This is a genomic window from Litoreibacter sp. (assembly GCF_039974535.1).
GTDB lineage: Bacteria > Pseudomonadota > Alphaproteobacteria > Rhodobacterales > Rhodobacteraceae > Litoreibacter.
On the sequence record NZ_JBDWIU010000007.1, the window covers coordinates 56,911 to 284,411 of the forward strand.

222 protein-coding genes, 1 tRNA gene and 1 pseudogene (2 of these 224 only partly in view) are annotated in these 227,501 nt (G+C 57.0%); 122 read left to right on the top strand and 102 right to left on the bottom strand.

Features of this window, described 5'->3' with window-relative positions:
- The 9 genes from ABJN86_RS04440 to ABJN86_RS04480 all read left to right on the top strand — a co-directional run.
- Positions 1-112: the final stretch of a MerR family DNA-binding transcriptional regulator gene (locus ABJN86_RS04440; protein ID WP_348364820.1), read on the top strand. The gene continues 290 nt to the left of window position 1, outside the view; only the last 112 of its 402 coding nucleotides appear in the window; the start codon falls outside the window, past its left edge; its stop codon occupies positions 110-112.
- Between the two features lie 31 nt (positions 113-143).
- Positions 144-1,922 (top strand): acyl-CoA dehydrogenase C-terminal domain-containing protein, encoded by a 1,779-nt coding sequence (locus ABJN86_RS04445; RefSeq protein WP_348364822.1) that lies wholly within the window; start codon positions 144-146, stop codon positions 1,920-1,922.
- A 48-nt stretch (positions 1,923-1,970) separates the two neighbouring features.
- Positions 1,971-2,183, top strand: coding sequence for a hypothetical protein (locus tag ABJN86_RS04450; protein ID WP_348364823.1), 213 nt, complete (start codon positions 1,971-1,973; stop codon positions 2,181-2,183).
- Positions 2,180-2,806 carry a glutathione S-transferase family protein gene (locus tag ABJN86_RS04455; RefSeq protein ID WP_348364824.1) on the top strand — a complete coding sequence of 209 codons (627 nt, stop codon included), beginning with the start codon at positions 2,180-2,182 and terminating at the stop codon, positions 2,804-2,806. Before ABJN86_RS04450 ends, ABJN86_RS04455 begins: the two co-directional genes overlap by 4 nt.
- A gap of 73 nt (positions 2,807-2,879) precedes the next feature.
- The gene (gene yidD / locus ABJN86_RS04460) at positions 2,880-3,347 is read left to right on the top strand and encodes a membrane protein insertion efficiency factor YidD (protein WP_348364826.1); all 468 of its coding nucleotides are present in this window, start codon (positions 2,880-2,882) and stop codon (positions 3,345-3,347) included.
- Positions 3,348-3,564: 217 nt separating this feature from the next.
- On the top strand, positions 3,565-4,776 hold the full coding sequence (locus tag ABJN86_RS04465; RefSeq protein WP_348364828.1) for an acetyl-CoA C-acetyltransferase: 1,212 nt from the start codon (positions 3,565-3,567) through the stop codon (positions 4,774-4,776).
- Positions 4,777-4,784: 8 nt separating this feature from the next.
- Positions 4,785-5,201, top strand: a complete 417-nt coding sequence (locus ABJN86_RS04470) for a hypothetical protein (RefSeq protein ID WP_348364829.1) — start codon at positions 4,785-4,787, stop codon at positions 5,199-5,201.
- A 65-nt stretch (positions 5,202-5,266) separates the two neighbouring features.
- Positions 5,267-7,462 carry a 3-hydroxyacyl-CoA dehydrogenase NAD-binding domain-containing protein gene (locus ABJN86_RS04475; protein ID WP_348364831.1) on the top strand — a complete coding sequence of 732 codons (2,196 nt, stop codon included), beginning with the start codon at positions 5,267-5,269 and terminating at the stop codon, positions 7,460-7,462.
- A gap of 140 nt (positions 7,463-7,602) precedes the next feature.
- Positions 7,603-8,076, top strand: coding sequence for a tRNA (cytidine(34)-2'-O)-methyltransferase (locus ABJN86_RS04480; protein ID WP_348364832.1), 474 nt, complete (start codon positions 7,603-7,605; stop codon positions 8,074-8,076).
- A 57-nt stretch (positions 8,077-8,133) separates the two neighbouring features.
- On the opposite strand, the gene ABJN86_RS04485 is transcribed toward ABJN86_RS04480, so the two are convergent.
- The 3 genes from ABJN86_RS04485 to ABJN86_RS04495 all read right to left on the bottom strand — a co-directional run bounded on the left by ABJN86_RS04485 (position 8,134) and on the right by ABJN86_RS04495 (position 9,627).
- On the bottom strand, positions 8,134-8,748 hold the full coding sequence (locus tag ABJN86_RS04485) for a Hint domain-containing protein (protein ID WP_348364834.1): 615 nt from the start codon (positions 8,746-8,748) through the stop codon (positions 8,134-8,136).
- Between the two features lie 112 nt (positions 8,749-8,860).
- Positions 8,861-9,505: a sulfotransferase family 2 domain-containing protein gene (locus ABJN86_RS04490; RefSeq protein WP_348364836.1), complete on the bottom strand. Its 645-nt coding sequence runs from the start codon at positions 9,503-9,505 to the stop codon at positions 8,861-8,863.
- The gene (locus ABJN86_RS04495; RefSeq protein ID WP_348364839.1) at positions 9,502-9,627 is read right to left on the bottom strand and encodes a hypothetical protein; all 126 of its coding nucleotides are present in this window, start codon (positions 9,625-9,627) and stop codon (positions 9,502-9,504) included. The genes ABJN86_RS04490 and ABJN86_RS04495 overlap by 4 nt, the downstream gene beginning before the upstream one ends.
- A 95-nt stretch (positions 9,628-9,722) precedes the next feature.
- On the opposite strand from ABJN86_RS04495, the gene ABJN86_RS04500 reads away from it, so the two are divergent.
- Both ABJN86_RS04500 and ABJN86_RS04505 read left to right on the top strand, forming a co-directional pair.
- Positions 9,723-11,348 (top strand): AMP-binding protein, encoded by a 1,626-nt coding sequence (locus ABJN86_RS04500; RefSeq protein ID WP_348364841.1) that lies wholly within the window; start codon positions 9,723-9,725, stop codon positions 11,346-11,348.
- A 120-nt stretch (positions 11,349-11,468) separates the two neighbouring features.
- Positions 11,469-12,485, top strand: coding sequence for a hypothetical protein (locus ABJN86_RS04505; protein WP_348364843.1), 1,017 nt, complete (start codon positions 11,469-11,471; stop codon positions 12,483-12,485).
- Between the two features lie 8 nt (positions 12,486-12,493).
- Here ABJN86_RS04505 and ABJN86_RS04510 read toward each other — a convergent pair whose 3' ends face one another.
- The 12 genes from ABJN86_RS04510 to ABJN86_RS04565 form a co-directional block, all read right to left on the bottom strand.
- A complete protein-coding gene (locus tag ABJN86_RS04510) occupies positions 12,494-13,489 on the bottom strand; it encodes a hypothetical protein (protein ID WP_348377739.1) in 996 nt (331 codons plus the stop codon).
- 83 nt (positions 13,490-13,572) lie between these two features.
- Positions 13,573-14,211, bottom strand: a complete 639-nt coding sequence (gene upp, locus ABJN86_RS04515) for a uracil phosphoribosyltransferase (protein WP_348364849.1) — start codon at positions 14,209-14,211, stop codon at positions 13,573-13,575.
- A complete protein-coding gene (locus tag ABJN86_RS04520; RefSeq protein WP_348364851.1) occupies positions 14,211-15,182 on the bottom strand; it encodes an adenosine deaminase in 972 nt (323 codons plus the stop codon). The genes upp and ABJN86_RS04520 overlap by 1 nt, the downstream gene beginning before the upstream one ends.
- Positions 15,179-16,318, bottom strand: coding sequence for a phosphopentomutase (locus ABJN86_RS04525; protein WP_348364853.1), 1,140 nt, complete (start codon positions 16,316-16,318; stop codon positions 15,179-15,181). Before ABJN86_RS04525 ends, ABJN86_RS04520 begins: the two co-directional genes overlap by 4 nt.
- Complete coding sequence (locus ABJN86_RS04530; protein WP_348364856.1) at positions 16,315-17,628, bottom strand: thymidine phosphorylase; 1,314 nt, start codon at positions 17,626-17,628, stop codon at positions 16,315-16,317. The genes ABJN86_RS04525 and ABJN86_RS04530 overlap by 4 nt, the downstream gene beginning before the upstream one ends.
- A 3-nt stretch (positions 17,629-17,631) precedes the next feature.
- A complete protein-coding gene (locus ABJN86_RS04535) occupies positions 17,632-18,021 on the bottom strand; it encodes a cytidine deaminase (protein ID WP_348364858.1) in 390 nt (129 codons plus the stop codon).
- A 107-nt stretch (positions 18,022-18,128) separates the two neighbouring features.
- A complete protein-coding gene (locus tag ABJN86_RS04540) occupies positions 18,129-18,836 on the bottom strand; it encodes a hypothetical protein (RefSeq protein ID WP_348364861.1) in 708 nt (235 codons plus the stop codon).
- 110 nt (positions 18,837-18,946) lie between these two features.
- Entirely contained in the window at positions 18,947-20,842 is a 1,896-nt protein-coding gene (gene prpE, locus ABJN86_RS04545) for a propionate-CoA ligase PrpE (protein WP_348364863.1), read from the bottom strand.
- 144 nt (positions 20,843-20,986) lie between these two features.
- Complete coding sequence (locus tag ABJN86_RS04550; RefSeq protein WP_348364866.1) at positions 20,987-22,249, bottom strand: sodium:proton antiporter; 1,263 nt, start codon at positions 22,247-22,249, stop codon at positions 20,987-20,989.
- 126 nt (positions 22,250-22,375) lie between these two features.
- Complete coding sequence (locus ABJN86_RS04555) at positions 22,376-23,791, bottom strand: protein adenylyltransferase SelO (protein ID WP_348364869.1); 1,416 nt, start codon at positions 23,789-23,791, stop codon at positions 22,376-22,378.
- Complete coding sequence (locus ABJN86_RS04560; protein ID WP_348364871.1) at positions 23,788-24,732, bottom strand: nucleoside hydrolase; 945 nt, start codon at positions 24,730-24,732, stop codon at positions 23,788-23,790. Before ABJN86_RS04560 ends, ABJN86_RS04555 begins: the two co-directional genes overlap by 4 nt.
- The gene (locus ABJN86_RS04565; RefSeq protein WP_348364874.1) at positions 24,729-26,036 is read right to left on the bottom strand and encodes an HlyC/CorC family transporter; all 1,308 of its coding nucleotides are present in this window, start codon (positions 26,034-26,036) and stop codon (positions 24,729-24,731) included. The genes ABJN86_RS04560 and ABJN86_RS04565 overlap by 4 nt, the downstream gene beginning before the upstream one ends.
- 79 nt (positions 26,037-26,115) lie before the next feature.
- Between ABJN86_RS04565 and ABJN86_RS04570 the strand changes: the two genes are divergently transcribed.
- Positions 26,116-26,919, top strand: coding sequence for a metallophosphoesterase (locus ABJN86_RS04570; RefSeq protein ID WP_348364877.1), 804 nt, complete (start codon positions 26,116-26,118; stop codon positions 26,917-26,919).
- Position 26,920: 1 nt separating this feature from the next.
- Here ABJN86_RS04570 and ABJN86_RS04575 read toward each other — a convergent pair whose 3' ends face one another.
- Entirely contained in the window at positions 26,921-27,841 is a 921-nt protein-coding gene (locus ABJN86_RS04575; protein ID WP_348365480.1) for a site-specific tyrosine recombinase XerD, read from the bottom strand.
- A gap of 14 nt (positions 27,842-27,855) precedes the next feature.
- On the bottom strand, positions 27,856-29,433 hold the full coding sequence (locus ABJN86_RS04580; RefSeq protein ID WP_348364880.1) for a hypothetical protein: 1,578 nt from the start codon (positions 29,431-29,433) through the stop codon (positions 27,856-27,858).
- Positions 29,434-29,682: 249 nt separating this feature from the next.
- Here ABJN86_RS04580 and ABJN86_RS04585 point away from each other — a divergent pair, with 249 nt between their 5' ends.
- On the top strand, positions 29,683-30,240 hold the full coding sequence (locus tag ABJN86_RS04585) for a shikimate kinase (RefSeq protein WP_348364883.1): 558 nt from the start codon (positions 29,683-29,685) through the stop codon (positions 30,238-30,240).
- Positions 30,237-31,355 carry a 3-dehydroquinate synthase gene (gene aroB, locus ABJN86_RS04590; protein ID WP_348364886.1) on the top strand — a complete coding sequence of 373 codons (1,119 nt, stop codon included), beginning with the start codon at positions 30,237-30,239 and terminating at the stop codon, positions 31,353-31,355. The genes ABJN86_RS04585 and aroB overlap by 4 nt, the downstream gene beginning before the upstream one ends.
- On the opposite strand, the gene ABJN86_RS04595 is transcribed toward aroB, so the two are convergent.
- Positions 31,344-31,958 carry a lytic transglycosylase domain-containing protein gene (locus tag ABJN86_RS04595; RefSeq protein ID WP_348364888.1) on the bottom strand — a complete coding sequence of 205 codons (615 nt, stop codon included), beginning with the start codon at positions 31,956-31,958 and terminating at the stop codon, positions 31,344-31,346. The two genes, aroB and ABJN86_RS04595, sit on opposite strands and share 12 nt — an antisense overlap.
- Positions 31,959-32,129: 171 nt before the next feature.
- Between ABJN86_RS04595 and ssb the strand changes: the two genes are divergently transcribed.
- The gene (gene ssb, locus ABJN86_RS04600; RefSeq protein ID WP_348364891.1) at positions 32,130-32,657 is read left to right on the top strand and encodes a single-stranded DNA-binding protein; all 528 of its coding nucleotides are present in this window, start codon (positions 32,130-32,132) and stop codon (positions 32,655-32,657) included.
- A gap of 50 nt (positions 32,658-32,707) precedes the next feature.
- Here the strand turns inward: ssb and ABJN86_RS04605 are convergent, their stop codons facing one another.
- Positions 32,708-32,971 carry a hypothetical protein gene (locus ABJN86_RS04605; protein WP_348364893.1) on the bottom strand — a complete coding sequence of 88 codons (264 nt, stop codon included), beginning with the start codon at positions 32,969-32,971 and terminating at the stop codon, positions 32,708-32,710.
- Between the two features lie 5 nt (positions 32,972-32,976).
- Positions 32,977-34,305 carry a DEAD/DEAH box helicase gene (locus ABJN86_RS04610; RefSeq protein ID WP_348364895.1) on the bottom strand — a complete coding sequence of 443 codons (1,329 nt, stop codon included), beginning with the start codon at positions 34,303-34,305 and terminating at the stop codon, positions 32,977-32,979.
- Between the two features lie 296 nt (positions 34,306-34,601).
- On the opposite strand from ABJN86_RS04610, the gene ABJN86_RS04615 reads away from it, so the two are divergent.
- From ABJN86_RS04615 to eno, 3 genes are all read left to right on the top strand, one after another.
- Positions 34,602-35,009 carry a Fur family transcriptional regulator gene (locus ABJN86_RS04615; protein ID WP_348364898.1) on the top strand — a complete coding sequence of 136 codons (408 nt, stop codon included), beginning with the start codon at positions 34,602-34,604 and terminating at the stop codon, positions 35,007-35,009.
- On the top strand, positions 35,006-36,553 hold the full coding sequence (locus ABJN86_RS04620) for a sulfotransferase (protein WP_348364900.1): 1,548 nt from the start codon (positions 35,006-35,008) through the stop codon (positions 36,551-36,553). Before ABJN86_RS04615 ends, ABJN86_RS04620 begins: the two co-directional genes overlap by 4 nt.
- Positions 36,554-36,655: 102 nt before the next feature.
- Positions 36,656-37,933, top strand: a complete 1,278-nt coding sequence (gene eno / locus ABJN86_RS04625; RefSeq protein ID WP_348364903.1) for a phosphopyruvate hydratase — start codon at positions 36,656-36,658, stop codon at positions 37,931-37,933.
- 75 nt (positions 37,934-38,008) lie between these two features.
- On the opposite strand, the gene ABJN86_RS04630 is transcribed toward eno, so the two are convergent.
- Complete coding sequence (locus ABJN86_RS04630; protein WP_348364905.1) at positions 38,009-39,121, bottom strand: anhydro-N-acetylmuramic acid kinase; 1,113 nt, start codon at positions 39,119-39,121, stop codon at positions 38,009-38,011.
- A 67-nt stretch (positions 39,122-39,188) separates the two neighbouring features.
- Here ABJN86_RS04630 and tyrS point away from each other — a divergent pair, with 67 nt between their 5' ends.
- Positions 39,189-40,439: a tyrosine--tRNA ligase gene (gene tyrS, locus ABJN86_RS04635; RefSeq protein ID WP_348364908.1), complete on the top strand. Its 1,251-nt coding sequence runs from the start codon at positions 39,189-39,191 to the stop codon at positions 40,437-40,439.
- Between the two features lie 73 nt (positions 40,440-40,512).
- Here tyrS and ABJN86_RS04640 read toward each other — a convergent pair whose 3' ends face one another.
- Positions 40,513-42,807 carry an NADP-dependent malic enzyme gene (locus ABJN86_RS04640; RefSeq protein WP_348364911.1) on the bottom strand — a complete coding sequence of 765 codons (2,295 nt, stop codon included), beginning with the start codon at positions 42,805-42,807 and terminating at the stop codon, positions 40,513-40,515.
- Between the two features lie 135 nt (positions 42,808-42,942).
- Between ABJN86_RS04640 and ABJN86_RS04645 the strand changes: the two genes are divergently transcribed.
- On the top strand, positions 42,943-44,019 hold the full coding sequence (locus ABJN86_RS04645) for a cupin domain-containing protein (RefSeq protein WP_348364913.1): 1,077 nt from the start codon (positions 42,943-42,945) through the stop codon (positions 44,017-44,019).
- Here the strand turns inward: ABJN86_RS04645 and ABJN86_RS04650 are convergent.
- Entirely contained in the window at positions 44,016-44,783 is a 768-nt protein-coding gene (locus ABJN86_RS04650; RefSeq protein WP_348364916.1) for an NAD kinase, read from the bottom strand. The genes ABJN86_RS04645 and ABJN86_RS04650 overlap by 4 nt on opposite strands.
- A gap of 184 nt (positions 44,784-44,967) precedes the next feature.
- Between ABJN86_RS04650 and glyA the strand changes: the two genes are divergently transcribed.
- Complete coding sequence (gene glyA, locus ABJN86_RS04655; RefSeq protein ID WP_348364919.1) at positions 44,968-46,263, top strand: serine hydroxymethyltransferase; 1,296 nt, start codon at positions 44,968-44,970, stop codon at positions 46,261-46,263.
- 49 nt (positions 46,264-46,312) lie between these two features.
- Here glyA and ABJN86_RS04660 read toward each other — a convergent pair whose 3' ends face one another.
- Together ABJN86_RS04660 and ABJN86_RS04665 are read right to left on the bottom strand one after the other, a co-directional pair.
- Positions 46,313-47,215 (bottom strand): exonuclease domain-containing protein, encoded by a 903-nt coding sequence (locus tag ABJN86_RS04660; protein WP_348364921.1) that lies wholly within the window; start codon positions 47,213-47,215, stop codon positions 46,313-46,315.
- A gap of 6 nt (positions 47,216-47,221) precedes the next feature.
- Positions 47,222-47,860, bottom strand: a complete 639-nt coding sequence (locus ABJN86_RS04665; RefSeq protein ID WP_348364924.1) for a TetR/AcrR family transcriptional regulator — start codon at positions 47,858-47,860, stop codon at positions 47,222-47,224.
- A 107-nt stretch (positions 47,861-47,967) separates the two neighbouring features.
- Between ABJN86_RS04665 and ABJN86_RS04670 the strand changes: the two genes are divergently transcribed.
- The 5 genes from ABJN86_RS04670 (at position 47,968) to ABJN86_RS04690 (ending at position 52,602) form a co-directional block, all read left to right on the top strand.
- Positions 47,968-48,267, top strand: a complete 300-nt coding sequence (locus ABJN86_RS04670; RefSeq protein WP_348364927.1) for a hypothetical protein — start codon at positions 47,968-47,970, stop codon at positions 48,265-48,267.
- Between the two features lie 72 nt (positions 48,268-48,339).
- Positions 48,340-49,623: a homoserine dehydrogenase gene (locus tag ABJN86_RS04675; RefSeq protein WP_348364930.1), complete on the top strand. Its 1,284-nt coding sequence runs from the start codon at positions 48,340-48,342 to the stop codon at positions 49,621-49,623.
- Between the two features lie 80 nt (positions 49,624-49,703).
- Positions 49,704-50,672 carry a class II fructose-bisphosphatase gene (gene glpX / locus ABJN86_RS04680; RefSeq protein ID WP_348364932.1) on the top strand — a complete coding sequence of 323 codons (969 nt, stop codon included), beginning with the start codon at positions 49,704-49,706 and terminating at the stop codon, positions 50,670-50,672.
- Positions 50,672-52,426, top strand: a complete 1,755-nt coding sequence (gene recJ, locus ABJN86_RS04685; RefSeq protein ID WP_348364935.1) for a single-stranded-DNA-specific exonuclease RecJ — start codon at positions 50,672-50,674, stop codon at positions 52,424-52,426. Before glpX ends, recJ begins: the two co-directional genes overlap by 1 nt.
- 101 nt (positions 52,427-52,527) lie before the next feature.
- A tRNA-Glu gene (locus ABJN86_RS04690) sits at positions 52,528-52,602 on the top strand.
- A 43-nt stretch (positions 52,603-52,645) separates the two neighbouring features.
- Here the strand turns inward: ABJN86_RS04690 and ABJN86_RS04695 are convergent.
- From ABJN86_RS04695 to ABJN86_RS04715, 5 genes are all read right to left on the bottom strand, one after another.
- A complete protein-coding gene (locus tag ABJN86_RS04695) occupies positions 52,646-53,758 on the bottom strand; it encodes a diguanylate cyclase (RefSeq protein ID WP_348364937.1) in 1,113 nt (370 codons plus the stop codon).
- Positions 53,755-54,357, bottom strand: a complete 603-nt coding sequence (locus ABJN86_RS04700; protein WP_348364940.1) for a heme NO-binding domain-containing protein — start codon at positions 54,355-54,357, stop codon at positions 53,755-53,757. Before ABJN86_RS04700 ends, ABJN86_RS04695 begins: the two co-directional genes overlap by 4 nt.
- Positions 54,358-54,459: 102 nt before the next feature.
- Positions 54,460-54,627 (bottom strand): hypothetical protein, encoded by a 168-nt coding sequence (locus tag ABJN86_RS04705; protein WP_348364942.1) that lies wholly within the window; start codon positions 54,625-54,627, stop codon positions 54,460-54,462.
- 47 nt (positions 54,628-54,674) lie between these two features.
- Entirely contained in the window at positions 54,675-56,231 is a 1,557-nt protein-coding gene (locus tag ABJN86_RS04710; RefSeq protein ID WP_348365482.1) for a trimethylamine methyltransferase family protein, read from the bottom strand.
- A gap of 94 nt (positions 56,232-56,325) precedes the next feature.
- Positions 56,326-57,030: an HAD family hydrolase gene (locus tag ABJN86_RS04715; protein ID WP_348364945.1), complete on the bottom strand. Its 705-nt coding sequence runs from the start codon at positions 57,028-57,030 to the stop codon at positions 56,326-56,328.
- Between the two features lie 112 nt (positions 57,031-57,142).
- On the opposite strand from ABJN86_RS04715, the gene ABJN86_RS04720 reads away from it, so the two are divergent.
- Positions 57,143-60,325: a reductive dehalogenase gene (locus tag ABJN86_RS04720; protein ID WP_348364948.1), complete on the top strand. Its 3,183-nt coding sequence runs from the start codon at positions 57,143-57,145 to the stop codon at positions 60,323-60,325.
- A gap of 18 nt (positions 60,326-60,343) precedes the next feature.
- On the opposite strand, the gene ABJN86_RS04725 is transcribed toward ABJN86_RS04720, so the two are convergent.
- Genes ABJN86_RS04725 through ABJN86_RS04735 form a run of 3 tightly spaced genes read right to left on the bottom strand, consistent with a single transcriptional unit; the run spans position 60,344 to position 62,360 of the window.
- Positions 60,344-61,132, bottom strand: a complete 789-nt coding sequence (locus ABJN86_RS04725; RefSeq protein ID WP_348364951.1) for a metal ABC transporter permease — start codon at positions 61,130-61,132, stop codon at positions 60,344-60,346.
- Positions 61,132-61,884, bottom strand: a complete 753-nt coding sequence (locus tag ABJN86_RS04730) for a metal ABC transporter ATP-binding protein (protein WP_348364954.1) — start codon at positions 61,882-61,884, stop codon at positions 61,132-61,134. Before ABJN86_RS04730 ends, ABJN86_RS04725 begins: the two co-directional genes overlap by 1 nt.
- The gene (locus ABJN86_RS04735; protein ID WP_348364956.1) at positions 61,881-62,360 is read right to left on the bottom strand and encodes a Fur family transcriptional regulator; all 480 of its coding nucleotides are present in this window, start codon (positions 62,358-62,360) and stop codon (positions 61,881-61,883) included. Before ABJN86_RS04735 ends, ABJN86_RS04730 begins: the two co-directional genes overlap by 4 nt.
- Positions 62,361-62,444: 84 nt before the next feature.
- On the opposite strand from ABJN86_RS04735, the gene ABJN86_RS04740 reads away from it, so the two are divergent.
- Positions 62,445-63,518 carry a zinc ABC transporter substrate-binding protein gene (locus ABJN86_RS04740; protein ID WP_348364959.1) on the top strand — a complete coding sequence of 358 codons (1,074 nt, stop codon included), beginning with the start codon at positions 62,445-62,447 and terminating at the stop codon, positions 63,516-63,518.
- A 119-nt stretch (positions 63,519-63,637) separates the two neighbouring features.
- Positions 63,638-64,474, top strand: coding sequence for a 3-keto-5-aminohexanoate cleavage protein (locus ABJN86_RS04745; RefSeq protein ID WP_348364962.1), 837 nt, complete (start codon positions 63,638-63,640; stop codon positions 64,472-64,474).
- A 252-nt stretch (positions 64,475-64,726) separates the two neighbouring features.
- On the opposite strand, the gene ABJN86_RS04750 is transcribed toward ABJN86_RS04745, so the two are convergent.
- The gene (locus tag ABJN86_RS04750) at positions 64,727-67,000 is read right to left on the bottom strand and encodes an adenosylcobalamin-dependent ribonucleoside-diphosphate reductase (RefSeq protein ID WP_348364965.1); all 2,274 of its coding nucleotides are present in this window, start codon (positions 66,998-67,000) and stop codon (positions 64,727-64,729) included.
- A 93-nt stretch (positions 67,001-67,093) separates the two neighbouring features.
- On the opposite strand from ABJN86_RS04750, the gene ABJN86_RS04755 reads away from it, so the two are divergent.
- Positions 67,094-67,522 carry a DUF1489 domain-containing protein gene (locus ABJN86_RS04755; RefSeq protein WP_348364967.1) on the top strand — a complete coding sequence of 143 codons (429 nt, stop codon included), beginning with the start codon at positions 67,094-67,096 and terminating at the stop codon, positions 67,520-67,522.
- Here the strand turns inward: ABJN86_RS04755 and hisG are convergent.
- From hisG to hisS, 3 genes are read right to left on the bottom strand one after another with little or no spacing between them, the layout of a single operon-like run.
- Positions 67,499-68,197, bottom strand: a complete 699-nt coding sequence (gene hisG, locus ABJN86_RS04760) for an ATP phosphoribosyltransferase (protein ID WP_348364970.1) — start codon at positions 68,195-68,197, stop codon at positions 67,499-67,501. The two genes, ABJN86_RS04755 and hisG, sit on opposite strands and share 24 nt — an antisense overlap.
- Entirely contained in the window at positions 68,194-69,225 is a 1,032-nt protein-coding gene (locus ABJN86_RS04765) for an ATP phosphoribosyltransferase regulatory subunit (RefSeq protein ID WP_348364972.1), read from the bottom strand. The genes hisG and ABJN86_RS04765 overlap by 4 nt, the downstream gene beginning before the upstream one ends.
- 3 nt (positions 69,226-69,228) lie before the next feature.
- Entirely contained in the window at positions 69,229-70,716 is a 1,488-nt protein-coding gene (gene hisS, locus ABJN86_RS04770; protein ID WP_348364974.1) for a histidine--tRNA ligase, read from the bottom strand.
- A 102-nt stretch (positions 70,717-70,818) separates the two neighbouring features.
- Between hisS and ABJN86_RS04775 the strand changes: the two genes are divergently transcribed.
- A complete protein-coding gene (locus tag ABJN86_RS04775) occupies positions 70,819-71,022 on the top strand; it encodes a SlyX family protein (protein WP_348364977.1) in 204 nt (67 codons plus the stop codon).
- 4 nt (positions 71,023-71,026) lie between these two features.
- On the opposite strand, the gene dnaE is transcribed toward ABJN86_RS04775, so the two are convergent.
- On the bottom strand, positions 71,027-74,524 hold the full coding sequence (dnaE, locus tag ABJN86_RS04780; protein ID WP_348364980.1) for a DNA polymerase III subunit alpha: 3,498 nt from the start codon (positions 74,522-74,524) through the stop codon (positions 71,027-71,029).
- 91 nt (positions 74,525-74,615) lie between these two features.
- On the opposite strand from dnaE, the gene ABJN86_RS04785 reads away from it, so the two are divergent.
- The 9 genes from ABJN86_RS04785 (at position 74,616) to ABJN86_RS04825 (ending at position 85,660) form a co-directional block, all read left to right on the top strand.
- Positions 74,616-74,918 (top strand): metalloregulator ArsR/SmtB family transcription factor, encoded by a 303-nt coding sequence (locus tag ABJN86_RS04785; RefSeq protein WP_348364983.1) that lies wholly within the window; start codon positions 74,616-74,618, stop codon positions 74,916-74,918.
- 126 nt (positions 74,919-75,044) lie between these two features.
- Positions 75,045-76,400, top strand: coding sequence for a xanthine dehydrogenase small subunit (locus tag ABJN86_RS04790; protein ID WP_348364985.1), 1,356 nt, complete (start codon positions 75,045-75,047; stop codon positions 76,398-76,400).
- Entirely contained in the window at positions 76,397-78,664 is a 2,268-nt protein-coding gene (xdhB, locus tag ABJN86_RS04795; protein WP_348364987.1) for a xanthine dehydrogenase molybdopterin binding subunit, read from the top strand. The genes ABJN86_RS04790 and xdhB overlap by 4 nt, the downstream gene beginning before the upstream one ends.
- Positions 78,661-79,587 carry a xanthine dehydrogenase accessory protein XdhC gene (gene xdhC / locus ABJN86_RS04800; protein WP_348364990.1) on the top strand — a complete coding sequence of 309 codons (927 nt, stop codon included), beginning with the start codon at positions 78,661-78,663 and terminating at the stop codon, positions 79,585-79,587. The genes xdhB and xdhC overlap by 4 nt, the downstream gene beginning before the upstream one ends.
- The gene (locus ABJN86_RS04805; protein ID WP_348364992.1) at positions 79,584-81,131 is read left to right on the top strand and encodes an ABC transporter ATP-binding protein; all 1,548 of its coding nucleotides are present in this window, start codon (positions 79,584-79,586) and stop codon (positions 81,129-81,131) included. The genes xdhC and ABJN86_RS04805 overlap by 4 nt, the downstream gene beginning before the upstream one ends.
- A complete protein-coding gene (locus tag ABJN86_RS04810) occupies positions 81,128-82,213 on the top strand; it encodes an ABC transporter permease (RefSeq protein ID WP_348364995.1) in 1,086 nt (361 codons plus the stop codon). The genes ABJN86_RS04805 and ABJN86_RS04810 overlap by 4 nt, the downstream gene beginning before the upstream one ends.
- Entirely contained in the window at positions 82,214-83,158 is a 945-nt protein-coding gene (locus tag ABJN86_RS04815; RefSeq protein ID WP_348364998.1) for an ABC transporter permease, read from the top strand.
- Between the two features lie 38 nt (positions 83,159-83,196).
- Complete coding sequence (locus tag ABJN86_RS04820) at positions 83,197-84,270, top strand: BMP family ABC transporter substrate-binding protein (protein ID WP_348365000.1); 1,074 nt, start codon at positions 83,197-83,199, stop codon at positions 84,268-84,270.
- Between the two features lie 367 nt (positions 84,271-84,637).
- The gene (locus ABJN86_RS04825; RefSeq protein ID WP_348365002.1) at positions 84,638-85,660 is read left to right on the top strand and encodes a hypothetical protein; all 1,023 of its coding nucleotides are present in this window, start codon (positions 84,638-84,640) and stop codon (positions 85,658-85,660) included.
- 85 nt (positions 85,661-85,745) lie between these two features.
- Here ABJN86_RS04825 and ABJN86_RS04830 read toward each other — a convergent pair whose 3' ends face one another.
- A complete protein-coding gene (locus tag ABJN86_RS04830; protein WP_348365004.1) occupies positions 85,746-86,369 on the bottom strand; it encodes a methyltransferase domain-containing protein in 624 nt (207 codons plus the stop codon).
- 320 nt (positions 86,370-86,689) lie between these two features.
- Here ABJN86_RS04830 and ABJN86_RS04835 point away from each other — a divergent pair, with 320 nt between their 5' ends.
- Positions 86,690-87,625 (top strand): aldo/keto reductase, encoded by a 936-nt coding sequence (locus ABJN86_RS04835; protein WP_348365007.1) that lies wholly within the window; start codon positions 86,690-86,692, stop codon positions 87,623-87,625.
- Entirely contained in the window at positions 87,622-88,695 is a 1,074-nt protein-coding gene (locus tag ABJN86_RS04840; RefSeq protein WP_348365010.1) for an FAD-dependent oxidoreductase, read from the top strand. The genes ABJN86_RS04835 and ABJN86_RS04840 overlap by 4 nt, the downstream gene beginning before the upstream one ends.
- On the opposite strand, the gene ABJN86_RS04845 is transcribed toward ABJN86_RS04840, so the two are convergent.
- Complete coding sequence (locus ABJN86_RS04845) at positions 88,692-91,178, bottom strand: FAD-dependent oxidoreductase (RefSeq protein ID WP_348365012.1); 2,487 nt, start codon at positions 91,176-91,178, stop codon at positions 88,692-88,694. The genes ABJN86_RS04840 and ABJN86_RS04845 overlap by 4 nt on opposite strands.
- Before the next feature lie 174 nt (positions 91,179-91,352).
- Here ABJN86_RS04845 and ABJN86_RS04850 point away from each other — a divergent pair, with 174 nt between their 5' ends.
- Together ABJN86_RS04850 and ABJN86_RS04855 are read left to right on the top strand one after the other, a co-directional pair.
- Entirely contained in the window at positions 91,353-92,144 is a 792-nt protein-coding gene (locus ABJN86_RS04850; protein WP_348365015.1) for a lytic murein transglycosylase, read from the top strand.
- Between the two features lie 176 nt (positions 92,145-92,320).
- Positions 92,321-92,917 carry a GNAT family protein gene (locus tag ABJN86_RS04855; RefSeq protein ID WP_348365017.1) on the top strand — a complete coding sequence of 199 codons (597 nt, stop codon included), beginning with the start codon at positions 92,321-92,323 and terminating at the stop codon, positions 92,915-92,917.
- A 53-nt stretch (positions 92,918-92,970) separates the two neighbouring features.
- On the opposite strand, the gene ABJN86_RS04860 is transcribed toward ABJN86_RS04855, so the two are convergent.
- Positions 92,971-93,957, bottom strand: a complete 987-nt coding sequence (locus ABJN86_RS04860) for a D-glycerate dehydrogenase (protein ID WP_348365020.1) — start codon at positions 93,955-93,957, stop codon at positions 92,971-92,973.
- A 116-nt stretch (positions 93,958-94,073) separates the two neighbouring features.
- Between ABJN86_RS04860 and ABJN86_RS04865 the strand changes: the two genes are divergently transcribed.
- Both ABJN86_RS04865 and ABJN86_RS04870 read left to right on the top strand, forming a co-directional pair.
- Positions 94,074-94,574, top strand: coding sequence for an SH3 domain-containing protein (locus ABJN86_RS04865; protein ID WP_348365023.1), 501 nt, complete (start codon positions 94,074-94,076; stop codon positions 94,572-94,574).
- A 415-nt stretch (positions 94,575-94,989) separates the two neighbouring features.
- Positions 94,990-95,340 carry a hypothetical protein gene (locus ABJN86_RS04870; RefSeq protein WP_348365025.1) on the top strand — a complete coding sequence of 117 codons (351 nt, stop codon included), beginning with the start codon at positions 94,990-94,992 and terminating at the stop codon, positions 95,338-95,340.
- 8 nt (positions 95,341-95,348) lie between these two features.
- Here ABJN86_RS04870 and ABJN86_RS04875 read toward each other — a convergent pair whose 3' ends face one another.
- The 5 genes from ABJN86_RS04875 to ABJN86_RS04895 form a co-directional block, all read right to left on the bottom strand.
- Positions 95,349-96,176: an inositol monophosphatase family protein gene (locus tag ABJN86_RS04875; RefSeq protein WP_348365028.1), complete on the bottom strand. Its 828-nt coding sequence runs from the start codon at positions 96,174-96,176 to the stop codon at positions 95,349-95,351.
- Complete coding sequence (locus ABJN86_RS04880) at positions 96,173-98,200, bottom strand: M3 family metallopeptidase (RefSeq protein ID WP_348365031.1); 2,028 nt, start codon at positions 98,198-98,200, stop codon at positions 96,173-96,175. Before ABJN86_RS04880 ends, ABJN86_RS04875 begins: the two co-directional genes overlap by 4 nt.
- A gap of 50 nt (positions 98,201-98,250) precedes the next feature.
- Positions 98,251-99,048, bottom strand: coding sequence for an amino acid ABC transporter permease (locus tag ABJN86_RS04885; RefSeq protein WP_348365034.1), 798 nt, complete (start codon positions 99,046-99,048; stop codon positions 98,251-98,253).
- 7 nt (positions 99,049-99,055) lie between these two features.
- Entirely contained in the window at positions 99,056-99,844 is a 789-nt protein-coding gene (locus tag ABJN86_RS04890; protein WP_348365037.1) for a transporter substrate-binding domain-containing protein, read from the bottom strand.
- 96 nt (positions 99,845-99,940) lie between these two features.
- Complete coding sequence (locus ABJN86_RS04895) at positions 99,941-100,186, bottom strand: accessory factor UbiK family protein (RefSeq protein ID WP_348365040.1); 246 nt, start codon at positions 100,184-100,186, stop codon at positions 99,941-99,943.
- A gap of 48 nt (positions 100,187-100,234) precedes the next feature.
- On the opposite strand from ABJN86_RS04895, the gene lgt reads away from it, so the two are divergent.
- From lgt to ABJN86_RS04915, 4 genes are all read left to right on the top strand, one after another.
- Positions 100,235-101,167, top strand: a complete 933-nt coding sequence (lgt, locus tag ABJN86_RS04900) for a prolipoprotein diacylglyceryl transferase (RefSeq protein WP_348365043.1) — start codon at positions 100,235-100,237, stop codon at positions 101,165-101,167.
- The gene (locus ABJN86_RS04905) at positions 101,164-102,225 is read left to right on the top strand and encodes an SAM-dependent methyltransferase (protein WP_348365046.1); all 1,062 of its coding nucleotides are present in this window, start codon (positions 101,164-101,166) and stop codon (positions 102,223-102,225) included. Before lgt ends, ABJN86_RS04905 begins: the two co-directional genes overlap by 4 nt.
- Entirely contained in the window at positions 102,222-102,974 is a 753-nt protein-coding gene (gene pgeF, locus ABJN86_RS04910; protein ID WP_348365049.1) for a peptidoglycan editing factor PgeF, read from the top strand. The genes ABJN86_RS04905 and pgeF overlap by 4 nt, the downstream gene beginning before the upstream one ends.
- 325 nt (positions 102,975-103,299) lie before the next feature.
- On the top strand, positions 103,300-103,482 hold the full coding sequence (locus tag ABJN86_RS04915; protein ID WP_348365051.1) for a hypothetical protein: 183 nt from the start codon (positions 103,300-103,302) through the stop codon (positions 103,480-103,482).
- A 58-nt stretch (positions 103,483-103,540) separates the two neighbouring features.
- On the opposite strand, the gene ABJN86_RS04920 is transcribed toward ABJN86_RS04915, so the two are convergent.
- A complete protein-coding gene (locus ABJN86_RS04920) occupies positions 103,541-105,217 on the bottom strand; it encodes a sulfotransferase (protein ID WP_348365054.1) in 1,677 nt (558 codons plus the stop codon).
- A 294-nt stretch (positions 105,218-105,511) separates the two neighbouring features.
- Between ABJN86_RS04920 and ABJN86_RS04925 the strand changes: the two genes are divergently transcribed.
- A complete protein-coding gene (locus ABJN86_RS04925) occupies positions 105,512-106,300 on the top strand; it encodes a Hint domain-containing protein (protein ID WP_348365056.1) in 789 nt (262 codons plus the stop codon).
- Here the strand turns inward: ABJN86_RS04925 and ABJN86_RS04930 are convergent.
- Positions 106,297-106,797, bottom strand: a complete 501-nt coding sequence (locus ABJN86_RS04930; protein ID WP_348365058.1) for an Lrp/AsnC family transcriptional regulator — start codon at positions 106,795-106,797, stop codon at positions 106,297-106,299. The two genes, ABJN86_RS04925 and ABJN86_RS04930, sit on opposite strands and share 4 nt — an antisense overlap.
- A gap of 171 nt (positions 106,798-106,968) precedes the next feature.
- Between ABJN86_RS04930 and trxB the strand changes: the two genes are divergently transcribed.
- From trxB to ABJN86_RS04950, 4 genes are all read left to right on the top strand, one after another.
- A complete protein-coding gene (trxB, locus tag ABJN86_RS04935; RefSeq protein WP_348365060.1) occupies positions 106,969-107,910 on the top strand; it encodes a thioredoxin-disulfide reductase in 942 nt (313 codons plus the stop codon).
- On the top strand, positions 107,910-109,040 hold the full coding sequence (locus tag ABJN86_RS04940; protein WP_348365063.1) for a glycosyltransferase family 10: 1,131 nt from the start codon (positions 107,910-107,912) through the stop codon (positions 109,038-109,040). Before trxB ends, ABJN86_RS04940 begins: the two co-directional genes overlap by 1 nt.
- Before the next feature lie 128 nt (positions 109,041-109,168).
- On the top strand, positions 109,169-111,241 hold the full coding sequence (locus tag ABJN86_RS04945; protein ID WP_348365065.1) for a bifunctional sulfate adenylyltransferase/adenylylsulfate kinase: 2,073 nt from the start codon (positions 109,169-109,171) through the stop codon (positions 111,239-111,241).
- A gap of 110 nt (positions 111,242-111,351) precedes the next feature.
- Positions 111,352-111,900: a pyridoxamine 5'-phosphate oxidase family protein gene (locus ABJN86_RS04950; RefSeq protein ID WP_348365067.1), complete on the top strand. Its 549-nt coding sequence runs from the start codon at positions 111,352-111,354 to the stop codon at positions 111,898-111,900.
- Here ABJN86_RS04950 and ABJN86_RS04955 read toward each other — a convergent pair.
- The 3 genes from ABJN86_RS04955 to ABJN86_RS04965 are packed head-to-tail and all read right to left on the bottom strand — an operon-like array spanning position 111,897 to position 113,415.
- A complete protein-coding gene (locus ABJN86_RS04955) occupies positions 111,897-112,772 on the bottom strand; it encodes a PhzF family phenazine biosynthesis protein (RefSeq protein WP_348365069.1) in 876 nt (291 codons plus the stop codon). The two genes, ABJN86_RS04950 and ABJN86_RS04955, sit on opposite strands and share 4 nt — an antisense overlap.
- Positions 112,769-112,999, bottom strand: coding sequence for a DUF1150 family protein (locus ABJN86_RS04960; RefSeq protein WP_348365071.1), 231 nt, complete (start codon positions 112,997-112,999; stop codon positions 112,769-112,771). The genes ABJN86_RS04955 and ABJN86_RS04960 overlap by 4 nt, the downstream gene beginning before the upstream one ends.
- A 5-nt stretch (positions 113,000-113,004) precedes the next feature.
- Positions 113,005-113,415: an Hsp20 family protein gene (locus ABJN86_RS04965; protein ID WP_348365073.1), complete on the bottom strand. Its 411-nt coding sequence runs from the start codon at positions 113,413-113,415 to the stop codon at positions 113,005-113,007.
- Positions 113,416-113,605: 190 nt separating this feature from the next.
- Here ABJN86_RS04965 and ABJN86_RS04970 point away from each other — a divergent pair, with 190 nt between their 5' ends.
- The 3 genes from ABJN86_RS04970 to ABJN86_RS04980 are packed head-to-tail and all read left to right on the top strand — an operon-like array spanning position 113,606 to position 115,424.
- Positions 113,606-113,806, top strand: coding sequence for a DUF465 domain-containing protein (locus tag ABJN86_RS04970; protein ID WP_348365484.1), 201 nt, complete (start codon positions 113,606-113,608; stop codon positions 113,804-113,806).
- 57 nt (positions 113,807-113,863) lie between these two features.
- A complete protein-coding gene (gene purE, locus ABJN86_RS04975; protein ID WP_348365075.1) occupies positions 113,864-114,358 on the top strand; it encodes a 5-(carboxyamino)imidazole ribonucleotide mutase in 495 nt (164 codons plus the stop codon).
- Positions 114,351-115,424, top strand: a complete 1,074-nt coding sequence (locus ABJN86_RS04980) for a 5-(carboxyamino)imidazole ribonucleotide synthase (protein WP_348365077.1) — start codon at positions 114,351-114,353, stop codon at positions 115,422-115,424. Before purE ends, ABJN86_RS04980 begins: the two co-directional genes overlap by 8 nt.
- On the opposite strand, the gene ABJN86_RS04985 is transcribed toward ABJN86_RS04980, so the two are convergent.
- The gene (locus tag ABJN86_RS04985) at positions 115,425-116,240 is read right to left on the bottom strand and encodes an alpha/beta fold hydrolase (RefSeq protein ID WP_348365079.1); all 816 of its coding nucleotides are present in this window, start codon (positions 116,238-116,240) and stop codon (positions 115,425-115,427) included.
- Positions 116,241-116,448: 208 nt separating this feature from the next.
- Here ABJN86_RS04985 and topA point away from each other — a divergent pair, with 208 nt between their 5' ends.
- The 4 genes and pseudogenes from topA to ABJN86_RS05005 all read left to right on the top strand — a co-directional run bounded on the left by topA (position 116,449) and on the right by ABJN86_RS05005 (position 121,804).
- On the top strand, positions 116,449-119,067 hold the full coding sequence (gene topA, locus ABJN86_RS04990; protein ID WP_348365082.1) for a type I DNA topoisomerase: 2,619 nt from the start codon (positions 116,449-116,451) through the stop codon (positions 119,065-119,067).
- Positions 119,068-119,258: 191 nt separating this feature from the next.
- Positions 119,259-120,461 (top strand): annotated as a pseudogene (locus ABJN86_RS04995) (glycerophosphodiester phosphodiesterase family protein).
- Positions 120,462-120,533: 72 nt separating this feature from the next.
- Positions 120,534-121,112, top strand: a complete 579-nt coding sequence (locus ABJN86_RS05000) for a nitroreductase (RefSeq protein WP_348365085.1) — start codon at positions 120,534-120,536, stop codon at positions 121,110-121,112.
- The gene (locus ABJN86_RS05005; RefSeq protein ID WP_348365087.1) at positions 121,109-121,804 is read left to right on the top strand and encodes an EI24 domain-containing protein; all 696 of its coding nucleotides are present in this window, start codon (positions 121,109-121,111) and stop codon (positions 121,802-121,804) included. The genes ABJN86_RS05000 and ABJN86_RS05005 overlap by 4 nt, the downstream gene beginning before the upstream one ends.
- On the opposite strand, the gene ABJN86_RS05010 is transcribed toward ABJN86_RS05005, so the two are convergent.
- Positions 121,801-122,076 carry a DUF1467 family protein gene (locus tag ABJN86_RS05010; protein WP_348365089.1) on the bottom strand — a complete coding sequence of 92 codons (276 nt, stop codon included), beginning with the start codon at positions 122,074-122,076 and terminating at the stop codon, positions 121,801-121,803. The two genes, ABJN86_RS05005 and ABJN86_RS05010, sit on opposite strands and share 4 nt — an antisense overlap.
- Complete coding sequence (gene mce, locus ABJN86_RS05015) at positions 122,076-122,480, bottom strand: methylmalonyl-CoA epimerase (protein ID WP_348365092.1); 405 nt, start codon at positions 122,478-122,480, stop codon at positions 122,076-122,078. The genes ABJN86_RS05010 and mce overlap by 1 nt, the downstream gene beginning before the upstream one ends.
- A 169-nt stretch (positions 122,481-122,649) precedes the next feature.
- On the opposite strand from mce, the gene ABJN86_RS05020 reads away from it, so the two are divergent.
- The gene (locus ABJN86_RS05020; protein ID WP_348365095.1) at positions 122,650-123,372 is read left to right on the top strand and encodes a response regulator; all 723 of its coding nucleotides are present in this window, start codon (positions 122,650-122,652) and stop codon (positions 123,370-123,372) included.
- Here the strand turns inward: ABJN86_RS05020 and ABJN86_RS05025 are convergent.
- The gene (locus ABJN86_RS05025; RefSeq protein WP_348365098.1) at positions 123,369-124,082 is read right to left on the bottom strand and encodes a GNAT family protein; all 714 of its coding nucleotides are present in this window, start codon (positions 124,080-124,082) and stop codon (positions 123,369-123,371) included. The two genes, ABJN86_RS05020 and ABJN86_RS05025, sit on opposite strands and share 4 nt — an antisense overlap.
- A gap of 212 nt (positions 124,083-124,294) precedes the next feature.
- Here ABJN86_RS05025 and ABJN86_RS05030 point away from each other — a divergent pair, with 212 nt between their 5' ends.
- Entirely contained in the window at positions 124,295-124,483 is a 189-nt protein-coding gene (locus ABJN86_RS05030) for a hypothetical protein (protein ID WP_348365101.1), read from the top strand.
- A 7-nt stretch (positions 124,484-124,490) separates the two neighbouring features.
- Here the strand turns inward: ABJN86_RS05030 and ABJN86_RS05035 are convergent, their stop codons facing one another.
- The 3 genes from ABJN86_RS05035 to aspS form a co-directional block, all read right to left on the bottom strand.
- Positions 124,491-125,720, bottom strand: coding sequence for a DUF1501 domain-containing protein (locus ABJN86_RS05035; RefSeq protein ID WP_348365104.1), 1,230 nt, complete (start codon positions 125,718-125,720; stop codon positions 124,491-124,493).
- A 2-nt stretch (positions 125,721-125,722) separates the two neighbouring features.
- Complete coding sequence (locus tag ABJN86_RS05040) at positions 125,723-127,099, bottom strand: DUF1800 domain-containing protein (protein WP_348365107.1); 1,377 nt, start codon at positions 127,097-127,099, stop codon at positions 125,723-125,725.
- Positions 127,100-127,202: 103 nt separating this feature from the next.
- Entirely contained in the window at positions 127,203-128,978 is a 1,776-nt protein-coding gene (gene aspS / locus ABJN86_RS05045; protein ID WP_348365109.1) for an aspartate--tRNA ligase, read from the bottom strand.
- A gap of 203 nt (positions 128,979-129,181) precedes the next feature.
- On the opposite strand from aspS, the gene ABJN86_RS05050 reads away from it, so the two are divergent.
- The 5 genes from ABJN86_RS05050 to ABJN86_RS05070 all read left to right on the top strand — a co-directional run bounded on the left by ABJN86_RS05050 (position 129,182) and on the right by ABJN86_RS05070 (position 137,144).
- On the top strand, positions 129,182-130,435 hold the full coding sequence (locus ABJN86_RS05050) for a cyclopropane-fatty-acyl-phospholipid synthase family protein (protein ID WP_348365112.1): 1,254 nt from the start codon (positions 129,182-129,184) through the stop codon (positions 130,433-130,435).
- Between the two features lie 124 nt (positions 130,436-130,559).
- Positions 130,560-131,780: a glycosyltransferase family 87 protein gene (locus tag ABJN86_RS05055; RefSeq protein WP_348365115.1), complete on the top strand. Its 1,221-nt coding sequence runs from the start codon at positions 130,560-130,562 to the stop codon at positions 131,778-131,780.
- A 138-nt stretch (positions 131,781-131,918) separates the two neighbouring features.
- Positions 131,919-135,230: a carbamoyl-phosphate synthase large subunit gene (gene carB / locus ABJN86_RS05060; RefSeq protein ID WP_348365117.1), complete on the top strand. Its 3,312-nt coding sequence runs from the start codon at positions 131,919-131,921 to the stop codon at positions 135,228-135,230.
- 2 nt (positions 135,231-135,232) lie between these two features.
- The gene (locus ABJN86_RS05065; protein WP_348365120.1) at positions 135,233-136,093 is read left to right on the top strand and encodes a hypothetical protein; all 861 of its coding nucleotides are present in this window, start codon (positions 135,233-135,235) and stop codon (positions 136,091-136,093) included.
- A 49-nt stretch (positions 136,094-136,142) separates the two neighbouring features.
- Positions 136,143-137,144: a DNA cytosine methyltransferase gene (locus ABJN86_RS05070; protein WP_348365122.1), complete on the top strand. Its 1,002-nt coding sequence runs from the start codon at positions 136,143-136,145 to the stop codon at positions 137,142-137,144.
- Positions 137,145-137,294: 150 nt separating this feature from the next.
- Here the strand turns inward: ABJN86_RS05070 and ABJN86_RS05075 are convergent, their stop codons facing one another.
- Positions 137,295-137,750, bottom strand: coding sequence for a hypothetical protein (locus ABJN86_RS05075; RefSeq protein ID WP_348365125.1), 456 nt, complete (start codon positions 137,748-137,750; stop codon positions 137,295-137,297).
- A gap of 265 nt (positions 137,751-138,015) precedes the next feature.
- Between ABJN86_RS05075 and ABJN86_RS05080 the strand changes: the two genes are divergently transcribed.
- Together ABJN86_RS05080 and ABJN86_RS05085 are read left to right on the top strand one after the other, a co-directional pair.
- Entirely contained in the window at positions 138,016-138,600 is a 585-nt protein-coding gene (locus tag ABJN86_RS05080; RefSeq protein WP_348365127.1) for a thymidine kinase, read from the top strand.
- Positions 138,597-138,953 carry a hypothetical protein gene (locus ABJN86_RS05085; RefSeq protein ID WP_348365130.1) on the top strand — a complete coding sequence of 119 codons (357 nt, stop codon included), beginning with the start codon at positions 138,597-138,599 and terminating at the stop codon, positions 138,951-138,953. The genes ABJN86_RS05080 and ABJN86_RS05085 overlap by 4 nt, the downstream gene beginning before the upstream one ends.
- Before the next feature lie 12 nt (positions 138,954-138,965).
- Here the strand turns inward: ABJN86_RS05085 and ABJN86_RS05090 are convergent, their stop codons facing one another.
- The 8 genes from ABJN86_RS05090 to ABJN86_RS05125 form a co-directional block, all read right to left on the bottom strand.
- Positions 138,966-139,910, bottom strand: a complete 945-nt coding sequence (locus tag ABJN86_RS05090) for a D-glycerate dehydrogenase (RefSeq protein ID WP_348365132.1) — start codon at positions 139,908-139,910, stop codon at positions 138,966-138,968.
- Complete coding sequence (locus ABJN86_RS05095; RefSeq protein WP_348365134.1) at positions 139,910-140,248, bottom strand: tRNA-binding protein; 339 nt, start codon at positions 140,246-140,248, stop codon at positions 139,910-139,912. The genes ABJN86_RS05090 and ABJN86_RS05095 overlap by 1 nt, the downstream gene beginning before the upstream one ends.
- Positions 140,245-141,060, bottom strand: a complete 816-nt coding sequence (gene proC / locus ABJN86_RS05100) for a pyrroline-5-carboxylate reductase (protein ID WP_348365137.1) — start codon at positions 141,058-141,060, stop codon at positions 140,245-140,247. The genes ABJN86_RS05095 and proC overlap by 4 nt, the downstream gene beginning before the upstream one ends.
- 29 nt (positions 141,061-141,089) lie before the next feature.
- Positions 141,090-141,593, bottom strand: a complete 504-nt coding sequence (locus ABJN86_RS05105; RefSeq protein ID WP_348365139.1) for a YbjN domain-containing protein — start codon at positions 141,591-141,593, stop codon at positions 141,090-141,092.
- A 181-nt stretch (positions 141,594-141,774) separates the two neighbouring features.
- Complete coding sequence (moeB, locus tag ABJN86_RS05110; RefSeq protein ID WP_348365141.1) at positions 141,775-142,815, bottom strand: molybdopterin-synthase adenylyltransferase MoeB; 1,041 nt, start codon at positions 142,813-142,815, stop codon at positions 141,775-141,777.
- 1 nt (position 142,816) lies between these two features.
- Positions 142,817-143,284 (bottom strand): dUTP diphosphatase, encoded by a 468-nt coding sequence (dut, locus tag ABJN86_RS05115; protein WP_348365144.1) that lies wholly within the window; start codon positions 143,282-143,284, stop codon positions 142,817-142,819.
- Entirely contained in the window at positions 143,281-144,477 is a 1,197-nt protein-coding gene (coaBC, locus tag ABJN86_RS05120; RefSeq protein WP_348365147.1) for a bifunctional phosphopantothenoylcysteine decarboxylase/phosphopantothenate--cysteine ligase CoaBC, read from the bottom strand. The genes dut and coaBC overlap by 4 nt, the downstream gene beginning before the upstream one ends.
- Before the next feature lie 55 nt (positions 144,478-144,532).
- Positions 144,533-145,348 (bottom strand): ChaN family lipoprotein, encoded by an 816-nt coding sequence (locus ABJN86_RS05125; protein ID WP_348365150.1) that lies wholly within the window; start codon positions 145,346-145,348, stop codon positions 144,533-144,535.
- 192 nt (positions 145,349-145,540) lie between these two features.
- On the opposite strand from ABJN86_RS05125, the gene cobU reads away from it, so the two are divergent.
- From cobU to ABJN86_RS05145, 4 genes are all read left to right on the top strand, one after another.
- Positions 145,541-146,083 carry a bifunctional adenosylcobinamide kinase/adenosylcobinamide-phosphate guanylyltransferase gene (gene cobU / locus ABJN86_RS05130; protein WP_348365152.1) on the top strand — a complete coding sequence of 181 codons (543 nt, stop codon included), beginning with the start codon at positions 145,541-145,543 and terminating at the stop codon, positions 146,081-146,083.
- Entirely contained in the window at positions 146,080-146,661 is a 582-nt protein-coding gene (locus tag ABJN86_RS05135) for a histidine phosphatase family protein (RefSeq protein WP_348365155.1), read from the top strand. The genes cobU and ABJN86_RS05135 overlap by 4 nt, the downstream gene beginning before the upstream one ends.
- 60 nt (positions 146,662-146,721) lie before the next feature.
- Positions 146,722-147,402, top strand: a complete 681-nt coding sequence (locus ABJN86_RS05140; RefSeq protein ID WP_348365158.1) for a glutathione S-transferase — start codon at positions 146,722-146,724, stop codon at positions 147,400-147,402.
- A gap of 63 nt (positions 147,403-147,465) precedes the next feature.
- Entirely contained in the window at positions 147,466-148,968 is a 1,503-nt protein-coding gene (locus ABJN86_RS05145; RefSeq protein ID WP_348365160.1) for a YifB family Mg chelatase-like AAA ATPase, read from the top strand.
- Here the strand turns inward: ABJN86_RS05145 and gshB are convergent, their stop codons facing one another.
- The 3 genes from gshB to rsmI form a co-directional block, all read right to left on the bottom strand.
- Positions 148,969-149,910, bottom strand: a complete 942-nt coding sequence (gene gshB, locus ABJN86_RS05150) for a glutathione synthase (protein WP_348365486.1) — start codon at positions 149,908-149,910, stop codon at positions 148,969-148,971.
- 117 nt (positions 149,911-150,027) lie between these two features.
- Positions 150,028-150,393 carry a YraN family protein gene (locus tag ABJN86_RS05155; protein WP_348365163.1) on the bottom strand — a complete coding sequence of 122 codons (366 nt, stop codon included), beginning with the start codon at positions 150,391-150,393 and terminating at the stop codon, positions 150,028-150,030.
- 1 nt (position 150,394) lies between these two features.
- Positions 150,395-151,261 (bottom strand): 16S rRNA (cytidine(1402)-2'-O)-methyltransferase, encoded by an 867-nt coding sequence (gene rsmI, locus ABJN86_RS05160; RefSeq protein ID WP_348365165.1) that lies wholly within the window; start codon positions 151,259-151,261, stop codon positions 150,395-150,397.
- Positions 151,262-151,373: 112 nt separating this feature from the next.
- On the opposite strand from rsmI, the gene ABJN86_RS05165 reads away from it, so the two are divergent.
- Genes ABJN86_RS05165 through murJ form a run of 3 tightly spaced genes read left to right on the top strand, consistent with a single transcriptional unit; the run spans position 151,374 to position 156,887 of the window.
- On the top strand, positions 151,374-152,546 hold the full coding sequence (locus tag ABJN86_RS05165) for a penicillin-binding protein activator (RefSeq protein WP_348365168.1): 1,173 nt from the start codon (positions 151,374-151,376) through the stop codon (positions 152,544-152,546).
- 16 nt (positions 152,547-152,562) lie between these two features.
- On the top strand, positions 152,563-155,325 hold the full coding sequence (locus ABJN86_RS05170) for a [protein-PII] uridylyltransferase (RefSeq protein ID WP_348365487.1): 2,763 nt from the start codon (positions 152,563-152,565) through the stop codon (positions 155,323-155,325).
- Positions 155,322-156,887, top strand: a complete 1,566-nt coding sequence (gene murJ, locus ABJN86_RS05175; protein ID WP_348365171.1) for a murein biosynthesis integral membrane protein MurJ — start codon at positions 155,322-155,324, stop codon at positions 156,885-156,887. The genes ABJN86_RS05170 and murJ overlap by 4 nt, the downstream gene beginning before the upstream one ends.
- Here murJ and ABJN86_RS05180 read toward each other — a convergent pair.
- Entirely contained in the window at positions 156,884-157,573 is a 690-nt protein-coding gene (locus tag ABJN86_RS05180; protein WP_348365173.1) for a rhomboid family intramembrane serine protease, read from the bottom strand. The genes murJ and ABJN86_RS05180 overlap by 4 nt on opposite strands.
- Before the next feature lie 78 nt (positions 157,574-157,651).
- On the opposite strand from ABJN86_RS05180, the gene trpS reads away from it, so the two are divergent.
- The 14 genes from trpS to ABJN86_RS05250 all read left to right on the top strand — a co-directional run bounded on the left by trpS (position 157,652) and on the right by ABJN86_RS05250 (position 170,912).
- A complete protein-coding gene (gene trpS / locus ABJN86_RS05185; RefSeq protein WP_348365176.1) occupies positions 157,652-158,671 on the top strand; it encodes a tryptophan--tRNA ligase in 1,020 nt (339 codons plus the stop codon).
- 330 nt (positions 158,672-159,001) lie between these two features.
- Positions 159,002-160,537, top strand: a complete 1,536-nt coding sequence (locus ABJN86_RS05190; RefSeq protein ID WP_348365178.1) for an alkaline phosphatase D family protein — start codon at positions 159,002-159,004, stop codon at positions 160,535-160,537.
- A gap of 312 nt (positions 160,538-160,849) precedes the next feature.
- Complete coding sequence (locus ABJN86_RS05195) at positions 160,850-161,710, top strand: branched-chain amino acid aminotransferase (protein ID WP_348365181.1); 861 nt, start codon at positions 160,850-160,852, stop codon at positions 161,708-161,710.
- A gap of 87 nt (positions 161,711-161,797) precedes the next feature.
- Positions 161,798-162,253, top strand: coding sequence for a universal stress protein (locus tag ABJN86_RS05200; protein ID WP_348365183.1), 456 nt, complete (start codon positions 161,798-161,800; stop codon positions 162,251-162,253).
- Positions 162,254-162,345: 92 nt separating this feature from the next.
- Entirely contained in the window at positions 162,346-162,909 is a 564-nt protein-coding gene (locus ABJN86_RS05205) for a NifU family protein (RefSeq protein ID WP_348365186.1), read from the top strand.
- Between the two features lie 10 nt (positions 162,910-162,919).
- Positions 162,920-163,582 (top strand): tRNA (adenosine(37)-N6)-threonylcarbamoyltransferase complex dimerization subunit type 1 TsaB, encoded by a 663-nt coding sequence (tsaB, locus tag ABJN86_RS05210; RefSeq protein WP_348365189.1) that lies wholly within the window; start codon positions 162,920-162,922, stop codon positions 163,580-163,582.
- Positions 163,579-163,992: a GNAT family N-acetyltransferase gene (locus ABJN86_RS05215; protein ID WP_348365191.1), complete on the top strand. Its 414-nt coding sequence runs from the start codon at positions 163,579-163,581 to the stop codon at positions 163,990-163,992. The genes tsaB and ABJN86_RS05215 overlap by 4 nt, the downstream gene beginning before the upstream one ends.
- A 179-nt stretch (positions 163,993-164,171) precedes the next feature.
- Positions 164,172-165,167, top strand: a complete 996-nt coding sequence (locus ABJN86_RS05220; RefSeq protein ID WP_348365194.1) for a BMP family ABC transporter substrate-binding protein — start codon at positions 164,172-164,174, stop codon at positions 165,165-165,167.
- Between the two features lie 14 nt (positions 165,168-165,181).
- Positions 165,182-165,535, top strand: coding sequence for a nuclear transport factor 2 family protein (locus ABJN86_RS05225; protein ID WP_348365197.1), 354 nt, complete (start codon positions 165,182-165,184; stop codon positions 165,533-165,535).
- Positions 165,532-167,064: an ABC transporter ATP-binding protein gene (locus ABJN86_RS05230; RefSeq protein ID WP_348365200.1), complete on the top strand. Its 1,533-nt coding sequence runs from the start codon at positions 165,532-165,534 to the stop codon at positions 167,062-167,064. Before ABJN86_RS05225 ends, ABJN86_RS05230 begins: the two co-directional genes overlap by 4 nt.
- Before the next feature lies 1 nt (position 167,065).
- Positions 167,066-168,160, top strand: coding sequence for an ABC transporter permease (locus ABJN86_RS05235; RefSeq protein WP_348365203.1), 1,095 nt, complete (start codon positions 167,066-167,068; stop codon positions 168,158-168,160).
- Between the two features lie 3 nt (positions 168,161-168,163).
- Complete coding sequence (locus ABJN86_RS05240; protein ID WP_348365205.1) at positions 168,164-169,129, top strand: ABC transporter permease; 966 nt, start codon at positions 168,164-168,166, stop codon at positions 169,127-169,129.
- Positions 169,130-169,242: 113 nt separating this feature from the next.
- Positions 169,243-170,160, top strand: a complete 918-nt coding sequence (locus ABJN86_RS05245; RefSeq protein WP_348365208.1) for a sulfite exporter TauE/SafE family protein — start codon at positions 169,243-169,245, stop codon at positions 170,158-170,160.
- Positions 170,157-170,912, top strand: coding sequence for a TIGR02186 family protein (locus tag ABJN86_RS05250; RefSeq protein ID WP_348365211.1), 756 nt, complete (start codon positions 170,157-170,159; stop codon positions 170,910-170,912). The genes ABJN86_RS05245 and ABJN86_RS05250 overlap by 4 nt, the downstream gene beginning before the upstream one ends.
- 6 nt (positions 170,913-170,918) lie before the next feature.
- On the opposite strand, the gene ABJN86_RS05255 is transcribed toward ABJN86_RS05250, so the two are convergent.
- The 6 genes from ABJN86_RS05255 to ABJN86_RS05280 form a co-directional block, all read right to left on the bottom strand.
- A complete protein-coding gene (locus ABJN86_RS05255) occupies positions 170,919-172,457 on the bottom strand; it encodes an AAA family ATPase (RefSeq protein ID WP_348365214.1) in 1,539 nt (512 codons plus the stop codon).
- Positions 172,458-172,499: 42 nt separating this feature from the next.
- A complete protein-coding gene (locus tag ABJN86_RS05260) occupies positions 172,500-173,132 on the bottom strand; it encodes an acyl-homoserine-lactone synthase (RefSeq protein ID WP_348365216.1) in 633 nt (210 codons plus the stop codon).
- A gap of 95 nt (positions 173,133-173,227) precedes the next feature.
- The gene (locus tag ABJN86_RS05265) at positions 173,228-173,920 is read right to left on the bottom strand and encodes a LuxR family transcriptional regulator (RefSeq protein WP_348365219.1); all 693 of its coding nucleotides are present in this window, start codon (positions 173,918-173,920) and stop codon (positions 173,228-173,230) included.
- Positions 173,886-174,098 (bottom strand): hypothetical protein, encoded by a 213-nt coding sequence (locus tag ABJN86_RS05270; RefSeq protein WP_348365221.1) that lies wholly within the window; start codon positions 174,096-174,098, stop codon positions 173,886-173,888. The genes ABJN86_RS05265 and ABJN86_RS05270 overlap by 35 nt, the downstream gene beginning before the upstream one ends.
- A gap of 211 nt (positions 174,099-174,309) precedes the next feature.
- Entirely contained in the window at positions 174,310-175,602 is a 1,293-nt protein-coding gene (gene ccrA / locus ABJN86_RS05275) for a crotonyl-CoA carboxylase/reductase (RefSeq protein WP_348365224.1), read from the bottom strand.
- 107 nt (positions 175,603-175,709) lie between these two features.
- A complete protein-coding gene (locus tag ABJN86_RS05280; RefSeq protein ID WP_348365227.1) occupies positions 175,710-177,182 on the bottom strand; it encodes a 1-acyl-sn-glycerol-3-phosphate acyltransferase in 1,473 nt (490 codons plus the stop codon).
- A gap of 63 nt (positions 177,183-177,245) precedes the next feature.
- Between ABJN86_RS05280 and ABJN86_RS05285 the strand changes: the two genes are divergently transcribed.
- From ABJN86_RS05285 to ABJN86_RS05305, 5 genes are all read left to right on the top strand, one after another.
- On the top strand, positions 177,246-179,225 hold the full coding sequence (locus ABJN86_RS05285) for a protein meaA (RefSeq protein WP_348365231.1): 1,980 nt from the start codon (positions 177,246-177,248) through the stop codon (positions 179,223-179,225).
- Between the two features lie 77 nt (positions 179,226-179,302).
- Positions 179,303-180,349 carry a fatty acid desaturase gene (locus ABJN86_RS05290; protein WP_348365234.1) on the top strand — a complete coding sequence of 349 codons (1,047 nt, stop codon included), beginning with the start codon at positions 179,303-179,305 and terminating at the stop codon, positions 180,347-180,349.
- 45 nt (positions 180,350-180,394) lie between these two features.
- The gene (gene deoD / locus ABJN86_RS05295; protein WP_348365237.1) at positions 180,395-181,099 is read left to right on the top strand and encodes a purine-nucleoside phosphorylase; all 705 of its coding nucleotides are present in this window, start codon (positions 180,395-180,397) and stop codon (positions 181,097-181,099) included.
- Positions 181,096-182,082, top strand: coding sequence for an aldo/keto reductase (locus ABJN86_RS05300; protein WP_348365240.1), 987 nt, complete (start codon positions 181,096-181,098; stop codon positions 182,080-182,082). Before deoD ends, ABJN86_RS05300 begins: the two co-directional genes overlap by 4 nt.
- A gap of 60 nt (positions 182,083-182,142) precedes the next feature.
- Positions 182,143-183,222 (top strand): acyltransferase family protein, encoded by a 1,080-nt coding sequence (locus ABJN86_RS05305; RefSeq protein ID WP_348365243.1) that lies wholly within the window; start codon positions 182,143-182,145, stop codon positions 183,220-183,222.
- Here the strand turns inward: ABJN86_RS05305 and ABJN86_RS05310 are convergent.
- From ABJN86_RS05310 to ABJN86_RS05380, 15 genes are all read right to left on the bottom strand, one after another.
- Positions 183,219-183,998 carry a succinate dehydrogenase iron-sulfur subunit gene (locus tag ABJN86_RS05310; protein ID WP_348365246.1) on the bottom strand — a complete coding sequence of 260 codons (780 nt, stop codon included), beginning with the start codon at positions 183,996-183,998 and terminating at the stop codon, positions 183,219-183,221. The two genes, ABJN86_RS05305 and ABJN86_RS05310, sit on opposite strands and share 4 nt — an antisense overlap.
- A 1-nt stretch (position 183,999) precedes the next feature.
- Positions 184,000-184,425, bottom strand: coding sequence for a hypothetical protein (locus ABJN86_RS05315; RefSeq protein WP_348365248.1), 426 nt, complete (start codon positions 184,423-184,425; stop codon positions 184,000-184,002).
- Positions 184,426-184,437: 12 nt separating this feature from the next.
- Positions 184,438-184,761: a succinate dehydrogenase gene (locus tag ABJN86_RS05320; RefSeq protein ID WP_348365251.1), complete on the bottom strand. Its 324-nt coding sequence runs from the start codon at positions 184,759-184,761 to the stop codon at positions 184,438-184,440.
- Positions 184,758-185,486 carry an FkbM family methyltransferase gene (locus tag ABJN86_RS05325; RefSeq protein WP_348365253.1) on the bottom strand — a complete coding sequence of 243 codons (729 nt, stop codon included), beginning with the start codon at positions 185,484-185,486 and terminating at the stop codon, positions 184,758-184,760. The genes ABJN86_RS05320 and ABJN86_RS05325 overlap by 4 nt, the downstream gene beginning before the upstream one ends.
- Positions 185,456-185,752 carry a hypothetical protein gene (locus ABJN86_RS05330; protein ID WP_348365256.1) on the bottom strand — a complete coding sequence of 99 codons (297 nt, stop codon included), beginning with the start codon at positions 185,750-185,752 and terminating at the stop codon, positions 185,456-185,458. The genes ABJN86_RS05325 and ABJN86_RS05330 overlap by 31 nt, the downstream gene beginning before the upstream one ends.
- On the bottom strand, positions 185,749-186,042 hold the full coding sequence (locus ABJN86_RS05335) for a hypothetical protein (protein WP_348365259.1): 294 nt from the start codon (positions 186,040-186,042) through the stop codon (positions 185,749-185,751). The genes ABJN86_RS05330 and ABJN86_RS05335 overlap by 4 nt, the downstream gene beginning before the upstream one ends.
- On the bottom strand, positions 186,042-187,847 hold the full coding sequence (gene sdhA / locus ABJN86_RS05340; protein WP_348365261.1) for a succinate dehydrogenase flavoprotein subunit: 1,806 nt from the start codon (positions 187,845-187,847) through the stop codon (positions 186,042-186,044). Before sdhA ends, ABJN86_RS05335 begins: the two co-directional genes overlap by 1 nt.
- An 18-nt stretch (positions 187,848-187,865) precedes the next feature.
- Complete coding sequence (gene sdhD, locus ABJN86_RS05345) at positions 187,866-188,237, bottom strand: succinate dehydrogenase, hydrophobic membrane anchor protein (RefSeq protein WP_348365264.1); 372 nt, start codon at positions 188,235-188,237, stop codon at positions 187,866-187,868.
- A 9-nt stretch (positions 188,238-188,246) separates the two neighbouring features.
- Positions 188,247-188,630 (bottom strand): succinate dehydrogenase, cytochrome b556 subunit, encoded by a 384-nt coding sequence (sdhC, locus tag ABJN86_RS05350; RefSeq protein WP_348365267.1) that lies wholly within the window; start codon positions 188,628-188,630, stop codon positions 188,247-188,249.
- Positions 188,631-188,845: 215 nt separating this feature from the next.
- Positions 188,846-189,508, bottom strand: a complete 663-nt coding sequence (locus ABJN86_RS05355; RefSeq protein WP_348365269.1) for a DUF1194 domain-containing protein — start codon at positions 189,506-189,508, stop codon at positions 188,846-188,848.
- Positions 189,509-189,520: 12 nt separating this feature from the next.
- On the bottom strand, positions 189,521-190,618 hold the full coding sequence (locus ABJN86_RS05360; protein WP_348365272.1) for a M48 family metalloprotease: 1,098 nt from the start codon (positions 190,616-190,618) through the stop codon (positions 189,521-189,523).
- A 52-nt stretch (positions 190,619-190,670) separates the two neighbouring features.
- Positions 190,671-191,702, bottom strand: coding sequence for a MaoC family dehydratase (locus tag ABJN86_RS05365; RefSeq protein ID WP_348365275.1), 1,032 nt, complete (start codon positions 191,700-191,702; stop codon positions 190,671-190,673).
- Positions 191,702-191,905 (bottom strand): DUF1737 domain-containing protein, encoded by a 204-nt coding sequence (locus ABJN86_RS05370; protein WP_348365277.1) that lies wholly within the window; start codon positions 191,903-191,905, stop codon positions 191,702-191,704. Before ABJN86_RS05370 ends, ABJN86_RS05365 begins: the two co-directional genes overlap by 1 nt.
- Complete coding sequence (locus tag ABJN86_RS05375) at positions 191,905-192,477, bottom strand: NnrU family protein (protein WP_348365280.1); 573 nt, start codon at positions 192,475-192,477, stop codon at positions 191,905-191,907. The genes ABJN86_RS05370 and ABJN86_RS05375 overlap by 1 nt, the downstream gene beginning before the upstream one ends.
- Positions 192,474-193,325 carry a CoA ester lyase gene (locus tag ABJN86_RS05380; protein ID WP_348365283.1) on the bottom strand — a complete coding sequence of 284 codons (852 nt, stop codon included), beginning with the start codon at positions 193,323-193,325 and terminating at the stop codon, positions 192,474-192,476. The genes ABJN86_RS05375 and ABJN86_RS05380 overlap by 4 nt, the downstream gene beginning before the upstream one ends.
- 307 nt (positions 193,326-193,632) lie before the next feature.
- Between ABJN86_RS05380 and ABJN86_RS05385 the strand changes: the two genes are divergently transcribed.
- The gene (locus ABJN86_RS05385; RefSeq protein ID WP_348365286.1) at positions 193,633-193,953 is read left to right on the top strand and encodes a hypothetical protein; all 321 of its coding nucleotides are present in this window, start codon (positions 193,633-193,635) and stop codon (positions 193,951-193,953) included.
- Here the strand turns inward: ABJN86_RS05385 and ABJN86_RS05390 are convergent.
- The gene (locus ABJN86_RS05390) at positions 193,950-194,702 is read right to left on the bottom strand and encodes a sulfite exporter TauE/SafE family protein (protein WP_348365289.1); all 753 of its coding nucleotides are present in this window, start codon (positions 194,700-194,702) and stop codon (positions 193,950-193,952) included. The genes ABJN86_RS05385 and ABJN86_RS05390 overlap by 4 nt on opposite strands.
- Before the next feature lie 165 nt (positions 194,703-194,867).
- On the opposite strand from ABJN86_RS05390, the gene mdh reads away from it, so the two are divergent.
- Positions 194,868-195,830 carry a malate dehydrogenase gene (gene mdh / locus ABJN86_RS05395; RefSeq protein WP_348365292.1) on the top strand — a complete coding sequence of 321 codons (963 nt, stop codon included), beginning with the start codon at positions 194,868-194,870 and terminating at the stop codon, positions 195,828-195,830.
- 160 nt (positions 195,831-195,990) lie between these two features.
- Here the strand turns inward: mdh and ABJN86_RS05400 are convergent, their stop codons facing one another.
- Positions 195,991-196,350: a 1-deoxy-D-xylulose-5-phosphate synthase gene (locus ABJN86_RS05400; RefSeq protein WP_348365295.1), complete on the bottom strand. Its 360-nt coding sequence runs from the start codon at positions 196,348-196,350 to the stop codon at positions 195,991-195,993.
- 84 nt (positions 196,351-196,434) lie between these two features.
- Positions 196,435-197,436, bottom strand: coding sequence for a glycosyltransferase family 2 protein (locus ABJN86_RS05405; protein WP_348365297.1), 1,002 nt, complete (start codon positions 197,434-197,436; stop codon positions 196,435-196,437).
- Positions 197,437-197,693: 257 nt separating this feature from the next.
- Between ABJN86_RS05405 and sucC the strand changes: the two genes are divergently transcribed.
- The 11 genes from sucC (at position 197,694) to lpdA (ending at position 208,786) form a co-directional block, all read left to right on the top strand.
- Positions 197,694-198,887, top strand: a complete 1,194-nt coding sequence (gene sucC, locus ABJN86_RS05410; protein ID WP_348365299.1) for an ADP-forming succinate--CoA ligase subunit beta — start codon at positions 197,694-197,696, stop codon at positions 198,885-198,887.
- A gap of 4 nt (positions 198,888-198,891) precedes the next feature.
- The gene (gene sucD, locus ABJN86_RS05415; protein WP_348365300.1) at positions 198,892-199,776 is read left to right on the top strand and encodes a succinate--CoA ligase subunit alpha; all 885 of its coding nucleotides are present in this window, start codon (positions 198,892-198,894) and stop codon (positions 199,774-199,776) included.
- Positions 199,773-200,567 carry a hypothetical protein gene (locus ABJN86_RS05420; RefSeq protein WP_348365302.1) on the top strand — a complete coding sequence of 265 codons (795 nt, stop codon included), beginning with the start codon at positions 199,773-199,775 and terminating at the stop codon, positions 200,565-200,567. The genes sucD and ABJN86_RS05420 overlap by 4 nt, the downstream gene beginning before the upstream one ends.
- Complete coding sequence (locus ABJN86_RS05425; RefSeq protein WP_348365303.1) at positions 200,564-201,220, top strand: hypothetical protein; 657 nt, start codon at positions 200,564-200,566, stop codon at positions 201,218-201,220. Before ABJN86_RS05420 ends, ABJN86_RS05425 begins: the two co-directional genes overlap by 4 nt.
- On the top strand, positions 201,220-201,732 hold the full coding sequence (locus tag ABJN86_RS05430) for a DUF805 domain-containing protein (RefSeq protein WP_348365305.1): 513 nt from the start codon (positions 201,220-201,222) through the stop codon (positions 201,730-201,732). The genes ABJN86_RS05425 and ABJN86_RS05430 overlap by 1 nt, the downstream gene beginning before the upstream one ends.
- Entirely contained in the window at positions 201,729-204,683 is a 2,955-nt protein-coding gene (locus ABJN86_RS05435) for a 2-oxoglutarate dehydrogenase E1 component (RefSeq protein WP_348365307.1), read from the top strand. Before ABJN86_RS05430 ends, ABJN86_RS05435 begins: the two co-directional genes overlap by 4 nt.
- A gap of 1 nt (position 204,684) precedes the next feature.
- Positions 204,685-206,187, top strand: coding sequence for a 2-oxoglutarate dehydrogenase complex dihydrolipoyllysine-residue succinyltransferase (gene odhB / locus ABJN86_RS05440; RefSeq protein WP_348365310.1), 1,503 nt, complete (start codon positions 204,685-204,687; stop codon positions 206,185-206,187).
- Positions 206,188-206,194: 7 nt separating this feature from the next.
- Positions 206,195-206,605 carry a hypothetical protein gene (locus ABJN86_RS05445; protein WP_348365311.1) on the top strand — a complete coding sequence of 137 codons (411 nt, stop codon included), beginning with the start codon at positions 206,195-206,197 and terminating at the stop codon, positions 206,603-206,605.
- A gap of 79 nt (positions 206,606-206,684) precedes the next feature.
- Entirely contained in the window at positions 206,685-206,927 is a 243-nt protein-coding gene (locus tag ABJN86_RS05450; protein ID WP_348365314.1) for a hypothetical protein, read from the top strand.
- A complete protein-coding gene (locus ABJN86_RS05455) occupies positions 206,924-207,313 on the top strand; it encodes an MAPEG family protein (protein WP_348365316.1) in 390 nt (129 codons plus the stop codon). The genes ABJN86_RS05450 and ABJN86_RS05455 overlap by 4 nt, the downstream gene beginning before the upstream one ends.
- A gap of 84 nt (positions 207,314-207,397) precedes the next feature.
- A complete protein-coding gene (lpdA, locus tag ABJN86_RS05460; RefSeq protein WP_348365318.1) occupies positions 207,398-208,786 on the top strand; it encodes a dihydrolipoyl dehydrogenase in 1,389 nt (462 codons plus the stop codon).
- 97 nt (positions 208,787-208,883) lie between these two features.
- On the opposite strand, the gene ABJN86_RS05465 is transcribed toward lpdA, so the two are convergent.
- From ABJN86_RS05465 to ABJN86_RS05490, 6 genes are read right to left on the bottom strand one after another with little or no spacing between them, the layout of a single operon-like run.
- Complete coding sequence (locus tag ABJN86_RS05465; protein ID WP_348365320.1) at positions 208,884-209,534, bottom strand: GntR family transcriptional regulator; 651 nt, start codon at positions 209,532-209,534, stop codon at positions 208,884-208,886.
- A gap of 40 nt (positions 209,535-209,574) precedes the next feature.
- Positions 209,575-209,874, bottom strand: coding sequence for a DUF4387 family protein (locus ABJN86_RS05470; protein ID WP_348365323.1), 300 nt, complete (start codon positions 209,872-209,874; stop codon positions 209,575-209,577).
- A complete protein-coding gene (locus ABJN86_RS05475; RefSeq protein WP_348365325.1) occupies positions 209,871-211,220 on the bottom strand; it encodes an acyclic terpene utilization AtuA family protein in 1,350 nt (449 codons plus the stop codon). Before ABJN86_RS05475 ends, ABJN86_RS05470 begins: the two co-directional genes overlap by 4 nt.
- The gene (locus tag ABJN86_RS05480) at positions 211,220-212,725 is read right to left on the bottom strand and encodes a tripartite tricarboxylate transporter permease (RefSeq protein WP_348365327.1); all 1,506 of its coding nucleotides are present in this window, start codon (positions 212,723-212,725) and stop codon (positions 211,220-211,222) included. Before ABJN86_RS05480 ends, ABJN86_RS05475 begins: the two co-directional genes overlap by 1 nt.
- Before the next feature lie 3 nt (positions 212,726-212,728).
- Positions 212,729-213,217 (bottom strand): tripartite tricarboxylate transporter TctB family protein, encoded by a 489-nt coding sequence (locus ABJN86_RS05485; protein WP_348365329.1) that lies wholly within the window; start codon positions 213,215-213,217, stop codon positions 212,729-212,731.
- Entirely contained in the window at positions 213,217-214,185 is a 969-nt protein-coding gene (locus ABJN86_RS05490; RefSeq protein WP_348365331.1) for a tripartite tricarboxylate transporter substrate-binding protein, read from the bottom strand. Before ABJN86_RS05490 ends, ABJN86_RS05485 begins: the two co-directional genes overlap by 1 nt.
- 104 nt (positions 214,186-214,289) lie before the next feature.
- On the opposite strand from ABJN86_RS05490, the gene ABJN86_RS05495 reads away from it, so the two are divergent.
- From ABJN86_RS05495 to ABJN86_RS05550, 12 genes are all read left to right on the top strand, one after another.
- Positions 214,290-214,955: a response regulator transcription factor gene (locus ABJN86_RS05495; protein WP_348365333.1), complete on the top strand. Its 666-nt coding sequence runs from the start codon at positions 214,290-214,292 to the stop codon at positions 214,953-214,955.
- Positions 214,952-216,325: a sensor histidine kinase N-terminal domain-containing protein gene (locus ABJN86_RS05500; RefSeq protein WP_348365334.1), complete on the top strand. Its 1,374-nt coding sequence runs from the start codon at positions 214,952-214,954 to the stop codon at positions 216,323-216,325. The genes ABJN86_RS05495 and ABJN86_RS05500 overlap by 4 nt, the downstream gene beginning before the upstream one ends.
- Positions 216,295-217,341 carry an ABC transporter substrate-binding protein gene (locus ABJN86_RS05505; RefSeq protein ID WP_348365336.1) on the top strand — a complete coding sequence of 349 codons (1,047 nt, stop codon included), beginning with the start codon at positions 216,295-216,297 and terminating at the stop codon, positions 217,339-217,341. Before ABJN86_RS05500 ends, ABJN86_RS05505 begins: the two co-directional genes overlap by 31 nt.
- Positions 217,342-217,548: 207 nt before the next feature.
- On the top strand, positions 217,549-219,285 hold the full coding sequence (locus ABJN86_RS05510; RefSeq protein ID WP_348365338.1) for an ABC transporter substrate-binding protein: 1,737 nt from the start codon (positions 217,549-217,551) through the stop codon (positions 219,283-219,285).
- A gap of 103 nt (positions 219,286-219,388) precedes the next feature.
- The gene (locus tag ABJN86_RS05515) at positions 219,389-220,462 is read left to right on the top strand and encodes an ABC transporter ATP-binding protein (protein WP_348365339.1); all 1,074 of its coding nucleotides are present in this window, start codon (positions 219,389-219,391) and stop codon (positions 220,460-220,462) included.
- Positions 220,462-221,538, top strand: a complete 1,077-nt coding sequence (locus ABJN86_RS05520; RefSeq protein WP_348365341.1) for an ABC transporter ATP-binding protein — start codon at positions 220,462-220,464, stop codon at positions 221,536-221,538. The genes ABJN86_RS05515 and ABJN86_RS05520 overlap by 1 nt, the downstream gene beginning before the upstream one ends.
- A complete protein-coding gene (locus tag ABJN86_RS05525) occupies positions 221,535-222,398 on the top strand; it encodes a sugar ABC transporter permease (protein WP_348365343.1) in 864 nt (287 codons plus the stop codon). The genes ABJN86_RS05520 and ABJN86_RS05525 overlap by 4 nt, the downstream gene beginning before the upstream one ends.
- Positions 222,395-223,192 (top strand): carbohydrate ABC transporter permease, encoded by a 798-nt coding sequence (locus ABJN86_RS05530; protein ID WP_348365345.1) that lies wholly within the window; start codon positions 222,395-222,397, stop codon positions 223,190-223,192. Before ABJN86_RS05525 ends, ABJN86_RS05530 begins: the two co-directional genes overlap by 4 nt.
- 1 nt (position 223,193) lies before the next feature.
- On the top strand, positions 223,194-223,472 hold the full coding sequence (locus ABJN86_RS05535; RefSeq protein ID WP_348365346.1) for a DUF2160 domain-containing protein: 279 nt from the start codon (positions 223,194-223,196) through the stop codon (positions 223,470-223,472).
- An 83-nt stretch (positions 223,473-223,555) separates the two neighbouring features.
- Positions 223,556-223,951, top strand: coding sequence for a BlaI/MecI/CopY family transcriptional regulator (locus ABJN86_RS05540; RefSeq protein ID WP_348365348.1), 396 nt, complete (start codon positions 223,556-223,558; stop codon positions 223,949-223,951).
- Positions 223,941-225,065, top strand: a complete 1,125-nt coding sequence (locus ABJN86_RS05545; RefSeq protein WP_348365349.1) for a M56 family metallopeptidase — start codon at positions 223,941-223,943, stop codon at positions 225,063-225,065. Before ABJN86_RS05540 ends, ABJN86_RS05545 begins: the two co-directional genes overlap by 11 nt.
- 97 nt (positions 225,066-225,162) lie before the next feature.
- A complete protein-coding gene (locus ABJN86_RS05550) occupies positions 225,163-226,485 on the top strand; it encodes a cytochrome c peroxidase (protein WP_348365351.1) in 1,323 nt (440 codons plus the stop codon).
- Here the strand turns inward: ABJN86_RS05550 and ABJN86_RS05555 are convergent.
- Positions 226,482-227,501 carry the 3' portion of a CRTAC1 family protein gene (locus ABJN86_RS05555; protein WP_348365489.1) on the bottom strand. The gene runs 396 nt beyond the window's last position, so the window shows 1,020 of its 1,416 coding nt (coding positions 397-1,416); its start codon lies off the right edge, out of view — the gene reads right to left on this strand; its stop codon occupies positions 226,482-226,484. The genes ABJN86_RS05550 and ABJN86_RS05555 overlap by 4 nt on opposite strands.

The window sequence follows — 227,501 nt, forward strand, 5'->3', positions numbered from 1 at the left end:
GATCAAGCAACGCGACGAGTTGAACGAAGCCATTGAAGACCTAACCGCCCAACTCGCTTGGGGCGAAAAGATGATCGCCTCACAAAGCCTTCCAAAGGCGGCCAACACCTAGCCCAACACTGAGATTTAACGGAGAGTTCCACATGCCTAGCTACACCGCGCCAGTTAAAGACATGCAATTTGTCCTGCACGACGTTCTAAAAGTGACCGAACAATCCGTTCCCGGTTACGACGAGCTGGAGGCAGACTTCACCTCAGCCATCTTAGAGGAGGCGGGCAAGATTTCCTCCGAAGTGCTGCAACCGTTGAACGTTGTAGGCGACACCGAAGGCTGCGTTCTGGAGAACGGCGTCGTGCGCACGCCAACAGGTTTCAAAGCAGCTTTTGACCAGATGAAAGAAGGCGGTTGGACCGCATTGGATTGCGACCCTGAATACGGCGGCCAAGGCATGCCATACCTTCTGGGTGTTGCTGTGGGTGAGCAATTCACTGCCGCCAACATGGCGTTCAACATGTACCAAGGGCTGACACACGGAGCCTACTCCGCCATCCACGCTCATGGTACGGACGAGCAAAAGGCAACCTACCTGCCAAACATGGTGTCTTGCGACTGGACCGGCACCATGAACCTAACAGAGCCGCATTGCGGCACCGATCTGGGCCTCATGCGCACCAAAGCCGCTCCGCAGGGTGACGGCAGCTACAAAATCACCGGCCAAAAGATATTCATCTCGGCGGGCGAGCACGACATGTCCGACAATATCATCCATCTGGTGTTGGCTAAGATCGAAGGCGGCCCTGAAGGCATCAAAGGCGTGTCCCTGTTCATCGTGCCGAAATTCATGGTCAATGAAGACGGCTCCCTTGGGGCGCGCAATGGCGCGACCGTAGGCTCCATCGAAGAAAAGATGGGCATCCACGGCAACTCTACTTGCGTGATGAACTACGACGATGCCACGGGCTACCTGCTTGGAACCGAGCACAAAGGCATGCGCGCCATGTTCACTATGATGAACGAAGCCCGCATCGGTGTTGGCCTGCAAGGCTACGCCCAAGCTGAAGTCGCTTACCAAAACGCAGTGGTTTACGCCAACGACCGCCTACAAGGGCGCGACGTAACAGGCGACAAAAACCCCGACGGCCCAGCCGACCCGCTGATCGTACACCCAGATATTCGCCGCAACCTGATGGACCAGAAGTCCTTTGTGGAAGGCGCGCGCGCGTTCACATATTGGGGTGCCAACATGATCGATCAGCATGTCCGCGCCGATGATGACGCGGCCCATGGGATCGTCTCGTTGATCACGCCTGTGATCAAAGGCTTCCTAACCGACAAAGGCTTCGAGTACGCCACAGCCGCGCAACAAGTCTACGGCGGCCACGGCTACATCGAAGAATGGGGCATGTCCCAATTCGCCCGCGACGCACGCATTACGCAAATCTATGAAGGTGCCAATGGCGTGCAAGCCCTTGATTTGGTTGGCCGCAAGCTGGCGCAAGATGGCGGCAAACACGTGATGGCGTTCTTCGAGATGGTTAAATCCTTCATCAAGGAAAACGGTGGCAGTGAGGACTACGACAAGGCCTTCCTTGACCCGCTCAAAGCCGCGTCGAAAGACCTACAGGCGGCGGGCATGTACTTTATGCAAAACGGCATGAAGAACCCGAACCACGCTTTGGCCGGATCCTACGACTTTATGCATATGTTTGGCCATGTTTGCCTTGGCCTGATGTGGGCGAAGATGGGCAAGGCTGCGATGGACGCACTGGAAGGTGGCGCATCTGACACCAACTTCTACGAGACCAAAATCGCGACCGGCAAATACTACATGGCCCGCCAACTGCCAGCGACGGCGATGCATCTGTCTCGGATCGAGAGCGGTGCAGATACAGTTATGGCGCTCGACGCTGCGAATTTCTAAGGTGGCGGCGGGGTCACCCCCCGCCCTACCCACTTTGCGGAGACGATAATGCCTAAACGCCTAAAACTAACCCGACGCGTAAACCTCGCCATGACCGAAGATGCATGGCGCAAGCTGAAGAAATTCAGCGCAGAGGCCGGATTGGATGAAGGAGAGGCTTTGTCGTTTCTGTTCGAAAACTTTGGCAGCGTGACGGATGAGGACAACCTGACCCACCGCTTGCGCATTTTTAATTCTGAACTGGAGGCTCGCAAAAAATGAGCGCTAAATTTTACTGCTTCGGCGAAAGCGGCAACGCCTATAAAGCCGCGTTGACCATGCAGCTTGCAGGCTTCGACTACACGCCCGTACATGTGGATTTCTTCAAGGGCGAGGCCCGCTCCGACGCATTTCGCAAGATCAGTGTGATGGGTGAGGTCCCAGTCATGGTGGACGGCGATGTGACATTGACGCAATCTGGCGTCATCCAACAATATGTCGTCGACAAAACCGGCAAACTGGGCGGCGCCGAGGCCGACAAATACGAAGTGCTGCGTTGGGTGTTGTGGGACAACCACAAGATGTCCTCGCAAGCGGGTCCGACACGTTTCTTGATGAACTTCCTGCCCGAGGACAAACGCCCGCAAGCGGTGATCGATTTCAACCTTGGCCGCCTGAATGGAGCCTACTCCGTGTTGGAAAGCCACCTTGAGGGCCGCGACTGGATCGTTGGTGATGCCATTACCACGGCAGATATCTCGTGCTGCGGCTACCTGTTTTACGAAGAACCATTTGGCTTTAACCGCAAGGACTGGCCCAACATCGACGCATGGCTAACCCGCATCTCGCAGGTTCCTGGCTGGAAGCATCCATATGACCTGATGAAGCCTGCGTTTTCTGCATGATACACAGCGTGAACAATTTGCTGGATTTCTCTGCCTATGAGGGTATTTCTACCCCTCATAGGTCGGAGAATTTATGTTCAGCAAATTGGCACTCGGCGGCATTTGGGCCTACCAACAATACCTGTCCCCCCGAAAAGGCTACCGCTGCGCCTACTCTGTTGTCCATGGCGGCACGGGCTGTTCCGGATACGTCAAACACGCGATCCGCGACCAAGGGCTTTGGGCCGCTTGGCCTAAGATCACGCAGCGTTTTCGCGACTGCAAAGCCGCGCATCTTATCACGAAATCCAAATGTGCGGTCCACTCACAGCAGCTCGATGAAGACGAGCGCAAAGAGCTTGAGAATTATCGCCGCAAAGACCGCTGGTACAACAAATGCGACTGGTGTTGCTGGGGGGGCTGCGACGCCGCCGCGTGTTGCAGCATGGCCTCGGCCACACCAGCCTCTACGCCAGACGTCTCAAGCGGCGGATGTGGCAGCACCGATTGTGGCAGTGGCTGCGATTGCTCGCCCAGTTGTGATTGCTCGCCGAGCTGCTAACGTCAATGGGGGCCGCACATGACCCCCACTGCTACCCTATCTGGCATGATGATTGACTGGGCAATGTTTGCCCTACCCCATGCCAAGGGTATTTTTGCTAATTTTGGTCAAATGCTTAACGCCTTGACCTCATACAAATCCCCGCTTGTGGTTAGGGGGCTGCGACGCAGTGCCCGCTCTGCGATCGGGACCCCGAACCTAATGGAGGAACTCTCAAATGGCTGAAGCTTACATCTATGACGCCGTGCGCAGCCCGCGCGGCAAGGGTCGCAAGGACGGCAGCTTGCACGAAGTTACCGCGGCACGCCTGTCCGCGAATATCCTGAACGCCATCAAAGACCGCAACGGCCTAGAGGGCCACGCGGTTGAGGACGTGATCTGGGGTAACGCCACACAGGTCATGGAGCAAGGAGGCTGTCTTGCCCGTACCGCAGTTCTGGCCTCCGAGCTGGACGAGCGCATCCCCGGCCTGTCAATCAACCGCTTCTGCGCATCTGGCATGGAGGCCGTGAATATCGCGGCCAACCAAGTCAAAGGTGGTGCCGGCGACGGCTATATCGCGGGCGGAGTGGAAATGATGGGCCGCGTTGCTATGGGCTCTGACGGGGCTGCGATTGCGGTGGACCCAAGCATCGCCATGGACACTTACTTTGTGCCGCAAGGCATCTCGGCAGACATCATCGCCACCGAATACGGCTTCACCCGCGAGCAGGCCGACCAGTTGGGCGTGGAAAGCCAACGCCGCGCCAAAGCCGCGTGGGACGACAACCGCTTTGCCAAATCGATCATCACGATCAAAGATCAAAACGGTTTGGATATTCTCAGCCATGACGAATACATGCGCCCGCAAACAGACATGCAAAGCCTTGGCGGGTTGAACCCTGCCTTCCAAGCCATGGGCGAAGTTATGCCCGGCTTCGACAAGGTCGCACTGATGAAGTACCCACATCTGGAAAAGGTGAACCACATCCACCACGCAGGTAATTCTTCGGGCATCGTGGACGGCTCTGCAGCGGTGCTCATCGGCTCCAAAGAATTTGGTGAGGCCCACGGCCTGAAGCCACGCGCACGCATTCGTGCCACTGCCAAAATCGGCACTGATCCAACCATCATGCTGACCGGACCCGTTCCTGTGACCGAGCACATCATGAAGCAATCGGGCATGAGCATCTCTGACATCGACCTGTTTGAGGTCAACGAGGCCTTCGCATCCGTTGTTCTGCGCTTCATGCAGGCGTTTGACGTGGACAACAGCAAGGTCAACGTCAACGGAGGCTCTATCGCGATGGGTCACCCGCTTGGGGCAACCGGCGCGATGATTATCGGCACATTGCTTGATGAGATGGAGCGCTCCGACAAAGAGGTGGGTCTTGCCACGCTTTGCGTCGCCTCCGGCATGGGTGCGGCTACTATCATCGAACGGGTGTAGGCCGGCGCATGACTGGTGATCTGGACACATTCGACTTCCAAGGCTGGCTCGACACTGTGACGGGCTTTTTCATGGACGACGACTTCGGCTCTTTTGCTGACACGGTTGCCCTTCCGGCAATCGTGACAACAGCAGAAGGGGCGTCGGTTTTGTCCACGATCGAGGATCTACGGGGCCGCTTTGACTTCTGGATGCACTTCATGAAGGCACAACAAGCCACAGACATGATCCGCACGGCACGTTCGTATGACCGCATTGGATCAGAGGTTTGTCGCGGAAAATATGAAACGGAACTGCTGCGCGGCGGCACGCGTATCATCAAACCCTTCACGTCCGAGGTTATCCTTCGTCGTCAAGACGGCGTCTGGCGCACCACATTTGTCGAACACTTACTCACCAAGCAGTTCTGGAAAATGTCCTCCTGAGGACAAACTCCGTTTTCCGCTTTGGACACACAACATCATCTACTCCACCACAAGGGAGCTACATTATGACCGACTTCACAATGAACACAGACGCAGACGGCGTCGCAACGATCACATGGGACACCGTTGGTAAATCCATGAACGTGATGAACCAACAAGGGTTCTTGGATCTCGACGCGTTGATCGACCAAGCCTTGGCCGATGACGCCGTCAAGGGCGTGATCCTAACATCGGGCAAGCCCGACAGCTTCGCCGGCGGCATGGACCTCAACATCATCGCCAAGATGAAAGAGAGTGCGGGCGACAACCCCGCCAAGGGCCTGATGGACGGCCTGATGACAACCCATACGATGCTGCGCAAGATCGAGCGCGCGGGCATGGATCCAAAAACCAACAAGGGCGGCAAACCAATTGCTTGCGCTATGCAAGGCACGGGCCTTGGCATCGGCTTCGAGATCCCGTTGGCCTGTCACCGCATCTTTGTGGCCGACAACCCGAAGGCCAAAATTGGCTTACCGGAAATCATGGTTGGCATTTTCCCAGGCATGGGCGGCACCACCCGCGTGACCCGCATGCTGGGCGCGATGGGGGCCTCGCCGTTCCTGCTGGAGGGCAAACTGTCCAACCCGCAAAAGGCAAAAGCCGCAGGTTTGGTGCATGAGGTTATACCGGCTGATGAGCTACTGGCCGCCGCCAAGGCTTGGGTTCTCTCCGAGCCAAAGATCGTGAAACCTTGGGACGAAAAAGGCTACAAAATGCCCGGCGGCGCCCCTTACCACCCTGCCGGTTTCATGACCTTCGTTGGCGCATCCGCCATGGTCAACGGCAACACCAAAGGCGTCTACCCCGCCGCCAAGGCGCTATTGTCAGCCGTCTATGAAGGCGCGATGGTCCCCTTTGACACAGCCCTGAAGATTGAGGCGCGCTGGTTCACCAATGTGCTGATGAACCCTAGCTCTGCCAACATGATCCGTTCTTTGTTCATCAACAAAGAAGCGTTGGAAAAAGGCGCTGTGCGCCCTGACGTGGCAGATGAGACCGTCAAGAAGGTCGGCATCATCGGTGCGGGCATGATGGGTGCTGGCATCGCGCTTGTCTCCGCTATGGCGGGCATTGAGGTCGTGTTGATCGACGCCAAACAAGAGTCAGCCGACAAGGGCAAAGCCTACGCCGAGAGCTACTTAGACAAAGGCATTTCCCGCAAGAAAACGACGCCTGAGAAGAAAGAGCAAGTGCTTGGCCTGATCAACGCAACGGTCGATTATGACGCGCTAAAGGGCTGCGATCTGATCGTTGAGGCTGTGTTTGAGGACGTCGGCGTCAAGGCCGAAGTCACCAAAAAGGTCCAAGCTGTTGTTGGCCCTGATTGCGTGTTTGCGACCAACACCTCGACCTTGCCGATTACCGAGCTGGCGAAAGCCTCTGCGAATGCGGAAAGCTTCATCGGCATCCACTTCTTCTCGCCTGTCGAGAAGATGATGTTGGTCGAGATCATCAAAGGTAAAGGCACGGGCGACCGCGCGGTGGCCAAGGCTTTGGACTTCACCCGCCAAATCCGCAAAACGCCCATCGTGGTCAACGACGCGCGCTTCTTCTACGCCAACCGCTGCATCATCCCCTACATCAACGAAGGCATCCGCATGGTCAAAGAGGGCGTGAACCCTGCCCTGATTGAGAACGCGGCCAAATTGGTCGGCATGCCCTTGGGCCCGCTGCAATTGGTGGATGAGACGTCGATTGATCTGGGCGTGAAAATCGCCAAAGCCACGAAAGCGGCGATGGGCGACGCCTACCCCGACGGCGAAGTGGACGAGGTGGTGTTCTGGATGGCCGACGAAGGTCGCTTGGGCCGCAAATCCAACGCAGGCTTCTACGAGTACAACGACAAGGGCAAACGCCAGCTGTTGTGGGACGGGATTGCCGCCAAATACCCTGAAGCGGACGACCAACCCGACCTTACCGAGGTCCAAAACCGCCTGCTGTTCGCGCAAGTTCTAGAGGCCGTGCGCGCCATTGAAGAAGACGTGTTGATGGACATCCGCGAGGGCGACGTTGGCGCGATCTTGGGCTGGGGCTTCGCGCCTTGGTCCGGCGGGCCGTTGTCGTGGCTCGATATGGTCGGAACCCCTTGGGCAACCGAAACCACCAACGCCTTGGCTGAAAAGCATGGTGATCGGTTCAAAGCGCCAGACTTGTTGGAAGACATGGCCGCCAAGAACCAAAGCTTCTATGGCCGGTTTGATCCGACCAAAGCAGCCTAAACGCACCAAAAAAACGATAAAAGCCCGACCTCAGCGTCGGGCTTTTTTGTCTCTATTGGGGTTGATGGTGTTCAAACTCACTTGGCCAGAGTAACAGGGGGCAACTTCTGCAGTCGCAACCTAGAAGGCCGCCATATCCAATGTCTGAACCTCGTTTGAAAATCGTCTTGGTCACCCCCGAAATTCCCTACAACACAGGGGCCATCGGGCGGACATGTGTGGCGCTTGGGCTGGAGTTGGTTTTGATCAAACCTTATGGTTTCTCCCTTGATGAGAAGGCCGTGCGTCGCGCGGGGCAAGATTATTGGAAGCATGTTCAATTGAGCGAATTCGACAGCTGGGACGACTTCATCGCAGATCGAAAGCCATCACGCGACAGCCTCTATTTCTTTGAAGAACACGGCGCGAAGACTGTGTATGAGCCAGACTATCAGCAAGACGCCTATCTGGTATTCGGGTGCGAATCTAAAGGGTTACCTGACGAAATTCTGAACGACATGCAGGACCGCATCATTAGTCTGCCCATGCGTAACCCGATTGTACGCTCATTGAATTTGGCCAATGTGGCGACTGCCGTGATCTACCAGGCGATGCGCCCTCAATTAGGGGGCTAACGTGCAAAAGGACTGGATTTCGCATCAAGCCCTTTCAAAACTCTAAGCCTGTAGGAATTAGATCCAGCCAGCTGCCACAGGGCGTGCCCGCTCTTTGCGGTCGGTTTCACCCATATTGCGCGCCAACAAACGCGATTGGCGATCATTCAATGGTGTAAAGCGGTGCAATCCATTAGGCGCTGGCAGATCAAAGAAAATCCCGCCCTCAATGACCAACGTCTGCGCTTCGTTGAAGCGGATTGTGATGTGGGTCAGGTCGCCCTTCACCCGTGCACGCGCGATTCCGCGGTAGCCAATCAGGTTTTCTGCGCGAACGGTGACACACGCTTCACCGAACAAAATGCCGGTGGCCTCATTCTCAATAACCAAGCGTGTATCGGGGGAGACCAGCAACGCTTGTTCGTTGCCTATTGCGCCCTCTGGCACCAACAAAGGCCACTGACCGGCCGCCGCCTTTACAGATGCAACGCTGAGTTCAGCGACCTCGAGGCGTGTAATTTCTTGCTCTCCGCCTTCAGCGGTCAGAACCTTATCGCCGACTTTTAACTCTTCAACAGGAGCCCAGCGGTGGCGAGTCGCAACCTTAGTGCCGGCAAATATACCTGCACTTGGGGCGGTCGTTAGCACCAATGGCTCTACTTTAGACGTCTTACGGCTCGATTTAAAAAACATTTCCCACACCTGTCTGCATACTGTTCATAAATTAATGATGCATTTGGTTAGAGTCAGGCGTTGGGCCTCAAAAAGGTCATTTTGGGGCGAATTGTGTCCGAAATGGTAACAATCAAAATCTGTAGTTAAAGCGCGCAATATCGGGTGCGGACATCTCGGTCACCAAATTTCGGTCTGCCGAATTATACACATCACGGTAGTCACCACGCGTCGATTTATTGTCATGCGGGAAGTCGCCCAGCTTGCATCCGATGAGGGCTTCAAGCTTTGGCAAATCCTCCTCCAAGTGCTCCAAACGCACGAAAAGAGCACAGTGCTCATGCCCTTGTGCTGTGGTGACATATGCCCCGTATGAGGCACCCCGAAGCGACGTCACCGTAGATGGATGGTTCAGGAAGGCGCTGAAGTCCAAGTCTTTCGCCAGCCCCACTGCCGGATGCTCGAACGATTGCGTGCGAAGCCAGTGGTAGTAGCTGACAGCGCGATCCCAAGGGTTACGCACCATGGTAAATACATTTGCGGCGTCAATCTGGCTTTGCGGCACCAACCCCACAATGTCACGTAAGGTAGAGTGTTTCCAAAGTCGTCCCGAAGACTTCATATCCTTCACCCGCCGCCGCCGCTTCAAGGCCTTCGGAGTGTCCCCCAGCATAATGTCATCGGCCTTTGCCTTGGCCTCCAAGGCCAACGCCATGGAGGTTCCACCCGTTTTGGGAATGTGGACGAAAATATAATTGCGACCAGAGGAGATGATCATGCCGCCTCACTACGTTTGATGATGATAATACCTGCACAAACAATACAGGCCATACCCGCCAGCATTGCTGCTTGGCGCGAGTCATGGCGTCTGGCGTTCTGAGCGGATGCATCAATTGTCATACAATTCACCTCCCATGGCAAACTTTCTCTTCCCAAGCCCCCTACTCTTGGGCAAGCTCACCTCCCAGAGTTGCCTGCAACGGGAGGGAATGACAATGGGCTGGATGGCTGACGAAACGGGGTTGGATAAACGGGCTGCGAATTATGTCCCGCTTACGCCCCTGTCTCACTTAAACCGCGCGTTGGAGGTTTTCCCCAACCGCGAAGCAATTGTCTATGGCAGCATCCGCAGAACCTACGCCGAGTATCATGCACGGGTCTCTCAACTGGCCTCCGCCTTAACCAAGCGCGGCGTGACCTCCGGCGACGTTGTCGCAACCGCGATCCCCAACCTGCCAGCCCAAGCCGAGGCGCATTTTGGCGTGCCAGCTTGTGGCGCGGTCCTGAACACCATCAACACCCGCCTCGATCATGCGACGGTCAGCTACATCTTTGATCATGGCGAGGCCAAGGTCGTTCTTTGTGACACCCAGTTCTTACCAATGATTGAGGCCGCAAAAGCCAATTGCGCAGGCAACGGCCCAGAGATCATTGAGGTACCGGACGAGCAAGCCGGCTACCCCGCCACCGGCCGCTACATAACCTATGAAGACCTTCTAATTGAAGGCGACCCTCAAGCCGCTTGGCAAATGCCCGAAGACGAATGGGAAAGCCTCGCGCTCAATTACACGTCTGGCACCACGGGTCGGCCCAAAGGCGTAGTTTATCACCACCGTGGCGCGTATTTGATGACAATGGGGACGGTGATTTCATGGCGCATGCAGCTGTTCCCCAAATTTCTGGCAATTGTGCCGCTGTTTCATTGCAATGGGTGGAACCACACGTGGATGATGCCTGCACTGGGCGGGACGGTTCACTGCTGTCGCGATATAACTGCCGAAGCAATTTACGCCGCCATTGCAGATGAAGGCGTTACTCATTTTGGCGGCGCACCAATTGTCCTGAACATGCTGGTAAACGCCCCAGAGGACGCCCGACGGGAGTTTTCGCATCAGGTAGAGGTCTTCACCGCAGGCGCCCCACCTGCCCCCGCCACATTGCAAAAGATTGAAATCTTGGGCTTCAATATCACGCAGGTCTACGGTCTTACCGAGACATATGGCCATATCACTGAATGCCTATGGGATCCTGCGTGGGACGATCATGACCCCGACGAGAAGCCCGCATTGAAGGCCCGCCAAGGCGTCGCGATGCCTATGATGGAATATGTCACAGTGGTCGACGAGGCGAACGATCAGGTGCCAATGGATAAAACCACCCAAGGCGAGATCGTCATGCGCGGCAACTCGGTCATGAAGGGGTATTACAAGAACAAAGACGCCACGAACGAGGCATTTGAGGGTGGCCACTTTCATTCCGGCGATATTGCAATTCAGCATCCAGATGGCCACATCCAGATCGCTGACCGTGCCAAGGACATCATTATCTCCGGCGGCGAGAACGTATCATCCGTTGAGGTTGAAGGCGTCCTAATGTCCCACCCTGCTGTGTTGCTGTGTGCTGTGGTAGCAAAGCCCGATGAAAAATGGGGCGAAGTGCCCTGCGCCTTCGTGGAACTAAAGCACGATGCACAAGCGAACGAAGCCGAACTCATGTCCCACGCGCGGGCTCAATTGGCTGGCTTCAAAACGCCCAAGGCGGTTGTTTTTCAAGAGCTTCCCAAAACCTCGACGGGAAAGATCCAAAAATTTGAGTTACGCGAGGCGGCAAAGGCATTGTAGGTCCCACAAACTCCAGTGGGCGGCGTGAATTCGGACAGTCATTCACGCAAACACATTGAGCCAGACGCCTTTTCGCAGTAGCCTAGCCTGAGAGCACAATAAAAACGGGCAGCCGCGCAAATGACGGCATTGAAAGAATACGATCGTCTGGAATCGACAGGCATCTGGCGCGAAAGCCCGGACGCCCAGCGTCTCGACGTTCTGATTTCCTTTGGCAACGCCACTTTGATCATCCGCGATAAGACCGACACGGCTTTGGCCCATTGGTCCCTGGCCGCCATCGAGCGCCTGAACCCTGGTGCCCGCCCCGCCTTGTTTCGCCCCGGCCCCGACGCGGGCGAAGAGCTGGAACTGGATGATGGGACCCTCATCGATGCCATCGAGAAAGTCCGCAAAACCGTGGAACGCCGCCGCCCCCATCGCGGGCGGTTAAGGCTCTATATCTTCACCGGCTTAATCGCCGCCATTGGCGCGTTGGGATACTTCTGGTTACCTGACGCATTGGTTCGTCACACCATAACGGTTGTCCCCGAGAGTAAACGTTTGGCTATCGGCACAGCTCTGCTAGGTCATATGACCCGCCTGACCGGTGACACCTGCCGCTCCAACCTTGGCGCAGCCGCGTTGGCACGCCTGAAAGCCCGTGTTTTGGGGGATGGGGTGCGCAAAGCCTATGTCGTGCCCTCGGGGCCAGACGGGGCGTTGTATTTACCCGGAGGCTTGCTGCTATTGAACCGAACCGTGGTGGAAGATCACAACGCCGCTGACGTCGCCGCAGGCTACATGCTGGCCGCAGCCGAGAGCGCTAGCCACGTCGACCCAATGGAAGATCTGTTAAAGAATGCTGGCGGACAGGCGACCTTGCATTTGTTGACCACTGGGCAGCTGGAAGATGATGTCCTTCGCGACTATGCGGAAACGTTGCTCGCATCGCCGCTCCCTCTGCCAAATGCCGATTTGCTTCTAGACCGCTTTGCAACATCCAAAGTGGCCTCGAGCCCATACGCCTATGCCGTCGATGTGACTGGGGAAAGCACCTTGGAGCTCATTGAGGCCGACCCCTACCGTGGGGTTGAAGCACCCCGTCTCATTTCAGACGGGGATTGGATCAGCCTTCAAGAAATATGCGCTGAGTAAACCTTAGCTTAGCGGGCCCGTTTTCCGGTAGCAGGATCAATCAAGTAACGCGGCACAGTGTTTGACCAAACAAGCTGCATTTGGGCTTTTCCGGACGTCGTACCCACCCCGCGCAATGGGTTCAGGCGGTCATCATCCCATGCAACTTTATGCCCCGCAGGTGCCTTGATTTCCCGCGCCTCTGCGATCCGTCTGTTCACCCCTTTGGGCCCGACACGTTGACCTTGTGTGTTGCGGCTTTGAGGTGAGATTTCTTCACGAACGACACTGCGCACCTTACCCGTCTGCGGATTGCACCGAGCGCCGTTATTAATAAATTGCGAGCTGAACTCGCTTGCACCACAGCGGTAAACCACCGTCGGCTGCTTCGTCGCCGGTTTGGACCTGACCTGCTTGCGAACGATCTTGGTTTGCGCTGCTGGGGCCACCTTTGTGACCACGCGGGTCTGAGGCTTCGGTGCTGCTACGGCCCTGCGAACAACACGCGTTTGAGGCTTGGCCACTGTTTGGCGAACAACACGGGTTTGAGGTTTCGCAACCGTCTGACGGACAACACGCGTTTGCGCTTTTGGCGCTGCAGAGGCTTTGCGAACAACTTTTGTTGTCGTTTTGACTTTTGGCGCCGGAACAACGGTCGTGGTTTTTTTGATGACCTTCGCGCCAGCAGGAATGCTGCTGGCCTTAGCCTTGCGTACCGCTGTCTTTGGAGCAGCCTTCGGTGCGGTTTTGGGTGCGGCTTTTGCAGTTTGCGCCGGAGGCCTCAAGCTAGGCTGCGCGCCACAAACAAGCTGGCGAGAGCGCGTGACCCGAGGGATCCAATTTACATTCCCACTAAAGCCCGCCCGAATATACACACAGCCACGGCTATCGACATATTGCTTGCCCTTGAAAGACGCCGGCGGAGTCTCCGCAGGGCCATTATCACTGCGCAGGTTTTGAGCATCGACACTAACCGTTCCCAACCCCAAGGTTAGGCCCAAGGTTAGGGTAGATACTGATAGCATTCGCAACAGTCGCATATTAGCCCCCACTAAATATTGTGGGGACAATGCAACACCTACACAATCAAGTAAAGCTAGAATGCACCCTATTTCGTGCCAAACATACGATCACCCGCATCCCCTAGTCCCGGCACAATATATCCATTGTCATTCAGGTGACTGTCTACCGAAGCTGTCACAATCGGCACATCTGGATGGGCTTCTTTCATCCGAGCGACCCCCTCCGGAGCCGCCAATAAGCACAGAAATCTGATATTTTTCGCACCCGATTTTTTCAACAAATCAATCGCCGCAACGGAGGAATTACCAGTGGCCAGCATCGGGTCAACGGCAATCACCATGCGTTCATCCATGTGGTCCGGCACCTTAAAATAATACTGAACCGGCTGCAGCGTCTCCTCATCGCGGTAAAGCCCAACGAAGCCGACCCGCGCGGATGGGATCAGTTCCAGCATGCCATCCAACAGCCCATTGCCCGCCCTCAGGATAGAGATCAACGCCAGCTTACGCCCTGCCAAAGTGGGCGCATCCATAGGCTGCATGGGCGTTTCAATGCGCTTGGTTTCCATGTCCAGATTGCGCGTCACCTCATAGGCCAAGAACTGGCTTATCTCGCGCAAGAGCTGGCGAAACACGGCCGTGGAGGTCTCTTTCTCACGCATAAGTGTAAGCTTATGCTGCACCAAAGGATGGTCGACGACGGTTAGATGTGGGGTATCGCTCATCAGGAAGGCTCCAATATTTTAAGTAACTTCTTACGGGTTTCGGTGTCGCAAAATGCGGCTTTGGCAGCGGTGACATTCACCTCGCGCACGACCTCATCATCCCAGCCAAACGTATCTGCCAACCGGTCATACTCGGCGCTCAATGTCGTGTGGAAAAAGGGGGGATCATCCGTGGAGACGGTCACAGGCACCCCGCGCTCGCGTAGTTTTTCAATCGGGTGCTCTTGCCAGTCGGGATAAACACCCAAGGCAACGTTCGATCCGGGACAAACCTCTAGAACGATTTGATGATCGGCCAGATGATCGATCAACGCGTGGTCATCGATGGATTGCACCCCGTGGCCTATGCGCTCCACTTTGAGATCGCGCACGGCTTGCCAGACGGAGTTCGCACCGCCCCATTCGCCCGCGTGGGTGGTCAGCCGCAACCCCGCCTCGCGCGCCATATCGAAGCTGTAGGCGTAATCACCCTGAACGCCGACCATTTCGTCGCCACCCATCCCGAAACCGGTGATGAAATCGCCCGCCGTCTCTGCTGCACATAGGGCGGCTGTTTTGGCTTGCTCCGGCCCGAAGTGACGAATGCAGGTAGCGATCCCTCGCATCTCGATCTGCGGCAACCGTTGGGCCGCTTCTTGCATCGCGGCCATGTATTCACGCCACGCGCCGACGTCTCCCCCACCGCAAAAGTCCGGCGATAGGAATGCTTCGGTGTAGATAACGCCCTGCTCAATAGATTGCTCCAACACGGCAGTGGTCAATCGGCCAAATTCTTCAGGGCCCGTGAGCACCGTACACGCGGCCTCATATACTTTCAGGAACTGGTTGAAATCTTCAAACCTGTAGGAGCCGTCTTCGTTGAACACCCCTTCCAGATTGATGCCTTTTTCTTGCGCCAAGCCACGAATAAACGCGGGCGGCGCGGCACCCTCAATGTGAAGATGCAATTCAACCTTTGGAATAGACGTCATAAAAAGCTCTTCCCTGTGCCGCGTGTTGATAGCCCCAAATGATCCGCAACCGAAGCCGCGACATCGATAAACATGACCTCTCCGATATCCTTCGCACCTGCGCCCGCTGCAATAACTGGAACCTGTTCGCGAGTGTGATCGCTGCCTTCCCAAGTCGGGTCATTGCCATGATCAGCGGTGAATATGATGAGATCACCGTCTTTCATCCGGTCCAATATCGGGCCGATGGCGTTGTCAAACCACTCCAAATGCGCGGCATAGCCAATCGGATCACGCGGGTGGCCATAAAGGCTGTCGAATTCCACAAAGTTGACGAACACAAATGAGCCGTCAGGGGCTTCATCCACCACGTCAGATAGGTGCCCCATCAATACGTCATCGCGCCCGCGGCGGCTGTCATCCACCCCGCGTCCCGAGAAGATATCGCTAATTTTACCGATACCGTAGGTCGCTCGGCCATCGGCCTTTGCCCAGTCAAGCAATGTCGGCGAGGGAACCATCATTGCGTAGTCATGACGGTTCTTTGTCCGTTGAAAACTTCTGGCATTCGTCCCAACAAACGGGCGGGAGATCACGCGGCCCACGTTCATCTTATGCAATATCGGGGCGATGTGTTGGCACAGTTCCTGCAACCTTTGCTCGCCAAAGGTTTCCTCATGGGCCGCAATTTGAAACACGCTGTCCACGGACGTGTAGCAAATGGGCCAACCGGTGCGCAGGTGCTCCTCGCCCAAGTCTTCGATGATCTGCAAGCCGGAGGCATGGCAGTTCCCCAATACGCCCTCAGTGCCACAAAACTTCGCGACTTCGGCGACGATTTCCGCGGGGAAGCATGGGGTTTCTTTTGGGAAGTAGCACCAATCCCAAGGCACGGGCACACCTGACAATTCCCAATGTCCAGACGGGGTGTCCTTGCCTTGCGACACTTCTGTGGCCACGCCCGAGAGACCTTGCGCGGGCGCATCCGTGATGCCCATAGCTCGACCAAGGCCAAGCCGCATCAAGTTGGGCATTTTTAGCCCAACCTGTTGATGAATATGAAGTAAAGTGTTTGCGCCCTCGTCGCCAAAGCTTGCCGCATCAGGTGCATTGCCGCAGCCAACTGAATCGAGGACAACCAAAAAAGCGCGACTCAAACGGACACCCGATCAAGGAACAACTCTGGTGCCGCGACCTTTGCTGCCCCAATCTGGAAGGCTTTGCGCACCGCACGTTCCGCCTTTGCCGCCGCTTCCTCGGTGGCCGCGTGGACCATAGCTAGTGGCGTCGCCTTATCCACGGGATCGCCAATCCGCTTGAACCCTGAGAGCCCAACAGAAGGATCAACCTTATCGCTCTCGCGGCGGCGACCACCGCCCAATTCCACAACCGCCAACCCAAGCGAGCGGGTGTCAATGCTGCGCACATGTCCGGTCGCCAAAGGTAGCACTTCGCGCACGATGTTGGCCTCAGGCAGGCAGAAGCGCCAAGTTTGATCAAAGTCGGTCGGCCCCCCTAGATAGGCAACCATCCGGCAGAAACGCTCCATCGCGGCACCAGAATTGATCGCATCGTTGATCATGCCCCAAGCAGCCTCAGGATCGACGCGCAGATGTTTATTGCTAGCCAAAAGTTCTGCCCCAAGCGCCAGTGCAACCTCGCGCAGACGCTTTTGTCCGGTGCCTGACAGGGCTTCCATAACAGCACGCATCTCAACTGCGTTGCCGGCCGCCGTGGCCAAAGGCTGAGACATGTCGGTGATCAATGCGGTTGTTGGGCAACCAGCGCCTGCCGCAACCTCCACCAAGGAATAGGCCAAGCGTTTGGCTTGCGCCGCATCGCTCATAATCGCGCCGTTGCCCGCCTTCACATCCAACACCAAGCCTTGCGTGCCCGCGGCCAGCTTCTTGGCAAGGATCGAGGCCGTAATCAGGTCGATACTATCAACCGTCGCCGTCACATCGCGAATGGCATATAGGCGGCGGTCAGCAGGGGCGACCTGCCCCGTGGCCCCCACAATGGCACAGCCGACTTCGCGCACAACATGCTGGAGCTTGGACGTTGTTACGGTGCTGACAAACCCGGGGATCGATTCCAGCTTATCAAGCGTGCCGCCCGTGTGGCCCAAGCCGCGACCAGACACCATTGGCACAAATGCCCCACATGCGGCCAAAGCGGGGGCCAGAACCATCGAGACCGGATCACCAACCCCGCCGGTTGAATGCTTGTCGAGAACAGGGCCTGGCAGCTTCCAACGCAAAACCTCGCCACTGTCACGCATGCCTTCGGTCAAACCTACGCGGCCATCCGCGCCAAGACCTTCCATTGCAACAGCCATAGCAAAGGCCCCTGCCTGCGCGTCACTGACCCCCGATTGATCAGCCAAAGCCTTGCCGAACCAGCGACACTCAGCCGTGCTAATGGTTTGGCGTGTCCGAATTTTACCTATGATCTGAGCCGCATCCATCGTTTAAGCCATATGCCCTGCATCAAATGCGCCGGGCAACAGTGCCGCGACGGTGGTTTTTTCCAATACGCCCGATGTGGTTGCCAAAACCACCGGCACATCACCAGCCGCGAATTCCGCGATTTTCTGGCGGCACCCACCACAGGGCGGAACGGGGGTTGGAGACCCCGCCACCACACAAATCTCAACGATTTCACGCTCCCCAGCAGCGACCATCGCAGCGATCGCTCCGGCCTCGGCGCAGGTGCCCTCTGGGTAGGCCACGTTCTCGACATTGCAGCCGACATAGACCGTTCCAGATTTAGCCCGCAACGCGGCACCGACCTGAAACTTGGAATATGGCGCATGTGCGTTCTCACGAACCGACAGCGCGGATGGCAGCAAATCAGACATAAATGTCCCCCAAGACGTTTCAAACGATATTGAAGCGAGAGGACGGGAGTTTCAATGCCTCGGTTGCGGGGAAAACGCCAGTGAAGGCATTATTCGCGGCCAAGTCGCTATTCGGTGTAGCGAAGGATCACATATGACTGCATTTCGAGCGAAGATATCAGCGCATCTAGATCAGGGCCAACATACAGGCTCGTTAAGATTTCAGACATACCGCCCGCCCCACTGCCCGCACCATCGCGCGCTTCAAATGCAAGATAGGACGCGCCGATGGCGAATAAATCATAACCGACCTCTTCCATCTTTTCACACAGGGCGTACATCTCAAACGGTGACAAATCACAGGAAAAATACCCATTTGGAAAGGCCGCAATCGCATCACAGGCCCGCTCGACAGGGACAGCCATAATCACGCTGACCTGATCAAGAAGGGTCTCGGGACTTGCGTTCACCTGATCAAGCGATGCCCCCGTATTGGCATCGACCCAATCAAGGGTTTTACCAGACACTGGCTGTGTCTGTCGTTCAGATCTAAAATTCTCAGCCCTGAGTGCGAATTCCTCCGGTGTCGAGAAATATCCAACATGGTCGCCATCCTCAAAGACATCCGAGGGTAGATTACTCAGGTCATGCCCCTCAACGCGGTCCAGATCATGGCTAACGATGGCGTGACCACTGGTATAAAGCGCCTGCCCGAGATCATCTAAAGTCGCCAACGCACGGTGTTTCGGGTGCATCCCCTCAACCAACATGCAAGCGCTACGTAGCTCCGCGAAGGTGTTCAGCTCCAACACATATGCGACAGATGGCAGACTCACCCTCTTACTTAGAGGGTGGTCTTTTAAAGGCACCAATTGCTCCGCCCCGATTTTCGTATGGGCAACCTGAGTAGAGAAAAGCCCCAGTAACCGCTTGAGACCTGCGCCAATCATACCGATTGCGGGTAACCCAGCCCTTTCAATACCTCCGCGATTTCCTCAAGGATCACCGGATCATCAATTGTCGCGGGCATTTTATAGTCCTTGCCATCAGCAATAGAGACCATCGTTCCACGCAAAATTTTTCCCGAACGCGTCTTTGGCAAGCGATCCACAACACAGGCCAGCTTAAAAGCGGCAACCGGACCGATCTCATCGCGCACGCGCTTTACAACTTCCTTAGCCACGTCGTCATGAGGCCGGTCCACACCTGCATTGAGACACACGAAACCCATTGGTGCCTGCCCCTTCAGCGCATCAGACACACCAATCACTGCGCATTCAGCAACATCGGGGTGGCCCGCGAGAACCTCCTCCATAGCGCCAGTAGATAGGCGGTGGCCTGCGACGTTGATCACGTCATCGGTACGCGCCATGATGTAGAGATACCCGTCCTCGTCGATCATGCCCGCATCACCGGTCTCATAATATCCTGGGAATGTGGTCAGGTAGCTTTTGACGAAACGCGCTTCAGCGTTCCACAAATTATGCAACGTGCCCGGCGGCAAGGGCAGCTTGATCGCAATCGCGCCAAGCTCACCCGCCTTCATGGGGTGACCGCCTTCATCTAGAACCTGAACATCGTATCCCGGCATCGCCACCGTGGGGGAGCCGACCTTAACTGGCAAAGCCTCAATTCCCATCGGGTTCGCCGCGATGGCGTAGCCTGTTTCCGTCTGCCACCAGTGATCAATGATCGGTTTACCCAAATGGGTTTGCATCCATTCAATCGTGTCAGGATCGGCCCGCTCCCCAGCCAGATACACGTTCTTAAGGCACGATAGATCGTAGTTCTTAACCAACTCCCCTTGCGGGTCCTCGCGTTTCACCGCGCGAAAAGCCGTAGGAGCCGAGAAGAAGCTTTTGACGTTATGCTCTTCAACCACGCGCCAAAAAGTGCCCGCATCTGGGGTGCCAACCGGTTTGCCCTCGAACACAACGGTGGTATTGCCGTGGATCAGCGGTCCATAGCAAATATAGCTATGCCCGACGACCCAACCCACATCTGACGCGGCCCAAAACACATCGCCACTGTCCACGTCATAGACGTTTTTCATGGTCCAGTTCAGCGCCACCAAATGGCCTGCCGTTGGGCGCATAACCCCCTTGGGTTGCCCCGTCGTTCCCGAAGTATAAAGGATGTAGACCGGATGATCGCCAGACACGGGCACACATCCCGCAGGCTCCACACCGTTTTGGAACTCGTGCCAGTCAAAGTCGCGCCCTTCAACAAGCGTCGCCACCTCTTGCTCGCGCTGAAAAATCACACAGAAGTCTGGCTTATGCTTGGCCATCTCAATGGCCCCATCCAGCAATGGCTTATAGTGCACAACACGCCCCGGCTCGATCCCGCATGAGCCCGCGATAATTGCTTTTGGTGTGGCGTCATCGATGCGCACGGCCAGCTCATTTGCCGCGAAGCCACCAAATACCACGGAATGCACTGCGCCAATGCGCGCGCAGGCCAGCATCGCCTCCAGCGCCTCGGGGACCATCGGCATGTAGACGATGACGCGGTCGCCTTTTTCCACCCCCTTCGCGCGCAAAGCCCCCGCGAGAGAGGCCACCCGCGTTTGCAATTCTGCGTAGGTGATCTTGGCTTTGGTTTGCGTAACCGGGCTGTCATAGATGACCGCTACCCGCTCGCCATTGCCAGCCTCCACATGGCGATCGACAGCATTGTAGCAGGTATTGACCTCCGCATCCTTAAACCATTCGTACAAAGGTGCATTGTCAGAAAAAAACGCTTTGGACGGTTTCGTGACCCAATCGATTGTCTCGGCTTGTTCCATCCAAAACCCGTTAGGGTCTTCAATCGAGCGCAAGTAAGTATCGGCATATGTCATCGGGTCCCTCCTCGTTCCGCAGTAGACTAAAGCGGTAGAACAAGCAGCGCACAAGGCCAACTTTAGCCAAAGAAAGCCCTGTGAGGCAATGAGACGCCGCCATGTGAAGAACAGGCGGCCTCGCAAAACCGCCTAGCGCGGGCGTTAAACCAATTCAGGCTCTCGACCCAAGCGGGTTGCCAATGGCGCTACCGTCAGTCCCTGCACGATGATCGAGAAGATCACCACCACATAGGTCGCCGTCAGAATCACGGGTTTCCATTCGTTGTCAGGCAAGGACAATGCCAAAGCGACAGAGATGCCGCCCTTCAGCCCACCCCATGTCATGATCGGTATCACACCACGCGAAAATTCGCGGAACGGGCGCAAGATTAAAATGGGAACCGACACCGCAGCGAGCCTTGCTACAAGCGCCAAGACGATCGCCAGCAGCCCAACAACCACGCCATCAAGCGAGAACGCCACCGCGAAGACCTCAAACCCGATGAGCAAGAACAACACCGCATTCAGGATCTCATCGATCAGCTTCCAAAAGCCATCCACATATTGCCGCGTCGTCTCAGACATCCCGTATTTGGTGCCAACATCGCCGATGAACAGCCCCGCGCACACAGCCATAACCGGGCCTGAGATATGCAAATACACGGCCAACGAGTAGCCACCGAATGCCAGCGCAAGGGTGATCAAAACTTCCAATGAGTAGTCATCAATCCGGCGCATCACGCGGAATGTCAGCCAGCCAAGGACGACCCCAAGCAGCGCTCCCCCCACGGCTTCTTGCAAGAACAGCTTGCCCGCGTCGGCCAATCCACCCCCGCCGTGCGCCTCTCCATGTGCGTCAATGGCAGGGAAGGCCAAACCGACGAGCACCAAGAACACCACATAGCCCACGCCGTCGTTGAACAGACTTTCGCCCGCAATTTTGGTCTCCATGCTCTTCTTCAGATTGGCTTGGCGCAGCACGCCCAACACCGCCACGGGGTCCGTGGGCGAAATCAACGCGCCGAATACCAGAGCGATCATGATCGGCATGCCTGTGATCCATGCGAAGCCGAAGCCTGCAATGACCGTGGACAATCCGACGCCCAGCGTCGCCATCAAGGCCACCACCCGCCATTCGCCGCGCAAGTCGGCCAATTTCACGTGCAATGCACCGGCAAACAGCAACAGGCCCAGCATGCCTTCGAGCAAGGCTTCCGAGAAGTCGATAGACGTCACCACCGAGCGCACCTGATCGGCCACCCCAAGATGAGGCGCGAAGACATCTAAGACCATGACCCCCATGGATGCCAAAAGCGCTACGATGAGGATACCGATAGAGGACGGCAGTTTTAAGAATAAGTAGTTGACTGTGCCAAAGGCTGCGGCAAGCACCAGCAGCAGCGATGCAATTTGCAATAGGTCCATATCAGGGGGCTCCGTCTCACTGTCCGTAGGGCGCCCTCTTATGGGGCGGTTTGTGACAACTTATCGTATTTCGCCCCACAAACCAGCGGCAATCCCCAACAGCGTGCTTTGGTCGCTGCCTTGGGCCTAGGTGCCACAGAAGGTTTGGCGCACCAATTGTTGCTCGCTTGGGGCGGTTTCCAGATCATCAAACTCTGCGCGGTCCTCAAATGGCGCGGCCAGCGCGTCGTTTAACCGGTGGAACGGCGCATAATCACCCTGCATGCCCGCTTGGATTGCTTCCTCCACTCGGTGGTTGCGCGGGATGATCGCGGGGTTCGCCGCGCGCATAATGGCTTCATCACCGCCGCCCCACTCGACCTCCCATGCATCAAAGCTTGTCGGGTCGACAAATTCGTCACGCGCCCCCCGCCCACGCGCCATCGCGCGAAACACCCGCGTGAAGTCCGCTTGATTGTCAGCCATACGGGTCAACAAGTCCTGAACCAACGCCACCTGCGCGTCGCCACCTGTGGCAAAGCCCACCTTGGCGAAGAACACGCGCTTCCACTCGGCGGTGTAATGGCCCCCAAAGGCCTCCAACGCGTTACGCGCGGCTGAGACCGCCTTGTCGCTGTCTTCATCGATTTGGGGCAACAGGCTGGAGGCCAATTGGGCAAGGTTCCACACCAATACCTCCGGCTGGCCTTGGTAGACATAGCGCCCTTGCTGATCAATTGACGAGAACACCGTCGCAGGGTGGTAGGCGTCCATGAAGGCACAAGGACCGTAGTCGATTGTTAGCCCGCCCACATGCGTGTTGTCTGTGTTCATCACTCCGTGGATGAAGCCCAAGCCCATCCATTTGGCCACCAGTTCTGCCTGCGCTTTGATGACCGCATCAAGGAAGCCCAAGGCATCGCCCTGCGCCACCTGCGGGTAATGCCGAGTGATCGCGTGATCTAGCAAAAGCGAGACCGCCTCTTGATCATCGCGGGCCGCGAAATATTGGAATGTGCCGACCCGAATATGCGACCGCGCAACACGGGTCAGGATCGCGCCGGGCAGTCCGGTTTCACGCTGGACACGCTCCCCAGTGCTGACTGCTGCCAAAGCCCGCGTGGTGGGGACGCCAAAGGCCTGCATCGCCTCGCTTACGATATACTCGCGCATGACCGGCCCAAGCCCCGCCCGCCCATCGCCCATCCGCGAATAAGGGGTCGGACCGGAGCCTTTGAGCTGGATATCCCAGCGCGCCGCATCAGGCCCCACAACTTCGCCCAAGACATTGGCACGGCCATCCCCCAGTTGAGGGGACCAGCCGCCGAACTGGTGCCCAGCATAGACCTGCGCCAACGGGTCCGCCCCGTCCGGCATGGCGTTGCCCGCAAGCATTGCCAATCCATCATCCGAGCGCAGCCACTCCGCGTCCAATCCCATCTGCGCCGCAAGGCCCGTATTCAGAGAGATCAACGCAGGCGCCGCCACAGGCTTGGGTGGCAGCTTGGTATAGAAGCGCTCCGGTAGGCGGGCATAGGAATTATCGAAACTAGGCGAAATCACAGCCGTGCTATCCGCTCGTTCAGCAGATCGAAGAACCCGTCCGCATCAATATCACCCATGAACATCGCATTCGGGACGCGATCTGTGACGCCCCACCAGTCGGCCACCGTCATGCCTAGCGTCAGCTCTGAGGCCGTCTCAATCTCCACATTCACATGGCGACCTGTGAAAAGCTCCGGTTTTAGCAGATAGGCGATCACGCAAGGGTCGTGCAAAGGCGCGCCAGCGGAGCCGTATTTTTCCTTGTCGAAGCGCTCGAAGAAGTTGGTCCATTCGGCCACCATCCGCCCCGCATCGTTGCCGAGGTTTCGAAACGCTTCGACCCGCGCGTGGGTGGTGAGCGCCTTGTGTGTGACATCCAGCGGCATCACGACAATCGGCACGCCCGAGCCAAAGACCTGCTTCGCCGCTTCCGGATCTACGTAGATGTTGAACTCCGCCGCAGGGGTGATGTTGCCAACCTGAAAGTAAGCACCCCCCATCAGCACGATCTCTTGAACCTTCTCGACCACATCGGGGGCGCGGGTGAACGCTGTGGCGATATTTGTCAGGGGGCCTAAAGGGCATAGGGTCACGCTGCCCGCCGGCTCCGTGTGCAATGTCTCGATAATGAAATCAACCGCGTGTTGATCTTGGAGCGCCATCGTCGGGTCAGGCATCACAGGGCCATCAAGGCCCGTTTTGCCATGCACATGCTCTGCCGTGACCAGCTTGCGCGAAATCGGCGCGTCGCATCCCGCAAAGACCAACGTGTCTGGCTTGCCCGCCAACTCGCAAACGATACGCGCGTTTTTCTGCGTCAACGGAAGCGGCACGTTGCCCGCCACCGCCGTTATACCCAATACATCCAACTCTTCGGGGGAGCCGAGTGCGAGCAGGATAGCCACCGCATCGTCTTGTCCAGGGTCAGTGTCGATAATGATTTTGCGTGGTGCGCTCACAGCGGTCTCACTTTCAGCTTTGTCAGGCGGTTTTGTTGGCGCTCCAGCACCTCGAACCTAAACCCATGGAATGAGAACACCTGCCCCATAGTCGGGATCGACTGCGCCTCGTGAATGACGAGACCTGCGACAGTGTTGGCCTCCTCATCGGGCAAGGTCCAATCGGCCATACGGTTGAGGTCGCGAATGGTCATCGCCCCGTCCACCACATAGTTGCCGTCGGCTTCCGGTTTCAACGCTTCCACTTCAGCCACGTCGAATTCGTCGGTGATTTCACCCACGATTTCTTCCAAGATGTCCTCAAGCGTGATCAGCCCCTGCAAGGCACCGTATTCATCCACTACCAAGGCAAAATGCGTGTGCAGCTTGAGGAACTGACGCATTTGGTCATCAAGCGCAGTGGTCTCTGGCACAAAGTACGGCTCACGAACCACATCCATGATACTAAAGCCGCTCAAATCGCCCGTGATCCCATCAGGGCCACGCAGGGTTTTATCAACTGCGCGCAACAAGTCCTTCGCGTGCATGACGCCCACGATATTTTCCTGCTCGCCTTGGTAGACGGGCAAGCGCGTGAAGCGGCTTTGCAAACATTGGCTGATCACCGCATCGGGCGCGTCTTCGGCATTGATCATCTCAATCTCTGAGCGGTGGAGCATGATCTCCTCCACATCGCGCTCGTTCAAATCAAGAGCGCCCAGCAACCGGTCGCGCTGCTCCTTGTGAACGACGCCTTCCTCGTGCCCCAATGCCAACGCACCTGCAATTTCCTCATGAACCGACAGGATTTGGCTATCAGGGTCAATCTCTACTCCGAACAGCTTCAGCATGCGGCGCACCAAGGCCCGCACCGCCGTCACCATGGGCGCGAAGACCAACACCACAACCGAGATCGGACCAGACACCCGCGCCGCCGCAGTTTCTGAATTCGTGATCGCGTAGGTTTTTGGAAGCACTTCGGCGAAAATCAACACCAGCAACGTCATAACGAGCGTGGCCCACGCCACGCCGCTTTCGCCGAACGCCTTAGTAAACAAAGCCGTCGCCAAGGACGCGGCAAGGATGTTCACAAGGTTGTTCCCCAGCAGCACAGACCCGATCAGGCGCTCGTTGTCTTCGGTGATCTGCAACGCTCGCTCCGCCCCCGGCGAGCCTTTGTCGGCCTGACTGCGCAATTTACCGCGTGAGGCGGCAGTCAATGCGGTCTCCGACCCCGAAAAGAACGCGGAAAGCAGGAGCAGCACCACAATCCCCCCTGCCGTGAGCCAAAATGCTGTGTCAAAAATAGTTGATGCGTCGTCCATCCGGGTTTTCGGTCCTGTAAAAGAAAGCTAAGTCAGAGTTATGGGGTGCCAAGCCACCTGCTTCAAGGGAAACCGCCATATGATGAATATCCAAGATTTAGGCGAGCTGTCTGGCGACCTGCTGCTGTTTGGCGGCGCCTACTCGAATGTGCAGGCGTTGGAAGCCCTGATCGCATGCGCGAACGCCCGCAACATCCCTGCCTCCAACTGCCTCTTCACGGGAGATGTCGTGGCCTACGGCGCGGATGCCTTGGCGTGCAGCCAATTGTTGGCGGAGTTCAACTGCCCCGCAATTTTGGGCAACTGCGAGCAGCAACTGTTAGATGGCGCATCGGATTGTGGCTGCGGGTTTGAGGAAGGCACCGCGTGCGATGTCGCCTCGAAGACGTGGTTTACCCATGCAACAGCCCAAATTGGTGCGCGTGCCGAAGGTTTTTGGGGCGATACCCCCGACTGGTTACTCCTTACCCATGCTGGTAAACGGTATGTCGTTATCCATGGTGGCGCGATGGACGTGGCCCGATTTATTTGGCCCAGCGATAGCAGGGATGTCTTTGCGCAAGAATTCAACGCTATCGAAGCCCTTATCGGTCCAGTTGACGGCGTCATTTCAGGGCACTCTGGCGTTCCGTTTGAGCGCATGATTGACGGTAAAACCTGGATCAACGCGGGCGTCATAGGCATGCCCCCCCATGACGGCAGAGCCGCGACGCGGTACGCAGTGCTGTCCAATGATGGCCTGCGCTTTCATACGTTGGAGTACGACCACAACACCGCTGCTCGCGCGATGGAGCATGCTGGGCTTACACAAGGCTATGAGACCGGTCTCAGGTCAGGCATTTGGCCCAGCGAGGACGTGTTGCCCCAAACACTTAGGCGATAAGCTAACCTTTGGCGAGCGGGTGGTGATCCAACACCAATTCCTTCAACCGCTCGTCCAACACATGCGTATAAATCTCGGTGGTGGAAATGTCGGCGTGTCCCAGCAGGGTCTGGATCGCCCGCAAATCGGCACCATTGGCTAACAGATGCGTGGCAAAGGCGTGGCGCAATGTGTGTGGGGTTACCTTAGACGGATCAACCCCACCATCGACGGCCAGCTCCTTGATGAGCATATAAAAACGGTGCCGCGTCAGGTGACCCGCCTTGCCCCGTGACGGAAATAGGAACTTAGATGGCGGCTTGCCCTTGGCCTGCGCCGCCGCGTCCATCTCGTCGCGGGTTTCGATCCAGACTGCCACCGCATCACGTGCAGAGGCCGCCAGTGGCACCATACGTTCCTTGCCGCCCTTACCTTTGACCAGCAGCATACGTGGATCGCCCCGCGCCGCAGACACCGGCAATGTCACCAATTCGGTCACACGCATGCCGGTCGCATAGAGCAGCTCCATCATGCAGGTGTTTCGCAGCCGGTCTTCTTGGCTTCGCGCGGAGGTTTGCGCGGCCCCAAGCAGGCGATCAACCTCTTCCACGCTAAGCGTTTTGGGAAGCGATTTCTTGCGACCCGGCCCTTTGATTTGAATGGTAGGATTGTCCTCGCGCCACCCTTCTTCATAGGCAAACCGGTACAGCTGCTTTACCGCCGACAAACGCCGCGCACGGGTGGACTGGGCCAAACCTTGGTCGTCGCAATGGATCAAATAGCCCTCAACGTCCTCTCGGGATGCCGTCTCAAACGCGGGGCCACGATCATGTAACCACCCTGCGAAGTCGATCAGATCGCGCCCATAAGCCAGCAAAGTGTTTTCGGACGCATCCAGCTCGGCCGCTTGGGCATCAAGAAACGTCTCGATCCAACGCGACATGCCGGCTGGCAAGGTCAACTGCGCGGCCTTGTGATCAAGGTGAACAGCGCCATGCGCCGCGAAATGTCGGCAAACCCCAGATGGCGAAGGGTACGTAGCCCGTCCTCTAGATTGCTCGGGTCGGAACTGGCGCCGCTTTCCATAAGCTTGATTGCTTGCAACGTCGCCATGCCAAGTTTTGCCTGCTCGATCAACGGCTTCAAATCTTCTGCAGGGCCGCCGGCAACAAAGGCCCGAGCGATTGCGTTTTCCAACGCGTCCAACCCCCCTTCATCGATCAGCTTGGTGATTGCTACGTCGTCGCCTTTTGCAACAGCCCCCCAAAGGGCCGGTGTGTTTGCATCCAACCCATCGGAATTGGCCGCCTGTTCATACGCCCGCGACAAAAAGGCCAACCGTGTTGCATCCGCTCGCACGGCTTCGAGCAAGGGGATGTCCAGCAAGGCCTCCCCAAACATTTGACCAAGTGCCGGCTCCAAACCCGCACGGCGCATCGCGCGGACTGCGGCGGGCAATTGAGCAGCAACCGCATTAGGGTCTCGCGCGTTCAAAGCCGTCTCGAAAGCTTGGACTGCCTCAGCGCGATCCCAAACCCCGCCCGAGGCCGCCGGTTGACGTTCGCTATAGATGGCCAGCAATTTGGACGCCGGAATGGCCCCAGACCGTGCCAATCGCTCTGCTGCCGAAATTCTAGGTTTCCAGCCGCCGTTTTCTGACAATGCGGCAAAGGCGAAAGCATTGGGCAAAGCCAACAGCGACAACGGCTCTCCAATCGCCTCATGCATGCGAAACGCCAATGGGGTGACACGTTGTGGCCTAGGCAACGGGGCTTCGCCCTCAAACAGTTCTGGATCTAGGAAGCGCGCCAATAGCGCATCTTCTGCGGGTGTCATGGCCCCCAATGCTTTGGCGGTGTTCAACGTGACAGAAGCCCCATCCCAATCCCCTGCCCGCGCCATACAAAAAATGCGTGCTATATAAGTTGGGGACAGATCGGGTTGGCGCAACATACGTTTGCACGCAGCCGCTTCTTCCCCAGTCAACAAGCTGACGTCAAACCAGCGTTGAAACAGCGGCGCGGTTCCAGGGTCCGCCCTGTCGAGCAAGGCCTTCGCTTGCTCCAACGCACCCAAAGTCAAAAGCTCATCCACGCGGGCTCTAAACAGAATTTCCTGCTCCCCGCTATCCAGCGGAGCGGCCAATTCGGCCAACAATATACGGCGCGTCAATTCGGCAAGTGGTGGTGGCAGGTCGGACCGCAGCCCTCCCAAGATTGCAGCCAAATCTTGCGAGCTACTGGTTCCCCAAAAGTTAGCCGGCAGCCCTGTGATTGCACTGGAAACAAGACCAACCGCGTCCCGACTAGGGGCACCAAGGGTGGTCGTCACAACGGTTATCGGCGTTGCCGATTGTGCAATGTCATCAACGTTTTTGGCTTGTGGGAGTTCTGGAGGCGCAACCACTTTGGGCGCCTCAACCACGTTCGATAGCCAATCAATTGCCGAGAGCGGCTCGTCCGCATGAACACCTGTCGTCGCCAGCGCGATACAACCAGCTAAAACACCTTTTGAGACAGTTTTTTTAATTCGCATCCAATGTGACCGGTTGATTCACCTCGACCCGGCTTGGTGCCAGATCGCCTAAATACGCATAACCTATTAGGCCCAAAACGCCAATTATGATTAGGAAAATCAGAGCTTTTAGAAGCCTTATCACGCCACATCTGCCTTTTATCTGGGCACGCATTGGTGCCATCTTTTCTGCCTGTATGATGATTCATATATGGCTTTTCAGGCAAGTTCACGCCATTCAGAGCATAAATCAATAAATTGAGCGAGAGAATGCCACCGAATTCCACAACTTTGAAGCGTCCTTTGGTCCTCGTGGGTATGATGGGGGCTGGAAAAACAGCCATTGGCGGGGCGGTCGCGCGGAGTTTGGGCATCCCCTTCTTAGACAGTGACGAAGAATTGGTGCGTGCCGCCGACCGCTCCATCGCGGAAATTTTCGAGCGCGACGGGGAAGCATTCTTCCGTGCGCGCGAAACCGAAATCATCTCGCGGCTGCTTGATGGGGAGCCCGCCGTCATATCGACCGGTGGCGGCGCTTTTCTCAGCGAGCCCAACCGAGCGATGATCAACGACAAGGCGACCTCGGTCTGGTTGAAGGCTGATCTAAGCCTTCTGTGGTCCCGCGTCCGGCACAAAACGACCCGCCCATTGCTGCGCACCGACGACCCGCTTGCCACATTGACCGAGATTTTTGAGGCGCGGACCCCGATTTACGCACAGGCCCAACTTAGCGTTGAGGCCCGTCCTGAATACTCCATCGAAGATATGGCACAGAATGTTATCGCAACACTAAGCGAAGCTGACCTGCTGAAAGAGGCTGACACGTGACCCACCCACATGAAACCGTAGACGTCGCATTGGGCGAACGCAGCTACCGCATTGAGATCGGAAATGGCCTGCTGGGTAAATCTGGCGAATGGGTTGCCCCGCTGTTGACACGCCCAAAGGTGGCCGTTGTGACGGACGACACTGTCGGCCCCTTGCATTTAGGCACGCTACGCGCTGGTCTATCCGCGTCCGGCATTGAGATGGTGCATCATACACTTCCTTCTGGTGAGGCGACCAAGTGCTGGGAGTATCTAACCGAAACCGTTGAGTGGCTATTGGAGCAAAAGGTAGAGCGCGGCGATATGGTCGTTGCCTTTGGCGGTGGTGTGATTGGCGATTTGGTGGGCTTTGCCGCCGCAACCTTAAGGCGTGGCGTGCGGTTCGTGCAAATTCCCACCTCCCTTTTGGCGCAGGTTGACAGCTCGGTTGGCGGCAAGACCGCGATCAACTCCACCCACGGGAAAAACCTCATCGGTGCATTCCATCAGCCATCACTCGTGCTCGCCGACGTGGCAGTTTTGGGCACATTGACAGAGCGTGATTTTCTCGCCGGATACGGCGAAGTTGTGAAATACGGGCTGCTGGGGGATGCGGCCTTCTTTGACTGGCTAGAGGTGAACGCCCCTATCCTTGCCGCTGGCGACATCGACAAACGGATCGAGGCCGTACGCTGGTCATGCCAAATGAAGGCTGACATCGTTGAGCGCGACGAGACCGAAAAAGGGGACCGCGCACTTTTGAACCTAGGCCATACCTTTGGCCATGCCTTGGAAGCTGCCACCGGATACTCGGACCGATTGCTTCACGGCGAAGGCGTCGCGATCGGCTGTGCCCTGGCCTTTGAGGTGTCATCGCGCCTTGGCTTGTGCTCGCAAGAAGCCCCAAGCCGCGTGCGTGCGCACCTCAAAGATATGGGCATGAAAACCGACGTCAGCGACATCGAGGGGAACTTGCCCGATGCAAACGGGCTTTTGGCCCTCATGGGGCAGGACAAGAAGGTCACCCAAGGCACGCTGAACTACATCATGACGCGCGGCATCGGGGACGCCTTTGTGACCTCTGATGTGGATTCGGATGTTGTGAAGGCGGTGCTCTCGGACGCCTTAGCTTCCTAAGATCTTACGCACATAATTTCGGGTTTCTTTGTACGGTGGCACACCGCCGTGCTTTTCAACAGCGCCGGGGCCTGCGTTATATGCGGCCAGTGCCAGACGCCAGCTGCCAAACTTGTTGTACATCTGTCGTAAGTAGCGCGCCCCGCCCTCAAGGTTTTGCTTCGGATCACGCGGGTTCACCCGCAGCGCACGCGCCGTGCCAGGCATAAGTTGCGCCAAGCCGATTGCCCCGGCATGCGAGACCACTTGCGGCTTCCAGCCACTTTCCTGCTGCACGAGGCGCAAGAACAAATCCGTCGGGATATTGTGTTTGCGCGCCGCGCGTTTTGCATCCTCTAGGTAGACGCCTTTGTAGGAGCCGCGGTAGCGCGGAATGGACGTTGTTGTGACCCCGTAAGACACTTTCTTCGTGCCAGGCTGCAACTTGGTGGATGATTTATACTGCTTGGACAGACGGCCATCCAATAGCCGTGCTTGAGACCGAAAAATATTCGCCCGATTGCTGCTAGACCCAGAAGATGCCAGCCCTTCGGCAAATGCTACCTGCGGAAACGAAGGCACCGTCAGCGACAAGGCTGTCAATGCTACCAAGAACTTACGCATATTTACCGGCCCCATTCACCGCTACAAACTGAGCGCAATATAGTGGTTTGCAATTGATTAACCACCCCCTTGGCAATTTTGCGCCTACTACAGAGTGTGGTTGTAAGTCTCCCATTAACCAAATACCGACGATATAAGTACACAAAAGCGAGATTCGGGAGACGCACTCACATGGCCGGTTCAGTTAACAAAGTCATTCTCATCGGCAACCTTGGGCGCGACCCAGAGGTTCGCAACTTCCAAAACGGAGGCAAGGTCTGCAACCTGCGCATTGCCACCTCCGAGACATGGAAAGACCGCAACACAGGCGAGCGTCGAGAGAAGACGGAATGGCACTCTGTCGCCATCTTCCAAGAAGGTTTGGTCCGCATAGCCGAGCAATACCTACGCAAAGGTTCCAAAGTATACATCGAAGGCCAATTGCAGACCCGCAAGTGGCAAGACCAAAGCGGCGCTGATCGCTACTCCACCGAAGTTGTGCTGCAAGGATTTGGCGGCACGTTGACCATGCTCGACGGCCCGAATGGTGGCGGTTCTGGCGGTGGCGGTGGTGGTGGTAACTACGGCGGTGGCGGCGACGGCGGCTATGGCGGCGACCCAATGGGTGGCGGCTACGATAGTGGCCCATCCGGTGGCGGTGGCGGTGGCGGCGGCCAACCTGCACCATCCAGCGATATAGACGATGAAATCCCGTTCTAATCAGACTTAAACGGTAAAGAAAAAGGGGCCTTCAAGGCCCCTTTTTTTGTTTAATCGACTGGTTCCGATTTCGAGCGCCACAGCAGTACCGTCACGGTAAGCAACACTAAGAAAATCACGCCCGGGATAAGCACCATATATTGCAGATCCTCGCCTGATAAATTCCAGACCGCTTGAGAGCTACACCGCCCCGTTGCCGATCCGAAAGCGCAGGCCATCGCTGTTAAGTACATATAGCCCAGCGCCCACAGCCCACCGAAGCAGACAGTGACCACCGTCATAATGATTGCCATGACCCGTTGAAGAGTGCTCATGACGCTTATGCCGCTGCGCTTGCTGGGCCTTGGCCCCGACGACGACGGTTGCGTTTACGCTTGGGCGCGCCGCCGGATGGGGCCTCGCCTCCCGCTGGTTTTGGCTTGCCTTGGCCACGACGACCACCGCCGCCGCCGCCACCATTGCGCCCGCCACCACGGTTGCCACCACCGCGTGCAGGTTTCTTCTCTTCCTCGTGCCGCTCCCAACGACGACCACCTGCAACAGGAATGGTGATCTTCAGCAGCTTCTCGATGTCTTTCAACTCACCCATCTCGTCAGGTGCACAAAAGGCAATCGCCTCGCCTTCGCGGCCAGCCCGCGCGGTCCGGCCAATGCGGTGGACGTAGCTTTCAGGCACATTCGGCAGGTCATAGTTGTAGACGAACCCAACGCCCGGAATATCGATCCCGCGAGCAGCCACGTCCGTGGCCACCAAGATTTTCAAATCACCCGCCTTAAACGCCGCCAGTGAACGGTCACGGTGGTTTTGTGACTTATTGCCGTGGATAGAGCCAGCAGCGAAGCCCTTTTTATCCAGCAGCTTCATCAGCTTCTCGGCCCCATGCTTGGTGCGGCAGAACACGAGTGCAAGGTCATCGCGGTGCTTGTCCATCAGCTCAATCAGCAGGTCGTTCTTGACCGCTTTGGCGATGTAATGAACGCTCTGGGTGATCTTGTCGGCGGTCTTGCCAGGGGCCGCAACTTGCACGCGGCGGGGGTGATCAAGATAGGTCGCTGCCAGTTCTTCCATCAGCTTTGGCATGGTGGCCGAGAACAGCAAGGTTTGGCGGTCTTTAGGCAGCAGTGGTGCAATTTGGCGCAGGGCATGGATGAAGCCCATGTCGAGCATCTGATCCGCCTCATCCAGCACCAGATACTGAGCATCGCCCAGCACGACAGCTTTTTGTTGCAACAAATCGATCAAACGGCCCGGCGTGGCGACCAGAATATCGGTGCCGCGCTCCAGCGCTTTTTTCTGCGGGTTAATAGAAACGCCGCCCACAACCATGTTGATCTTCAGGTGGCCACCACCTTGGAACATCTTCAGGTTGTCGCAAATTTGCTTGGCCAACTCACGGGTCGGCGCAAGGATCAAACCGCGCACCGTGCGCGACGCAGGCTTCGTGCCGACCTTCACCAGATTGTGGATCATCGGCAGGCCGAACGCCGCAGTTTTGCCCGTGCCTGTTTGGGCCAAGCCCATAACGTCGCGGCCCGTCAGGATGATCGGGATGGCCTCTTCTTGGATCGGGGTGGGATTGGTAATGCCGTTTTCTTGCAATTTCTCGGCAATCTTTGGGGAAATCCCCAGTTCTTCAAACTTGTTCAAGTCATGTCCTCTCGTGACATGTGGGCCCCACGCCTAAAGCGGCGGTGAGGTCGCGTTAAATTGGTCGTGGAGGCGTATCCTCCACCGGACCCATTCGCGTGAATTTCGGGAACGTGTGTGCTGCGGCGATGCGATGCTTTGTGTGTAGTCAAAGCTCACGCGGCACCATGGGTGCGCAGACTTGAGTGCCAAATGGGGCTTACGCCACGATAAGTCAAGCCCGAGACCGAATTAGGGGTGGAGGATGCGTCCTCCCATGCCTAAAATGCCCATCAACGACGAAGGGGGCCCACCACATGGCAAAATCCATTATAAGCCGCTCGGCAGAGCGCGGCTTGCGCATGACCGGACAACGCCGCGTTATTGCGAAGGTGTTGGAAGAAGCCGAGGATCACCCCGACGTGGAGGAATTACACGCACGCGCATCCGCGCTGGATTCAGGGATTTCAATTGCCACTGTTTACCGCACAGTAAAGCTGTTCGAAGAGGCTGGCCTTTTGGAGCGCTTGGAGTTTGGCGACGGACGTGCCCGATACGAGGATGCGGAGCGCGACCACCACGACCACCTGATTGACATGCAAACGGGCGAAATCATCGAATTCGTAGACCCCGAGATCGAAGCCTTGCAGGAAAAGATCGCCAAACGCCTTGGCTACACACTAAAGGGCCATCGCCTTGAGCTTTACGGGGTTAAAGACACATGAATGAACGCCCCACCCAAGAGCAATTGATGGAGATTGTCGAACCTCTGCAAAATGGCGCGTTAAATGATGCTTTGGACAAGGCGCGGCGCCTTGACGTCCTGTTCCCCGACTTCCCGATCACCCAAAATCTTAAGGGGATCATCCTCAAGGAAATGGGTCGCTATGAGGATGCGCTTGTCCCCCTGCAGGCGGCGACAACCCAACGCCCTGACTATGTTGAGGCGCATAACAACCTCGGCATCGTGCTCGATAAATTGGGTCATCACAAAGACGCCGCCCGCCACTACATGTCTGCAATAGATCAAAAGCCGGACTACGCCGAGGCACTTAACAACCTTGGCTGCTTGATGAAGAACATGGACAGGTTCGAAGAGGCCCTGACACTGTTGAACAAAGCGATCAGCCTCATACCCGATTACGTCGATGCGCTTGGCAACAAGGGCCAAGTCCTTATGCATCTGGGCAACACCGAGGCGGCGATACCTGTCCTTGAGCAGGCTATAAACCTGAACCCCCATTTCTTCCGAATGCATCGGAACTTGTCGGAATGCAAAACCTACGCGCCGGGTGATCCACATGTCGCACAGATGGAGGCATTGCTCGCACAAGGTGCAGCCAGCGGCACAGATGGACAAGCGCTACAATTCGCCTTGGGCAAAGCCTATGACGATATGGGGAAGTATGATCAGGCTTTTGCGCAGTTCAGTGCCGCGAACAAGGCGCTCGATGCGGCCTCTCCCTACAATTACGCCTCCGACCAGCACTTGTTTCACCAGCTCAAAACGAATTTTACCGGTACCCTTCCTGTGGTGAGCGAACCTGCGGGCGCACATCAGCCGGTGTTTATCGTCGGAATGCCACGGTCGGGGACCTCTTTGACCGAGCAGATCCTAGCCAGCCATTCACGGGTATATGGCGCGGGCGAGCTTGAATTAATGCATACCGTGCTGCGCGACACGAAAACCTTGCGCCAACCACTAAGCGAAAACCTGTTGCGGAACATTCGCACGGGATACTTGGGCGGGCTTACCGATCTCGAGGCAAAATCCCCCGTTATCACTGACAAAATGCCGATTAACTTCCAGTGGATCGGCTTCATCTTGCAGTCCATGCCAGAAGCCAAGATCATTCACTGCTCGCGGGATGCAATGGCGGTGTGCTGGTCCATATACCGTCGCGGTTTTGTATCACCCGGCAATGGCTACCGCTACTCGCTTGCGAACATCGCGAAATTCTACCACCTGTACCAAGATCTCATGGCGTTTTGGCATCAACGCTACCCGGGCCGTATCTTGGACATGGATTACGAGATCATCACCCAAAACCAAATGCGGGAAACTCAAAGGCTGCTCGACTTTGTGGGCTTGGACTGGGAGGACAATTGCATGAACTTCCACATGACCATGCGAGCTGTCCAAACCGCGTCCTCTAACCAAGTGCGGCGCAAGATGTATCAGGGCAGCTCAGACGTCTGGCGGAACTACGAAGCGCATCTCAACCCATTGCTTAGCGCCTTGGGTGTATCGGGCGAAAAACAAGCGTAACCACCCGCCCATGTTGGCGCTAACAGCCCCTTACTTGCCCTTGCAACATTGTCGCACTATACCCTGCGTCAACGTCAACCTGACTTTAAGGACTCCCATCACATGAGCACCATCATCGACATCCACGCCCGCGAAATCCTCGACAGCCGAGGGAACCCGACAGTAGAGGTCGACGTAATGCTCGAAGACGGCACCATGGGCCGCGCGGCAGTCCCATCGGGGGCATCCACCGGTGCATATGAAGCGGTTGAGAAGCGCGACGGCGACAAAAATCGCTACATGGGCAAAGGTGTTCTGGAAGCTGTGGCTGCTGTAAACGGCGAGCTGGCGGAAAACCTGCTGGGCGAAGACGCGCTGGACCAAGTTGGCCTTGATGAGCTGATGATCGATTTGGACGGCACCGACAACAAAGGCCGCTTGGGCGCCAACGCTATCCTTGGCGTGTCCATGGCCGCTGCGAAAGCCGCCGCTGATTTCACGTCGCAACCGCTGTTCCGCTACATCGGTGGCACCTCGGCCCGCGTATTGCCTGTTCCTATGATGAACATCATCAACGGCGGCGAACACGCAGACAACCCAATCGACATCCAAGAATTCATGATCATGCCGGTTGCTGCGGAAAATGTCCGCGAAGCAATTCGCATGGGTTCCGAAGTGTTCCACACACTGAAAAAAGAGCTGTCCGCTGGCGGCTACTCCACAGGTATCGGCGATGAAGGTGGTTTTGCCCCTGCGATATCTTCTTCGCGCGAAGCATTGGACTTCATCCTGAAGGCCGTCGAAAAAGCTGGCTACAAGCCGGGCGAAGACATCCACTTGGCGTTGGATTGTGCTGCGACTGAATACTACCGCGACGGCAAATACGACATGAAGGGTGAAGGCAAAGTCCTCTCGTCCGAAGAAAACGTCGACTACTTGGCCGCATTGGTTGCCGACTACCCGATCATCTCGATCGAAGACGGCATGGGCGAAGACGACTGGGACGGCTGGGCCGCTTTGACCGCCAAACTCGGCGACAAAATCCAGTTGGTTGGCGACGATTTGTTCGTGACCAACCCTGCGCGTTTGGCAGACGGCATTCAAAAACGCTCCGCCAACTCGATGCTGGTGAAAGTGAACCAAATCGGCACATTGACCGAGACGTTGAAAGCCGTGGAAATGGCGCACCGCGCGGGCTTCACCAACGTGATGTCGCACCGCTCCGGCGAGACCGAGGACGCAACAATTGCCGACCTCGCAGTCGCTACGAACTGTGGTCAGATCAAAACCGGCTCGCTGTCGCGTTCTGACCGTTTGGCGAAATACAACCAGTTGATCCGCATCGACGAGATGCTGGGCGAAACCGCTGAATACGCCGGCCGCTCGATCCTTAAAGGTTAAAAGCTGCCTTCAGCGCTTGCTAAAATTCAGGCCCGCCACTTGGTCATCCAAGCGGCGGGCCTTTTTGTAGGCTCCCTAAGGGTTGCTAATCACGCCGCCACCCACATTCGCCCCTACGCCTGTCGTGCTTGGGCAACTCGTTGGCAACCCACGAGCCACGCGCACCGCCAGATAGGCGAATGCCTGCGCTTCTAGCATGTCGCCGTCTAAGCCGTGATCATCAATGTTGTCGATTTGCATCCCCGACAGCTCCTTTAGGCGCGCCATAAGATGGGCATTCCGCCGCCCGCCCCCGCACACCAAAACCCGCGAGGGCGCTTTGGGCATGTGCTCGGATGAGCGAGCCACCGATGCAGCACAACACTCCGTCAACGTCGCCGCTGCATCTGCGTCGGACAGGGTCTCCACCACTGGGGCAAGCCCCGCAAAGTCGTCTCGATCAAGCGATTTGGGCGGCATTTTGTGAAAGTAGGCGTGGTTCAGGAAATCATCCACGATCTGCGCATGCACGCGACCTTTGGCGGCAAGTTCACCGTCACGATCGAAGGCAAGGCCGCGCCTTGCTTGCATCAGGTCGTTCACAGGCGCATTGGCGGGGCCGGTGTCGAAGGCCAGCAATGCCCCCTCAGCCTCCGGTTGATCGAAACTTGGGTCCACATAGGTGATGTTACCGACGCCGCCCAAATTGAGAAAGGCCACCGGCTCAGACAAGCCCAAGAACTTCGCGCAAGCGAAATGGAAGAACGGCGCCAATGGCGCGCCCTGCCCGCCCAACTGCACGTCCGCGCTTCGAAAATCCCAAACCACCGAGCGTTGCAGAATTTGCGCCAACAACGCCCCGTCGCCGGTTTGATGCGTGCGGTGGTTATCCGGATCATGCGCCAGCGTTTGCCCGTGAAATCCAATAATCTCAGGCGCTTGGTCTGAATCAGCCCCCATCATACGCGACAGGATCGCCGCATGCGCGGTTTCCACGACCTCGGCGGCTGCCGCCACATCCGCACCGTCATGCCATTGCCCCAAGGCCGCAGCGATTGCAGCGCGGTCCTCAACAGAATAGGCGCGATAGTCGCTCGCGCCAAACTCGGAAATGAGTTCCCCATCGGTACGCAACAAGGCGGCATCGACCCCATCAAGCGAGGTTCCAGACATAGCGCCAAGCGCCCAAATAGGACCGGTGATCTTCAATGGCTTCCCCTTCACGGCTCTCGCACCTATAAGGCGTTGAACACTGTTTTGCAGGGACGATACCTCAATGACCTACCATGCCAAATCCGAATTTCTTTCCGTGATGATGGAGCGTGGCTTTCTAGCCGATTGCACCGACTATCAGGGCTTGGACGAGGCGCTGGCCAAAGGCGTTGTACCGGCCTACATCGGCTTCGATGCAACGGCATCCTCCTTGCATGTCGGGTCGCTAATTCAGATCATGATGCTGCGCTGGCTGCAAAAAACCGGCCATAAACCTATCGTTTTGATGGGCGGCGGCACCACGAAGGTCGGTGACCCGAGCTTCCGCGCGGATGAGCGGCCGTTGCTGACGCCAGAGCAGATCGACCAAAATATCGAGGGTATCAAATCCGTCTTTTCGCATTACGTCACCTTTGGTGATGGGCCAACGGATGCGATGATGAAAAACAACGCCGAATGGCTAGACCAGCTGAACTACCTCGACTTCCTGCGCGACGTCGGGCGCCACTTCTCGGTCAACCGGATGCTGGCGTTTGAAAGCGTGAAGTCGCGTCTAGATCGTGAGCAATCGCTGTCGTTCCTAGAGTTTAACTACATGATTTTGCAGGCCTATGACTTCATGGAGCTGCATCGCCGTTACGGTTGTGCACTGCAGATGGGCGGGTCTGACCAATGGGGCAATATCGTTAATGGTATCGATCTGACACGCCGCATTCTGGACGGGCAAATCTTTGGTCTGACTTCACCTTTGCTGACGACCAGCGACGGCAAGAAGATGGGCAAAAGCCAAGATGGTGCAATTTGGTTGAACGGCGATCTGCTCAGCTCCTACCAGTTCTGGCAGTTCTGGCGGAATACCACAGATGCGGATGTCGGTCGTTTCTTAAAACTCTACACAGAGCTTCCGGTGGACGAATGCGAACGCCTTGGCGCTCTTGAGGGCGCAGAGATCAATGAGGCCAAAATCACCTTGGCCAACGAGGTAACCACCCTTCTACACGGCGCAGATGCGGCCAAAGCGGCAGAAGCAACAGCGCGCGAAGTCTTTGAGAAGGGGGGCACCGGTGATGACCTCCCCACGCTGACATTGACGTCAGAAGAGCTCGGCGAAGGGATTTCCATCGTTCAGCTTATCGTGCGCTCCGGCCTGGCAGGATCGGGTAAGGAAGCTAAACGCCTGATCTCTGAGAACGGTGCGAAGATGAATGACGAAGCATTGACCGACGCTGGTCTATTCATCACCGCCGACAAACTGTCAGAACCAATCAAGCTGTCCGCCGGAAAAAAACGCCACGCTTTGGTTACTCTAACCTAAACAGGTGAGCTTGGTGGTCGGGGGACACCCCCGACCCGAACAATGTCGGGCCGAAGGCGCCGTTAGGTCAAACTTACCCGTAAGTATTTACAGGCGTGCCAGCGACTGCTGACATGTTCAGCAATCCGCGGGCTGTGATGGATGGGGTAACGATATGGGCTTTATTCCCCATCCCCATCAAAATTGGGCCAACTTCCAAGCCGCCAGCTTTCATTTTCAAGATATTACGCACTCCAGACGCAGCATCCGTATTGGCAAAAACCAAGACATTGGCCTCTCCCTCGAAACGGCTGTCTGGCATAATCCGTGCACGTAGTTCTTGATCCAATGCGGCATCAGTGTGCATCTCACCTTCGTAGGCAAAGTCACGGGGCTCACTATCAAGGATTTCCAACGCACCACGCATCCGGCGGCCTGTATCACAGTCCAGATTGCCGAATTGCGAGTGCGAGCAAAGGGCGATCTTTGGCACAACGCCAAAGCGGTGAACATGTCGTGCGGCCGCAATGACCGTCTCGGCAATTTTCTCCGCGCTTGGTTCGGGGTGAACATGAGTGTCAGCGACAAACAACGGCCCCTCTTCGAGGATCATCAACGACAGTGCGCCAATCGGGTGCAGCCCTTGGGTTCCCAACACTTGAGACACGTAGTTTAGGTGCCACAAATACTGACCGAATGTCCCGCAAATCAGGCTATCAGCCTCACCGCGATGCACCATCACCGCACCAATCGCCGTTGTATTTGTGCGCATAATCGCGCGAGCAAGCTCAGGGGTTACACCGCGTCGCGACATGATGCCGTGATACGTCTGCCAATAATCGCGGTAGCGAGGGTCATCGTTCGGGTTCACCAGATCAAAGTCTCGACCCGGTTTGATGGATAGACCTGCACGCTCCGCGCGGCGCTCAATCACCTCGGGTCGCCCAATAAGAATAGGCTTGTCGGTGGTATCTTCCAGCATAGCGTTTGCGGCGCGCAAGACCCGTTCGCTTTCGCCCTCAGCAAAGACGATCTTTCGCGTAACCGTCCGGGCGGCGTCAAATACAGGGCGCATGATCATCGCAGACTTAAAGACAGACCCGTCGAGTTCAGCTTTGTAGCTTTCCAAGTCCTCCAACGGGCGCTTTGCCACGCCGCTATCAATTGCCGCCTTGGCAACAGCGCTCGCAACCACGCCAATAAGACGCGGATCAAACGGTTTGGGGATGAGGTAATCCGCACCAAAGGTAAGTTGCTCACCTTGATAAGCCGCAGCGGCCTCAGCCGAAGTTGTGGCTCGCGCCAAGGCGGCAATACCTTCAACGCAGCCAATTTTCATAGCGTCATTAATTGTGGTGGCCCCAACATCCAACGCACCGCGGAAAATGAAGGGGAAACACAAAACGTTGTTCACTTGGTTCGGGTAGTCGCTGCGACCTGTGGCGATGATCGCATCGGGGGCGACCTTGCGTGCCTCTTCAGGCATAATTTCCGGTGTTGGGTTTGCCAGCGCGAAAATGATCGGTTTCGATGTCATTTTGCCAACCATGTCAGAGGTCAACACGCCCGGACCCGATAGGCCAAGGAACATGTCCGCATCCCCGATAACGTCATCAAGCGTGCGCAAATCTGACTTTTGGGCAAACGCTTCTTTTTGAGGGGTCATCTCCTCGGTGCGGCCCTCATAGACCAGCCCCGCGATGTCGCACAGCCACACGTTTTCCCGCTTCACGCCCAGCTTCAAAAGCATGTTTAAGCAAGCGATGCCTGCCGCCCCGCCGCCAGTCGAGACAATTTTGACGTCCTCGAAGTTTTTGCCCGCGACCTTCAACGCGTTTGTCGCCGCCGCGCCGACCACAATTGCGGTGCCGTGTTGGTCGTCATGGAAAACGGGGATATCCATCCGCTCGCGACAGATGTCTTCAACGATGAAGCAGTCTGGGGACTTAATGTCTTCTAGGTTGATCGCGCCAAAGGTCGGCCCAAGGGAGCACACGATCTCTGCCAATTTTTCGGGGTCTTTTTCGTCCAACTCGATATCAAAGCAGTCAATGTTGGCAAACTTCTTGAACAGAACAGCCTTGCCTTCCATTACAGGTTTGGACGCTAGCGCACCGATATTTCCCAACCCCAATACGGCACTGCCATTGGTAACCACGCCAACCAAGTTCCCGCGAGAGGTGTAATCGCGCGCGGTATCGGGTTCGGCTTTTATTTCCAAACAGGCCTCTGCCACACCGGGGGAGTATGCACGGGACAGATCGCGACCATTCGCCAATGGCTTGGTTGCTCGAATCTCCAACTTCCCCGGTTTTGGGTAGCGGTGGTAATCCAAAGCGTCCTGCCGAAGCGTCTTTTGTCGATCTTCTTCAGTGCATTTTTCAGTCATGGGGCCTCCCGGTGGCAAATTAGTTTAACGTTAAACTACATTCAAAAAACGCAGCATCAAGCGCAAAACTCCCTTTCAAAGCAAGCCTTGCAGTTTGTCTCAGCTAACGCCACTCTGCGTCAAAACGGAGGGTGTATGCCAGACATCATTGCTGAAATTCGTTTATCTACTCAAAAATTGAGTGATGACATCCCCTTTTACACGAAAACCCTAGGCCTGCGGATGGATACGATTTACCCAGCCGACGACCCAACCGTCGCGGTATTTTCGGGGCATGGCATCCGTTTGAGAGTTGAGAAGGGCGCGCCAGAACCAGCAGGCACCCTACGAATACTATCCGATGACCCCGATACCTTTGCGAATGGCGAACGTTTGTTAACTGCACCCAACGGGACACGCGTAGAAATCGTCGAGCGCAGCCCTCCAATGGTGATGCCTGAAACCCAGCACGCCTTCGTGGTGCGCCGCCTCGCCGATCAAGCGCCTTGGGTCATTGGCCGTGCCGGCATGCATTATCGCGATTTGATCCCTGACCGATTAGGCGGCTCCATTATCGCGTCACATATTCGCATTCCAGACGGCGGTCCGGTGCCAGACATGGTGCATTATCATACGGTCGGGTTTCAGTTGATCTTTTGCTATCGAGGGTGGGTTGATTTAGTCTATGAGGACCAAGGCGAGCCCTTCCGCTTGCACGCAGGGAACTGCGTCATTCAGCCGCCCGAAATTCGACATCGGGTTTTATATGCCTCTGACAACATTGAAGTAATTGAGATAGGCGTTCCAGCGGAGCATGTCACCACCATCGATCATGACATGGAGCTGCCTAACGGGGCAGCCAACCCTGACCGTGAATTCCAAGGTCAAAAATTTGTCCACCACAAAGCAGATGAAGCAACTTGGGAACCGTTTCGCATTGCAGGTTTCACCAGTCGCGACACCAGTATAGCAAAAAACACTCGCAACGTTGCTGGCGTTCAGGTGGTGCGTGCAGATGGTCAAGCGGATTGGACAAGCCACAACGCCGACATCCTGTTCACTTTCGTCATGGACGGCACGATGGTACTGCACGGCGAAGGAAAGGAACCTTATTCCCTCGAGCCCGGTGATGCCTTCGTTATCCCTCCCGGAATGAAGACCAAATACGCCAAAGCGTCAGAGAATTTGGAGCTGTTGGAAGTGTCACTTCCGGGTGTTTTCACCACCGATTAAGCAAACTGCTCGCGGATCAGGCGCTCTTCCAACCCATGCCCCGGATCAAAGAGAATACGGTGCATAACACTAGGGTCCGAGGTGATCTCGACCGACACCACGTTTCCTGCGGTCCGTCCATCTGCATCTGCCATGACGGGACGTTTCTTGGGTTCCAGCACGTCAAAACGAACCTTTGCGGTTTTTGGCAGCAATGCACCCTGCCAGCGGCGCGGGCGGAACGCGGACATTGCGGTAAGTGCCAAAACCTCCGAACCGATAGGCAAAATCGGGCCGTGCGCGGAGTAGTTATAGGCTGTGGAGCCAGCCGGAGTAGACACCAGCGCCCCGTCACAAACCAGCTCATCAAGCCGTTCGCGCCCATCCACGAAAATGCGCAACTTAGCGGCTTGCGATCCCGCACGCAGCAATGAAACTTCATTGATTGCCAATGCCTCATGGACACTTCCATCTTCTCGAATTGCCTTCATACGAAGGGGATTGATGACCTCCTCAAGCGCTTCGGACAAACGTGAGCGCAGGTTTGGCTCGTGGTATTCATTCATCAAGAAGCCGACCGTGCCGCAGTTCATCCCGTAGACGGGCGTATCGAGATGCTGCGTGCCATGCAGCGTTTGCAGCATGAATCCATCACCGCCCAAGGCCACGATTATCTCCGCCTCCTTAAGGGGGGTGTCGCCATAGGCGCTGATCATGGCGGCTCTGGCCTCCGAGGCCACATCCGTTTCTGAGGCTAAAAATGAGATTTTATTTACGTCGAGCATCGCGGCCAAGTTTCCATGTCTTTCCAAGACCTTCGCGTGAGAAGGCCGGAAACACAAGCACATCATCGGCAACTTTGGGGCGCAAGTGAGTGCCGCTAGGTCGTTTTGAAGGGTTACGGTTCAGATTATTTGCCCTTAAAAGGCCCTCAATTCTTGCGCTGCCTCCTAAGGAAGGATCCTCCAAATGAACGCCACGCACCGTGATGACGGCTTTTTCACCGAAAGCATTGAAACCCGTGACGCCGAGCTTTTCGGCGCCATCACCAACGAGCTGGGCCGCCAGCGCGACGAGATCGAATTGATCGCTTCCGAGAACATCGTGAGCCGCGCTGTGATGGAAGCCCAAGGCTCTGTCCTGACCAACAAATACGCCGAAGGCTACCCGGGGCGTCGCTACTACGGTGGCTGCCATTACGTCGACGTGGCCGAGAACCTCGCCATTGACCGCGCCAAGCAGTTGTTCGGCTGTGAATATGTGAACGTTCAGCCAAACTCCGGCTCTCAGGCCAACCAAGGCGCGTTCCAAGCCATGATCAAGCCCGGTGACACCATTTTGGGCATGTCGCTGGATGCGGGTGGTCACCTGACGCACGGCGCCAAGCCAAACCAATCAGGCAAATGGTTCAACGCCATTCAATACGGCGTGCGCGCTGACACGCTAGAGCTGGACTACGACCAAGTCGAAGAACTGGCACTAGAGCACAAACCACAGCTGATCATTGCCGGTGGCTCAGCCATTCCGCGCCAAATCAACTTCGCAAAAATGCGCGAAATCGCCGACAAAGTTGGCGCGTTCTTGCTGGTCGACATGGCGCACTTCGCGGGCCTCGTGGCTGGCGGGCAGCATCCGTCGCCCTTCCCGCATGCACATGTTGCAACAACGACGACGCATAAAACACTGCGCGGCCCGCGCGGCGGCATGATCCTGACCAACGACGAAGCCTTGTCCAAGAAGATCAACTCCGCGATCTTCCCTGGCATCCAAGGCGGCCCGTTGATGCATGTCATCGCTGGTAAGGCAGTGGCCTTTGGCGAGGCCCTGCGCCCAGAGTTCAACGAATACCAAAAGCAGGTTGTAACCAACGCACAAGCGATGGCCGATCAGCTGATCAAAGGTGGCTTGGACATCGTAACAGGCGGCACCGACACGCACGTTATGCTCGTTGATCTGCGCCCTAAGAACGTGAAAGGCAACGCAACCGAGAAAGCCTTGGGTCGCGCCTTTATCACTTGCAACAAAAACGGCATCCCATTCGACGATGAGAAGCCGATGATCACCTCCGGCATCCGCCTCGGCTCCCCTGCAGGGACGACACGCGGCTTCATGGAAGCTGAGTTCCGCCAAATTGCGGACTTGATCGTTGAAGTTGTGGACGGCCTTGCCGCCAACGGTGAAGACGGCAACGCCGAAGTCGAAGCTGCGGTGAAGGCCAAGGTTCTGGACCTTTGCGCGAAGTTCCCGATCTACCCAGGCCTGTAAGCCACTCGGAGCTACAAAATTTAAAGGCCCTCCGCATGTGCGGGGGGCTTTATTCGTTTCGGCTAGCTGAAATGACCAAGGCCTTAAACTCCGCCTCGGCCAACACCTGAATATGGTCCCCGACAACGCCATGATCCGCCGCAGCCCCACCCGTGAGCAGCGGCATAAAATTGTCACCAACAATCACATGGGTGGTACTGCGGGTCACACGCGGCTGCACCGCCATGCCAATCTTCGCCGCCATATTCGCCGCCTTTTCACGCGGCATAGTCAGTTGGCCGGAAAACACTGCAACCGCCCCAAACAAAGGACCATCTGGGTTTGGTTCTCGCTTGGGCTTAGTCTTACTGCGTGGCTTGGGTTGCGGCATGACGAGTTCCGAAAAAGGCAGCCCCAAACGATCCTCTGCGTGCAACACCACCTGCGCCGCCGCGCGCGCGTCCTCGCCCGCGTCATGGTGCAAAAATTCCAAGCCCAGCACGGTTTTGAGGTTCGCCAACCCATGCCCGCCATTGCCTTTGAGCTCAGGCCAAGCGCGACGCGCAATCTTGACGCTATCGTCCCAACGCAAATCCGGTGTTGCCAGACCGTTAGCGCGGCATGCCGCTCCAATCGCCTTTTGATCAAAACTACTGTGCTGAATCAGGTGGTGCGCCGAGAGGAGTGGCAGAATTTTACTCAATGCATCGGGGAAACTGGCCGCGCCCTGAACCATTTCGGACGAGATGCCATGCAGTTGCACATTGAAGGCCTCGAACCGGTCATGCGGGTTCACCAATATTGAAAACGATTGGACTTCGTTGTCATGTTGAACGCAAGCCAAACCAATCTGGCAAATACTTGCCGCATCTGCATTGGCGGTTTCGACGTCTAAAGCAACAAAGCGAAAGCTTCCCGACGGCACCTCATGAAGATGATCAAGCTTGGCCCGCGCGTCTGGTGAGAACGACATATGACGCTACTCGCTGGCTTGCTGCGCCTCTAGCTTTCGCAGGCGTTCCTTCCTGCGTGGCATGCGAACCGCTTTCCCCGCCATATCGGAATAAATCGCCTCAACCCGAGCCAACGACAGCCGACCGTCAGGTTTATACCAAGTTGTCACCCCGTTTAGCATCGCAATCAGCGCCAAGGTGGTCAGCTTGATATCATCAACATCAAACACCCCTTCATCTTGGCCGCGTTTTAGGATGGTTTCCAACTCTTGCTCGTATTCGCGGCGCATAACCCCAAGGGCCTCAAAATTTTCAGGCTCCAAATTACGCAGCTCCATATAGGAGACAAACACCTCTTCGGGTCGCTCTAGATGAAAGCGGATGTGGAAGCGGGTAAACGTCTCCAACTCGCTGACAGGGCCTTCCGGCTTGTCCTCTGCACCCCAAGCATCCAGCACGGCTTGCATATGGTCGCGCATCAGATCGAACAAAAGAGACTGCTTATCAGGGGTATAGAGGTATAGCGCCCCCGCCTGCACGCCGACCTCAGCCGCAATTTGGCGCATGGAGACGGCAGCGAAACCATGTGCCGCGAAAAGTTTAAGCGCCGCTGCGCGAACGCGCGGGCCAGTGATGTCGGAGTGTGAACCGGTTTTACGTGCCATAACTCCAACCTATATGAACATGCGTTCACATCAACCCCATATGTCGTGCTGGACGCCCTCGCCCCCTCCGCCTATTGTGCGCCAAGTATAATCTCGGACCAATATCCATGCGCGCTATCCTTGCTACCCTCGTTATAGTCTCCCTTGGCGCATGTACGGCACATTTGCCCGCTATCGACGACACGATCGACGAGGCCGCGCGCAACGCCGACTACCCAAGCCTTCAACCGCTACCTGATTTGATCAAGAGATCATCCGCAGGCAGCACCATCGAGGCGGAAACCGATGCGCTCGCCAACCGCGTGGCTCGCCTCAAGGCCCGTGCAAGCGCTTTGAAAGGCCGGACAATTATCGACGGGGCCACCCGCTTAAAGCTGTTGAATTCCGTCAAGGATCGGCCCGCATAGGCCCCCTTGCATTGCACCCCCACACGATACGCGTTAACGAACGCCCAACATCTATTTTGACGGAGCACACCTATGTCTGACACCCTACGCCTTGGCATTGCAGGACTAGGAACCGTCGGCATCGGGGTCGTGCGCATTATCCGACAAAAAGCCGCTCAACTAGAGGCTCGCACAGGACGCAAGATTGCCATTACAGCCGTATCTGCACGATCCCAGAAAGACCGTGGCGTCCCCTTCGACGACTACGCTTGGGAAGATGATCCGGTCAAGCTGGCCACCCGCGACGACGTCGACGTGTTTGTAGAGCTGATGGGCGGCGCGGACGGTCCAGCCAAAGCCGCAACCGAGGCCGCGCTGAAAGCCGGAAAAGATGTCATCACGGCGAACAAAGCGATGCTGGCGGAGCACGGTCAAGAATTGGCTCTGCTGGCCGAAGGCGAAAACCGTGTGTTGCGATTTGAAGCAGCGGTCGCAGGCGGCATTCCTGTCGTCAAAGCGCTGACCGAAGGTTTGGCAGGCAACGACATCACGCGCGTGATGGGGGTGATGAACGGGTCCTGCAACTACATCCTAACCCGCATGGAAAATGCCAACCTCACCTATGAGGAGGCCTTTGCAGAAGCCGATGGCCTTGGATACCTAGAGGCCGACCCAGAGTTGGACGTGGGCGGCATCGATGCGGCACATAAACTGGCGCTGCTGGCGTCAATATCCTTCGGGACACAGGTTAAATTCGACGGTGTTCAGCTAGAGGGCATCGGCTGCGTCACCATCGAAGACATCCACCACGCCAACGACATGGGTTACAAAATCAAGCTGCTCGGCACGGCGCAAATGACCGGTCGCGGGCTGGTTCAATCCATGTCCCCTTGCCTTGTTCCCGCAAGCTCGCCTTTAGGGCAGCTTGAAGGCGGCACCAATATGGTTGTCTTGGAAGGCGACCACGTGGGGCAGGTCGTTTTGCGTGGCGCAGGTGCGGGCGAAGGGCCAACGGCCTCGGCGGTCCTATCAGACGTCATCGACATAGCACGCGGCTTGCGATTGGCCACCTTTGGCCAACCCGCGGATACGTTGAAAACTGCACCATCCGCCAACTCAGGCACACCTGCGCCCTACTACCTGCGTATGACATTACACGACAAACCCGGCTCATTGGCTAAGGTTGCAACCATCTTGGGCGACGCAGGGGTGTCAATTGACCGGATGCGCCAATACGATCACGTCGACGACAAGGCCCCCGTGCTGATAGTCACGCACACAACGTCACGCGATGCCCTGAACGAGGCGTTGGCCAAGTTGCCAGAGACGGGCGTTCTGGCGTCTGACCCCGTCGCACTGCGTATTGAGGAAGTATAGCGCACAAGCGCTCCCTCTCGACTTGAACACATGCTTATCGACCGTTAAACGATACGAAACTGCCAATTAAGGATATTTCCATGAGCGTTTCCACCGATCAATTTCAAGATCGCATGCTATCGCTGGGCCTCGCCCGCGTCTCCGAAGCCGCCGCCCTTGAGTCAGCCAAACTAATCGGGCGCGGAGACGAGAAAGCGGCCGACCAAGCCGCCGTAAACGCCATGCGCGAACAACTCAACATGCTCGACATCGCTGGTGTCGTCGTCATCGGCGAAGGCGAGCGTGACGAGGCTCCGATGCTGTTTATCGGCGAAGAAGTCGGCACCGGAAAGGGCCCAGGCGTGGACATCGCATTGGACCCGCTGGAGGGCACGACCCTTACCGCCAAAGATATGCCGAATGCCCTGACCGTTATCGCGATGGGCCCGCGTGGCTCTATGCTGCACGCGCCGGACGTTTACATGGACAAGCTGGCAATTGGGCCCGGTTATGCGCCCAACACAGTGACAATGGAAATGTCTGTGAAGGAACGCGTCACGGCTCTAGCAAAAGCCAAGGGCTGCCCTGTCGAAGACATCACTGTTTGTGTACTTGAGCGCCCACGCCACGAGAAAACCATTGAAGAAATTCGCGAAACCGGTGCTGCGATCCGGTTGATCACCGATGGCGATGTCGCTGGCGTCATGCACTGCGCCGAAGCCGCAATCACTGGCATCGACATGTATATGGGCGAAGGTGGCGCGCCCGAAGGCGTGCTGGCCGCAGCTGCGTTGAAATGCATGGGGGGCCAAATGTACGGCCGCCTGTTGTTCCGCAACGACGACGAAAGAGGTCGCGCGGCCAAAGCAGGCATCACCGACCTGAATAAGATCTACACCCGCGATGAGATGGTCACGCAGGACGTGATTTTTGCAGCGACCGGCGTGACAGATGGCTCGATCCTTCACGGTGTGCGCCGCGAGGCAGGCTTTCAGACAACTGAAACCATCTTGATGCGATCCAAGACCGGATCCGTGCGTCGCATCAGCTACCGAAATCCGGTCAGCTGATGGCGGAAGCCTTTCTTGGCGTTGAACACTCTTTGACGGGCCGCCGGTGGGTTGGCCTGTCCATTGAGCAAAACCGTCAAGCGGAGGCTATGGCGCAGCAAACCGAGTTGCCGCGCCCGCTATGCGCAACGCTTGCGCGTCTCGGCGTCCCTGTAGAGGCCGCTGAAGACTATCTCACCCCTGCCCTTCGCGACCTGCTGCCCGACCCATCGGTGCTGAAGGATATGGATGTCGCTGCAAGCCGATTGGCAACTGCGGTCCGAAAACGCGAAAGAATCGCGATCTTCGCTGATTATGACGTGGACGGCGGCTCCTCCGCCGCGTTGCTTATCAACTGGTTGCGCGACATGGGGCAGCAGGCCACGCTGTACATCCCCGACCGCATCGACGAAGGCTACGGGCCCAATGTACCCGCGATGTCCGGTTTGGCCGCAAATCACGACCTGATCCTTTGCGTCGACTGCGGCACCCTTTCTCATGACGCGTTGGGGGCGGCAGTTGGCACGGATGTGGTTGTGTTGGACCACCACTTGGGGGGCGAAACCCTTCCGCCTGCCGTGGCTGTCGTGAACCCCAACCGCCAAGATGAAGACGGCTCCTTAGCGCATCTCTGCGCGGCTGGTGTCGTGTTTTTACTGTTAGTCGCCACCAACCGCGACATGAGGGAGGAACGCACCGTTCCCGACCTGATGGCACTGCTCGACTTGGTCGCGCTCGCGACCGTGGCCGATGTGGCCCCGTTGATTGGCGTCAACCGCGCACTGGTTCGCCAAGGCTTGAAAGTCATGGGTGCCAGGCAACGTGTGGGTCTACGCGTTTTGTCAGATGTTGCGCGGATGGATACGGCCCCCACATCTTACCACCTAGGCTTCCTTTTGGGCCCGCGCATCAATGCTGGTGGTCGCATTGGCGCGCCTGACCTTGGTGCGCGCCTACTATCAACGGATCAAGAGCACGAGGCGCAGGCCTTGGCCGAACGTCTAGACACCCTCAATACGGAGCGGCGCGACATTGAAACCGCCGTGCGTATCTCCGCCCTTGAGCAGGCTGAGGAACGCGGTTTGGACGCGCCCTTGGTTTGGGCTGCTGGCGAAGGCTGGCATCCGGGCGTTGTCGGCATCGTTGCCGCGCGGCTGAAGGAAGCCAGCAACAGACCCGCTGTGGTTATCGGCTTGGAAGGTAGTGAGGGGAAAGGCTCTGCGCGCTCGGTAACCGGCATCGATTTGGGCGCACAGATCCAACGTTTGGCGGCTGAGGGGTTATTGATCAAGGGTGGCGGGCATAAAATGGCGGCAGGTTTGACCGTTGCTCGTGACCAGTTGGAACCAGCCATGGCTCGATTGACCGAGATGATGGAGAAACAAGGTGCGGGCCTTCTTGGTCCATCCGATTTGCGATTGGACGGGATTATGATGCCCGGAGCCGCTTCGGTCGATCTAATCGAGCTAATCGAACAAGCTGGCCCCTTTGGGGCTGGCGCTGCAGGTCCGCGGTTTGTTTTTCCAGACCAAAGAATTTTGTTCACCAAGCCTGTCGGAGACGGGCACCTGAAAATCAGCTTCAGCGACGGTGGGCCTATGAAACTGGATGCTATCTCTTTTGGTGCATTCAACTCAGATTTGGGTCCCACATTGGAAGCCCACGCAGGTCGTCGCTTCCACCTTGCTGGGCGCGTCGAGATCAACAGTTGGCAAGGCAGACGCTCGGCTCAACTTCGTTTGGAAGATGCGGCACTCGCTCAAACAGACGAATAGACTGCAAGAAATTGGGCTTCGAAAATTTTTCGCATCTTAGATACATTTTTCCCCTTGCCAGCGCCCCACACCTTCCCTAAATACGCCCTCACGATCCCGGTGCTCCCTTCGTCTATCGGTTAGGACGTCAGGTTTTCAACCTGAAAAGAGGGGTTCGATTCCCCTAGGGAGTACCAGATCGTATCTCCTCAAATTAAATGTTTGGCATACAAGCTAGTGTTATTGGCCTCGTTGCTTCGGGTTAAACACTGTGTGGCACGCTCTCCCTTTGTCCTTTGACGTGTATAGCGCTTGGTCCGCGTCATTGAGCATACGATCCGCAACCGGATTATCGTAAAAACTAGAGAGCGTTGTCCCGATGCTCGCGGAAATTTGGCAGGTGTCATCGCCGTAGGCAATTGGTTCTTCCAATCGCGCAATGATCCGCCACGCGATTCCCTCCAACACCGTCAAACTAACGCGGCCTTTAAAGATAAGAACAAATTCGTCACCACCGACACGTGCAACAAGATCGCCAGAACGGATCTCATCCAACAAGACTCCGGCGACATGTTTTAGAACCTGATCACCGGCCCCATGGCCGTAGGTGTCGTTTACCTGTTTGAAATAATCCAAGTCCAAATGCATCAACCCAAATGGTTGGCCTGCATTCTCAAGGTACTTCAATGTCCGGTCCATCGCGCGCCGGTTCTGCAATCCAGTAAGTGTATCGGAATAGGCCTGCTCTTCCGCCTCAACCCGCGCACCTTCCAATCGAGCGTTCAAACGTTTGGATTCCTCCAACGCGATTGATTTGGCTTCAATGAGATACAACATATCAACGGTTGGGTCGGCTGGTGCGAAATCTGCGCTGCTGAGATTGTATCGTTGAACCGCCTCGACAACACTTACCCCCAATGACAAATTGACCAATGCGCCAGTCAAACCCGCCGCCATTGTTTTTCTTGATGGTTCCGCCTTCACAGATGCTTGCCCATCATGCGCACCGCCTCGTCTTTCCGGAAACGTTACATTTGGAGTATTTTGCGGGACAAACAACCCCTTCAACCCGAGGCGATCCCCATGGCGGAACCGCAATCGGACAGGGCATCTTTGTTGCTCAAGTAGGTCTGCAAAGTTGAGCACATGCAACGGGCGCTTAACCTCAAACACCTCCAAAAATCTTCGACCAAGAAGTGTTTCATCAGGCCTGAGTTTTGCAAGCGTTGGCCCCACGGAATCGATATGGCCCGTCGCCGATACATGCAGGTGCATTGGCATCAATGCCCCCAGCACCCCGCTTTCCATGAAGACAAGACGGGCGGGTGCAGGAGTTGATAACGCCTGATTCATGAGGTGACACTTTCGGATACGAGACCAAACTCACGTCCTTTGGCGAAATCGGCTTCAAACAACTCAACCGTCACGAGTTCGGTCAGCACGTCATTTCGAAAGGAACTTCCCAGATCCAAGAGGACAAGCGCGCCATAGTCATCTGCCATCGCACGCAAAATCCCAAGTAACACCGAGCCGAAGCCTGTTCTGGAAAAATTCACCGCAACACGAAATGAAACCTTAGAATGAGCATCCACTTCAAGCCTAGGAAGGTCTAAATCAGGTAGAGCCAACTTCACACGGTCATGTAAGTCTTCGAGCGATAACACAAATTCCTCATAGGTCGTGCCGCCGAAACGCAAAAGCCGCCGTACCGGCTCCATCCGTGAGTGCGTCACCAAATATGATCCGATTTCTTCCGATATCTGTGCAGTATCCTTGTCTACTTGGATCGACAGCGCGCCCAGAACCTTATCCAAGTGATCATCTGGGTAAGTTAGCATTGCCTCATAGGCATCGCATTCCAGCCCAGCCTCTGCGACAACCTTGCTCCAGAGGTCCTCCCCGTAGGTATCTTGCGCGAAACACTGTAATGCGCGATGGATCAATCCGTACATGTGATGCCTCTAGCTAGAACTCCACACAAGTTTGATGCAAAACGATTAAGGAAATACCAATTAATCCAGTAAGTATCTTTAAGCTTCGTTCTAATCGCAGCGTCAGACCCAATCCGAAAGGTTAATGCCCTCGCTCCAGCTAAATACTAATGGTGCAGCGTTACAGTCGGGTGGAACGTGGGACGTGTGGCCGGACAGGATGTTTTCCATGCACATTTGCACGTCATCGCTCGCTTCGCTGGCAAGGTTTCGGAAGGCTTGGGTATTCACGCTCTTTTCCGCTCCTTGGGCGCAAAATAACGGCTAACCTCGTCCATTCAAAAATCAGTCGGCACACCGCCCTCGGACTTGCGACGGGCCACGAAATCCGCCAGTTCATCGCGGATTGCGATATCCATCGGCGGGGCCTCAAATTCCGCAATGATACCTTTGTACATCTCATGCGCACGCTCGGCGGTCCAAACACCGCCCCCCAAATCCCAAGCCTCATAGTTCGACCAGTCAGAAATCAGAGGCGAATAAAACGCGTCCTCATAGCGGTCTTGCGTATGCTGGCACCCAAAGTAATGCCCGTCGGGGCCTACTTCACGGATAGCTTCAACAGCGATATCTTCGGGGGTGGTCGCAAAGGTTGCGGGTTCCATATAGCGTTGAATTTGCTGGATGACGTCGCAATCCATGATGAACTTCTCAGGGCTGGCGATAAGCCCGCCTTCAAGCCAACCTGCGGCATGATAAACAATGTTGGTACCAGATTGAACCGCCGCCCAAAGGGAGTTTGACGTCTCCCACATCGCTTGACCGTCCGGCACATTGGCCGCGCACACCCCAGAGGAGCGCAGCGGCAAGCCATAGAACCGAGCCATCTGCCCCGTCATTTGAGTGGCGCGCATGTATTCCGGCGTGCCAAAGGCTGGGGCACCGGTTTTCATATCAACATTGGATGTAAACGTCCCAATCGCGCAGGGCGCCCCGGGGTTGATCACCTGCAACAACACGATCGCGGCCAGCCCTTCTGCAAGGGACAGCGTCACAGCACCCGACATGGTCACGGGGGCCATGGCACCGGCCAAGGTAAACGGACTCACAATAACCGGCTGGTTGCGGCGCGCATGGATCATCGCCCCCTCTAGCATCGGGAAATCATGCTTAAGCGGCGAGACCGAATTGATGTTGGTATACATATGCGGCTTGGCGTCGAATTCCTCGCGGGTCAGGCCGGAGGCAATGCGCGTCATCTCCATGACGTCCTCGACCCGTTCCTTTCCCAATGAATAGGCATGCACAACTTTATCCGTCAGGGTGAGTTTCTCATACAGGCAGTCTAGGTGGCGTTCGCGGGCATGTATATCAATCGGCTCCACGGGGTACCCGCCAGCAAAGTGGATGCAGTTGAAAAACTGGGTAAGCTTGATGAATTCCTTATAGGTCTCAAAGTCGCCGGATCGTTTGCCCCGCTTCAGATCCCAAGCGTTGGGCGGTGACGAGACGTTGCCAAACAGGATGTGGTTACCCCCCATCGGAATAGCGCGATCTGGGTTGCGCGGTGTAATCGTGAACTGCGACGGCGCGTGGCTTAACATCTCCATGACGAAGTCTTCGTCCATTTTGACATTGGTGCCATCCACCTTGCAGCCTGCTTTTTTCAGGATGTCGCATGCAGTGGGGTTCAAAAACTCAATGCCGATCTCGGACAAGATGCGCATGCTGCCTTTGTGGATGGCCTGCACACCGCCTTCATCCAAGGGCTCAGTCGGCTTGTCTACATTTACCGGAATACGCCATGGCATCTGCTCAGGCAGTCTAGAGGTCGTACGACGGCTATTCCCCGCGCGGCCGCCGCCGCGTTTACGCTTGGTGGGTTCGCTTGCCATGTCGGTAGAGCCTCCGGTTCTAACTATAGAACCAGAGTGCACCGCCTTCGCGCCATAGGTTTGGCGTTTACCGACGCGGTTGGTCGCTTTTGGCTCAGTGACCTTTGCGACCCAACCAAGCTGGAATATCTGCAATACTGCCCAAAACAACATCCGCGTGTGGCTCAAGTTCCGCTCGATCCGCAGGGCCGGTCAGAACGCCAATACAAGTCATGCCCGCATTTCGCCCAGCATGAAGGTCGTGGGTGCTATCACCGACCATTGCCACCTCGGCTGGGTCAAACCCGCAGTGTTTGGAAAATGCCCACAGCATTTCAGGGGCAGGCTTGCCGCCATACCCAGAATCGAAGCCCAATATACGGGCGAAACGCCCCTCAACACCCAAGCTGCGCATATGTGCAATCGCGGAGCTTTCTGCGTCATTCGTAGCCACACCCAGCTTCAACCCCATCGCATCGAATGTGTCGAACAGCTCAGGCAAGGGGCATGGCGTGGCCAGATCGGCTTGAGCGGATTTTTCATTGCCGTGGTTCATCAACTTTTGCCAATCCCAATGCGGCACAAACGGGTGCAACAGATCAATGGCCACATCGGCTGTCCCCGCGATAACGGGGCTATCGTTGCGAAAGGAGATTGTGTCTGCGTCAAAGCCAATCGCATCTGCCATATCGGCAAATAAGCCTGCATCACCCTGCGCCAGCTCCCCTAGGAATTGATTGGCCCAACGCCCCCAAGTGGCGTCAAAGTCTAGCAATGTGCCGTCCTTGTCGAAAAGCAGGCCTTTTATCTGAGCAGTCATATCGTCATCGTTCCTATCTTGACCCGCATTGAATGCTCCACGACAGTGCAAAGGAACGATCGCAAAAACAAGCGCCAAGCGCCGCCAGCCCTCGGAATTTAAAGTTGCCCCTATGACCAAGCTCTTCTCTTACCGGAACCGCCCCGTGCATCTCGGCCCCTACCCTTTGGAAAAACTGGCGCGCACGGACGTCGCTGATCTAGGTCAAGTGCCGCCCATAAAGCCGGTTAGCTTTCGCAGGCCCGAGGACACGTTAAGCATTGTGAACGCGATGCAGGACTACCAAGCCATGCTTGATGCCACACGCGAAGGGCTGGTGAAGAAAGAGACCGCAGAAATCCCCGCTGACTTGACCGAGCGGGCCAATCACCTAAAGGCGTTTGGGTACTACTGCGACGCCTCCATGGTCGGGGTCTGCGACGTGCCGCAATCTGCATGGCTCGAAGCGACAATGGCCAACCCGGACGTTGATCGCTTGGCCGAGAAGCTGCGCACGTTGCAGCCCAAAACACTTGCGGCTGGTATTGACGTCATCATGGCAGGGCTGCGCGAAAGCATGCGCACGCCCCCCCAAGCCTGCCACCACCACAGCCACGCTTTGGTGTTCCTCTACGACATGCCGCGCGACCCAGAGAACGGGGAAAACGGCGGTGATTGGATTAAGGACGCCCAAGACCAACGGGCCTGCCTCCGAGGAATGGAGACGGCGGTAACCTTGGCCTCCTATATCCGCACATTGGGATATGAAGCGCGTGCACATTCCATGGCGGCAAGTGACGTCGACTTGGGCATGCTTGCGGTGGCGGCAGGGTTGAACTTACCAAACGGGCAAAACCCGTTCCTAGGCGAGCGATACGGGTTGGCGGTCGTGACCACCACGATGGAAATGGCCGCGGACAAGCCCTTGGCCGACGACGCAAAACCTGGCCGCGAATGGCAATTGGGCTTGGGCGCGCAGGCCAAGACCGCGCGTAGCCGTGACCCCTATGCCAAACGTCGCTTCGCAGACGGGCCGCACCCTTTCGAAACTTTGAAACGGGTAGACAGCCCGACAACCTATATAGATGCCCCAAATGTCGCGCGGGTTCCAAAGCGTGCCAACTTGTTTGCCCGTGGCCTGTTTGGCGACATGGGCAAAGCTGTTCAGGACGCCACTAAGAACGGAAACTACGTGCGCAAGTCCGCCTCGGCCTTCGCGTTTCGCCCCTCGCTTGGGGCCTTCGTCTTGCTGCAAGACGGCGACGCCTCTGCCATAGATGACAGCACACATGATCCCCGCCGCAATGCCGCCAACATCAAGGCCGCGCTGTACTGGTTGGGGGTAGATGCCGTTGGCCTGAGTGCCTGCCCCGACTGGACCTACTACAGCCATGACGCGGCGGGACAAGCAATCACGCCCTACCACTCAAACGCCATCTCGATGATCATCGACCAAGGCCATGAAACCATGGAGGGCGCGTCCGGCGACGACTGGATCGCATGTGCGCAATCCATGCGGGCCTACTTGCGGTTCTCGCTGCTCGGCGGGGTCTTGGCGCAGCACCTTCGCAATCTGGGGTACACGGCACGCGTGCACTCAGTCATGGACGACGAGGTGTTGCACCCCCCTCTGCTGCTGTTGTCGGGCTTGGGCGAGGTGTCGCGCATTGGCGAGGTGATCCTGAACCCCTTCCTAGGTCCGCGCCTGAAATCCGGTGTGGTCACAACCAACATGCCGATGACGCATGACAAACCCATCGACTTCGGCCTGCAAAAATTCTGCGAGGCGTGCAACAAATGCGCCCGCGAATGCCCCTCCGGCGCGATCACCGCTGGTCCCAAACTGATGTTCAACGGCTACGAGATTTGGAAGTCGGACAGCCAAAAATGCACCACCTACCGCGTCAGCCAAAAGAACGGTGCTATGTGCGGGCGCTGCATGAAAACCTGCCCGTGGAACTTGGAGGGGCTGTTCGCCGAAGCGCCATTCCGCAAGCTGGCCATGACAGTCCCGCAAGCCGCAAAGGCGTTGGCCAAACTCGACGATATGGCCGGACAAGGTGAGATCAACGCCGTCAAAAAGTGGTGGTGGGATTTGGAGATGGTTGACGACGGGGCCTACCGCCCCTCGGTCCATCCGGTTAACGCACGTGGGCTGCAAAAGGATCTGGACCTGAAGTTTGAAGATCAGACTTTGGCCGTCTACCCCGCACCATTGGCTCCGCCCCCCTTTGCCTACCCCTACCCGATGGACCGCGAGGCGGGCATTGCGGCCTATGAGGCGATGATCACCGCAAGCGAGCACAAGGCGCGGCGGGCACGTGGCGAGCCGGCGGAGCATATCTACACCGCCGACAAAGCCGACAGCCCCGTGATTGGCGTCGTCATCTCCAAGGTGGAGCATATGACCGACGGCGTCAGCAAATACGAGTTCTCCATGCCCGACGGATCAGACATGCCGATGGTCGAGGCGGGCGCACATATTGACGTGGTCGTGGCCCCAGAGTTTTTGCGCCAATACTCGCTGTCTGGGAATCCTGCCGAGCGTGAAAAATACCAAATCGCCGTTCTGCGCGAGGATCGAGGGCGCGGTGGCTCCAAACTCATGCACCGGATATTTGAGGAAGGGCGCCGAGTTCATATCTCCAAGCCGATCAACCACTTCCCCCTGCATGAAGACGCGTCTTTCACCTATCTTATGGGCGGCGGCATCGGAGTAACCCCGATGATCGCCATGGCCCACAGGCTTCACGCATTGGGGCGCGATTTTGCGCTGCATTACTCTTGCTCAACCAAGGCGGGGGCTGGGTTCTTGAACGACCTGCCAAAGATGCCTTGGGCAGATAAAGTCCACACCCACTTCTCGGATGAGGGCACACGGTGCGACCTAGGCGCGACGCTCAAACATCGCGACCGCGCGCATGTCTACACCTGCGGACCAGAGGTCTACATGGCCGCCGTCATGGACACCGCCGAGGCCAACGGCTTCCCCGAAGACGCAAGGCACCTAGAGTTCTTCTCGGTCCCCGAGCAGCCCGACTACGTCAACCACGCCTTCACCCTGCGGCTTGCGCAATCGGGACGTGACATTGCCGTCTCTAAGGATGAGGCCCCAACGGACGCCCTTTTGCGGGCCGGCATTCATGTCGATGTGAAATGTTCCGACGGACTATGTGGCGTTTGCAAATGCGGGTTGATATCGGGCGAGGTAGAGCACCGCGACTTCGTGCTGTCCAACGCGGCCCGCGCCAAGTCGATCATCTTGTGCCAATCGCGGGCAGCTGCTGAAGACGGTGTGGTTGAGGTTGACCTGTAAGGCGGTGTTGGGGCGACCTTAACCCCGCTTTAACCCTAGCAAACTCGTCACCGCGAACACGCTTGCGGCAACGCAAACGATTGTGGGGCCGGTTGGTGTGTCGAAGTTATAAGCCAAATACAGGCCCGCCAAAGCCGACACCGCACCAATTGCAGCCGCAATCACCGCCATGCGCTCAGGTGTCTGGGACAATGGTCGCGCGGCCGCCGCAGGGATCACCAGCAATGCTGCGATCAACAAGACGCCGACGACCTTAATCGCCACGGCCACCACAACAGCCAAGGACACCGTCAAGATCAACTGCTCGCGCCTTGGGTCAATGCCGCTGGCATGCGCAAGGTCGGGGCTAACCGTTGCTGCAAGCAATTGCTGCCAACGCCAGCTCATCAGAGCCAGTACCAACACTGCGCCCCCCCAAATCACCGCAAGATCAACACGCCCCACTGCCAAGATGTCACCGAACAAATAGGCCATCAGGTCAATTCTGACACCTTCAAGAAAGGACACCGCGACCAAGCCAAACGCAATCGCCGAGTGGGCCATAACCCCCAGCATGGTATCCATCGCATATCCGCGCCCTGATAGGCTGGACACTGTCGTGGCCATAATCAACGCGACAACCAGAACCCCTGCAAGAACAGACATGTTGAAGCTCAGCGCCAGTGCCACCCCAAGGATCGAGGCGTGCGCCGTCGCGTCTCCGAAATACGCCATGCGACGCCACACCACGAAACACCCCAAGGGGGCCGCAGCCAACGCTACGCCTAGCCCCGCCAAGGCCGCGCGAACCAGAAAACTATCAAGCATTAGGTGGTACTTTCGTGTGAATGGTCATGATCGCAACCGTCGCCATGTGCATGGTCATGGTCATGGCGGTACAAGGCCAACGCCCCGCCGGTACCGGAGCCAAACAACGCGCGATACTCTGGGGCGGAGGCCACCACATCCGGCTTGCCCTGACAGCAAACATGGCCGTTTAGGCATATAACGCGGTCAGACGCGCTCATGACGACGTGCAACTCGTGGCTGATCATCAACACCGCGCAGTTCAACTCATCCCGCACCTTCTCGATGTGGCGGTAGAACGCAGCTGATCCCGGTTGATCCAGACCTTGAGTGGCCTCGTCCAACAAAAGAAGTTGCGGCTTGTGCAGCAGGGCGCGGGCCAAAAGAACCCGCTGGAACTGCCCACCAGACAGACGCGACATTTGGCGCGCCCCTAAATCGGAAACCCCTGCCTGCGTCAGGGCCGCTGATACGGTCGACGAGGACACCTTTGAAGGTAGGCTTAGGAAGCGCGTCACAGTCATTGGCAGCGTCGGATCGATATGCAGCTTTTGTGGCACGTACCCCAAACGCAATCCCTCGGCCCGAATGATCTGGCCGGATGCGGGTTCCAAGGCCCCGATTAGGGCGCGCAAAAGCGATGACTTCCCCGAGCCGTTCGGCCCAACGATGGTGACAATTTCACCGCCGCTGATGCTCATATTAACATCACGTAAAGCCTCATGCCTGCCGTAGCTGAGGTTCACGTTTTTAAACTCGACCAATGGGTTCATTCGGACTTGCCTTGGCAGTTGGGGCACACACCTTCGGCTTCAAGCACGGTGCGTTCAATTGTGAAACCAGTTTCTTGGGCCGCCTTATCCAAACGACCATCCTCGCCAGCAGTAAGCGCTTCTTCCACGGCATCACAGCTGCGGCAAATCAAAAATGCCGGCGCATGCATATCGCCCGGATGCGTGCAGGCGATAAAGGCGTTCAGTTTCTCAATTTTATGCGCGAACCTATGCTTCACAAGGAAATCCAAGGCGCGGTAGGCCACAGGGGGTTGAGAGCCGAGCCCCTCTTCGCGCAGCTTGTCCAATATCTCGTAAGCCCCGATAGCGCGGTGACCTTCCAGCAAAATTTCCAACACCCGCTTGCGAACAGGGGTGAATTGCAATCCCGCCGCCTCGCAACGCTTCGCCACCTCAGACACTCCAGTGGATATGCAGCTAGAATGGTCGTGTGGTTTGAATCCGAACGATCCCATATTGGCTCCTGAAAACACGGGTTGATATGTTATAAAATAACACCTATCAAAGCGCCATATGTTATACAATCACATAGGCTCCTCATGTTCCGCACATCGATCACTTCATTAATTATTGCCTCCCCTATCGCCGCTTTGGCCGATGCGCCGAACGTCGTCACCGACATCGCGCCGGTTCATTCATTGGTCGCCCAAGTAATGGGTGATCTGGGCCAGCCAGAACTGCTGGTGACCGGCAACGCCTCCCCCCATAGCTTTGCCTTGCGTCCGTCTCAAGCGCAGGCCCTGGAGAATGCACAAGTTGTGTTTTTCATCGGCGAAGATCTGACCCCATGGTTGGAACCTGTGCTGGAGCGCGTGGCGTCGAAAGCGACACTCGTTGAGCTGCTGCACTTGCCACAGACCACCACTCTAGAGTTTCGGAATGAGGCAGCCTTTGCCCACGACGATGATGATGATCACGCTGAGCATGATGACCACGACAAACATGACGACCACGATGATCACGCCGAGCATGACGATCACGACAAACATGACGACCACGATGATCACGCCGAGCATGACGATCACGCCGAGCATGACGACCACGATGATCACGCCGAACAGGATGAGCACAAAGGTCATGACGACCACGCCGGCCACAACCATGATGGCGTAGACCCACATGCATGGTTGAGCCCTGACAACGCAGCTGTTTGGCTGGATGCAATCGCGGCGACGCTTTCAGCTCAAGACCCTGAGCATGCATCGAACTACTTCACCAATGCCGCCTCAGCAAAAGAGGAACTTGCTGCAACTGTCGCGGAAGTAGAGAAAACTCTGCTACCCACGAAAGGCAAGAAGTATGTCGTTTTCCACGACGCCTACCATTACTTCGAGGAAAAATTCGACATAGAGGTCAGCGGGGCAATCTCGCTAGGCGATGCGACCACTCCAGGGCCAGCACGAGTTGAACGTATTCAGAACTTAGTACGTGAGTTGAACATCTCCTGTGCGTTCTCTGAACCTCAGTACTCTGAAGGCTTGGTAAAGACAGTGCTCGAGGGCACAGATGCACAATCCGCAGTATTGGACCCGTTGGGCGCACGTCTGCCGATTGGGACAAGCCATTACAACGCGCTTCTACGTGATCTCGCGACCTCTATCGCTGGCTGTTAAGTTCACAAGAATATGGCATAGCCCCGTCAAACTAATGTTTTGGCGGGGCAATTGCGCGAGACATTGCTTGCGGCTAACGTTGCGTCAGATCAAACGCACCCCGCGAGGCACATGTCCCAATGTCGAACCCCTGCATAATTTGCGCCGCCATCACTGGCTCCGTGCCGACCAAGGCTGACAATCCTGCTGTTCCAGTTACAGTTTCCGAACAAATCGAAAGCACCCATGCGTGTTTTGAGGCTGGTGCATCCATTGCCCATTGCCACGTTCGCGACGCAGATGGCAAACCGACATCCGACCCTGAACGCTTCGCCCGCCTTAAAGAAGGCATTGAGACTCATTGCCCGGGCATGATCGTACAACTGTCCACCGGTGGCCGTTCAGGCGCAGGACCGGAACGCGGCGGGATGCTCCCCTTGGCCCCAGACATGGCATCGCTGTCGGTTGGTTCCAATAACTTCCCAACCCGCGTGTATGAAAACAGCCCCGATCTAGTTGCATGGTTGTCCTCGGAGATGTTGAAGTACGACATCAAGCCCGAGATTGAGGCCTTTGACCTAAGCCACATCGTGCAAGCTACGCGAATGGCTGCGGATGGTCGCCTAAAGGGCCCTCTTTATGTGCAATTCGTCATGGGCGTGAAGAACGCCATGCCCGCCGACGAGCAGATCTTTGACTTCTACATTGAGACGTTAAAACGCCTCGCCCCAGATGCGCAATGGTGTGCAGCGGGCGTCGGTCCAGCCCAGATCGAGGTCAACGAATGGTCTATCAAACGAGGTGGGCACACCCGCACGGGGCTCGAAGATAACATCCGCCTAGATCGCGACACTCTAGCCCCTTCCAACGAAGCATTGGTCCAGCGCGCCGTAGACCTGTGCGAAAAATACGAGCGTCCCATCGCCACGTGGCAACAAGCCCGCGAAATTCTTGGGTTAAGGCCACATCCCGGCTGACGCCCTAACGGGTCTCCAAACGGATCACTCCGTCAAGGCGGATATCCGCACGCAAGTCACAAAACCTGTCTCAAGCAGCCTTAGCTGACCGGTTGAAGTGCCATCAATCATTCTTAGCGCATGTTAGAGACGGGTCAGAGGCGGATAAATCGGAGAGTTGAAGTGATGCTGCATCTATTCCAAAGGTCGTCTTACGACCCAAAAAGCCGTGTCAGCTGACCCGTTTCACATCCATCGTTACACCAAAATATGTCAGCCACACTTCGAATGACCGCAAGATCCACAAGTCATGCATCCCTCGACCATACGCAGGTCAAACTGTCCACAACTGGGGCACGCGGGGCCTCGTCCATCCGACAAGTTCACAACCTGAGCCTGTGGGTCCGCCTTCAAGCCCATCCCCTCGCCCTCAATGAAACCGGTGGCAATCATGTGCTTTTCAATTACGCCACCAATCGCTGCCAGAATGGACGGGATGTATTTGCCCTGCATCCAAGCACCACCGCGCGGGTCGAAGACCGCCTTCAGCTCCTCCACCACAAATGACACATCCCCGCCGCGCCGGAACACCGCCGAGATCATGCGCGTCAGTGCCACAGTCCACGCGAAGTGCTCCATGTTTTTGGAGTTGATGAACACTTCAAACGGGCGTCGGTGGCCGTTTAGGATGATGTCATTGATGGTGATGTAAATCGCGTGCTCGGAGTCTGGCCATTTGACCTTATAGGTCTGACCTTCCAACTCATTCGGGCGGTCCAGTGGCTCAGACATGTAGATTACATCGCCGTCAGTAGCGGTCTCAGGATTCTCGGCAGGTGCCGTTTCTGCGGTCTCTGACACGCTTAAAACCGATCCGGTCACCGCATTAGGGCGGTAAGTCGTGCAGCCTTTGCAGCCGGTGTCCCAAGCTTCCATATAGACATCTTTGAAATCGTCAAAGCTGATGTCTTCAGGGCAGTTGATGGTCTTGGAGATCGACGAATCCACCCATTTCTGCGCCGCCGCTTGCATGCGCACGTGATCCAATGGGGCCAAGGTTTGGGCGTTGACGAAGTAGTCCGGAAGCTCCTTGTCGCCAAACTTCTCACGCCACAGGTTCACCGCGTAGTCGACGACTTCTTCCTCGGTGCGCGAGCCGTCCTTTTGCAGCACCTTGCGGGTGTAGGCATAAGCGAACACCGGCTCGATGCCCGACGACACATTGCCCGCGTAAAGCGAGATCGTGCCGGTGGGGGCGATAGATGTCAGCAAGGCGTTGCGAATGCCGTGCTCGCGAATTGCCTCGCGCACGTCCTCATCCATAGCTTGCATGGCACCGGATGCCAGATATGCCTCCGCGTCGAACAGCGGAAACGCGCCCTTCTCCTTGGCCAAATCCACCGACGCCAGATATGCGGCGCGCGCGACCGCGTGAAGCCAACGCTCCGTCAGACGCGCCGCCTCCTCGGATCCATAGCGAGAGCCAACCATTAGCAAAGCATCCGCCAACCCTGTGACACCCAGACCGATCCGGCGCTTTGCGGCAGCTTCGCGGGCTTGTGCCTCAAGCGGGAATTTTGACGCGTCGACCACATTGTCCATCATACGCACAGCGGTGCGCACCAGCTCGTCCAGCTTGGCCTCGTCCAGATCAGCGCCTTCCTCGAAGGGGCGATCCACCAAACGGGCCATATTGATCGAACCCAGCAAGCACGCGCCGTAAGGGGGCAAAGGCTGCTCACCGCAAGGGTTTGTCGCGGCGATTTGCTCGACATAGGACAAGTTGTTGGCCTTATTGATACGGTCAATGAAGATCACACCGGGTTCGGCATACTCATAGGTGCCGCGCATGATCTTGTTCCACAGGTCCAGCGCGCGCACGGTTTGGTAGACCTGACCGTCAAAGACCAACTCCCATTCTCCGTCCGCCTTCACGGCCTCCATGAAGTCATCGGTGATCAACACGCTGAGGTTGAACATGCGCAGGCGGGCCGCGTCTTGCTTGGCGGCGATGAATGCCTCCACATCGGGGTGGTCGCAGCGCATGGTCGCCATCATTGCGCCTCGGCGCGAACCAGCCGACATGATCGTGCGGCACATCGCGTCCCATACATCCATAAACGACAAGGGGCCGGATGCATCCGCCGCCACGCCTTTGACGTCCGCGCCCTTGGGGCGGATGGTCGAGAAGTCATACCCAATGCCGCCACCTTGCTGCATGGTGAGGGCCGCTTCCTTCAACATCTCGAAGATGCCACCCATATCATCAGGGATCGTTCCCATCACAAAACAGTTAAACAGCGTGACCGAGCGCCCCGTCCCAGCCCCCGCAATGATGCGCCCAGCGGGCAGGTATTTGAAGTCAGACAAGGCGCTGTAGAAGGTATCTTCCCACTGCGTCGGGTTGCCCTCAACCTTGGCTAAGTCCTTGGCAATACGGCGCCATGTGTCCTCAACCTCCGCATCAATCGGGGTGCCGTCGGCATCCTTGAAACGGTATTTCATGTCCCAGATTTGTGAAGCGATTGGGGCAGCGAAAGCGGTCATAGTCGTCGGTCCTTAGCAGGGAATCGGATTGAAGTCGGCAGTTTGAGGGTTACTATAGGTAGCATAGGCGAAAGCCGAGGCGCGAGGGGCGAAATGGCACAAATCAACTTAGTTAAGTTAAGCGTCGGAACCGAGAGCGTCGCTGGCCTGCAAGATTGGCAAACCATGCGCCGCGCAGAACTTCCCGACGGATTGCCGCGCCATGTTACCAGAATGTGGCCCAAACGCGAAGCAGAACTGCTGAACGGTGGCTCCATCTATTGGGTCATCAAGGGCTCGATCCAAGCACGCCAGAAGGTTTTGCGCTTAGACGAGGTCATCGGAGGCGACGGCATTCGCCGCTGCGCCATCATCTTGGAACCTGAGATCGTGTTCACTGCCGCAGTCTTGAAGCGCCCCTTTCAGGGCTGGCGCTACCTCAAGCCTGAAGACAGCCCGCCAGATCTGTCCAAGCAGCGCGAACATGACGACGCCCTGCCACCCGAAATGTCCGCGGCCCTAGCTGATATCGGGATTTTCTAAGCCCAGCACGCTCATGAAGCCGCCCAAGTCGCAACCAGTCCAGTCCGCCGCCTTACTGGCAAACAGCGTGGCTTGCGACGCCAAAATCGGGCCGTCCGACAACATCCGCAGGTGGTTTGCCTCTAGCGTAGCACCGGTTGAGGTAATGTCCGCCACGGCTTCTGCCGTCAAATTGGCAACCGTGCCTTCCGTCGCACCTTGGCTATCAACCAGCTGGTAATCCGCCACGCCGTTCGCTTGCAGATACTCCCGCACAAGGCGGTGGTACTTGGTCGCGATCCGCAACCGGAAGCCGTGTTCCTTGCGAAACGCGGCGGATGCGGCGTCCAAATCGGCCACGGTCTCCACATCGCTCCAGAAGCTAGGCACCGTAATTACCAAATCCGCATGACCAAAGCCCATCTCGGCGATGGCGGCTGTTTTCTCCGACCAAAGCGGTATCTTCTCGCGCACCATATCCATGCCCGTGACGCCCAAGTGAATGCGTCCCGCCGCCATCTCGCGCGGTATTTCACCCGCTGAGAGCAAGACCAAAGACACACCGTCAACGCCGCTTACTTCCGCCGCATATTCGCGATCAGAGCCCGTGCGCGTCAAGGTCACGCCCCGCGCCGCGAACCACGCGAACGTGTCTTCCATCAATCGCCCCTTGGAGGGGATGCCAAGCTTGATCATGTCAACGCCTCCAGCAATTCGGGGCGGATCACGCCACCCACCGCGGGTATCTCACGCCCCTGCCCCAAAACCCGCGTCAGCGCATCATAGCGCCCACCCGTGGCCACAGGAGCTTGGGTGCCTGCGTGGAACCCAAAGACGAAACCGTCGTAATACTCCATCGTCGTCCGCCCGTACGCGCCAGAAAAACTTAACGCATCCACGTCCACACCGCGCGCTGACAAAGCACTCAGACGCGATTCCAGCTGATCCAACGCAGAAGAGATAGCCGGCAGATCAGCCGCGATGTCGCGCAAACGTCGCAGCGCCTTTGGTGCCACGTCAGACACATCCAAAACGGCCTGCAAAGCCGCCAACTCGGTCGGATCAAGCGGCGCTGTCTGCGCATCAACCCGCAAAGCGTCTAGCCGCGCCTCGACCTCACCCAACGTCCGCAACCCGATCTGTGGTGCATCCCCAACGCCGTCCGCTATCACGCGCGCACTAGGGGCGCTGAACCGGTCCAATAGGGCGCGGAATCGCACAGGGCGCCATAAATGGCGCAGCAACGCATCGCGGCGGCGTTCGGTGGTCGACAGCCCCGCAACGGCCGCTGTCAAAATGCCAATGTCGCCCGTGGTTGCCGTCAGCGGCGCGCCTTTCAATGCGTCCGCGAATAATGCGAAAACTTCCGCATCCGCTTCTGCGGGGTCCGCGCGGTCAAAGACCTCGTAGCCAACTTGCGTGTATTCTGACGGTCGGCCCGTTCCGGCCTCTTGCTTGCGAAAGACCAGCCCTTGGTAGGTGTAGCGCGCAGGCTCCGCGCCGTCCTTCATGTGTTGCTGCACAACCGGCACCGTGAAGTCAGGGCGCAGCATCTGTTCGCCCAAAACGGGATCAGAGGTCACATAGGCCCGCGCACGAATGTCTTCGCCATAAAGGTCCAACAACGTGTCCGAAGGTTGTAAAACGGAGGCCTCTACCGAGACGGCACCAGCTTCACGAAACAGGCGCGACAGCCGTTCGGTTTCTTGACGAGTGCGGTCCATAAATCAGCCCAACATCTTCTTAATCGTGGCCACCAAATCCGCACGCGCGACTTCGCTTTGCGCCGGTTGGCCTTTCCATTCTTCAAGCGTGGCGGTCTTGGCAATCTCAGCGCCCAGCACGAGGTCTTTGACCTGCACCACCCCACGCTCTGCTTCATCCGAGCCTTCGATGATCGCAATCGGGGAATGACGTTTATCGGCGTATTTCAATTGGTTGCCAAAGTTCTTCGGGTTACCCAGATAGACCTCCGCACGGATGCCAGCATTGCGCAGCTCCCCCACGATGCCTTGGTAATGCGCCATACGCGCCTTATCCATGACCGTAACGATAACAGGGCCAACCGTGTCTTTCGACATCCGCCCTTTGGCATGCAGCGCCGCCAACAGGCGATCCACACCGATAGATACCCCCGTTGCGGGCACTTCTTGGCCGGTGAACCGCTTGACCAAATCGTCGTAGCGCCCGCCCCCAGCAACAGAGCCGAACTGGCGCGGGCGGCCTTTTTCGTCATTAATCTCAAACGTCAGCTCAGCCTCGTAGACAGGGCCGGTGTAGTAGCCAAGGCCACGCACGACGCTTGGGTCAATTTCAATGCGGTCCGAGTTGTACCCCTGCGCCGCCATCAGCTCCGCTATGGTTTCCAGCTCTTGAACGCCTGCAACGCCAGTCTCCGAGCCTGTCACCAGCTCGTTGAGCCGCGCCACGGTTGTAGCGCCGGTATCACGCTTGGCTTGCATGAAGCCCATCACGATCTCGGCTTGCTCATCGCTTAGGCCCGCACCTTTGGTGAAATCACCGCTGCCATCTTCGCGTCCAGCCCCCAGCAGCGCACGCACCCCGTCCGTGCCAAGGCGGTCCAGCTTATCAATGGCGCGTAGCACGATGCCGCGCTCATCCATGAACTTTGCCGGATCACTTGGGTCCAGCACACCCGCCACTTCCATGACGCCGTTCAAAACCTTGCGGTTATTTACACGCACGATGTAGTCACCGCGCGGGATGCCTACACGCTCCAACGTGTCGGACAACATCGCGCAAATCTCGGCGTCTGCGGCAACCGACGAGGCGCCAACGGTGTCGGCGTCGCATTGGTAGAACTGGCGGAAGCGGCCGGGGCCAGGTTTCTCGTTGCGCCAGACCGGACCCATCGCGTAGCGGCGATAGGGTGTGGGCAGATCATTGCGGAATTGTGCATAAACACGGGCCAAGGGGGCCGTCAGGTCGTAGCGTAACGCTAGCCAGTCCGCATCCTCATCCTCTTGCCACGCGAAGACGCCCTCATTGGGGCGATCCACGTCGGGCAGAAATTTGCCAAGCGCTTCGACGGTTTCAACAGCACTGCTTTCCAGTGCCTCAAAGCCGTAAAGCTGGTAGACCTCGGAGATGCTATCCAGCATCGCTTTGCGTTGTGTGACTTCTGCGCCAAAGTAGTCGCGAAACCCTTTCGGGGTGACGGCCTTAGGGCGGGGCTGCTTTTTGACTTTGGCCATGACACGCTGTCCTGCTTGAGTGGTTTGGCCAAGGCTTTACCCCGCAGCCCTTGCGGGGGCAAGCAAAGCGCCATATCTGCGACATGAAAACCGGAGGCTATGATGACAGACACGACCCAGCTGGAAGAGAAAATCGCCCATCTGACCCGCACCGTCGAGGATATGTCCGACATCGTGGCGCGTCAGGAAACCGAAATCGCCACGCTTTTGCGCCGTGTGGAGATGCTCATGCAGCGCTCCGCGGAGCAAGAACTAGACGTCGGTGGCTCCGCCGTTTTGGCAGATCAGCGCCCGCCGCATTGGTAGGGGGCTAGACCTCTTCCACCATCACCACGCCGCCTAGCGACTTGATCGCGCCCTTCACTTGCGGGTTTACGGCGAAGCGGTCACCCAATGACACCTCGACCTCCCCCGGCAAATCGGGCGACATCAGGCACAAGGACACTGGCCCTCGCGCGCGGATTTTGGGGTCTTGGCCAGAGCGTTCCAACACCGAGGCAATCGCCTCCACAGCCGCTTCGTCATCCACGAATATCTTCAGCCCAAGCGAACCTGCGTCGCTGGCCGCCTCATCCACCGGACGCGCACCACGGCACAGAAGTTTCAACTGTTCCGATTCCAGCGTGGCCTCGACGGTCAGCACGACATTGGCCCCCGTTACCAAATGCTCGCCCGATTTCTCCAGCGTGTCCGAGAACACCGTCACCTCAAACTGCCCCGTGGGGTCCGAGCCTTGCACAAAGGCAAAGCGGTTACCGCGTGCAGACTTGCGATCCTGACGACCCGCGATGTTCGCGCCAAGTGTCGCCACGAACGGCCCGCCTTGGGCGCGTTGCTCGATCTCGGTCAGGGTCATCGCACCTTTGCGCTTCAAGACCAGCATGTAGTCGTCCAGCGGGTGACCCGAGAGGTAGAAACCAATGGCCTTGAACTCTTCCATCAACCGCTCGGCCGGCATCCAGTCGTCCATGGTCGCCAAACGCGGCTCTGGCAGGTCGTCCCCTGCCTCGCCAAAGAGCGACACTTGGTTGGAGTTGCGCTGCTCATGGATCGCCGCCGAGTAATTCACCAAGCCATCAAGCGAGGCAAACACCCGCTGACGGTTCGGGTCCAACTGATCGAACGCGCCGGACCGCGCCAGCATTTCCAACGGACGCTTGCCCACACGCTTCAAGTCAACGCGGCGCGCCACATCAAATAACGTCGCGAAGGGGGTGCCGTCACGCCCCTCAACCACCAGCTTCATCGCCTCGACGCCCACGTTCTTCAAGCCACCCAGCGCGTAGACCACGCAGCCGTCTTTTACCGTAAACGTCGCATCCGAGCGGTTCACGCAGGGCGGCACCACCTCGATGTCCATGCGTTTGGTGATCTCGTCGAAATACACCGCCAGTTTGTCCGTCAGATGCAAATCGCAGTTCATGACGCCGGCCATGAACTCCACCGGATGGTTCGCCTTGAGCCATGCCGTTTGGTAGCTGACCACCGCATAGGCCGCCGCGTGGGATTTGTTGAAGCCGTAGTTGGCGAATTTCTCCAGAAGGTCGAACACCTCGCGGGCCTTCTTCGCGTCGACGCCGTTTTCCTTAGCGCCTTTCTCGAACTTCGGACGCTCCGCATCCATCGCCTCTTTAATCTTCTTACCCATCGCACGGCGCAACAAGTCAGCGCCACCAAGCGAGTAGCCCGCCATGACCTGCGCGATCTGCATAACCTGTTCTTGGTAGACGATGATGCCTTGGGTCTCGGCCAGAATGTGGTCAATCGAGGGGTGGACGGATTCCAATTCCTTGGTCCCGTTCTTCACTTCACAATAGGTCGGGATGTTCTCCATCGGGCCGGGACGATAGAGCGCCACCAGCGCCACGATGTCCTCGATACATGTGGGCTTCATGCGCCGGAGCGCATCCATCATGCCCGAGCTTTCCACCTGAAACACTGCCACGGTTTTCGCCGCCGAATACAGGTCATACGACTTTTTGTCGTCCAGCGGGATCGTCCCGATGTCGTTCAGCGCCCCCTCGGGCGGCTCGAACAACGTGGTGCCTTCGGCATCGACATGCAAAGGACGCGACGGGGTGATCAGGTCGATGGCGTTTTGAATAACGGTCAGGGTTTTCAGGCCCAAGAAGTCAAACTTCACCAGCCCCGCTTGCTCCACCCATTTCATGTTGAACTGCGTCGCAGGCATGTCGGAGCGCGGATCTTGGTAAAGCGGCACCAGCTTATCAAGCGGGCGGTCCCCGATCACCACACCCGCCGCGTGGGTCGATGCATTCCGCAGCAAGCCTTCAACCTGCTGGCCGTAATCCAGCAAGCGGGCCACGACCTCTTCGTTCCTCGCTTCCTCGCGCAGCTTTGGCTCGTCCGCCAAGGCCTTCTCGATAGACACGGGCTTCACGCCCTCCACGGGGATCATCTTCGACAGGCGGTCCACCTGCCCGTAAGGCATCTGCAAAACACGCCCCACGTCGCGCACAGCCGCCTTGGACAAGAGCGCCCCAAAGGTGATGATCTGCCCCACCTTGTCGCGCCCGTATTTCTCCTGAACGTAGCGGATCACCTCCTCGCGGCGGTCCATGCAGAAGTCGATATCGAAGTCGGGCATGGACACACGTTCGGGGTTCAAGAACCGCTCGAACAGCAAGGAATAGCGCAGCGGGTCAAGGTCGGTGACCGTCAGCGCGTAGGCCACCAATGACCCCGCGCCCGACCCACGGCCCGGCCCCACGGGAATGTGGTGATCCTTGGCCCATTTGATGAAGTCGGCCACGATCAAGAAGTAGCCCGGGAAGCCCATGCCTTCGATAATGCCCAGCTCGAACTCCAACCGCGCCTCGTAGTCTTCGACGCTGGTGGCGTGTGGGATAACGGCCAAGCGGGCTTTCAAGCCTTCTTGGGCTTGGCGGCGCAGCTCCACCACCTCGTCGTCGGCAAACTTGGGCAAAATTGGGTCGCGTTTGTAGACCTTGAAGGCGCAGCGCTGCGCGATCTCAACCGTGTTTTCCAAAGCTTCAGGAAGGTCGGCGAACAGCGTCGCCATCTCCTGCGGCGACTTGAAATAGTGTTGCGGCGTCAGACGGCGGCGTCCCTCTTGCTGATCAACATAGGCCCCTTCGGAAATACATATCAGCGCGTCATGGGCCTCATACATATCAGGCTTTGGGAAATAGGCATCATTGGTGGCCACAAGGGGCAACCCCATCGCGTAGGCCATTTCCACATGGCCTTGCTCGGTCTTTTGTTCCGCTTCAGGCAGGCCACCATCAATAGGGTGGCGCTGCAACTCAACATACAAACGGGTCGGGTAAATTCGCGCCAAGTCGCGCATCAACGCGTCGGCTTTTGGCGTTTGCCCCGCCTGCAACAGCCGCCCGATGGGGCCGTCTGGTCCGCCGGTCAAACAAATCAGGCCCTCGCTATGAAGCTCCAGCTCCTCCACCGAGACCTGAGGCAGCTCCCCGCCGGCGTCAATGTAGAGGCAGGAATTCAGCTTCATCAGATTCTCATACCCCCGCTCTGTCTGGGCAAGCAGAACAATCGGGGCGGGATCGCGGGGGCGCTCCCCTTGGGCGGCCTTGTCGTAGGTCAGGTCAACCTGACAGCCGACGATTGGCTGCACGCCCGCCCCCGATGCGTATTCGGAGAACTCCAATGCCGCGAACATGTTATTGGTGTCCGTCAGCGCAACAGCGGGCATGCCAGCGGCGGCACAAATGCCCGACAGTTTCTTCAACCGCATCGCCCCTTCCAGCAAGGAGTATTCGGAGTGCGTGCGGAGGTGGATGAATCGTGGGGTGCTGCTCATGGGGCCACATTACGATGCGCCCTGCCCGTCGGAAACCCCGAAACCGCGACGGGTTGTTGCCGCAAGACGGCGAATCAACTTAGTTAGCTATATGGCTAACCATTCCCTCGACTCACTCTTCGCAGCCCTCGGTGACCCGACGCGCCGCGCCATCATCGAGCGGCTGGCGCACGGCCCCGCCGCGGTCAAGGAACTGGCCGCCCCACACGACATGGCGCTTCCGTCTTTTCTACAACATATCAAGGTGATGGAGGCCGGTGGTATCATCATCACCCGCAAAGAGGGCCGCCAGCGTATGTGCTGGATGGAACCCAACGCCCTGATCCCATTGCAAGGCTGGCTAGAGTGGCAAAGAAAGGCGTGGGAGGCTCAATCTGTCGAGCCAAAAGAGTGAAACACTTGCCAAAAGCCCCTTCATACGCTTTTCTGGGCGCCAACAGATTCCTGCGGGCTTTCTACGTCGCATCGAAGGCACGCAATACGGGATACCCCAAAGGTAACGCGGCTGGATAATTTCCATATGCTAACGTTTCTTCTCAATGGAGAGACAGTTGAGGCCGAGGTTGGCCCAACCGACACCCTACTTGATTTTTTGCGCGACCAACGTGGCCTAACCGGCACCAAAGAAGGTTGCAATGAGGGCGATTGCGGCGCCTGCTCCGTGGTCGTCACTGGCGAGGACGGTGTCGCGCGTGCAATGAACGCCTGCATTATGTTCATGCCCCAGCTGTCGGGCCGCGCGGTGCGCACGGTGGAAGGCATCGCAGGCCCGAACGGTGAGCTGCACCCCGTGCAACGCGCGATGGTGGATCTGCATGGCTCCCAATGCGGGTTCTGCACGCCGGGGTTCATCACCACCATGACCGCAGCACACGCCAATGGGGCCACCAACCACGAGGATCAACTGGCGGGCAACCTTTGCCGCTGCACGGGATACGCCCCCATCATTCGCGCCGCCGAGGCCGCATCAGGTGAGGCGGTTCCAGACTGGGTAAAAGACACCGCCATTAAGGCCGATCCTCCCTACCCTATGCCGCAATCCTCCGACGAGCTGGCCGCGTGGTATGAGGCCAATCCAGATGGCACATTGATCGGCGGGGCCACCGATGTGGGGCTGTGGGTCACCAAAGGTTTGCAAGACCTTACCAACGTCGCCTTCATCGGGCGTTGCGCAGACCTGCAACTCATCGAGGAGACGGACGCAGGCCTCACCATCGGGGCGGCCTGCACGGTCACGCAAGTGATGGAGGCCGTCGCGCCGCTCTATGCGTCCTTCGCTGAAATGCTGCGCCGATATGGCTCCACCCAAGTGCGCAATGCCGCAACCATTGGCGGCAACATCGCTAACGGTTCTCCCATTGGGGACGGCCCGCCCGCGTTGATCGCCCTTGGTGCGCGATTGCATCTGCGCCAAGGCGACACCCGCCGCGACATGCCGCTTGAGGATTTCTTTGTTGAATACGGCAAGCAGGACCGCAACCCCGGCGAGTTTGTGGAATTCATCACCATCCCCAAGCAGCGCGACACGGTGAAATGCTACAAGCTGTCCAAACGCTTTGACCAAGACATCTCGGCCCTATGCGGCTGCTTTAACATCGTCGTGGCAGGCGGTTCGGTGGCCAAGGCCCGCATCGCCTTTGGCGGCATGGCGGGAACCCCGAAACGGGCAACCCATGTAGAGGCCAAGCTGCTCGGCAAGGCTTGGAGCGAAGACACCGTGGAAGCCGCATTGGCCGAGTTCGCCAAGGACTTCACGCCAATGAGCGACATGCGTGCCTCCGCCGAGTACCGGCTTCAAGCGGCGCAAAACATGCTCCGCCGCGTCCTTGTTGAAAGCCTAGGCATCCCCGCATCCGTGCTTGAGGTGCGGCCATGAGCGTTGGCAAGAACACCGCCCATGACGCCGGTCCGCTGCATGTCACAGGTGCGGCCCGCTACACCGACGACATCCCGACGCCACGTGACACCCTGCATTTGGCCTTTGGGTTAAGCACAATTGCGAGGGGGACAATCACCCGCATCAATCTGGCACCCGTGCGCGACGCCCAGGGCGTGTTGGATGTGTTGCAGGCCCAAGACCTGCCCCACGACAATGACGTCAGCCCGTCAAACCACGACGAGCCGCTGCTCTCCACCGGAGAAGTCCACCACATTGGCCAGCCAATATTCTTGGTCGTCGCGACCTCGCACGGTGCCGCCCGCAAGGCCGCGCGGCTGGCCAAAATCGAGTATGACGCGCAAACGCCAATCCTGACCATTGACGACGCCTTAGCCGCTCGCTCGATTTTCGAGGAAGGTCCGCGTGTCTACTCCAAGGGCGACACTGACGCCCACCTTGCCAAGGCCACGAACCGCTTGGAAGGCAGTTTCGAGATCGGTGGCCAAGAGCACTTCTATCTGGAGGGGCACGCCGCGATGGCCATGCCCCAAGAGGGCGGCGACATTGTCGTGCATGCCTCCTCGCAGCACCCAACAGAAATTCAGCACAAAGTGGCCGAAGCCCTTGGCCGCCCAATGAATGCCGTTCGGGTCGAGGTCCGGCGCATGGGGGGCGGCTTTGGCGGCAAGGAAAGTCAGGGCAACGCGCTATGTGTGGCCTGCGCGGTGGTGGCAGACAAACACGGCCGCCCCGTGAAGATGCGCTATGACCGCGACGACGACATGATCATCACGGGAAAACGCCACGAGTTTCGCATCGACTACGATGTGGGCTTTGACGCCCGCGGCAAAATACAAGCGATCGATTTCACCCATTACGTCCGGTGCGGCTGGGCGCAAGACCTGTCGTTGCCCGTCGCCGACCGCGCCATGCTGCACGCCGACAATGCGTATAACCTTGATCACGCAAAGATCACCTCGCATCGCCTGAAGACCAACACCCAAAGCAACACCGCCTTCCGTGGCTTTGGCGGGCCGCAGGGCATTGTGGGGATTGAACGGGTCATGGATCACATCGCCCACACCCTTGGCTTGGACGCCCTGCAGGTACGGCGCGAAAACTTCTATGCCAGCTACGGCGGCGCGCCTGCGCAAACCACGCCTTACGGCATGAAGGTCACCGACAGCATCATCCGCGAGATGGTGGACGCGCTGGAGGTGTCCTGCGACTACCAAGCCCGCCGCAAAGCGGTGAGCGCATGGAACGACAAGCATCCGGTCTTGAAACGCGGCCTAGCGCTAACGCCCGTGAAATTTGGTATCTCCTTCACGTTGACCCACCTCAATCAGGCGGGCGCTTTGGTGCATGTCTATCAAGACGGCTCCATCCACCTGAACCATGGCGGCACCGAGATGGGGCAAGGGCTGTTTACCAAGGTCGCTCAGGTGGCAGCGCAGTGCTTTGGTGTGCCCATCGACATGGTGAAAATTACGGCCACAGATACCGGCAAGGTGCCGAATACCTCGGCCACTGCGGCCTCTTCTGGGTCGGACCTCAACGGCATGGCTGTGTTGAACGCCTGCGAGAAGATCAAAGCGCGCATGGCCGAATTTCTGTCCAATGAGGATGTGACATTTGAGGACGGCAAGGTGCGCTTCAACGGCGAAGAACTCAGCTTCAAACAAGCCGTATCAAAGGCCTATCAGAACCGCATCTCGCTGTCCGCCACTGGCTTCTACGCCACGCCGGATGTGCAATGGGACCGCATCAAAGGCCATGGCCGCCCCTTCTTCTACTTCGCCTACGGCGCCGCCGTCACCGAAGTGGTGATCGACACGCTAACAGGTGAAAATCGCATCCTGCGCGCGGACATTCTTCATGATTGCGGGCGCTCCTTGAACCCCGCGCTGGACATCGGCCAGATCGAGGGTGGATATGTGCAAGGCGCGGGATGGCTCACGACTGAAGAGCTGATCTGGGACGATCAAGGCAACCTTAGAACACACGCGCCTTCCACCTATAAAATCCCAACCGCGTCTGATCGCCCTGAGGTGTTCAACGTGGCATTGTGGGATGGCGACAACCCCGCCGAAACGGTGTTCAAATCCAAAGCCGTGGGCGAGCCGCCCTTCATGCACGGCATCTCAGCATGGTCGGCTCTATCAGACGCGATTGCGTCATGCGGCACGGATTTCCCCGACCTAGACGCCCCCGCCACGGCGGAACGTGTCCTGACGGCCTGCCAAAGGTTGCGCGCATGAGTTTTGATCCCGAGACCCTGCGCGACGCGTTGTCGGAACATGGCCAAGTCGCGCGCATTGTAATTGCGTCTCACAAAGGCTCCAGCCCACGCGAAACCGGCACCTCCATGCTTGCGTGGAGAGGCGGGCAGTCAGGGACCATCGGCGGCGGCGCACTCGAGCTTGAAGCCGTCAAACAGGCGCAATCCATGACTGCGGGCGTTTCCCGCATCCCCTTGGGGCCTGCCTTGGGGCAGTGCTGCGGCGGCGCGGTGACTTTGGTAACGGAAGTCTTCAACCAAATGCCTGAATATGACGCGGGCTTTGCCCGTCGCGTTGAGGGCGACGCGCCCGCCCCCCTCTCCATGAAACGCGCTTTGGCGGGTGGCCGGAACGGGTCGGGCGACCGCTTGGTGCTCGACACAGGCTGGCTGTACGAGCCGACACTGCCCCCGCGCGAACCTCTTTGGGTTTGGGGGGCGGGCCATGTGGGCCGCGCCATAGTGAGCACGCTCGCGCCTACGCAAAATTTCGACATCACATGGGTGGACAGCGGGGCTGATCGCTTCCCCTTAGGGCAGGATGACCTTCCAAATGTAGCGCGTCTTCACGCCGCCACTATCCCCGATGCCGCCCGCTGCGCCCCGACAGATGCTCATCACTTGATCCTGACGTATTCGCACGCCTTTGATCTGGAGTTATGCCATCGCCTGTTGAGCCAAGGGTTCGCGAGCACCGGCTTGATCGGTTCAGCGACCAAATGGGCGCGATTTAAATCTCGCCTCAAAACTCTGAGGCACTCGGATGCTCAAATATCACGCATTCGCTGCCCGATTGGGCAACCGGCCTTGGGGAAACACCCACAAGCCATTGCGATAGGAGTGGCGTCTGAGCTACTTATGTCGCTGCAATCGAAGACCTTGGGGAAGGATGTCGCGGTTTGACAAATGACAGGCTTAATACGGCAGGCGAAGACCTGTTGACGATTGCTGGCCTAACAAAGGCCTATCCGGGTGTTGTTGCGAACGATCAGGTTTCATTTTCCATTCGCCCCGGCGAGGTTCACGCGCTGTTGGGCGAGAACGGCGCGGGCAAATCCACGCTGGTAAAAATGATCTACGGGTTGGTCAAACCCGATGCGGGCACCATGACCCTTAAGGGGGCCGCTTACGCCCCGGCCGAGCCGCGCGCCGCGCGTGCCTCGGGCGTTGCCATGGTGTTCCAGCACTTCTCCTTGTTTGAGGCGCTGAACGTCGCGGAGAACATCGCGCTTGGCATGGAAAACCCACCAAAAATGCGCGACCTTGCCGCGCGTATTAGTGAAGTGTCGCAAAACTACGGCCTGCCACTGGACCCAGATCAATTGGTCGGCGACCTATCCGCAGGGGAGCGGCAACGCGTTGAAATCATTCGCTGCTTGCTGCAAAACCCGAAGCTGTTGATCATGGATGAGCCAACCTCCGTGTTGACCCCGCAAGAGGTCGCCGTGTTGTTCCAAACGCTGGAAAAGCTGCGCGGCGAAGGATGCTCGATCCTCTATATCTCCCACAAGCTGGAGGAAATTCGCGCCCTATGTGACCACGCCACCGTGCTGCGCCTCGGCAAAAAGGTAGCCACTTGCAATCCACGCCAAGAGACCGCCCGCGCCATGGCGGAAATGATGGTTGGCGAGACGTTGCACGTTCCACAAAAGGTACCGCGAGTGCCGCAAGATGTGGCCCTTAAGATTGCAGCGCTTGACGTTCCCGCCCGCACCGCCTTTGGCACCTCGCTAAAAGGTGTGGATATGTCGGTCCAGAAGGGCGAGATCCTTGGTGTTGGTGGCGTTGCTGGGAATGGGCAGGACGAGCTGTGCTCCGTCATCTCAGGCGAAATCCTTGTGGCCGCCTCTCAGGTCAAACTCGCGGGCGCACCCGTTGGCGACCAAGGCCCGAACGCGCGCCGCGCACTGGGGCTGCTGGCAGCACCCGAAGAACGCTTGGGCCACGCCGCCGCCCCCGACATGTCCCTGACAGAAAACGCGCTGTTATCTGGCGCGGTCCGCGAAGGGCTGGAGCGCAAAGGCATGATCGACTGGGGCAAGACCCGCAGTTTTGCCGATAAGATCATCGAACGCTTCGACGTGCGCACCCCCTCCTCGAACACCGCAGCGCGGGCCTTGTCCGGCGGCAACTTGCAAAAGTTCGTGGTCGGCCGCGAGATCATGCAAAACCCAGCCGTTTTGGTGATCAATCAACCCACGTGGGGTGTCGATGCCTCTGCGGCCGCGGCGATCCGGCAAGCCTTGCTCGATCTCGCGGCCGAGGGCGCTGCAATCGTCGTGATCAGCCAAGATTTAGATGAGCTCATGGAAATATCCGACCGCTTCGCAGCCCTCAATGAGGGGCGCCTAAGCCCGCCCGTGGCAACATCCGGTTTGGATGTCGAGAAAATCGGACTGATGCTTGGCGGGGCACAGGACACGGAAGATATGCAGGTGAACGCGTGATCACATTAGAAAAACGCCCCGAGCCGTCGAAGCTGTGGACCGCCATCACTCCGCTTTTGGCAGTGGTCGCCACAATGATCGCCGGCGGCATCATGTTCGCCATCCTTGGCAAAGACCCGCTTGTGGCCATTCGCACCATCTTTTGGGATCCGCTGTTCCATGAGCAGTTCGCGAGCTTCTCACGCCCACAATTGCTGGTTAAAGCCGCGCCGCTGATCTTAATCGCCACCGGCCTTGCCATGGGATTTCGCGCAGGTGTTTGGAACATCGGGGCCGAGGGGCAATACATCATGGGCGCCATCTGTGGCGCTGCCGTGGGGTTGGCGTTCTACCCGACAGAAAGCTTCATCATCTTCCCGCTGATGATCATCGCAGGGGCCTTGGGCGGCTTCCTTTGGGCGATGATACCGGGGATTTTAAAGGTCAAGTTCCACACCAACGAGATATTGGTGTCGTTGCTGCTGGTTTACGTCGCCGAGTTCATCCTTGCCTCAATGGCATTGGGCACGTTGCGCAACCCGGATGGCAACGGCTTTCCAGGCTCTCGGAACCTGAAAGAATACCCGTCTGCCTTCAACGCGGATTTGATACCAAACACGGGCCTTCATTGGGGCGTCGTTGCCGCCATCGTTGCGGTGATTTTCGCCTATGTTTTGTTCTCCAAACACATGATGGGGTTCCATATTCGCCTTGCGGGCCAAGCCCCCAAAGCCGCGCGTTTCGGCGGGGTGGAGCCTGCGCGTTTGATCCTGTTCTGCCTTGGCACCTCTGGCGCATTGGCGGGGCTAGCTGGCATGTTCGAAGTGTCCGGCCCTGCAGGGCAAATCAGCATCGACTTCAACGTGGGCTACGGCTTCACCGCGATCATCGTGGCGTTCCTTGGCCGCCTGAACCCCATCGGCATCTTGCTGGCGGGGCTGCTCATGGCGCTGACTTATATCGGGGGCGAGCTGGCCAGTTTCATGCTGGGCGTGCCCACGGCGGCGATCCAAGCCTTCCAAGGCATGTTGCTGTTCTTCTTGCTGGCGGTGGATGTGCTGACGAGTTACCGGATTAAATTCGCCAAAAGGGAGGCCGCATAAATGGATCTTTCAGCAATCTCCCCCACTCTGCTAATAGCCTCGCTCATGGTCGCAGCTACCCCTATCTTGCTGGCCGCCCTTGGAGAGATGGTCGTGGAGAAGTCCGGCGTCCTCAACCTTGGGGTTGAGGGCATGATGATCACAGGTGCCATCTGCGGCTTTGCCATCGCGGTTGAGACCGGCTCCCCTGTTGTGGGCTTTATCGCCGCCGCAGTAGGAGGCGCTGTGTTGTCGCTGATATTTGGCATACTCACGCAGTATTTGCTGTCCAATCAGGTTGCCACTGGTTTGGCGCTTACCCTGTTCGGCTTGGGCCTATCGTCACTGATGGGACAAAGCTATGTGGGCATTCGCCCCCCTGCCATCGACAAATTAAACCTTGGGCCATTGGCGGACATCCCGTTTTTCGGCCCCGTGCTGTTTAACCACGACCTGATGGTCTACCTGACGCTCGCCCTATGTGTTGGCATCTGGACCGTGCTCAAATTCACCCGCGCAGGCCTGATCCTGCGCGCGGTGGGGGAAAACCACGATGCGGCCCACGCCCTTGGCTATAAGGTCGTCAAGGTGCGCCTCATGGCGATCATGTTCGGTGGGGCCTGTGCTGGGCTTGGCGGGGCATATCTTAGCCTGATCCGTGTGCCGCAATGGACCGAAGGGATGACCGCTGGTGCTGGCTGGATTGCCTTGGCCATTGTGGTCTTCGCCTCATGGCGTCCACTGCGCGTTTTGCTAGGCGCCTATCTTTTTGGCGGGGTGACTGTTTTGCAGCTAAACCTACAAGCCGCTGGACTGGCTATTCCCGTCGAATACTTGTCCATGTCACCATATCTGATAACCATCGCTGTGTTGGTCATAATGTCTGCCCCTCGAAAGGGCGGCAAAGCCCGCGCATCACTTGCCGCACCCGCCTGCTTGGGGCGCGCATTCCACGCCTCGAACTGAGGCCAACAAACGACCATTAACCTGGGGAGATACTACTCATGAAACGCAGAACCATTTTGGCAGGCGCCGTTGCGGCCCTCGCTTTGACCACCACGGCCTTCGCCGAAGACAAAACCAAAGTCGCATTCGTATATGTTGGCCCAGTGGGTGACGGCGGCTGGACATATGAGCACAACAAAGGCCGCTTGGCTGTAGAGGCAGAGTTCGGCGACAAGGTCGAAACCATCTTCCAAGAAAGCGTTCCAGAAGGGGCCGACGCCGAGCGCGTAATCACCCAAATGGCGCTGTCTGGTGCAGACCTGATCTTCACCACGTCCTTTGGCTATATGGACCCAACGATCGCGGTTGCGGCCAAGTTCCCGGACGTGAAATTCGAGCACGCAACGGGCTTCAAACGTTCCGACAACGTCTCGACGTACTCCGCCCGCTTCTATGAAGGCCGCGCGGTTCAAGGCCACATTGCTGGCAAGATGACCAAATCGAACAAAATCGGCTACATCGCGTCCTTCCCAATTCCAGAAGTGATCCGTGGCATCAACTCCGCCTACATCCACGCCAAGCGCGTAAATCCTGACGTCGAGTTCAACGTCGTTTGGGCCTACACATGGTTCGACCCTGCAAAAGAAGCCGACGCCGCAACCGCGCTGATCGAGCAAGGCGCGGACGTGATCTTGCAGCACACCGACTCCACCGCACCACAAGCTGCGGCTCAGAAGGCGGGCAACGTGATCACCTTTGGTCAGGCCTCCGACATGGCGGAATACGGCCCGCTGCCTCGCGTGTCCTCTATCATTGACGATTGGGCACCCTACTACATCGCCCGCACCAAAGCGGTCATGGATGGCACATGGGCCAGCACTGACACATGGGACGGCATTGGCGCTGGCATGGTTGGCATCGGCGAGATCTCCGACGCGGTTCCTGCCGACGTGAAAGCCGAGGCCTTGGCGTTGAAAGCTAGCCTTGCAGATGGCTCCTACGAGCCGTTCACTGGCCCGCTGAAAAAGCAAGACGGTTCCGACTGGTTGGCTGACGGCGAGACAGCTGATGACGGCACATTGGCTGGCATGAACTTCTACGTTGAAGGCATCACCGGCGACATTCCAAACTAAGGAACGCTGGGGCAATCGCCCGAACTTGATTACCGAAACGGCCCGCGAAAACTCGTGGGCCGTTTTTTATTGCCGTGTTGGAAAGGCCGCTTGGTAACATCGCTGTTGATCACACAAACGTGCCATTGATACTTCCCATCACACGGATCAAAACTCATGCGTGAAGCCAGTGGAACCCTGTGTCAGCCAGCTAGCAGTTCAACGGTCACACCCTTACCAAACTCCTGAAAGTTTCCTCCCTAACACCCCATATCTGCGCATTTCATGACCATTTAATCCCGCCAGCGGGGTGCCAACGGTATTGTTTGCAAAGTACGGGCAGGATTTCGGTTGAGGCCTGATCATTCCAATCGCAAAGATCCGACAAATGCCATCTACCTCCCAACGTATCAGCACAGCGCTAGCTGCCCTATTTATCGTCTCCCCTGCCTATGCGCAGGACAGCCGTTTCTCAGCCAAGTTTTCCGCTGAGTTCGAAATCGATTCCACCTTTGAGTCCGATGATCCATTGAATGAAATTACGGACACCTTCGTGACCATCGAAGGCGCATTGTCCTACCAATTGACTGACAGGATCTCCATCAACTCGACCCTGCTCATTGAGCCGGTAGAAGATGCCGTGGATGACCGCTTCCTTGAGGACCACGGGGTCTACGCCGAAGAGCTGTTCTTGAGCTTGGAGCTTGGTAAATCCGAGATCATCGTCGGTAAATTCAACCCAGCCTTCGGCACCGCATGGGACGCAGCCCCCGGCATCTACGGTGTAGACTTCGCAGAGGACTACGAGATCACGGAGCGCGTCGGTGCCGCCATCAATTTCGGGTTCGACTTCGCCGGTGGCGCGCATGAGGTCCAAGTTGCGGTCTTCCAAGCCGACCGTTCCTTCCTCAGCGACTCGTTGGGAACGGACCGTGGACAGTTGAACCTATCGGACGGTGGCGTGTCGAACACCGCAGGAATCGAATCCGTCTCGATCTCCTTGTCCGGCCGTTTTGGCGACACCGGATATAACATCGGGCTGCAAAGCCAAGGTGCGGGTGTCGGTGATGCGGACGACCAAACAGGTGTCGTAATCGGGGTCACTCAGGCCCTGAACACATCCGTCCCGATCGAGCTGTTGGGTGAGGTCGCATACTTCGATTCATTCGATGGGACCACAAACTCCGCAACCATCGCCACTATTGGCGCATCGGCGGAATTCAACACCTTCACCTTGTCCGGTGTCGCCGCAATCCGTGATGTTGATGGTGCCCCAACGGATCGCCTCTACACAGTGTCCGCAGAACGCGAGTTTGCGAACGGCCTTACCGGTGCGGTGGGTTACCGCTACGGGGATGAAGGCGGTGTTGAAAATAACACGCTGGGTTTGCTGCTCGCCTATGAGTTCTAAACGCGCCGGTGCTTTCTAAAACTCGTCGACAAATCAATTGTGCCGCCGCCCGTATAAGGGCGGCGGCACAGTCATAGGGCGTCTACTACCCCTTATTCTTTTCCAGCACCAAGAATGTCATCATCCCCAAAGGTGGAAGCTCTTGACGTTGCACGACGGAAAGGTCCGGTTGTCCCAGAACCGTTTGAATATCAAAGTCCGAATGCCAGCCCAATTGATTGGCAAATGGCGCGATAACCTGCTCTGCACGGGCCAACAGTCCCGTTTCACGCGCGAAGTGATTGGTAAGGACAATTTTACCCCCCGGTTTACAAACCCGCGCCATTTGCGCCATCACGCGTTCCGGTTCTGGCACTACGGAAATGATGTGCATCGCGGCAACCATGTCGAAATGGTTGTCGGGGAAGTCCAAGTCCCGCGCATCCATTTGCCTTAACTCATTTATCTGCTGCAGATTTTCCTCGGCCACCCTAAGCTTAGCTTTGCTCAGCATTTCATCGCTAAAGTCTACGCCCGTCACATTCAGCCCCTTGCGATATAGCGGAAGGGCGAGCCCCGTTCCGACACCGACCTCAAGCAGGCTCTCGCCATCTTGCGCGTTGATGTAGTCAACCGCTGCGCGCCGCCCCGCATTGGTGATCTTCCCGAAGGTCTTGTCGTAGATTGGTGCCCAGCGTGCGTATGAGCTTTTGATCGCGTTGAGTTCCATGAAATTACCCTTAGAACAAAGTCGTTTACCGTTGCCACTCAGCTGGAAGCCTATGCAACGCGCCCCGCAACTTGGCGGGATAGTTTAAACGTATGGATTGAATATGAATGGTTCTAGTGCCCTGTCGCCATCGTGAATGCGTCGTGATTTGATCACAATAGGTCGCATACAAATCCTGATCAGTCGAACGTGCAACCCAATTGTTATTTTGGCAGTGCCTGCGCAAAGATCGGCTTAAGCTCCTTTTCAAGATGCACGCGCCAACGACCCCAATACATCGGGACTTTATCCACGCGCGCTTCTCTGCCACCATCTCAAACATGAAACAGTTGATTACGGCCAATGGGGCCCCCGCATCAAAACTTTGCTTTGGCACCATGCAATTTGGCGGCAAGGCCGATATCGTGGCCAGCCAGTCGATGTATGAGGATTGCCGGACCGTCGGCATCAACTTCTTTGACACCGCCTACGTCTACACAGGCGGCCAATCGGAGGCGATGTTGGGCCGTTTCGTGCAGCCAGAGCGAGACGATGTCATAGTCGCGACCAAAGCGGCCTATGACAAGCCCGCAACCAAAGCCAACGTACTGCAATCCTTCGAGGAAAGCCGCGACAGGATGAAGATCGACACGATTGATTTGATGTACCTGCACCGCTTTGATCCGCTAACACCGCTGCAAGAAAGCTTAAGCGCTTTGGCCGAGCTGCGTGAAGACGGGCTAATCCGCTACATAGGCATCTCGAATTTTGCCGCATGGCAAGTGGTGAAAGCCGCACAGGTGGCCCGCGACTTAGGCACCAACATCGACGTGCTTCAACCCATGTACAACCTTGTAAAGCGGCAAGCCGAGGTCGAGATTTTACCCGCCTGCGTCGATCAGGGTATCAGCGTTGTGCCCTACTCACCGTTGGGTGGCGGATTGCTAACCGGTAAATACGCGCGCAATGATGCCGCGGGCCGCCTAATCGATGACAGCCGATACAACGCCCGCTACGACGTGCCATGGATGCATGATGCCGCCGCCGCATTGCCCCAAATTGCTGCGCAGCATGAAACAGATGCTGCAACCCTTGCCGTGGCATGGGTCGCGCAAAATCCGGACATCGCAGCGCCCATCATTTCGGCCCGGTCAAGTGAACAACTCGCGCCCTCCCTCGCTGCAATAGACTTCGAGATGAGCGACGCGCTTTACAGTCAAATCACTGCGCTAAGCCAAACACCCGCCCCCGCGACTGACCGTCTGGAAGAGGCGTGATTGATTTCCTCGTCATTGGCGGTGGTATTGCAGGCGCATCTGCCGCCGCACGCCTGTCTGAGCTAGGAAGCGTTGTTTTATTGGAGCGCGAGGACGCGCTTGCCTATCATGCCTCGGGTCGCTCGGCGGCGATGTTTGAAGAGACTTACGGCAAGCCTTCCACCATCGCGCTGAACCAAGCCAGCAAGGATTGGCACCTGAACGTCAACGGATCACGCGACCTTCCGCGCGGCGTGATGCTGATTGGACGCGCTGCTGATGAACAGGACTTCGATCACGATCTGGCCGCGATGAAGATGCACCGGTTGACGTTGCAAGAGGCCACCGAATTGCTTCCTATCATCAACAAAGAGACCGTTACTCACGTCGGCTACCACAAGGACGCTTGGGACGTGGACACTGACGCCGCCGTGCAGCGATACGTCAAAATGCTGCGCAGCAATAGCGGCATGGTGATCACTGGTGCGGAGGTGTCAAAGATTGCTAGAACCAAGCATGGTTGGCTCATCTCTGCTGGCAAAGAATACAGCGCCCGACAAATCATAAACGCAGCTGGCGCATGGGCCGATCAAATAGCCGACCTCGCCGGAGTAACTCCCTTAGGCTTGCAACCTTTGCGGCGCTCAATTGCCCGTGTCGCTGCACCCGACGGGCATGACGTGTCTCGCTGGCCCATGCTCTTTGGTCCAGGCGAGCGGTGGTATGCAAAACCCGACGCAGGCGCATTGCTTGTCTCCCCCGCGGATGAAGAACCTGTAGAGCCTATGGATGCATGGGCAGACGACATGACGTTAGCCGAAGGCATCGCCCGTTATGAGGAACATGTCACCGCGCCAGTGCAACGCATGATTGCCAATTGGGCGGGATTGCGGACCTTCACGCCTGATCGCGGGCTTGCCATTGGCCAATCCGAGGACCCCAGCTTTTGGTGGTGCGCCGGCCAAGGCGGCTACGGCTTCCAGACCGCCCCCGCCGCCTGCCAGCTGTTACATGACTTGGTCGCGGGGACACCTTCGGAGCTAGGCCGCGAAACCGTCGAGGCACTATCCCCCGCACGATTTAAGGCCTAGCCGTCAACGCGAATGGTCGCATTTTTCGGATCATACGGGCTGTCCTCAACAACCGTCGCATCCCACAGCTTACGCTGCATGCGAACCTGCAACTTGGTGCCCACCTCCGCCAATTCCGGCGAGACATAGCCCATGCCGATGCTTTTCCCAAAGGCCACCGAGTAGCCACCGGACGTCAAACGACCCACTTTTGTATCACCTGAATACAGCGCCTCGCGCCCCCAAGGATCCGCGTCATCCGGCCCGTCGATCAGCAAGGTCACGCATTTGGATCGGATGCCCAGTTCTTGCATCTTGTCCTTGCCGTGGAAGTCTTTTTGCAGGTCAACAAAGCGCGGCAGGTCAGCCTCCAGCGGTGTGGCGTCACGGCCCAGCTCAGTGCCAAAGGCGCGGTAAGACTTCTCCATCCGCAGCCAGTTCTGCGCCCGCGCACCCACCAGCTTCATGCCATGTGGCTCGCCCGCTTTTTCTAGCAGATCGAACAGGTAGTTTTGCATCTCAATCGGGTGATGTAATTCCCAGCCCAATTCTCCGGTGTAGGCCACGCGGATCGCGTTGACGGGGCACATGCCCAACTCAATCTGTTTGGCAGACAACCACGGGAAGCGCTTGTTTGACAGGGCCGTTTCAGGATCGGCGTCCTTAATGACTGCGCTCAACACATCACGCGACTTTGGCCCTGCGATGGCAAACACACCCCATTGGGTGGTGACATCTTGGCATTCAATGCGACCGAACTCTGGCTCTTTATCCTCGATAGCTTTGCGCAGGTAATCCGCGTCATAACTCGTCCAAGCCCCTGCGGAGACAAGATAAAACTCGTCCTCTTTCAGGCGCACAATGGTGTATTCCGTCCGCGTCGTGCCCGCATCCGTCAGCGCATATGTCAGGTTGATGCGCCCCACGCGAGGCAGTTTATTCGTGGTGAACCAATCAAGAAACGCCTCCGCGCCAGCCCCTTTGACGATATGCTTGGTGAAGGCAGTGGCATCTACAAGGCCCACCCCTTCGCGGATGGCTTTGGCTTCTTCCACCGCATATTCCCACCATCCACCACGGCGGAACGAGCGGCTGTCATGGTCGCTAAAGCCTTCGGGCGCATAGTAATTCGGACGCTCCCACCCGTTGACCCAACCAAATTGCGCACCGCGCGCGGCTTGGCGGTCGTATGCCGGAGAGGTGCGCAATGGGCGGGCCGCTGGGCGTTCCTCATCTGGGTGGTGCAGGATGTAGACGTGGTCGTAGCATTCCTCGTTCTTACGGGCTGCAAATTCGGTCGTCATCCAAGAGCCGTAGCGTTTGGGGTCCAGCGACGCCATATCGATCTCGGCCTCGCCCTCAACCATCATTTGCGCAAGGTAATACCCCGTGCCGCCCGCCGCCGTGATCCCAAACGAGAAGCCTTCCGCCAACCACATGTTCCGCAAGCCCGGCGCGGGACCAACCAGCGGGTTGCCGTCAGGGGTGTAGCAAATCGGGCCGTTGAAATCATCCTTCAACCCGCATGTCTCGCAGGACGGGATGCGGTGGATCATCTCCATATATTGCTGCTCAATGCGCTCCAGATCGAGTTGGAACAAATCCGCGCGGAAGCTGTCCGGCACACCGTATTCAAATCGCGCCGGCGCGTTCTTCTCGTAGACGCCCAAAATCCAGCCGCCGCGTTCTTCGCGCACATAGCTTTGCGCATCCGCGTCGCGAATAACGGGGTGTTCTGGGTTGTTTTTGCGGAACTCAACCAAGGCGGGGTCCTGCTCCATCACGATGAACTGGTGCTCAACAGGGATCGCGGGGATCTTGATTTTCAACAACTCCGCCGTGCGTTGCGCGTGGTTGCCCGTCGCGGTCACGACATGTTCTGCCGTAATGACTGCTTGCTCGTCCGAGGCGACCAAGTTGCCGCCCTTCTCCACCATCTTGGTGACGGTCACGCGCCATTCGGAGCCGGTCCACTCGTAGCCGTCGACCTGCCATTTGCGCTCAATCGTGACGCCACGTTGGCGCGCACCTTTGGCCATCGCCATCGTCACATCTGCGGGGTTAATATAGCCGTCGGTGTTGTGGTAGATCGCGCCCTTTAAGTCGTCGGTGCGGATCAGCGGCCAGCGGTCTTTGATCTGCGCGGGCGTCATCCATTCATGTGGCACGCCCACGGTTTCCGCCGTTGAGGAATAGAGCGCAAACTCGTCCATCCGGTCTTGGGTCCGCGCCATGCGCAAATTCCCGCAAACGGAAAAGCCTGCGTTCAGGCCGGTTTCTTCCTCAAGCTCTTTATAGAATTTGATCGAGTAGTCGTGAATATGCGTCGTCGCAAATGACATGTTGAAATAGGGCAGCAACCCCGCCGCGTGCCAAGTAGAGCCGGACGTCAACTCATCACGTTCCAACAGCATGGTGTCCCATCCCGCCTTGCCCAAGTGATAGGCGATCGAGGTCCCTACGGCACCGCCACCGACGACCAGTGCTTTAACATGCGTTTTCATCTTACAGACTCTCCTTGGGCATTCTTATTCCATGTCTAGCAAGGCTGGGCGTATTCCCCGTGCGTCTTTCGACCCAAAATCCACCATTTCCGACAAGTCGCGCACGAGCAGTTGCACCGAGAACATCGCATAGTTAGTCTCCAAGCAATTGTTATTATTTTACGGACTATTCATATGCTGCGAGCCGCCACACTTATCGCCACACTTACACTTGCGTCCCCTGCAATTGCCGCTCAATGCGGTAACAATGCGGGCGGCTTTAATGCATGGAAGGCGTCGTTCGCATCGGAAGCAGCCTCAAAAGGTGTCGGAGACCGCGGGTTGGCCGCACTGGCAGGCACCAGCTACGCCAAACGCACCATTGCGGCAGACCGGAACCAAAAGAGCTTCAAGTATACCTTAGACAAGTTCATGAAAATTCGCGGCGCAGACACGATTGTGGCCCAAGGACGCACACGCAAAGCCAAAAGTGCTGGTTTCTACGCTTCGCTGGAGAAAAAATACGGCGTGCCCGCAGGTGTGATCATCGCCATTCACGGCATGGAAACCGGCTTTGGCCGCTTCATGGGGGATAGCAATGTCGTGTCCTCGATTGCGACGCTGGCCTATGACTGCCGCCGTTCCGAGTTCTTCACCGGTCACACCTTGGCCGCCTTGAAGCTGGTGGACCGAGGCATCGTTTCGCCAAACTCAATTGGCGCGAAACACGGCGAATTGGGCCACACACAGTTCCTACCCGGCAACGTGTTGAAATACGGCCAAGACGGCAATGGCGACGGGACCATCGACCTGAACAACCTGTCCGACGCGCTGGCATCCACGGCCAACTTCCTAAAAGGCAAAGGCTGGAAGCGCGGCGCTGGCTACCAAGAGGGCCAACCAAACTTCAAAGTGATCCAGCAATGGAATGCAGCGGGCGTTTACCAGAAAGCGATTGCGATTATGGGCGGTAAAATCGACGGGTAAGTTATGTTTGCTATGCGGACTTAGTTGCTTTGCAATAATGCCCTAAAACGCAGATAATTATGCTTTTTAGGGCATTTGTGTTTTTATTTGAAAGGTAAGCGATTTTGTCACTCGGCAATGTCAATAACAATGGCCCATGGGACTTTCCGGAGAAGCGAATTATCCAAGGCCGGTATATGCGCTTGGAACCTCTTTCTGCCGACCACGTTGATGACCTGTGGGCTTCCGCAAGTGCTGCTTCCGAGAGCTTTACTTACCTGCGATATGGACCATTCGAAACGCGCGCGGACTTGGCAAAATTGATCACCGAATTGAGTTCTCGCGAGGATCAACCCTTCTGGGCGGTCATCCGAAATGAAGGTCGCGCCGATGGCTGGCTATCAATTTGCGATGTTTGCCAAAATGATGGTGCATTCGAGATAGGAAGCATTTGGTTTTCTCCAGCACTTCAAGGGTCTCGCGAAGCCCGTGAAGCGATCTTCCTGCTGATGTGTTTAGGGATGGATGACTTGCAATACGAGCGGCTTGTTTGGCGATGTCAGGCGCAAAACGAAGGGTCCTTCCGTGCAGCGCTAAACCTCGGATTCAAGCATGAAGGCACTTGGCGCAACGCGATGATTCATGAGAACTGGCAGCGCGACATCGCTTGGTTTTCCATCCTCCGCAGCGAATGGCCTCTTTGCAAAGCGGCATTCAAAGAATGGCTCATGCCAGAAAATTTTGACGAGGCGGCGCAACAAAAGGTTCGATTGCAAGACCTTCGCCACGAATAAATCGGCAAATCAAGCTCGAAGAAAACCGTAGCAGCATTCAACTTGAAACCGACCTACAACATCCCCGGCACAACCTGATCCGGCGGCCTATGCCCATCTGCGAACGTCTTGATGTTCAACAGAACCTTCTCGCCCATCTCCAACCGCCCCTCGCGGGTGGCGGAGCCCATGTGCGGCAGCAGGACCACGTTTTTCAACTCCCGCAAGCGCGGATTCACTTGGGTGCCGTGCTCAAACACATCCAAACCCGCGCCCGCCAGTTCTCCGGCGCGCAACATCCGCGTCAGGGCGTTCTCGTCGATCACTTCGCCGCGCGAGGTATTCACGATCACGGCGTCGGGCTTCATCAGTTTTAATCGCCGCGCGTTCATCAAATGATAGGTCGAGGGCGTGTGCGGGCAGTTGATCGACACCACATCCATGCGTGCGATCATCTGGTCGAAGCTCTCCCAATAGGTGGCCTCCAGCTCCTCCGCGATGCCGTCATGGACCTTCTTGCGGTTGTGGTAATGCACCTGCATCCCAAACGCCTTCGCGCGCCGTGCCACCGCCTGACCAATGCGTCCCATCCCAAGGATACCCAAACGCCGCCCAGAAATGCGCCCCCCCATCAAAGCGGTGGGCGACCAGCCCTCCCAATCACCAGACTGCATCATTGCCAGCCCTTCGGGAATACGGCGGGTTACGCCCAAAATCAGCGCCATGGTCATATCTGCGGTATCATCAGCCGAAGCACCTGGTGTATTTGACACCAAAATCCCACGCTGACGTGCCGTATGGACGTCGATATGGTCCACGCCGGCGCCGTAATTTGCGATCAATTTGAGCCGCTCACCCGCTTGCCCAAGCAGCCCTGCGTCGATCTTATCGCTTAGAGTTGGCACCAAAACATCCGCAGTTTTGACTGCTTCAACCAATTCCTCACGCGTCATCGGGGCGTCATCTGCACGTAAAGACACATCGAACAATTCGGACATTCGGGTTTCAACATGCTCGGGCAACCGTCGCGTCACGACAACACTCAGCTTCTGGTTTGACATAGGCTCGCATCCTTGAGTGGAATTTCCAGTTCTATAGTGCCAAGATCGCGACCAAAGGGGCAAGGTAAGAAATGCCCTAAAATAGAACAAGTGCAGCAGTGCAAGCAGGACGGTCAATGAAACGGTTTATTACAATTGCGGCTACGGTCGCGTGTTTGCTTTGGGCTCCGATCATGGCTGTTGCAGCCGAGCGCGGACCCGTCACCAATTTGCCGCTGCCTAGGTTCGTCTCCTTGAAGGCCTCGGAGGGCAATGTCCGCCGTGGCCCATCGCTAACCCACCGCATCGACTGGGTTTTCAAACACCGCAACATGCCGCTTCAGATCGTGGCAGAGCACGGCCACTGGCGTCGCGTCGTGGACCGTGACGGCGCGGGCGGTTGGGTACATTACACATTGCTGTCGGGGTCACGTTTTGGCCTGATCGAAGAAGACCTAACCCCCGTTTACAAGGTTGCGGACACCGGATCTCATATCGTAGCACGCGCTGAAATGGGCGTGGTCGCACGCCTAGGGTCATGCGACCAATATTGGTGCCGCGTCACGCTGGATGGCACCAAAGGCTGGCTGCCACGAGAAAAGCTGTGGGGGCTTCTGCCAGGCGAGACCCGCGAGTAAGCTTTCATGCTTAAACTAGGTAAATTCGCCCTTCTCGCATTTCAAATTCTTGGCCTCTTCGCATCGGCATTTTTTGGTGGCCGCTACGCTCGCTGATTCAGATCATGTTGAAGCACGTCTGCAGAGCTTTGCAATCTCAAAGGTTGAGGCCGCGTTGATACAAGCATCCGCAAACTTAGGCTCAACCAACCGCGCAACGCGCCTTGACGCATTTGCACAAAGCCTGGGGCTTAAAGCAGACGCAATAGATCAAAAGAGACGGCAAATAGTACCTGCCCTACTCGCTTATTCTTTATCAGATCGGTGTGGCGATAACTGTGGCATAGCCGTATTAGGTGGTATCGCCATAAATTCCGCGTTGTTGGAGAGAACATCACAGCTCCGCGTTGGGCAGCAAACCTTGGGCCAATTCATAGTGAACAGATACGACACCACCCTACGCGGGTTGATACTGGACCTGCGCCGGTTCGGGTTGGTGAATGCGGTGACCTTGGCCCTCATGAGCGCCCTGCTCATCTTCAAGAATATGCTCAACTGGCGCTTCGCCGCCTTGTCCGTCGGAGTTACCGGATATGCAACATGGGCGGCGTACGGCTACGTTTACACCCAAGATTGGGCACGCACCATCTTGTTTCAAAACTGGGCAGCGGGCGGGTACCAAATCGCGATGATACTCGTCTGCTGTGTATTATCGGATTGGCTTTTCTTACGTGGAAAAATCACCGAAACCGTTCTAAGTGCGATCACGTCGGCAATTCCTGGCTAAGCGCGAAATCACCTCAAAAAGCTAAACTTCTGCGCCAACTCCTGCCACAAGCCCTCTGATGCTGCCGCGAGCAACTTGCCCTCGCGCATAACCGGCTGATAGTCGCGGCCGTCCAGTAAGCGCACCACCCCACCGGCTTCTTGGTAGACCAAAACCCCTGCGGCGTGATCCCATACGTTTAGCATACCGTGCAGGCAAAACTGCGACGCCCCCTGCGCGATGGCGCGGTATTCATGGCAAGCGCACCGCAACGACGTTGTGCGCCGGAAGGCCGGAAGCTGTGCCGCGATCAATGCCTGTTCCGGCTTTGAGTACAGGTACATACCCACATAACCAAAGGCATCTGACAGGATGGGCGGCGGCGCGAGGTTGAGCGCGCGGAGCATCCCCTTGGCATCGCAAAACCACGCCCCATGCCCTTTGGTCGCCACGACCCAATCATCATAGCTGGGGTCGTAAAGCAGCCCGAACACGGTCACCCCGTCCTCGATCACCGACAAGATCACCCCGTATGTGGCAATGCCATTGGCGAAGTTCCATGTGCCGTCAATCGGGTCGATCACCACCACTTGCCCCTGCCCCACGCGCTCGAGAATGGACGCGTCTGCCGAGACCGCCTCCTCGCCCACAATGGCCGCATCGGGCAATAGCTCGCGGATCGCGGCCGAGATCGCGACTTCTGCCGCACGATCCGCCACGGTGACCAGATCATCGGGCGCGGACTTGGTGTCGATGTCGCCTAGATCAAGGTTGCGAAAGACGGGGCGGATTTCTTTGGCCGCCACATCGCGCACGATTTGGATGATGGCATCCGATTGTTGCGCGGTAAGTTTCATGCCACCTTGTCCAACCCACGCCCCTTCAGCAGCGCCTCAACCCCCGGCAAGCGCCCGCGGAATTCGGTGTACAGCTCGTCTGCTTCACGCAGCCCCCCAACCGACAAGATGTGATCCTCCAGCTTGCGTGCGGTTGCAGCGTCGAACGCGCCGCCCGCTTCCTCAAAGGCTGCGAAGGCGTCGGCGTCCATGACTTCCGACCACATGTAGCTGTAGTAGGCGGATGAGTAGCCATCGCCCGCGAAGACATGCGCGAAATGAGGCGTTGCGTGGCGCATACGGATCGCGGATGGCATGCCCATTCCGTCCAGGATGTCCGCCTGCTTCGCCATAGGGTCAGCCGCAACCTCCCCCGAATGGAACTCCAGATCCACCATGGCGGAGGCGACATATTCCACCGTCGCAAACCCCTGATCATAGGTGCCCGCATCCAACATGCGTTGCAGCATATCCGCGGGCATCGGCTCGCCCGTATCCGCATGTGTCGCGAACTGTTGCAAGACCTCAGGCACCTCCAACCAGTGCTCGTAAAGCTGGCTCGGCAGCTCCACAAAGTCCCGCGCCACGGAGGTGCCGGAGATCGATTCGTAGGTCACATCGGACAGCATCTGGTGCAGCGCATGGCCAAATTCGTGGAACAAGGTCCGCGCGTCGTCATAACTTAGCAACGCGGGGCTGCCTTTGGCGGGCTTGGCGAAGTTGCACACGTTGATCACATGCGGGCGAATGTCGCCGCGCAGCTTTTGTTGTGCCCGCATGGCCGAGCACCAAGCGCCGGAGCGTTTGCCCCCGCGTGCAAAGTAGTCCCCGATGAAGACCGCCACGTGCTCGCCCTTACGCGTCACTTCCCATGCGCGCGCATCCGCATGGTGCAGGTCCGCGTCAATTGGCGCAAATTCCAAACCAAACAGACGGGTGGAGCAGTCAAACGCCGCCTCAATCATGCGGTCAAGTTGCAGATAAGGCTTCAGCGCGGCCTCGTCCAAATCATGCTCCGCTGCGCGGCGTTTCTCCGAATAATAGCGCCAATCCCACGCTTCCAAATCACCGTTCACACCGTCTGCATGCATCATCTCGGTCAGTTTTCCCGCGTCGATGTCGGCTTGTGCCTTGGCGGGTTTCCAGACCTGCATCAAAAGATCGCGCACCGCGTCAGGCGTTTTCGCCATTTCGGTTTCCAGCTTGAAGCTGGCGAAATCCGCGTAACCCAATAGCTTCGCCCGCTCGTCGCGCAGTTTCAGGGTTTCGGCGGCGATATCGCGGTTGTCCGTGTCGCCCCCGTTGGCGCCGCGCGCCACCCATGCCTCATAGGCGACTTCGCGCAAATCACGACGCGGCGAGAATTGCAAAAACGGCACGATAAGCGAGCGCGACAGGGTCAACAAATGCCCCTCCTTGCCCGCATCCTGTGCTGCCGCGCGGGCGGTGGCGACTACAAAGTCCGGCAATCCTTCTAGATCGGCCTCGCCCAAGTCCATCGACCAATCCCGCTCGTCCGCCAGCAAGTTCTGCGTGAATTGCGTGCCGATCACCGCTAGGCGTTCCTTCACCTCTTTCAAGCGATCAAAATTCGCGCCCTCCAACTGCGCGCCAGAGCGCACGAAATCGCGGCGCGTCAGCTCCAACACCCGCGACTGCTCGGGCGTCAGTTCTAGGGTATCGCGCGCGTTCCAAATGGCCTCCACGCGGGCAAACAGCTTGGGGTTCATCGACACCTCGGACCCCCATGCCGCCAACTTCGGCGAAAACTCCCGCTGCAGGGCTTCGCGTGCCGGATTACTGTCGACCCCCGCCAATGTGTAGAATGGCGATAGCACTTTATGCATCGTCTCGCCCATCAACTCCAACGCGTCGATTGTGTTCTCAAAGGTCGGCGCATCGGCGTTGTCGGTGATCAAAGCCAGTTCGGCACGGGCTTGCGTCAGCGACGCCTCGAACCCAGGTGCGAAGTCATCGTCGGACATGTCGGCGAAGGGGGGGAGACCAAAGGGAGTGGTCCAATCAGCGAGAAGTGGGTTTGTCATAGGGTAAGGCTCCTTTGTCCTTAACCTATGCGCTTGACGGCGGGATGCAATCAGTCGTGATCAGGTTGTCGCATATGGCGCTCAAATCTGCGCAAAGCCAGCGACAGGGTGACCGTCAACGTCAGATAAATAAGCGCCACGACGTTGTAGGTCTCGAAGTAGCGAAAATTGCCCGCCGCCGTCACCTTGCCCAACTGCGTGATGTCCCCGACCCCTAGAACCGACACGAGGCTGGAATCCTTCACCATGGCCACGAAGTCATTCCCCAAAGGCGGCAAGATCGTGCGAATGGCTTGCGGGAACACGATGTAGCGAAACCGCTGCCAGCGGTTCAGGCCCAATGTGTGCCCTGCCTCGATTTGTCCGCGATCCACCGATTCCAGTCCCGCGCGAAAGACCTCCGCAATGAAGGCTGAATAGCCGATAGCCAAGGCCATTGTCGCCCGCCACAACAACGGGAACTGACGGGTGCGGATCAGCTCCGCATCGAACGGTTGCAGCGCCCAATTGGCCAGCGCCACAAAGCCCGGTGCAACCACGAACGCCACATAGAGCAGCAAGACAATGATCGGGATGCCGCGCACGACCTCGATGTAGAACCGCGCAATTTGCCGGATGACGATGTTGCGCGACGACGACATCAGCGCCAGCCCAAGCCCCAGCGCCGACGCGATGGAGAAGCCGATCAGGGTCACCATCACCGTGATCTTGATGCCCTTCGACAAGGTGCCAAGCACCTGCGAATACAGGTCATCCGCCACGACTTGATAGCCAAGATAGGCCACGACGCCCCCTAGCAGCACCAGCCAATAGGGAAAGTCGTCAGATTGCTTTGAAGGACCAAGCACCTAAGCGTTAGCCGCCAAGTTTGTAGTCCAAGAACCACTTCTTGTTTAACGCGTTCAAGGTGCCGTCTTCGGTCATATCCACGATGGCCGCGTTAATCGGTGCAACCCAGTCGGAGCCTTTGGGGAAAATGAACCCGAAGTCCTCGGTGCCGAGCTTTTCGCCCACGATCTTCAGCTTGCCCTCGGACGCGGAGACATAGCCGTTGCCAGCCGTGCTGTCAGTCAGAACCAAATCCACGTCACCCGTGCGAAGGGCTTGAACGCCAGCACCAAAGGTTTCGAATTTGATGATGCGTGCGTTTTCCTCGTTGCCGTCCAGCACATCATAAACACCAACATAAAACGGCGTGGTGCCCGGTTGGGCCGCCATCAGCAGGTCGTCATTGCCCGCGAAGGACTTGGCGTCGGTGAAGCGATCCTCATCGCCACGCACCATCATGATCATCTCCGAGGTCATGTATTTTTCGGAGAAATCGACCTGCTCTTTGCGGTCGTCGCGGATGGTGATGCCGGTCATGCCAAGGTCGTACTGCCCTTGCGACACGGCGGGGATCATCGCGTCCCAGCTGGTGTTCTCGTAAACAACGGTGATGTTGATGCGCTTGGCGATCTCGGCCATCGCGTCATATTCCCAGCCGATTGCATTGCCCGTGCCGGGCTCCACGAATTGCAATGGCGGGTAAGCATTCTCGGTTACGACGACAAGTTCCTTGCCATCCAGATCGGGCAGATGCCCATCAGCAATAGCGGAGGTGGTCGTAAGTGCGGCAAGCGCCACGGCAGCAAAACGAAGCATGGGTCAGGTTCCCTGATTGTTTGAACCAGACAAACCTAAGCGGCAGAAGTGGGGAATGGCAAGCCGCCCTCCCCACCTAATCATCGTCTAGATCGATTATTTCTTTCTGGTTTCCAACGCGTCAAGACGGGCTTTCAAAGCATCATTCTCTTCGCGGGCCTTTTGGGCCATAAGGCGCACGGCCTCGAATTCGTCACGGGTTACAAAATCGCGGTCCGCCAACCAGCGGTCCAGCATGCCCTTCATGGCATTGTCGGCCTCGCCTTTCGCGCCCTGCGCCACGCCCATGGCGTTGGTCATCAGTTGCGACATGTCGTCGAAAAACTTGTTGCGGGTCTGCATCTGCTCACTCCTTCGTCACTTACCCCCTATATGGGTCGGCTTGGCGCAATGCACAAGGTTGACTTCGTCGCAGGCACAGCGCACCAAACGGCCATGACAATCTTTGCCCTGCCCTTCCCCGACATCAGCCCCGAGATCTTCACGATCGAGCTCGGAAGTTTCGCTTTCTCGCTGCGCTGGTATGCGCTGGCCTATATCGTCGGCCTCGTTGTTGCGTGGCGCATCGTTGTTGGCTTGATGAAACGCCCCGCCCTTTGGGGCGAGCAAGGTGCGCCAATGACCAAAGAGCAACCCGAAGACCTGCTGACATGGATCATCCTTGGCGTCGTCTTGGGGGGGCGTCTGGGGTACGTGATGTTCTACGACCCTGATGGCTATTTCATTTCAAATCCCGTCGAGATTTTAAAGGTCTGGACAGGTGGTATGTCCTTCCACGGCGGCTTCCTAGGCGTGGTCGTTGCGGGCTTGGTGTACTGCTGGAAATACAAGCTCCCTACATTGTCCGTGGGTGATGCAATCGCAGTCTCCGCGCCCACAGGATTATTCTTGGGCCGCATCGCAAACTTCATCAACGCCGAGTTGTGGGGCCGCCCCACCGATGTTCCATGGTCCTTTGCCTTCCCTGGGCAAGCCGCGCAAGATTGCCCCGACGTGGTGGGCATTTGCACCCGTCACCCGTCCCAACTCTATGAAGCGGGCCTTGAAGGGCTGGTCCTAGGAGTGCTGATGCTTTGGCTGGCCTATCGCCGTGGCTGGCTCATGAGACCTGGTGCGATGATCGGCGTCTTCCTCGCAGGATACGGCATCGCTCGCGGATTTGTGGAGTTCTTCCGCCAACCCGACGCGCTCTTCGTCAGCGCAGGCAACCCGCTGGGCTTGGCATGGCAGATTAACGGCTATGGCCTCACGCAAGGCCAAGCCCTATCCCTGCCTATGATTGCCTTGGGCCTTTACTTGATCGTGCGAGCCAAACGCGCATGACAGCACTCGGAGACCTTTTGACGCGCCAAATCGCGACAGACGGCCCGATGACCTTGGCCGACTACATGCAAGCCTGCCTCCTGCACCCCGATCACGGCTATTACGCCACGCGCGACCCCTTTGGCGCTGCGGGTGACTTCATCACGGCCCCTGAGATCAGCCAGATGTTTGGTGAGCTGCTGGGATTATGCCTCGCCCAAGCGTGGATGGACCAAGGCCAGCCCGACGCCTACCTCGCCGAGCTTGGCCCGGGCCGTGGCACCTTGATGGCCGACGTTTTGCGCGCAACCGCCCGCATCCCGAACTTCCCGCGCAAGGTCGTGCTTGTAGAGGCGAGTGCGCATTTGCGGCACATCCAAGCACAAACCTTGGACGGGCATGACGTCACATGGGTCGAAACTGCCGCCGATCTGCCCGATGCCCCCGTCCTGCTCATCGCCAATGAATTCTTCGACGCCTTGCCTATACGCCAATTCCTACGCGGCAAAAACGGCTGGAGCGAGCGCCGCGTTGGCCTGCAAGACAACACTCTGACCCTTGGCCTCGCCGAGGAGACGCGTATCGACGCCTTATCCCATCGCCTTGCAGATACCGGTGCAGGCGACATTGTGGAGCTATGCCCCTCAGTCGCGCCCATCATGGCGGAAGTCTCAGCGCGCGCGGCCCAGGGCGGCGCAGCTTTGATCCTAGATTACGGCGACTGGCGCTCCATGGGGGATACGTTTCAGGCTTTGGAAAACCACAAACCTGTGGAGCCTCTTGCCAGCCCCGGTCAGGCCGATCTAACCGCGCATGTGGACTTTGAAGCCCTGACAGACGCGGCGGACTGCCATGTCAGCCACATGACGACCCAAGGCGTATTGCTAGAGCAGCTAGGCATCACGCACCGCGCCCAAGCCTTAGCGCAAAAATTAAGCGGCACGGCGCTGGAGCAGCATATCGCGGCGCATCGACGCTTGACGCACCCCGAAGAAATGGGGACGCTGTTCAAGGCAATTGCGCTAACCCCGCAAAGTGCCCCTCTACCCCCCGGTTTCAACATTGCGAGCACAGTATGACACTGGAAATTCTTACCGCAGACGCGCTGACCCCTGTCAGGCACGGCTTTTTCACCCGCAAAGGTGGGGCCTCTTCTGGGATATTTAGCGGGCTAAACTGCGGGCAAGGCTCTACTGATCAATGCGAAATCGTCCTGACCAACCGCGCCCGCGTGGCACAAGCCATGAAGGTTGACGCCAAGGACTTGGTCTCCGTGCATCAATGCCATTCTGCAGATGTCGTGGTCGTGGATGCCCCTTTGGCGGATAAGCCCAAAGCTGACGCGATGGTAAGCGCTACCAAAGGCCTTGCTTTGGGAATTCTCACGGCTGACTGCCAGCCCGTGCTATTTTCGGACGCGGAAGCGGGCGTAATCGGTGCCGCACATGCTGGATGGGGCGGCGCATTCGGCGGCGTTTTGGAAAACACTATCGATGCGATGGTAGGCCTAGGCGCCACCCGCGAAAACATCCAAGCCGTAATCGGCCCCTGCATCAGCCAAGCGGCTTATGAGGTTGGGCAAGAGTACTTTGAACGTTTCTTTGATGCAGATCCTGACAATGCCCGCTTCTTCATCAACGGCGAAGGCGACAAGATGCAGTTTGATCTGCCTAGCTACGGGTTGCACAGGCTGCGCTCCGCTGGGGTTCAGGCCGAATGGACGGGGCATTGCACTTACGGCGATGAGACGCGGTTTTATTCTTACCGCCGAAGCGTGCATCACAAAGAAGCCGACTATGGCCGCCTCATCGCAACAATCAGGTTGTAAGATCGCGATTGGTTCCAATTCTGTCGGCTATATGGCGAATACCGACCTTAATCCCGCCTTAAACCTCTGCTGCTACGACTCGACAGATGCAGCTTATTGTCTCCATCTCCGTTGAATTACTGGCCTTTGCGGCGCTGTGCATGATCGTCGTCCTGCGCCACAATTACCTTCAAAAAAATTTACGAAATAGTAACCCTCGACATTCTGATGCCCCATTGGCGTGGTGGATTGATGTTGTCCCAAAGCGGGACACGAATTCACCTGATGGGGCCCAAAAGCAGCGATAACGCAGCCGCGCCCTAACACAGATTGACGGAGCAAGATTATGGGCAAGAACAACCGCTGGATGACTTGGGTACTTGAAGAAAGTGCCGGCACAACGACAGCAATGCCTTGGGCAAATTCCGCCAAAGACAGCGCCAGATCACGCGCCTTGGCTGACGAAACCGACATGCAATCTATGGCCACCATGGACGTCGTCTACGGCAAAGTTGCAGCTATTGGTTAGACGCTGATCGATATACGAACGACCGCATCGCTCAGACCGTGAACCGAATGCCTATAGGCTACTTACGACCAACTTCGTTTTCACCATATGCCTTCAGAAACGGCTGCATATCGGCTTCGAACTTTTTCCACGCCCCGACGGATGATGAATACATAGGCTGACGCACCTGCGTGGCCGATAGAGTTTTCACATCCCGTTTGGTCTCATAAAATGACAAGCAAGCATCCTCCCACTCTAGGCCCGCGGCTTTCACAAGCGCTCGGGATTGATCTTCTGGGTCCGCGATCAGCTCTTCATAGCGAATTTCATAAAAAGCATCGGGGCAACGATCCCGCCAGAATTCAACCAATTCCTCAAACTGCCTGAGGAACGCAGCAATGTGCTCCAGTTTGTTGGAATACCGATGAAGCCCATCTTTAAACTGGTTCTTGTAGATAGACAGCGCGTTGTCACGCGGGTCGCGTCGAACCACGACGAACCGTGCGTTAGGCATCAGCTTCGCCAAGAAGCCCAAAATTGCGTAGCTGGAGATCGATTTGTCGCTGACATGCGGCACGCCCGGGAACAGCTTTTGCAATTCACGTTCAAACTCTGAGGTAAATTGCGCGCATTTCTCTAAAATGGACGCATCGCTGATCGCGCCACTTGCCGCATTAGAGGTAAGAACGTCGGATATCTTAGGCTGCACAATACCCAATTCGCCACCACCGGAAACCTGCGAATGGGACGCCAGAATTTGCTCTACCAAAGTTGTCCCCGATCTCGGCGCCCCAGTCACGAAAATGGGGGATGCATCGCTTGTAGTGACATCCAAGGGAGCCAAACGATCATACAAATCACGGATTTTATCAGCTAACTGCTCAACCGCTTTGACGTCGTATGGATAGGCTTTCGCAGATGCGTCATTGGCTTGCTTAAGATAGCTGAAAACCCTGTCATATTGGCCGGTGTCTTCCATCGCTTTCGCCAATGAGAACCCCAGCGCCGGTAAATTGGGGTCGCTCGCTCGCATCTGTTTCAATACAGACTTCATCTTCGGGATCACCGGATCATCCGCTTTCATCTTGGTCACGGCGACGTATTGCGCGTAATGCCCGCTTACTTTGGGTGCGATTTCCATCCCGCGAACCGCAGTGGCCCGGGCCTCGTCCATCTTGCCCATTGTTAGGAAGAGGCCTGCTTTCTTGAACAATATCATATCATTATCTGGCGCCAGTGATTGCGCGCGATTGAATTGTTCTAATGCGAGGTCAAATTTCCGCAGCTCCACCAAGACCGAGCCATACTCAAGATATACGCGAAATTGGCGAAACCCTCCATCGATGGCCGCCGCGAAGAAAGACGCAGAACGGTCCCACTCCTTTTTCCGAAATGCCGCCAACCCTTCAAAGAAAGAGAACTCCGCCATCTTCCCCAGCGCAGGCTTTGCGCGGGTTCGCAAAATGTCAAAATTCTTCGGGTTGGGGTGCTTGCTTGCCATGTTCAAATAGCTGATCCAAATGGCTGGCTCACTCGGGCGCAATTTCAAAGCCGCTTCAAACAAAACAGATGCGTCAGCCATCTTTCCGCGCAAAACCAAGACTTCCGCCAAATTGAAGTTCACTTCGGCCAAATTCGGGACTGCTTTTAACAAACGTTTGTAGCCGCGTTCAGCCTCGTCCAAACGGCCTTGAACTTGTGCTTGGCGCGCCTTGGAAAATTGGTCCTTAATCTGTTGATTGCTGAGTTTTGCCACTGCCTTAGACCTTTTCACAATTTGGGTAACGCCGACTGACCTTGCTTGTGACAGAGCGATTCGCGACTGTCCACAATGCAGATTGGCCGCTGTGCAACATAGACGAGAGCACCATTAACCAATCGGAAACTGTAGAGGCAACCAAGCGGTCATTGTCCTTCAACGCGACGTCATCCCCGCCAAAATCTTGACCTCGGATCACTTTTCAGTGCATTATACATTTATTCTAAACGAGCAATTCTGCGCGCCGGTGGGGACCGTCGCAGTCACGCCAAGCCTTTATAAGGACGACGCATGGCCTATTCACCCGACCCCCACGGATACCCACAAACCTCCCACGTCGGGTCACAGCGATCAGCCATGTACCGCGCTCCATCCCGAGCACGCACCCGCGCCGCAACCCGTCCTTTCAACATCTCTTGGCTCTGTGGCAACGACGATGTTCACTACGATACGGTTACCGCGCCCTCTTTGCCCGTGATTGATGCCGCCTGCGGAAACATTGCCCGTGGGTCTTTAATTTCCACGCTGAACGGCCCGGTTGCGGTTGAGGATCTCACCCCTGGCATGATGGTCATGACCTCCGAGTATGGCCCCGTGAAATTGCTGTGGATGGGCTCATATGAAATGTCACTGCGCGATGCGCAAACAACCAACCGAGGCTCATTGTACCGCGTCACCACCGATGCCTTTGGACTGACGACACCGATGCAAGACACCTTGCTCGCACCACGCTCACACATTCTGTTCGAGCACCCGAAATGCCAAGATCTGTTGGGGGTAGACAAAGCCTTCGCCCCAATCCGCGCCTTTGAGGACGGCGACCGGGTCTTTCCCGTCCAACCCGTCGCGCCAGTTGAAGTGTTCAACCTTAGCTTTGAGCGTCAGGCGTCAGTTCTGGTGAACGGATTGGAAATAGAGTGCTTTCACCCAGGCCCATATGCCGAAACCTTAATTGATCGCGATACATTGAGCGCGCTGATGACGTTATTCCCGCAGGCAGGTGGCCCCGAATTCTTCGGAACTCAACTGATCAAACGCTTAACAGCATTTGAGGTTGGGTCATTGCGCAAAGGCGCCTAAACGATCTGCAAAAGCCGTTCTTCAACAACCTCAAATGGTACGCCGGGATCGTCTTTTGCGACGCGAATAACCAGTGAAGTCTTCACACTCGCCACGTTTTCAGCAGAGGTAAGCTCTTCGGTCAAAAAGCTCTGAAAGCTGCTCAAATCCGGTGCGACGCACTTCAAGATGAAATCAACCTCGCCGTTCAGCATATGGCATTCGCGAACAAGCGGCCAATCGGCACAACGCGCTTCAAAGGCCGACAGATCGGCCTCGGCCTGACTTTGTAGCCCAACCATTGCGAAGACTTTGACCTCAAAGCCAAGAGCTCTCCCCTCAACATCCGCGTGATAGCCGCGAATGTAGCCAGATTCTTCCAACGTGCGCACACGGCGCAGGCATGGAGGGGCAGAAATACCAACCCGCTTAGCCAGCTCAACGTTAGTCATACGCCCATCCGCCTGCAGCTCTGCAAGAATTTTGCGATCGATTTCGTCAAGCTTAGACACGGCCATTGCACACTCCTTGGTTGAAAAATGTCTTACTCCAAAGACGCTAAATGCGCAATTATATTTCAAGCTAGCGCAACATGTTAAATGATCTGCAAATAAACCCACTCCCCCTTTCGCTTAAGCGTTGCCCGAATTATATGTGGCTGACCTTAAAAATGCATACGGGAATCCCCAATGTCCGACACGCGCCATACCAAAGTTCTGATCATCGGCTCCGGCCCCGCTGGCTACACCGCCGGCGTATACGCATCCCGCGCGATGCTAGAGCCCATTTTGGTACAAGGCATCGAGCCGGGCGGCCAATTGACCACCACAACCGAGGTTGAGAACTGGCCCGGCGACACCGAAGTGCAAGGCCCCGACCTCATGGTCCGCATGCAAGATCACGCCAAGGCAATGGGCTGCGAGATCATCGGCGATATCATCACTGATCTGGACACATCCTCCCGCCCGTTCAAAGCAAAGGGCGACAGCGGCACACTTTACACCGCCGACGCGGTTATCCTCGCGACAGGTGCGCGCGCCAAATGGTTGGGACTTGAGACGGAAGAAAAATTCAAAGGCTTCGGCGTCTCGGCATGTGCCACCTGCGACGGCTTCTTCTACCGCGGCCAAGAGATCGTCGTCATCGGCGGCGGCAACACGGCTGTTGAGGAAGCGTTGTTCCTGACCAATTTCGCCTCCAAGGTCACCCTGATCCACCGCCGCGACGAGTTGCGGGCCGAGAAAATCCTGATCAACCGCCTTGAGAAGAACCCCAAGATCGAGCCATTGTGGTTTCACGAATTGGTGGAAGTCACCGGCACCGACACTCCTCTCAGCGTTGAGGGCGTGAAAGCCAAGCACACCAAAACCGGCGAGATCACCGAAATCCCGTGCAAAGGCGTCTTTGTGGCTATCGGTCACGCCCCGTCCAATGAACTGGTCAAAGACGTGTTGGACACACATATGGGCGGCTATGTCGTCACCAAACCCGATAGCACCGAAACCTCCATTCCGGGCATCTTTGCCGCCGGTGATTTGACCGACCACAAGTACCGCCAAGCCGTGACAAGTGCCGGCATGGGCTGCATGGCCGCATTGGAGGCCGAGCGTTTCTTGGCCGAAGAAGACTAATGACTGCGACACCAGCCCGCAATTTGAGAGCTCACATCTTCACCAACATTGATGAAGTTCTGATTTTCAAACAATCGCCGAACTTCTCCCCATTGGTTGATGGTGTCGAGTTTACGTGCGGGCTGGAAGTGCCTGAAGACACCGACGTCTTACTGATGTACACGCGTGCATCCTACTCGGTCAAAACACCGCTGGCGCGAAATCGCACGATTTTCTATGCGGGTGAACCTGATGTTATTCACCCCTATTCCAACCGCTTTCTAAACCAATTCGGTTCGGTCATGACGACGCGGCAATCCCCCCTTAAAACGCGGAAAGTACAGGGCACAATTTGCTCAATGCCCTTTGTCGGAATTAACTTTACCGACATGGAGAACCCGCTTCCACTTGAGTATTTTGAAACACTCCCCTGCCCCAAGAAAGACGATCGCATTTCAATCGTCACAAGCACCAAGACGCATACAGAATACCATCGCGAGCGGCTGAAGTTTATCGCCCATCTCACCGAAACCATCCCCGAATACATCACACTCTATGGGCGCGGGCATAAATCCGTTGATGACAAAAAAGATGCCTTGCTTGACCACAAGTACCACATAGCCCTCGAGAACGGCGGCGGGCCAGACGTTTGGACCGAAAAGCTAACCGACCCGATGCTGTGCCACGCTCACCCGTTCTATTACGGCTGCACCAATGTGGAGACGTATTTCCCCGACGGCTCGTATACCTACATCGACATCACCAATCCGGAAGCTGCGGTAAACACGATGATGCGGGCTCGTGAAGCTCAGGTCTGGGAAAACAACCGCGATGCGTTAGACGAAGGCCGCAAACGGGCCATTCATGACTACAATTTGATGCGTAATTTTGCTCGGCTTGCCCATGTGGCCGTCGCTCTGGATGACCCGTCAGAGAAAACAACGCGCCCATGGGTCATTAGATCTGAACGGTCGCTTTGGCCCGAAAAGGGTGCGCGCGGCTCGGTCGCAAACGTCTTACTTCGCCGCTCGCTGCAACTTATTGATCCAGAAGTGGAACTTCGCTTCGCTGGCATTATGCGCCGTATAGACATCAAGAAGTCGGAAAGAAGAGCCGCGAAGCTCGCGCTGATGGAAGCTGAGAAGAACTAGGCTGCTAAAATTCACTGTGACCATATTGCAGCGCGGCAAATTGCGTTAAATTCCCCGTAATTCCTCTCTTGCATTAATCGGTAAATATGCAATGTGTTCATCCGTGAACATACATTGAGCCGTGAGTAATGACATTACACACCAAACCAGCATTGGACGACGAAGATCTGCTCTTCCGACTTCTGCGCCAGCTTGATCTGGCGCCGGATGCGTCCCAGCGCGCGACCGCCACCGCTTTGGGTGTATCGCTTGGCCGGCTCAACTCACTGCTTCGCGCTGCAACTGACGCAGGTTTCGTCAAGAAAAGCGACCGCGCAGGCCCCGACAAACGCCAACGCTTTGAATATGCGCTCACCCCGCGCGGCGGCTCCACCAAGAACCAACTCACCAACGCGTTTCTCAAACGAAAGTTCGAAGAATACGACGCACTTCACGCCGAATTAACCGGCACTCACGCAAGCCTCTCCCCCTTAAGTGATAGGACAAGACTGATGAACAACGACCTAAGCCCAATCCCAGAACTCTACGTGTCCTACGACAGCGCGCAGAAGATGAAAATGGAAGCCGCAGAGCTGACATCTTGGGACCTGACCCCACGCCAAATTTGTGATCTTGAACTGTTGATGAACGGCGGCTTCAACCCGCTGAAAGGCTTCTTGTCCGAAGCTGATTATAACGGCGTTGTTGAAAACATGCGCCTGACCACGGGCGAACTTTGGCCAATGCCTATCACATTGGACGTGGGCGAAGACTACGCCAAGACCATCGAAGTCGGCCAAGACATCGCCTTGCGCGACCAAGAAGGCGTGATTTTGGCGATGATGTCCGTCACCGACAAATGGGAGCCAAACAAAGCTCTTGAGGCTGAAAAAGTCTTCGGCGCCGACGACAGCGCCCACCCTGCGGTGAACTACTTGCACAACCAAGCGGGCAAAATCTACCTCGGCGGCCCGATCACCGGCATTCAGCAGCCCGTGCATTACGACTTCCGCGCCCGCCGCGACACGCCTAACGAGTTGCGCGCTTACTTCCGCAAAATGGGCTGGCGCAAAGTTGTGGCGTTCCAAACCCGCAACCCATTGCACCGTGCGCACCAAGAACTGACCTTCCGCGCCGCGAAAGAAGCGCAGGCCAACCTGTTGATCCACCCAATTGTCGGCTTGACCAAACCAGGCGACATCGACCACTTCACACGCGTTCGCTGCTACGAAGCAGTCTTGGACCAGTACCCTGCCTCCACAACAGCAATGAGCCTGTTGAACTTGGCCATGCGTATGGCTGGCCCACGCGAAGCTGTTTGGCACGGGCTGATCCGCAAAAACCACGGCTGCACCCACTTCATCGTTGGCCGCGACCACGCAGGCCCCGGTTCCAACTCTGCGGGCGAAGACTTCTACGGCCCCTATGATGCGCAGGACTTGTTCCGCGAGCACCAAGAAGAAATGGGCATCGAAATGGTCGACTTTAAGCACATGGTCTATGTGCAAGAGCGCGCCCAATACGAGCCTGCCGACGAGATCGAGGACAAAGAAAACGTCACCGTCCTCAATATCTCAGGCACAGAATTGCGCCGCCGCTTGGCCGAAGGCTTGGAAATCCCTGAATGGTTCTCCTTCCCTCAGGTCGTCAACGAGCTGCGCAAATCGCGCCCACCTCGGGCCAGCCAAGGCTTCACCGTGTTCTTCACCGGCTTCTCCGGCTCCGGCAAATCCACCATCGCTAATGCCTTGATGGTGAAGCTGATGGAAATGGGTGGCCGTCCGGTGACCCTGCTTGATGGCGACATCGTGCGTAAGAACCTCAGCTCGGAGCTCGGCTTCTCGAAAGAGCACCGCGATCTGAACATCCGCCGCATCGGCTACGTGGCCTCCGAGATCACCAAAAACGGTGGCATCGCGATCTGTGCGCCAATCGCGCCATATGAAACCACCCGCCGCGCGGTGCGTGAGGACATCGAATCCTTCGGTGCCTTCATCGAAGTCCACGTCGCGACCTCGATTGAGGAATGTGAACGCCGTGACCGCAAAGGCCTCTACAAGCTGGCACGTGAAGGCAAGATCAAAGAGTTCACAGGTATCTCGGACCCATATGACGTCCCAGCCAACCCAGAGCTCAGCGTCGAGACCGAAAACGTCGAAGTCGACAACTGCGCACATCAGGTCATCCTGAAGTTGGAATCCATGGGCCTGATCAAAGGCTAAGCTGGCATCCCAGACTGAAACAACGCAAAAGGCCCTCCGGTTTCGGGGGGCCTTTTCGCTTGAAGGCTAAAATTGTTCTCCCTACGCTCCCCACAAAAGGGGCACCACTTATGGCACATGGAACAAAATTAAACGGCCGCTTGCGTGATTTCATCGAAGCCCAGAACGTGTTCTTCGTTGCGACGGCTGCGGAAGATGGGACCGTGAACCTGTCCCCCAAAGGCGCCGATAGCCTTCGCATATTGGACGATAACCGCATCCTTTGGCTCAACCTAACCGGCAGCGGCAATGAGACCGCAGGTCACCTGCGCCGCAAAAACCGTATGACGTTGATGTTTTGCGCCTTCGACGACAGAGCGCTGATCTTGCGCCTCTACGGAACCGCCCAAACCCTTCACTCGCGCGATGCCGGTTGGAACGACGCCATCAGCCAATTCCCCGACATGGCAGGCTCGCGCCAGATATTCGATTTCAAATTCGATCAGCTCCAAACCTCATGCGGAACAGGCGTCCCCGTGATGCCCTTCAAGCGCGACCGCGTCGACGACGAATTGCTGCCATTCTATGCAGAAATGGAGCCCAAGGAGTTGGATGCCTTCTGGCGCAAAAAGAACGCCACCACTGTCGACGGGTTTGATACCGGCTTGTTTGAGGATTAGGGCAACATCTCGCCTTGCATCACAATGCGACCTCGCCCTGACACACGAACGCCTGTGATTGCGTCACGCGGCCCCAAAACCTCCACATGCGCCAATCCGGGGCGACCCAAGTCGTGCCCCTGCTGAGCCTTATATGTAGGTTCGTCTATCATTCCATTGCGCCAAAGGTAGGCGGCGGCACATCCCGTAGCGGACCCTGTGAACGGGTCCTCAGGCGGATTTGGCGGCAGTAGTAGCAACCTGCTAAACGTGTCGCCCTCCTCAGTCGCACCGCCCAAGCTGACCAGATATGGCTCCATCACGGGGGCACCGTCCAACCGCACGTCTTCTTGAAATGCCGCAAGCGCCACAGCATCCACTTTTGCACGGCGCAACGCTGCGTGATCGCGCACCAAGGTGACCACGAATGGCAATCCCGTGGAGACCACTTGAGGCTGACCCATGATGTCTTCCTCGTGCAGCCCCACCGTTGGGGCAACTTGCGCGGCGGGAACCACCTGTCCAAATATAGGCGCGTTTTGGGTCATGGTGATTTGGCCGTCGTCGGACACCTCAATCGGGACGATCCCGGCGCCCGTTTCCAGCGTCAGCTTTGGCCCTTTCACCACTCCACGCAATAGCGCCGAATGCACCGAGGCAATCGTCGGATGCCCCGCAAAAGGAATTTCATGCGTAGGGAAGAAGTAACGGACTTTCATGTCCGCCACATCCGACGGGCCAATGAAGGTACATTCCACCAGCCCCGTCTCTTTGGTAAATTTCAGGCAGGTCTCGACGGGCAACTCGCCCTCGTCATAGACCACCGCACAGCCATTGCCGCCGAAGGCTTCATCCGTGAAGGCATCGACCCAGTCAAAGGCGTATTTGGTCAATGAACTGTCACCGGCGCAAAGTCGTTTTGCCGCGCCAACATGAAGGCCATCTCGCGGTTTGGCACCAATGCCAATCGCTCGCCATCAGCGCCATGCACCGCGTATAGCTTGTCTAGCCCGTTCAGCTCTTCGCGCACCTCATCGGGCAAATCCGCAGCATTCACCGCACGCACATATACGATACGCGCGTCACCACCCAAGGTTTTCAAATCAATTGCTGTGTCCATGACGCTTATCCTTTGTTGATCTTAATAGTTTGAACGATGGTCTCTGGGACCGCCCGCTTCAGGTCCACATGCAGCAATCCATTCTCGGTTGCGGCACCAGCCACTTCGACCCCGTCCGCAAGCACGAAGGCTTTTTGGAACTGCCGTGCCGCAATTCCGCGGTGCAGGAATATCCGGTCATCCTCAGGGTCGGCTTGCTTACCACGCACGATCAGTTGGCGGTCTTCAACGGTGATCGACAGATCATCATCCCCAAAACCCGCAACAGCCAGCGTAATGCGAAACGAATTGTCGGCAGATTGCTCGATGTTGAACGGCGGGTAGCCATTCTCGGATTTGGCGGTGCGTTCCACCAGCCGTTCAAGCTGGTCGAACCCCAGTAAAAAAGGGTGTGACCCCAAGGTAAGCTTTGTCATGGCACAGTCCTAGATGAGTAAGCGACTTTGCGAAATCAGGCCCCCGAAGGCAGCCATGACTAGAAAATGGGGACTGATTGACAATGAATCAAGTGCAACGTCGGTGAATCACTAGACAGATGCCCCCCACAAGCCCACATTGCCCCTACTTGAAGGAAAGAGCGCAACTCCCGTGAAATCATCCGAAAACATGTCCAAGAACGATGTGCTTCGCGTAAAGCTTGAGGTTCTCAAGCGCGAACACCGAGATCTTGATGACGCGATCACCGCGCTTCAAGAAAAAACGGCCCCTGATCAGCTGACATTGCGCCGCCTCAAAAAGCAAAAGCTGTCCCTAAAGGACCGCATCGCGGTGCTAGAGGACCAGCTGACCCCAGATATTATTGCGTGACCCGCCCCAGTCGCTATAAGGGCGGCTTCTATTTGGCATCCTGAAAGCGGCCCCATTATGACAAATGCATCTGTCCCCGTAGGTATTATCATGGGCAGCCAGTCCGACTGGCCCACTATGAAGGAAGCCGCCGACATGCTGGACGCGCTCGAAATCCCTTATGAAGCCAAGATCGTATCTGCGCACCGCACGCCTGATCGTTTGTGGGAATACGGCAAAACCGCCGTGGATCGCGGGCTTCAGGTGATTATCGCAGGGGCCGGTGGCGCCGCGCATTTGCCCGGCATGATGGCCTCCAAAACCCGCGTGCCTGTCATTGGCGTGCCCGTGCAAACCAAGGCCCTGTCCGGCGTCGACAGCCTATATTCAATCCTGCAAATGCCGCGCGGTTTTCCGGTTGCCACCATGGCTATTGGCGCGGCAGGGGCTGCAAACGCGGGCCTGATGGCCGCGGGCATTTTGGCACTGCAAGACGCGGAGCTTGCCGCACGGTTGGACAAATGGCGCTCTGACTTGGCCGCGTCCATTCCGCAGGAGCCTAAAGATGTCTAAGCCCCTGCCCAACAATGCCACCATCGGCATTCTAGGCGGCGGTCAGTTGGGCCGCATGCTGTCCGTCGCGGCCTCTCGCTTAGGCTTCAAAACCTGCGTGTTTGAGCCGGGAGTCAATTGCCCCGCTTCCCATGTCGCGGACCGCCACATCCAAGCGTCTTATGACGACACGGACGCCTTGCGCGCCTTTGGCGAAAGCGTCGATGTCATCACCTATGAGTTTGAGAACATCCCCGCCTCCGCCCTAGACCTGCTGGAAACCCTGCGTGAAGTGCGCCCGAACCGCCGCGCGCTCACCATCAGCCAAGACCGCATGAATGAGAAAGCGTTCTTGCAAGACCTCGGCCTGACCGTTGCCCCTTTTGCTGCCGTTGAGACACTCGACGAGATGCACAAAGCCGTGGCCGCAGTGGGCGCGCCCTCCATCCTGAAAACCCGCACGCTGGGCTATGACGGCAAGGGCCAAGCCCGCCTAAAGACCGCAGATGACGCCGAAGCTGCCTTCAACGCCATGGACGGCGCCAAGGCCGTTCTGGAGGGCTTTGTCGACTTTACCTGCGAGATTTCCATCATCGGCGCCCGCGCTGCTGATGGCCAAGTGGCGTGTTTTGACCCCGGCCAAAACGTCCACCGCGACGGCATTCTTGATGCAACCACAGTTCCCGCAACCGTCCCCGCAACCCTGCGCATGGACGCGGTGCTGATGGCAGGCCGTATCCTCAACGCGTTGGACTACATCGGCGTGCTTGGCGTGGAGCTGTTCGTCACGCCGACGGGTTTGATCGTCAATGAAATCGCCCCACGCGTGCATAACTCTGGCCACTGGACACAAAACGGCTGCATCATTGACCAGTTCGAGCAGCACATCCGCGCAGTTGCGGGTTGGCCTTTGGGCGACGGAAGCCGTCATTCCAATGTGGTGATGGAAAACCTCATTGGGGCGGATATGGACAAGGTTCCAGAACTCGCCGCCGACCCTAGCGTCGCATTGCACCTCTACGGCAAAGCCGATGCGAAAGCGGGTCGCAAAATGGGTCACATCAACCGGATCAGCCCTAAAAGCTGATCAGTTACCCTCTGACGTCCCCAAGGTCTGCTCTACCGTTTCAGACACGGCTTCACTTACGTCATTGGCCACGTCTGCCACAGTGTCGCCCGCGACTACCGCCACCTGTGCGGCCACGTCTGAAAGCGTCAAGTCATGGTCGAACGCCCCCGTCTCTAGAAACTCCATGGTTTGCGCCACAACCAAGGGTGAATTCATCATAAAGGTATGCGTCACCGGAAGCGCCAAGTGGTCGTCCATCCCCTCAATCTTCGTGCTTTCAACCGACACTTTGCCGTCATCCGCACCTGGGATCAGCAGCGAATACACAGGGTTCAGACTTTGCGTGCCTGCAATAACCCCCAATGAAAAATCCACAGGGCCAAGCATGTTGGGCACGGAATCGGGGCGCGTGTGCAATTGCGCGCCAGCGGGGCCATTAACCCACTCGAAGGGTTCCCACACGCTCAGCTCGTCAACCAGCTCCGAGCCTTTGTTCGGCGGTGACAGCATCACCACATGACCCAAGCTGGGCAACTCATGCTCTGACATCCAGTCGCGCACCAAGATGCCGCCCATAGAGTGGGTGATGAAATGGATCGGCGCCTTGTCCCCGCATTCTGCAATCGCCGCCGGAACGGTCTCATGCGACAGCTCGCGAATGGTCTCGCTCGTCGATGGATAGGATGGGTTTACCGTCTGGTAGCCATTCGCTTGTAACGTTTGGTCCATCACGGACAGCGAAAAGTTGCTACGCGCCAAACCGTGGAGCAACACCACACAGTCGGCGGCAGCAACGGTCGGGCTCATCAAAAGGGCAAATATAAAATACTTCATGGGCATCATTTATATGTTTCGTCGTACAATTTCACCATCATCCAACGTCTACCTTGCGTCATTTGAGCGCAAAAATCCGTTTTTCCCCGTACATGAAGCGTGAAACCCGTCTTCTGTATAATCATTTGAGCGCCGCCCCTGTTGACAAGTCCTATGTCGCGGTCACATGTAACCGCTCAATATTGTAGTCGTTTAAGGAGAGGCAGTTATGCCCGTAGTTGTCGTCGAGTCGCCCGCAAAGGCCAAGACCATCAACAAATATCTCGGCCCCGACTACACGGTGCTTGCCTCCTATGGCCACGTGCGGGACTTGCCGCCAAAAGATGGCTCCGTCGATCCGGACAATGATTTCGACATGCTTTGGGAAGTCGGCAGCGATTCCAAAAAGCACGTCAAGGCCATCGCCGACGCTCTGAAAGAAGACAACAACCTGATCCTCGCGACCGACCCCGACCGCGAAGGGGAAGCCATCTCGTGGCACCTCGAGGAAACTCTGCGCAAGCGCAAGGTGATCAAGAAAGACACCCCCGTCAGCCGCGTGGTGTTCAACGCGATCACCAAGACCGCCGTCACCGAAGCGATGAAAAACCCGCGCAAGGTCGACCAGCCGCTGGTGGATGCTTATTTGGCGCGCCGCGCGCTTGACTACCTCGTGGGCTTCAAGCTCTCGCCTGTTTTGTGGCGCCGCCTTCCCGGTGCGAAATCCGCAGGCCGCGTGCAATCCGTTTGCCTGCGCCTGATCGTTGACCGCGAGATGGAAATCGAGAAATTCAACAATCAAGAGTACTGGACCGTGAAAGCGATGCTGTCCAACTCGCGCGGCCAAGACTACGAGGCCCGCCTAACCACGCTTGCAGGCAAGAAGCTCGACAAATTCGACATCGCGAATGACACCGCCGCCGAATTGGCCGTGGCCGCGATCAACTCACGCGATCTCAAAGTCACCAGCGTTGAGGCCAAACCCGGCTCGCGCAACCCGTCAGCACCCTTCATGACCTCGACGTTGCAGCAAGAGGCCAGCCGCAAATTCGGTATGGGCGCGCGCCAAACCATGAGCGCCGCACAACGCCTCTATGAAGCGGGCCACATCACCTACATGCGGACCGACGGCATCGACATGGCCCCCGAGGCGATCACTGCCGCACGCGACGCGATCAAAGACAAGTTCGGCGCGCAATATGTCCCGTCCGAGCCGCGCATGTATAAGAACAAGGCCAAGAACGCCCAAGAGGCACACGAATGTATCCGCCCTACGGAGCTGGCCAAAGGCGTGGAAGACCTCTCAATCATCGACGCGGACCAGCGTAAGCTCTACGACCTGATCTACAAACGCACCGTGGCCTCGCAAATGGCCGCCGCCAAACTGGAGCGCACAACGGTTCTGGTCGGCTCAGACGACAAGCAAGTGGAATTGCGCGCCTCCGGTCAGGTGATGATCTTCGACGGCTTCTTGCGCGTCTATGAAGAAGGCAAGGATGACGCCGTCGTCGACGATGACGACAAGTCCCTGCCCCAGATCAATCAAGGCGAGACAGCCCCTAAGAAGTCCGTCACGCCGGAGCAACACTTCACCCAGCCGCCGCCCCGCTACACCGAGGCGACATTGGTCAAACGCATGGAAGAGCTGGGCATCGGCCGCCCATCCACCTACGCGTCGATCGTGACCACGATCCAAGACCGCAGCTATGTGATCAAAGACAAAAACCGCCTGATCCCCGAAGACAAAGGCCGTCTGGTGACGGTGTTCTTGTCCAACTTCTTCTCGCGCTATGTGGAATACGACTTCACCGCAGCCCTTGAAGGCGAACTCGACGACGTCTCCGCAGGCGATCGGGATTACAAAACCGTGCTGGAGCGCTTCTGGCGCGACTTCTCGGTGGCGATTGCCGAGGCATTGGACCTCTCCATCACGGAAGTTCTGGAAAAGCTGAACGATGTGCTGACACCGCATATCTTCCCGTCGAATGAAGAAGGCACCGACCCGCGCCTTTGCCCCAACTGTGGCGAAGGCCGCCTGTCCATGCGCACCGCGCGCTCTGGCGGGGCTTTCATCGGCTGCTCGCGCTACCCAGATTGCAAATACACCCGCCCCTTCGGCCCGCCCAACCCAGAGCTGGAAGCCAGCGCCATCCCACCAGAAGGTAAACTTCTGGGCGAGGACGAAGGCGACAACATCTGGATTCACAAAGGCCGCTTTGGCCCATACGCCCAGCGCGGCGAGGTGACCGAGGAAAACAAAAAGCCGAACCGCCAATCGATCCCGAAAGAATGGCCGCCAGAAGACATCGACCTGCCACAAGCCGTGCGCCTGTTGTCCCTGCCGCGCCTACTCGGGCCGCACCCAGAGGACGGCGTCAACGTCTGGTCCAACATCGGGCGCTACGGGCCCTACATCAAACACGCGGACACGACATCCAACCGTGGCGGCACCAACGCCAACTTGGAAACCCTTGAGGACGTGTTCACTGTGGGCATGAACCACGCGGTGCAATTGCTGGCCGAGAAAATCGCCTCTCGCGGTGGTCGCGGTGCAGCGGCGAAAACCCTGCGCGATATGGGCGATCATCCTGACGACGGCGGCAACATCTCGATCATGGAAGGCAAATACGGGCCTTACGTGAAGTGGGAAAAGGTCAACGCGACCATCCCCAAAGAGGTAGCCCCTGATGACCTGACCCTTGATCAAGCCATGCAGCTCATCGTCGAGAAGCAATCCAAAGGCGGCACAAAGCGCAAAGCGCCCGCCAAAAAGAAAGCTCCGGCTAAGAAAAAGCCCGCAGCAAAGAAGAAAGCACCCGCGAAGAAAAAAGCGGACGCTAAGGAATGATCAACAAGGGACTGCTGATTTTGTTGGCTGTCTTTTGTACGCTGGTTGGGTTGTTGGTTCTTGCCAAATCCCGACCAGCCGCGGCTCATGACGCAAATGTTCTTACAATTCATGAAACTGTCACCGTCGCCTAGCTAACAAGAGGGGCTTTGTTCGCAAAGACAAACTCTCTGACCTGAAAGGTTACCTTCATGTATAAACCCCTGATAGCAACCGCCGCTCTAAGTCTGCTGCTGGCGGCCCCCGCGACATCTGAAACGTTCCAAGTTGGTCCACGTCCACTTTACTTGGTCGACCTGATGGACGCTGGCCCGTTGAAGGACAAGTTGCTGTCCTGCGCCGGATAGCCGGTGCACCGCACTGAATTCTCCATAGGTCACCGCGGCGCCCCCCTCCAGTTCCCCGAACACACAGCCCAAAGCTATACCGCCGCCTCGCGCATGGGTGCTGGCGTCGTGGAATGCGATGTGACTTTCACCGCTGACAAACAGTTGGTATGCCGCCACGGCCAAAACGACCTGCACACAACCACAAACATTCTGGCCACCAATCTGGCGGGCAAATGCACGACCCCGTTCAGCCCCGCTAAGGGTGGCGAGGACGCTGCCGTAGAATGTCGCACGTCAGACCTGACGCTGTCAGAGTTCCAAACCCTAAATGGCAAGATGGATGCGGGCGATTCAAGTGCCACAACGGCGCGCAACTATATGAACGCCACGGCAAACTGGCGCACCGATCTTTATGTAGCTGACGGTAAGTTGCTCACCCATGCCCAAAGCATCGAATTGATCAAATCCTTCGGCGCAAAATTTACGCCAGAGTTGAAAACTCCTGTGGTCGACATGCCCTTTGATGGCATGACCCAAGAGGCCTACGCACAAAAGATGATCGACGACTACAAGGCGGCGGGCATCCCCCCATCTGACGTTTGGGCGCAAAGCTTTAACCTTGATGACGTGCTCTATTGGATTGAAGCCGAGCCTGAGTTTGGTGCGCAGGCGGTCTTTCTTGTGGAATGGAAAGCCGGATTTGACGAGCAGGACTCCAGTACTTGGCAGGAAGATTTCGAGCATTTGCACGCACAAGGCGTGAACTACCTCGCCCCCTCTATCAACATGCTGCTCACAAGCGCTGACGGCCAAATCGCAGCTTCCGCCTACGCCCACGCGGCCCGCGCGGCTGGGTTGAAATTGATCGGCTGGTCGCTCGAGCGCTCGGGTCCGTTGCAAAATGGCGGTGGTTATTACTACTCATCCATCACCGATTTGATTACGTCAGACGGCGATATGTTTAAGGTGATCGACGCATTGGCCCAAGATGCAGGCCTTGTGGGGCTGTTTTCCGACTGGCCTGCCACTGTCAGCTACTACGCCAGCTGCATGGACCTGCCATAGCGCCTTGAAATTCGCCCCTTACTGCCCGACATAGAGGCAAAGCAGTTTTGCCGACTTAGGGGCCACGAATTCATGACCACACCAAACCAAGCCGCGTTGGATTTTCTTCTGACGCGGCGCTCCCGTCCCCATAAAACGCTTGCAGCACCCGCACCGGACCGCGACGCCCTGCGCCCCCTGCTTACGGCGGCAGCACGGACGCCTGACCACGGCAAGCTAGAGCCGTGGCGCTTCATCGTGTTGGAACAAGACGCCCTACGCCGCCTTTCCGAACTGGCCCGTGTGCGTGGTGCGCAGCTTGGGCACGATGCAGACCAAATTGATAAGATCGCGGGCATGTTCCTGACGGCCCCGATGTCGATCGCTGTCGTGGCCTCCCCTAAGGCCTCCGCGAAGATCCCCGAAATCGAACAGACACTCAGCGCGGGTGCAGTTTCTCTTGCCCTGCTCAACGCGGCTCTTGCGGCGGGTTGGGGTGCCAATTGGCTCACGGGTTGGACCGCCTTTGACCGCCCGTTCCTAAGCCAAGGCTTGCAGCTAGAAGAGCCAGAATACGTCGCAGGCTTCATCCACATCGGCACGCAGACCTCCACACCGCCGGACCGCCCACGCCCCGATATCAACGCCATCACAACATGGGTAAGCAAATGATCTTTACCGACTTCCTCAAGGCCTTGGGCCAAATCGGCGACAAGCGCTTCCTAAGCGTCCTGATGATGGGTGTCGGCCTCACGCTGGCGTTGCTCTTCGGCTTCACCGTGGTCTTCGCTTGGACCATCGGGTTGATCGTGCCCGAAAGCTTCTCCCTGCCATGGATCGGCGAAATCACATGGATCGACAACGTGCTGTCATGGGCCGTGGTGCCGGTGATGATGGGGGCCTCTGTCTTCTTGATGGTGCCAGTTGCGTCGGCTTTCACGGGCTTGTTCCTAGACCGCGTCGTCGATGCGGTAGAGGCCGAGCATTACCCCGGTCTGGACCCTGTCACGCCCCTGCCCTTCGCAGAAGTGATGAACGAGACCGCCAAGTTCCTTGGCCTGATGGTCGCGGTCAACATGGTGGCCTTGGTGCTGTGCCTGATCTTCGTCCCTCTGGCGCCCTTCATCTTTTGGGGCGTAAACGGTCTGCTTCTTGGCCGTGAATACGCAACTCAAGTGGCGCAACGCCGCTTGGGGTCCGAGGGCGCGCGCGCGTTTCGCAAGACGCACCGCTTCCGGTTATGGATGGCCGGCATTCTTATGGCGGTGCCGCTGACGATCCCACTGGTGAACCTGTTTATCCCGATCCTAGGCGTCGCCACCTTCACGCATCTCTACCACCGTTTGGCGCGCACGGCGGCTTAGCTGTCAGGTCCGATCACCTTGTAGAGGTTCATCGTGTCCGCGCTGAGGTAGCCATAGACAATCGCCAAGCACACCGGCACCCAGATCGCGACCGAGATCAGGGTGGTGATCGCAAACTTGCGCTTCATCCTCGGGTTCGCAGGGGCCGAGCGCGGGGTGCCTCGCGACACCTCCCCCATCTCGCTTTGGCTTGGGGTGCCGAAGGGCAGGACGCAAAACAGCACCAAGAACCAAATCACGGCGAAGACGACGACAGCTGATGTAAACGCCATTATGCTTGCTCCAACTCAACCAAGGTGCCTGTAAAATCTTTCGGATGCAGGAACAACACTGGCTTGCCATGCGCGCCAATCTTCGGCTCACCCGTACCCAGCACGCGGGCCCCGGTGGCCTTCAGATGGTCGCGCGCCTTAAGAATGTCGTCGACCTCGTAGCAGATGTGGTGAATGCCACCCGATGGGTTCTTGTCCAGAAACCCTTGAATGGGGCTGTTGTCGCCCAAAGGGTATAGAAACTCGATCTTGGTGTTCGGCAACTCGACAAACACAACCGTGACGCCGTGATCCGGCTCATCTTGCGGCGCGCCAACCTTGGCACCCAACGTGTCTTTGTACTGCGCACAGGCCGCATCCAGATCAGGCACGGCAATGGCCACGTGATTCAATCTGCCGATCATACGAGTTCTCCCTTGAGGATCATTGGCTCCAACGCGGTTATGAAGGGCGCAACAGCTCGTCGCAAGCCGCACAGGGTGTGTAAAATCCGCCCTATTCACTTTCTGTTAGGCAAGCATGGGCAAGCTTAGGCACAGAACCCGACTCACCCTCTTGCTGCCGGAGGCCATTATGCCAGACGATTCCATCCATCTAAACTTCACGTCCCACGCGACGACCCAACGCCCCCTATTGGGCCTGACTGTGCTCGTCGTCGAAGATAGCCGCTTCGCTTCAGAGGCTGTGCGCCTGCTGTGTATCAGGTCCGGCGCTCGTATTAGGCGTGCCGACAGCCTAACTGCTGCACGGCGTCATTTGCAGGTCTATCGCCCCTCCGTGGTGGTTGTGGATTTGGGCCTACCTGACGGCTCCGGGATCGATTTAATTCAGGAATTGTCCCAAGAGGACCCCACAGTGCGCCCCGTCATGATAGCAACCAGCGGGGCAGACGGTGACGGCCAAGCCACCGCGGCTTTGAGTGCAGGGGCACATGAATTCCTGCCCAAGCCATTCTCATCTGTCTGCGACTTTCAACAATTAATCCTAAACCACCTGCCAGAAGACATGCGCCCCAATGGTTTACGCGTTCTCAATCACGAAACGGTCTCTCCTGACCCCATCGCGTTGAACGAGGATCTGTTCCACTTGGACGAATTGCTCGGCAGCGGGCTTGATGCCCTGCCCTACGTCGCGCCGTTCTTGCAAGGATTGTCCCGCCTCGCGGATGATGCGGAACTCTCAAAGGTGTCAAAGGGCCTCACGCAAGCACATGTCACAGGCAAAGGCCGCCGCGACGCCATCCACGCAACCCGTGGATTGATCCAGCAACGACTAAGCGTTCACGAAATGGTCTAGAGCGCCGGGTCACTGGCAACACGCACCAGTCTTGTCAGTGCACCCAACGTCTCTATCTGCTGGCCATTGGCGTCAAAATTGGACGGTGCCAGCCAAGCCCCGAAGGCTTCCTTTAGGGCTGGCCACTCTTTGTCGATACACGCAAACCAAGCGGTGTCGCGATTGCGTCCTTTCACAACCGTCGCCTGACGGAAAACGCCCTCATAGCTGAACCCGAAACGTTGTGCGGCACGGCGCGATCCAACATTCGACGCATCACATTTCCACTCAAAGCGCCGGTAGCCCGCATCAAACGCCCATTGCATCATCAAAAATATCGCCTCGGTTGCAGCGGGGGTGCGCTGCAGTTCAGCTGAGAAATTGATGTGCCCCACCTCAATTGAACCCGCGTCCGGCGCAATCCTCAAATAACTTGCCACACCGCTGCAATGTCCCGTGCTTTTGGGGCGTATCGCATAGAACACCGGATCATTCGTCTGCGTAATGTCTTTCACCCAGCGGTGGTAACTCGCCGAAGACGCGAATGGCCCGTAGGGCAGGTAATCCCAAATCGCGTCATTGGCGGAGTTTGCCCGATGCAGATCCGCCGCATGTAAGTCCGGCACCAATTGCTCCAAGCTCACATATTGCCCCTCTAGGCTTTCGGCGTCAGGTCGTCCTCGGGGTGACCAATTCACAAGTTGGTCGTTGTCGTTACTCGTCAATGTCATTCCGTAAGCCTTTGGTCCTCATTCCATTCGATTCTAGGCAGGCTTGTCACGCACTGCAAAGGTTGATTTGGCCAAGAATGCTTCTCAAATTGACCTTCGTGTCACCCGAAACAAGACGCAATAGCGCCACGATTAAAGAGCATAACAATATTCAAGGTTGATTGGCCCGAGGTAAAAAGCCGGTCGCAGTTGATGAGTTTAGGAGAATAGAAATGTTCAATACGATAAAGAAATTCGCACTTACAGAAGATGGCGCTGCCGTTGTTGACATGACCATGCTTATGGCTGCGCTTGTTGGCCTTGCCTTGGCAGTGACTGCCTCGGTGTCTAACGGCATGGAAGACCTAAGTGGCGAATTGTCGACCACGATGGTTGATCACGACGTAAACCCTGCGTTCTAAATCTACCTCAGGCCAAAAGGCCTGGGTCACGCCCTAATTGCAGCCCCGGAAACACCAGTGTTTCCAAAGTGCTGGCCTCAACTCCGTACATTCCGTGCATCAGCCACGCGATGTAGGATCTGACGTCCGTGGTCGGCATCAGGTCACGCCGCGCATATAATGCGGCCTCGTCCAATCCGGGCCAATCGCCATAGACGCGACCACCGCGAATTGCTCCCCCAGCCATAATCATCGCGCCACCCGTCCCATGATCGGTTCCACGCGTGCCGTTTTCGCGCGCGGTGCGCCCAAACTCCGTCACTGCGACCACAGCCGTGTGATCCCAACGTGGTCCAAGTTCACTTTTCAAGGTCAGAACCGCGTCTTTCAGCCCGCCAAGCGCACGGGTTATGCCACGGGTTTGCCCGCGGTGCGTATCCCACCCCCCCAATGAGAAGGCCGCAATCCGCGATTCCTCGTTCAAGCGGCGTGCGGCGAACCTTGCTAAAACAGAGGCATCCCCCGCCTCGCGTGCGGATTTCAACGCGGCCCGCATGTCCCTGCTCGACATCCCAAAGCTGTCATCACTGGCCATGCCCAAGCTTTCCGCGATGGTGATTGCATCCATACTGGTGTCATGAAACAGCGCGTCATCATGGTAGATTTCCTCCAATAACAAGCGCGCTTGTGGCGACATGTCCAACCGGCCATCAGGCGACCAGCTTGACACAGGCGCCTTTCCCGAAACCAGCTTCATGTCAGATCGCCCGATTGCAAAGGCCGTCTCAGAGCCCGCATTCGGCATAACCTGCAACAACCGGTTCAACCAGCCATCCCGCACGCCTGCGCCGTCAATGTCCTGTCCCGTTCCGGCTTCCAACAAATCCTGCCCGTCGAAATGGCTCCGCTTGTCTCGGTAAGGCGTAGACACAGCATGCGCCGCCGCCAAATCCCCTTGTTTCCAAAGAGGCATCAGCTCCGCCAACGCCGGATGCAGCGCGAAAAAACCGTCTAAATCTGTCGCGCCGCTGTCACGTGACATGCCTAGGCCTGCGCGGTAACGCCTCAACAATGGATCACCTATGGGGCGCACTGCGTCCAACCCATCCATCGCCCCACGCAAAATGATAACCACCAATCGATTGTCACCAGGCGCTTGTGCAAATGTCATTGGCGTCAACACAGGGCTTGCGGCGGCCGAGCACCCAAGCGCCGTCGCACGCAGCAAAAATTTCCGGCGGGATAGGTCATCAACCATCGTCATCTCCTTTGAAATGCAGGCGATGCAAGGATCAACCCAACACCTTCGCGGCGTGTCTCGGCTGCGCGGGCCGCGAACTTAACCCGATCATCAGCGACACTTCCCAACGCCGCCCCCACAAAGTCCCTTGGGTCAGGCAGGCTGCGATAAAACGCAGATGGAGCCGACATCGCCCATTGAATGCGTGCCGCCAATCCTTGCGGGGTCACCCACGCCGCTGCGACCTCCGGCCAGCCATCAGGGCCGTTTGGGCGGTACAATTTCTGCCCCATCGCGGCCATTGGCGTCAAAACATAGGCCGCGCGTTTGCTGCGGTTCAGTTTCTTTAGGGTAATCTCTGGAACTTCCAAAACGCGCATAGCGGACAAGATGTAATCCACAGGTTGCTTCACCTTTTGTCCAAAGCTCGCCCATGCAAACGGATGATCGAGCATCACCTGATACACCGCCATTAAGTCGCCACCCGTCGCTCGAAAAGCATCGGCCATTTCGGCAACCATCGCCGCATCCGGCGCGTCAGACGTGAAATGCACCGCCAATTTGCGTGCGATATGCTGTGCCGTGTCGTCATGTGCCGCCAGATCATCAAGAAAGGCCATGACGTCATCTACAGACGGTGCGCCGCCGCCGTAACTTTGACCCAACACCGTCTCCGCGCCCGGTTCGGCCACCTTCGCGCGAAACACGAAGCCTTTGGTGACATCAGTCCCCATTCCCGTCAGGAGTTCCGCCAATTGGCGCACATCCGCCTGCGTATAGGCCCCGTCAACACCCAACGTGTGCAGCTCCAAAAGCTCCCGCGCGAGGTTCTCGTTTAACCCCCGCCGCCCCTTGGCCCCACGTGAATTCGGCCCAACCGAGGTGTTCTGATCCAGATAACCAAGCATCATCGGGCTGACCATCACCGCTTTCAACATATCGACGAACCGCCCCGTAATATGGGACCGGATCGTTTCCTCAATGTAGGAAGGCACCGCGTTTCGTGTCAGGTTGTTCTTGCCCACGGCGGTGAAGTGATCCGCCCAAAACCGCGTCAGGCGTTCGCGAAACGGCTGTGTGGTCGTGACGGAGCGCGACACCAACGGCGCAAAAGCATCTTGCAAGCGCAGGTTCAACTCGCGCCGCGCCTGTCGAAACTCATTGGCAAGCTTTTCTTCGTCAGCGCTATTGCGCCCCCGCCGCGCCAACTTTTGCAGGCGGCTAACCTCGCCAAATTCGCCATATAGGTCCGAGTAAGGCCGTATCGGGAAATTCTGCGCGGCAACATCCGCCCCGCGCAATTGCGCCATCACATCACGCACAGAGCCGGCAGGCTCTATGCTTGGCGATAGCCCTTCGCCAAAGCGAATGGCGGCAATGTCTGGTGTAAACGCCATGGGGCGGCTCTTTCCTCAACTTGGGCTACGCTACTCTAGCGCACCTTGGACGCAAATCCGTTGAAAAATGATTGAGCGCCGCCCCTCATGGCAACATATCGCTTTAGTCTTGCGGGATAACCCGCAGGCCCAATTCCATCAGCTGATCGGCCATAGGCTCGTTCGGCGCGTCCATCATCAAGTCTTCGGCACGTTGGTTCATCGGGAACAGGATCACTTCGCGAATGTTGGCCTCATCCGCCAGCAACATCACGATGCGGTCGATGCCTGCCGCACAACCACCGTGGGGTGGGGCGCCGTATTTGAACGCGTTCACCATGCCGCCGAACCGCTTGCGCACCTCGTCTTCGCCGTAGCCTGCCAGCTCAAACGCTTTGAACATGATCTCTGGGCGGTGGTTCCGGATCGCGCCCGAAATCAGCTCGTAGCCGTTACAGGCCAAGTCGTATTGGTAGCCCAGCACGTCCAGCGGGTCGCCTTGCAGTGCTTCCATCCCACCTTGCGGCATCGAGAACGGGTTGTGCGAGAAGTCGATCTTGCCGGTTTCCTCGTGCGCCTCATACATCGGGAAGTCCACGATCCATGCGAAGGCAAAGCGGTCCAAATCGGTCAGCTTCAGCTCATTGCCGATCTCCACGCGTGCGCGGCCTGCAACAGCTTCAAAGGATGACGGCTTGCCACCCAAGAAGAATGCCGCGTCGCCGACTTCCAGACCCAATTGCTGGCGGATGGCTTCCGTGCGCTCTGGTCCGATATTTTTGGCCAACGGGCCGGCCGCTTCCATGCCCTCACCCTGATCACGCCAGAAGATATAGCCCATACCAGGCAAGCCTTCTTTTTGTGCAAAAGCGTTCATGCGGTCACAAAATTTACGCGATCCGCCTTTTGGCGCAGGAATGGCGCGGATCTCGGTGCCGTCTTGCTCAAGGATTTTCGCGAAGATCGCAAAGCCGGAGTCCTTAAAGTGCTCGGACACAACCTGCATTTTGATCGGGTTGCGCAGGTCAGGCTTGTCGGTGCCGTACCAAAGGGCCGCGTCCTTGTAGGAAATCTGCTCCCACTCGCTGTCCACTTTGCGACCGCCGCCGAACTCTTCAAACACGCCCTGTAAAACGGGCTGGATCGTGTTGAACACGTCCTCTTGCTCCACAAAGCTCATCTCAAGGTCGAGCTGGTAGAAGTCGGTGGGCGAGCGGTCTGCGCGCGGATCTTCATCGCGGAAGCACGGTGCGATTTGGAAGTATTTGTCGAAGCCCGACACCATCAACAACTGCTTAAACTGCTGCGGGGCTTGTGGCAGCGCGTAGAACTTGCCCGGATGCAGGCGCGACGGCACAAGGAAGTCGCGCGCACCTTCAGGGCTGGAGGCAGTGATAATAGGCGTCTGGAATTCTTTGAACTTCATGTCCCACATGCGCTGGCGCATGGACGATACCACGTCGGAACGCAGGATCATGTTGCGCTGCAACTTCTCGCGGCGCAGGTCCAAGAAGCGGTACTTCAGGCGGGTTTCCTCAGGGTATTCCTGATCGCCAAACACCATCAAAGGCAACTCGTCAGAGGCACCCAGAACTTCGATGTCGCGGATAAACACTTCAACTTCGCCGGTTGGCAGCTTGGAGTTAACCAACTCAGGCGCGCGCGCCATGACGTTGCCGTCAATGCGGATACACCATTCGGAACGGACTTTCTCGACGTCCTTGAAAACGGGGCTGTCAGGGTCGGCCAAAACTTGCGTCACGCCGTAATGATCGCGAAGATCGATAAAGAGGATGCCGCCGTGATCTCGGACGCGGTGCACCCAACCAGAAAGGCGAACATTATCGCCTACGTTGGCGGCGGTCAGGTCTGCACAGGTATTGCTACGGTAAGCATGCATGATATGGGGCCCTCTTTGGCGTAAATCTGTTTCGGCCCGATACACATGCCCACGGCAGCAAAGTCAAGCAAGCGGGGCTCAATTCTGCGCGTTGAGCGAATTATTTGACAACTGTTTGGTTTTCCGGCCCTCTACCTGCGCATATACCCCGACCGCACTCGGCAAAACACTCAAAATACTCAAAATACGGGAAATCGAATTCTATGTGGGAAAGTCTACTTGGCACATTGCTCAAGCAGCTCATTAAGGACGGCACGTTAACAGTCCATCTTAACTCTGGTACTCAATTCACGGTTGGGAATGGTACCACTCCTCAGGTCACAGTCCACCTGACGGATGACACCCTGCCAAGCAAGTTGATCAGAAATCCCGAGCTCGCCATGGGTGAGGCCTACATGAATGAGACCCTCACAATAGATAATGATGACGTTCGCGGGCTTCTGACCCTCGTGGTTCGCAATTTCCAAGGCGGAAATCTTCCTTGGCATCAAACACTTGCAAGAAATTTGAGAATAGCAAAGCGCAAATGGGACCAATGGATTCCCCATTCAGTCGCTAAGAAAAATGCCGAGCATCACTACGATATATCAACGCCATTTTACTACCTCTTCCTAGATGACGACAAGCAATACACCTGCGCCTACTTCAAGGATTCCGCATACACGTTAGAGCAAGCCCAAGAGGCCAAGAAAGCCCATATTGCGGGCAAGTTGCTGCTTAAGCCCGGTATGAAAGTGCTCGATATCGGCTCCGGTTGGGGCGGTTTGGCGATCACCTTGGCGAAGGATTACGGCGTTCATGTTGTGGGGCTAACCTTGTCCAGCGAACAGCGAAAAGCCGCGACATTGCGCGCCGAAGAGGCCGGTGTCGCCGATTTGGTTGAGTTCCGCCTGCAAGATTACAGAGACAATACCGAGGAATTCGACCGGATTGTTTCCGTTGGAATGCTGGAACATGTGGGCCAGCCACAATATCCAACTTATTTTCACCAAGTGGAGAAAAACCTTAAGGAAGATGGCGTGGCTCTCATCCACTTCATCGGGCGCAGCGGCCCTCCGGGCAACCTGTCGCCCTGGTTCCAAAAGTATATTTTTCCAGGTGGCTACACCCCGTCATTGTCCGAGGTCGCCAGCGTTGTAGAAAAAACCTCTCTGGAGGTGGCAGATATCGAGGTTTGGCGCACGCATTACGACCGCACTCTTTATGAATGGCTGATCCGGTTCGAGGACAACTTGGAAGAGACCCGTGCGCTCGGCTACGACGAACGTTTCATCCGCATGTGGCGTTACTACCTTATCGCGTCAGAGTTGAGCCTCTCCGACATGCCCCATGTTCTATACCATGTGCAGCTTCACAAGCATCAAACCACGGTGCCGATCACCCGTGATTACCTTTATGTCGACGGGGCGCCACAGCCGCATACCTCCTTCCCCGAAGGCTTCAAGCCGAGGAAATAGCAGCACCGCAACACTTGCCCCACTCTTTCGCCCTCAAAACACTCAGCGTTTGAGGGCGGATAGCAATCGTAGTATCTAGCCCCTCATTCTACGACGTTGACAGTACTCCCTTAAGGGCATTCGCATGAGTTCACATTTTAAGCCTGCCTTGCTGTGCCTCGTGTTTCTCGCGGCAATGACTTTGTATTTCCAAGGCGCGGCGAATTCAGACTTTCTGGCGGTTTATCTGGCAGGGCTTAGCCTCGCGAACGGAATGCCGGATCAGGTCTATCCAGCTTTGATACCGGTTTTCGACCTGTCTTATCCGGACAGCTGGCGGGAGTTGGCAACGGCCAAGGGCGTGGACGAGACCACTATGCTCTACCCGTTCATCTACCCCCCTTTGTGGGCGGTCATCGCATCTTGGGTTGCCCCGCTTATCAGCCTTTCGAAAGTGTCCATCGGACTGCCCGTGATCAACTCTGCCTTGTTGATGGGGTGCTCTTGGCTGGCTTGGCGTATCACGCGCAGCGCCGTGCCTTTGACGCTCTGGCTCAGCGTCGGCTTTCTCACGATGGCCACGACCACCTTCGGCTATGTCGCCTTGGCACAGGGCCAGCCCCAAATCCTGACCACGTTTCTTATTCTGCTCGCAATCGAGCGGTCTCGCGCAGATGCGCCAATAACCGCTGGTGGCTGCCTAGCGCTCGCGGCCTCCATCAAAGTCTACCCAATGCTGTTGGTCGTGATTTGGCTTGCTCGAAAAGATTGGCGTTCGGTGGCCAGCTTTATTGGTTTCGGCGTTTTAGCGATCATCGCATCCGTAGGGTTGGCGGGATGGCCATTACACCAAACATTCTTGGCCCAAATCGGCGTGATCTCGGGGTCGGTTTTGGTGACCCCTCTATCCTATAACTTCACGGCGTTGATGACGGCATTCACGCAAAACGTATTTGCCGCCTCAGACACATTCACCAGCACCACGCCGTCGGGCCTTTCACTGGTCAATAAGATCGCCCTCATATTGGCACTGCTCACTGCGGTCGTCTCAGCGGCGCGCGCCTCCACCGATACGCTATATGCCTGTGTCTGGCCTTTGCTGCTTTTGGCTGTGTCTTTCTTTAGCCCGATGAGTTGGTCCTATCACTTCCTATCTACCTTGGCCTTCGCACCACTGGTATTTGCCAGCGATCGCGTTCTGCCCAAGATGGGTTTGGCCTATCTGGTCGTGGCAAGTTCCATCGCGGTCGCACTGGTGATTGGGGACGAGATGCCGCGTCCGCACATGCTGTTCTTCGCAGGCCTTAGCTCTTTGGTCGCTTTGGCCGCAGCTGTTTTAACGGCGCGCCCTAAATCCGGTGATTGATCTGGTCGAACTGATCGAATTCATCACGCCACCTTGGTCCTAGCTAAAAGAATCTCAAATCCCTTCCTCACATGCCCTTGCGCCCACTTGGTGGACTCCTTAAACCCACGATAATTTGCGCAACTTGGGGTCCGGAACATGCCAAAAAGAACCGATATCAAATCCATCATGATCATCGGCGCAGGCCCCATCGTTATTGGGCAGGCCTGCGAATTCGATTACTCTGGCGCGCAAGCCTGTAAGGCGCTTCGCGAAGAAGGCTACCGCGTCATCTTGGTGAACTCGAACCCCGCCACGATCATGACCGACCCCGACATGGCCGACGCTACATACATTGAGCCGATCACGCCCGAAGTTGTCGCCAAGATCATCGAGAAAGAACGCCCCGACGCGCTGCTGCCCACGATGGGCGGGCAAACGGGCCTTAACACCTCGTTAGCATTGGAAGAAATGGGCGTCCTCGACAAGTTCAACGTCGAGATGATCGGCGCGAAACGCGACGCAATCGAGATGGCAGAGGACCGCAAATTGTTCCGCGAGGCCATGGACCGCCTCGGCCTAGAAAACCCCAAAGCCACCATCGCCAACACGATGGAAGAATGCATGGACGCCATCGAATACGTCGGCCTGCCAGCCATCATCCGCCCCGCGTTCACCTTGGGCGGCACAGGCGGCGGCGTGGCGTATAACCGCGACGATTACGAGCACTTCTGCAAAACCGGCCTCGACGCGTCGCCAGTGAATCAAATCCTGATCGACGAATCTCTACTCGGCTGGAAAGAATTTGAGATGGAAGTTGTTCGCGACCACGCCGACAACGCCATCATTGTGTGTGCCATTGAAAACATCGACCCAATGGGCGTCCACACGGGCGACAGCATCACCGTGGCCCCTGCCCTGACGCTGACCGACAAAGAATACCAAGTGATGCGCAACGCCTCCATCGCCGTTCTGCGCGAAATTGGCGTGGAAACCGGTGGCTCCAACGTGCAATGGGCCGTGAACCCAGCCGATGGCCGTATGGTTGTTATCGAGATGAACCCTCGTGTGTCCCGCTCCTCCGCTCTCGCATCCAAAGCAACCGGTTTCCCGATCGCCAAAATCGCGGCCAAGCTGGCCGTGGGCTTCACGCTGGACGAACTGGACAATGACATCACAGGCGTCACACCTGCCTCCTTCGAGCCAAGCATCGACTATGTCGTCACCAAAATTCCACGCTTTGCCTTCGAGAAGTTCCCAGGCTCCGAGCCCTACCTGACCACCGCGATGAAATCCGTGGGCGAGGTCATGGCCATTGGCCGGACCATCCACGAGTCCCTTCAAAAAGCACTGGCCTCCATGGAAACCGGCCTGACCGGTTTTGATGAGCCGGACGTGGACGGCCTGCCCGCCGCCGATGCGCTGGAATATAAAGACCAAAACGACACGCGCATCCTTGTAGGCAAAGACGCCGCCGCGCAGGAAGCCATCGACAAGGCCCTGACCCGCGAGCTGGCCAAGCAAACACCTGACCGTATCCGCGTCATCGCCCACGCCATGCGCTTTGGCTTCTCCAACGACGAGATCAACCAAATCACCGCGTTTGACCCATGGTTCCTTGACCGCATCCGCGAGATCATCGAAGCCGAGGCGACAATCCGCAAGGACGGCCTGCCCATGACCGAGGACGCCCTGCGCGACCTTAAAATGCTGGGCTTCTCTGATGCTCGCTTGGCCATCCTAACCGGCCGCGCCGAGACCGACGTGCGCAAAGCGCGCCAGAACCTTGGCGTGAACGCCGTGTTCAAACGCATCGACACTTGCGCCGCCGAGTTCGAGGCGCAAACCCCCTACATGTATTCCACCTACGAGAGCCCAATGATGGGCGAGGTCGAATGCGAGGCACGTCCATCCGACGCCAAAAAGGTCGTCATCTTGGGCGGTGGCCCAAACCGCATCGGCCAAGGGATCGAATTCGACTACTGCTGTGTGCACGCCTGCTACGCGCTGACCAAGCAGGGCTACGAGACGATCATGATCAACTGCAACCCCGAGACTGTGTCGACCGACTATGACACCTCAGACCGGTTGTACTTCGAGCCGCTCACCTTTGAGCACGTCATGGAAATCCTGCGCGTAGAGCTGGAAAACGGCTCCCTGCACGGCGTCATCGTGCAATTCGGCGGCCAAACCCCGCTGAAAATCGCGCAAGCTTTGCAAGACGAGGGCATCCCGATCCTCGGCACCTCTCCTGACGCGATTGATCTGGCCGAGGACCGCGAACGCTTCCAGCAGTTGGTCGAAAAGCTTGGCCTCAAGCAGCCGCACAACGGTCTGGCCCACTCCGACGCCGAGGCCTTCGAGAAGGCCGTCGAGATCGGCTTCCCACTGGTGATCCGCCCCTCCTATGTGCTGGGTGGTCGCGCCATGGAAATCGTCCGCGATCAGGCGCAGTTGGAACGCTACATCTCCGAGGCCGTGGTGGTCTCCGGCGACAGCCCTGTGCTCTTGGACAGCTACTTGTCCGGTGCGGTTGAGGTTGACGTCGACGCGCTGTGCGACGGCGAAAACGTCCATGTCGCGGGCATCATGCAGCACATCGAGGAGGCCGGCGTGCACTCCGGTGACAGTGCCTGCTCCCTGCCCCCATATTCCCTGTCCAAGGACATCATCCAGCAGCTTCGCGACCAGACGAAGGCCCTTGCCCTCGCTCTCAACGTGGTCGGCTTGATGAACGTCCAATTCGCCATCAAGGGCGAAGTGATCTACTTGATCGAGGTCAACCCTCGCGCCTCGCGCACCGTGCCGTTCGTGGCCAAGGCCATCGGCTCCCCCATCGCGTCCATCGCGGCGCAAGTTATGGCGGGTGCCAAGCTGGGCGACTTCGACCTGATCGACCCGATCATCGACACTTATGCGGTCAAAGAGGCCGTGTTGCCCTTCGCCCGCTTCCCTGGCGTTGATACGATCCTCGGGCCAGAAATGCGCTCCACGGGTGAGGTCATGGGCTCCGACAAGAATTTCCACATGGCCTTCCTCAAGGCGCAAATGGGTGCAGGCACCGAGCTGCCGCTGGACGGCAAAGGCAAGGTGTTCATCTCCATCCGCAACGAGGACAAGACCCCCGCAATGCTGGAGGCCGCAACAGCGCTTTCAGGCCTCGGCCACGCCCTTGTCGCCACACGCGGCACGGCTGCTTGGCTGAATGATCAAGGCGTCGAGTGCGAGACGGTCAACAAGGTCTATGAGGGCCGTCCGAACATCGTCGATCAAATGAAAGACGGTCTCGTGTCGCTGGTCCTCAACACCACCGAGGGCGCGCAGGCGGTAGAAGACAGCCGAGACATCCGCTCCATCGCCCTCTACGATAAAATCCCCTACTTCACGACCGCCGCTGCAGCCCACGCATGTGCGCTGGCCATGAAGGCACGGGTTGAGGGTGAAATTGGGGTGCTGGCGTTGCAGGGGTAGGCATGCAATTTGATCAGCGACAACTAGACTATTTCAACGCCTCATCGGGTGCATACTCAGAGGCGACCGAGCGAGAAATTTACGACTCTCAGATTACCGCCACAGATTATGAAGCCCTATTGCTATTCGATTACTTTGATTATGATCAAATTCATCGGGGAAATGTTAAAAGCAACCCTGATGCCGCATCAAAACCGTTCAAAATACATCCAAGCGGCGAAAGCGTCGAACTCAACCTAGTGTTTCCAAAACCTGGTAAAGACGAGTTACGACTCTACCTTCGAAAAGGCGTGTTTAAACCCCGCGAAGGGGCAGTGTGGTACCTCTTCGTAAGAAATAGCGAGATGTGGCTTGGTCAAATGTCACAAACCGTTTGGCGTGGCCGCTTCCTAGAAGGCACTGATAACGCTGAAGAGAACCTACTTGACGACGATGCTTCAGCAGACTTCCAACAAGTATTAAATGATCAAAGCGGCACTGCTCGAGCAGTACCCGATCTCGTTCTAAGAAGTGGGCAGCATTTCGCACGGTCTGCTAAGGTTGCACGCGACGCTATCCGAAACTCGGGATTCTGTTGCGAAGTCTACCCCGAATACCCATCGTTTACATCGCGTGTCACCGCCAAGCCATATGTAGAGGCGCACCACTTTATCCCGATGGGTTTGCAGGGAAGTTTCGCTTCTTCACTAGATGTAGAAAGCAATATTTGCGTTCTCAACCCGACGGTGCATCGCCTCGTTCACAGTGGTGTCATTAGCGAAGTTGAGCCCGTAGTCGAGCAGCTTTTCGAGCACCGAAAAGACTTTGTTCATGGTATTGGGCTAGTACTCGATGACATTCGCAACATATATCTGAAGCTCTAGCCCCCCACAAAGTGTTGTGACGTTTGAGGATCAAGGCTACTATATCAAGATGACAACGTTCATCGATCTCTTTGCCGGAATTGGAGGCTTTCGCTATGCTCTTGAAGAGCATCAGGGGAATTGTGTGTTCTCTAGCGAAATTGATCCAAAGGCCCGCGACACCTACAAACGCAACTTTGGCGATGAACCTGCGGGAGACATCCGTGACTTCACTGGAACGGGTATTTCCGATGAAAAACTAGACCAGCTCATCCCAAACCATCGCATTCTAACAGGCGGGTTTCCCTGCCAGCCATTTAGCTTAGCTGGGGTTTCATCTAGAAATTCTTTAGGTCGCAAACATGGCTTTATGGACGAAACTCAAGGAACGCTATTTTTCGACATCGCACGGATAGCAAAGGTTAAGCAACCAGACGTCTTATTCTTAGAAAACGTGGCCAACTTAATGACCCACAACAAAAAGAAGACATTTGAAACGATCAAGGCCGTCATTGAAAATGATCTTGGATATAGCTTTCACGCCAAAGTACTGAGCTCAGCGACATTAGTTCCCCAAAAACGAAGACGCTGTTTCATTGTAGCCTTCAAAAATAAAAAAACGCCGTTTTCATTCCCAGAGCTGACAGGCCCTGAGCTACCACTAAGTTCAATCCTTGATGACAACGTGCCAGATAGTTTCACTTTAAGTGATCGCATGTGGGCTGGTCACCAAAGACGTACAAAGCACAACAAAGAAAGAGGAGTAGGGTTCTCTGCATTAGAGGCCGACCTTTCGAAGCCTTCTAATACTATTGTTGCCCGCTACTACAAAGACGGCAAGGAGTGTTTGATTCCTCAACTCGGTAAAAACCCCCGCATGCTCACCCCAAATGAGTGCCGCCAACTACAAGGGTTTCCAGAGTCCTTTGCCTGCCACCCCTCAAAATCCGTGGCTTATAAGCAATTCGGAAATGCAGTAGCCGTTCCGCTCGTAAGAGCGATATTTGGCGAAATATTGAAGGGTTTGAATTCAACTTCACAGGCAAGAAACCCCCTCTTGGCTGCAGAATAACTCCTAGCATGCCCATCTAGACCTCAACGACTAGACTAGTAGACCGCCCTCAAGAGACGACCCAAACCGCTAGTTTGCTGGCCTCGAAAAGTGCCATACACATTGCCGACGGTTTGCCGACGCGCGGCAGACCTTGGTTTTGGTGGTGTTTTAAATGGTTTCGTCTTCCAGATGCAGCTTCATCTCGACCAGAACTTTTTGTAGCTCCAGCGTCTCGGATAGCATCCGTTTCGCCTCGGTCACCGTGATGATCCCGTCAGATATCGACTGGTTATACTCCGACATCAGCATCGCAAACCGCTGCGCCAGCGCCACGACATTGCTGTTCACCGACCCCGTTTCATTGCTCTTGCGGCCCGTATCAACGTCCAACGCATTGCCATTAACCTCGGCCAGCGCTTGGGTGACATGCGGAAAGCTTGCCTTAGCCTCAAGGGCCGCAACCGCGTCCAGTGGCATATAACGGTCCGCGTGCTCATCGGATTCCGAATAGTACCGCCCCAACGTGGCCTTAGAACGACCGGTCAGCTCACAGGCCACTTCAACACCCACATCCTTAACCAAGGCTTCGGTGTGTTTCTTCAGGTAACGGTTCATTTTCGTCATAGTCGTGTCTTCCCTCAGGCGATTCTGGCCTTTTGGGGGAATAGCCTAAAGCCTTTCCCCTGCGCAATTGTTTTCCCTCAAGCTATGTCTTAGTGGCCCCTAGGGTATGGGGGCAACGGGGGGCGTGTTGTGCTGAACACACCCTTTTAGGTGAGGGGCGTCGAAGTGTGCGCTGCCGGGTAATCAGCGCGTGCTTTGGTCGCTTTCCCTAGCGCGCTCCTCACCGACCTTGCTCCAAATGGTCAGCTTTGCTACGTGAGGCGCTATGGCAAAACTATACTTCCATTATTCTACTATGAACGCGGGAAAGTCGACGCTCCTTTTGCAAGCGGCGCATAACTATCAAGAGATGGGTATGGATACCTACCTGTTGACCGCCGATTTTGATGACCGTGCCGGCACGGGAAAAATTGGCTCCCGCATTGGCCTAGCTCGCGAGGCCGACATTTACGGCAAGACGCACGACCTTTTTGAAATGATCAAAACCCGCCTAAAACAAGGCCCCATTGCCTGCGTCATGGTGGATGAGGCCCAATGGCTATCAAAAGAGCAAGTTTGGCAGCTTGCCCGTGCCGTGGACGATCTAAACGTCCCCGTCATGTGCTACGGCCTACGCGTAGACTTTCGGGGCGAACTGTTCCCCGGATCGGCCGGCCTACTCGCACTAGCTGACGAAATGCGCGAGGTCCGCACGATCTGCCACTGCGGCAAGAAGGCCACTATGGTTATCCGAAAAGGGGCAGATGGGGCCGCTGTCGTCGACGGGAATCAGGTGCAGGTCGGTGGGAACGAGACTTATGTCTCCTTGTGCCGCAAACATTTCCGAGAAGCCATCGGCGACCAACCGTGAAACGGGTCGCGCTCTGGGTCTTGGTTCTGTGCATAGGCGGTTTTACGGGCTATGTCGCACGCGACTTGCAGGACATATTTTCGGACCTAAACACCGCTGGCGTGATTGACTGGCAGGCATCACGCATGGATCTGATCGAGGAACTTGCGGTATCAGCCTGCGCCACAGCTTCCGATTTGCGCGAAGCGGCGGATGCGCGAGGGTGGCAGATCGGGCCGGATTTCAACCCCGGCTCCGCGCCCTTCGATCAAGCCGTGGAAGTATTGTGGGTAGATGTGACGCCGGGTTTGCCGTTCTCTAAATGGGACCGAGAACCGTTCGGCTTTGACCAAAACGGCTGCCTGCTGCGTTAGGGGTAGCATGTGCTAAACTGGGTTTGGCAACGCCGCGCCCGCTGCGAAAGCAATTAGGTTATCAAGTGCCATCATGCCCATGCTTGTGCGCACCTCTAAGGTATTGGTGCCCAAATGCGGAAGGAGTACGACGTTCTCCATTTTCTTCAACGCGTCCGGCACCCGAGGCTCTTGCTCATAGACATCCAAGCCAGCGCCACCGATTTGGCCCGCGTCCAGCGCCGAGATCAAAGCCGCCTCATCAACAACGTCGCCACGGGATATGTTGACGAAAATGGCGTGAGATTGCATGGCGTCAAACACGCCTGCCCCAATCAGGTGGCGCGTGGCTGGCCCTCCCGGCGTTGCGGCGACAACAATGTCCGAGGCGGCGGCGACGGCCTCCATACCAGCCAGTTGCGTCGCCCCATCTATGTCTTTCTGGGAGCGATTTGCGAATACGATCTTGCAGCCGAAACCAAGGCGGCAACGGGTCGCAATGGCCTGCCCGATGCGCCCCATCCCGATGATGCCAACGGTCTTTCCGGTTAGGTGCAACCCCAGCATTTGCGTAGGTTGCCAGCCAGTCCAATTCCCTGCCCGTACCAATCGCTCCCCTTCACCAGCCCGCCTTGCGGCCATCAACATCAAGGTCATTGCGATATCCGCCGTGGCGTCCGTCACCGCCCCTGGCGTGTTGGTCACCGCGATCCCTTGGGCCGTCGCGGCCTCCACGTCGATGTGGTTGAAGCCTACGCCAAAGTTGGCCAGCAACTTGGCGCGAGGGGTGGCGGCAGAGATCGCAGCCCCCGTGAATTGGTCCCCTAGTGTCGGCAAGATCACATCATACGCGCCAATCGCAGCGGTAACTTCCGCCTCGCTCATTGGATCTGAGGTGTCGCGCAATGTGACCTCAAACTCATCACGTGCCTTGTCCATAACGGCAGGGGGCAACATCCGCGAAATAAGAAGCTTCATCAATACAACCTTCCGCCAATCGGCACATCTTTATCCGGTGTCAGCAACACCACTTCATCGTCACCATCCGGCACGCCAAGGACCAATATCTCGGACATGAACTTGCCGATCTGGCGAGGTGGGAAATTCACCACTGCCATCACCTTTTTACCCGGCAAGTCGTCAGGCGTGTAGTGCTTGGTGATCTGGGCCGAGCTTTTCCGTTCCCCGATTTCGGGGCCAAAATCCACCCATAGCTTGATCGCGGGCTTGCGCGCTTCTGGGTAGGGTTCCGCCTTGGTGATCACGCCGACACGCACATCGACTTTCATGAAGTCGTCGAATGAAATCTCGTTCATTGCTTCCCCAACTCCCGCCCGCGCTCCGTGGCGGCCTTGACCGCGCGGCCCAACAGGTCGGGGAAACCTGCGGCTTCGTCCATGAGTACGTTCAATGCGGCGGCGGTTGTCCCGCCTGGGCTGGTGACGTTGATGCGCAATTGCGCAGGGCTTTCTTGCGCGTCTTCGGCCAGCGCCCCCGCCCCTGCGACTGTCGCTTTGGCCAATTGCATCGCCATGTCGTCCGGCAAGCCTTGCGCCACGCCCGCCGCTGCCAAGGTTTCGATCAGATGGAACACATATGCGGGGCCAGATCCTGACACGCCCGTCACCGCGTCGATTTGTGCCTCGCTGATCAACCGCACGACCTGCCCCACCGCTTGCAGCAATCCGTCCGCGAGGTCGAGATGCGCTGTTGTTGTTCGCCCGTTCCCGATGATCGCGGTGATGCCCTTGCCTACCGCTGCTGGTGTGTTGGGCATGGAACGCACGATGGGTGTATTCGCCCCCAATGCATCCTCAAAATGCTGGATCGAGGTGCCAGCCGCAATCGATAAGAACAACGTCTCGCCATTCCCGAGCGCCACCATTCGCGGCAGTGCATCGCCCATCATTTGCGGCTTAACCGCCAGCAGCACAATCGCGGGGTTTTCGGGCAGGTCTTCATTGACGTGGACGCCTTGCCCCTTCACCCAGTCCGACGGATTTGGGTCCAGGACATAGACAGCACCTGCATCGACACCGCCCTTGAGCCATCCTTCGAGTAAGGCGGAACCCATTTTGCCGCAGCCCAGCAGCACCAGCCCGCGTGTGTTAATTTCTGAAAAATCCATGAAGCCCCCGTTATCGTCAGAGGCTAACGTTAGGCGCGCCCGTAGGCTTCCGCAATGGCAACATTCATCGCGTCTTGCGGTGTCCGGTCGCCCCAACACACCAGTTGGAACGCGGGGTAGAACCGCTCGGACGCCATAATCGCCGCCGACAGCATTTTGTCGATCTGCTCCGCTCCCGCGTCGCAGCCGCCAGACAGGATCAACCCGTAGCGGTAGACCATCAGTTGCTGCGCGTGCCAGTAGGTAAACGCGCCGGTCCAGCAGGTGTCATTCGCACGGTTCAGCATGTCATAGAGGGCCGGAAGCTTGTCCTCTGGCGGCTCCATCTCGAAGGTCGAGACCAGACGGAGCGTCTCGTCATGGTGCGACCAAGCCAGCGTGATCGAGTAGGTCCGCCATTGCCCCTCAATCGCCATCGCGATTTGGTCTTCCGCAATACGGTCAAATTCCCATTCGTGATGGGCTGCAAGGGTTTCCACCACATCAATAGGGTGCAAATCTTCGGTCTCGAAGTACTGCTCTAGGCTGGACATGCTCGGCCCCCATCCAGATTGCGCTGATAGGGTTAAGCTGAGACCCAACAGGCAGTGTTTTATACTACAGGTCGCTTGTTCACCGCGAGCCTTGCCTAGATGTTGTGACTTATCCAAGTCTCTGTAAAGAACTTATTTAGTGTTACCCACAACAGATTGTGGTTCCTGTGGGTGAAACCCACTATTTAGGCGGTTGTCCACAGACCGCGCAGCTCGGGGATTTCTTGAGGTTGATCAGGCGGGTCTCGGAATACAGCGCATCATAAATCAGCATCTGCCCTTTCAGGGGCGCACCAGCCCCCGTGACATGCTTGATCGCTTCCACCGCCATCATGGAACCAACCACGCCCGGCAATGCCCCCACCACCCCCGCTTCGGCGCAAGACGGAGCCAGCCCGTCCGCCGCAGCCGTTGGAAAAACGCAGGCGTAGCATGGGCCTTCACTGGCAGGATGAAACAAGCTCAACTGCCCCTCCCATTGCGTAATCGCGCCAGATATCAACGGCTTGCCAAGTTGCACCGCCGTTTGGTTCACCAGATACCGCGTGTCCGCATTGTCAGATCCATCAAGGATCAAATCATAATCCGCGAACAGTTCCGCCGCCATGTCGGCTTCCAGCCTGCGGTGGTATGGGCGGATGGTGACAAAGGGGTTTTGGGCCTGCAAGGCCTCTTGCGCCGAGAACACTTTGGGCATGTCGATCCGTGCATCCGTGTGGATCACCTGCCGCTGCAGGTTGGAGCTGTCCACCACATCGTCGTCAATCACGCCAATGGTGCCAATGCCCGCCGCAGCCAAGTATTGCAACGCAGGCGCGCCCAAGCCACCAGCCCCGATGACCAGCACCTTCGCCTTCTTCATTTTCTTTTGCCCAGGCCCGCCGATTTCGCGCAACACGATGTGGCGCGCGTAGCGGTTCAACTCTGCGTCGGTAAACTTATCCGATGGCACAGATCCGACCTCATCCTTCGCCGCGCGTTGCTTCAAACGTGCCAAAACCGCGCGGTATCCCAAAACGATTGCTGCTAGCCCCCCGAAGATCGCCCAACCCGATAGCGTGCCCGTTGTCGATTTAATCGGGTTGCTGTCGGGGAGTGTGAGCTGCGCAAAAATCACCAGCGAGAACAACACGACAAACGAGGTTACCTGTGCGCGCTGGCTTGCCCCAAGCAGCCGACCAACCAGCCCCATAATCGCGGCTATAACAAGGACTAACCCCATGTCAGCCGCGCCCAGTAGAGCCAAAGCCGCCCGCGCCGCGCGTGGTGTCCGACAGCTCTGACGTCAACGCAAACCGCGCCTGCACCACGGGGGCCACGATCATCTGCGCCACGCGGTCACCATGGGCGATTGTAAACGGCTCTGTGCCAAGGTTGATCAAAATCACACCCAACGGCCCACGATAATCACTATCAATCGTGCCGGGTGTGTTGGGTAGGCTGATACCATGCTTCAAGGCTAGGCCCGAACGCGGGCGAATTTGCACCTCGAACCCTACGGGAATTTCTACACGAAGCCCCGTCGGCACCAAGGCCCGCGCCATGGGGGGCAAAACAAGCCCGCTCAACCGATCCGCTGACGCTAAATTAGCCCGCAAGTCTGCCCCAGCCGCGCCTTCGGTCTCATAGGATGGCAAGCCAAGCGTTGGGTCGGCGTCATCTGTCCAAGTGAATTGCAAAGTCGGGGTCACGACAGTTCCTCGGCGATTTTGGCTGCAATTTTGGCGGCGACTTGATCCTTGGTCAGTCGCGGCCAGACGTCCGCTCCCTCGCTGGTTATGATCGTCACGGCATTCTCGCTGCCGCCCATGATCCCTGTCTCTGGGCTGACGTCATTGGCCACGATCCAGTCGCAGCCTTTGCGTTTCAGCTTCGACGCGGCGTTGGTCATAACATTGTCGGTCTCAGCCGCGAACCCGACAACCAGTTGCGGGCGGCCTTTCTTCATCTGCGATACCCCCGCCAAGATGTCGGGGTTTTCCGAGAACTCCAATGCAGGGGCCTTGCCCGAGCCGTCTTTCTTCATCTTGGAGCCAGAGGCATTCTCGACCCGCCAATCCGCCACTGCGGCGGCAAACACAGCCGCATCTGCGGGCAAGGCCGCCTCCACGGCATCCTTCATCTCTTGCGCGGTTTGCACGTGGACCACCCCCACACCACTTGGAGGGGGCACATCTGCGGGGCCGGTCACGAAGCTGATCTTCGCCCCCAACGCCGCCAACGCACGGGCCAATGCGGTGCCCTGTGCACCAGAGGATCGGTTTGCGATGTAGCGCACGGGGTCAATCGGCTCATGCGTCGGGCCGGACGTCACGATGATATGTTTGCCTTTAAGGGGCCCGTCGAGCAGTGCGGCCTCAACCGCGTCAACAATCGTCAAAGGCTCCGACATGCGGCCCGGTCCGTGCTCGCCGCACGCCATGTCGCCGACGTCGGGGCCGACTGTTAAGATGCCGTCTCCTTGCAAGGTGGCCAGATTGCGCTGCGTTGCGGGGTGTTCCCACATGCGCACGTTCATCGCGGGCGCTATCAGCACGCGTTTGTCCGTCGCCATCAGCAATGTCGAGGCCAGATCATTCGCCAAGCCCGCCGCCATTTTGGCCATCAGGTCTGCTGTTGCAGGGGCGACAACCACCAAGTCGGCGGCACGGGATAACTCGATATGGCCCATCTCGGCCTCATCCGTCAGGTCGAACAAGTCGCGGTAAACCTTCTGTCCCGCCAATGCCGATGTGCTTAGCGGGGTTACGAACTCCTCCGCCGATTTGGTCAAAACGGGGGTCACCGTGGCTCCCCGCTCGCGCAAGCGCCGGATCAAATCCAAGGATTTGAAGGCAGCTATTCCGCCGCCCACGATCAGAAGTATTCGTTTACCTGCAAGCATGTTGCACCCCGCGTTCATTCCCGTAAGTGTTAAGACAGCGCGGCGCAGGGGGCAATCAGTTGCTTGAAAAGGCCTCGCAGGGATCATCGCGGTCTGCGCCAAAGCTGCCCGTCATAATCCAGCGGTCATAGGGCGGGGCTATCTCGCCCTCCTCCAGCTGCCCAACGGCGATCAAATTGACCTGCGGTGCAACCTGCCTGACGTAAAACGGCACGCCCCAATCCGTGCGCGCGTGGCCATTGCCGGTGATCACCAGAACCGGGCCGCCTGTGTCCTCCAACGCCTGCAATGTCGTGCGCGCGAAGCTTGCGTCGCGCAGCCTTTGGGCCTCAACCATGCCGGCCAACATGTCTTCGGGCAGGGCGCTGCAATGCGCGGTGCCTTGCAGCTCCTCACGTGCTGATTGCTCGGACGCGGGCAATGGCACGTCTAACCCGTAATCAGCGCCTTCCCCGAACTGTGACGCTGCCCCGTCCCCGATTGCCGCCCGCACCGTTTCGCGGGGGACAGCCGCGCCGTAAATGCGCGCTTGGGGGGCCGTCGCGAATATCGAGAAGTAGTTATGGAACGCAGGCCAACCGCCGCGCGCGCTCCAGTCCAGTGCCGCATCAAGCTCGCTAAACACCGCCCTATTCGCCGCCTGCCCCGCCTCGGCCTGTGCGGGCGTCAGCATCTCAAAAACCAAGGCTGAGGGGTAAATCGCCCCCGCAACCTTGGCCTGATTGACGTGATGAAGCGCGTTGTCGTGCTGCTCCCCCATGATCACAATGTCAGCCGCGCCCAAGCTTTCAAATGCGGACGTTGTCAGCACCTCGCCATTGGCCATTGAGGCAAAGGCGCAGGCGCTAATAGTCATCGCAATTCGCATCATGGGCGTCATCCTTTTGGGTAAAATTCCCTGTTGCTCCGGCATAGCGTTGCGTCAGCACTCGTGCAATGATCAGCCGAGCACAAGTTCATCAGCAACCACGTCTTCACGCCAAATCGGTTTTGCCTTGGCTCCGGCCTTGTGTTTTGAGACAACCAACCTGAAGCCCACAGGATCGAGTAGGAGATTTCACATATGGCTGAACTTCCCCCGCTCACGTTGGTGCTTGGTGGTGCTGCTTCCGGCAAGTCCGCCTTTGCGGAACAACTTGTCGCCTGTGCGCAGTTGGAGAAACACTACATCGCCACCGCGCAGGCCTTTGACGATGAGATGCATGCGAAAATACAAAAGCACCAAAACACACGCGCCGCCGACCGTTGGGTCACGCATGAGGAACCGCGCGACCTTGCGCCAGTGCTCCATGCCATGTCCGCCGATAAGGTGGTACTGCTCGATTGTGCCACGCTTTGGTTGACCAACCAGTTGATGGCTGACACAGATCTAGACGCGGCATCGCGTGGCTTGGTGCCCAGCCTCATCTCCTGCCCCGCCGCGGTGGTGGTGGTGTCCAACGAGGTCGGCCAAGGCATCGTACCCGAACACGCAATGTCGCGGCAATTTCGAGAGGCTCAGGGCAAGCTGAACCAGCTCGTCGCGCGCGACGCACAATTGGTTGTTCAAGTCATCGCGGGCCTGCCAATGGTGCTGAAAGGCACGCTGCCCGAGGGCATGTCATGACCACCACCCGCCTTTGGTGGGTTCGCCATGGCCCCACCCATGAGAAGGCGTTCACCGGTTGGCGCGATGTCCCCGCAGATCTAAGCGACACCGATAAAATTGCGCGGCTGCATGCCTATCTTCCGCAAGGGGCGGCGCTTGTGTCTTCTGACCTGTTGCGGGCCAGAACCACCGCCGATGCCATTGGGAGTGGCCGCCTGCGCCTGCCCCATGACCGCGATTTTCGCGAGTTGCACTTCGGGGTTTGGGACGGATTACATTTCTCCGAAGTCACCAAGATGCACCCAGAGTTATCCCGCGCGTACTGGGAAAAGCCTGGAGATGTGAAGCCACCTGAGGGCGAAAGTTGGAACGAATTGCATGCGCGGTTGCGCCCCAAGGTGGATGCCCTGCACTCAGGCCCGCACCAAGACGTGGTGATCGTGGCCCATATGGGGGTCATCATGTCCCAGATAGAGCGCGCCTTGGGCGTAACCCCCTATGAAGCCATGGCGCATCAAATCAACCCACTGTCGGTCACCCGCCTTGATATCTCCCCAGAAGGCTGGCACGCCGAGGTGATCAATCACCAACCGTGATGCACTCGGCCCACAATTCTTCATTCACCATTTGACCCGAACCCCGCTAACCTGCAGGGCATGACTTATGATTTACTTATTGGCGACCGCTCTTATTCCAGTTGGTCCCTCCGAGGTTGGCTTTTGTTCGCGAAGTTCGACGTCGACGTGGTCGTGCATGACACGCGGCTCTCTGTTCCCCAGTTCAAGGAAGACCTAAAATCCTTCGCACCAGCGCGCACGGTTCCCGTGATGCGTTTGCCCGAAGGCGGCGTTGTAATGGATAGCATTGCGATGGCCGAGACCTTGGCTGAACGACACCCCGACAAGGGATATTGGCCCAAAGACGCCAACGCCCGCGCATTGGCGCGCGGGATGGTCGCTGAAATGCATAGCGGATACAGCGCATTACGCACAGCTTGCCCGATGAACCTGCGTCAGAGCTTTGTAGACTTCCCCGTACCCGACGACGTCGCCACAGATGTCGCGCGGATTGAAACCCTATGGGGCATGGCACGTGATCACGCTACGGCAGGCCCTTGGCTATTTGGCGAATATTCGACCGCAGACGCCTTCTTTGCCCCGGTCGCGGCGCGTTTGGCGGGTTACGGCATCACCGTCAACGCAGAGGCGACGCGCTACATCACCCAGACCATCTCTGATCCTGTCTTTTTGCAATGGCGGCGACGCGGGCTGCAAGATGAGCCAATGTCGAACTATGTCCTGCCTTTCGCGGCAGGCACATGGCCCGGTCCCGACTAAGTAAACCTCGCGTTAACCAACACTCGACCACAGTACGCCGTAAGGGTTAGCACCGAGGGTCAGTTGGTCACACGTACATACACAGTCGCCTTCGAAGGCATAGAGGCCCGATTGGTCGAGGTGCAATGCGCCGTGACCGCCGGGCTTCCGTCGTTCTCCATTGTGGGACTGGCCGACAAAGCCGTCAGCGAGGCCCGCGACCGCGTCCGTGCCGCATTAACCGCTATGTCAATTGCGATGCCGTCCAAACGGGTGACCGTGAACCTATCGCCAGCTGACATGCCCAAAGAGGGCTCGCACTTCGACCTACCAATTGCACTGGCCCTGCTGGCCGCGTTGGAAATACTGCCCGCCGAAGATGTCCAAAACACCGTGGCTTTGGGTGAATTGTCGCTCGATGGCTCATTGGTTCCCGTTATCGGCACCCTGCCCGCGGCTCTGACGGCAGCGGAGCAAGATTGCAGTCTTTTATGCCCCGAAGCGTGTGGCGCAGAGGCCGCATGGGTCGACGCCGCGCGTGTGTATGGCGCGTCATCCCTGCTGGAAGTTGTCCAACACTACACGGGGCAACGCCCTCTCACAGTGGCCACCCCCGGCGAAGTCACACGCCCACAACACAGCAAAGACCTGCGCGATGTGAAGGGGCAAGAACGTGCCAAACGCGCCTTGGAGATTGCCGCGGCAGGGCGACATCATTTGCTGCTCGTGGGCACTCCGGGCTCGGGCAAATCCATGCTCGCCGCGCGGTTGTCGGGCATCTTGCCCCCATTATCGCCGGAGGAGGCGTTGGAAACCTCCATGATCCATTCCCTCGCAGGATTGCTTGATAACGGCGGTATCTCGCGTGAACGCCCGTTCAGAACCCCGCATCACACGGCCTCCATGGCGGCCATCGTGGGGGGCGGGCGCGGTGCCAAGCCGGGGGAAATTTCATTGGCTCATAACGGTGTGTTGTTCATGGACGAGTTCCCCGAATACCCACGCGCGGTGTTAGAAACCCTGCGACAACCCATCGAGACCGGCGATGTAGTGGTCGCGCGGGCCAATGCGCATGTGCGCTATCCGTGCAAATTCATGCTCGTTGCGGCCGCAAACCCTTGCAAATGCGGGTATATGACGGATGCGGCGCAAGCTTGCTCTCGCGCGCCAATTTGCGGTGAGGACTATATGGGGCGCATTTCCGGCCCTCTGATGGACCGCTTTGATTTGCGCCTAGACGTGCCGCCCGTGGCCTTCACCGATCTGGATTTACCCGCCTCTGGTGACACGACCATGACCGTCGCGGCACGTGTCGAGGCCGCACGCGGACTGCAAAACGAAAGGTTCTTGGGGCATGGCGGTGTGCGCGTCAATGCGGACGCTGAAGGCGAGTTATTGAAAGACATCGCCACCCCAGACGCTGAGGGGGCCGCCTTGTTAACCCGCGCGGCGGAGCACTACCGCCTCTCCGCGCGCAGCTATCACCGCGTGTTGCGGGTCGCGCGCACGATTGCCGACTTGGAAGCCAGCCCAGACGTGCGCGCGCCCCATATCGCGGAAGCCGTTAGTTACCGCGTGGCAACGTAGCTAGGCGCGTTTCGCCTCGATAGCTTCCCAAATTTTGGACGTGATATTCACGCCATCAAACCGTTCCAGTTCTTGAATGCCGGTGGGCGAGGTCACGTTAATCTCGGTTAACCAACCGCCGATAACGTCAATACCGACAAAAACCTGACCCGCTGCTTTCAGGTCAGCCCCGATCCGCGCGCAGATTTCCAAGTCGCGCTCGGTCAAGCCAACCTTTTCGGGACGGCCTCCAACGTGCATGTTGGAACGGGTCTCCCCCTTGGCTGGCACACGGTTGATGCCGCCAACGGGTTCCCCGTCGACAAGGATGATCCGTTTGTCACCCTTGGCCACATCGGGCAGGAACTTTTGCATGATCAGCGGTTCGCGATTGATGCCCGCAAATAGCTCATGCAAGGAGTTCAGGTTGCGATCCTCAGGTGTCAGGCGGAACACGCCCGCCCCTCCGTTGCCGTAAAGCGGCTTTAGGATGACGTCGCCATGACGCTCTTTAAAGGCTTTCAACGCGGACAGATCGCGGGCGATTGCTGTGGGCGGCGTCAGGTCAGGGTAATCCAATACCTTTAACTTTTCAGGCCAGTTGCGCACCCACGTTGGGTCATTCACAACCAAAGTGTCAGGATGAACGCGATCCAGAATATGCGTGGTGGTGATGTAGCCCATGTCGAATGGTGGGTCTTGGCGCAGCCAGACAACGTCCCAATCCGCTAATTTAATCTTTTGGCGGGCACCCAATTCAAAGTGGTCACCTTGAACCCGGCGTACGGTTAATGCCCAGCCATCGGCGTAAACTTCACCTTCTTCATAGGACAAGGCGTCGGGCGTGTAGTAAAACAGCTCGTGCCCGCGGGCTTGGGCCTCTTCGGCAATTCGAAAACTCGAGTCCGCTTCGATATCGATGTTATCGATTGGATCCATTTGAATGGCGACCTTCAGGCCCATGCGCTGTCCTTCCATGGCAATTGGCCGAGAAATCGACCCGCTTGCACTAAATGCGGCAGCGTGGTCCGGCTTTCAATCCATTATCTGCAAACAGGCATCACCATCTGAGTGCACATGTCACGCGGCCAGCGCATTCTCGAGAACTTTCACACGTCCAATTTGATCCACGAGAGCCACGTCAAATCGCATGTTGGTATCTTGGCCCGCAGGCTCTGCCGCAACAAATTCGCCAGCTGTAACGAACAAACGTTCAATTTGGGCAGGCAGCAAACGTTCCGCGGCCCGAGCATGGCTACGACTTTGTTTCACTTCAACGAAAATCACCTCAGCACCCGAGCGCAGCACAAGGTCTACTTCGCCGCTACTTCCTCGAAAACGGTGGGCCGCAAAATGGTAGCCGCGTCGAAGATAATCCCTTGCAACACTGCGTTCCGCTTCGATCCCCGCGTGGTAACCTGTTCGGCCGCGCTCAGATCGTGACATGTTACTTTCCTTCTTTTTCCAAGCGCAGTGCAGCCTGATAGACCTGTCTGCGCGGTTGTCCAGTGGTTGCTACGACTTGCGCCACTGCATCTTTCAACGACCCTGACGCCATTGCCTCCTTCAGCAAGATGTCTGTGTCTTTCTCATCAAATGTGCTGGCCTCGCCTCGGGCGACCAGAACGACGACTTCCCCCTTCAAGGTGACCCCGTCCAATTCTTCTACAAGTGCCGCCAAGCTGCCGCGACGAACCTCTTCAAACTTTTTCGTCAACTCCCGCGCGATGACCGCTTTGCGCTCTTCTCCGTATACTTCTACCAAATCGCCTAACATTTTGTGAACGCGTTTGGGGCTTTCATAGAACACAAGCGTTCCAGGCACTTCTGCCAAGCCGCGCAAAAAACTCTGGCGCTGCCCCTTCGACGTCGGGGCGAATCCTGCAAAAAAGAACGCGTCCGTTGCCAATCCACTGACCGACAAAGCCGCTAGAACCGCAGACGGGCCGGGGGCTGCGGTGACCATAAACCCCTCCTCGGTTACGCTTCGCCCCAATTGATAGCCCGGATCAGCGACCAGCGGCGTTCCGGCCTCTGATGCGTAGGCCACGGACTTGCCTTCGGCCAATGCTTTCAACAACCTAGGCCGCGCGGAGGCCCCATTGTGATCATGGTAGGCGACCATAGGACGCCCTTCCAAAGCGATTCCATGAATATCCATCAAACGACGCAAAGTTCGCGTGTCTTCAGCCGCCAAAACATCAGCGGACGTCAAAATATCCAGCGCGCGCAACGTTATGTCGCGAGCAGTTCCAATGGGGGTGGCTATAAAATACAGGCCCGAGGCCAAATTTACGCGTTTTGCAGCCGTCATGACTATTACCCTTCGTCTTCACGTTTACTTGGCACTCCATACCTCGTATTCAGGTGGCCACAAGTGTGGCTGTGCCGGCGGCCATTTGGTGGGGACTTTTGGAGTGATAAACATGTTCAACCTTTTGGGAAGCGCCCGCAAGGGTGCACGCGCTGTTCTGGCGATTGCCGCAGCCGCCGCATTATCGGCCTGTGATATAGATTTAAGCCAAGTGAGTGGCGGAGGGGCGAAATCAAACGGCGGCGCTGTCGAGGTCGCCTTACTGGTGCCATACGGCTCCGCAACACCTGGTGATGACGGGTTGGCCCGTGCACTGGAGAATGCAGCGCGCCTAGCCGCCGCCGATCTGGGCGAAGGTAAGGTGAACATCACCGTTTACCGCACTGCAGGCCAAGCCAGCACCGCAGCCTCTGTCGCGACGCAAGCGGTTGCTGCCGGAGCTGACGTTATTCTTGGGCCGCTGCGCTCTGACGCGGCGAATGCTGCAGCCGTCGCTGTTGCGGGCACTGACGTGAATGTCGTGGCCTTCTCAAACAACACCTCCATTGCTGGCGGCAACTTATTTGTCATCGGCAACACATTTGACAACATCGCTTCGCGCTTGATGGGATACGCAGGTGCACAAGGACGCAGCCGCGTGGTCGTCGTCTATCCCCAAACCCCTGTTGGCCAGATCGGGCGCTCTGCCATTGTGAAAGCAACCTCAGGAACCAACGTTCAAGTTGTGGGCGACGGCGCCTTTGAATTCAGCGAACAAGGCATCATCTCTGCGGTACCACGGATCGCCAACACGGTTAAAGAAACCGGCGCGACTGCGATTATGCTGACCTCGGACAGCACTGGTGCGTTACCCTTGCTCGCGCAGCTGCTGCCGGAGCAAGGCGTAAGCCCGGCGGTAACAAAATATATCGGCCTAACTCGCTGGGACGTGCCCGCGCAAACCTTATCCCTTCCCGGCATTCAAGGGGGCTGGTTCGCCCTTCCCGACCCGACCCCAGTAGCCCAGTTCAACAACCGCTATCGCTCTGCGCACGGTGATGCGGCGCACCCTCTGGCGGGGCTGGCATATGACGGTATTGCGGCTTTTGGCGCACTGGCATCCAAAAAGCTGGCGGTGTCCAGGGGAAATCTGACGCAATCCTCTGGCTTCAAGGGTGTGAACGGGGTATTCCGGTTCAAAGCCGACGGTACGAACGAACGTGCCTTGGCGATCGCACAAGTGACGAACAATCAGGTCCAGATTATTGATCCCGCACCCAAATCCTTCGGCTTCGGCGGCTTCTAAGTCGTTCAAGACCGATCTGCCACTCTCTGCGCCGGGCGAGCTGATTTGCCCGGCACAAGACATTCTGGATATCGACGCGCTGCAAGTGCGGCTCGATGCAGAGCTTGCCGATTGCAACGACCCCAAGGATATACGCGCAGCCACCGTCAAGGCGTTGTCCGAGGTGCAAGCCTACGGCCGCGACGTGATCTCCCAGGCATTTTCAAAAAACCCGCGTGCGGCGCGGCGTCTTACGCGCTCCTATAGCCACCTTACCGACGGATTGGTCCGCTCCGCCTTTTATGTGGCGCTAACCTACTTGCACCCGATTTCAAACCCCACCGAATCTGAGCGGCTGGCAGTCTTGGCCGTGGGCGGCTACGGGCGTGGGGAAATGGCGCCATTCTCGGACGTGGATTTGCTATTTTTGACGCCCTACAAGGTCACCCCTTGGGCTGAAAGCGTCATCGAGTCGATGCTCTACATCCTATGGGACTTGAAACTGAAGGTTGGCCATGCCTCTCGCACGGTAAAAGATTGCCTGCGGCTTGGGCGCGAGGATTTCACCATCCGCACCGCATTGTTGGAGCATCGCCTTGTCGGCGGTTATGCCTCATTGGCCGAAGAATTGGACGACCAGCTTTGGCGCAAGCTTTTCAAAAGCACCGGTGCTGAATTTGTAGAAGCGAAGTTGGCCGAGCGCGAAGCACGTCTGAAGAAAAACGGCGGGCAGCGCTATATAGTTGAGCCTAACGTCAAAGAGGGCAAAGGCGGGCTGCGCGACCTGCAATCCCTGTACTGGATCGCCAAATATGTGAACGGCGTCAAAACCGTTGATGAGCTGGTGAACCTAGATGTTTTCACCCAAGAGGAGCTGGACAATTTCCGGCAAGCTGATCGCTTTGTTTGGGCCACTCGGTCCCACATGCACCTGATCGCAAATCGCGCCACCGAGCAGTTGTCGTTTGATCTGCAAGTCACTGTCGCCGAGCGGATGGGCTATAAGGACACCGAAGGTCGGCGTGCGGTTGAGCACTTCATGCAAGACTACTTCCGCCACGCCACACGCGTTGGCGAATTGACCCGCATCCTGCTCACCGACCTTGAGGCAAGACACGTCAAATCCGAACCCGCCATTGTTGGGTTTTGGCGCAACGCCCGCCGTAAGCGGCTGCGCAAAGGATTCAACCTACTCCAAAACCGCTTGAATATCGTCGATACCGGCGCATTCCTTGCGGATCCTGTGAACCTGCTGCGCATCTTCGAAGAGGCCATGCGCACGGGGTACCTCATCCATCCAGACGCAATGCGGCTGATCGCGACGAACCTCGAAATGGTGCGCGAACTTGAAGGCGACAAAGTCGCTTCGCGCATATTCCTTGATACATTGCTCAAACATGGGAACCCCGAACGCGCCTTGCGCCGCATGAACGAGCTGGGCGTTTTGGGGGCATTTATCCCCGATTTTCAAACCATCGTCGCGATGATGCAGTTCAATATGTATCACTCCTACACGGTGGACGAGCACACTATTCAAACGATCTCTCACCTCGCGCAAATTGAACGTGAGGAGTTGATCGAGGAGCTGCCCGTCGCCTCCAGCATCCTGAACGAGGGACTGAACCGCAAAGTCCTCTATGTGGCGTTGTTGCTTCACGACATTGGCAAAGGTCGCGCCGAGGATCACGCCATTCTAGGTGCCAAGATGGCCCGCTACATTGCGCCACGACTGGGGCTGAACAAAGAGGAATGCGACACAGTCGAATGGCTGGTGCGCTACCACTTGTTGATGTCCGACATGGCCCAAAAACGCGACATTGCTGACCCGCGCACCGTACGTGATTTTGCCAAGGCGGTAAAAACCGTCAAGCGGCTGGACCTGTTGTGCGTGTTGACCGTCTGCGACATTCGCGGCGTGGGCCCCAATGTGTGGAACAACTGGAAAGCCTCCCTGATCCGCGCGCTATACCGCCAAACGCGGCGCGGGCTTGAGGATGGAATGGAGGCGCTTAACCGCAAGGAACGCGGTTCTGAGGCCAAGAAGAACCTGCGCGCGGGCTTGCCGGAATGGGACAAGAAATCCATGAACCGCGAAATTGCACGCCATTACCCTCCATATTGGCAGGGCTTGCACGTCACGGCCCATATGGATTTTGCCATGTTGCTCCGCGACATCCCGACGGATGAAATCCGTATTGAGCTGACCCCCGACGAAGATCGCGATGCAACGCGGGCCTGCTTTGCAATGGCAGACCACCCCGGCATTTTCTCGCGTATGTGTGGCGCGCTGGCGTTGGTTGGTGCGAATGTTGTTGATGCACGGACCTACACCAGCAAGGACGGCTTCGCGACGGCCGCTTTCTGGATTCAAGATGGCGACGGGCACCCCTATGACGTGGGCCGCCTGCCCCGCCTGAAGACGATGATTCACAAAACGCTGATGGGCGAGGTCCTGGCCCGCGAGGCTCTGGCCCCGCGCGACAAAATCAAGAAGCGCGAACGCCCGTTTGTGGTGCCAACATCGGTGACCTTCGATAACGAGGGCTCGGAAGTCTACACCATCATCGAGGTGGACACCCGCGACCGCCCGGGCCTTCTGTATGACCTCAGCCGCACCTTGTCGGAGACGAACATCCAGATATCATCTGCGGTGATCGCCACCTATGGTGAGCAAGTCGTCGACACCTTCTACGTGAAGGATATGTTCGGGTTGAAATTCCACGCCAGCTCCAAACAAGCGACTATTGAACGCAAGCTTCGCGAGGCCATTGTGCGCGGCTCCGAGCGTGCGCGGGCATGAGCAAACCTAACCGCCTGATGCGAGGCTTCGCCACCGTTGGGCTGTGGACCTTGGTGTCGCGCATTCTTGGCTTCGTGCGGGATGTGCTCATTGCGGGATTCCTTGGGGCAGGCCCCGTGGCGGAGGCCTTCTTGATCGCCTTCTCCCTGCCCAACATGTTCCGCCGCTTCTTCGCGGAGGGCGCCTTCAACATGGCCTTCGTACCTATGTTTTCCAAAAAAGTGGAATCAGGCGACGACCCGCTGACCTTCGCGCGCGATGCGTTTACGGGACTGGGAACGCTGCTGATCGTCTTCACGCTGATTGCCCAAATATTCATGCCCGCCTTGGTGCTACTGATGGCGTCGGGCTTTGCCGCAGATGAGCGGCTGGAGCTGGCAACCCTCTTTGGCCGCATCGCCTTCCCCTACATCTTGTTCATCTCATTGGCAGCCCTGTTGTCGGGTGTGCTGAACGCCACGGGCCGGTTTGTGGCCGCGGCCGCTGCCCCTGTTCTGCTTAACATCATATTCATTCTCGCCCTCGGGTTTAGCGCTGTGGGCTGCAAATGCACCCCACAAGAACTACAAGAACTCACAGGCATATTCCTCGCTTGGGCCGTGCCTATCGCAGGGATCGCCCAATTGGCGCTTGTGTGGTGGGCTGCATCGCGCGCCGGCTACCGCCTGATCCCGCGCATGCCCCGCTTAACGCCGGAACTCAAACGCCTCGCGATTATCGCAGGTCCCGCGGCCCTTGCTGGTGGTGTGGTGCAGATAAACTTGCTCGTAGGCCGCAACGTCGCCAGCTGGACCGAAGGCGCAATCGCGTGGGTCAACTACGCGGACCGCCTGTATCAGCTGCCCTTGGGCGTCGTCGCAATCGCCATCGGCGTGGTCTTGCTGCCCGAGCTGTCACGCCGCTTACAAGCCGATGATGTGGCGGGTGGGCAAGACGCGTTGAGCCGCGCGGGTGAAGTGGCACTAGCGCTGACCGTGCCATGTGCTGTGGCCTTGATGGTTATCCCCTCGCCGATGATTTCCGTGCTGTTTGAGCGTGGCCGTTTCACAGCAGAGGACACCGCGGCCACCGCATTGGCCGTCGCCATCTACGGGCTTGGACTGCCCGCATTTGTTTTGCAAAAAATCTTCCAACCGCTCTATTTCGCCCGCGAAGACACCAAACGCCCCTTCTACTTTGCGCTGGCGGCTATGGTGATCAATCTCGTTGTAGCCGTGGGCCTTTGGGCGTGGCTCGACTATCTGGCGGCGGCTTTGGCCACGTCACTGGCGGGCTGGGGCATGGCGTGGCTGTTGTGGCGTTACTCGCGTGACTTCGGGCCAGCGGCCAGCTTCGACGCCCGTTTCCGCAGCCGTGCACCGCGCATCATTGCGGCCTCTTTCGCGATGGGCGGGTTCCTCTTCGCGGCACATCTGCTGTTGGCCCCACTCTTTGAGATGGGCGCATGGCGCTATCTGGCGCTCGCAATATTAATGATAAGTGGCGGGGCATTCTACGCCTTGGCCGGGCGCCTCTTTGGAGCATTTACACCGGCAGACCTGAAAAGTGCCCTCAAACGTTAACGCTGGCGCATCTTCGCCAGCACGCGGCCCCAGCCACCGGGGCTGACAATGAACGACATCGAGAAGCCGACCACAAAGCCCGCGACGTCCGCCACCCAGTCGTGACCACCGCCAAACAGCAACCCGAACACCAGCTGGAACAGCATCAAAAACCCGATCAACGAGAACGCCCGCATCGAGTTCGCGCCCACAGCCGCAAGGTTCACCCACAAAAGAAATGTGAACGCCCCGATCAACCCATAGGCGCCAGGATAGGCCCCAATTAATGGCTGAGAGGTGTCGATCAATGTCGCATAAACCAATGCAGCAACAATGGAGCTACCCATAAAGACTGCGATGAACGACAGGGCCGAGAAGACCTCCCCCACGGCCTTACCGATGGCCAGAACAATCACCACGGCGAAAGCCGCATGGGTGAAACTTCCGTGGACAAACGGATAAGTCACAAACCGCTGCATATGCTCCATGGGGTAGTAGCTTTTGTCCAACATCTGCATCCAGATCGGGCCAAAGAAGGAGTAGTCCTGCAGCGCAATCACACGCCAACCTATACCTTGCGCCCCCCCCACAAGCCCGCTGGCACCCGCTTGGAAGATAACCTCAACCCCCGCCAAAATCACCGCCAAGGCGACAACCACCGGCGGTAGGGCGTTAAACGGGGATGCGTCTGCGTTTTCATGATACATGGGAGCTGCTCTGGTTGACCTCTTGTTGGGTCATGGGTAAGCGACAAGGACCCATAAATCCAGACGGAGATACAGACCATGGCAAACACGGCCTTCCAACCGCGCGTGTTCTCAGGCATCCAGCCATCCGGCGGCCTGACCCTTGGCAACTACCTCGGGGCGCTCAAGCGTTTTACGACGATGCAAGACGAGGGAAATTTCGAGACGATCTACTGCATGGTGGATCTGCACGCGATCACCGTCTGGCAAGACCCCGAAACATTGAAGCGCAACACCCGCGAGCTTTGCGCGGGCTTCATCGCCTCAGGCATTGATCCTGAAAAGTCGATCCTGTTCAACCAATCTCAGGTGCCAGAGCACGCACAGCTGGCGTGGATTTTCAACACCGTGGCCCGCATGGGCTGGTTGAACCGCATGACGCAGTTCAAGGACAAAGCTGGCAAAAACCGCGAGAACGCGTCCGTGGGCCTCTTCGCCTACCCGTCGTTGATGGCGGCGGACATCTTGATCTACCACGCCACACACGTGCCCGTGGGCGACGACCAAAAGCAGCATCTAGAGCTAACCCGCGACATTGCGGCCAAGTTCAACCACGACTACGGCGTGGACTTCTTCCCGATCACCGAGCCGGTGATTGAGGGGGCGGCGACGCGGGTGATGTCTTTGCGCGATGGGTCCAAGAAAATGTCGAAGTCTGATGCCTCCGACATGAGCCGGATCAACATGACGGACGACGCCGACACAATCGCGGCCAAGCTGCGCAAGGCCCGCACCGACCCTGACGCATTGCCGTCCGAGGTCGCGGGCCTGGCCGAACGCCCCGAGGCCCGCAACCTGATCAACATCTACGCCGCTTTCTCCGACATGACGCCGGAGCAAGTTTTGGCTGAGGTAGGCGGCAAGCAGTTCTCGGAGTTCAAGCCGATGCTGGCGGAATTGGCGGTATCCAAGCTGTCCCCGATTTCATCCGAGATGTCGCGTCTGATGCAAGACCAAGGCGAGATCGACAAGATCCTGAGCCGCGGCGCAGAACGCGCCCGCGAGATCACCGAACCGATCCTTGCCAAGACCTACGACATCGTCGGAATGGTGCGGTAAACACGTCTTTGATCGCGGTGCTCAGGTGCCGCGATCAACTTTTGCAATCTCGCGCCTTTGGCCTAGGGTCGCATATGGCGGCGATGAAAGCATCAAACGCCCGCCCTCTATATGCAAGTCTCTAAAAGATCGGCTATGCGGGACATTGCCGCCATTCAAGCCTTATTCACAAAGGTCTACTTTGTGCTTTGAAGTGACTTCAGTATCTGGTCAGTTTTCCACCTTCCACAGATATCCGTGTCATTCATGAATCTTTCGGATCACTGTCATAAAACTGAAATAGGCGCCGCGCTAAGCATGGGCATCTCACTCGAAAAGGAACAACTCTCCATGCCTCGCATTAGCTTTACCCGTCGCCAAGCGTTTTTGGGCACAGCCGCCCTTTCCGCAACCATTGCCATGCCTTCCCTATCAAGGGCTGGGTCGCGTCCGCTGATCACCCATGGCGTTATGTCTGGTGATGTTGCCCATGATGGTGCCGTCATCTGGAGTCGTGCCGACCGTGAAGCCAAGATGCTTGTCGAATGGGCCACCACCGAAAGCATGACAGACGTGCGTGCTGTTCCCGGATTGGCCGTCGGCACACCAACCGATTACTCAGGCAAACTGGCACTGACTGGGCTACCAAGCGATCAGGATATCTTTTACCGGGTAACAATGTCCGATCTTGCAGACGGCTCCCTTTCAGAGCCAATGACCGGCACATTCCGCACGGCACCGATGAGCAACCGCGACGTCAGTTTCGTTTGGTCTGGCGATACCGCTGGTCAAGGTTGGGGCATTGACGAGGATCGCGGTGGCATGACCACCTATGCGACGATGAACAGTCATGCGCCTGACTTCTTCCTGCATTCCGGTGATACGGTCTATTCAGATGGCCCGTTAAAAGAAGAGGTCGCCCTAGATGACGGCACAATTTGGAAGAACCTTGTCACCCCCGCAAAAACCAAAGTGGCCGAGACATTGGACGAATTCCGCGGTCAGCATTTGTACAACTATATGGATAAGAACGTAAAAGCATTTAATGCCTCTGTGCCGATGATCTCTCAGTGGGACGACCACGAAGTCACAAACAACTGGTATCCCAACGAAATGTTGACCACGGATGACCGCTATACAGAGAAATCATTGCAGGTTTTGGCGGCCCGTTCCGCGCGTGCGTTCCATGAAATGATGCCAACCCGTCAGACTATGTCGGAACCGATGCGGGTTTATCGCAAGGTTTCTTACGGCCCGTTGCTCGATATCTTTGTGATCGACATGCGCACATATCGCGGTGACAACACGGCCAACACCGAAGCCGAAGGCACGCCGTTCTTGGGTGCTGAGCAACTTGCTTGGCTGAAACGCGAGATGGTGAATTCCTCTGCCACATGGAAGGTCATCGCAGCGGACATGCCCATTGGTATGATGGTGCGCGACGGCGACAACATGGAAAACAGCGCAAACGGAGACGGCCCAGTCTTGGGACGTGAGAACGATATTGCAACGATCTTGTCGTTCATAAAGACCGCTGAGATCGCCAACACAGTCTGGCTCACCGCAGATGTACACTATACAGCAGCACATCACTATTCGCCCGATCGGGCGATCTTCCAGGAATTTGAACCGTTCTGGGAATTCGTTTCGGGCCCGCTGCATGCAGGTACCTTCGGGCCATCGACCTATGACAATACGTTTGGACCCGAAGTCCGCTTTGCAAAGCATCCTGAAGAAGGGCAAGCGAACCTTCCGCCCAGCGACGGCCTTCAGTTCTTTGGCAAGGTCGACATCGCCGCCGACACAAGCGTGATGACTGTGCGACTGATGGATAGCGCAGATGTGGAGCTCTGGTCAGTTGAACTAGAGCCCAAGATCACCACCTGAATACGCAAGATCGAGGTGGCCGGTTTAGGCCACCTCTCCCGCGCCAGTTTGTAAGTGCCGAGAGGGTGCAATGAGAGCCCGATGGCTCGAATATGTGTGCACCCCGTTAGCAAAGTTGATTTTCGCTGCAATTTACCAAACGTGCACTCTGGGCTCCAAACCGACCTCCGTCATTTAATACAAAACGCCCCCTACAGAAACCACCCACGTCACATTTCAGACAACCATCGTCATTACCTGCACCCCACACACAAAGGTCTGGACGGCTGACCTAATCACACCTAGCCTGCCCCAATCATTGGGAGGATCACTATGGCAACCGGCATCAACATTCGCACCTATTTTGAAGGCACTTGGCACGCAGGCGACGTGCCGGTCATGCGCGCGGCGGATCACGCTATGTGGCTGGGGACTTCCGTGTTTGACGGCGCGCGCTATTTTGAGGGGGTCTCCCCCGATCTCTATGCCCATTGCGATCGGGTGAACCGCTCGGCTGCCGCATTGATGATCACCCCGACACATACCGCCGAGCAGATGGTCGAGATCGTGCAAGAAGGTCTTGCCGCCTACCCCAAAACCTCTGCCGTCTACATTCGTCCGATGTATTGGGCCATTGCGGGCGACGAGCTGGGGATCGTTCCATTGCCCGATGCCACCGGCTTTGCCATCTGCCTTGAGGAAATTCCGATGGCCCCGCAAGGCACCGCCACGACGCTGACCACCACGCAATTTTGCCGCCCCACGCTGTCCTCTGCCGTGGTGAACGCCAAGGCAGGCTGCCTGTACCCAAACAACGCCCGCATGCTGACGGAGGCGCGCGCCAAAGGGTTCGGCAACGCCTTGGTCGCGGATGCCTTGGGCAATGTGGCTGAAACTGCCACGGCGAATGTGTTCATGGTGCGCGACGGCGAAATCTTCACGCCCGTGCCAAATGGGACGTTCTTGTCGGGCATCACCCGTGGCCGCCACATCGACAACTTGGCCAAAGACGGCGTGAAGGTGCGTGAAACCGTGCTAAGCTTCCAAGACTTCCGCGAGGCGGATGAGGTGTTCTTGTCCGGCAACATGATGAAAGTCACCTCAGTCAAGGAATTCGACGGAACACATTACCAATCCGGCCCGACAACCAAGCGGGTGCGCGAAATGTATTGGGATTGGGCGCTGTCGGAATGACTTCACGTTGCGGCATAGGCAAGGCAATCCATGTATTGCGCGGGGCGGCGGCTTGCATCATGATCCCTCCTCGGGAGGGCTATGGCCATGCGTAAGTTTCTTGTTGTACTCGATGACAGCCGCGAATGCTTGAATGCAATGCGTTTTGCGGCGATGCGTGCTGCCCGTACGGGTGGTGGTGTTGAAATTCTAGCAGTGATTCCACCGGATGAGTTCAACCACTGGGTTGGCGTCGGTGAGATCATGCGCCAAGAAGCCCGCGAACGCATCGAGGTCCATTTCGAAGTTTTCGCCAAATGGATGCGCGACAAGCAGGGCGTTGACCCCGAGTTGGTGATCCGCGAGGGGGAGCCCGTGCCGGAGATACTTTCGCAAGTGAAAGACGACCCTGAGGTGGGTGTTCTGGTTCTTGGGGCTGGCACCGGCAAAAAGGGCCCCGGCCCGCTGGTGACCGAATTGACCCGCCAGTCCGGAACCCTACCGATGCCCGTGACCATCGTTCCGGGCGAAATGACCAAAGAGCAGCTTGAGGCTGTCAGCTAGGGATCCCCCCAGCCAATTTAGAATAATTCCAATCTATTGACTTCGCGCCAGCGGGGTCTCATATTTATAGTCTACATCAAAGAGGCCCTGACATGTTCATCCAGACAGAATCCACTCCGAACCCAGCAACGCTCAAATTCCTTCCCGGACAGACCGTTTTGGAAATGGGGACCGCGGATTTCCCAACGGCTGACACAGCCGGAAACTCCCCCCTCGCCAGCCGCGTGTTTGCGGTAGATGGCGTGGCCGGCGTCTTCCTTGGCAACGACTTTGTAACCGTCACCAAAACCGACGCAACGGAATGGGACCACCTCAAGCCCGCCATCCTTGGCGCGGTGATGGAGCACTTCCAATCCGGCCAACCCGCCATCGACGGCGAAAACACAGGCGCAGGCGGCCACGCGGACCACGACGGTGAAGACGGCGCGATTGTCGACCAGATCAAAGAATTGCTTGATACCCGCGTGCGCCCTGCTGTGGCCCAGGACGGCGGCGACATCACATTCCACGGCTTTGAGCGCGGGGTGGTTTATCTGCACATGCAAGGTGCTTGCGCTGGCTGCCCATCGTCCACAGTGACGTTGAAGATGGGCATCGAGAACCTGCTGCGCCACTACATCCCCGAAGTGGTTGAGGTTCGCCCCGTCGCGGCCTAAAGCTTGCGCCATGGCTGACCAACTCATCTTGGCATTTGACACATCGGCCGCGCATTGCGCGGCCGCTTTGCTTTTGGGCGAGGTCATTGTGGCGTCCCGTGTCGAGGAGATGCAAAAAGGGCAGGCAGAGCGGCTCATGCCGTTGCTCGAAGAAGTCCTAGCCGAAGCTGGCAAAAGCTGGAGCGACCTTGACCGCATCGGCGTGGGCGTTGGGCCGGGAAATTTCACAGGCATCCGCATCTCGGTAAGTGCCGCACGGGGTCTTGCCATGGCACTGGGCATCCCTGCAATTGGGGTGAGCAGCTTGCAGGCTATGGCCTACACATCCGCCACGTCCCACCTGACCATGGCCACCCTCGATGCGCGGCAAGGCAATCTGTACTGCCAATTGTTCAACAAAGGCGGCGAAGCGATTGATGAGCCTCGCCTGTGTGCCGCGACTGATATTTCCAACCACTTCCCGCAGGGCACGCCAACCATTGTGGGGCATAACAGCGCTGAATTGGCCGACCAATTGGGCGCGACACATGCGGACGCGCCCCCAATAAAAACCGTCGAATCCATGGCTCGAATCGTAGCGGCCAGAACGCCCGATGGCACGCGCCCTGCCCCTTTGTATCTGCGCCCAGCGGATGCAGCGCCGCCGCGCGATCCTGCGCCAAAAATATTATGACCTCGCAAGAGCTGGCGGCTTTGCACGCTAAATGCTTCACGACCCCGCGCCCGTGGTCTGCATCCGAGTTCGCAAGCTTCCAAGAGACCGCTTTTACCCTCACCCACCCGCATGGTTTTCTGCTCGGGCGTGTCATCGCGGATGAGGCGGAGTTGCTAACCTTGGCCGTGGATCCCGCAGCGCGGCGGCAAGGCGTGGCGCGTGCTTTGGTCCAAGATTACAAGGCCCGTTGCATTGACGACGGCGCAAATGTCGCATTCTTGGAAGTAGCATCTGACAACGCTGCAGCAATCGCGCTTTATCAATCCTCGGGCTTCACTGAGGCAGGTAAACGTCGCAATTACTACCGCCGACCAGACGGCACCATGCTGGATGCCTTGGTACTTCGCTGCCCAATGGGCACGCATTGACCCTGCGTAAGAGGCTACATTCGTCATGTTTCAGAAAATTCCATCAAGAATCGGTTGACCACTCCTCATCACTAAGGCGTTATTACGTGATGATCAGCGGGCGCTAGCCGCCCGATCACTGCTTAAAGAAAACGGGGGGACGGCCTCGTATTAACCAAAAAAACATCTGGGAGACCACCATGACAGTCATGACCAAATTCCTCGGCGCCGCCGCAACATTGGCGCTTAGCGCTGGCGTTGCTGCCGCTGATCCGGCAATCATTTTCGATTTGGGCGGCAAGTTCGACAAATCCTTCAACGAAGCGGCCTTCAACGGCGCGACCCGCTGGGCGGAAGAATCTGGCTCCAAATTCGCGGAAGTTGAGTTGCAATCCGACGCGCAGCGCGAGCAAGCTCTGCGTCGCTTTGCAGACCGTGGGTTCAACCCGATCGTCATGGCTGGCTTTGCATTCGGCAACGCGCTTGGCGAAGTTGCAGGCGACTACCCTGACACATCTTTCGTGATCATCGACATGGTTGTGGACGCACCAAACGTGCGCTCGGTGGTGTTCAACGAGCATGAAGGCTCCTACCTTGTGGGCTACATGGCGGCGAAAGCTTCCAAGTCCAACACTGTTGGCTTCATCGGCGGCATGGACATCCCACTGATCCGCAAATTCGCATGTGGCTACGCGCAAGGCGCCAAAGCTGCGAACCCTGATGCAACCGTGATTTCCAACATGACCGGCACAACCGGCGCGGCTTGGAACGATCCGGTTAAAGGCGGCGAGCTGACACGCGCGCAAATCAGCCAAGGCGCTGACGTTGTATATGCGGCGGCGGGTGGCACAGGCTTGGGCGTTTTGCAAACTGCGGCTGACGAGGGCATCTTGTCCATCGGCGTCGACAGCAACCAAAACCACCTGCACCCAGGCAAGGTTCTGACATCCATGATGAAGCGCGTGGACAACGCCGTTTACAATGCGATGACAGACGGCCCCGGCTTGGAAACTGGCTTCAATGTCATGGGCTTGGCCAATGAGGGCGTCGGCTACTCGCTGGATGACAACAACGCATCCCTCGTGTCTGACGCTTTGAAAACAGAAGTGGACGCAGTTGCGGCCCAGATCATTTCTGGTGACGTCGCCGTGCATGACTACATGTCCGACGAGTCCTGCCCAGCCTTGACATTCTAAGTTAGGCCCCAAGCATGACGGATTGCATTCACACCTTCTTCTCTGCTTGGGGTGACCCATCGGACGAGAGCCGCGCGAAAAAGGCCGACGCGGCTCTCGCCACCTCATTTTACTACGCAGACCCAAATGCGCCGGAGCCGATCACCACGCGTGACGCCTATCTGGCCTATGTGAAGATTTACGGAGACATGATGCCTGACGGCTCGGCCAAGGTCGTTCATGTCTCGCAGCACAACACCCACGCCCGCGCCACTGTTGCCTTTTGCAAGGACGGTGTCCCCATGCAGCATGGCCAATATTTCGTGGACATCGTGGATGGTAAGATCACACGTCTCATTGGGTTTGCCGGCATGGGAGAACCCGAGTGAGCACTGCTCCGGCAATTGAGCTTAAAGGCATCTCAAAGTCCTTCGGCCCCGTTCAAGCAAATAAAGACATCTCAATCAGCGTCATGCCCGGTACGATCCATGGGATCATCGGCGAGAATGGTGCCGGTAAATCGACGTTGATGTCGATCCTTTATGGTTTTTACAAAGCCGACAAAGGCGACGTGTTTATCGCGGGCAAGAAAACCGCGATCCCCGACAGCCAAGCGGCCATCGCGGCGGGCATCGGCATGGTGTTCCAACACTTCAAGCTGGTTGAGAATTTCACCGTTTTGGAAAACGTCATCCTCGGTGCGGAAGATGGCGCGATGTTGGCTCCTTCCTTGCGCAAGGCCCGCAAAGAGCTGACCGCATTGGCCAGCGAGTATGAGTTAAACGTAGACCCAGACGCCTTGATCGAAGAGATCGGCGTGGGCATGCAGCAGCGCGTCGAGATCCTCAAAGCGCTGTACCGTCAGGCCGACATCTTGATCTTGGACGAGCCGACAGGCGTGCTGACACCCGCTGAGGCGGACCAATTGTTCCGCATCCTTCACCGCCTGAAGGAGGAAGGCAAAACCATCATCCTGATCACACACAAGCTGCGCGAGATCATGGAAGCCACCGACACGGTATCGGTGATGCGCCGCGGCGAGATGACGGCGACGGTAAAGACGTCCCAGACCTCGCCCGAACATCTGGCAGAGCTGATGGTGGGCCGTAAGGTCTTGCTACGAGTAGATAAAGAGCCTGCCAAGCTTGGCGACAAAGTGCTGGAGATCGAGAACCTTCGCGTTGTGGACGCGGCAGGCGTCGAACGGGTCAAAGGCATCTCCTTGGATGTACGCGCGGGAGAGATCTTGGGCATCGCAGGGGTGGCGGGCAACGGCCAATCCGAACTGTTGGAGGTCTTGGGCGGCATAGAAAATGGCACTGGCGTGATCCGCGTCAACGGCAAGGAAATCGACCTGACCGGTGCGCTATCCGACGCGAAGTCCCGCCGCAAACGCGGCATCGCGCATGTCCCCGAAGATCGCCAACGCGAAGGGCTGATCATGGACTTTACCGCGTGGGAAAACACCGCCTTTGGGTATGACGACGACGGCGCGTATCAATCCGGCCTGCTGATGAACAACACGGCCATCCGCGAGGATGCGCAAGGCAAGATCGAGCGTTTCGACGTGCGCCCAGCCGATTCCGAGCTGGAGGCCAAAAGCTTCTCGGGCGGGAACCAGCAAAAGATCGTGCTGGCGCGCGAGATTGAACGCGACCCCGACCTACTATTGATCGGTCAACCAACGCGCGGCGTGGACATTGGTGCGATTGAATTCATCCACCAACAGATCGTCGCCCTGCGCGACAAGGGCAAGGCGATCTTGCTGGTGTCAGTAGAGCTGGAAGAAATCTTGGCCCTCTCCGACCGTATCGCCGTGATCTTCGACGGCCAGCTGATGGGCGAACGTCTACCAGCCGACACTGACGAGAAAGAACTGGGCCTGATGATGGCAGGCATGACTGGGGGGGACAGCTAAGATGGAGCAATTGCCAAAATGGGCTGACCTTATCGTTGTGCCAATCGTCGGGCTGATCCTTGCGTTCGGGTTGTCCATGCTGATGGTTTTGGCCACGGGCCACGACCCGATGGAAGCGCTGACGTTGATGATCTCCGGCGCGCTTGGATCGACCTACGGCTGGGGTTACACGCTTTACTACGCCACCAACTTTATCTTCACCGGACTAGCGGTCGCGGTGGCATTTCACGCGTCACTGTTCAACATCGGCGGCGAAGGACAAGCGGCCCTTGGCGGGTTGGGTGTCGCGCTTGTATGCCTGTTCATCGACTGGCCACATTGGAGCATCGCGCTGATTGCGGCGACATTATCCGCTGGCCTCTTCGGCGCACTCTGGGCCTTGATACCTGCATATTTGCAAGCCAAACGCGGCAGCCACATCGTGATCACCACGATCATGTTCAATTTTATCGCAGCCTCATTGCTGAATTATGTGTTGGTGAACCAACTCCGCCCCAAAGGCGCGATGGACCCCGCCACGGCAAAGTTCCCAGAGGCGACGCATCTGCCATCCTTAGGCGAAATCCTGAACAGTGTGGGCATCCCTTTTGCCAAGGGAACACCCGCAAATGTCACCTTGCTCGTCGCACTTTTGGCCTGTGTCTTGGTCTATTTCTTGATTTGGCGTACACGGTTTGGCTACCAGTTGCGGGCCTTCGGCAAGTCGCAACCTGCCGCCGTCTACGCAGGCATCAGCCCCGTAAAAATCACCATCGTCACCATGATGATCTCTGGCGCGCTGGCGGGCCTTATGGCGATCAACAACGTCATGGGAGAGGCTGAACGCCTCATCCTCGGCTCGGTTGAGGGCGCCGGATTCATCGGCATCGCAGTGGCCTTAATGGGGCGTTCGCACCCGCTTGGCATTCTCTTCTCGGCACTGCTGTTTGGCGCACTTTACCAAGGCGGGGCCGAGTTGGGCCTGTGGACTTCGATCCCGCGTGAGTTGGTAATTGTGATCCAAGCGTTGGTGATCCTGTTCACCGGAGCCTTGGACAATATGGTCCGCTTAATGGTGGCCAAGGTCCTGATCCGACCCAAAAGAGCGGAAGCGTAATTCATGGACTATCTCACCATTCTCCAAATCCTCGACAGCGCTTTGCGCCTTGCAACGCCCTTGTTGTTCGCCTGTCTTGCTGGCCTGTTCTCTGAACGCGCGGGCATTTTTGACATCGGCCTAGAGGGCAAAATGCTGATCGCGGCGTTCTTCGCGGCGGCGACGGCCTATTCCACGGGGTCCGTTTGGTTGGGCATGCTGGCGGGTATCGCCGGATCATTAGTGTTGTCCGCAATCCACGGTTTGGCTTCGATCACGTTCCGCGGGAACCAATTGATTTCGGGCGTGGCGATTAACTTCCTTGCTTCAGGCCTGACGGTGCTGATCGGGTTGAGCTGGTTTAAGCTGGGGGGGCAAACTCCGGCCCTACAAGGCGGTGCGCGTTTTCAAAGCATCAATCTTCCCTTCGCCGAAAGCCTTTCGGTCGTCCCGGTCATAGGCCCACTGTACTCTGAAGTCCTGTCCGGCCACACCTTCCTTGTCTACGTCGCGCTGCTTTGTGTGCCGCTGACGTGGTACGTGCTCTACCGCACACGGTTCGGGCTGCGGTTGCGCGCGGTTGGCGAGAACCCTGCGGCGGTCGATACGGCTGGTATTTCCGTCGTGGCCCTTCGCTACGCTGCTGTCGCAATTTGCGGCGTCCTTTGCGGGTTGGCTGGTGCGTATTTGGCGACGGGTCTAGGGGCCAGCTTCGTGAAAGAAATGACGGCAGGACGCGGCTACATCGCGTTGGCTGCGTTAATCTTCGCGAAATGGCGGCCTTGGTATGCGCTTTATGCGACGTTCCTATTCGGGCTTTTGGAGGCGATTTCCAACCGGTACCCGAGCTTAGATTTAGGTTTCGCCACATTGCCCTCGCAATTCATGCAAGCCTTGCCCTATATACTAACTGTGGTAATTTTGGCCGGTTTCGTCGGCAAAGCCACGCCGCCGCGTGCAGGTGGGCAGCCCTATGTCAAAGAGCGATGACACTGGGCAATTGCTCTAAGCTGCGCAATTTCGGTCAAGGGTTACGTATTTATCGCAACTGGACTTATAAAATTTATTTGCTCAGTCCAGTTACTGGAGTCTAAGAAACGTCCATGCAAATATACCTTCCCATCGCCGAAGTTTCGGTAAACGCCTTCCTGCTTCTCGGATTGGGCGGGATCGTGGGAATATTATCGGGCATGTTCGGCGTTGGCGGTGGCTTCTTAATGACGCCGCTACTGTTCTTTATTGGCATTCCGCCCGCAGTCGCCGTCGCAACAGAAGCCAACCAGATCGTAGCCTCGTCCTTCTCGGGGGTGCTCGCGCACTTCAAGCGGCGAACGGTAGACCTTCGAATGGGCCTTGTCTTGTTGATCGGCGGCCTCGTGGGGGCTGCCGTTGGCGTACAGGTCTTCGCCATCCTGCGAGAGATGGGCCAGGTCGATCTGCTCGTAAAGCTTTGCTATGTCGTCTTCCTTGGCATCATCGGCGGATTGATGTTCTTTGAGAGCTTACGCGCCATTCGCCGCTCCAAAAGCCCAACTGCTGTGCCGGTCCGCAAGAAGCACGGGTTGGTTCACGCCCTGCCCCTCAAAATGAAATTCCGCACCTCTGGCTTGTATATCTCTGTGATCCCGCCAATTCTTGTCGGCTTTTTCGTAGGTATTCTAGCGGCGATCATGGGGGTCGGTGGCGGCTTCATCATGGTGCCCGCGATGATTTACATACTGGGGATGCCCACGAAGGTTGTGATCGGAACCTCGTTGTTTCAAATCATCTTCGTGACCGCTTTCACCACATTGCTTCACGCGACAACCAACTACACGGTCGATATGGCCTTGGCAGTGTTGCTCCTCATCGGCGGCGTCATTGGCGCGCAGATCGGGACGCGTATCGGGGTAAAGTTAAAGGCCGAACAATTGCGTATTCTGCTGTCCCTGATGGTCATCGCGGTATGTGCCAAACTGGCGTTGGACTTGCTAATCGAGCCCTCGGAGCTGTTCACGCTTGGTAGCGGTGGCCACTCATGATGCGCGTGTTTGTGCTCTTGCTCTGTGTCTTGACCGCGCCGCTTGCCGCCGAAGAGGTCGTCGCAGACTTATCAACCAACGAGGTTGCGATTACAGCGAATTTCGACGGCTCTGACATCCTGATTTACGGGGCCGTAAAGCGTGATAGCCCTGCGGCGACAAGCCCCATGGAGGTGATCATCACCGTCGCGGGCCCCAAGCAACCCGTAAGCGTTCGCAAGAAAGCCTGGCGCTTTGGCATTTGGGTGAACGCCAGCGCGGTTGAAGTAGATGAGGCCCCAAGCTTTTATGCCGTGGCGTCTAGCGCGACATTGAGTGAGGTTTTAAGTCAGACCGAAGACCTGCGTCATGAAATCTCTATCCCCCAAGCCATCCGCTCCGTCGGCGCCCCTTCCACTGTAAGCGATGCCGCTGAATTTACTGATGCGCTCATCCGTATTCGCAGCCAGAACAACCTGTACCAACACCTCGACAATTCCGTCAGCCTGTTCGATGAGACGCTGTTCTCCACAACGATCGACCTACCTGCCAACCTTGTTGAAGGCCCGTATAACACGCGCATTTTCTTGGTCCGAGATGGTATGATCGTCGATGACTATGAAACCGTTATCAATGTGAACAAAGTCGGGTTGGAGCGCTGGATTTATGACTTGGCCCATCAACGCCCATTGGTCTACGGCCTTCTGTCGCTGTTCATCGCAATCGTCGCGGGATGGACCGCCTCCGCAGTCTTCCGCTACATCCGCTTCTAAACCGGCTTACTCGTCGGCGTCTGGCGATTTCAGTTCCAATTTTGCAGGCCCTCTGGGCAAGTCATCTGTGCGCAACTCCCCTGTGGGGCGGGCCAACATGCTGCGCGTTATCCACATCAAACGGTTCTCGGCGCGGGTGATTGCAACATAAGCCAAACGTTTCCACAATGGCTGTCCTGCTTCCGCCCGACCGGCGCGCGCGGCGGCATAAAGGTCGGGAGCGAAAACCTGCACCGTGTCCCACTGCGATCCCTGCGCTTTGTGAATGGTCACGGCCGATCCGTGCAAAAACGCGGCCCCCATACGTGCGGCAAAGGGAATGAAAGGCTCCTCTTCGCCCGGGGCTTCGATCTTGATTATTGAGGCGGCAGAGACTTGCGGGTCTTCCGCCCCGATCACATGCAATCGAGAAAACCCGGGCTTATTTCCCGGTCCCATGTAGACGACTTGTGCCCCTTTGATCAGGCCACGTGCCTCTAGATCGATCCGCTTTTTGCGATGTTTCAACGGCAATTCAATCCCGTCACAGATCAACGGCTCCCCCGGTAGCAACGTATCAACAGTCGCGCCATAAGCCCCCCGAAAAGCTTGAATCAAGCGAATGCGCGTCGCGTTACGCCACACCAACACGGGCGAGCGCGCCATCAGGTCGGCCTCCACTCGCTCGGCATAAAGCACTCGGTCATCTTTCTTCGCAGCATCGCGAACCAGCCCCTCAAACGCGTTGAAGTCGACGTTCGGGTCAGCCAGCGCGTGGGCCAAATCCAGAATTGGGTTGTCTTGGGTTTGACGGTGAACACGCGACAATTCCAGTTTCCGCCCGTCCTTCAACTTGTCGAACACCATCGCGCCGGATTGCCCAACCGGGGCCAATTGGGCAGGGTCTCCAAAAAGGATCAAGGTCGGAAAAATTTCACGTAGGTCTTCGTACTGCTTTTCGTCAAGCATCGAGGATTCATCAACGAACCCAATATCAAGCGGGTCCTCGCGGCGCTTCCAGCCTTGAATAAAATCCGAGCCTTTCAGCCCCGCGGCGGCCAATGCCCCCGGTATTGATTTATTCGTCTGATAGAAGGCCAACGCGCGGTCCAACGCGATATCGGTAATCCCCTCGATCTCTGGCCGTTCTCCCTGCCCTGCAAGCCAATCTGCGACCTTCTCATATTCGGGGTCGTACATCGGCGTGTAGAGGATGCGGTGGATCGTCGTTGCAGGCACGCCCCTATTGCGAAGCACACTGGCGGCTTTGTTCGTGGGGGCCAGCACCGCAATGGTGCGGCGATCTTTGCGAGGCTTCCCGTCGTAGTCACCTGAAATCAGGTCAACGCCCGCGTCCTCAACGGCTTGTACCATCTTGGCCAGCAGCAAGGTTTTACCTGAACCTGCCTTGCCCACGATGGCCATCACTTGGCTTTCCGCTTCGTTTAAGGGGGTCGTATGCCCCTCCAACATATCCACGCCAGCTTGGGCCATAACTTCCGTTATTGCGTCATAAGCCTCGGCTTGGTCTTCGGAAAATGTGACGGATGTGGGGATCTTTGACATGAGGCGGACCCTACCCCGCGACCAGCCGCTTTGCCAGAGAGATCAGGCCGCAATTGAACGCCTCTTAGTGCCAAATGCACGCGTATACCAATGCGCACTAACCTCCGGTGAGACACCCGCTTTTTGCAACAAAAGTTCCAGCATTTCGGAGTTAAAATCCCATAGCCCCGCGCTGATCGCCTCGCGCCCTGTGCCTTGTGTACCTAGAACTTTGGGGCGCCATCCAAGCTTGCTGTAAATGCGGATCATGCGGGCATCGAAAACGCCAACGGCCTTCGACCAACCATGCCCTACACCCAGCTGGGCTCCGGCCAACATAAGTCGCGCGGCCACTCGGCCACTGTCGTGAACTGTTGGGGATACGCAAAAGCGAGTGGTCTCCCAAATATCCAACTGGCTTATTGGATCGCGACACAGGTGAGAAAAGAAATCATTCACCATCGTGGCCCCTGTCGTCGGCAAAAACCGCATAGAGCCACCGTGGCTGCCTGACGGTGTCTCCCAAATCACATAAAGCGGGTTCAGCGCATCATATTGGTCGCGCTCAAACCCATTTGCATCGATGGTGACGTCCCATTTTAGCCTGTCGTGAAATTGATGCGCGCGATCTTTCAACATGCTCGCTTGCAGCTTCGGGTAGGCAAGAAGTTGGTTAGCCGTAACATATCTGATCATGCGGAACTCCATCCAGTTAAGGAGAATGAGTTCGCATGATAGTGTTAACGCCAGATCAGAGAGCGGTCCTCAGAACGTTAAAATTCGCAACAGTTTTACACAATAATCAAGCCAAAGGACAAGGCTAACGCCACAGCGTGAGTGGTATTCCCAGCCCCCAACTTGAAACGAGCGCTTTCGATATAAACACGAAGCGTGCTTTCAGATATCTTCAATTTTTCAGCTATATTCGCGCGATTAGCACCCGTGGCCAGCAACGTTAATGTATCTTTTTCACGCGGGGACAAAGATCGTGTAGGACCGCGATCAGCCTTGCCTTCAATCTGTAAGGCTTTCTCATTGAGGTAGTGTGAAATCAACAAGAGCTCCGCGACACGCTCGTTGGTAAACGACGCCCAAGTGTCGTCGTTGCAGCGATGATTGATTGAAAACAATGCAAACTGACCGCTGGGGCCACGGATGGGAACGCTGAACCCTTGGTTCCCTAAGCCGGCATCAACGGCTTCTCCTAAAAAAGAACGAGAGGACTTATTGGACCAATCCAGCGCTTTCCAGTCAATCGGCTGAAACAAACGATAGCAGCCCTGAACAACTGGATCGATACGTGCGTAGTCTTTATCAATATACCGCTCAACCCACTCTTGATCATAAGTGAGGGCCGCATATTGCGCACCGGTACTATTTACGGAGTGATAGACTAGATGTTCGAGATCATACGCGGATCGCAAATCCTCGACAAAGGTTTGGACTTCCTCAAGCGTTGTCGCCAGTGAAAGCGCTTCTTGCATGTCTACCAGTCGGTTCATAGGCACCCATCAGCCGACGCCTTGATCCACTGGGCGACGCGAGCTCGGTTGATGCAACCATGATCGTGTCGTCAAGATGTTCCGCCAGATAGCGTAGGTCGTTCTTGGCGGAGAACTTTTTAAGGTCCATCAATACGTCGATAATCCAATCATTCTTCATCAGCAGTATCCTCTTGAAAGGGTTAAGCATCCGTTAACAACATCCTAACAGCGGAAAATCGCCGATAAAATTCACCAATTATTCCTCCCCTAAAATGGCGGGTCTAAGAAACTTTAAGTTGTTGAATTTGCTTATGCCGCGCTTTCGTCACAAGAAAGCGCCCGCGAAACAATCCGATTCGCGGGCGCTTGTGAGGCTCGTTTCGAATTGGTCAAGCTTCGCGGCTCGCCTCCAACGTATCCTCAAATGTCGTCAACCCAGTCCGCGGAGCAGACACCAAAACCGCCATGTTGCCGGGCTTGTGTTCATTACGCAGCATTTTGGTGTGTGCTTGCGGAATTTCGTTCCATGGGAACACCTCCGACATGCACGGATCAAGACGGCGCTCGCACATCAATTGGTTCGCAGCGGAGGCCTGCTTGAGATGCGCGAAATGCGACCCTTGAACGCGTTTCTGGTGCATCCACAAGTAGCGGGCATCCATGGTTAGATTGTAGCCCGTGGTCCCCGCGCAGATGACAACCATGCCACCTTTCTTAACAACGAACACCGACACCGGCATGGTGGATTCACCGGGGTGCTCAAACACCATGTCCACGTTGTTACCCTTGCCCGTGATGTCCCAGATGGCTTTGCCAAACTTGCGAACTTCACCAAACCATTCCTTGTATTCAGGTGTATTTACCGTTGGCATCTGGCCCCAGCAGTTGAAGTCTTTGCGGTTCAACACGCCTTTGGCGCCAAGGCCCATAACGAAGTCGCGCTTGTCCTCGTCCGAGATCACACCAATTGCATTGGCCCCCGCCGTATTCGCCAATTGCACGGCAAAAGAGCCCAAGCCCCCCGACGCGCCCCAGATCAATACGTTCTGCCCGGGTTTCAACTCATGTGGGTGATGACCGAATAACATGCGGTAGGCCGTCGCCAAGGTCAGCGTGTAGCAGGCGCTTTCTTCCCAGCTTAGATGCGCGGGACGCGGCATCAATTGTTGCGCTTGAACGCGGGTGAATTGCGCGAAGGAGCCGTCGGGCGTCTCATATCCCCAAATCCGCTGACTGGGCGAGAACATAGGGTCGCCCCCATTACATTCCTCGTCGTCGCCATCGTCTTGGTTGCAGTGAACAACAACTTCATCGCCAACTTTCCAGCGCGTCACCTTGTCACCAACAGCCCAAACAATGCCCGCCGCATCGGATCCCGCGATGTGATAATCGGCTTTGTGGACGTCAAACGGGCTGATCGGAACGCCAAGCCCCGCCCACACGCCGTTGTAGTTCACACCAGCGGCCATAACCAAAACCAGCACTTCATGGCTGTCTATCGCAGGGGTTTCCACAACCTCATTCAGAAAGCTGTCCTCTGGCTCCCCATGACGCTCGCGGCGGATGGCCCATGAATACATTTTTGATGGCACATGTCCCATCGGGGGAATTTCACCAACCTCATAGAGGTCTTTCTTCTCGGCGCTGTAATCCATCATGTCATCCTGCGTATCTAAGGCCATAACCGGCGCTCCCAAACTCATTTCGGTGCCGCGGTGCAGAATCAAATGCTGCACCGCCTATATGGCAGAGATACAAATGCAAAAGCAATAATACAACCCTAAATGGTCTAATTTTGTAATTTTATGTCTTCGCAAAATTGACCTATGGATGCCGCATAGTAATCAATCACCTCAGGCGCTTTGGAGGTGAGCCTGATTTGATCACCCGCAACCGCAATCAAGCCGCGGAGCTCCAACATCCGTAGCGCCTCGTTCACCGCGCGCCCCTCGGCTGCGTCTTTGCTTTCATCTGGCATGCAAACTTCGCGACGAGCGGCACGAAGTCGCGCAACATCTTGCGCAAAACCGGCGACCAACTTACTGCGGCTCATCTGCCCACCAGCCTGTGCGATGTGATGGCAGACCAAAGACACCGGCAGTATTGGGACCACATTACCAACCCGCGCCATAAGTTCAGCGCCCAGTTTCAACGCTGTGTCTTCCGGATGCTGAGACACAAATTCGCGCAATGACAGTGGTCGTCCGAAGGCCACCCCTGCGAAGCCTAGCCGGTGGAACTTGCCCGTAATTCGGTGCCAAAGATGGCGACCAACATAGCGGACCAGATGACTGATCCGGAACTTGAACCGCGCGGATTTGTCCCCCGCTGCCGCCACAAGAACACGGTCTTCCAGCACACGGTCGTAGTTCAATCCAACAGGTACAAAGACAACATCGCGCGCAGTGTCAGGCTGAAACCCGTCGATGATATAACTGATCAACCCAAGCTTCGGTTGCCCCAATGCGCCCGTGCGCGATAGCCCGCCCTCAGGGAAAATCGCCTGCGCCACCCCCTCTTTGGAGGACAGCTGCACATATCGCGCCAAAATACGGCGATAGAGCGGGTTCAGGTTCTTTCGTCGAATGAAGTAGCCACCCATCATCTTAATCAGCGGGCGCAACGGCCATACCCGCGCCCATTCCCCGACAGCATAGGACAACGCACTATCGCGGGCGGCCAGATAGGTCACCAAAATGTAGTCCATGTTGGAGCGGTGGTTCATAATGTACACGACCGTCGCTTCGGGATCGATTGCCGCCATGGCCTCGCTGCGCGGGTTCACCACGCGTACGCGGTAAAGCGAGCGCGACATCAGCCTAGCCACCCGTATTCCCAATCCGAAATACATCGTGGCGCTGAAGGCCGGCACGATCTCGCGGGCGTAGCGTTCCGCTGTCTCGAAGGCCACATTATCAGGCACACCCATCTCATCCGCGTATTTATTCACCGCGCGGATAACGTCGGGATCATACAAAACGTTTTGGATCATGTCGTGACGCCGCGCGAGCTTGAACGGCTGGATGGGGCGCGCCAGTTTGGAGTTTAGCCGCGCGACCACACGCTCCGCACGGCGCCGGAAAAACCAACGCACTGACGGAAATAGAAAGTGCGAGGCTGCGGTAATCGCCGCCAACACGCCTATCAGAACCAACGCCCAGACGGGCAACTCGACGGTGTTAAACATATCCAACGACAGTGGCAGTCTTTGAGGGCTGGGTAAATCCCACCACGCCGCGACGCAGCATATTGACATAAGCATAAAGTTCCAAGTATGAACCATTTATCGCAACAATATTACTCAAGCGATTCACGAGAGGCCCGAATGTCCGATCAAGCCAAAACCCCCGCCAAAGACCGTCCGTGGTTGTTTCGCACCTATGCGGGTCACTCGACCGCCAGGGCATCGAATGAATTGTATCGTGGCAACTTGGCGAAAGGTCAGACCGGCCTGTCCGTGGCATTCGATCTGCCGACGCAAACCGGATACGACAGCGATCACGTCCTATCCAAGGGCGAGGTCGGCAAGGTTGGCGTTCCCGTGGCTCACTTGGGCGACATGCGCAGCTTGTTCAAAGACATCCCCTTGGAGAAAATGAACACCTCCATGACGATCAACGCGACGGCCCCTTGGTTGCTGGCGCTCTATATCGCAGCAGCAGAGGAACAGGGCGCGGATGTCTCCGCGCTGCAAGGCACGGTTCAAAACGACATCATCAAGGAATACCTGTCGCGCGGCACTTACATATGCCCGCCGCAACCCTCCTTGCGCATGATCACCGACGTGGCCGCCTATACGCGTCAGCACCTGCCCAAATGGAACCCGATGAACGTCTGCTCGTACCACTTGCAAGAAGCCGGTGCGACGCCAGAGCAAGAGCTTGCCTTCGCCCTCGCCACCGCGACCGCCGTGCTGGACGACCTAAAGGGTAAAGTTCCGGCCGAGCATTTCCCCGCTATGGTGGGCCGCATTTCCTTCTTCGTGAACGCAGGTATCCGCTTTGTCACCGAGATGTGCAAAATGCGCGCTTTCGTCGACCTGTGGGACGAGATCACCCGTGAGCGTTACGGCGTTGAAGACCCCAAGTTCCGCCGCTTCCGCTACGGGGTACAAGTGAACTCCCTTGGCCTGACCGAACAGCAGCCCGAAAACAATGTCTACCGTATCTTGATCGAGATGCTCGCCGTGACCCTTTCCAAGAACGCCCGCGCCCGTGCCGTGCAATTGCCCGCGTGGAACGAAGCACTTGGCCTGCCCCGCCCTTGGGATCAGCAGTGGTCCCTGCGGATGCAGCAGATCATGGCGTTTGAGACAGACTTGTTAGAATACGACGACCTCTTTGACGGCAACCCCGCCGTGGACCGCAAGGTTGAGGCGTTGAAAGAAGGCGCCCGTGCCGAGCTCGCAACCATCGACGGTATGGGCGGCGCAAATGAGGCCATCGAGTACATGAAGTCGCGTCTGGTGGAAGCCAATGCCGAACGCTTGGGCGGGATTGAAAGCGGCGACACAACGGTGGTCGGCGTGAACAAATTCCAGCAGCACGAAGACAGCCCCCTGACCGCAGGCGACGAGGCGATCATGGTCGCCGACAAAGACGCCGAAGCAGATCAAATCGCGCGGCTGGAGGCATGGCGCGCCTCACGCGACAATGACGCGGTAGAAGTGGCTCTGGCCAAGGTGCGCACAGCGGCGAACGACGGCACCAACATTATGGCCCCAACGATCGAGGCCGCCAAAGCGGGTGCCACCACAGGTGAATGGGGCGACGTGATCCGGCAGGCCTTCGGTCAATACCGCGGCCCCACCGGCGTGTCGCGCAACCCGTCGAACCGCACCGAGGGGCTTGAGGAAATTCGCGAACAAGTCGATGCCGTTTCGACAAAACTGGGTCGCCGGTTGAAATTCCTTGTGGGCAAGCCGGGCCTAGACGGGCACTCCAACGGGGCGGAACAAATCGCCGCCCGCGCCCGCGATTGCGGCATGGACATCAGCTATGAGGGCATACGGCTGACCCCTGATGAGATCACCGAAGCCGCACTGAATGAAGAAGCTCATGTCGTGGGGCTATCGATCCTGTCAGGGTCCCACATTCCACTCATCGAGGACCTTATGGCCAAGATGCATAAAGCGGGCATCGGGCATATTCCCGTGGTCGTTGGCGGCATCATTCCCGAGGATGATGCGAAGCGTTTGCGCACCATGGGGGTGGCGAAGGTCTACACGCCAAAAGACTTCGAATTGAACCGCATCATGATGGATTTGGTCACTTTGGTGGAGCCGGCGGGAATAGCGGCCCAATAATAAGACGCCACTTGCACATGGCAGTCACCTGCGCGACAGTCTGCACTTATTAGAATTGCGACCAAAGGTATTATGCAATGAGCAATATTGCGACACCCTCCCGCCGTCCGGCGCGAGAATGGATCCCTGTTCTTAAAGAGTACCGCGACCCGTCACTGCCCCGCTCCATTTGGGAATTGGTGACGACGTTTGTTCCCTATCTCACGCTCTGGGCCATCGCATGGGTGTCCCTGTCCGCGCAGCTGTATTGGCTAACGGTGCCATCGGTGATCTTGGCGGGTATGTTGATGATGCGCATGTTCGCCATCCAACATGATTGCGGTCATGGGGCTATTTTCAAATCATGGGCCGCCAACCGCTGGCTTGGTCGCTGTCTTGGGGTGATCTGCATCGCCCCCGCCGCAGTCTGGGCGAAAAAGCACGACGTCCACCACGCCACGCACGGCAATCTGGACCGCCGCGAAATGGGCGACCTACTGACCCTGACGGTCGCTGAATACAACGCCAAGGGGCCTTTCGCCAAAGCGCTCTACCGTCTGTATCGCAATCCGTATTTCTTGCTGGCATTCGGCCCGTTCTATTCCTTCTTCCTGGAATACCGCCTTCCCATCCGCCTCATGGACCGCCGCGAGTATTGGATCAGCGCCATGGGCACCAACCTGTCCATCGCCATCGTGCTCGGCACAATTTACCACTTCGGCGGCTGGGGGCCGATCCTCTATATCTTCGTCCCATCCACCCTTATCGGCGCATTCTGTGGCGTGTGGGTGTTCTACATTCAGCACCAGTTCGAAGGGGTGGAATGGGACCACGACGGCAATTGGTCCGTCCATGATGCGGCACTGTATGGCTCTAGCTATTATGTGCTGCCAAATTGGTTGAACTGGTTCAGCTGCAATGTTGGCATTCACCATGTGCACCATCTGTATTCGCGCATCGCATTCTACCGCTTGCCAGAGGTTCTGCGCGATCATCCAGAATTAGCCGGAACAAACCGCGTGACATTCCGCGACAGTTTGCAGTGTATGAAACTAAAACTCTGGGACGAAGACAGCCGCAAAATGGTCAACTTCGCCGCCGCAGATAATATTGCGCAACACGGCATGCTCGCGCCAGCAGAGTAAGCTTGATATACACCTTCGAAACACATCCCCAAAAGGAGCCTGCCCATGACGATCCATATCGGCGCAAAGCCCGGAGAAATTGCCGAAACGGTCCTCATGCCGGGCGACCCATACCGCGCCAAATGGGCGGCGGAGACCTTTTTGGAAGATGCCAAGCTCGTCAATGAAGTGCGCGGCATGTTGGGTTTCACGGGCACATGGAAGGGCAACCGCGTCACGATCCAAGGGTCTGGCATGGGCATGCCCTCCTTGTCGATCTACGCCAATGAGCTGATCAGCAGCTACAACGCGCAGACGCTGATCCGCATCGGCTCTTGCGGGGGGATGCAAGATAAAGTGGCCGTGCGCGATGTGATCTTGGCGTCGTCCACCTCGTCTATGTCGACCCCGTCACGCGGCATCTTCAAGGAGTTCCAATTCGCCCCGACCTGCGATTTCGACCTACTTCACAAAGCCTACCACGCCGCCGAGGCGCGCGGTATCCCGACCCATGTAGGCGGCATCTACTCCGCTGACGTGTTCTACGACGAGCGCCCCGACCTGAACGAGCAAATGACCCGCCACGGCATTCTTGCGGTGGAGATGGAAGCGGCCGAGCTTTACACACTTGCCGCCCGCTACGACCGCCGTGCCTTGGCTGTCTTGACAGTGTCCGACCACCTCATCACCGGCGAGGCATTGCCAGCCGAAGACCGCGAGAAAAGCTTCGGGGATATGGTTGACATCGCATTAGAGGCTGCATTTGCATGAAAAAACGTCAACTCGGAAAAGGCGGCCCCCTCGTCGGCGCTGTTGGCCTCGGCTGCATGAGCTTCGCCGGTTTCTACGGCAAGACAGATATTGGCACGTCGCACGACACGCTTGATGCTGCCCGCGAGTTTGGCGTCGATTTCCTCGACACCGCCCTGCTCTACGGAATGGGGAAATCCGAAGAGGTTATTGGCAGCTACCTAAAGGCCAATCCGAACCACGGCTTCAAGATCGCAACCAAAGGCGGGATCGAAACTAAACCCACGCGGCATTTCGACAATTCAGAAGCCTGCCTGCGCCGATCCTTGGAAAGCTCTCTAACCCGTTTGGGGGTGGATTATGTGGACCTCTACTACATTCACCGCCGCGAGCAGGAACGCCCGATTGAGGAGGTTATGCAAACGCTGACCAAGTTCATCGAGGAGGGCAAAATCGGCGGCATCGGCTTCTCCGAGATTGCGCCAACATCCCTGCGCCGCGCCCATGCGGTTCACCCCGTGATGGCCGTACAAAGCGAGTACTCCCTTTGGACCCGCCAGCCCGAAATGGGCATGATCCAAACCTGCGCCGAGCTGAACGTCGCCTTCGTCCCCTTCTCGCCCGTCGCACGCGGGATGTTTGCCGACGTTCTGCCCGAGCCAGAAACCTTCGCGGCCAGCGACTTCCGGACAGTGCAGCCGCGGTTTTTGGGGGATAATTTCACCACCAATTGCGCGATCCTTGAACGGTTCCAAAGCTTTTGTGCAACGCGTGGTTGGAGCCCTGCCGCCACCGCCATTGCATGGACATTGGACCAAGGCGACCATCTGATCCCCATCCCCGGCACCCGTTCTCGCGAGCACCTCATGCAACTCGTCGAAGGCGACGCCATTGAATTCACCAGCGAGGACCGCGCCGAGATTGAACGCCTCTTACCCATCGGATGGGCGCATGGGGACCGCTACTCCGACGCGCAGATGGTTGGGGTGGAGCGCTATTGCTGAACAATCGCCTAATTGTTGGCGAATTCTTCTGATACAACGCCTCTTGAAAGGGGCAAGACCATGCGGATTACATATCTAGATCACTTGCGTGCCATTTGCATGGTGTTCGTGGTGGTGCTGCATGCATATTACCTCATCGACTATGCCCCCGCCGCGTTTTTTGCAGTGTTTATCTATAACTTCTGCATGGGCACCTTCTTCATCATCTCTGGGTATGTGCTCGCCGCGTCCCTGCCCGATGGGCCCATTTGGCCCCACCTTCGAGACCGGTTGCGCAGGTTGGCTTGGCCACTTGCCACAGGGTTAATCTTGGTGAACCCGCTCACACTTGCCATCATCCACGACGGGTTTACAGCCGCGTGGATAAAGGATGTGGCGCATCGGGCAATCTCGGGGCGGTTGTTCGTGCATTTATGGTTCTTGTTCTGCCTCATGGGGTTTATCACCGCCGTCCCGCTGATCTTACGGGCGCTCCGCACCGCAGCTTGGGCGAAGGTTGCTCGCATCAACTTACCCCCCGCTTTGATCCCGACCGCGATCACATTAAGCGCCGCACTCGTTCAAATGGCGATCGCGGGAACCATAGGTATCGACCTCCCCGTTCCCTTTGACGGCTTCGCCAAATACGCATGGGCCTATGTGGCCGGCGTCGCCCTCTACCAGCATCCCAAAGCATGGGAGGCCGTTCATTCCCCCGGCCCAGTCCCTTTTGCAATCGCCGGTATATTTTGGATTGCCATGGTCGACGGTTGGGCCACGCAAGGCACAACTTTGCACCTTATGCTTCACGCAGCACGGATCGCCACGAGCACGGCAGCAATTAGCTTTGCATTGTTGTGGGTGTTTCGCCGTTTCTTCAACCGCAGCACCCCGCTGTGGTCGTTCATCTCGGCGGGGGCGTTGACGACCTACATATTGCAATGGTTGGTGCTGCACGCGCTCCTGACACCGTTGAGCGCATTGGGCCTCACCGGCGGCGCATTGTTCACTGCCCTGATCCTTTGCACCTTGGCCATTAAGCTGCCAACACACCATTTCATCGTAAAACGAGTGCCAATCTTGGCCCTCATGCTAAACGGGGCGCCGCTTTCACGACGCCCCGGTAATCCCGATAATCCAGATAAGTTAGCCGCAGTTTAGACCTGACGCTCTACCATCATCTTTTTGATCTCGGCGATTGCCTTGGCAGGGTTCAAACCCTTCGGGCAGGTCTTCGCGCAGTTCATAATGGTGTGGCAGCGGTACAGTTTGAACGGGTCTTCCAACTCGTCCAGACGCTCACCCGTCGCCTCATCGCGGCTGTCGATGATCCAACGGTAGGCGTGCAGCAAGGCTGCTGGCCCGAGGTACTTGTCGCCGTTCCACCAGTAGGATGGGCACGACGTGGAGCAGGACGCGCACATGACGCATTCGTACAAGCCGTCCAGTTTCTTGCGGTCATCGATGGACTGACGCCACTCTTTTTTCGGGCGGTTGGTCTTGGTTTCCAACCACGGCATGATCGACGCGTGCTGTGCATAGAAGTGTGTCAGGTCGGGGATCAAATCCTTCACAACGGGCAGGTGCGGCAGGGGGTAGATTTTCACGTCGCCGCTGATTTCGTCCATGCCGTAGATACAGGCCAGCGTGTTGATCCCGTCGATGTTCATCGCGCAAGATCCACAGATGCCTTCGCGGCAAGAGCGGCGGAAGGTCAGCGTCGGGTCAATCTCGTTCTTGATCTTGATCAGCGCGTCCAGAACCATCGGGCCACATTTGTCCATGTCCACGAAGTATGTGTCGACGGACGGGTTTTTGCCGTCGTCAGGGTTCCAGCGGTAAATCTGGAACTTGCGCACGTTGGAGGCGCCTTCGGGCTTCGGCCATGTTTTACCGCCCATGATTTTCGAATTTTTGGGAAGGGTCAGTTGAACCATGTCATGCCTCCTTCGGCGCAGTGAAGTTAGTTAACGTCCCGCCTGCGACCAAGTGGTCGAGCAGATGTCTACGAGTCGTCGGGGAGCTTGAATTGATAGTATTGATTTCAGCGTCAGTCAGGACGCGGCGTTTGTAGCCTTGCTTGCGCAGACACCGGTCAACGCCGCCCGCTTCACCATTATAGCGAATGTTCCGTTCATTTGACGCAACAATGATTGGCCCAATGAGAACGCCACCCAATACAACGCCTGCAACGTAGCTGCCAACAACGGCGTTTTGGCCTCCACGAGGGGCATTTGGCACACACGACGAATACGCTTGGCGCGCCGCAGCAAGGTTCATCCCTGATTGCGAGGGAACCGCCGGCTTTTTCGCTGCAGAACAAGCGCTTAAAAGCACCGTTGCAAGAACCAAAAATTTCTTCACGTCAAGTTTCTCCTATTGCAAAAAGGCCGGAAGGCCGTTCTTCAAAAGACATTCAATTGTGTCGGGGCGGGTGGCAATTTCCACCACCAGTTGAGTTTCTTCTGCGCCAAGGCCCGTGACCCCAGCTTTCGCCAGTTGCAAGATTTCCACCGCTGAGGCGTTGTCGATCACACAATCTGTTGCTGGCTCCAACGGCACGCCGGGGAAGCGCTCAGTCAAGACGGGGCGCACCGCGTCTTTGGCTTCCTTGCGTGCCAATTGATCAGCCAAGCCGTCATCGCCACAGGCACTCAACGCGAAAATTGCGGCCAGTGCGGGTATCACTATCTTATTCATGCGTTCCACCTTGTGAACAAAACATCCATATGACGCGGTTGCGCCTTCTTTCCTGCGTGCGCGGCCGTGGCCAACACATCGCGAAACTCTAATCCGGCCTTGGCCATCTCACTAATAACAGCGGAGGGCGGCGCCACCCCTTCAAAACGCTGCGTAACCGACATCTCTAGGATCACAAATTCGCACCGCTTCAATGTCTCGGCCCCGCCTTTGAGCACTTCGTACTCAAACCCTTCGGTATCGACTTTCAAACCAAGCCGCCCTGTCAAATCAGCCGCAAGCATGTCCAAAGTGATCACTGGCACTTCGCGCTTGGCCACATCCGAAAAACTATGCACCAGATTGTCCGTCCGTCGCTTCAGGCTGGCCATAGCCCCACCCTTGCCCGGCTCTGTTTCTGGAACCGACAACATGGCTTTGCCCTGCTCCGCCCCAAGGGCGACGGCACGAAAATCGAAACTCTTGGGCGACACGCCAGCCTTCACCGCCGCTTCGCATTCCGCTTGCGGATCAACCAGCACGAAATGCGCGTCGGGGAAGCTGCGGTACAGCCAAGGTGTGCCGTCATGCACGCCCACATCGATCACGCAATCGGGCGTGAACTCATAGGCCTTAAGGTAAGGCGGACGCGTCTTGATCGGGTGAAGGGCAAACCCTTCGTCCCGCGCCGCGCGGCGTATGTCGGCGATCTGGGTCAGAGCGACACCCCATTGGACGTCATACAAGCCAGCGTGCCTTCGCGCGTCATAATCTCGGAGATCAGACCAGTGCTGGCCGCAGATAACGCATCCAACTCCGACAACAGGCTCACCTCTTCTGCGGTCGCATTCAACGCCCCGCAATTCGCCGCTGCGGCTTGTTGCGCGGGCGACAGCTCTGGCGACACATCCGCGATGAAGTTTGCGATGCTTTGCTCCTGAGCTTGCGCTGGCTCATCCAAAACAGGTGCCCCACAAGCTGCCAATACTAAAACAAGTGCAAATTTCTTCATGACGAGGCCCCTACAGTAATCCCAAAAGTGGTCGGTTGCGGCGCTCCGCTCACGCGGCGATCAATGCAGGCGGCAAGCGCCTCATCGGGTGATTGCGGGTTAAACACCCTATCCGTCACCGTGATTGATCCTTTGGCTTTGCCGCCGCCGGTACCAGCCCCCACGCCAACATATCCTTGAACGCCATCAGCCAGCCCCACCTCGTCGCGGCACAATTGCGCAGCCCGCTCCGGTGAAACCGGAACAGGCGCACAAGCGGCCAAAATCAAAAACGGGGCCAACCTGCGCATTAGTATACGCGGGCTTTCGGTGCGATCTTCTTGAGGTCGATGCCACCCTCGTCCTGAGTGGTCAGCGGGTCCAAATGAACACCGCGCGTGCTCAACTTCACCTTATTGCCATCAACATGCGACAAGGAGTGGACGCGCCACTTTTTGTCATCGCGATCAGGGTAATCCTCATGGGCGTGCGCCCCGCGGCTTTCCTTACGCGCCTCAGCGGCCACAATCGTCGCCATCGCGTTTGGCATCAGGTTGTCCAGCTCCAGCGTCTCCATCAGGTCGGAGTTCCAAACCATGGAGCGATCCGAGACGTTGATGTCATCCATCTTCGCCGCAACAGCCGTCATCTTCTCAACGCCTTCTGCCAGCGTTTTGTCTGTCCGGAACACCGCAGCGTCTGCTTGCATAGTTTTTTGCATTTCCAAGCGAAGCTCTGCGGTGCCTGTGGTCCCTTTGGCGTGACGGAAGCCGTCCAAACGATCCAGTGCCGCATCAATAGACGCTTGTGGCATCTCTGGGTTCGGCGAACCTGGCTTGATGATTTCGCCAGCACGGATAGCTGCCGCACGGCCAAAGACCACCAAATCGATCAGCGAGTTGGACCCAAGGCGGTTGGCCCCGTGAACGGACGCACAGCCCGCTTCACCCACGGCCATCAGACCCGGAGAGATCGCTTCGGAGTCACCCTTGGTCGGGTTCAAGACCTCGCCCCAGTAGTTCGTCGGAATGCCGCCCATGTTGTAGTGCACGGTTGGCAGCACTGGGATCGGCTCTTTGGTCAGGTCAACGCCCGCAAAGATGCGCGCACTCTCCGAGATGCCCGGCAAGCGAAGCGCCAATGTCTCTGGCGGCAGGTGGTTCAGGTGCAAGTGGATGTGATCCCCCTGCGCGCCCACGCCGCGACCTTCCCTGATTTCCAGCGTCATACACCGCGAGACCACGTCGCGCGATGCGAGGTCTTTATAGGTGGGTGCGTAGCGCTCCATAAAGCGTTCGCCTTCGGAGTTGGTCAGATAGCCCCCCTCCCCGCGTGCGCCTTCGGTGATCAATGTACCTGCACCATAAATGCCGGTTGGGTGGAATTGAACGAACTCCATGTCCTGCAAAGGCAGACCCGCACGCGCGACCATGCCGCCGCCGTCACCCGTACAGGTGTGCGCTGATGTCGCCGAGAAATACGCACGGCCATAGCCGCCCGTTGCCAGAACAACCATCTTGGCGCTGAACAGGTGCATGGTGCCGTCGTCCAGCTTCCAGCACATAACGCCTGTGCAGACACCTTCGTCGTTCATGATCAGGTCGGTCGCGAAGTATTCAATGTAAAATTCCGCGTTGTTCTTCAGCGATTGGCCGTAGAGCGTGTGCAAAATGGCGTGGCCGGTACGGTCAGCCGCAGCACAGGTCCGTTGAACCGGTGCGCCTTCGCCAAACTCGGTGGTGTGACCGCCAAACGGGCGTTGGTAAATCTTGCCCTCTTCGGTGCGCGAAAACGGAACGCCGTAGTGCTCCAGCTCGTAGACAGCTTTGGGGGCCTCGCGGGCCAGATATTCCATCGCGTCCGTGTCGCCCAACCAGTCAGAGCCCTTGACGGTGTCATACATGTGCCACTGCCAGTTATCCGGCCCCATGTTAGACAGCGAGGCGGCGATGCCACCCTGTGCCGCAACGGTGTGGGACCGTGTCGGGAAAACCTTGGTTACGCAAGCGGTGCGCAGGCCTTGCTCGGCCATGCCCAAAGTCGCGCGAAGGCCAGCGCCACCGGCGCCAACCACAACAACATCGTATTCGTGAGTTTCGTATTCGTAAGCAGCCATGTTCTCAGGGCCTTCCGATTAAAGTGCGATGCGCGCGAGCGCGAAGAGGCCGACCGCAATCAGCGTGTAGCAAAGGCCTGTCAGGCCAATCAGCGTCAGTTTTTGCGCTGTGCCGTGAACGTAGTCTTCTACGGCTTCTTTTGCTTCAGAGGTGAAATGCATGACCGCTGCGACAAGCATCAAGCCAGTCACGATTGCGGGAAAAGGTCGTCCGAAGTAGGCCAGAACCTCTTCATATGTACCGCTAAACCCAAAGCCAAAGGTGCACACGAAAATCGGCGTCATTACGACCAGTGCCACGGAGCTTATCATCATATGCCAGTGGTGGGTGGTGCCTTGACGACCCGAGCCCATACCCTGTGCGCGTTTTCTATCTGTTAGGTAAGTCATAGCCCGCCCCTATACACAAATGAACGTAAGGATGGTGAAGACCGTCGCCAACACGAGCATGCCTTTTGCCATCTTCTCGGAGGCTTCAACCTCGACCAAGTAGCCCAAGTCCCAGATCACGTGCCGCAACCGACCTAGCGCGTGGTAGAACAGCGCCCAAACCGCCAGCAGTTGAACCAGTTTGCCGATCCAGCTGCTCCAAAGCCCGTCGATAAACGCAAACGCGCTCTCGGAGCTGGCAGCAGCGATCAGCCACCAAACAACAAGGATCGCTGCGAACAGCAGCCCGATGCCGGTGATCCGAACAAGGATGGAAGACATGGAAGTCAGTTGCGGGCGGTAAATCATGATGTGAGGGGAAAGCGGTCTGTTTCCCCGATTGACGTCAGCCATTGCGCGTCCTTCATTTGCTACGATGTTTGGGGCTATCATTAGACTAATAACACAATGAGTCACGCCCCCAGTGTATGAAAAAACATGATGTAACACAGCAATTTTATCTGTTTTATCATTTTGTGATCACGCAAAATAAAAATGTGATCACAGAAAATACATAGGTAAAATACTAAGGTATCATTCACCCAATAATATGCACAACTTATAGCCTTCTACTTCAAGGACGCCACTTGCTTAGTGATTTCGCGCAGAAGTTTTTGCCGGATACGCTCTGGGTAATCCTCAAAACTTGTAGCCTGCATGGCAAAGCTCGCGGGTCCCGAAATGAGGTTTGCGCGGTAATACTCAAGCAAATCCCCCTCGGCCCCTTCAATCGCCAGCCCGTTTATGGTGACCCCTTCGCGCAAGGCCGCGGCCCTCAGCCTTTCTGGCGGCACCCCTTCGTTCGACACACCATCGCCGGATACGTCAATGACCCGCCTCTTGCAGTCAGGCACATCGTCAAACTGTTTTAGCCCGAATTCCACGGCTTCCCCGATGGCGGTCGAGAAGCTGCGCCATTCCCTCTGCGCGGTCGTGATCTCAAAGGCCAAGCTGTCAGCCACCTCAAAATCCGTCACCTGCGTCCAAGGAACCGACACGATCTGGCGTGTTGATCCGGTCCATTGAACCAACATCACTTGCGCCCGCGCAACCACCAACGCCTCTGACACCGCACCATCCGCCAGCGCGGCGCCTAGGCCTTCCATTTGAATTTTATATTCTTGCGGGTCCACAGAACCGGACACATCCACCGCCAGCACCAAAGCCAAATCGCAAGCTTGCGCGGACGTGCATCCCATCCATGTGGCTAAAAGGAATCCGAAAGCATTCATGCGGGCAGTATGCTATTGAACCTCCAACATTTGTAGCATTTTCACCCCTTCCGCCTCTATGAAGGGTGCGAGTTCCGCATCAATCTTCTCGCGGTAGGAAATGGGCGCATCTTGGGTCTTCGTCAATTTCGCCAAAAACCCTATCCGCTCAACCGTTGGCGGGTGGCTCATGTCAACGCAATGCACCTCTTCGGCCATACGCGCCTCCAAGCCTGCACGGACTTCTACAGTTGCAGAATTTGCTTTCCCGCAAAGCTGATCGAAAAATGCGGTTCCATTCGGGACGAGGTTCGGGGCCATTTCAAGAAACGCGCGCCTCAACAACCGCTCATAGCCCAGCTTGCGCAATAGTTTCTGCACCGCCTCAATACCCGCAGCCTTGGTTGCGATGCCGTCCGCAAGATACTCTGCACGCTGGCTATCGAGGAAACTAAATCGTTTCAGCACAAGCCAAAGCTGCTCGACCAGCATCGCAACCACCGCCGCGAGCCCCCCGCCGATTGCGTCTTCAATTCCCTGTTCGCGCAGATAATAGCCCTCATGGTCCACGATGGCGCTATCCTCAAACAACGAATACCATCGCTCCACCGAATAAAGCCCCATACTCAGCAGCCCAGTTCGCGCCTGATCCCCGTTCACTTGGTGAGACACTTCATGCGCGATGAGCGCAACACGCTCTTCAGGGCTAAGAATTAGCCAAAGCCCCAACCCAATTCCCAGTACCCGATCCCCCTGTAACTCTGTCGAGAAGGCGTTGAAGTCAGAGAATATCTGTACCTTGGTTACGGGTTTTCCGCCTAATCGCTGCGAAATCTCGTCCGTCAAGGCGAACAACTCAGGCAGATCGCTGCGCGTAAAAACCTCCCCCTCCAAACGATGTCGTCTTGGGCGCACATAGAAGCCAACAGCAGACACCGTTCCTCCTAATACAAGCGTAATCAAATTTGGGAAATTCAGTGCACATAGAGCCAAACCGCCCAGCATTAACGCATAGGGAATGACCAGTATGATCGCAGATAACCCTTGGGCCAGACGTGTCCCAAACGACACCTTCCCAATTTGTCCTGCGCTGAAGTCCCGCAACGCCGCATCTTGGATGGAAGCGCCCACACGTTCATGAGCGCGCCCTATCTATCTTTGTATCCTGCCGGACCTCACGCGGTTAAACCGGCATCAGCGCCCAGTAGTCCAAATCAAGCAGCACGTCTGGCAAATACTTGCCATCTTCACCCTTCAGCGAGAACGGCGCGGCCTCGGCTTTTTGCGCGACCAGCCGCAGGCGGATTGCGCCGATGCCCGGCTCTTCAGTTTCAGCGACCTCCAAGACCTCGGACCATGCTTTGACCGTATCACCCGCCCCACAAGGATTGGCATGTGCGCCCGCATTCAAGCCGACGATGATCTGCGCGTTCGCCAAACCATTGAACGACAAGGCCCGCGCCAGTGAAATCACATGCCCGCCGTAAATCAACCGCCCGCCATCCCGTGCGGTCGCGTCGAAATGCACCTTGGCGGTGTTTTGCCACATGCGAGTGGCCAACATATGCTCGGCCTCCTCAATAGTGACGCCGTCCACGTGGTCGATCTTCTCGCCCACGGCGTAGTCACCCAATCGGTGCGGCTCGCCCGCTTGGGCAAAGTCGTAACCGTCAAAGCTAAGCCCCTCAGGCACCACCAATTCGCTTGCGGCCACCGATCCGGCCAATTCTGGCACCACGGTCTCAGGCGCTGGCGCGTCCAAATTGCCCTTGCGCACCATCACCCAGCGCACATAGCTCAGCACATCTTCGCCCAGTTGGTTTGTGCCCGTCGTGCGCACCCAAACAACGCCGGTTTTCCCGTTGGAGTTCTGCTTCACCCCAATCACTTCGGAGCGCGAACTGATCGTGTCGCCCAAATGCACGGGCTTCAAGAAACGCCCTTCGGCATACCCCAAATTGGCCACAGCATTCAGCGAGATATCCGGCACAGTTTTGCCAAACACAGTATGAAACGCGATGAGGTCATCCAACGGGGCCTCATGCAGACCACAATCACGGGCAAACTCATCCGACGAATAAAACGCATGCCGCACCGGATAGAGCGCGTGATACATCGCCCGCTCGCCGCCCGACAAAGTGCGCGGAACCGCGTGTTCGATCACCTCCCCGACGGTGTAATCCTCGAAGAAGCGGCCTGCATTGGTCTTGCTCATTACTGTTGTCCTAGTTTCATCTCGGGGCTGTAGTCGCCCTCAATCTCTTTCGTGACGGCCTGCCCGCAGCGCATCACCCCGTTGGAGGCATCAAACGCGTAAGTCGGGTTGCCGTGCAGCTCCCACCCTTTGGATAAGGCTTCGGATACTTTGTGGCAAAAGGCCGACGTGTCATCCTCGGTCAATAAGCGGTAAATTTTCATCACACTCCTCCGAACGGGCTCACACCCAGCATTACATGGATGCTCGCAACTACCGTGAACATCACCAAGGACACCACCACCAATGTGATTTCTTTCTTAGCCGGCGCTTGTTCAGGCGGGGTCCACGGACCCTCAGCGCGGTTGATCAGGATCATGGATCCCACCGCCCACGTCAACATGCCGCCAAACAGGAAGATCGACGCCAAGTCGCCATTCGCCAACAAATGCGCAAACGCCCAAATTTTGACCGCCGCTAGCATCGGATGGCGGATCTTCGTGCCCAACCACGCCTTGGCGGGCTTCGCGGCAGATGCGCCAAAGGTATAGAACGCCAGCAACATCAGCAGGTTGTTGATATGCCCAAAGAAGCTCGGCGGAGACCATACGGGGATGAATTCCGCACTGCGATACCCAATCACCATCAACACAATCGACAACACCAATGCTGCAGCGATAACGCCTCTGGATGCATCGCCCATCTTATCCGTCATCGATTGGCGCAGGTCGGGGGCCAAGCGCTTCATCCAATGCACAAAGGTCCAAATCAGAAGCCCAAGTATAAGTAACGTCATGCGCCCTCCAGCAAATTGATTGCGTCCGCTTTGGCCAAAAGCCGCGTCGCTGTCTCAACATGCAGGTTTTCCACGATTTTACCATCAACTACTGCCACGCCCTGCCCTTCGGCTTTGGCTTGCTCAAAGGCCTCGATCTGGCGACGGGCCAAATCCAGCTCGTCCTCGGATGGTCCGAAGACCGCATTTGACACCGCAACCTGTGCAGGGTGGATAAGCGTTTTGCCGTCAAAACCCATGTCGCGGCCTTCAATGCATTCCGTGCGCAGGCCCTCTTCATCCTTGAACGCGTTATAGACGCCGTCCACGCAAACCAAGCCTTCAGCCCGTGCCGCCAACAGACACAACTGCAAACTGGTGATCATCGCCGCGCGCCCCCGCGACCCTAGATCTTTGGCGAGGTCATTCGTGCCCATCACGAATCCCTCCATTTTAGGTGCGGCGGCAATCTCGGGCGCGTTCAAAATGCCTCGTGGGGTTTCCATCATCGCCCAGATGGTGGTGTCCCCCTTCAGCCTCGCCGCTAGCTCCGCAATGACGTTCCCATCCTCTACTTTTGGCAGCAAAATCGCATCCGGTGCCACATCGATAAAGGTCGCAAGATCGTCCGCGCCCCATGCCGTGTCGCCGCCATTCACGCGCACAATGCATTTTCGCGGGCCATAATCGGTTGATCGCAATGTCTCGGCCAGTAACTCGCGCGCCGCGATTTTCTCTTCAGGGGATACGGCATCCTCTAGGTCAAAAATGATGGCATCCACCGGAAGGCCTTTGGCTTTCTCCAAAGCGCGGGTTTTGGACCCCGGAATGTAGAGCACTGACCGAAAAGGCTGCGTGACGTTTTGCATCAAATTCAACTCCTGTTTTGTTATTTTATTACTCACCACAACGCGCGACACATCGCAATAGGAGTTTTGCCGCAATGCGGCAATGAGAGGTTAAGCATAGATCAATTCCCGACTTTTTCTCAAAATTTCATTACTTTTTTCCATGAAACCGTGGGCTGCGTACGCTGCCTTAACTCCATCTTCGTCGATTTAACCAATCCTGAGTGCGCTGGAACTGATGCCACTTTATTTGACTGATCTGCATCATTCCCAAGGAAATCTTGCGGTCTCGCTAGAATTTGCGTGCCCCAGCCAAAGGAACGTTGGAATGACGAAATACCTAATTGGGCTCTCTCTTGGATTTGTGGCCCTTATCGGAGCCACCAACATCGCTGCCGCTCAGGCGCGTAACATGTGTGCAGACCGAACTGCCGTGATGGCCAAGTTAACCAAACAATACGGCGAGACCCGCCGATCTATGGGCTTAGCGTCAAACAATGGCATAGTGGAGCTTCACGCTTCAAATGATACGGGCTCTTGGACCATCACGGTCACGCATCCCAACGGCATGACCTGTCTGGTCGCGGCTGGCACGTCCTTCGAGACGGTGGAGGAAGAATTGCCGGCCTCCCTCGGTGCGCCGACCTAAGTCAAACCGTCCCAAATCAGCTTGCTTCCCGCGCCCAACAGCAGCGTATAGGTCAGCAGGAAGAAGTAGCGTTCCGGCATTGCCCGGTGCGCATAGACGCCGACAAACACCCCAAGCAGCATAGGCGGCAGCATGTACATATCCGCCCGCAATGTATCCCAACTGAACACCCCCAAGAACCCGTAAGGAATGGCTTTCAGCGCGTTAATAACCCAAAACGACACCACTGTTGTGGCTTGGTAGGTGGTTTTGCCCATCCCCTGCGCCAACAAGAACATCGCGGTGGGTGGCCCACCTGCGTGGCTCACAAAGCTGGTAAAGCCAGAGACCAGCCCAGCGAGCAAACCGAGTTTTTGGTTAAATCCCGTTTCCTGCTCCAAAAGCCACCCACGTGAGCGGGCAATTTGGAACGCAACAAATACCAGTGATATGGTCCCGATCAAAACCCGCAACATGTCCTGATTGGCAAATTTGTAAAGCATCGCTCCCAAGATAACTCCAGGGATACCCCCAAGGATCAAGGCCTTGGCGCTTGGCCAATGCCATTGCCCCCAAAACGGGCGCAAAGAGGCAACATCCGCGATCATCAGCAATGGCAACATAATGCCCAGCGCGATCTCCGGCGTCAAAAATACCGCTAGAATCGCAGTGGCCACAAAGGCCGCCCCTCCACCAAACCCCCCCTTCGCAACGCCCGCGACGAAAGCTGCGGGAACGGCTAGAAGAAAAAATGTCAGGTCAAATTCCATGGCTGTCAGCTACGATGAAAAACGCTTCCAGTTCAACAACTAACGGCAAAACGGCGCTTTGGCGCTCATTCACAATCGCGCCTTCTGCACCGCAGCACTCTTGCGCGAACCTATTCCAAGCGCTACCCATCGCCCCCAACATCAACCGACTGAGGACCATATCACATGGCCAGACCTAAAATTGCCCTGATCGGCGCCGGACAAATCGGCGGCACGCTTGCTCACCTCGTAGCTCTGAAAGAGCTCGGCGACGTCGTATTGTTCGACATCGCGGACGGCACTCCACAGGGCAAATCGCTCGACATCGCTGAAGCCGGCCCCGCTGGCCCCTTCGATGCGACGCTTAAAGGCACCACAGATTACGCTGACATCGCAGGCGCAGACGTATGTATCGTCACCGCTGGCGTGCCTCGTAAACCTGGCATGAGCCGTGATGACCTGTTGGGCATCAACCTCAAGGTTATGAAATCCGTAGGCGAAGGCATCGCTGCCAACGCGCCAGACGCGTTCGTAATCTGCATCACCAACCCGCTGGATGCGATGGTTTGGGCGCTGCGCGAATTCTCCGGCATGCCACACGAGAAAGTCTGCGGCATGGCTGGCGTTCTGGACAGCGCACGCTTCCGCCACTTCCTCGCGACTGAGTTCGAAGTCTCCATGAAGGACGTCACAGCCTTCGTTCTGGGCGGCCACGGCGACACAATGGTCCCACTGACACGCTACTCCACAGTTGCAGGCATTCCATTGCCGGATCTGGTGGACATGGGTTGGACCACGCAAGAGAAAATGGACGCAATCGTTCAACGTACCCGTGATGGTGGCGCTGAAATCGTTGGCCTGCTGGGCAACGGCTCCGCGTTCTACGCACCTGCGACTTCCGCAATCGAGATGGCTGAAAGCTACCTGAAAGACCAAAAACGCGTTCTGCCTTGTGCGGCACATGTTGACGGCGCTTACGGCCTCGACGGCTTCTACGTTGGCGTGCCAACCGTGATCGGTAAAGGCGGCATTGAGCGTATCATCGACATCAAACTGGCCAAAGACGAGCAAGCAATGTTCGACAAATCTGTCGACGCTGTAAAAGGCCTCGTAGCGGCTTGTAAAGAAATCGACGGCTCGCTGGCCTAAGCCACCTGCCTGATCGAATTAAAAGGCCCGCCCGTAACTGGGCGGGCTTTTTTTATTGTCGCCTCACGCATCAAGCAACCCAAGGGCGAGCCAACGACATATGTTCTACGTCTCCTTCGAGCCCAAAGGGATCGCGCGTTTTTCCCTAAAACAGCAAAGCCTAATTGATTAGATCAGCGTATTCGTCGCTAACATCTTCGTCGATCAATACATCTTTATTACCACCGTATAGGCGGTCATTCTGATCTTTCCGTGGCCCAGAGATCCAAAAGAAATCCCCGCTTTCTGTATCGAAGTAATTTGCTTTAAAGCCTGCCCCCTTTAAACTCTGAAAGCGCAAGCCTTTGTAATAAAGCGTCTTGCCAGACTTTGAGAAGAATACCCGTCCGATAACCGCCTCTCCTTCGAGGCCTTCTGATTTCGCTTCGATGTACATAATTCGAGAGCGCGACATCCTAAATGCCTTTGGAAGCGGCATGTCTTGATCGAGTTTGTCTTGCCAATGATCTGCGTGCCGCATGACGCTCATCCATTTTGTTCGAGTTGGTTTTTTGACTAAGTATCAGCAAACGCGGACGGCAGCAAAGTCCCGCAAAGCGGCCACTTACACCTCATAGCCAATCTCCCCCAAGTCCTCAAAAAACTCCGCCTTCTCGTCCCGCAACCACGCGTCAAACCGTGCGGCGGACAGGTCGATATCCTCATGCGGCAACACCGCCTCAAGCGCGCGGGTTATGTCGAACGGCACCTCAAGCAACATATCCTCGTCGCGCAGGGCATCAGCCATCACGCCCAGAACCTTGATCCGGTCGTGCAGCGCATTCGCCGCCGCCATATCCCCGCCGCCCGCGTCGATCGCATCAATCTGCGTCTGCATCTGCTCAGTGATCGGTTGCCCCACTTGCGTGTTGCGAAACAGCGCCTTTCGCAGGCGCTTAAAGACCCAATGCAACCGCGTCATCCCGTCGAAATGCAAGATCACCGACGATTGCGACCGCTTCACGCCGGGGAACGTCCACGGGCGCTCCGTGTCATGATGCGGGCGGTGGATGCCAAGTACGTAGTCATACCCCGTCGGGGTGCAGGCTTTGCCCTCGCTATGCCCCGTCAGGCCAAATCGCGTCAGCCCTTCGCCATCTAGCGTAAGCTTGCTGAAATCCCCGTCCATCCGCTTCGTCGACATCCGAAAATTCTGGTTGAACATGCCGTCTTGTGCTTCGCCTTCCAGCCAAACCCGTTCCACATTGGGAATGCTCAGGTAACTCTCCGCCCGCTTCTTTTGCAATCTGGCCAGCTCAGCGTCCAAGGGCCCAATCTGGTGGATGAATTCATCCGCATCCAGATGCACCAGATAGTCCACATCGGCCAAATTATAGGCGCGTGTCGCGTTCAAAGTCTGGCGGCGTTGGTGCGTCTTGGGCACCTTAATGTCCAATTCCGCACGCCAATAAGCCGCGTCCGCCACCGTCACATGAACCGCCTTCAAAGGGGCCAACAAGGCCCGCGTTCTAGCGTTGTCGCGATCCAAGTAAATATGCACCGCCGAGGCCCCCGACCACAGGTGATGCGCGGCGTAGGCGGCGACAAGCTCTGGGGGTTCATCCATCGTCCCCACTACGCCCCATCTAGGCGCGGGCAAGGGGCACCCTATTGTTTTGTCCAAACTTCATATTTTATCAGTCCCAAGCTGTGCCAATGGCGTCAATGACTATTACGATTCGCCGCGCGTGTCGTTTTTGTGATCACACGTTTTCCAACCGTGATCACAAATGTCACTTTTATGGCATAAAGGTTAAAAACAGCGTTTGCGTGTGGGGTTTCCCATGTATCACAGTCAAGAACCCCAGACTCAAGGAGAGAGTTTTGAACATCCACGAATACCAAGCGAAAGCCTTGCTTCGCTCTTATGGCGCACCGGTTTCTGACGGCCGTGTCGTCCTCGCAGCCGAAAACGCAAAATCCGCAGCTGGCGAGTTGGACGGCCCGCTTTGGGTTGTCAAAGCTCAAATCCACGCTGGTGGCCGCGGCAAAGGCTCCTTCAAGGAAGCCGACGCTGGCGAAGCTGGCGGTGTGCGTCTTTGCAAATCCGTTGAAGAAGCTGCCACCGAAGCCAAGAAGATGTTGGGCCGCACATTGGTCACGCATCAATCCGGCCCTGCTGGCAAGCAAGTGAACCGCATCTACATCGAAGATGGCTCCGGCATTGAGACCGAGCTGTACCTCGCGTTGTTGGTTGACCGCCAAACAAGCCAAGTGTCTTTCGTGTGCTCCACCGAGGGCGGCATGGACATCGAGGAGGTTGCGGCCTCCACACCAGAAAAAATCCTGACGTTCTCCGTCGATCCGGCAACTGGCTACCAAGCCTTCCACGGCCGCCGCATCGCGTTTGAGCTGGGCCTCAAAGGCGGTCAGATCAAGCAGTGCGTTCAACTGATGGGCACGCTCTACAAATTGTTCGTCGAAAAAGACATGGAGATGCTGGAAATCAACCCGCTGATCGTGTCCGACAAGGGCGACCTGAAATGCCTCGACGCCAAAATGGGCTTTGACGGCAACGCCATGTACCGCCACGCCGACATCGCAGAATTGCGCGACGAGACCGAAGAAGACCCCAAAGAGCTGGCAGCGTCGAAATACGACCTGAACTACATCGCTCTGGACGGTGAAATCGGCTGCATGGTGAACGGTGCTGGTCTGGCGATGGCCACAATGGACATCATCAAACTCTACGGTGCTGAGCCTGCCAACTTCCTCGACGTAGGTGGCGGTGCGACCAAAGAGAAGGTGACAGAAGCGTTCAAGATCATCACCTCCGATCCAAACGTAAAAGGCATCCTCGTGAACATCTTCGGCGGCATCATGCGCTGTGATGTCATCGCCGAAGGCGTTGTCGCAGCCGTGAAAGAAGTGGGCCTGCAGGTTCCATTGGTTGTGCGCCTTGAGGGGACAAATGTTGAAGAGGGCAAAGCCATCATCAACAACTCCGACGTAGACATCATCGCAGCCGACGACCTGAAAGACGGTGCAGAAAAAATCGTCAAAGCGGTGAAAGGATAACACCATGGCCATTCTCATTGACGAAAACACCAAAGTAATCTGCCAAGGCTTCACCGGCTCGCAGGGCACGTTCCACTCCGAACAGGCAATCGCTTACGGCACCAAAATGGTTGGCGGCGTGACACCTGGCAAAGGCGGTCAAACCCACCTGAACCTGCCTGTCTTCGACAGCTGCCACGAAGCGGTTGAGCGCACAGGCGCGGATGCAACCGTGATCTACGTCCCACCGCCCTTCGCGGCTGACTCGATCTTAGAGGCCATCGACGCGGAAATCCCGTTCATCTGCTGCATCACCGAGGGCATCCCAGTTCTCGACATGATGAAGGTGCAACGCGCGCTGGACGGCTCCAAGTCCCGCCTGATCGGGCCAAACTGCCCGGGCGTTATCACACCTGACGCTTGCAAAATCGGCATCATGCCGGGTCACATTCACAAACGCGGGAGCGTGGGTGTTGTATCGCGCTCCGGCACTCTAACCTACGAAGCTGTGAAACAGACAACAGACTCAGGCCTTGGCCAATCCACAGCAGTTGGCATCGGCGGCGACCCCATCAAGGGCACCGAGCACATCGACGTGCTGGAAATGTTCCTTGCCGATGACGAGACCCAGTCGATCATCATGATCGGTGAGATCGGTGGCTCCGCAGAAGAAGAAGCCGCTCAGTTCTTGGCTGATGAGAAGAAGAAGGGCCGTTGGAAACCAACAGCTGGCTTCATCGCAGGTCGCACAGCCCCTCCCGGCCGCCGCATGGGCCACGCTGGCGCAATTGTCGCTGGCGGCAAAGGCGACGCAGAAAGCAAGATCGAAGCGATGAAATCCGCTGGTATCGTTGTGGCTGAAAGCCCTGCTGGCTTGGGCGAAGCTGTTCTGGCAGCCATCGCAAAATGATCAAGGTGGTCGCCATGGCAGCGTGCGCAAGCACCGCTTTGGCGGCCGCTTCGGGGTGGGTTAGGATTCTCTACTATGCACTTCGCGAAGAGTTTGTGATGTGTCCGAACACACACAACACTTCTGAAGATATCTGCAATTGCGACTTGCGCGGAAACATCTTGTCAGGACGTCAGTTCATTTTGGCCGTCGCGATCCTCTGTTTTCCATTTCCAACTTTTGCGGAAACCTCATTTCGTGACGCCTTAGACACCTGCGCATACGGCGCTCTTGAAAGAACCGCTGCCGTAGAAAAACTGACTTCTGGAGGTTGGTCTACGCCTTCAACAAACGACATCGATCGGGTAGCAAGCATCATTGCGGACGGTGAGCTAATTAGAAAATACGCAAGCAGAACTTCAGTCCCTGCGACTAGGGAGCGCGAGGCCGCAATCTCGCAAGCCATTAAAAGCCTCAAGTCTGTTGAACCTGAGCAAGCGAATTTCTTGACCTACGGCTCGGAGAGAAAAAGCGTACTTATCTTATGGAGCCAAGCCAGCGGAGAACTCTCATGCTTCTTTTATTCTCACGCATCGCAGGCATCACACGATTTGGCAATTGAATTGGCTCAAATTGGAGGGAAATCAGACGGCACCTTGGCATCTTCCTCATGGAAAATGTTTAATACACCTCAGCTTGGGTTTTCCATGGTTCAGCTTGAGATCAATCATGTAAATCCCCAAGCCTTCGAAGGGACCTTCAATGTATTGCCCAGCATTGATCAATCAATGATGATCTTGAGGCTTCAATGAGAATGACTCTGATCCGACAGGCTATCATCATCGTCGGCGCAAGCACCGCTTTGGCGGCCTCTTCCCTTGTGGCCTCCGCCCTCACGCTGACTGAAATGTCCGCCTCCATCGAGGCATGCCACCTCCCCCACGCGAATGTTGACGACACGGTTGAAGCCCTAGCCCAACAAGGCTGGATGCAAGCACCCGAGAGCAATCTTGTCCCTGAAGTCATTGAACAACTGATCTGGCCCCAAGTGGCCTTCTACGCCAATGGCGACACCGGCGGCGAGCAGATCAAATCCATCGTAGACTTGCAGCGCAAAACCGTTGCGGGCTTTGCGCGCAAAAAAGACATCCCCCAAAGCAAGACCCGCATCCTGACCCGCCAAATCGGCGCGGATGCTGAGGCCGCTTTGGTGTTCTGGCTCCAGCCGGACCCTGACGCCACCAACATCATCTGCCGCTTCGCCCTGTCTTCCACGACGCTGATCGGGCACGCTGCAGGTGGCTTTGCCGAGCCGCAGGTCGTTGATCAAAGCGACGCCACAGCGACGAAATCCTTTTCCATCACGGCAATGAATGCAGGGTTTCTATCCGAACAGATCGATGCCCCTGTTACGGTGAGCGGCATCGTTCAAACGCAAACAACCTTTGCGTCGGAGGGCAACTGATGGGTATCGTTGAAGCAGTGACAACCTGTTTGCATAAATATGCCACCTTCAATGGACGCGCCTCAAGAAGCGAGTTTTGGTGGTATTTTTTAGCAGTAAACGTCGCCATATTTTCTTCCGCTGCAATTTCAACAGCACTCAGTTTCTTCATTCCACCCGCAATCGCCATGATGATCTCCATCATCCCTGTGGTTGTAATGCTTGGCAGCTTTATTCCGTCACTCTCGGTGGTATGGCGGCGCATGCACGATATCGGGAAACCCGGCTATCACATATTTATGCCATACGCCCTTATCTTCGCGTTGGGCATACTTATCGCAATTTTCGAGAAATTCGATGTCTACTACGGGGGCAGTTCAGATGACGGTGTATCTGGTCCATTGGCTTGGATATTGATGATACCCTTCCTGTTCGTAATCCTGTCCTTTCTTGTCATTCCGTGGTGGCTCACCCGCCCCTCACAACCCTACACTAACGCCTATGGTCCCAACCCTAACGAGGTCCCAACATGACCGAACAGTCTTCTAACGACCAGTTCCACGCGTCTTCCTTCATGCAAGGTCACAACGCCGAATATCTGGAGCAGCTTTATGCACGCTACGCCAACGACCCCAATGCGGTCGACGAAGGCTGGCGTGATTTCTTCAAGGCCTTGGGCGACGCCGATCTGGACGTCAAACAAGAAGCCGCTGGTCCCTCTTGGGCGCGCGCCGACTGGCCGCCGCAACCAAACGACGATCTGACGCAAGCGCTCGACGGTCAATGGGCCGAGCCCGCCAAAGCCGCCGCAAAGATCAAAGGCAAAGCTGCCGAGAAAGGCGTGTCGGTCTCTGACGATCAAATCAAGCAGGCCGTGCTCGACAGCATCCGCGCCATCATGATCATCCGCGCCTACCGGATCCGTGGCCACCTTGCTGCCAACCTTGACCCGCTGGCGATGAAAGAGCCCGAGCCGCATCCCGAGCTAGAGCCAAAAAACTACGGCTTCACCGAGGCAGACATGGATCGCCCGATCTTCCTCGACAACGTGCTGGGGCTGGAAACCGCCACCATGCGCGAAATCATGTCCATCGTGAAGCGGACCTACTGTGGCACATTCGCGGTGCAATACATGCACATCTCCAACCCCGAAGAAGCGGGCTGGCTGAAAGAGCGTATTGAGGGCTGGGACAAAGAAATCACCTTCAGCCGCGAGGGCCGTAAAGCGATCCTCAACAAACTGGTCGAGGCCGAGGGCTTCGAGAAATTCCTGCACGTCAAATACATGGGCACCAAGCGCTTCGGCCTTGATGGCGGCGAAAGCCTTGTCCCCGCGATGGAGCAGATCATCAAACGCGGCGGCAGCTTGGGCGTCAAAGACATCGTCATCGGCATGCCTCACCGTGGCCGCCTGTCGGTCCTCGCCAATGTGATGAGCAAACCTTACAAAGCCATCTTCAACGAATTCCAAGGCGGCTCCTTCAAGCCAGAAGACGTCGACGGTTCCGGCGACGTGAAATACCATCTTGGCGCGTCTTCCGACCGCGAATTCGATGGCAACAACGTCCACCTGTCGCTGACCGCAAACCCATCCCACCTAGAGGCGGTGAACCCTGTTGTTTTGGGCAAATCCCGCGCCAAGCAGGACCAGAACAACGATGAGGATCGCATCTCTTGCATGCCGATCCTATTGCACGGCGATGCGGCCTTCGCAGGCCAAGGCGTTGTGGCCGAGGGCTTCGGCCTGTCGGGGCTGAAAGGTCACAAGACCGGCGGCACCATGCACATCGTGGTCAACAACCAAATCGGCTTCACCACCGCGCCGCACTTCTCGCGCTCCTCGCCATATCCAACCGATATCGCGCTGATGGTGGAAGCCCCTATCTTCCACGTCAACGGCGACGACCCGGAAGCAGTGGTTCACGCGGCCAAGGTAGCCACCGAGTTTCGCCAAAAGTTCCACAAGGACGTGGTCATCGACATCATCTGCTACCGCCGGTTTGGCCACAACGAGGGCGATGAGCCCATGTTCACCAACCCGTTGATGTACAAGAAGATCAAAAAGCAAAAGACCACACTGACGCTCTATACTGAACGACTGGTGCGCGACGGCCTTATCCCAGAGGGCGAGATCGAGGACATGAAAGCCTCCTTCCAATCCTACCTGAACGACGAGTTTGAGGCTGGCAAAGAATACAAGCCAAACAAAGCTGATTGGCTGGACGGCAAATGGTCCCACTTGGATCGTCGCGACGCAGAGAACTACCAACGCGGGCAAACATCCATCTCGAAGGACACCTTCGAAGAGATTGGCCGCTCGTTGGCAAGCGCACCTGACGGCTTCCCATTGCATAAAACCATTGGCCGCCTGTTGGGCGCCAAGGCCAAGATGTTTGAGACCGGCGAAGGCTTCGACTGGGCCACGGGCGAGGCTTTGGCCTTCGGCTCCTTGCTGACAGAAGGCTACCCCGTTCGTTTGTCCGGCCAAGACTGTACGCGCGGCACATTCAGCCACCGTCACTCCGGCCTGATCAACCAAGACACAGAAGAGCGCTACTACCCGCTCAACAACATCCGCGCGGGCCAATCGCAATATGAAGTCATCGACAGCATGTTGTCGGAATACGCGGTCTTGGGCTTCGAGTACGGCTACTCACTGGCCGAGCCTAACGCGCTAACACTTTGGGAAGCTCAATTCGGTGACTTCGCCAACGGTGCGCAGATCATGTTTGACCAATTCATCTCCTCTGGGGAAAGCAAATGGTTGCGCATGTCTGGCCTCGTTTGCCTGTTGCCGCACGGCTATGAGGGCCAAGGCCCAGAGCACTCCTCCGCACGTCTGGAGCGCTTCTTGACCATGTGTGGCGGCGACAACTGGATCGTTGCTAACTGTACAACCCCCGCCAACTACTTCCACATTCTGCGCCGCCAGATTCACCGCGACTTCCGTAAGCCGCTGATCCTGATGACGCCGAAATCCTTGCTCCGCCACAAGATGGCTGTGTCCAAGGCGGAGGAATTCACCGATGGCTCCAGCTTCCACCGCGTGTTGTGGGATGACGCCCAACAGGGCAATTCCGACACCAAGCTGAAGGCCGATGACAAGATCAAGAAGGTCGTCATGTGTTCGGGCAAGGTCTACTATGACCTGCTGGAAGAACGCGATGCCCGCGGCATCGATGATGTCTACCTGATGCGCTTTGAGCAGTTCTACCCCTTCCCCGCCAACTCGGCCGTGAAGGAATTGGAGCGTTTCAAAAACGCTGAAATATGTTGGTGCCAAGAAGAACCAAAGAACCAAGGCGCTTGGTCCTTTATGGAGCCAAACATTGAATGGGTCCTGACCCGTATTAATGCGAAACACTCGCGTCCGGTCTACGCCGGTCGCTCCGCAGCTGCCTCGCCCGCAACGGGTCTGGCCAGCCAGCACAAAGCACAACAAGCAGCACTCGTGAACGATGCGCTGACAGTCAAAGGAAACTAATATGTCTGAGATCCGCGTACCAACCCTTGGCGAAAGCGTCACAGAGGCCACAGTGGCCACATGGTTCAAAAAGCCTGGCGATGCCGTGGCCGTCGATGAAATGCTCTGCGAGCTGGAAACCGACAAAGTCACCGTCGAAGTGCCCTCCCCTGTGGCAGGCACCCTGTCCGAAATCGTTGCAGCCGAAGGCGAGACCGTAGGCGTCGACGCCCTTTTGGCCCAAGTCTCAGAAGGCGGCGAAGCTGCGGCTCCTGCTCCTGCGGCGAAAGCTGAAGCGGCACCAGTGGCGGCCCCTGTAGCAGGTGGCGACAACGTAGACGTGATGGTCCCAACCTTGGGTGAGTCAGTCTCCGAGGCGACCGTATCGACTTGGTTCAAGCAAGTCGGCGACACTGTCGCGCAAGACGAAATGCTCTGTGAGCTGGAAACCGATAAGGTGTCTGTTGAGGTTCCGGCCCCAGCCGCCGGCACGATCGTTGAAATCCTAGCACCCGAGGGTGCGACTGTTGATGCGGCTGCGAAATTGGCAGTCTTGTCCTCGGGTGGTGGTGCGGCTGCAGCCGCTGCGCCTGCGGCGTCCACAGCCAGCGCTCCGGCACCTGCGGCAAGCGGTGCTAAAGACGTCGAAAACGCCCCCTCAGCCAATAAGATCATGGCGGAAAAAGGCATCGACCCTGCAGGCGTCCAAGGCTCCGGCCGCGATGGTCGCGTGATGAAGGAAGACGCGCTCAAAGCCGTCTCAGCCCCTGCGGCCCCTGCTCCGGCAGCCGCAGCGCCACGCGCGCCAGTGTCCGCCGATGATGCGTCCCGCGAGGAGCGCGTGAAGATGACCCGCCTGCGCCAAACCATCGCGCGTCGCCTGAAGGAAAGCCAAAACACCGCCGCCATGCTCACCACCTACAACGAGGTGGACATGGGCGCGGTCATGGACCTGCGCAACGAGTACAAAGATCTGTTCTTGAAGAAGCACGGCACCAAGCTGGGCTTCATGTCCTTCTTCACCAAGGCCTGCGTTCACGCCTTGAAAGAGGTCCCAGAGGTCAACGCCGAGATCGACGGCACCGATGTGGTCTACAAAAACTACGTCCACATGGGTATCGCCGCGGGCACACCGACAGGTCTGGTCGTTCCGGTTATCCGTGACGCGGATCAGATGGGCTTTGCCGACATCGAGAAAGCCATCGCCGAGAAAGGCGCACGTGCGCGTGACGGCAAGCTCAGCATGGCGGAAATGCAGGGCGGCAGCTTCACCATCTCCAACGGTGGTGTCTACGGCTCGCTGATGTCTTCGCCGATCCTGAACCCGCCACAGTCCGGCATCCTTGGTATGCACAAAATCCAAGACCGCCCGATGGCCATCAACGGCCAAGTGGTGATCCGACCAATGATGTATCTGGCGCTTAGCTACGATCACCGCATCGTTGACGGCAAAGGCGCTGTGACCTTCCTTGTGCGGGTGAAAGAGGCGCTGGAGGATCCACGTCGCCTGTTGATGGATCTGTAAGCATACAATGCAAAACCGTGTACCAGTTTTGTCATTAATGGTCGGGATACTCTCTATCCCGGCCATTTCATGGTTAGCTGGTTACTTTGGTTGGCCCCCACAAGACAAATACAGCGCCAAGTTTATTGTGATCAGTATTCTATTGGCGCTTGCGATTATTGCTGGGTTTTCCATCTTGTTCAGCCATATCAGAGTTACGCCATCGAAGCATAAATCAGCTCTGGTCTTTCCTATGTTCCTAATGTTGGCGGCATTCATTTACTTGCTAAAATCAAGTTTGGAATTGCATCTTTGGTTTGAAAACAACCTGATACCTGTGCTTTCGATTATCCTCCAGCACGCCCTCCTAATGCCAAGCATCGTTCTTTGTTTCATTGCATTGAAACGTTTCTTTTGGAGCCCTCAACCAAGTCAATGAAATGACACATGTCATCTTTGGAATACCACCGTAGCGCGGGGAAACTGACTTAAGTCTCGCGTTATACAAAAGGACCCCAATGGCCTACCTATCAACCAAATCCCTCACCTGCCCCAATTGCGATTTTTCCGATAAGATTCGCATCGTGGTGGGCGTTGGGCCACGCTCTGAGGCAGGCGACACCCCCTATCGCCGCTATCAATCGGCAGGTGGGCTAATTAAAGGCACCAAAGAGGATGGCACGCGTGATGGCACGCTGCGCTGCCCCAATGACGGCACCGTTGTTTGGATCAATCAAGCCGGACAGAAAGCGGAGCAATGACCACCGAACTCACAATCCTCGCCTTCGCAGGCCTGTTGCAAGCCGTTCAATTCGGCCTCTACTCGGTCACTGCGAACATGCAGGTCGGCACCCAAAAAGCCCTCGGCCCGCGCGACACCAAGATCGAGCTGTCCGGCGTTGCAGGCCGCCTGCAACGCGCGATGTTGAACCACTTCGAGGGGTTGATCCTATTCACCATCGCCGTGGTTGTTGTCACACTTGGGGAGCAATCCACACCAACGACCCAGACCTGCGCATACGTCTACCTTGCGGCGCGGGTTCTCTATATCCCCGCCTACGCCTTTGGCCTCACGCCTTGGCGCACACTCATCTGGATCGCGGGCTTCGCCTCCACGATCACCATGCTCGCCGCGGCGCTGCTATGATAGGTTGCCCGACAAAAGTCCGACGCGTTGCAGACGCAATGCCGACACCGAAAATTCGCCCCATACAGGTAAGGAGATACCTCAATGTCTAGCTACGACGTCATCATCATCGGCTCCGGCCCCGGCGGCTATGTTTGCGCCATCCGTTGCGCTCAACTTGGTCTGAAAACAGCCATCGTCGAAGGCCGCGAAACCCTCGGCGGCACCTGCCTGAACGTGGGCTGTATCCCGTCCAAGGCCTTGCTGCACTCGTCGCACATGCTACACGAGGCCGAGCACAACTTCGCCAAGATGGGCCTAAAGGGCAAAGCCCCCTCCGTCGACTGGAAGCAGATGCTCGCCTATAAAGACGACGTCATCGACACCAACACTAAAGGCGTCGAATTCTTGATGAAAAAGAACAAGATAGACTGGATCAAAGGCTGGGCTTCCATCCCTGCGGCTGGGCAAGTCAAGGTCGGCGACGACGTACATGAGGCCAAAAATATCGTTATCGCGTCGGGCTCAGAAGTCTCGACTTTGCCAGGCGTAGAGATCGACGAGAAGACCGTCGTCTCCTCCACAGGCGCGTTGGAACTGGGTAAAATCCCGAAGAAACTGGTCGTCATCGGCGCAGGTGTGATCGGGCTGGAACTGGGGTCGGTCTACAAGCGTTTGGGCGCTGATGTGAAGGTCATCGAATTCCTCGACGCCATCACTCCCGGCATGGATGCAGACCTTGCCAAAACCTTCCAAAGAACGCTGAAAAAGCAAGGGCTTGAGTTCCAACTCGGCGCCGCTGTTCAAGGTGTTGAGGTCAAAAACAACAAGGCCAAAGTCACATACAAATTGCGCAAAGACGACAGCGAACATGTCGAAGATGCAGACGTGGTGTTGGTCGCCACAGGCCGCAAGCCCTTCACTGACGGTCTGGGCCTATCTGAGCTCGGCGTAGAGCTGGAACCACGCGGTCAAATCAAAACCGACGCCCATTGGGCCACTTCGGTCAAAGGCATCTACGCCATCGGCGACGCGATTTCAGGCCCAATGCTGGCACATAAGGCCGAAGACGAGGGAATGGGCGTGGCAGAGGTTCTGGCTGGCCAAAAAGGCCACGTGAACTACAACGTCATCCCCGGCGTTATCTACACCCACCCAGAAGTCGCGAATGTCGGCCTCACTGAAGAGCAGCTCAAAGAAGCGGGCCACAACTACAAAGTCGGCAAGTTCTCTTTCATGGGCAACGGTCGCGCGAAAGCGAACTTCGCAGGCGACGGCTTCGTGAAAATCCTCGCAGACAAAGACACCGACCGCATCTTGGGCGCTCACATAATTGGCCCAATGGCTGGTGACTTGATCCACGAAATCTGTGTCGCGATGGAGTTTGGTGCCGCCGCCGAAGATCTGGCCCGCACTTGCCACGCGCACCCGACCTACTCCGAAGCCGTGCGCGAAGCCGCGTTGGCTTGCGGTGACGGCGCGATCCACAGCTAAACCATCGCTGCCCCATCATTGCTTCGAAAATACCTCGGGGCGTGGGGCAGCGCCCCACATCAAACATCGAGGCGGGCCGGAAGGCCCGTCATTTTGGTTACTGGGCTAGCATCCGAAGCCCTTGGGTCACATCAGCCCGCACGGCAAGCCTCAACCCCGGCTCATCCCCCGCCTTTAGAGCCGCCACAATCAGACGGTGGTGTTGCGGCAACTCAGAGCGGCGAAGCTTCTCATACAGACTTCGCATCGTGGGGCCCATCTGCAACCAAACCGTCTCCGCCATTGCCAACATCGCGGGGGCCTGCGCACGCAGATATAACGTTCGGTGGAATTCCAAGTTCGTTCTAATATAGGCCACGGGGTCTTGGCGTGCGATTGCCTGACCGATGATGCCGTTAATCGATTGCAACCGGTCAATCAGCGCGAAGTGAGCGCGTGGCAAGGCCCTCGCGGCCAACTCCGGCTCCAACAAAGCCCGCAATGCCGCAAGTTCTTCGATCCTGTCATTCGACAGCTCCGGCGTGGAAATCCGGCCCGACGATGACAAGGTAAATGCCCCCTCAGCCACCAATCTGCGGACTGCTTCTCTGGCGGGCGTCATGGACACGCCAAACTCTTTACCAATGCCGCGCAACGTCTTGGCTGACCCGGGTAATATTTCCCCATGCATGACTTGGGATCGCAAGCGGCGATACACCATGTCATTGGCAGCACCTGTGGGTTCTGGTTTTGAGGAGTTTAGCAACATGAACCTGACTGTGATCACATAGTGTCATGTGGTCAAGGCGTCAGACGTCCATCTCTGCCACCAATGCCGCGAATGAAGCTCCGTGCATGTCGCGATCTTGGCGTGTTCCTTGGATGGACGGGCGCGGAAAGCTTAGTTTCAGAACATTTAAGCTTGCCATCTCATAGCGATCAACAACATCTGGCCCCAGACCAAACAACTGCGCGATCCTCGCCGAGGTTACAGCCCTGCAAACCCGCAAGTAAGTGTCAGGATCACCGCAGAACACATCAATTGTCAGCCAGAACGGCCCCGCGTTTTTAGACCTGACTTTGACCGCAACATCCCCAAGCTTGCTCACGCGCCCAACTCCTCAACCGACAAGGTAAAGGCATCCATAGGATCGTCCAGCTCCAACACGTGGTTTAAGCAAAACTCATAGATTGCACCGCGGCTCACTTCCGGCGGTGAGAATGGAAATGCGAAAGTTGGCATCTCCTCTTCTTCCGTCAGCGGATGGTGCAACAAATACGGGTTCAACACCTTCGCAACTTCGCGCGACAAGGCTTCTGTCGAGGCAGTCACCAAGCCCAGAACGCCAATTTCACTGCCCGCCTGAGCAGCCTCATCTATCGCCCCCAAAGTCGCGTCCAAGCCGATGATACGCAGCTCTATCTCAAACCCATCTCCAACACGCGCACGGGCTTTTTGCGAGGCTTTGGCTTCAATGTCATCGCACCAATCCCGTATATTCGCGACATAGCGCGGGTCACGTACAGTGACCAAGGATATCGTTTGGTAACCGGCCAATCGAGCGCCTTCCAGCTTCACAGTATAGCGATCCGAGACGATCCATTTGCTACCCGTCACCCGAACGCGCTTGTCGTCCAACGCCTTGTATTGAGCGCCACTCACATCCAGATACCCGCCCGGTTCAAACAAGATATCGGGGTTCGAATTTTCATAGAGCATATGCGCGGATACGGTGTGAGGTGTGGCGCGGGCTTCTTCGCCCATCGGGGTCATGGTGAATCCTTGCTCATCGAAGTCGATCAAGATCGTGCCGGAGTTCGGGGCCGTTGTGGCCAATGCCCCGCATTCCCCGATTTTAGCGCCATGCCAAGCGCCCCCCTCGTGGCACCCCCGTGCCAACGGAAGAGCCGATATGATTGCCGTATCAGTCGTACGCCCCGCGATAACGATATCTGCTCCGGTATTGAGCGCCGCTTGGATTTGCTCTGCCCCGGCAAGCGCCACGATGTTGGTGCAAGATGTCAGTAGATTTTCAGAAATCTCTGGCGCGGGGGTAAGAGGCGTTATCTTCCCAGCCTTCAACCCCATACACATGTCACTCGAATTTTGCCCGCTTTTGAGCACGGCGACGTTCACTCGCAGACCTTCCTCGTCTGCGATCTCGCGAGAGATATCTAAAAGCCAATCCACCGCGCTGTCAGCACCACATGTGCCAGCCGTTCCAATGATCAAGGGGACGTTTGCTTGTTGCTGCGCCAGCATCAGCTCGCGCCACTCCGCCTTGGTGGAGCCACGCGCGTATTTGGAAGTACCTGTTCCAAGGTAATGGGGCCCACTATCAGTGGACCCCCCGTCGATTGCAATGATGTCAGGTTGTTGGGCAATCCCCCGCGCCAAAGCGGCGCGGTCATACCCAAGCCCCAAGGCCCCAGATGGAACTAGGACCTTAACCATCAATCCGCCACGGCTTGCGGCTTCTTCAGGACATTGCGCAAGAACATTGGCGCAACGAAGCCCGCGATTGCTGCAACCCAAAGCCCAATCGCAATAGGGCTGGAGAACAGATACCCGACATCCCCATCAGACAGTGTCATGGCGCGACGCAGCGCGTCTTCCATGTTGCCGCCCAAAAGGATGCCAAGGATCACGGGAACCGTCGGGATCTCCAACTTGCGCAAGATGTAGCCCAAAGCACCAAAGCCAACCATCATCAGCAGATCAAAGTAGCTGCCTGACAACGAGTAGATGCCCACGAAGGAAATCATCGTAACACCCGGCAGCAAGACCCATGCGGGCACCATCAGGATTTTAACGAAGATTTTAACCATCGGTACGTTCATCAACAGCAGCACGATGTTAGCGATCAGAAGCGATGCGATCAGGCCCCAAACCACCTCGGGGCGGTCCGTGAACAAAGTCGGCCCTGGTGTGATGTTCAACGTCATCAGCAATGCCAATAGTACGGCAGTTGTCCCTGACCCGGGAACACCCAGCGTCAACATCGGAACCAAAGCCCCGCCAGCCGCCGCGTTGTTACCCGCCTCAGGTGCAGCGACGCCCTTAGGCACACCTGTCCCGAAGCCGCCTTTTTCACCAGCGATGGATTTCTCCGACATATAAGCCATGAAAGACCCGAGCGACGCACCAGCACCGGGCAAGATGCCCGCGATGAACCCAACAGCGGATGCCCGCAGCATGGTCCATTTCGTAGACCAGATGTCGCCCCAAGGGATACCGACCTTCTCGAGCTTCACGCCGATGGAAGACCCTTTGCCGTGGCTCTCGATGAAGAAGAACACTTCGGCAATGGCGAACAGGCCAACGATGGCAACAAGGAAGTCCACGCCATCATATAGGTGCAAGTTTCCGCCCGTCAGGCGTGGCAAGCCGGATGAGGAATCTACGCCAATGGTCGCGATGCCTAGACCAATACAAGCCGCGAGCGCCGCCTTAGCTTGGTTGTTGGACGCCATGCCGCCAAGTGTGCAGAACGCCAGAAGGTACAGCGCGAAGTATTCGGCTGGGCCAAACAAGAAGGCCACACGCGCCAAAGACGGCGCCAACAACATCAAACCGATAGTGGCGAGGAACGCGCCTACGAAGGACGCCACACCAGACAACACCAACGCATCGCCTGCGCGGCCCTGTTTGGCCATCGGGTAGCCATCCAACGTGGTCATCAAGGCGGGCTCGTCACCCGGAATGTTTAACAAGATCGACGAGATACGACCGCCATACATCGCCCCGTAGTACACGGAGGTCATAAGGACCAAGGCACTTGTAGCGTCCAAGCCAAGAGTGAAAGTGATCGGGATTAAAATGGCCACGCCGTTCGATGGCCCAAGCCCCGGCAAAGCGCCGATGATCGTGCCAAGGAAACAGCCGCAGATGGCCAAGAACAAGGTGAAAGGCGACAGCGCAACGCCGAAGCCCAATGCGAGGTTGGAGAAAATTTCCATGTGTCAATGCCCCACAAATGGAATGAGAATTGAGATGGCGTCCCAAAGCTTAGCTGGCGTCGGGATGCGATAGGCCACGATATTTCCAAGGCCCAATGCGAATTTGAACAACACGAACAGCCCCAGCGATAACCCGATACCTGACATGACTGCCGGACCACGGCGTGGCGAAATTTGATAGCTAAGAATGCCAGCGGCCACAGCCGTAGGCAGAATGAAGCCCAGTGGTGTCAGCAGCACAGCGTAGACAGAAAGCACGGCCACGGCGACACCCATGGAAATCCAAGAGCCAGCGGCAGGCCATTCAGGCTCTGGGTCCGGCTTAAATACGATGATCAACGAACATAGCGCGGCAACGCCTCCGATGAGCATTGGGAACAACTTGGGCAAGAACTCGCCCGAGAAGAAGTTCGTCTGGATCTGAGTGGCGGCCGCGAGATACGCGACCGCCGTAATCAGAGTGACCAGACCAAATATCCGGTCAGAAGCCATTACTGGATTACCCCTAGCTCTTTGGACATCGCATTAATGTCGGTCACAAGGCTATCAACATAGGACTGAAAATCACCGCCGACTTTCGTGAACGGAGCCAAGCCGTTGTCCTTCATGGCCTGCGCCCACTCAGGGCTGTCAGCAACTTGCTGAAGCTTATCGGCCCATTCGTTGAACTTATCGTCCGAGATGTCTTTAGGCGCGTAGAGACCACGCCAGTTCACCGCGACCACATCAAAGCCCTGCTCTTTCGCAGTTGGGATGTCGTCAAAGCCCGGAACGCGATCTTCAGTCAGAACAGCAATCACGCGGATGTCACCGTTTGACAGGAAGGAAACAACCTCCGACATGTCGCCAGTCATGGCTTGCGTGAAGCCACCAACTGTCTGAGTGATCGCATCAGCGCCACCGTCAACACCGATGTATTTCACCTTGGTGATATCGGTAAAGCCGCCCTCTTTAAGGATCATCAAAGGCTTCAAGTGGTCAAAACCACCCACAGCGGAACCACCAGCAAAAGCAACGGAGCCCGGGTCGGACTTGATCGCTTCAACCAGATCACCGAGTGACTTGTATGGGCTGTCAGCAGCCACAACGATAACGCCCGGATCAGCACCAATGGCACCTACAAAGCGAACTTGATCAGCGGTCATACCAGCGTAGGCGTTTTGCGCCAGACGTGTAGTCGTCGCCGAGGACGCAGCCACGATCAAGTCGCCATCGTCAGCGCGCTCAGACACAACGTGGTTATAGGCTAAACCACCACCAGCGCCGGGCATGTTGGTGACTTGAACAGGCTTATCAACAGCCTTGATGTCGTACATGATTTTACCGATTTGACGGCATGTGAAGTCCCAACCGCCACCGGGGTTAGCAGGTGCGATACATTCAGCTGCAGCGACGACGGTCGTAGCTGACACACTTAATACGGCACTCGTCATGAGCGCCTTGAAAAGACGATTTGTCATAGTTTCCTCCCATTTGACATGGCGGGATTCCCCGCACATGGTCTTAGCCAAACGTCCAAACCTGACACGAACCTGTCACGCTCACGGAAAAAGGCCCCCCACCCATGCGCTACCTTCTCATTGAAGATAATCCAAAGCTTGCTGGCGCGGTTGTTGAACGCTTGCAGCTGGATGGCCATGCCGTGGATCACGCCGACCGTTTGGACGCCGCAAGTGCCTGTATGGACGTCGCGGATTATGACTTGATTTTGTTGGATATAATGCTTCCGGACGGCGATGGTCGCGAGTTTTTGCAGCACCAAAGACGCGCCGAAAAACGCACGCCGGTGATCGTTATCACCGCCCGATCTGCAGTGTCAGACCGCATCTCTTTGCTGGACTTAGGGGCGGATGATTATATTACCAAACCCTTCGACTTCGCCGAGCTTGAGGCGCGATGCCGTGCAGTTTTACGGCGCCAAGGTGGGGCGGCAGACAACCAAAAGATGTTCAACGGCACCATTTTGAACCTGACGAAAGGCGAGTTGCAGGTTGGCGATTCGTCAACCAATTTGCGAAATCGCGAGCTGCGCCTGCTAGAGGTATTTTTTGCCGCACCGGGCCAAGTCTTCTCAAAGTCGCATCTAATCGATCGCATGTTTTCATTCTCCGATGAAGCCTCCGAGAACGCCATTGAGGTCTATGTCGCCCGCCTGCGAAAACGCCTCGAAGGATCGGGGGCCAAGATCGAAACAGTTCGCGGTCTGGGTTACCGCATGATCGCCACATGAAGCGACCCGCCTCCATTCGCAAACGTTTGTTCTACCAACTGGCGGCTGTTGCTGCTGTTTTGTCGTTGGCCTTTGTGCTCGTCGTTCGCGGCGTCGCCTCTAGGGCCGCCGAGGGCACGCAAGACGACATCCTCGCGGCATCCGCCACTGCCATTGCCGACAGCCTGACGTCCGAGCAAGGCGAAGTCACGCTGGAGCTTCCCTACTCCGCCCTATCCATGTTGGGTACGATCAATGAGGACAGGGTGTTTTACCGCATCACAGTGAATGACGGCACATTGACCGGCTATGCGGACCTTCCGGCAAACAACCTCCCCACACGCCTAGACACGCCTGTGTTCTCGACCGAAGTTTATCGCGGGGACGAGGTACGCCTCACCTCAATTTTGCGCCGTGTAAGCAACACGGCGGCTGGGTCACAAGTTGTCGTAACCGTCGCGCAAACACGCTCGGGGTTGGCCGCAATATCGCGCCGTATCACCATCACAGCCACGGGTGTCGGGTTGCTGTTCTTTCTATTGGCCACCACTTTATCCTTGCTCGCGGCCAACTCCGCATTGCGCCCACTGAACCGCATGACCGGCACGGTTGCCCGCCGTGGACCTTCAGATTTGCGACCCGTAACAGGCGAGGCCCCGACTGAGCTGACGCCGTTGGTTGACGCGCTGAACTCCTTCATGGCGCGGTTGCGGTCTTCCTTGTCGCGAACAGAAGATCTTATCACTGAAGCCGCGCACCGCGTGCGCACGCCGCTTGCCACCGTTCGCACCCAAGCGGAAGTCACGCATCGCAAGCTCAACAAGCCCGAGCACAAACAAGCCATCCGCGACATGATCCGCGCGATTGATGAAAGCTCGCGCTCTGCCGGACAAATTCTGGACCACGCAATGGTCACCTTTCGCGCGGATAGCTTAGCATTAGATCCGTTGGACCTTGCGACCTTAGTAACCGAAACCTGCGACAGACTTTCACCAACGGCTGAACTAAAAGACATCGCCCTGTTGATGGAGCAACCGGACGGTCCCGTACCCTTCAAAGGGGATGGCATCATGCTGCAAGCAGCGCTTCACAATATCTTGGACAATGCTATCAAATACTCCCCCGAAGACAGCGACATTTCTGTTCGCATCGAGATCAATTCAGTCCTTCGGTTGTCGGTCACGGACCAAGGGCGCGGGTTTGGTGACATGGATTTGGCTGGTCTTACCAGTCGGTATTCTCGCGGCGCCAATGTAGGTGACGTCGTGGGGTCGGGTCTGGGATTAACCATTGCGGATGAGGTGGCCCGTGCCCATGGCGGCCAGCTGGAACTCTCCCATAGCGAGGAAGGACAGGGCGCATGCGTGTCACTCATTTTACCCTACAATTGATCGCTGCGATGTCCCTTTGGGTGGGGGCGGCGCAAGCGTTCGAGATAGAAGACCGTCAAGTCTACACGGCGTCGCCAGAGACGTCCGTCCTACACATAATCTCCACCGCAGATCGCGCGGTGTTTGAGCCGATCTTGTTGGCCTTTCAAGCTGACAATCCCGGCATTTCAATTGACTACACGATCACAGGCACGACCGACCTGATGAAGGCCATCTACGAGGAAGACGCGGTGTTCGACCTTGCCATATCATCGGCGATGGATTTGCAGACCAAACTGGCCAACGATGGCTATGCTCAAAGTTACATACCTCAAAGCGCCCCGGAATTGCCTGATTGGGCGATTTGGCGAGACCAGTTATTTGCCTTCACCCAAGAGCCCGCAGTCATGGTGGTGTCGGACAAATATTTTGACAAAGGTACGGCACCGCAAACCCGCGATGCGTTGATCGAACTGCTTAGGCAGAACCCCGAAAAATTCCGAGGACGGGTTGGAACCTATGATGTACGCCGCTCGGGATTTGGGTACCTTATGGCGACCCAAGACAGCCGCACGTCGGAAACATACTGGCGATTAATGGAGGTTATGGGGCGACTTGATGCGCAGTTATATTGTTGCTCCGGCGATATGATTTCTGACGTCGCTTCAGGAAAACTGGCAATGGCGTACAATGTGTTGGGCAGCTACGCCGCCTCTGTCGTTGCGGCCACCGAAGGGGTGCAGATTGTCGAGCTTACGGACTTTATGAACGTCATGCTGCGAACTGTGCTGATCCCGTCCAGCGCTGAAAACGTCCCCGACGCACGCGCCATGGTCGACTTTCTGACGTCCCTGCGTAGGTACCCCGAGCTTGTCGAAGCCTCAGGCCTGCCGCCCCTCGATACAGCCGCCCTTCAAGACAATCCCGCTTTGCGCCCGATCCGGTTTGGGCCTGGGTTGTTGGTTTTCTTAGACCAATTGAAGGAAGAAAAGTTCCTGCGCAGTTGGGAAAATTCGATTTTGCAAGAACTACCCTAACGCGTTCCACATTTGCTATTCGAATCTATATTTTGTGATTCGTCCAGCGCTCAACCAGCGTCAGAATTATCTTATTATTGTTTTATTTCAGATAATTAAAAATAATACACACATCTACTAATATTTTAGTTTGACAACATGCCTCTTTCGCGACGACAGTTAGGCGTCGGCGAAAACCGGCTCAAAAATCTCAAGGGAGGAGACAAGATGCGCAAGTATCTATTCTCCGCAGTTGCGGTATCTGCCGTGATTGCGGGATCCAATGGAGTTGTGGCTGATGAAGCCGCTGCCCAGCGTTGGATTGATCAAGAATTTCAGCCGTCCACACTATCCAAGGGCGAACAGCTGAGCGAAATGCAGTGGTTCATTAATGCCGCTACACCCTATGCAGGGATGGAAATCAACGTCCTGTCCGAGGGCATTCCGACCCACTCATACGAAAGCGAAGTGCTGACCAAAGCCTTCGAGGAAATCACCGGGATCAAAGTGAACCACCAGATCCTTGGCGAAGGCGAAGTTGTTCAAGCCGTTCAGACGCAGATGCAAACGAACCGCAATCTGTACGACGGCTATGTCAACGACTCTGACCTCATCGGCACCCACTCGCGCTTGCAACTGGCCTACAACCTGACCGAGCAAATGGCGGGCGACTGGTCGAGCACAACAAGCCCGACATTGGCCTTGGATGACTTCATGGGCATCCAATTCACCACTGGGCCAGATGGCAACCTGTATCAATTGCCTGACCAACAATTTGCGAACCTGTATTGGTTCCGCAAAGACTGGTTCGACAACGAGGACTTGAAGACGCAGTTCAAAGCCAAATACGGCTACGACCTAGGTGTGCCAGTCAACTGGTCGGCCTACGAGGACATCGCCGAGTTCTTCTCCAAGGACGTGCAGCAAATCGATGGGACCGACATCTACGGCCACATGGATTACGGCAAGCGCGCACCTGATTTGGGCTGGCGCATGACGGACGCGTGGCTGTCCATGGCCGGTGCTGGTTCCAAAGGTGAGCCGAACGGTGTGCCTATCGACGAATGGGGCATCCGCATGGAGGCTGGCTCGTGCAACCCTGTTGGCGCATCCGTCACACGTGGTGGGGCCGCAAACGGTCCTGCGGCGGTTTACGCGATCCGCAAGTGGGATGAATGGCTGCGCAACTACGCCCCACCCGGCGCTGCAAGCTATGACTTCTACCAGTCCCTGCCCGCATTGGCGCAAGGTAACGTGGCCCAGCAAATCTTCTGGTACACCGCCTTCACCGCCGACATGGTGGCCCCGCAATCCGCAGGCAACAACACCGTGGACGCCGAAGGCAACCCACTGTGGCGCATGGCACCCTCGCCACACGGCCCGTACTGGCAAGAAGGTCAAAAGGTTGGCTATCAGGACGTCGGATCTTGGACATTCCTGAAATCCACCCCAAGCGAGCGCGCACAAGCTGCTTGGCTCTATGCCCAGTTCGTGACCTCCAAGACTGTTGACGTGAAGAAGTCCCACGTGGGCCTGACCTTTGCGCGTGACAGCTCGGTTCGTCACGAAAGCTTCACAGAACGTGCGCCAAAACTTGGTGGTCTGGTAGAGTTCTACCGCTCACCCGACCGCGTGGCTTGGTCCCCAACTGGGATCAATGTGCCTGACTATCCGAAACTGGCCCAAATCTGGTGGCAGCAAATCGGTGACGTGAACTCTGGCGCATTCACCCCTCAAGAAGCGATGGATCGCTTGGCTGGCGAAATGGACATCACCATGTCCCGCATGCAAGCCGCCGATGAAGCAGCCAACGTCTATGGCGGCTGTGGTCCACGCCTGAATGAGGAAAAGACAGCGGAATACTGGTACGAAAACGGCGGCGCCAAGCCCCCGCTTGAGAACGAGAAACCGCAAGGTCAAACCGTCAACTACGACGAGCTCGTCGCCCGCTGGGCATCAGAGTAACCTGACCTCCCCGTCCGCGCCTCTCGCGCCGACATTTACCGGGGCCCACCCAGAACTGGGCCCCGGTTTCTTGGGACACCTTAATAAACGGCATAAACCCACTATGACACTCGACACACATAACATCACCAAAGTGGTTGATGGTCAGGTCCACATAAAGCCCACGACGCTTAAGCTGGAGACCGGTCACTTCAACGTCTTACTTGGTGAAACAGGCGCAGGAAAAACCAGCCTGATCAAAATGATGGCAGGCCTAGACCCGATTGCCGACGGCCAAATCTTTATGGACGGGCAAGACGTCACCAAGCTGAGCACCCAAAGGCGCAACATCAGCCTCGTGCACCAATTCTTCGTGAATTACCCGCATATGAGCGTCTATGACAACATCGCCTCGCCCTTGAAAGTGGCTGGAATGGCGAAGTCCGAAATTCAGGGGCGCGTGGAAGAAGCCGCAGATATTTTGCAGCTGCGCCCCATGTTGAACCGCTACCCGCATGAGCTATCGGGCGGACAGCAGCAACGAACCGCCCTTGCCCGCGCCATTGCCAAAGAAAGCCGCGCGGTTTTTCTGGACGAGCCTTTGGCGAACCTCGATTACAAACTGCGTGAAGAGCTGCGCGAACAACTTCCAGAGCTATTCGCCGGCCGTGGCGCCGTAGTTGTTTACGCCACATCCGAACCAGAGGAGGCCCTGCTTCTAGGCGGCTACACCGGACTTATGAGCGACGGGGACGTGGTCCAGTTTGGCCCTACCGCCGACATCTACCGCACCCCTGAAACGCTTATGGCGGCCTCCGTCTTCTCCGATCCACCGATCAATGTGGCGGACGTCATAAAGCAAGGCGACACCATCTCGATGGGCGATGTTTCATGGACAGCCACAGGCGCGCCTGCGTCCTTGCAAGATGGCTCCTACCAAGTCGCCGTGCGCCCGCATTTTGTGACGCCATACTCCACCGCAAAAAACTCGGTGGCATTGTCAGGAGAGGTGCTGGTGACCGAGCTGTCCGGCTCAGAAAGCAGCGCGCATTTCCGCATGCCACACTCCGACTGGGTATCCCTGTCACACGGCGTACATCCCTATGAGATCGGGCAGGATCACCCGTTTTATCTGGACCCATCCGCCTGCTTCTATTTCGCACCCGACGGTGCTCGCGCCACGGGGGAGGCAGCCTAATGGCTAAAATTACACTTTCAAAACTGCGCCACAGCTACATGCCAAACCCGTCAAAACCATCAGACTACGCGCTGAAGGAAATCGACCTAGAATGGTCGGACGGCGGGGCTTATGCCCTGCTGGGACCTTCGGGTTGTGGCAAATCAACCTTGCTCAACATCATCTCTGGACTGCTCACGCCATCGGACGGGCAAATCCTGTTTGACGGGAATGACGTGACCAACCTGCCACCGGATCAGCGCAACATTGCGCAAGTTTTCCAGTTTCCGGTGATCTACGACACCATGACCGTTTTCGACAACCTCGCCTTTCCACTGCGTAACCGCGGCGTCGCTGAGGACAAAGTCAGCGCGCGGGTTACTGAGATTGCGCAGATGTTGGAAGTCACCGACCTGCTCACCACGCGTGCCGCCGGATTGTCGCCTGACAACAAACAAAAAATCTCAATGGGGCGCGGTTTGGTGCGTGACGACGTGAACGTCGTGATGTTCGATGAACCCCTGACCGTTATCGACCCGCACCTGAAATGGAAGCTGCGCTCCAAGCTCAGAGAGCTGCACCAAAAGGTGCGTGCGACGATGATTTACGTCACCCATGACCAAACAGAGGCCCTGACCTTCGCGGACCAAGTGGTTGTCATGCAGGACGGCGAAATCGTTCAAATCGGCACGCCGGTTGAGTTGTTCGAGCGCCCTGCCCATACATTCGTGGGACACTTCATCGGCTCTCCGGGCATGAATGTTCTGCCCGCTGAAGTCCGCGACGGCGACGCGTTTTTCCAAGGGCACAACGTGGCCTTGGAAGGGGCAGTTGCGGATGGTGGGGACTTGACCCAGATCGGGGTTCGCCCAGAATTCGTGACCTTGAGCGACGCAGGCCTACCCGCCACCGTTCGCAAGGTGTCCGACGTCGGGCGGCATAATGTGGTCGACGCGATGGTCGGCGACACTTTGGTCAAAGCCGTAATGGAGGGCGAAGCCCCCACCCAAGGCAGCGCCATACACCTACAATTCCAACAAGATCAGACGCGACTTTACCGTGACGGCTGGCTGGCAACGACGAGGGCCGCATCATGAAAACCAAAAACCAAAAAGCGTGGTTCTTTGTTCTGCCGGTTCTACTTCTGGTGGCGTTCAACGCACTGATCCCGATGATGACCGTCGTGAACTACTCCGTGCAAGAGACCTTCGGCAACAATCTGTTCTTCTTCGAGGGGCTACGTTGGTTCGAGGAGCTGTTGAACTCCGAACGCTTCCACGCCGCACTTGGTCGCCAGTTCCTGTTCACGGGCATCATTCTGGCGATTGAGATCCCGCTTGGCATCATCATCGCCCTGTCCATGCCACGCGACGGCTTTTGGGTACCTATATGCCTGGTAACCATGGCGCTTCCTATGCTGATCCCGTGGAATGTGGTGGGCGCTATGTGGAACATCTTCACCCTGCCCGACATCGGCCTTTTGGGCTACCTTATGAACCACACTTTGGGCATCTCCTATGACATGACACAAAGCCCGTTTGCGGCTTGGGCCACAATCGTCACCATGGATGTGTGGCATTGGACGTCCCTTGTGGTGTTGCTTAGCTACGCTGGGCTGGTGTCTATCCCAGAGGCCTACTACCAAGCTGCCAAGATCGACGGCGCCAGCCCTTGGAAGGTATTTCGCTACATTCAGTTGCCCAAGATGAAGCAGGTTCTGACCATCGCGATCTTGCTGCGCTTCATGGACAGCTTCAACATCTACACCGAGCCGTTTGTGCTGACAGGTGGCGGCCCCGGCAACTCGACCACGCTCTTGTCGATTGACCTTGTGAAAATCGCCCTTGGCCAGTTCGACCTTGGCCCCGCCGCGGCGATGTCGCTGATCTATTTTGCCATCACGCTTTTGGTGAGCTGGCTTTTCTACACTCTGATGACAAAGGATGACGCTCAATGAGAAAGCGCAACCTAATCCCGATCCTATATATCTTGTTCCTGATGCTGCCGATTTACTGGCTGGTGGCGATGAGCTTTAAAACCACCAACGAAATATTGTCGGGCTTCTCACTTTTCCCGCAAACCTTCACCTTGGAGAACTACGCCACCATTTTCACCGACCCGACATGGTACTGGGGCTACATCAACTCGATCATTTACGTGTCGATCAATACGGTGATCTCCATCGCCGTCGCCCTGCCCGCCGCCTACGCGTTCTCGCGGTATCGATTCCTTGGTGACAAGACGCTGTTCTTCTGGCTGCTGACAAACCGCATGGCGCCGGCCGCCGTGTTTGCGCTGCCGTTCTTCCAGCTCTACTCGGCCGTGGGGTTGTTCGACACCCACCTTGCGGTTGCCTTGGCGCATTGCTTGTTCAACATCCCGCTTGCCGTCTGGATTTTGGAAGGCTTCATGGGCGGCGTTCCCAAGGAGTTGGACGAGACTGCCTACGTTGACGGTTACAGCTTCCCGAGGTTCTTCATGACGATCTTCTTGCCCTCCATTAAGGCGGGTGTCGGGGTCGCGGCGTTCTTTTGCTTCATGTTCTCATGGGTGGAGTTGCTGCTGGCAAAGACCCTTACGGCGGTTGACGCCAAACCAATTGCAGCAACCATGACCAAGACCGCCTCCAGTGCGGGGTATGAGTTGGGGCTGCTCGCGGCGGCGGGGACATTGACCATCATCCCGGGCGCTATCGTTATCTACTTTGTGCGAAACTACATCGCCAAAGGCTTCGCGTTGGGGAGGGTGTAAAATGTTTACTTGGATGGCTTGGACATGGCCCACAGGCCTGTTTTTCATATGCTTGTTCACCGCAATGGGGATCATTACCTACATTGAAATCAAGTACCCCGGCACGTCGAAACGCAACGGGGTTTTGGGCCTGACCACCACCCGCGGCGACCGTTTATTCCTGTCCCTATTGGGAGCGGCATACATATTCCTTGCATGGATTTTCTTCTTCGGAATGCCGCTTTGGGGGCCACTTGTGATAAGTTTGCTTTGGGGTGCATTTTGTTTTTGGAAAGTTTGACCGCCCATTTTCCTTGGAAAAACGAAACTTTTAGTTTTTAGTAGTCCAAGGCATGAGCAGGCCTGACAATAGTGAGACAAGTAATGCGGCAGAAGAAGAAAAGTGAGTTTTTGACCGAGGTTGAACTGGAGTTCATGACTGAACTTTGGGCGCTTGGGCAAGGGACAGTGCGCGACGTGCTTGCGCGACTGCAGCCTGAACGGAACCTCGCCTACACCTCTGCCGCGACGATCTTGCGGATTATGGAACAAAAGGATTTTGTCACCAGCGAAAAGCAGGGCAAAACCTTCGTCTATAAGCCAGCCTTGGCCAAGGACGCCTACCAATCCAAAACACTGCGCGATCTATCAAACAAACTGTTCGATGGAACGCCCGCGTCATTGGTAGCACGACTGGTCGACGACCAAGGCATGTCAGAAGAGGCACTGGAGGAAATTCGAGCACTTCTAGACAGAAGGTTGACGGATAATGACAGCTGAGAAACTCTTTAGCGCATATATAGATGCCAACATCATTCTGGCGGCGGTCGCTGCCATATGGATGATCTCAAAATTCGCCATCGCCAAATCTCGGTGGCGCGGCTCATTCCTTACCCAGTTGAACTTGCTCTATGCTGTGCTGGTCACGGTTGTCTTGGCCCCCATCGTGGTCCTTGCGTCGGATGCGATCAACTGGTTTGGGATGTCTTCGCCAGCGCAAGGGTTCAGCTTTTCAGACTTCCTTGTGGCGCAATACTTGCATGGCAACATTGCAATGGCCCCAACCAAGTTTGAGCAACTTTTAATGCTGCGCACCGAGTTAACCCATGAGGCGGTAAATCTGAGCACATGGGTCAGCTACACCATCCTTGGTGCCCTTGGTGCGGGTTTCTTTGCCGCGAGCCTGCGCAATGCGAAGAACATCTGGCGGATGTCGGGCATGATTCACCGAAGCTATGTTCAGCGACGCATTGGCCGGATCGACATTCGCATCACGCATGAGGCTCGGGTGCCGTTTTCCACCCGCGGGATATGGCGCCACTACATTGTTTTGCCCTCCGAGCTGCTCACGCAAGCCGACGATGTGCGCATCGCGGTCAGCCATGAAATTCAGCACGTCCGCCAGCGCGACCTGATTTGGGAGATCGCGTTGGAGCTATGCCGCCCGATCTTCTTCTGGAATCCAGCGTTCATCTACTGCAAACGCGAAGTGGAACGGATGCGCGAACTGGCCTGTGACCAACAGGTTCTACGACGTGGCGTCTTTGCCATTCGGGCCTATTGCGAATGCCTGCTGCGCGTGTGCCGAACCAGCTTATCGGCGGATCGCAGCAATCAAATCATGACACCCAGCGTCCCTTTCGCGCAGCTTGACGGGCATGCGTGTTCCAGTAAGTCCATGGCCTTCTTGAAACGCCGTGTTGAATCGATATTGGACGCCAGCACCAAGGACGCGGGCCGTTGGTATATTGTGCTGTTGATGATCCCCGTTTTCGCGATTGTCGTGAACGCATCAATCGCCATGCGCGCGCCCTCGGACTGGAGCCAAGATCGCTTGATGTTATCCGCGATTGTAAACCTCGAGCGCTTGAACAACCGCAGTCAAAGCAACTAACTGCGGCGCAATTTTCGCGTTTTGAAGATTGTATGTTTGGGTCGAAGCAATATGGTTAACCTTAGACTTTCCCCTTTGCTTGAGGATAGACGCTCGCATGCAAGCCCTTTCAATGGCGGCGATATTCATTGCTGCAACCACATCGTTGGGTGTGGCACAGCAACTTCCCGCCCCCATTCAAGAGGACGCCTTCCATGCCGTTGATCCTGAAGAGGCCAAACTGGGGCAATTGCTGTTCTACGACCCAATTTTGTCGGGCAATCGCGAAGTCGCTTGTGCCACGTGTCATCACCCGAAGTTCGGCACCTCTGATGGTGTCTCCTTGTCGTTCGGAGATGGTGGAATCGGCCTAGGGTCGACAAGACGTGTCGACCCGAACAACAGACCTGAGCAACGCATACCGCGAAACTCCCCTGCCTTGTTTAACTTGGGCGCCAAGGAATTCACCGTCCTGTTTCACGACGGACGATTGGAAGCGGGCCCAACATTGCCGAACGGGATACGCACCCCATTGGATGCTGACATGGTCAAAGGATTCGCGTCCGTTTTATCTGCGCAAACCATGTTCCCCGTGCTCAGCCGCGACGAGATGGCTGGTTCGCATAAAGAGAACGGCATCGCAAAATTGGTGCGTCAGGGGGTTATTACCGGCAAAGACGGCGCGTGGGGACAACTGGCGCAGCGCGTGGCGAAAATTGACGCATATGCCCAACGCTTTCAAGCGGTGTACCCAACGCTCAACTCTTCCAACGACATTGCATTCACCGACATCTCGAATGCCATTGCCGCCTTTATAGAGTTGGAATGGCGTGCCGATAACGCGCCTTTTGACGCTGTCTTGCGAGGGGAAGGCTCACTAAGTGCTCGTGCCACATCAGGCATGAAATTGTTTTACGGTGATGCAGGTTGCGCCACCTGCCACAGCGGCCCGTTCCTAACCGATCATAGCTTTCATGCTATGGCCACCCCACAAATCGGGCCGGGAAAAGCCGCGAGTTTTGAAGCCCATCAAAGAGACGAAGGCCGCTTCCGTGTCACGGGCCGCGATGAGGACCGCTTTGCCTTTCGCACACCCTCATTGCGCAACGTAGCGCTGACCGCGCCATATGGGCACGCAGGGGCGCATAAAGATCTATCTGCCTTCATAGCTTTTCATGCGAACCCTGTGCGCGGGCTAGCAGCCTATGATCGCACCCAAGCCGCTTTACCACCGTATGAAGACAACGATTTTGCTGTTTTGGATGACCCGCTTCAGGTTGCGGAAATAACGAATGCTGTTCAAGCCGAACCCGTTGATCTGACATCAAACGATATCGCCGCTTTGGTCGCCTTCATGAATAGCCTCACCGACCCTATCAGTCCCAACGGGCGTTTAGGCGTGCCAGATACTGTGCCAAGCGGGCTGACGGTTCCAAACTAAGGCTTGCGCAATAGGACTACGCCACCAGCCTGAACTTCGTGATGAGAGGTAGTGCCATCGGGCCATGCGACACTGACAACGGCAGTACTTTGCGCCCCTAGCCCGAAATGCCGTGGCAACATTTGCCCCCCTGCATGCCCGCCACCAATCGTGTGTTGTTGCGACTGCGCGCGGTCGCCAGCAAGCAAGGTAATGACTGCCCCGATTGCATCACGGTTCCCACCGTCTTGCGCCAGCGAAATGCCAACCCAATTGCCTGTGTCTTCTGAATCATTGCGGTACAACTCCAACGGTGAACGCCTGTTCAAAACAACAAGGTCAAGCCGCCCGTCCAAATCGAAATCAGCCAACGCTGCACCCCGCGCACGTTTCAATGTGGCGATGCCTGCGGCGGCCGCCTTCTCCTCAAATGTACCATCCGGTTTTTGCATCAGTAGATTGTTGGGATCCCGCGTTGCCATGCCCGGCATTTGATCCACATTCCCTTTGGCAATGAACAAATCCGCAAGCCCGTCATTGTCCACGTCCCCAAACTCCGCGTGCCATCCCGTTGAGGGGCGACCGTCGCCGCCAACATGCGGGCGTTGCGAGTAAGTCCCGATATCGTAATGCGCAGCTTTGTAGGTGCCATCGGGTTGCGCAAATTGTAAAAGCTGATCACCCATAGAGGTCAACATAACCTCGTCTCGCCCGTCACCATTCAAGTCGCGGCTGGCAATCCCCATCCCCCAAAGAGAGACGTTTTCCCAGCCATCCTCCTCCCCCAAGAAGCGCCGCTGATTGATGTCCCACATCTGCTCATGCCCGCCGGACACATAGTAGTGCCGGTCGTTAGAAATCCGCAAAGTGGGGCGCCCGCGCGCGTCATTGGCCGCGAGCATCGATAAAGGGCAAAAACCGGGCTGTAAAACCTGCACTGAGTAGCCGTCGTCCGTCGGCCAAAGGATCGCATTGTCATCGCACGCCTCAAATGGGCCATCAGGATCATTGCGGTCCACATAGTTCCCTATGGCTAG

What these genes read in the sequence shown, in the direction of transcription:
- ABJN86_RS04445 (WP_348364822.1), top strand. Translation starts at nt 144, where the DNA reads ATGCCTAGCTACACCGCGCCAGTTAAAGACATGCAATTTGTCCTGCAC.
- ABJN86_RS04450 (WP_348364823.1), top strand. Translation starts at nt 1,971, where the DNA reads ATGCCTAAACGCCTAAAACTAACCCGACGCGTAAACCTCGCCATGACC.
- ABJN86_RS04455 (WP_348364824.1), top strand. Translation starts at nt 2,180, where the DNA reads ATGAGCGCTAAATTTTACTGCTTCGGCGAAAGCGGCAACGCCTATAAA.
- yidD (WP_348364826.1), top strand. Translation starts at nt 2,880, where the DNA reads ATGTTCAGCAAATTGGCACTCGGCGGCATTTGGGCCTACCAACAATAC.
- ABJN86_RS04465 (WP_348364828.1), top strand. Translation starts at nt 3,565, where the DNA reads ATGGCTGAAGCTTACATCTATGACGCCGTGCGCAGCCCGCGCGGCAAG.
- ABJN86_RS04470 (WP_348364829.1), top strand. Translation starts at nt 4,785, where the DNA reads ATGACTGGTGATCTGGACACATTCGACTTCCAAGGCTGGCTCGACACT.
- ABJN86_RS04475 (WP_348364831.1), top strand. Translation starts at nt 5,267, where the DNA reads ATGACCGACTTCACAATGAACACAGACGCAGACGGCGTCGCAACGATC.
- ABJN86_RS04480 (WP_348364832.1), top strand. Translation starts at nt 7,603, where the DNA reads ATGTCTGAACCTCGTTTGAAAATCGTCTTGGTCACCCCCGAAATTCCC.
- ABJN86_RS04485 (WP_348364834.1), bottom strand. Translation starts at nt 8,748, where the DNA reads ATGTTTTTTAAATCGAGCCGTAAGACGTCTAAAGTAGAGCCATTGGTG.
- ABJN86_RS04490 (WP_348364836.1), bottom strand. Translation starts at nt 9,505, where the DNA reads ATGATCATCTCCTCTGGTCGCAATTATATTTTCGTCCACATTCCCAAA.
- ABJN86_RS04495 (WP_348364839.1), bottom strand. Translation starts at nt 9,627, where the DNA reads ATGACAATTGATGCATCCGCTCAGAACGCCAGACGCCATGACTCGCGC.
- ABJN86_RS04500 (WP_348364841.1), top strand. Translation starts at nt 9,723, where the DNA reads ATGGGCTGGATGGCTGACGAAACGGGGTTGGATAAACGGGCTGCGAAT.
- ABJN86_RS04505 (WP_348364843.1), top strand. Translation starts at nt 11,469, where the DNA reads ATGACGGCATTGAAAGAATACGATCGTCTGGAATCGACAGGCATCTGG.
- ABJN86_RS04510 (WP_348377739.1), bottom strand. Translation starts at nt 13,489, where the DNA reads ATGCTATCAGTATCTACCCTAACCTTGGGCCTAACCTTGGGGTTGGGA.
- upp (WP_348364849.1), bottom strand. Translation starts at nt 14,211, where the DNA reads ATGAGCGATACCCCACATCTAACCGTCGTCGACCATCCTTTGGTGCAG.
- ABJN86_RS04520 (WP_348364851.1), bottom strand. Translation starts at nt 15,182, where the DNA reads ATGACGTCTATTCCAAAGGTTGAATTGCATCTTCACATTGAGGGTGCC.
- ABJN86_RS04530 (WP_348364856.1), bottom strand. Translation starts at nt 17,628, where the DNA reads ATGGATGCGGCTCAGATCATAGGTAAAATTCGGACACGCCAAACCATT.
- ABJN86_RS04535 (WP_348364858.1), bottom strand. Translation starts at nt 18,021, where the DNA reads ATGTCTGATTTGCTGCCATCCGCGCTGTCGGTTCGTGAGAACGCACAT.
- prpE (WP_348364863.1), bottom strand. Translation starts at nt 20,842, where the DNA reads ATGACATATGCCGATACTTACTTGCGCTCGATTGAAGACCCTAACGGG.
- ABJN86_RS04550 (WP_348364866.1), bottom strand. Translation starts at nt 22,249, where the DNA reads ATGGACCTATTGCAAATTGCATCGCTGCTGCTGGTGCTTGCCGCAGCC.
- ABJN86_RS04565 (WP_348364874.1), bottom strand. Translation starts at nt 26,036, where the DNA reads ATGGACGACGCATCAACTATTTTTGACACAGCATTTTGGCTCACGGCA.
- ABJN86_RS04570 (WP_348364877.1), top strand. Translation starts at nt 26,116, where the DNA reads ATGATGAATATCCAAGATTTAGGCGAGCTGTCTGGCGACCTGCTGCTG.
- ABJN86_RS04575 (WP_348365480.1), bottom strand. Translation starts at nt 27,841, where the DNA reads ATGTCGCGTTGGATCGAGACGTTTCTTGATGCCCAAGCGGCCGAGCTG.
- ABJN86_RS04580 (WP_348364880.1), bottom strand. Translation starts at nt 29,433, where the DNA reads ATGCGAATTAAAAAAACTGTCTCAAAAGGTGTTTTAGCTGGTTGTATC.
- ABJN86_RS04585 (WP_348364883.1), top strand. Translation starts at nt 29,683, where the DNA reads ATGCCACCGAATTCCACAACTTTGAAGCGTCCTTTGGTCCTCGTGGGT.
- ABJN86_RS04595 (WP_348364888.1), bottom strand. Translation starts at nt 31,958, where the DNA reads ATGCGTAAGTTCTTGGTAGCATTGACAGCCTTGTCGCTGACGGTGCCT.
- ssb (WP_348364891.1), top strand. Translation starts at nt 32,130, where the DNA reads ATGGCCGGTTCAGTTAACAAAGTCATTCTCATCGGCAACCTTGGGCGC.
- ABJN86_RS04605 (WP_348364893.1), bottom strand. Translation starts at nt 32,971, where the DNA reads ATGAGCACTCTTCAACGGGTCATGGCAATCATTATGACGGTGGTCACT.
- ABJN86_RS04615 (WP_348364898.1), top strand. Translation starts at nt 34,602, where the DNA reads ATGGCAAAATCCATTATAAGCCGCTCGGCAGAGCGCGGCTTGCGCATG.
- ABJN86_RS04620 (WP_348364900.1), top strand. Translation starts at nt 35,006, where the DNA reads ATGAATGAACGCCCCACCCAAGAGCAATTGATGGAGATTGTCGAACCT.
- eno (WP_348364903.1), top strand. Translation starts at nt 36,656, where the DNA reads ATGAGCACCATCATCGACATCCACGCCCGCGAAATCCTCGACAGCCGA.
- tyrS (WP_348364908.1), top strand. Translation starts at nt 39,189, where the DNA reads ATGACCTACCATGCCAAATCCGAATTTCTTTCCGTGATGATGGAGCGT.
- ABJN86_RS04640 (WP_348364911.1), bottom strand. Translation starts at nt 42,807, where the DNA reads ATGACTGAAAAATGCACTGAAGAAGATCGACAAAAGACGCTTCGGCAG.
- ABJN86_RS04645 (WP_348364913.1), top strand. Translation starts at nt 42,943, where the DNA reads ATGCCAGACATCATTGCTGAAATTCGTTTATCTACTCAAAAATTGAGT.
- ABJN86_RS04650 (WP_348364916.1), bottom strand. Translation starts at nt 44,783, where the DNA reads ATGCTCGACGTAAATAAAATCTCATTTTTAGCCTCAGAAACGGATGTG.
- glyA (WP_348364919.1), top strand. Translation starts at nt 44,968, where the DNA reads ATGAACGCCACGCACCGTGATGACGGCTTTTTCACCGAAAGCATTGAA.
- ABJN86_RS04660 (WP_348364921.1), bottom strand. Translation starts at nt 47,215, where the DNA reads ATGTCGTTCTCACCAGACGCGCGGGCCAAGCTTGATCATCTTCATGAG.
- ABJN86_RS04665 (WP_348364924.1), bottom strand. Translation starts at nt 47,860, where the DNA reads ATGGCACGTAAAACCGGTTCACACTCCGACATCACTGGCCCGCGCGTT.
- ABJN86_RS04670 (WP_348364927.1), top strand. Translation starts at nt 47,968, where the DNA reads ATGCGCGCTATCCTTGCTACCCTCGTTATAGTCTCCCTTGGCGCATGT.
- ABJN86_RS04675 (WP_348364930.1), top strand. Translation starts at nt 48,340, where the DNA reads ATGTCTGACACCCTACGCCTTGGCATTGCAGGACTAGGAACCGTCGGC.
- glpX (WP_348364932.1), top strand. Translation starts at nt 49,704, where the DNA reads ATGAGCGTTTCCACCGATCAATTTCAAGATCGCATGCTATCGCTGGGC.
- recJ (WP_348364935.1), top strand. Translation starts at nt 50,672, where the DNA reads ATGGCGGAAGCCTTTCTTGGCGTTGAACACTCTTTGACGGGCCGCCGG.
- ABJN86_RS04695 (WP_348364937.1), bottom strand. Translation starts at nt 53,758, where the DNA reads ATGAATCAGGCGTTATCAACTCCTGCACCCGCCCGTCTTGTCTTCATG.
- ABJN86_RS04700 (WP_348364940.1), bottom strand. Translation starts at nt 54,357, where the DNA reads ATGTACGGATTGATCCATCGCGCATTACAGTGTTTCGCGCAAGATACC.
- ABJN86_RS04710 (WP_348365482.1), bottom strand. Translation starts at nt 56,231, where the DNA reads ATGGCAAGCGAACCCACCAAGCGTAAACGCGGCGGCGGCCGCGCGGGG.
- ABJN86_RS04715 (WP_348364945.1), bottom strand. Translation starts at nt 57,030, where the DNA reads ATGACTGCTCAGATAAAAGGCCTGCTTTTCGACAAGGACGGCACATTG.
- ABJN86_RS04720 (WP_348364948.1), top strand. Translation starts at nt 57,143, where the DNA reads ATGACCAAGCTCTTCTCTTACCGGAACCGCCCCGTGCATCTCGGCCCC.
- ABJN86_RS04725 (WP_348364951.1), bottom strand. Translation starts at nt 61,132, where the DNA reads ATGCTTGATAGTTTTCTGGTTCGCGCGGCCTTGGCGGGGCTAGGCGTA.
- ABJN86_RS04730 (WP_348364954.1), bottom strand. Translation starts at nt 61,884, where the DNA reads ATGAACCCATTGGTCGAGTTTAAAAACGTGAACCTCAGCTACGGCAGG.
- ABJN86_RS04735 (WP_348364956.1), bottom strand. Translation starts at nt 62,360, where the DNA reads ATGGGATCGTTCGGATTCAAACCACACGACCATTCTAGCTGCATATCC.
- ABJN86_RS04740 (WP_348364959.1), top strand. Translation starts at nt 62,445, where the DNA reads ATGTTCCGCACATCGATCACTTCATTAATTATTGCCTCCCCTATCGCC.
- ABJN86_RS04745 (WP_348364962.1), top strand. Translation starts at nt 63,638, where the DNA reads ATGTCGAACCCCTGCATAATTTGCGCCGCCATCACTGGCTCCGTGCCG.
- ABJN86_RS04750 (WP_348364965.1), bottom strand. Translation starts at nt 67,000, where the DNA reads ATGACCGCTTTCGCTGCCCCAATCGCTTCACAAATCTGGGACATGAAA.
- ABJN86_RS04755 (WP_348364967.1), top strand. Translation starts at nt 67,094, where the DNA reads ATGGCACAAATCAACTTAGTTAAGTTAAGCGTCGGAACCGAGAGCGTC.
- hisG (WP_348364970.1), bottom strand. Translation starts at nt 68,197, where the DNA reads ATGATCAAGCTTGGCATCCCCTCCAAGGGGCGATTGATGGAAGACACG.
- ABJN86_RS04765 (WP_348364972.1), bottom strand. Translation starts at nt 69,225, where the DNA reads ATGGACCGCACTCGTCAAGAAACCGAACGGCTGTCGCGCCTGTTTCGT.
- hisS (WP_348364974.1), bottom strand. Translation starts at nt 70,716, where the DNA reads ATGGCCAAAGTCAAAAAGCAGCCCCGCCCTAAGGCCGTCACCCCGAAA.
- ABJN86_RS04775 (WP_348364977.1), top strand. Translation starts at nt 70,819, where the DNA reads ATGACAGACACGACCCAGCTGGAAGAGAAAATCGCCCATCTGACCCGC.
- dnaE (WP_348364980.1), bottom strand. Translation starts at nt 74,524, where the DNA reads ATGAGCAGCACCCCACGATTCATCCACCTCCGCACGCACTCCGAATAC.
- ABJN86_RS04785 (WP_348364983.1), top strand. Translation starts at nt 74,616, where the DNA reads ATGGCTAACCATTCCCTCGACTCACTCTTCGCAGCCCTCGGTGACCCG.
- ABJN86_RS04790 (WP_348364985.1), top strand. Translation starts at nt 75,045, where the DNA reads ATGCTAACGTTTCTTCTCAATGGAGAGACAGTTGAGGCCGAGGTTGGC.
- xdhB (WP_348364987.1), top strand. Translation starts at nt 76,397, where the DNA reads ATGAGCGTTGGCAAGAACACCGCCCATGACGCCGGTCCGCTGCATGTC.
- xdhC (WP_348364990.1), top strand. Translation starts at nt 78,661, where the DNA reads ATGAGTTTTGATCCCGAGACCCTGCGCGACGCGTTGTCGGAACATGGC.
- ABJN86_RS04815 (WP_348364998.1), top strand. Translation starts at nt 82,214, where the DNA reads ATGGATCTTTCAGCAATCTCCCCCACTCTGCTAATAGCCTCGCTCATG.
- ABJN86_RS04820 (WP_348365000.1), top strand. Translation starts at nt 83,197, where the DNA reads ATGAAACGCAGAACCATTTTGGCAGGCGCCGTTGCGGCCCTCGCTTTG.
- ABJN86_RS04825 (WP_348365002.1), top strand. Translation starts at nt 84,638, where the DNA reads ATGCCATCTACCTCCCAACGTATCAGCACAGCGCTAGCTGCCCTATTT.
- ABJN86_RS04830 (WP_348365004.1), bottom strand. Translation starts at nt 86,369, where the DNA reads ATGGAACTCAACGCGATCAAAAGCTCATACGCACGCTGGGCACCAATC.
- ABJN86_RS04835 (WP_348365007.1), top strand. Translation starts at nt 86,690, where the DNA reads ATGAAACAGTTGATTACGGCCAATGGGGCCCCCGCATCAAAACTTTGC.
- ABJN86_RS04845 (WP_348365012.1), bottom strand. Translation starts at nt 91,178, where the DNA reads ATGAAAACGCATGTTAAAGCACTGGTCGTCGGTGGCGGTGCCGTAGGG.
- ABJN86_RS04850 (WP_348365015.1), top strand. Translation starts at nt 91,353, where the DNA reads ATGCTGCGAGCCGCCACACTTATCGCCACACTTACACTTGCGTCCCCT.
- ABJN86_RS04855 (WP_348365017.1), top strand. Translation starts at nt 92,321, where the DNA reads ATGCGCTTGGAACCTCTTTCTGCCGACCACGTTGATGACCTGTGGGCT.
- ABJN86_RS04860 (WP_348365020.1), bottom strand. Translation starts at nt 93,957, where the DNA reads ATGTCAAACCAGAAGCTGAGTGTTGTCGTGACGCGACGGTTGCCCGAG.
- ABJN86_RS04865 (WP_348365023.1), top strand. Translation starts at nt 94,074, where the DNA reads ATGAAACGGTTTATTACAATTGCGGCTACGGTCGCGTGTTTGCTTTGG.
- ABJN86_RS04875 (WP_348365028.1), bottom strand. Translation starts at nt 96,176, where the DNA reads ATGAAACTTACCGCGCAACAATCGGATGCCATCATCCAAATCGTGCGC.
- ABJN86_RS04880 (WP_348365031.1), bottom strand. Translation starts at nt 98,200, where the DNA reads ATGACAAACCCACTTCTCGCTGATTGGACCACTCCCTTTGGTCTCCCC.
- ABJN86_RS04890 (WP_348365037.1), bottom strand. Translation starts at nt 99,844, where the DNA reads ATGCTTCGTTTTGCTGCCGTGGCGCTTGCCGCACTTACGACCACCTCC.
- ABJN86_RS04895 (WP_348365040.1), bottom strand. Translation starts at nt 100,186, where the DNA reads ATGCAGACCCGCAACAAGTTTTTCGACGACATGTCGCAACTGATGACC.
- lgt (WP_348365043.1), top strand. Translation starts at nt 100,235, where the DNA reads ATGCACAAGGTTGACTTCGTCGCAGGCACAGCGCACCAAACGGCCATG.
- ABJN86_RS04905 (WP_348365046.1), top strand. Translation starts at nt 101,164, where the DNA reads ATGACAGCACTCGGAGACCTTTTGACGCGCCAAATCGCGACAGACGGC.
- pgeF (WP_348365049.1), top strand. Translation starts at nt 102,222, where the DNA reads ATGACACTGGAAATTCTTACCGCAGACGCGCTGACCCCTGTCAGGCAC.
- ABJN86_RS04915 (WP_348365051.1), top strand. Translation starts at nt 103,300, where the DNA reads ATGGGCAAGAACAACCGCTGGATGACTTGGGTACTTGAAGAAAGTGCC.
- ABJN86_RS04925 (WP_348365056.1), top strand. Translation starts at nt 105,512, where the DNA reads ATGGCCTATTCACCCGACCCCCACGGATACCCACAAACCTCCCACGTC.
- ABJN86_RS04930 (WP_348365058.1), bottom strand. Translation starts at nt 106,797, where the DNA reads ATGGCCGTGTCTAAGCTTGACGAAATCGATCGCAAAATTCTTGCAGAG.
- trxB (WP_348365060.1), top strand. Translation starts at nt 106,969, where the DNA reads ATGTCCGACACGCGCCATACCAAAGTTCTGATCATCGGCTCCGGCCCC.
- ABJN86_RS04940 (WP_348365063.1), top strand. Translation starts at nt 107,910, where the DNA reads ATGACTGCGACACCAGCCCGCAATTTGAGAGCTCACATCTTCACCAAC.
- ABJN86_RS04945 (WP_348365065.1), top strand. Translation starts at nt 109,169, where the DNA reads ATGACATTACACACCAAACCAGCATTGGACGACGAAGATCTGCTCTTC.
- ABJN86_RS04950 (WP_348365067.1), top strand. Translation starts at nt 111,352, where the DNA reads ATGGCACATGGAACAAAATTAAACGGCCGCTTGCGTGATTTCATCGAA.
- ABJN86_RS04960 (WP_348365071.1), bottom strand. Translation starts at nt 112,999, where the DNA reads ATGGACACAGCAATTGATTTGAAAACCTTGGGTGGTGACGCGCGTATC.
- ABJN86_RS04965 (WP_348365073.1), bottom strand. Translation starts at nt 113,415, where the DNA reads ATGACAAAGCTTACCTTGGGGTCACACCCTTTTTTACTGGGGTTCGAC.
- ABJN86_RS04970 (WP_348365484.1), top strand. Translation starts at nt 113,606, where the DNA reads ATGTCCAAGAACGATGTGCTTCGCGTAAAGCTTGAGGTTCTCAAGCGC.
- purE (WP_348365075.1), top strand. Translation starts at nt 113,864, where the DNA reads ATGACAAATGCATCTGTCCCCGTAGGTATTATCATGGGCAGCCAGTCC.
- ABJN86_RS04980 (WP_348365077.1), top strand. Translation starts at nt 114,351, where the DNA reads ATGTCTAAGCCCCTGCCCAACAATGCCACCATCGGCATTCTAGGCGGC.
- ABJN86_RS04985 (WP_348365079.1), bottom strand. Translation starts at nt 116,240, where the DNA reads ATGAAGTATTTTATATTTGCCCTTTTGATGAGCCCGACCGTTGCTGCC.
- topA (WP_348365082.1), top strand. Translation starts at nt 116,449, where the DNA reads ATGCCCGTAGTTGTCGTCGAGTCGCCCGCAAAGGCCAAGACCATCAAC.
- ABJN86_RS05000 (WP_348365085.1), top strand. Translation starts at nt 120,534, where the DNA reads ATGACCACACCAAACCAAGCCGCGTTGGATTTTCTTCTGACGCGGCGC.
- ABJN86_RS05005 (WP_348365087.1), top strand. Translation starts at nt 121,109, where the DNA reads ATGATCTTTACCGACTTCCTCAAGGCCTTGGGCCAAATCGGCGACAAG.
- ABJN86_RS05010 (WP_348365089.1), bottom strand. Translation starts at nt 122,076, where the DNA reads ATGGCGTTTACATCAGCTGTCGTCGTCTTCGCCGTGATTTGGTTCTTG.
- mce (WP_348365092.1), bottom strand. Translation starts at nt 122,480, where the DNA reads ATGATCGGCAGATTGAATCACGTGGCCATTGCCGTGCCTGATCTGGAT.
- ABJN86_RS05020 (WP_348365095.1), top strand. Translation starts at nt 122,650, where the DNA reads ATGCCAGACGATTCCATCCATCTAAACTTCACGTCCCACGCGACGACC.
- ABJN86_RS05025 (WP_348365098.1), bottom strand. Translation starts at nt 124,082, where the DNA reads ATGACATTGACGAGTAACGACAACGACCAACTTGTGAATTGGTCACCC.
- ABJN86_RS05030 (WP_348365101.1), top strand. Translation starts at nt 124,295, where the DNA reads ATGTTCAATACGATAAAGAAATTCGCACTTACAGAAGATGGCGCTGCC.
- ABJN86_RS05035 (WP_348365104.1), bottom strand. Translation starts at nt 125,720, where the DNA reads ATGGTTGATGACCTATCCCGCCGGAAATTTTTGCTGCGTGCGACGGCG.
- ABJN86_RS05040 (WP_348365107.1), bottom strand. Translation starts at nt 127,099, where the DNA reads ATGGCGTTTACACCAGACATTGCCGCCATTCGCTTTGGCGAAGGGCTA.
- aspS (WP_348365109.1), bottom strand. Translation starts at nt 128,978, where the DNA reads ATGCATGCTTACCGTAGCAATACCTGTGCAGACCTGACCGCCGCCAAC.
- ABJN86_RS05050 (WP_348365112.1), top strand. Translation starts at nt 129,182, where the DNA reads ATGTGGGAAAGTCTACTTGGCACATTGCTCAAGCAGCTCATTAAGGAC.
- ABJN86_RS05055 (WP_348365115.1), top strand. Translation starts at nt 130,560, where the DNA reads ATGAGTTCACATTTTAAGCCTGCCTTGCTGTGCCTCGTGTTTCTCGCG.
- carB (WP_348365117.1), top strand. Translation starts at nt 131,919, where the DNA reads ATGCCAAAAAGAACCGATATCAAATCCATCATGATCATCGGCGCAGGC.
- ABJN86_RS05065 (WP_348365120.1), top strand. Translation starts at nt 135,233, where the DNA reads ATGCAATTTGATCAGCGACAACTAGACTATTTCAACGCCTCATCGGGT.
- ABJN86_RS05070 (WP_348365122.1), top strand. Translation starts at nt 136,143, where the DNA reads ATGACAACGTTCATCGATCTCTTTGCCGGAATTGGAGGCTTTCGCTAT.
- ABJN86_RS05075 (WP_348365125.1), bottom strand. Translation starts at nt 137,750, where the DNA reads ATGACGAAAATGAACCGTTACCTGAAGAAACACACCGAAGCCTTGGTT.
- ABJN86_RS05080 (WP_348365127.1), top strand. Translation starts at nt 138,016, where the DNA reads ATGGCAAAACTATACTTCCATTATTCTACTATGAACGCGGGAAAGTCG.
- ABJN86_RS05090 (WP_348365132.1), bottom strand. Translation starts at nt 139,910, where the DNA reads ATGAAGCTTCTTATTTCGCGGATGTTGCCCCCTGCCGTTATGGACAAG.
- ABJN86_RS05095 (WP_348365134.1), bottom strand. Translation starts at nt 140,248, where the DNA reads ATGAACGAGATTTCATTCGACGACTTCATGAAAGTCGATGTGCGTGTC.
- proC (WP_348365137.1), bottom strand. Translation starts at nt 141,060, where the DNA reads ATGGATTTTTCAGAAATTAACACACGCGGGCTGGTGCTGCTGGGCTGC.
- ABJN86_RS05105 (WP_348365139.1), bottom strand. Translation starts at nt 141,593, where the DNA reads ATGTCCAGCCTAGAGCAGTACTTCGAGACCGAAGATTTGCACCCTATT.
- moeB (WP_348365141.1), bottom strand. Translation starts at nt 142,815, where the DNA reads ATGGGGTTAGTCCTTGTTATAGCCGCGATTATGGGGCTGGTTGGTCGG.
- coaBC (WP_348365147.1), bottom strand. Translation starts at nt 144,477, where the DNA reads ATGCTTGCAGGTAAACGAATACTTCTGATCGTGGGCGGCGGAATAGCT.
- ABJN86_RS05125 (WP_348365150.1), bottom strand. Translation starts at nt 145,348, where the DNA reads ATGATGCGAATTGCGATGACTATTAGCGCCTGCGCCTTTGCCTCAATG.
- cobU (WP_348365152.1), top strand. Translation starts at nt 145,541, where the DNA reads ATGGCTGAACTTCCCCCGCTCACGTTGGTGCTTGGTGGTGCTGCTTCC.
- ABJN86_RS05135 (WP_348365155.1), top strand. Translation starts at nt 146,080, where the DNA reads ATGACCACCACCCGCCTTTGGTGGGTTCGCCATGGCCCCACCCATGAG.
- ABJN86_RS05140 (WP_348365158.1), top strand. Translation starts at nt 146,722, where the DNA reads ATGACTTATGATTTACTTATTGGCGACCGCTCTTATTCCAGTTGGTCC.
- gshB (WP_348365486.1), bottom strand. Translation starts at nt 149,910, where the DNA reads ATGGGCCTGAAGGTCGCCATTCAAATGGATCCAATCGATAACATCGAT.
- ABJN86_RS05155 (WP_348365163.1), bottom strand. Translation starts at nt 150,393, where the DNA reads ATGTCACGATCTGAGCGCGGCCGAACAGGTTACCACGCGGGGATCGAA.
- rsmI (WP_348365165.1), bottom strand. Translation starts at nt 151,261, where the DNA reads ATGACGGCTGCAAAACGCGTAAATTTGGCCTCGGGCCTGTATTTTATA.
- ABJN86_RS05165 (WP_348365168.1), top strand. Translation starts at nt 151,374, where the DNA reads ATGTTCAACCTTTTGGGAAGCGCCCGCAAGGGTGCACGCGCTGTTCTG.
- murJ (WP_348365171.1), top strand. Translation starts at nt 155,322, where the DNA reads ATGAGCAAACCTAACCGCCTGATGCGAGGCTTCGCCACCGTTGGGCTG.
- ABJN86_RS05180 (WP_348365173.1), bottom strand. Translation starts at nt 157,573, where the DNA reads ATGTATCATGAAAACGCAGACGCATCCCCGTTTAACGCCCTACCGCCG.
- trpS (WP_348365176.1), top strand. Translation starts at nt 157,652, where the DNA reads ATGGCAAACACGGCCTTCCAACCGCGCGTGTTCTCAGGCATCCAGCCA.
- ABJN86_RS05190 (WP_348365178.1), top strand. Translation starts at nt 159,002, where the DNA reads ATGCCTCGCATTAGCTTTACCCGTCGCCAAGCGTTTTTGGGCACAGCC.
- ABJN86_RS05195 (WP_348365181.1), top strand. Translation starts at nt 160,850, where the DNA reads ATGGCAACCGGCATCAACATTCGCACCTATTTTGAAGGCACTTGGCAC.
- ABJN86_RS05200 (WP_348365183.1), top strand. Translation starts at nt 161,798, where the DNA reads ATGCGTAAGTTTCTTGTTGTACTCGATGACAGCCGCGAATGCTTGAAT.
- ABJN86_RS05205 (WP_348365186.1), top strand. Translation starts at nt 162,346, where the DNA reads ATGTTCATCCAGACAGAATCCACTCCGAACCCAGCAACGCTCAAATTC.
- tsaB (WP_348365189.1), top strand. Translation starts at nt 162,920, where the DNA reads ATGGCTGACCAACTCATCTTGGCATTTGACACATCGGCCGCGCATTGC.
- ABJN86_RS05215 (WP_348365191.1), top strand. Translation starts at nt 163,579, where the DNA reads ATGACCTCGCAAGAGCTGGCGGCTTTGCACGCTAAATGCTTCACGACC.
- ABJN86_RS05220 (WP_348365194.1), top strand. Translation starts at nt 164,172, where the DNA reads ATGACAGTCATGACCAAATTCCTCGGCGCCGCCGCAACATTGGCGCTT.
- ABJN86_RS05225 (WP_348365197.1), top strand. Translation starts at nt 165,182, where the DNA reads ATGACGGATTGCATTCACACCTTCTTCTCTGCTTGGGGTGACCCATCG.
- ABJN86_RS05235 (WP_348365203.1), top strand. Translation starts at nt 167,066, where the DNA reads ATGGAGCAATTGCCAAAATGGGCTGACCTTATCGTTGTGCCAATCGTC.
- ABJN86_RS05240 (WP_348365205.1), top strand. Translation starts at nt 168,164, where the DNA reads ATGGACTATCTCACCATTCTCCAAATCCTCGACAGCGCTTTGCGCCTT.
- ABJN86_RS05245 (WP_348365208.1), top strand. Translation starts at nt 169,243, where the DNA reads ATGCAAATATACCTTCCCATCGCCGAAGTTTCGGTAAACGCCTTCCTG.
- ABJN86_RS05250 (WP_348365211.1), top strand. Translation starts at nt 170,157, where the DNA reads ATGATGCGCGTGTTTGTGCTCTTGCTCTGTGTCTTGACCGCGCCGCTT.
- ABJN86_RS05255 (WP_348365214.1), bottom strand. Translation starts at nt 172,457, where the DNA reads ATGTCAAAGATCCCCACATCCGTCACATTTTCCGAAGACCAAGCCGAG.
- ABJN86_RS05260 (WP_348365216.1), bottom strand. Translation starts at nt 173,132, where the DNA reads ATGATCAGATATGTTACGGCTAACCAACTTCTTGCCTACCCGAAGCTG.
- ABJN86_RS05265 (WP_348365219.1), bottom strand. Translation starts at nt 173,920, where the DNA reads ATGCAAGAAGCGCTTTCACTGGCGACAACGCTTGAGGAAGTCCAAACC.
- ABJN86_RS05270 (WP_348365221.1), bottom strand. Translation starts at nt 174,098, where the DNA reads ATGAAGAATGATTGGATTATCGACGTATTGATGGACCTTAAAAAGTTC.
- ccrA (WP_348365224.1), bottom strand. Translation starts at nt 175,602, where the DNA reads ATGGCCTTAGATACGCAGGATGACATGATGGATTACAGCGCCGAGAAG.
- ABJN86_RS05280 (WP_348365227.1), bottom strand. Translation starts at nt 177,182, where the DNA reads ATGCTTATGTCAATATGCTGCGTCGCGGCGTGGTGGGATTTACCCAGC.
- ABJN86_RS05285 (WP_348365231.1), top strand. Translation starts at nt 177,246, where the DNA reads ATGTCCGATCAAGCCAAAACCCCCGCCAAAGACCGTCCGTGGTTGTTT.
- ABJN86_RS05290 (WP_348365234.1), top strand. Translation starts at nt 179,303, where the DNA reads ATGAGCAATATTGCGACACCCTCCCGCCGTCCGGCGCGAGAATGGATC.
- deoD (WP_348365237.1), top strand. Translation starts at nt 180,395, where the DNA reads ATGACGATCCATATCGGCGCAAAGCCCGGAGAAATTGCCGAAACGGTC.
- ABJN86_RS05300 (WP_348365240.1), top strand. Translation starts at nt 181,096, where the DNA reads ATGAAAAAACGTCAACTCGGAAAAGGCGGCCCCCTCGTCGGCGCTGTT.
- ABJN86_RS05305 (WP_348365243.1), top strand. Translation starts at nt 182,143, where the DNA reads ATGCGGATTACATATCTAGATCACTTGCGTGCCATTTGCATGGTGTTC.
- ABJN86_RS05310 (WP_348365246.1), bottom strand. Translation starts at nt 183,998, where the DNA reads ATGGTTCAACTGACCCTTCCCAAAAATTCGAAAATCATGGGCGGTAAA.
- ABJN86_RS05320 (WP_348365251.1), bottom strand. Translation starts at nt 184,761, where the DNA reads ATGAATAAGATAGTGATACCCGCACTGGCCGCAATTTTCGCGTTGAGT.
- ABJN86_RS05330 (WP_348365256.1), bottom strand. Translation starts at nt 185,752, where the DNA reads ATGAAGAAATTTGCACTTGTTTTAGTATTGGCAGCTTGTGGGGCACCT.
- ABJN86_RS05335 (WP_348365259.1), bottom strand. Translation starts at nt 186,042, where the DNA reads ATGCGCAGGTTGGCCCCGTTTTTGATTTTGGCCGCTTGTGCGCCTGTT.
- sdhA (WP_348365261.1), bottom strand. Translation starts at nt 187,847, where the DNA reads ATGGCTGCTTACGAATACGAAACTCACGAATACGATGTTGTTGTGGTT.
- sdhD (WP_348365264.1), bottom strand. Translation starts at nt 188,237, where the DNA reads ATGACTTACCTAACAGATAGAAAACGCGCACAGGGTATGGGCTCGGGT.
- sdhC (WP_348365267.1), bottom strand. Translation starts at nt 188,630, where the DNA reads ATGGCTGACGTCAATCGGGGAAACAGACCGCTTTCCCCTCACATCATG.
- ABJN86_RS05355 (WP_348365269.1), bottom strand. Translation starts at nt 189,508, where the DNA reads ATGAATGCTTTCGGATTCCTTTTAGCCACATGGATGGGATGCACGTCC.
- ABJN86_RS05365 (WP_348365275.1), bottom strand. Translation starts at nt 191,702, where the DNA reads ATGAGCAAGACCAATGCAGGCCGCTTCTTCGAGGATTACACCGTCGGG.
- ABJN86_RS05370 (WP_348365277.1), bottom strand. Translation starts at nt 191,905, where the DNA reads ATGAAAATTTACCGCTTATTGACCGAGGATGACACGTCGGCCTTTTGC.
- ABJN86_RS05375 (WP_348365280.1), bottom strand. Translation starts at nt 192,477, where the DNA reads ATGACGTTACTTATACTTGGGCTTCTGATTTGGACCTTTGTGCATTGG.
- ABJN86_RS05380 (WP_348365283.1), bottom strand. Translation starts at nt 193,325, where the DNA reads ATGCAAAACGTCACGCAGCCTTTTCGGTCAGTGCTCTACATTCCGGGG.
- ABJN86_RS05385 (WP_348365286.1), top strand. Translation starts at nt 193,633, where the DNA reads ATGACGAAATACCTAATTGGGCTCTCTCTTGGATTTGTGGCCCTTATC.
- ABJN86_RS05390 (WP_348365289.1), bottom strand. Translation starts at nt 194,702, where the DNA reads ATGGAATTTGACCTGACATTTTTTCTTCTAGCCGTTCCCGCAGCTTTC.
- mdh (WP_348365292.1), top strand. Translation starts at nt 194,868, where the DNA reads ATGGCCAGACCTAAAATTGCCCTGATCGGCGCCGGACAAATCGGCGGC.
- ABJN86_RS05400 (WP_348365295.1), bottom strand. Translation starts at nt 196,350, where the DNA reads ATGCGGCACGCAGATCATTGGCAAGACAAACTCGATCAAGACATGCCG.
- ABJN86_RS05405 (WP_348365297.1), bottom strand. Translation starts at nt 197,436, where the DNA reads ATGGATGAACCCCCAGAGCTTGTCGCCGCCTACGCCGCGCATCACCTG.
- sucD (WP_348365300.1), top strand. Translation starts at nt 198,892, where the DNA reads ATGGCCATTCTCATTGACGAAAACACCAAAGTAATCTGCCAAGGCTTC.
- ABJN86_RS05420 (WP_348365302.1), top strand. Translation starts at nt 199,773, where the DNA reads ATGATCAAGGTGGTCGCCATGGCAGCGTGCGCAAGCACCGCTTTGGCG.
- ABJN86_RS05425 (WP_348365303.1), top strand. Translation starts at nt 200,564, where the DNA reads ATGAGAATGACTCTGATCCGACAGGCTATCATCATCGTCGGCGCAAGC.
- ABJN86_RS05430 (WP_348365305.1), top strand. Translation starts at nt 201,220, where the DNA reads ATGGGTATCGTTGAAGCAGTGACAACCTGTTTGCATAAATATGCCACC.
- ABJN86_RS05435 (WP_348365307.1), top strand. Translation starts at nt 201,729, where the DNA reads ATGACCGAACAGTCTTCTAACGACCAGTTCCACGCGTCTTCCTTCATG.
- odhB (WP_348365310.1), top strand. Translation starts at nt 204,685, where the DNA reads ATGTCTGAGATCCGCGTACCAACCCTTGGCGAAAGCGTCACAGAGGCC.
- ABJN86_RS05445 (WP_348365311.1), top strand. Translation starts at nt 206,195, where the DNA reads ATGCAAAACCGTGTACCAGTTTTGTCATTAATGGTCGGGATACTCTCT.
- ABJN86_RS05450 (WP_348365314.1), top strand. Translation starts at nt 206,685, where the DNA reads ATGGCCTACCTATCAACCAAATCCCTCACCTGCCCCAATTGCGATTTT.
- ABJN86_RS05455 (WP_348365316.1), top strand. Translation starts at nt 206,924, where the DNA reads ATGACCACCGAACTCACAATCCTCGCCTTCGCAGGCCTGTTGCAAGCC.
- lpdA (WP_348365318.1), top strand. Translation starts at nt 207,398, where the DNA reads ATGTCTAGCTACGACGTCATCATCATCGGCTCCGGCCCCGGCGGCTAT.
- ABJN86_RS05465 (WP_348365320.1), bottom strand. Translation starts at nt 209,534, where the DNA reads ATGTTGCTAAACTCCTCAAAACCAGAACCCACAGGTGCTGCCAATGAC.
- ABJN86_RS05475 (WP_348365325.1), bottom strand. Translation starts at nt 211,220, where the DNA reads ATGGTTAAGGTCCTAGTTCCATCTGGGGCCTTGGGGCTTGGGTATGAC.
- ABJN86_RS05480 (WP_348365327.1), bottom strand. Translation starts at nt 212,725, where the DNA reads ATGGAAATTTTCTCCAACCTCGCATTGGGCTTCGGCGTTGCGCTGTCG.
- ABJN86_RS05485 (WP_348365329.1), bottom strand. Translation starts at nt 213,217, where the DNA reads ATGGCTTCTGACCGGATATTTGGTCTGGTCACTCTGATTACGGCGGTC.
- ABJN86_RS05490 (WP_348365331.1), bottom strand. Translation starts at nt 214,185, where the DNA reads ATGACAAATCGTCTTTTCAAGGCGCTCATGACGAGTGCCGTATTAAGT.
- ABJN86_RS05495 (WP_348365333.1), top strand. Translation starts at nt 214,290, where the DNA reads ATGCGCTACCTTCTCATTGAAGATAATCCAAAGCTTGCTGGCGCGGTT.
- ABJN86_RS05500 (WP_348365334.1), top strand. Translation starts at nt 214,952, where the DNA reads ATGAAGCGACCCGCCTCCATTCGCAAACGTTTGTTCTACCAACTGGCG.
- ABJN86_RS05505 (WP_348365336.1), top strand. Translation starts at nt 216,295, where the DNA reads ATGCGTGTCACTCATTTTACCCTACAATTGATCGCTGCGATGTCCCTT.
- ABJN86_RS05510 (WP_348365338.1), top strand. Translation starts at nt 217,549, where the DNA reads ATGCGCAAGTATCTATTCTCCGCAGTTGCGGTATCTGCCGTGATTGCG.
- ABJN86_RS05515 (WP_348365339.1), top strand. Translation starts at nt 219,389, where the DNA reads ATGACACTCGACACACATAACATCACCAAAGTGGTTGATGGTCAGGTC.
- ABJN86_RS05520 (WP_348365341.1), top strand. Translation starts at nt 220,462, where the DNA reads ATGGCTAAAATTACACTTTCAAAACTGCGCCACAGCTACATGCCAAAC.
- ABJN86_RS05525 (WP_348365343.1), top strand. Translation starts at nt 221,535, where the DNA reads ATGAAAACCAAAAACCAAAAAGCGTGGTTCTTTGTTCTGCCGGTTCTA.
- ABJN86_RS05530 (WP_348365345.1), top strand. Translation starts at nt 222,395, where the DNA reads ATGAGAAAGCGCAACCTAATCCCGATCCTATATATCTTGTTCCTGATG.
- ABJN86_RS05535 (WP_348365346.1), top strand. Translation starts at nt 223,194, where the DNA reads ATGTTTACTTGGATGGCTTGGACATGGCCCACAGGCCTGTTTTTCATA.
- ABJN86_RS05540 (WP_348365348.1), top strand. Translation starts at nt 223,556, where the DNA reads ATGCGGCAGAAGAAGAAAAGTGAGTTTTTGACCGAGGTTGAACTGGAG.
- ABJN86_RS05545 (WP_348365349.1), top strand. Translation starts at nt 223,941, where the DNA reads ATGACAGCTGAGAAACTCTTTAGCGCATATATAGATGCCAACATCATT.
- ABJN86_RS05550 (WP_348365351.1), top strand. Translation starts at nt 225,163, where the DNA reads ATGCAAGCCCTTTCAATGGCGGCGATATTCATTGCTGCAACCACATCG.